Origin of the sequence: Amycolatopsis sp. cmx-11-32 (assembly GCF_047608695.1) — a bacterium.
Classification (GTDB): Bacteria; Actinomycetota; Actinomycetes; order Mycobacteriales; family Pseudonocardiaceae; genus Amycolatopsis.
In genome coordinates this window covers 115,344-342,209 of sequence record NZ_JADNQN010000007.1, presented here as the reverse complement: position 1 = coordinate 342,209, position 226,866 = coordinate 115,344, and the positions used below count along the sequence as shown (strand labels likewise).

Here is a 226,866-nt window from a genome sequence, read left to right as displayed (position 1 = left end):
GGAAGATCGAGCCGGGCCTGAGCAATCCCGAATGCTTCTCCTTCCAGTCCGTCAGCCGCCCCAACCACTATCTGCGCTGGCGTTCCGGAGCTTCCTCGGCGGCCAACACGGCCGTCGTTCCCCCGCAGTCCCAGCGCGTGAAGGCCTATGTCGACCCGACCGACGGTTCGACCGCGTTCAAGGGCGACGCGACCTGGTGCGTGCGCGGTGACGCGTCGAGCGTCTCCATCCGTCCCTCGCGCAGTTCCGGCAAGTACCTGTTCGTCACCGGCGCGATCGACGACGACTACTACGCCGTCGCGACGAAGTGGCACGCCGAGGCGCCGCAGGCACTGCACCCGATCGACCGTCGCTACGCCGCGGAGAAGCCGCTGCGCGACAAGCTCGGCAGCCCCGTCGGCGACTTCGTCCCGGAGGGGACGTCCAACGGGGTCAGCCTCGGTCACCGGGTGTACGAGAAGGGCAGGCTCTACCTGACCGCGGGCAACGACGGGACTTCCCAGCGCATCGCGGTGCAGGTGGTCTACAACGGCCCGATCCTCGACAAGCTTGTCGCCCTGGGCGGCCCGGCCAAGGTCGGCGGCGCGATGACCGACCAGGTTCCGACCAAGGACAACAACGGTCAGGTGCTCCGGATCGTCAAGCCCACGATGGGCGGGCAGAACCTGCACATCGTCTGGAGCGCGTCGACGGGCGCCCACATCGTCTTCGGCCTGATCGGTGAGATCTGGGCGACGTCGGGCGGTGAAACGGGTCCGTATGGCTACCCGGTGAACGACGAGGGCACCGTCAGTGGCACGAACTTCCGCTACAGCCGCTTCGTCGCCGGTACCATTTACTACCTTCCCGGCAGCGCGATCCGGCAGGTCAAGGGCGAGATCCACCGGAAGTTCGCCGCCATGGGCTTCGAGGCGGGCATGGGTACTCCCGCCGCGGACGCCGGTACCTTCGGCCCGGACGGCAGCCCCATGCAGCGCTTCACCGCGGGTTCGGTCTACCTCACGCGGAACGGTACTGTCGCGATCAACGGGGACATCCACCGGAAGTTCGCCGAGTACGGCTACGAGACCGGCTCGCTCGGGCATCCGACGAGTGACATCCGGTCCACTTCGGACGGTGCGGGGAAGGTCGCCGACTTCGCCGTCGGTTCCGGCTCGATCTACTGGCACCCCAGCACCGGTGCCCGGCTGATCTACGGGAACATCAGCCTGAAGTACAAGGCGATGGGCGCGGAACGGTCGTACCTTGGTTACCCGAAGGCCGACGAGACCGGCTTGCCCCTCGGCAAACGCAGCGTGTTCCAGAACGGCCGGATCGACTGGAGCAGTGAGAACAACGTCTCCGTCGCCTACCGCTTAGCCGCCGTCCCGCACAGCACGATCGAGCTCAAGGGCGCCCAGTCCGGGCGGTGCATCCAGACGGCGGGCCTCATCGGCGAGGCCGCGCTGAACGATCTGGCGGGCATGGAACTGTGGGACTGCGTCGGCGGTGTCAAGCAGATCTGGGACGTGACCCATCTCGGCAACAACGTCTACGCGCTGAAGAACCGCCACTCCGGGAAGTGCCTGGACCTGCGCTACGGCGAGTTGCACAACGGCAACTCGATCGTGCAGTACCAGTGCCACAACGGAACCACCCAGCAGTGGGAGTTCACCACCACCGCGGACGCCACGGTCGCCATCCGCAGTGTGCATTCGGCCAAGATCGTCGAAACCGCCGACGCCAAGGACCCCAACGCCACCGCCGTCGTCCAGCAGGCGGACCGAGGCCTGGCGCACCAGCGGTGGACGGTCAACCCGCGATGACCTGATCGATCACCGCGATTCCTGAAAGGACAGACGACGACCGCAATCCGCTGCCGGGTTGCGGTCGTCGTGCGTCACGGGATCTCGTAGAACTTGTCGTGGTGGCCCGGCGTGCAGTAGTACTTGCCGTTCGCGTCCTTGACGATGCGATCCGGCTTCCCGCCGAGCCGACCGTGGTTACCGGGCCCAGCGAGTTGAGCTGGTTGTCGTCCACGCGGTTGTGCCACGCACCGAACTGGCCACTGTCCTTTGTGGTCGCGGATCCCTTGCTTCATCTTGAGCGCGGTGTCTTTCTGCGCCCCGATGTCATGTCCGCTGTGGTGTGGCCGGGCAGACGCCCGCGGCGAGCCATTTCTCCCGCAGGTCGGTCGGGATGGTCAGGACGGTCGACTGGCCATTGGTGAGGGTGCGGACGCTGCCGCCGAGCAGAAGACTGCTCGCCTTGTCGAGCACCGCCGTGGCCGCCCGGCTGCGGTCCTCCGTCCGCTCCAGCAGTCGCATGGCCCGCACGCCTGCGTCGACCGCACGGTCCCAGCCACGTGAGCGCGGTACCTCGAGCAAGTCGGCGACGTCCTCGGTGACGACCTGCCGGACCATCGCGGCGACCACGCCGTCGAACGCCTTGCCGGGCACCATGCCCTCATACAAGCGCAGGAGGTTACGGGTCAGCTCGATACCTTCGGCCGAGGGGGCATAGCTCGCCTCTACGAGTTCCGTGTTCAGTTCCTGAGCCGCTCGCAGCGTTTCAGGCATCGCCTCGGCCGGGATGCCGAGCATCGCCCCGGTCACCCGCCAGACGTAGTAGTAGTCCTCGGCTTCACGCTCGGTCACCGTGATACCCATCCGGCGCATCCCGTCGATGACCTGCACCGAGAAGATCAGCAGCGCTCCCAGCATGTCCTGCTGGCACAGCGGAACGCCGTCCGCCTCGACATCCCATTCACCGGACCGGGTGATGAAATACCGGACGGCCGCGTGGATCAGCCGGGTCTTCTGGATCGTCGGCACGAAACTGCCGCCGGAACCGAACGGTTCGGGACCCATCAGGTTCAGCACGAATTGAGAGGTTTCCGACAACCGGCGGTGTGGCTGGTTGAGCCGGTGGGTCAGTGACAGGACACGAGACGGCCGCGGTTGCGCGTAGCAATTCACCATCGCCCCGAACGACAGCACCGAGGCGACGTACACGCCGTCGTCGACGAAGAACTCGTACGCGCCCGCGACTCGTTCGAGATCCGCCCAGCCCGGTGGGGCATCAGTGTCGATCAGGTACCGGCGCACCGATTCCGGTAAGTTCTCCGGAATGGGTTGGTCGTTGTCCCGGAAGTGGGCCAACACCTCGTTCACCGCGCCCGTTCGCTCGACGGCCACCAGATCGGCGACGACGGCGTCGGCGAGTGGATCACCTTGGTACTTCAGTGCTTCGAGAGCGGAGAGCCCCACGGGCTCCAGGATTTCCGACATCAGACCAGCCTGATCCTCCTCCGAAATGCGGCGCTAGCGCCGTCCGGGGTCAGCCCGCACTCTTTGTGATGGCCGTGGTGATCACTGCCTGTGACACACTCGGTCATACCCTCGATCAAAAAAGCGCTGAAGCTTTCACGATTTCGACGGCGGCATTTCGATACTGACGGGTCGCCCGAAAGCGGTGTGGCGAGGTGCAGCAGTTCACCGGGCGGAAGTGTCCGCAACAAGGAATGGTGGATTATGGGGTTGGGTTCCTGGATCGGACGCGAAGTCGCGATCAAGGTTCGTTCTCCGCGTGACCTTCGCCGCAGGTCTGACCTTCGCCGGGATCGCCTGATGATGGACGGCGGAAAGACGCGACGGTTCCCCTCCAGGAGAGATTCTCTTGTGGGAGCTGATGCTGGTTTCGGCCGGACCGATCAGCGCCTGGATCGGCTGTACACGCATCAGGCGGCGCGCGCTCGCTTCGCCTGAGCGGAAGTCTTCGCGCTCGACCTGAAGGGCCGTTCCGCCTTGGACGACGTCGGTGCGCAGCGAAACACGCGGCCGAGGCATCACCGGCGTGGTCACCGCAGGCAGGTGATCCAGTAGCTTCCCTCGAGATCCCGGCTGACGCCATGGGTCTCACTGGGGAAACCGGGAAATTCTCGGTCGAACGTCTCCAGCGCACGCAGATAACGCAACACGGGACCGTCCGCGTCGCCGGTGCTCTCGCCGGGCATGAGCACCGGGATCCCCGGTGGGGTGGTGACGACCTGCGTCGCGACGGTACGTCCGGCGATGTCGGCGAGGCACACCGGTTCCGTTCCACCGCGAATGAGGCGTTGGTAGGTCTGCGCCGGGGTGAGCACGGCCGGGGTCGGATGGGTGAACGCCTCGTCGAGCAACGCGGTCAGCTCGCTCTTGCTGAGCTGCGTGTGCAACTGCGCGCAGAGCCCGGACAGCGTGAGGTTCCGGTACCGGTCCGGATGGGCTTTCACGAGGTCCGGCAGAACGTCGGTGACGGTCGCCTCCGAGTCGTACAGACTCTTGAAGTCCAGCAGCGCGTCGAGCAGGGTGCCCCACTTGCCCTTGGTGATACCCATCGAGAACAGGATCAGGCAGGTGTACGCGTCGGTCTTCTCCACGACGATCCCGCGTGCCTCCAAGTACATCGTGAGGATACGGGCCGGGATGCCCATATCGGAGACGTTGCCCCGCGCGTCCACACCCGGGCAGGTGATCGACACCTTGATGGGGTCGAGCAGGCAGTAGCCGTCCTCCATGCCTTCAAAGCCATGCCACTGCGCGCCGGGAGCCAGGGTCCAGCAGCCGGGCACGGTGCGCAGCAGCTCGAGCGGGGCGTCGGCGAAGGCGTGCAGCCGCCCGGTGGCGGGGTCGGTGACCTCGGTCGGCTGCCAGGTGCCGAAGAACCAGCCGGGCCGGTCACCGGCTTCGCGGATGCGCGCGCCGAGCCGGGCCACCGCCTGGCGGAACCGGATGGCCTCGGTGATCGCCTCGTCGGTGAGCCACCGGCCGCCCGCGCCGTCCATCATGGCGGCGGCCACGTCGAGCCCGGCGATCATGGGATACATCGGCGAGGTGGTGGCGTGCATCATGAAGGTCTCGTTGAACTGCCGGTGCTCGACCGGTGATCTCGGCGAGTTCTTGACGTGCACCATCGAGCTCTGTGACATGGCGGCGAGCAGTTTGTGTGTCGACTGGGTGGAGAAGATCGTCGGTCGCACGTCGTCGGGCAGTGCGTCGGCGTCGACGGACATGCCGTAGCGGCGGGCGTAAAGCGGGTTGAACCGGGCGTAGGCGAACCAGGCTTCGTCCAAGTGCAGCCGCGGCACGGAAGCGCCGAGCAACTCGGCGACGCGGACGGCGTCGTAGCACAACCCGTCGTAGGTCGAGTTGGTGATCACCGCGTACACGGGTTCCGCGCCGGCGGCCCCCTCGGTGAACGGGCTGCGACGGATCTGGGCCGCCACCGCTTCGGCTGCCATGACCGACGGCGGGATCGGACCCATGAGCCCGTAACCGTTGCGGGTGGGCACGAGGTAGACCGGTCTGCCTCCGGTGAGCGTCAAACCGTGGTAGATGGCTTTGTGGCAGTTGCGGTCGACGAGCACCAGCTCGTCGGTGGCGATGCTGGCGTGGCACGCGATCCGGTCCGCGGTGGAATCACCGTGCAGCACGAAGTACGTCAAGTCCGCGCCGAAGATCCGCGCGGCGTTGCGCTCGGCGTCGCCGATCGGGCCGGTGTGTTCGAACAGCGACCCGAGTTCGGCGACGGAGATCGACAGGTCGGTGCGGAACAACCGTTCGCCGTAGTAGTCGAAGAACGCCCGGCCGACCGGTGATTTCAGGAACGCCACGCCACCCGCGTGCGCCGGGGTGTGCCACGAGTACTCGTGCGTGTCCTCGAACCGGAGCAGCTCGCGGAAGAACGGCGGAAGCACACCGTCGAGGTACCTCTGGGCGGCGACCCCGATCCGGCCGGCGATGAACGCCGGTGTGTCCTCCAGCAGCCAGACGTAGCCGGACACCACCTCCGAAACCCACAACGGAAGATCGTCGACCGAGGCCGCCGTGGTCACCAGGAAGACCGGAAGCTTCGTGAACCTCCCCATGAGCGCCTTCAGCACGGTCTCCGGCGTATCGAGGTCCCACGACACCAACGCCGCCGAGAGATCCGCCCGGCTTTGCGTCAGTGCCAACGCGTCCTCGGCCGTGTCCGCCCACGCGACCGCATGCCCCTCGTCGCTCAGGCAGGCGCAGATCCGGTCCAGCTGATCGCGCGTCACCGCGCCACTCGAAGGGCGATCCAGCGCTACCAACACCGTTGAGCGAGACACATCGACTCATTCCGCCGGGCGACAGGGTTCCTCAAGCAGTCTTGGGCCGAATGGCCCACCTGTCGATGCCGCGAACGCGTGAGGAATTCGCCCCGGATGGATCAATACCCGCGCGGTTGTTCTCTCCTCACCCGTACCTGAGACGCCATCCGAGCGATCCGGCTGTGCGCAAGAGTGACGCGAGCGGCCGTCGACCTTCTCGAGGATCGCCACCGGGTCGCGCCGCTGGGTGGCGTCAGCGTGTAGTTGTCAGGGTGAAGGGGGTCCCGGGGGCCACCGCCGGACTGCTAGGCGGGCGAGGCGGTGTCCGTGTCGGCGCCGTTGTCGGCTTGACGTCTGGTGCGGCTGGCCCCGTGCCAGTCCAGACACAGCACGGTGGCGTCATCCCGCAGCTGATTACGGCAGGCATGTCTCACGGCCCTGGTCATCTCCCGCACCACCTCCCTGGAGTGCAGCCCCTCGGTCTCGCGGAGCAGAGCGGGCAAATCGACGTCGGCCGCGGCGCGTTCGACCATGCCGTCGGTGAGCAACACCAGCCGGTCACCGGGGCGCAGGTCCAGCCGCTGCACCCGGTACGGATACGGCTCGAGGCCGAAGAGCGGGTCGATCTCCAGCTCGATCGGCTCCACCACACCGTCGCGCAGCAGCAGCGGTGCGGGATGTCCGGCGTTCACCAGTTCGACCCGTCCCTGGTGCAGGTCCACGCGTAGGAGCAGCCCGGTCGCCAGCGCCAGCTTTTCGGTTTGGTCGAGCAGCGCCTGGTTGGCCTGCCGCGCCTGTTCCGCCAGGTCGCAACCGGCTCGGCGGGCTCTGCGCAGCGCACCGACCAGCAGGGTCGCGGTCAGTGCCGAGGCCACGTTGTGACCAGTGGCGTCGGTGATCGACAGGTGCAGCGTGTCGCGGTCCAGGGTGAAGTCGTAGGTGTCGCCGCCGATGTCGTCCGCGGGCACCAGGGCGCCGGCGATGGAGAACTGGGCCGCCTCACAGCAGGTCGCCGAGGGCAGCAACTGGTGCTGGATCTCCGCGGCCAGGCTCATCGAGGTGGTGCGGCGGCCGACGTGATAGACGTCGGTGAAGCGACGGTCGGTGACGATGACGTAGGCCAGTGCGTGCGCGGCCTGTCCCAGCTGCGCCAGTACCTCGTCGTCGTCGTCGAGGGAGGGCACGGTCACTTCCAGCACGCCGACGCAGTCGCCGCGATTGGTCACCGGCAATATCACCCGCACCCCGTCGCCGTCCTGATCCCGCCACGGCCGCTGGGTGCGCAGCACCTCCTCGTAGGCGCTGCCCCGCAGATCGACGCGCCCCGGGTCCTGCGCGGTCGAGGTCAGCCGGACCAGCTGTTCGTCGACCAGGTCGACCAGCAGGAACGACACGTCGAAAGCACCCAACCGCTTCGCCAGGTCGCGCGCGACGACCTCGACCGACTCCACGGGCGGTGCGCTCTCGGCCGCCGCCAGCACATCACCCGGGCCCAGCACACCACCGTCCACGACGATCTTCAACTCCTCGAAGTCCGCTTGCCCACATCACCCGCACCGAGCTTTCCCGGTGGCCTGGACATCTTGCCCTAGGTGGCTGATGGTCACCAAGACGGATGTCTGATGCCTGCACCACACCCCCTGGGTTTCGTCAGCGTGCCATCGAGTCGAACCGGCCACGGCGACAACCCTGTCGCCGCGCTGACGAGCACGAGCGCGGTAGTCCGTTTCATCATCGTTTCACCGGGTATCACTCGGCCGACCCGAAAGCCGGTGAGCCGAGGAGATTTCCGCCATGCTTGCTGCATTCCCTGTCCCCGCTGACCTCATCGCCGTAACCGGTGCGCGGCGATGAGCCCCCGGATCTCCGCGCCTTCGTCAGCGTGCGCACCGTCACCGGTCGCGCGACTCGAAGTCCGACATCACCTCCTGGCGATTCAGGGCCGGTCGGCACGGTTGCTGCGGCTCGCCGGTGTCCGGCCGGATTCGGCGTGGCTCGTGGTCGACGACGAATTCCTGTGGCTGCGCTTCTCGCACTGGACAGCACGGATTCCGGTGACGTCGCTGACCGCGGTACAGGTTCGCGATGGCACCCGCTGCCACCCCCGCCTGCGGTGGACACGACGACGGTTGACAATGGTGACCGCGCCAGGACGCCGGGTCCGGATCGTCGTGTCCGGGAGTGTTCCGGACATCCCAGGCTGGGGCGTCGCGACACCACGAGAGATCACGGTGACCCCCGAACGGCCCTATCAGCTCGCGCGCCGACTCCGCCAGCACATCGACGCCGCCACCTTCACCACCGTCGACCGCGTCCCCTCCCCCTCCGCCGTCGACACCGGACCAGTTACGGGATCGCCGACACCACCCGGCCGTCGACGCCCGCCACTGCGGCTTGTCAGGTGAACGCCACCCGACTCACGCTCCCGTTCTACTCCAACGCGCGCAAGACGTGACCGGATCGGTATTCGCTGGGACCACTGACCTTCAGCACCCTGTGCTGTGGGAGTCCACAAGCGTTGTCGTCGCGGGAAAGCAAGTCTGAAGATTTTCGGTCAGGTCTGATAGCTTCGCAGTCGAGCTTGTCCGAAATGTCCGCACTGGCGGAGTGGGCAGGCGTTTTCCCTCAGTGAACCGGAGGTGTGACATGGAGAAGCTGGCCGAGAAGATCGCCCGTGATGACGTGTGGGCGAAGTGGGTCGCGGCAAACTCGCAGCTGTCCGCCAAGGAGGGCTGCATCTCCCGCAAGGAGGGCTGTATCTCCAGGGCGAGCTGATTCCACCGTCGCGGGCGGCAGGGTGGCTCGTCCTCCTGCCGCCCGCGTTGTCCGCCCACCGCTGATTGGATCTCTGGTGCAGCCGACTGCCGAGATGCTCGACCATGTCCGGGATGTCCCGCTCTACCGGGAATCGCTGGCCGCCGGGACGTTCCCCGTGCTGGAGAAGGACGTCATCGCCCAGGGGTTTCCGGACAACTTCATGACCCCGGCACTGGCCGAGGCGCTGGAGACGGGCGCGGCCGAGTTCGTACTGTCCACCGGCACCAACCACGCGCGGATGCAGCTGATCCGCCCGCCCTACTTCCTGCTCAAGTCCTACTACCGCCTCTGGTCGGAACATCCGGCGATCACACACTCCTGGCAGGCCGGCTGCCCGCGGGTTTCGGTGACCACCGTGCTGGCCACCGAGCACGTCGCGCGGGTCAACGCCGACAAGCGCGGTGAGCGGCCCGCCGAGCACCCGCCGTTGTCCGACCGCTGGCTCGATGAACGCACGGTCTACGTCAACCAGCAGCTGGATCCGGCGTTGTGGACCCGCGCCGAGGTCGAGCGAATGCTGGCCGAGATCGAGCAGACCCGCGCCGGCCACCCCGCGGGCGAGTACCACCTCGACTGCTCCGGATACCACCTCGCGCACCTGGTGGACAAGGTGCGGGAGTTCGGATTGGAGCTACCGAGGCCGTCGAGCATCGTGCACGCCTACGAGTACACGCCGGACAACGTGTCCCGGTTCCTGCGCGGCCACTTCGACTGCCCGATCGTCGACCTGTTCGGCAGCACCGAGCTGGGTTACCTGTACTACAGCGATGGCGAGGGCGCCTACCACCCGTACTTGGACAAGATGGCGGTGGAGTTGCTCCCGGTGGAGCCGGGCAGCACGCTCTACGCGGTGATCGTGTCCAGCATCCGCAACGAGTGGATGCCGCTGATCCGCTACCGCTCCGGCGACCTCGCCCGTACCGTGGACGGTTCCCTCGACCCGGCGCGCATCGCTCGCTTCTGTGGCCGGGAGAAGGAGCTGATCCGCGTCGGTTCCACGCTGCTGTGCCACGGCGACCTCGACCGCTGGATCGGCGAGACAGCGCCGGAGATGTTCCTCTACCGGTTGCGCGTCGGCGAGGGCGCGACAGCGGAGCTGGAGTATACGACTTTCGACCGGCGGCCGACGCATACCGCCGCCTTGGTCGCGGCGCTCGCCGAGCATCTGGAGCTGGCGGTGACGCCGGTGCACCGCGAGCACATCCCGATCGGCAAGTCCGGCAAGTATGCCTGGCTGCACCCCGCGTCCCGCACCCGTTGACCCCCGATTCCAGATCTGGAGCCCATCGTGCTTGTCACCCCCGCCGATCTGCGCGTCCTGCTTGGCGAGGACCTGCACACCGAAGTGGTGGTGTACTTCACCACCAAGACCGACCACCCAAGAGACTTCGTGGAGCGCCAAGTCCTGGAGTGCCTGCGCTACCTGTATCTCGTCTCCGCCCATCAGGACCAGCTGGCGGGCACGTTCTTGCCGGTGGAGCAGGAGATCGACGAGGTGTGGCACTACCTGATCCTGCAGACCCGCGAGTACCGGGAGTTCTGCACCCGGTTGCCTGCCGGATTCTTCATCGAGCACCGCAGCATCAGCTACACCGAGTACGCCGAAGAGGCGCCGCGCGAGCGCACCGCGGCGGAGGCGCTGCGGTGGATTCCGCTCTACCGGGCGGCGTTCGGTCCCTACGACGAGGGCGCGCTACCCCATTGGACGATGGTCCGCTTCCTGCACGAACAGCTGGACATGTCGATGGAGCAGATCGCCGAGCTGGACATGGCCGCCATCTGAACCCGGGCCTGCCCGTGCCGGTTCAGTCCCGTGCGGCCACCGCCCGGCGCCCGGCCATCGCCACCGCGATCCCGACCGCGAGCTGCACCGACAGCACGACAGCGAACGCGGTGGCGTGGCCGGCGCCGACGAGTCCGGTGTGGACGGACCCGAGCGCCGCCACCCCGATCGCCATCGAGCCCTGCTGGGTGGTCACCAGCACGCCCCCGCCAACCCCGGCGTACTCGGTCGGTACGGCGGCGAGCACCGAGATCTGCGAAGACCCGATTACCAGCGCCTGCCCCCAGCCGATCAGCACCAACCCGGGCAGGACCCACCACACCGCGCCATCGAGCAGCAGCACGCCGAGCAACCACAGCACACCGGTGGCCTGCACCAGCGCTCCGGCGGCCAGCACGCCGTCACCGAGCTTGGCGCGCAACCCCGGCACGGCGAACGACCCGGCCAGGAACGCCGCCGACATCGGCGCGACGGCCAGCCCGGCCAGTGCCGGGTCGAGGTTGAATCCGTTCTGCAGCGTCAGCGGCAACGCGAACAGGTACCCCGCCCAGGCCGCCAGGAAGGGCGCCACCAGCAGCAATCCGCCGCGCACCCGTGGCTCGGTCAGCACCGACGGCGGCAACAGCGGCATCCGCCCCTGTTTGACGACCCAGTTCTTCGTACGCCACAACGCCACCGCCGCGACCGGCGCTCCGGCCAGCAGCGCGATGGTCCACCACGGCCAGCCCAGCAGCAGCCCCCGGTTGAGCCCGGCCAGCAGCAGCACGATCGTGGCGGCCAGCAGCGCGGTGCCGCGTAGATCGACACCGGCCGGATGCGGCGACCGGGTGTCCGGCACGAGCAGCAGGACCAGCACCACCGCCGTGATCCCGAGCGGCAGGTTCACCAAGAAGATCAGCCGCCACGAGGCGCCCCACAGATCGGCCTGCACCAGTATCCCGCCCAGCACCAGCCCGAGGATCGCGGCGAGCCCGCTGACCGCGGCGTACCGGCTCATCGCCCGCGGTTTGCGCTCCGCGTCCTCGGCGGCCTGGATCGTACCCAGCACCTGCGGCGGGATCAGCGCGGCCGCCGCCCCCTGCAGGATGCGGGCGGCCACCAGCCAGTCACCTGTCCCGGCAAGCGCGCACAGCAGCGAGGCGAGCGTGAACACCACCAGCCCCACGACCAGGACTCGCCTACGCCCGTAGGCGTCGCCGAGCCTGCCACCGAGGACCAGGAAGACGGTGAACGCCAACCCGTATCCGGCCACCACCAGCTCCAGGTCGGACCCGGAGGCACCCAGGTCGGCGGCGATGGTGGGCAGCGCGACGTTGACGATGAAGGAGTCCATCATCGGCAGCAGCGCGGCCAGCAGCACCACCGCCAGCCCGAGCGACCCCAGCTTCCGCTGCTTGACGGTGGTCATGCGGTCCGGAACCCCCGGTAACCCTCGTTCGCGACCCCGTCGCAGATTCGGCGGTAGGCGTCCAACCCTCCGGCGAAGGGCGCGAACACCCGCGCCTTACCCTCGATGTTGGCCCCCAGATAGTAGGAATCGGTGTGCGGGTACAGGGTTTTGCCCGCCAGGTCGGCGACCTTGGCCACCCAGTCGTCCTGGGCGGACTCGATCGCCTCGATCTCGGTGATGTCGTGTTCCCGGGCGTAGACGAGCAGATCGCGCACCCACTCGACATGGTGCTCGATCGCGCGCATCACGTTGGACAACACCATGGTGCTGCCGGGACCGGTGAGCGTGAACAGGTTGGGGAACCCGGCCATCGCCAATCCGAGATAGCTGCGGGGCCCGTCCCGCCAGGTATCGGCGAGCAGCTGCCCGTCGCGGCCGGTGATGCCCATCCTGGTCAGTGCCCCGGTGAAGGCGTCGAACCCGGTGGCCAGCACGAGCACGTCCAGCTCGTGGTCGCTACGCGTGGTCCGGATTCCGGTCTCGGTCACCTCCTGGATCGGGTCGTCCCGCAGGTCCACGAGCCTGACGTGCGGGAGGTTGAACGTCTCGTAGTAGTCGTCATCGACGCACAGCCGCTTGGTGCCGATGGGGTAACCGGTCGGCGTGAGTGCCCGCGCGGTCTCCGGGTCGTGCACTGCCTCACGCACGCGATCGCGGAAGTAGTCCGCCAGCACCGCGTTCGCGGTCAGGTCGCGACCGGTGTCGGTGAAGGTCGCCACGATGTGCGTGCCACCGCGCGCCCACCCCTTGTCGAACTCCGCGGTGCGCCCCGCGGGGTCGGTCTCCAGGGCGGCCCTGCCGGTGCCGGTCACCGGATGCCCGAACCGGGTGGTGCGGGCGTTCTCCACCCTCTGCTCGTATCCGGCGACAGCGGCGTCCCGCTCGGCCTGGGTGAGCGGCCGATTGCGGGCGGGGACACTGAAGTTGGCCGTACGCTGGAAGACCACCAGCTCGGCGGCCGTCTTGGCCAGTTCCGGCACCACCTGGATCCCGGAAGACCCGGTGCCGACCACCCCGACCCTCCGCCCGGCCAGCTCAACCGGTTCGGCCGGCCACCGCGAGGTGCGCAGCACCGTCCCACCGAACCGCGCCAAACCCGGAATAGCCGGAGTGTTGACCGCGGACATGCAGCCCACGGCCGTCACCACGAACCGCGCCCGCACGCGCTCATCGGTGTCGGTGGTCAAGGTCCAGGCACCATCGGCAAAAGCCGCGCCGGTGATCGTGGTGCCGGTGGTGATGTGCGGCCACAACCCCCGCCGGTGGGCGAAGTGCTCGGCGTAGCGCAGGATCTCCGGCTGGGTGGCGAACCGCTCCGACCACTGCCAGGTCGCGTACAGCTCCCGGTCGTGCAGGTAGGAATAGTCCAGGCTCTCCACGTCGCACCGCGCGCCGGGGTAGCGATTCCAGAACCAGGTACCGCCCACTCCGGTGGCCGATTCGTAAGCATGGCAGGAGAACCCGTGCTCGCGGAGTCGGTCGAGCATATGCAACCCCGCGAACCCGGCCCCGATCACCGCGATGTCCAGCACGGCGTCGAGGTTACACAATCCAGTCAATCACTCCATCTACGCCCGAAAGGGACCATAAGGACGTCATCCGGCGTCAACGCGCGCCGCCCGGTGCTCGACCTCGACACGACCGGCATCCGCAGTGCGGCGACTGGGCCACCATGCCCGCTCTGGAGGATCGACGGGAGAGGTCAGCCCCCCGTCGACGGTTGTCGAACCACGCGTTCCGCACGTCGGCCGCGGCACTGGATCGCCGACCTGGCGGCTCACCGGAGTCAAGATCCTTCGTGACGTGGCCCTGCGCGCAATACGCCGACAGCATGCAGCAGCCGGAGAATGCCGCGATCGCGGCACACCACGTGGTCACACTTTCGGTTGCCCCGATCCCCGCGTTCGGCGGCTCACTTGACGCCGAAATGCTCCATCATCTCAGACACGAGAAAGGAGACCCGAGAACGGGTCCGGGAATTCCCGGAACAACAGGTCCCCGTAATGGACAACCGCAGGATAGCCCGTCGTCGATGCCGTGCCGCCGTGACGAGCGCGCACCGGGGTCGTCCTGGAATGGTTTTTCATCGACACGAATGACTTCTGCTTCGTCAAAAGATCAGGGAATCATGGAGAAACTCCGGGAAAGCGGCCATTCGAGTGGATCCACGGTGGCCGATGACGGCATTTATCCCGTGGCGGAATCACTGGACCAGAGCTTCCTCGGAAAATCGGCGAGTTTGCCGGAATAATACTGCGCGAGCATGCAAAGCTTGGACCGAATGCACCAACTTGGGAGCCGTTCGCGGAATTCCGTGGCGGATTGCGGAATTGGCGGTAATGCTTTGGGCATGAGTTCATCGCGTACACGAGTCTTTACTGCTCTCGCCGTCGCCGCGTTGTCGCTGGGTGCCATCGCCCCCGCCCAGGCGGACCCCATCCAGTTGCCGGGCATCAGCGAGCCGAACCCGGAGGACCCCGGGGCAGGCGGCGGTTCCGGCGGCAGCACGACGGCCGCCTACGTCCTGCAGGGCGTAATCCAGAAAGAGGGCCTCCAAAGCGACGGGATCAGCAAACGGGTGAAGATCCGCGGCTACTCGCGCTTCGCCACCCCGGGCAACGACCGCCGCGACGCTGACTACATCAACGTCCGGTGCACAGCCACCGGACCGGGCGGCTCCGAAACGGGCAAATACGACTCGGAGAACGGCGGCGCGCTGGTCGACGTCGACTTCGAAACGCCCTGGATCCCCAACGGCGCCGTGTTGCGCACGGTCCACGTCGCCTGCACCCACTACGCCACCAAGGCGGGTGTGGTCTACGAGAACACCAGCGCCACCGACATCACCGTCCCGTACTGACAAGAATCGATCCGACAGTCGGCTCCGTGCCGCGCGGGCGGGCAACTGACGATCGGGCAGGGCACCGCGACGGCGTAATTCCCGTGGCGGTCGCCCTCCCGGGTTCGACCCCGGTGGACGAATTCCATGGGCGGTTCAGCCCGGCGACCGGCGGCCGGGCTCCGTACAGGCGTCAGCTGTCTGCGAGGTACTGACCGAGGAGTTGTCCCGTGCGCTCGATGCAGCGCATCCGAGCGGGAGAGAAGTCGTACGGCATCTTGGTGAACGCTTCGAAGGCGCTCATCTGCGGTTCGTGCTCCTCGTCCTCGTCGCCGTAGATCTCGAAGCTTCTCCTCGTCCGTGTGTCGTCGAGCCTGATGCCGGCCTCTGCCATCTTGCGGATCCACAGCAGGCGGATCATGTCGTCGTAGCCGTAGCGGCGGTGGCCGTCCCCGCCGCGCTCAGGCTCCCGAAGCAGACCGATCTGATGGTAGTGGCGGATGGCGCGTGGAGTTGTTCCAGCGAAGGCGGCGGCATCGCCGATCTTGACGTGGCGGGGAGACGTGAAGGAAAGGTGCATCGCAAACGGAGTCTTCCGTGCTGTGGTGCCTCCAAGGACAGCACATGCCGCTACGGCATGTGCAACACGCCACCCAGGCCCCACCCTGTGGGTTCTCTCGCGGTTCTGAACTGTTGATCATGGCTGTCGGCGCACGCGTGAAAGTGCCCCAACCGGTATGTTCGGGTCGCGCTTGTTCGTCGGCAGACGCCGGGCTGCTGCGGATCTCGCGTGCGACGACCCGGATGAGCGCCCCGCGAACTCGTCGGCTCGTCCGCGTGGGTCCCGCAGGGTCCGGCCGGACAGCCACCGCCGGAGTCAGGATGGGACACTGTCCGGGTGATCACCCGGCTGCGGTCCTGTTGGTCCGCGATCCGGTACCTGGCGATCGGCGCGGCCTCGTCCATGGTCGCTTGGTTCGCGCTCACGGGCATGATCTTCGTGCTGTTGATGTGCCCGTTCGGTGTCGGGATCCCGGCCTTGCCGATCGCGCTCGAGCTGATCAGGCGGCCGGTCAACTTCGAACGCCGCCGGGCCGCCCGGCTGCTGGGTGAGCCGATCCCCGAGCCGTACCGCTCCGGGAATCCCGTGACGGATCCGGCCTCCCGCCGAGACCTCGGCTGGCTCGCTTTCCACGCTGTCACCGGTTTCGTCATCGGGACGTTCGCCATCGCGCTGCCGCTCGGCGGGCTCCGGCAGATCATCTCGGCGATGGTCTGGCCGTCGGTGGACGGCGGGGTGGAAAGCTCGCTCGGCTTCATGGTGACGTCCTGGCCGCTGGCGGCGCTCAGCGTGGTCACCGGCGCCGGCATGATCGCGGTCACGTTCCTGCTCCCGCGGGTGGCCCGCTGGCAGGCTTCCGTCGCGCGCAAGCTGCTCGCGCCCGCGGCGGGCGTCGTCCTGACCGACCGCGTGGTCGAACTGGCCGCGTCCCGCGCCGCCGCGTTGGAGGCGCACGGCGCCGAACTCCGCAGGCTCGAACGGGATCTGCACGACGGGACGCAGGCGCGGATCGCCGCGGTGGTGCTGCAACTCGGGATCGCCGACTCGATCTTCGACAAGGACCCCCGAAAAGCGCGGGAGTTACTCGGCAAGGCACAGGACACCGCGACCGGCGCACTCGCCGAACTGCGGACCGTGGTGCGCAGTATCTATCCGCCGTTGCTGACCGACCGCGGTCTCGACGGCGCCGTCACGGCCTTGGCCGACCGCTGCCCCGTTCCGTGCACTGTGGACGTTCTCAGCAGCAGCCGTCGTCCCGCCGCGGTGGAGGCGGCCGCCTACTTCGTCGTCGCGGAGATGCTGACCAACATCACCAAACATTCCGGCGCCGAACACGCCTGGGTCACTCTTGACGGCACCGCCGACACCCTCAGCATCGAAATCCGTGACGACGGCCACGGCGGCGCCGACGAATCCCAGGGCAGCGGGCTCGCCGGGATCCGCAAACGCGCCGAAGCGTTCGACGGGACATGGAAGTTGACCAGCCCGGCCGGTGGGCCGACCGTAGTGAAAGTGGAGTTGCCATGCGGGTCGTGATCGTCGAGGACGACGCGCTGCTGCGCGAAGGTCTCGTCCTGCTGTTGAACACCTCGGGCATCGATGTCACCGCGGCCGTGGACAACGTGGACGAGTTCCTCGACGTGGTCACCAAGGAGCGGCCCGACGCGGTGATCACCGACGTGCGCCTGCCGCCCACGCACACCGACGAAGGCCTCAGGGCCGCCGTGAAGGCACGGAAAACGCACCCCGGACTGCCGGTGCTGGTGCTGTCCGCCCATGTGGAGACGGGCTACGCGGCCGAACTCCTCGCCGACGGCAAGGGCGCTGTCGGATACCTGCTCAAGGAACGGGTCGGGAAGGTCGAGAAGTTCCTCGACGCGCTGGACCGGGTCGTCAAGGGCGGGACCGCCATGGACCCCGAGGTGATCACGCAGCTGATGGCCCACCGCCGCGCCACCGACCCGCTCGAGTCGCTGACGGCGCGGGAGCGCGAGGTGCTCGGGCTGATGGCGGAGGGGTACAACAACACGACCATCGCGGAGCTTCTGGTGGTGAGCGACGGTGCCGTGCACAAGCACATCCGGAACATCTTCGCGAAGCTGGGGTTGCCGGAGGACAGTGGACATCGGCGGGTGCTGGCCGTATTGGCTTACTTGAGCCGCAAGGGCTGACGAAGAACCCGAAGTCTTCCCGGGCCTTGGCATCGAGGGCCTTGGGCAGGCGGCTGTGGGCCGGAATCGATCATGCCTCTCACGCCGAGTCCGGCAGCGAGGAGCTGGTGCTTGCCGGTTTCCCGTTTCCAGGTGCCGCTCCAGTCGAGCCGGTAGGCGATTTCGGCGGCCAGTCGCCGCACCATGGCCGGATCGTCGTTCTCGAACTTCGGAGAGAGACGGGGACTTCGGCGGGCCTCAGTCGCTCTGGGCGAAAGGTTCGGGGTCGGCGACCCATGAGCGCAGTGGCCGGGTCAGCCACCGACTCGGCGCCGATCTCAGCCCGCACCCTGCGTCGGATCGCGGCCGTCAGGATCGCGGAAGTCCGCGAAGATCCCCAGTCACCACGGGTAGCGCCAGCACCACCTCACAACCGGGGGTCACTCCCCTGGCCTCCCAACCCTCCGATCCCTAACGTTTTTCCCATGAACGACACCAAAAACGCGAGCAGCGCACTGGTCACCGCCTCCCTCTGGCTCGTCCTCCTCGTCAGTGCCGCGGCCAACTCGATCGGCCAGTTCGCGGGCATGGACTACCCGTACCGGATGATCGCGGGCGCCGTCTCGGTCATCTGCATCGTGCTGCTGGTCATCCGCTACTTGGCGCGGCGCAAAGCGTGAGCCGAAGTGACCGACCGGATGTTCCTTCCACTGGGTATGGACCACAGTTCGGCGCCCGGTGACCGCATCCGTGTTCCCGGCGGACATGCCCGCGGCTACCACCTGGTCGGACGGTCCCGTGCGGCGTGACCGTGATCGGTCACAATGGCGGCGTGCCCGGCTACGGCACCGTCCGCACCCTCATCGACAAGGTCGCCCGATCCTGAAATCCACCTGCGTCCGGCAGTCGCCCGCCGGACGCAGGTGGACATCTAGGACACCTTCGGCGTCGCGCGCACGCCGTAGTGCATGTACGGCTCACCGGTCGGCAACGTGTAGAAGGTGACCGGCATCCACGTCCGCGCCCCTGGCTCTCGGCAGACGTAGAGCGAGTCGGTCACCGGAACCAGGTCGAACTCCATCGTCTTCTCCGGCATGAGATCGGCCAGCGGACCCGTGGCGGTCTGACGGAGCCGGATCCCGTCCCCTCCGGCCAAGACCTCCATCAGCACGCCCGCCCGTTCGTAGACACCGACGTGCCGTGAGCCGTCGACGGTGACCGGGACGGCGGGTGGTTCCAGCGGCCGCGGCATCGCCACATCGGCGAGTTCGGCGAAGATCTCCCGGTACAACTCCTCGTACAGGTCGCGGGTGTTGCCGCCGTTGGTGAGCAACGTGACGGCGAGCCCTTGGTCGGGCAGCAGCCGCAGGAACGCCGACTGCCCGATCGTGTTGCCGTCGTGGCCGATGACCCGCCGCCCGCTCCAGTCGTCGCGGATCCACCCGAGTCCCCAGGAGTCGCCGAGCGAGTGCTTGTCGGGGATGTCGGTCTGCTTCTCGGCCATCGCCGCGGCGGACGCCGTCGTCAGGATGCGCTCCCCGTCCGGGGTGAGGCCGCCGGTCAGGTGCAGCCGGGCGAACCCGAGGACGTCCTTCGTCGTGGCGGTGATCAGGCCCGCCGGGCCCATGTTCCGCGGCAGCCCCCAGATCGGCGCGGGCCGCGGGTCCTCGTCCGCGCCTGCGACGTGACCGACGGCCGCGCGGAACATCAGCGCTTCCTCGGGCAGGGTCACGGTGTGGGTGAGGCCGAGCGGGGCGAACAGCTTCTCCCGCATCGCGGCGTCCCAGCTCAGCCCGGTGAGCTTCTCGATCACCCGGCCCATGAGCACGAAACCCGAGTTGCAGTACGAGAAGGTCTCGCCGAGCGGATGGTTCTGCGCGGCCTGGTCGAGGATCTCGACGTAGCGCTCGAGACAGTCGTCGCCCCGCCCGGTGTCGGTGAAGACGTCACCGTCGATCCCGCTGGTGTGCGTCAGCAGGTGGCGCATGGTCACCTGCTTGGCGACGTCCGGATCGGCCAGCCGCAGTTCGGGGACGACGTCGGAGATCGGCGCGTCCAGATCGAGCAGCCCTTCGTCCACCAGCCGCATCACCACGGTCGCTGTCCACACCTTGGAGACCGAACCGATCTGGAACACCGAATCCTCGGTGACCTCGACCCCGGTCGCCGTGTTCAGCACGCCGTGGGTGACGTGTACCTCGGTAACTTCCTCGCCGTCACCGATCCGCGTGATGCCCAGCACCGCACCGGGGACGCGGTACTTGCGCGCCAGTTCGGCCAGCCGCCGCCGCCAGTGCGCCGCCTCGATCGGCACTCGCGACACCCCGTCCGCCGGCGCCGCGTACTGCTCGACCCAGTCCAGCACACGCCGGTTGAAGTCGAGACGGTGCGAAGGCGGGCCGTCGAGGATGAACAGGTGCGAGCTACCGGGGTACAGCACCAGCCGGGACGGGACGCCACGCGCACGCAGGGCGCCAAACCACTGCTCGGCCTGTCCGACCGGGCACCGCTCGTCTTCCGCGCCCTGGATGACCAGCGTCGGTGTCCGCACCTGTGCGACCTGGGCGAACGGCGAGAACCGCTCATTGGTCTTGTCCCACGACGGGCTGCCCAGCTCACTGACGGCCAGGTAGTACCCGGCGTCGGAGGTGCCCTCCATGCTGGTCAGATCGCTGACCACGCCACCGGCGACAGCGGCGGCGAAGCGATTGTCGCGGCTGGTCAGGTAGCAGGTCATGAACCCGCCGTAGCTGTAGCCCGCGACGGCGAGGCGGTCCGCGTCGGCGATTCCTTCGGCGACCAACTGGTCCAACGGTTCGAGGAAGTCGCGGGAGTCGGCGGCGCCCCACCCGCCGACAGCGCCAGTGAAGAAGTCCTCGCCGTAGCCGTCGCTGCCGCGGGGGTTGAGCAGCAGTACCGCCCAGCCTCGTGCGGCGAGTTGCTGGTGGTAGAGGTGGATCGAGTCGGCAGCACCGTTCCAGGCGTTGTGCGGGCCGCCGTGGATGTCGAGCAGCAGCGGCGCGGCGCCGGTCCGGGCAGGGTCGCGGAGCAGCCAGCCGTGGACGACAGTGCCGTCGCCGACGGTGAATTCCCGTTCCTCGTGGCGGAAGAACTCGATCTCGGCGACCGAGGCGCCATGCTCGGTACGCACGTCAGCAGCGCCGGTCGCCGGGTCGACGACCGCGATCTCGCCGAACGAGGTGCCCGTGGCCAGGACGACCGCCACCTTGCCGCCCGCGATGTCCATTCCGGACACGACGTGGTCGGCGCCCGCGAGGACCGCACGCGGCGTTCCACCGTCGGTGTCCACTTCGTACAGATGGGTGCAGCCGCGGTCGCGGACGCCGAACAGCACCGAACCACCGCCCGCGGTCAGGTGCGGGAGAGCACCGGGATAACCGTCGCCGCCGGACATCACGTTGCGGTCCAAGGAAGCCGTCAGGTCGACCGGGTCACCGCCGTCGAGCGGGACCCGCAGCAGCCCGAGGTGGCCGACTTCGGTGTCCACCCGGCCGGTCACCAGGAGTTCGCGGCCGTCGGCGGTCCAGCCGACCGGGCCCGCCATGCCTTCGCCGGAGCCGATCAACCGCGGCTCCGACGTCTTCGTGGTCACGTCGAGAACGTAGGCACCGGAACGGAAAGTCAGGTCCGCGTCGGCGTCCCGTCCGGCGGAGAACGCCAGGTGTGTGCCGTCGGGCGACCAGGCGGGATCAGCGGCATGCCAATCGCCGAAAGTGACCTGCCGGACTTCCCGCGTGGCGACGTCGAGGACGTGCAGGTGCTTGCGGATGGTCTTGATCAGCCCGGCCCCGTCGGCCTTGAAGTCCAGCCGGTCCGCCACCACCGGGGCGTTCGACGCGGATTCACCACCCGCCAGGTCGACAGCGGCCGAGAACGCGATCTTGCCGCCGTCCGGGCTCCACACCGGAGCACCCGCCCCGAGCGGAAGCTCGGTGATCCGTTCGGCCTCCCCGCCCGACGACGGCAGGAACCACACCTGCGGCGGCCCGTCTTCTGCCCGCAGGAACGCGATCCGCGTACCGTCCGGCGCCCAACTCGGCGCCAGGTCGGCGGTTCCGCGCGTGAGCTGCCGGGCTTCGCCGGTGGTCGCGCCGACCTCCCAGAGGGTGTTCACGTTCCGGTCCTCGTCGCGGTCCGCGGTGCGCAGGACGTAGACGATCCGGCCGCCGTCCGGCGACAGCGCGGGCTGGCTGGGGATGGCGATTTCGTACAGGTCGTCGAGATCGAGACGTCGGGTCATGGTGCGGTGACTCCTCGGGAGATCGCGGGCCGGTGGCTCTCGGTTTCACTGAAATGGCAGGCCGCCGAGTGACGTCGGTGTGCCGAGTCCCCGGTCGGATCCGCCTGGAGGCAGAGTGCGCGGTCGGCGCGCGCGAGCGGGCCGACCGGACAGCGGGTGTGGTAGCGGCATCCGGCCGGCGGGTGGTGCGGGTCGGCGGGTTCGGTGTCGGCGGTCGCCTCGTCCGTGCCGGTGTCCAACAGCGAGGTGTGCGCGGAAGGTGCCGCGGCGAGCAGGTCCTTGGTGTACGGATGCTGAGGATCGGTGAGCACCTGCTCGGCCGGGCCGACCTCGACGATCCGGCCGAGGTACATCACGGCGACGATGTCGCTGAGGTAGCGCACGACGGCGAGGTTGTGCGAGATGAACAGCATCGACAGGCCGAGCCGCCGCTGCACGGACCGGACGAGGTTGAGCACCGCGCCCTGCACCGAGACGTCGAGCGCGGAGGTGATCTCGTCCGCGATCAGCACCTCCGGCCGCCCCGCCAGCGCGCGGGCGAGCGCCACCCGTTGCCGCTGGCCACCGGACAGCTGCCCTGGCAGGTGACCGGCGCGCTCCGGGTCGAGGTTGACCAGTTCCAGGAGCCGGGCGACCTCGTCCCGGCGCGCGCCACGACCGGGAAGGACACCGCGCGGGATCGCTTCGGTGATCGACTCACCGATGCTCATCCGGGGGTCCAAAGAGGAATACGGATCCTGGAACACCATCTGCAACGGGCGGCGCCGGGGCAGCTTCCGGACGTCCACCCCGCCGAGCAGGACCCGCCCGGCGCTGACCGGTGAGAGTCCGACGGCGGCGCGGGCCAGCGTCGATTTCCCCGAGCCCGACTCACCGACGAGCCCGACGACCTGTCCGGAAGGAACGGTCAGCCCGACGTGGTCGACCGCGGTGAGACCACGTCTCCCGCCGTACCGCACACTCACCGCGTCGAAGACGAGATCGCTCATTCCGCACCTCCGGCGGTCACGGTCTCTTTGACCGGACGGGAAAACGACGTCTCGTGCGGATACCAGCACGCGACGCGGTGCCCGGTTTCCACGCGCTCCAGCACCGGGTCTTCGAGACGGCACTTGTCGGTCACGGCGGGACACCGGTCGGCGAAGGCACAGCCGGAAGGCACGCGATCCGGTTCCGGCGGACGGCCGGGGATCACCGCGAGCGGCGCGTCGCGATCGGTGTCGAGGTCGAGCGTCGCGGCCAGCAGCGCCCGCGTGTAGGGATGCCGTGGCGTCCCCGCCGACGGCAGGTCCTCCACCACCCGGCCCGCGTACATGACCAGCATCCGCTCGCAGGTCTGCGAAACGACCGCGATGTCATGGCTGATCAGGATGATCGCCGTGTTCCGCTCGGTCCGCGTCCGAGCCAGTAGACGGAGCAACTGCCGCTGCACGGTGACGTCCAGAGCCGTGGTCGGTTCGTCGGCGATGATCAGCCGAGGGTCGCCCATCAGGCCCATGCCGATCATCGCCCGTTGCCGCATCCCGCCGGAGAACTCGTGCGGGTACTGCTTCGCCCGCCGTTCGGCGGCGGGGATGCGCACGGCGCGCAACCGGTCCACGGCCCGCTCGAACGCCTTGGCGCGCGGAAGACCCTGGTGCTGTTCGGCGACCTCGGCCAGCTGACGACCGATCCGCCTGGTCGGGTTGAACGAGGTCATCGGATCCTGGAACACCATGGCCAGCGACGTGCCCAGCAAGCCACGCAAGTCCCGTTCCGGAGTCGTCAGCAAGGGTGTTCCGGCGAAATCCAGCCGGTCCGCGGTGACCACGGCCGGCGCTTCGACCAGCCGTGACACCGCCAGCCCGGTCAGGCTCTTCCCCGAGCCCGACTCACCGACGACGCCGATCGCCTCGCCCGCGTGGACGGTGAAGCTCACCCCGCGCACCGGGACGGTCCAACCCGCCGGACGCGGGAACGCCACTTGGAGGTTCTCCACCACCAGAACGGCGTCGTCACGTTCCTCGACGACGTCCTCTCGCACTGGAGTCACCGGACGCGGTTCGAGTTTCCGCGACCCGGTGCGGACCCCGATCACCCCGGCCACGGTCTCCCCCACCAGGTTGAAGGCGAGCCCCGCGAGGACCACCGCGACACCGGGTGCCAGAGCGGCCGCCGGGTTGACGTAGATCCCGTTGAGCCCTTCGCCGAGCAGCCGTCCCCAGTCGTATTCCGGTGCCTGCACACCGATCCCGAGGAACGACAACCCGGAGAACGCCAACAGGCAGGCGCCCGCGCCGATGGTCGCGTTCACCACCAGCGGCTCGCCGATGTTCGGCAGGATGTGCCGGACCAGCAACCGGATCCGGCCGACGCCGGAGATCCGCGCGGCGGACACGAAGTCCTGGCCCGCCACGGAGGCCGACAGCGTCTGGGCCAGCCGCGCGAACGCCGGTGCCAGCGCGAAGCCGACCGCCAGTACCGCGCCGTGGGTACCGACGCCGAAGATGACCGAGAAGAACAACACCAGCAGCAGCCCGGGGAACGCGACCGCGATGTTCACCGCCGACGTGACCAGCCGGGCGGCGGGCCGCGGCAGCAGTGAGGGCAGCGTGCCGAGGACGAGTCCCGTCACCACCCCGATCACCGTCGCGAGCAACGCCAGCAGCACCGAAAGCCGGGTCGCCACCAGGACACGGAAGAGAATGTCGCGGCCGAGCTCGTCGGTCCCCAGCCAATGCGCCGCGGACGGGCCTTGGCCGATCGCGTCGGTTTCGATCGCGAAGGCGTTGTCGTGCCACAGGATCGGGGCCAGCACCGCGAGCCCGAGCACCACGACCAGCAGGGTCGCCGAGAAGGCGCCCACCGGGGTACGCAGGGCCGCGACCCATTTCGCGCGCCGATTCACCACCATTTCAGGTCTCCCGGATCGTCGAACGCGGATCGAGGACGGCCAGCAGCACGTCCACCGTCAGATTCACCAGCAGCACTCCGATGCCGTAGATGAGCACGATCCCCTGCACCAGCGGATAGTCCTTCTGCAGGATCGACTGCGCGATGGTCGAACCGAGACCCGGCCAGGCGAACACGTTCTCCACCAGCACCGTCCCGGCGACCATCCCGGTCAGCATCAGCCCGCCCATGGTCAGCGTCGCGGTCAGCGCGTTCGGCAGCGCGTGCCGGAGGTAGACCAGCCGTGCGGGCAACCGTTTCGCCCGCGCGGTGCGGATGAAGTCGTTGCTCAGCACCGAAAGCGTCTCCACCCGCACGATACGGGCCAGCACGGAGGCCGGGCCGAGCGCCAGCGCGATCATCGGGAGCACGAACGAACTCGCGCCGTCGCTTCCGGCGACCGGGAACCAGCCGAGCTGGACCGCGAAGAACGCGACCAGCGCGACAGCCACCAGGAACTCGGGAATGGCCGCGAGCAGCACACTCGTCGAGGTGAACGCCAGTTCACTGCCCCGCCGCCTGCCGCCGCGGGTCAGCACGGCGAACAGGACGCCCAGGGGGATCGCGACCACGATGACCACCGCGAAGGCAGGCAACGCCAGTTGCAGGGTGGCGGGCAGCCGGTCGCCGATCACCTCGGAGACCGGCTGCCCACTCGTCATCGACGTCCCGAAGTCACCGGTGAACAGCCCGCCGAGGTAGTGGACGTACTGCAGCCACAGCGGATCGTTGAGGCCGAGGGCCTCCCGCCGCGCGTTCACCAGGTCCACCGGCGCGGTCAGGCCGAGCGCCGCCCGGACCGGGTCGCCGGGGATCAGCTGGATCATCAGGAACGCCGTGGTGACCAAGACCCACAGCGAAACCGCGAACCGGCCGAGACGGCGGACGGCGAACGAGAGCCAGGGACTGCCCCGCAACCCGGCCGGGGCGAGTGCGACCGTCATCAGCTGTACATCCGGACACTCGACGGCTCGATCGAACCGAAGTTGACCTTGAATCGCGCGTTGCTGCCGAAGGTCGGGATGACCGAGTTGACAAAGGGCACGACGTCGAGCCGCTCGATGAGCGCCGTTTCCGCCGCGAGCCAGGTCGCGCAGCCCGAATTACCCGGCAACTTCGCCGCCTCGACGGCCTGCGTCGTGTACCGCTCGTTCTCGATGTGCGCGAAGTTCGTGCCGGCGGGTGGTTTCGGCCCCGAGACGAACGGCACGACCTGACTCGGCAGCAGCAAGGTGACTGGTGCCAGCGAGATGTCCCACTCGCCGGTGGTGAAGAGCACCTGATTGGTTCCCGGGCTGTCGACACCTTTGAGTGTGACCTCCGCGCCGACGGCCTTCCAGGACTGCTGCATCAGTTCGGCGGACGGCGCCATCGTCGGCCCGAGTTGAGTGCCGTAGATGGCGTTGAGGGCGAGGCGCTTGCCGTCCTTGACGCGCACGCCGTCCGGTCCCGGTGCCCAGCCGGCCGCGTCGAGAGCGGACTTGGCAGCGGCGACGTCGAACGCGGGCAGCTTGCCGTTCACCGAATCGCCGGCACAGGCCCTGGGTTCGGTGGTGACCATGCCCTGGCTCGGCGCTCCGGCACCACTGGTGAGCACCTTGCCGATCTGCGCCAGATCGAGTGCCTGCATCAGCGCGCGGCGGACGGCCTGGTCACCGCCCGCCCGGCCGGGCGCCTGGTTGAACCAGATCTCGCCCATCGGCACGACCTGGTCTCCGTGGTACAGCTTCTGGGCACGCAGCCGTTGCTGATCCTGACCGGTGATCCGGCCGGCGTTGAGTTCACCGGACAGCAGCAGGTTCGCCGCGGTCGTCATGTTCTGGATGACCCGGAAGGTCACCTTCTCCGGCAGGCCCGGCTGGTCCTTCTTCCAGTCACCCGGTCCCCACGCGTAGTCCTTGCGCCGGGTGAGGGTGTAGTGATCGTTCGGCACGGCCTCGGTCATGGTGAACATGCCGGTGCCGTAACGGCCTTTGGCCAGCGTCACCCGGTCGGTCACGCCCTTGCCGCAGACGATCGGCAGGTTGCCCACGTTCCGGAGCAGGAAGGCGTCCGGCGCCCCGCTGGCGAGGGTGATCGTCCGCGCCGCGTCGTCGGCGGTCGCCTTGGTTCCCGGCGCGACCGTGAGCCCCGACATGGGGGACTTGTTGGCGGGATCGCCGACGAAGTCGATGTTCGCCACCACGTCACTCGCGGTCAGCGGAGTGCCGTCGTCGCAGGTGATCCCGTTCCGCAGGGTAAAGGTGGCCGTGGTCGTGGTGGCCTCCCACTTCTCGGCGAGACCCGCGATCGGCTTGCCCGTCTCGTCGAGGTTGATCAGGCTGTCGTACAGGAAGCGGCCGATCTCGAGGGCGGTCGACAGCACGGTCATCGCCGGGTCGAGCGCTCCCGGATCCGTGCCGATCGCCATGGTGAAGGTCTTGCCTTCGGTCAGTTTCTGGTTCGCGGTCCGGTCCTCCCCGGATTGCGACGTCCCCCCGCACGCGCTCACGGTCAAGGCCACCACGCTCGCGATAGCGGCGGTGAGCCGGGCTTTCTTCATGGGGTTCTCCTACGGGGTCGCGGTCTGCGCACGAAGGTGTTCGACGGCGAGGCGGGCGGCCTCACCGATGGCGGAATCGACCGCGGGCAGGCGGTCGGCGAGGGAGTCGGCGCGGGTGAACACCGCGACGGCGTACCGGCGGCCGTCCACCTGGGTCACCACCCCCGCTTCGTTACGGACGGCGGGCAGGGTCCCGGTCTTGGCCGCGATCGCCACGCCTGCCGGGAAACCGGACGAGATCCGGTGCGGCCAGATCTGCTGGGCCATGATCGTCCGCACCCGTTCGCAGGCGGCCGGGTCGCCCGCGCGGTCGGTCCAGATCGCGTCGAGCAGTGTGGTGATCTCACGCGGGGTCGACGACGTGGTGCGTTCCGGGTCGACCACCGAGAGCTTCCACAGCTGTTCCTCGCTGGCGCCGGCGAAGACCGCTTCCAGATCGTCGCCGGGTTTCGCGCCGAGGTCGGCGAGGACGGACGCGAACAGGTCCTCACAGCAGCCGATCAGCCGTGTCCTGGTGAGTCCGAGATCGGCCGGCACCTGGTCGACGGCCTCCTGTCCGACCCGGTGGTAGATCAGGTCGGTCGCGGCGTTGTCGCTCATCGTCAGCATGAAATGCGCGAGGTCCCGCCAGCTCATCTCGACGTCGTCGGCGCAACCGGCGGTGCCGACCCCGCCGATCCGGTAGCGCGCGGTGACGCGGGTCCGCTCGGTCTCGTCGAGCCTGCCCGCGGCCACCTCACGGGCGAAGGCGACCGCCACCGGGATCTTGAACACCGACGCCAGCACGACCAGGTCGTCCGCGCCGACACCGACCTCGGGACCGTCGGGTACGCCGACCTCGCGGGCGTGTACGAAACCGCGTGCGCCTGCCTTTGCGAAGACCGCTTCGATCTCCTCGGCGATCGCCGTCACCGGCTCACCCGCCGGTCGGCGCGTCCGGTATGGACGTACAGCGCGCGCCCGTCGCCGTCGTCACCGACGAACGCGTGCGGCATGTGCAAGCCCAGTCCATCGTGCTCGACGACCAGGGTGTCGCCTTTGTAGCCGAGCAGCCTGCTTTTCTCCGGTCCAGTGCCGAGATCGGCGAAGATCCCCTTCGGCGTGCGCTCCAGCCACAGAGCGCCTTCGTCGTCCTGGCTGACGACGATGTCCGCCACCTGCGACGAGTACTCACCCACGAACCGGGACGCGTCGGCCGGAGCCTCGGCGGCGTCGGGTTCGGGCAGCGGCGGGACTTCGACACCAGCCAGGTCGCCCAGCACCTTCCGGAAGATGTCCAGGTAGAGGTGCAGCGGCTTGCCGCCGTTGGTCAGCAGCGCCACCGCGACGTTGCTGCCCGGCACCACCCGCAGGAACGCCGACTGGCCGATGGTGCCGCCGTCGTGGCCGATCACCGGGCCGCCGTCCCAGTCGAAGATCATCCAGCCGAGTCCCCACGCCCCGCCCATCAGGCCGAGGTAGGGCAGTTCCACCTGGCGCTCCCACATGGCGCGCGCGGTTTCGGGCTCGATCACCTGGGTGCCGTCGTCCGCGCGGCCTTCGTTCAGGTGCATGCGCGCGAAGGTGAGCAGGTCACGCGGGCGCATCGCGAGATGCGAACCGGCGGGGACGTTCGAGCGGGTCAGCGCCCAGACGGGTGCGGCGACCGGTTCGTCGTCCGGCGTCGGCTGGACGTGGCCGATCGCGGCGCGGTACCGGATGGCGTCATACGGTCCGGCGGCGGCGTGAGTCAGCCCGAGCGGCGCGAAGAGGTGCTCGCGAAGGCAGTCGTCGTAGGACTTCCCGCGCAGGACCTCGACGATCCTGCCGAGCACGCAGTAACCGGCGTTGTTGTAGGAGAACATCTCCCCCGGCTGGAACAACTGGGGGACGTCGGACAGCGTCGCCACGAGCTTCGCCACGCAGTCGTCCCCCTGTCCGGTGTCGGTGAAGATGTCACCTTCGAACCCGGACGTGTGACAGGTCAGCTGCCGGACGGTGATCCGCGACGCCGCGTCGTCGTCGGAGAGGACGAACTCCGGAAGGTAGTCGCGGACCGGCTTGTCGAGATCCAGCCTGCCCTCGTCGACCAGCTGCATCGCGAGGGTGGTCGTCCACACCTTGGTGATCGAGCCGATCTGGAAGACGGAATCCACTGTGGACTCGACGCCGGTCCCCTTGTTCAGCACCCCGGCCGCGTGGTCGATCACCTCGCCGTTCGCGAAGACGGCGACGGCCGCGCCGGGCACCTGGTGTTCGGCCAGCAGGGCGGGAAGGTTCTGTTCGAGCCAGGCATCGATTTCGGAAAGTTTCGACATGGGCATCCTCGTCCGTGGAAAGGGTGGACCGGCAGTTCCCGGAATGCTAGGACGGTGACGGGCGTCACCGGTTCGTGCGGAACGACGAGAGCGACGGGAAAATTCATCCGGGCGGACGAATCATTCGCTCCCGGCCTCGGGAAGCCTGAGCCATTCCACCGCCCGTGCGGCGGCGAAGCCGATGAACGCGTCCCGTTCCGGCACTCGCGACCGCGCGTCGACGGCGTCGGTGAAGATCCCTACCGCGTAACGGCCCCCATCCGGGTACTCGACCACGCCGACCTCGTTGCGCACCGACGGCAGGGTCCCGGTCTTGCCGCTGACGCGGATCCCGTCGTCCGGGAACCCCGACCGCAGTCGGTGCGGCCACACCTGGAGTTCCAGCCAGCGCCGGACGTCCGCGCACGCGGTGGGCGAAGCCGCCTCGTCACGCCAGATCAGCCCGAGCAGCCGGGTGATCTCCTCGGCGGTCGTGGCGCAGGTAAGCGCCGGTTGCAGCGCGCGCAACCCGGCGATCCGCTCCATCGGGAGCTCCGTCAGCAGTCTTTCGTCGTCTTCGTACGACATTCCGAGGTCTTCGCCGATGCTGTCGAGCACCTCTCCGCAGTCCTGTGGGACGGTGGTGTGCTCGAAACCAAGGCGCCGCAACGTTTTCTCCGTCGCTTCCTTGCCGACACGGGTGAGGACCAGGTCGGTCGCGACGTTGTCGCTGATCCCGATCATCAGGATCGCGAGGTCGTACCAGGACATTGTGATCTCGTGCCGGAAGGTGGCCAGACCGTACGGGCTCGGCGTGGGATGCCCCGGCGGGACGGTGATCCGCTCGCCGAGGTCGAGCCCGTCGTCCGCGGCCTGCCGCGCCAGTTCCAGCGCGATCGGGACCTTGAAGACCGACGCCGTGACCACGGGTGTGTGTTCGTCGACGCCGATCCGCCGGGTGCCGTCGATCTCTGCCGCGTGCAGCCGGACGCGGACGCCTACCTCTTCGGCGCGGTCGTTAATCGTTTCGATGACTTCGGACGCGGTGGGCATGAGACTCCTGTCTGAGTGGGAGCGGCAAAGCAAAGGTCTCGTGTTCGGGCGCGGTGGGTCGTGAGGGGCGATTCGCGTTCTGACGAGGGGTAAGGCGAGGTGGCGTCTCAGGTGCTCGCCCGGGTGCTGATCTGGGTGTCGCGAAAGCCCGAATCGCCACTCACGACCCACGGCGAGCACCACGCCACCGTCGCGCTTCTGTCTACTTAGGACTCGCTTCGGGGAAGGTGAACTGCGCGGGGGTCTGCGGCACCCAGAACGCCATCACCGCGGCGAGGAAGGTGGTGCCGATGAGGAAACCGAACGCGGCGGTGTAGGAGAAGGCGTCGGCGAGCCAGCCCATCGCCACCGGGGCGACCGCGCCCGCCACCTGGCCGCCGAAGTTCATCACGCCCATGCCGATCCCGGTGACCTCCGTGGGCAGCACGCGCAACGGCAGGCCGAAGACGGCCATCGTCGCCATGCCGAAGACCGCGAGGGCGAGCGTCTCGTAGAGAGTGAACTCCGCCGTGCTGTCCGCCATCACCATCAGGATCAGCAGCACCACGGTCGCCATCGCGATCGAACTCAGGTACCAGCGGCCGTGATCGTGGAAGTAGCGATCGAACAGCCAGCCGCCGAGGATGGTCGTGACGATGCTGACCAGCATCGGGATCGCCGCGAGTACGCCGGTCTGGTTCAGCGTCAGTCCCCGCGCCTCGAGCAGGTAGCTCGGCACCCAGGTGATCAGGCCGTAGTTCAGCATGTTGGTGACGCAGAACAGCAGGGTGAACTTCCAGACCACGAAGGACTTCAGCACCTGTTTGCGCGAGACCGCGGGCCCCGCCGCCTCGTCACGCGGAAGACTGCTCAGCTCCACGGGAAGCGCTTTCGGCAAGAGCGTCCAGACGATCACGCCGATGATCGCGCCGATCCCCGCCATCCAGAAGAACGTGTGCCGCCAGCCGATCGCCATCAGCAGCGGTCCGACGATCAACGGCGCCAGCCCCGCGCCGATCCCGCCGGCGGACAGCATCACACCGGTCACCGTCGCACGGTTGCCGGGGGTGGTCCGTTCGGCGATCGCCTTGAACGAGGCTGCCGGGAAAAGTCCCTGGCACACGCCGAAAAGGCCGCGGACGACCAGCAACATGCCGAAGGTGCCCGCCATCCCGGTCATCGCGGTGAACGCCGACCAGAGCAGCAGTGTCACCAGCATCGGCCCGCGAGAGCCGTACCTGTCGGCGAGGAAACCCGCCGGGATCTGGCAGACCATGTAGACCAGCGCGAACACGGTCACGAGCCAGCCCTGTTCGGTCTTGCTGAGCTCGAATTCGGCGCCGATCATCGGCAGCGCCATCCCGATCGAGAACCGGTCGATGTAGTCGACCGCCCAGGCGAAGACCATCACCACCATGGTGATGAGCGCCGTCCGGTTGATCCGCCGCGCTGTCCAGGTGTCTTCTTTGACCACTGCCGTCATGGCACCTCCGCGGAAACGTTGGGAGAGAAGGAGAACGGCGCTGCAGTGGCGCCGATCACTCATTCTGAACAGCGATTGGCGAGCAGAGTTCGTGCGATCACACGAACATCCGAGGCTCTTTCGGGGCGGAGCGACCAAACCAGCCGCTGGTCAGGACTCCTCGGCGGACGCCCCGGTCCGCGTGTCACGGGGCAGCAGCCGTAGTTGCAGCATGGCGGCGAACCGCTCCCCCGCGTCGTCGAGGTCGATTTCGCCGACTTCGGCGAGGCGCCGCAACCGGTAGCGGAAGGTGTTCGGGTGGACGTAAGCCGCGGCGGACGCGGCACCGATGTCACCGAAGGCGTCCAGCCAGCACCGGAGGGTGTGCACCAGTTGTGATTGATGCTGCGCGTCGTAGGCGAGAAGCCGCGCGACAGGTCCTGTCGCGACGTCCCCTCTGGCCGCGGCGAGATCGGCCAGTTCCAGCATGAGCGCGTCGACGTGGACGTCTTCCACGGTAGCGACGCGTTTCGCGCGGGCGTTGGTGAGCAGTACGCGCAACGCCCGGTCGGCGCCGTCACGCGAAGCGCGCAGGCCGGAGCCGTCGAGTGCGAGCGGTCCGATGCCGATCGCGGCCGCCGCCCGGCGCCCGGTGCGCTCCAGGAAGGTCGACGCGACCCGCACCGAGCGCTCCTGGCAGTCGGTGTGACTGCCAGGCATCGGGACGATGCCGTAGGCGACGTCGCCCACCAGAGCGACGGCCGAACGCGGCTGGACGGCACTGAGGTGCATGGCCAGCGCGTCGGCGACCCGCTGGCGTTCCGCGACCAGGCGGAGATCGTCGTCCGGGGCGGGCGCGCCGAGCAGGCCCATGGCGAGCACGATCGACGGCTGGCCGAGCAGGCCGAGCCGGGCGATGGCCTCCGGTGCCCCGGTACCGCCTTCGAGCGCCGTGCTCACCAGGTCCGCCCGCAGCCGCCGTTCGACGTCGGCGCCCGCGCGCAGCCGGAGCATATGCAACGCGACCAGCTTGGCGGCGTCGATGAACGCCTGGGTCCGCTCCTCGCTGAGCGGTTCACGGACCACCGCCCAGATCGAACCGAGCACTTCGTCGCCGGCGCGGACGGCGAGCGCCACGCGCGGGATCGCGATCTCGTTGTCGTCGTAGCGCTGCGGATCGACATAGACAGGCGTGTGGTCGCGGTACAGCCTCTCGAAGACGCCGTCCCGTTCCAGGCCGCGGGCGAACCGCTCCGGCACCTGACGGCCGAGGATGGTCTCGACCCGGGAAGGATCCGCTTCGTCCTGGCGCCCGGAGAACGCGAGAATCCGGTTGCTGCGGTCCTCAATGGTCACCGGCGCGTCCAGCAGCGCCGCCACCGCGTTGGCCAGTGCGAAGAGGTCACCGGACGGCATTCCCCCGAGGGTCTGCGGTGAGACCTCTCCGACGTCTCCCTCGGCGAGCACCGTCCTGAGCATGGCGGCGAGCTGGGCCCAGGAGGCGCCGCGTGCGAGCCCGAGCAGGGCGACCCCGGACGAGTCCACGGCGCGCCTGAGTTCCGGCGTCGAGGTGACGGGAGACCGGACGACGAGCGCCGCCGCGCCGCTCGCACCCACGTCGTGCAAGAGGCGGACGATCTCGTCGGGCTCCCGTACCCCGACGCCGAGCACGACGGCGGAGGCGGGAAATTCCGACTCGTCGTGCCGATCGTGGATGACCACCCCGCCGAGCTGCTTGCGGGTGGTCCGGCCGACCGCGACCGGCTCCAGGAGCACGCCCCCGAGGTCCTCGAGGACGCGCCCCAAACTCATCTGTGGCTTGCTGGGCACCGGTGTCAGCACCCCCCGAAGTTAAACCCGGCCTCACCGAACCGAATGGTCCGATCCGACCAAATCTAACCCCGGAATTCGTAGCGCGCTACGAAGCGATCCACGCTTTCGCCGTAGTGACCTCGTCCAGCAGATGCGGGATCGGCGTGACGCCCAGACCGGGCCCGGTCGGCACCGGGAGATGTCCGGACTCCAGCACGAACGGTTCGGTGATGTCCGTGCGGTAGAACCGGCCGGACGCCGACGTGTCACCCGGGAGCGTGAACCCGGGCAGCGACGCGAGCGCGACGTTCGCCGCCCGGCCGAGACCGGTCTCGATCATCCCGCCGCACCACACCGCGACCCCGTGCGCCGCGCAGACGTCGTGCACGCGGCGGGCTTCGAGGTAGCCGCCCACCCTGCCCGGTTTGATGTTGACGATCTGGCAGGCACCGAGCTTGATCGCGTCGGCGGCGGCCCTGGCGGACACGATCGACTCGTCGAGGCAGATCGGCGTCCGGATCCGCTTGGCCAGTTCGGCGTGGCCGAGGACGTCCTCCTCTTCGAGCGGCTGCTCGATCAGCAGGAGTTCGAACGGGTCGAGCCTGGCCAGCAGCGGCGCGTCACCGAGGGTGTACGCGGTGTTCGCGTCGACCTGCAGCAGCACGTCGCCACCGAAGCGTTCCCGCACCCGACGCACGGGTTCGACGTCCCAGCCTGGTTCGATCTTCAGCTTGATGCGGACGTAGCCCTCGTCGAGGTAGCCACCGACGACGTCGAGCAACTGCGGGATCGAGTCCATGATCCCGACCGAGACCCCGCAGGCGACGGAGTCACGAGTGGACCCGAGTTCCGCCGCGAAGGACCGTTCGTGCGCGCGGAGTTCGGCGTCGAGGACCGCCATCTCCAGCGCGGCCTTCGCCATCCGGTGGCCCTTGAACTTCGCCAGCAGCGGCGTCACCTTGTACGCGGTCACGTCGCCGGCGGCCAGCAGCGCCGGGATCAGATGGTTCCGCAATACGTGCTCGGCTGCGTCGTTGTACTCCGACGAGTAGAGCGGCGCCTCCATCGCGACGCATTCGCCCCAGCCCTCGCCCGCCGGGGTCACCGCGCGGACGAGCAGCAGCTCCCGTTCCGCCTGCGTCCCGAACGACGTCCGGAACGGGGCCACGAGCGGCATCCGGACCCGGCGCAGTTCCACACCGCTGAGTTTCACGACTGCTCCTTCGAGATCACGTACCAGCCGGCACGATCGAAACCGGCGACCTTGGCGTTGTCCGCCATCAGTCCGCCGAGGACTTCGCGCAGGGCGACACGCCACGCGTTGCCGCGACCGGGATCGGTGCGGCGTAACCGTTCGACGTCCGGAGGGACGGCGACGAGCACGGTAGGTGTGTCGGCGGACCCGATGACCGGACCGCCGTCGGAGTCGACCGAAAGTGCCTTCGCCGCGTTCAGCGCTCCCGCGTCGATCAGGACCGGTTCACCAGCGGCGGCGGCGCGGACGTCCGGGCTCGTCAGGTCCCAGCCGATCATCAGCCGGTCGGTGTCGCCAGAGCCGTTGATGCCGTCCTCCATCGGACCGTAGAAGTCGGGCAGGTAACCGATGGGCCGCGCGCCGAGCTTCCCCAGGTTGAAGTAGGCGTTGCGCCGCACCAGCGGGTCGAAGGTCCAGGTGATCAGCGAGACGTCCTGGAGCAGCGCCCAGCCGCGCTGGTGCAGTTTGAGCGCGGCACCGATCCCCCGGCCCGCGCCGGCGTCGGCGACCCCGGCGATGTGGCTGTGCAGGCTCGCCTTTCCCGGGTTGCCGAAGAAACCGAAGCAGGCACCCAGGAGTTCGCCGTGATCGAACGCCCCCGCGACGTAGTTCCCGGCCGTGGACATCGCCCGGAGCAGTTCCGTGCTCACCGGCCGGGCGCCGGGCGCGAACTTCCAGATCGACTCGAACAGGCCGACCACCGCTGCCAGATCGGCGATTTCGGTGAGTTCGCGGATTTCGACGCCCGAAGCCACGGCCGCGGCCCGCGCGGCGGCGACGGCTTCGTCACGCACCTCCTGGGAAGCCAGGCTCTCCGTGTTCGTCGCGAGATTCGTCACGGGACAATCCTTTCCCGGCTCGGCGGCCGAGTCACTGTCGTGCCGTACCAGATTCGCCGGCGGGATTCGTCGCGCCGGACGGACCCCGCTTCGCGAGGACGTTTTCCACGAGCGCGGCCAGCAACGCGGTGCGACGCGGCAATTCCGCGACGACGACGTGTTCGTGATCCGCGTGTGCCCCGCCGCCGACGGCACCGAGGCCGTCGAGGGTGGGAATACCCATTCCCGCGGTGTAGTTGCCGTCCGAGGCACCGCCGACCGACGCGGAGATCAGTTCACCGAGGCCGAGTTCGCCCGCCAATTCCCGAGCCAGCGCGAACAAGTCCGCCGAGGAGCCTTCTTCCAGTGGCGGCCGGTTGATCCCACCGGTGACGCGGACCTCCGCACCGTCCAGTACCGGCCGGAGATCCCGCATGGCCCGGTCGACCCGCAGTTGCTCGGCCTCGTTCCACACGCGGACGTCGACAGCCACGCTCGCGGCCGCCGGGACGGTGTTCACCGTCGTTCCCGCCGAGACGACCGTCGGTGTCACGCTCGTACCGGCTTCCGGATCGGCGATCGCGGCGGCCGCGATGACCTGGTGCGCGATCTCGATCCCCGCGTTGATCCCCTTCTCCGGTTCGAGCCCGGCGTGCGAGGCGCGGCCGATGACCTCGATCCGATACTGGGAGACACCTTTGCGGCGGCATTTCAGCGCGCCGCCGTCTGCCGAGGCCTCCAGCACGAACGCCGCGTCGCAGCCCGCCGCCGTCTCTTCGATCAGGGCGCGGGAAGACGGCGAGCCGATCTCTTCGTCGCCAGTGACCAAAATGGACAGTCCGGCACGGTCGGGAACCGTTGCGGCGGCGTGAAGCGCCATCACGACCCCTGCCTTCATGTCGAAGCAGCCAGGGCCGCGCAACACACCTTCCCGCACGGTGAACGGGTGAGTCTCCAGTGAACCGTGGGGCCACACCGTGTCGTGGTGACCCAGGAGCAGCACACGAGAGGGTCCGTCGCCGAACCGCCAGCGCAGATGGGTGACGCCGGCTACGACGATCCGCTCCGGTTCCACGCCGAGCAGTCTCCGGCCGACGCTCGCGACCACCTCGGCGCTGCGAGCGACGGCGTCGTGATCCGAAGACGGGGACTCACACCGGATCAGGGTCTCGATGTCTTCGAGCAGTTCGCTCATCGCGGCTCACCCCGCAGCGGCTCGCCGGGGAAGGCGTCGGTGCGCAGGTTTCCGTCGGTGACCACCGCAACGCCCGAAACGAACAGGTGCCGGACGCCGACGGATGGCCTGATCGGGTCGAAGTAGGTCGCCGCGTCGGTGATGACGTTGGGGTCGATCACGACGATGTCGGCGTCGGCTCCGACCTCGAGCCTGCCCTTGGCCCGCGCGGCAGGGGCGACCTCGTCGAGGACGCGCGCGGGCAAGTAGGAGCAGCGCCGGAACGCCTCCAGCCAGGTCCACGCCTTGCTTTCCCGCACCATGAGGCGCAATGTCTTGGCGTACGTCCCGGCCGTACGCGGATGCGTCGCACCACCGGGCGGCAGCGGCCATTCGGTGCTCTCGCTGGTGCCGTCCTTCCAGTACACGGGCAGGGCGTCGCTGGCGACGATGGCGTCGGGGAACACGAGCGCCTGACGCAGCAGTTCGAGATCGCGGGGGTTGCCCTCGTCGAGGAACTCCAGAATGCACGGCGCACCCGGTTCCTCGGCACGCACCTGTAGCAGGCGTCCCTCGTCGGCGATCCGCTCACCCGACTCCAGCATGATCACGCTGGACGGCGAGAGTCCCTTCATCTTCAGTCGCTCGGGCGACAGGAAGGCAGCGCCGATTCCCGTGCTGCCCGCGCCGTACGGATAGGCCTCCACGGTCACCCTCGACCCGGCCGAACGGCTCGTCTCCAGCGCGGCGAGCACCCGATCGATCTGGTGCCCGGACGTGCTGTTCACATGGCAGTGGTGCATCGCGGCGCCGGTCTCGGCCGCGACGATCGCGATCTCCTCAGAGCCGTCGACGGGCGTCGCGGGGTCCACTTCGACCAGTTCCCGGACGTGCGTGTAGGTCGGTGCCCCGGCTTCCTTGGCGAGCCGGGCGAGAGCCACGAACTCACCGGGGTCCGTCAGAGGCGCGTAACCGAGCAGCACACCGACGCCGAGCGCGCCCGCGGCCAGCTCACCCTCCACAAGGGACAGCCACGCCTTCAGTTCGACGGGCGACGAAGACCTTTGCCAGGCAGGGTTCCCGAGCACCGCGAGACCGCTGTCGATGTTGGCGTCGGGCTCGATCCCGGCGAGCACCTGTGCCCTGGCGGAACCCCACGATGCGGAAAATCCGTAGTGCAGCGGACGTCCGGCCGCGGCGGCCTCGGCGTACGCACGCTCGATCGGCATCAGCCCGGCTTCGAGATCGAGCGCGGTGGTGACGCCGTCCATCGCCTGCAGCCGCTGGCCCGCGATGGTGTGCACGTGACTGTGCAGATCGATGAAACCCGGTCCGACGACGAGCCCGGAGACGTCGATCTCCGTGTCGCCGGGCCGCGCGGGCAGCCCCTCCCCCACCGCGGTCACCTTCCCACCGGATACCAGCACGTCGGCCGTGCCGTCGAACCCTGTCGCCGGATCGATGACACGGCCGCCACGCAAGAGTGTCCGCATGCTTCGCCTCCTAGATCGCCTCGTTCATGGCGACCCTAGGAGGTTTCACGGGACGTCCGTTCGTAGCGGGCGACGAATCCGCGCCGTCGGATCCATCCGCCCGCACGAACGGCTTGGGGCGGTCAGGACCAAGAGTGCCTGCTGTGTCGCGAAAGCCACTTTCGGGACATCAGACGTCGCGAAAGTGGCTTTCGCGACACCTGGCCCGCCCCGACGTATCTGAGCGTGGCTCGAAGCCGGCGGGCAGGCAGACGCCCGTCCTTACCACTCACGAGCCCCTGCGGCCGTGGTGCTCCGCGATGATCTCGGCGTACCGGTGGCCACTCGCCTTGACCGTGCGGAGCTAGGTGTCGTAGTCGACCCGGACGAGCCCGAACCGCTTGCTCAGCCCGCTGTCCCACTCGAAGTTGTCGAGCAGCGACCAGGCGAAGTATCCCTTCACCGGAGCGCCGGCTTCGGCGGCCCCGGCCACCGCGCTCAGGTGTTCTTCCAGGTAGGCGATGCGGTCGGTGTCATCGATCGAGCCGTCCTGCGCGACCTTGTCGTCGAAGGCGGCGCCGCTTTCGGTGACGTAGATGGCCCGGGCGCCGTACTCGTTGGCGAGCCGGTGGATCAGGTCCGCCAGCCCCTCCCCGTGGATCTCCAGCCCATCGCGGTGGTGGCGGCCCCCTCGACCGGCACCTGCCGGGCGCGCGGCACGGGACCGTTCGGGGCGTCCTCGACGACGGGCGGAAGTAGTAGTTCAGCCCGTGGTAGCCGACCGGAGCCGAGATCACCCCGAGGTCGTCCCCGACCACGGGCGGCTCGACGCCGTAGACCCCCGATCATGTCCGCCGGATAGCCGCGGCCGTTCGACGGGTCGAGCCACCAGCAGTTGACGTGCCCGTCCATCCGGGCCGCCGCCTCGACGTCCTCGATGGAGTCCGACGCGGGCTCGATGCCGCTGAGGTTGACCACCAGGCCGATGTCGGCGGGCTCGGCGGCGTTCGCGCTGATCGCCTGCACGCCGAGGCCGTGTGCCAGCAGGAGGTAGTGGGAGGCGTGGACTCTTATTTCAGAGCTTGAGTTAAGCCTTGGTCCACCTTGCCGTCAAGCCCCGAGCGGCCAAATCGTGCCGAGTGATCTCACGTGAGCGAGTACCGGGTCAGCCCGCTTCTCGCGGGCGATCATCGCAGACGCGGGCCACCCCGCGCCATGACTTCATTTCCCGGTGAGCACGTCCAGTGCCTGCCCGCGATGCGCGGCGAACAGTTCCAGGGCCTTTTCCCCGTCTCGGGCACGAAGAGCCGACGCCAGCCGCCGGTGCTCCGCCGGGACGCTCGCGAGGTAGCCCTCGGAGTTCACGCCGATCCGGGTCAACAGGAACAAGTGCACCTGCGACCGGATGGCCTGCCAAGCCTCGACGAGCCGCCGGTGCCCGGAAGCCGCGTAGACCGCGTCGTGGAAGTCGATGTCACAGCGCACCATCTCGTGCTCGTCGCGCGCCCGGTCCATCCTCTCGACGACCGCGTCGATCGAGGCCAGGTCCGCGTCCGAAGCGGAAGCGACCACCAAGCGGACGGCGAGTTGTTCCAGCGCCGAACGGAGACTGTCCAGCTCGGCGACGTCCACATCGGACAGCGTCGTGACGATCGCGCCGCGGTGCCATTCGCTGCGGACCAGGCCCTCGCGCTCCAGCTTGAGCAACGCTTCGCGCACCGGGCCGCGGCTGACGCCCAGCGCCTCCGAAAGCTCCACCTCACGCAGCTGGGCGCCCGGCCGGTACGCGCCACCGAAAATGGCGTCCCTGACCCGGTCGGCGACCTCGTCGGCCAGTCCTCGACGACGGGCGGGCACCACCCGGCCGGGTTCGCTCATCGTCATCCTCCCTCGGAAAGGCTCGATCGTAGCGACCCACCACTTTGTCTTAATGTTAACATTCGGACATGACTGTCCTCGACTCCCCCATCCCGCGTTTCCACCTGGCCATGCCCGTCGACGATCTGGCCGCCGCGCGCACCTTCTACGGCGAAGTCCTCGGCCTCGAACAGGGCCGCAGCTCCAGCTCCTGGATCGACTGGAACCTCCACGGCCACCAGTTCGTCACGCATCTCGCCCCGGAACGGCCGCAGCGGAGCCACAACCCCGTCGACGGCCATGACGTGCCCGTCCCCCACTTCGGCCTGATCCTCACCGTGCCGGAGTTCCGGAAGCTGGCGGACCAGCTGCGCGCCGCGGGCACCCAGTTCGTCATCGAACCCTATGTCCGGTTCGAGGGCCGGACCGGCGAACAGTGGACGATGTTCCTGCTGGATCCGGCGGGCAACGCGCTGGAGTTCAAGGCCTTCGCCGACGACTCACAGGTCTTCGCCGCTTAGGTGTGCCGCACCGGCCCCGCGAACAACTCCGCCAGATCGTCGAACCGCACGACCGCCACCGCGCCCACCGCACCCACGGCGGCGGCGAGGCCAACGGCCGCCGGATCCGCGCCGTCCGCCCCGGACACCGCGACGGCACCGGCCAGCGCGACCAGCAGCAGGAGCGCGTTGCGCACCACGTGCCGGTGTGCGAGCACCGTGCGCGCCGGACCGAAACAGCGGCACACCGCACCGGTCCGGCGCGCCACCGCCCGCCACACCGCCACGGTCAGCACCCCGAACAGCCCGGCCGCGAGCACCAGCCCCGCCAGTGCGAGCCAGCGGCCCGCGCCGGTCGCCGGCAGAGCGGCGGCAGGCAGCAGCGAAGCCGCGATCACGAACTCCGCCGCCAGGGTCATCCCGGCGAACGGCCGCGTCCAGCGCGCCGGGATCCCGAACGCGGGCACCGACGCCACGAACTCCGCGTAGGCGGCTCTACCCCGCACCTTGCTGACCGCGGACACCAGCAGAACGAGTCCACAAAGGACCATCGCGGACACGGCGACGTACGTCATGACTCACCTCTGACCGATCGGGCGGAGCACGACGCCGATCAGCGCGTCCTCCGGGATGTAGCCGAGCCGCCGGGAATCGTTGCTGCGCGCGGGGTTGTCCCCGAGCACCAGCAGACTTCCCGCCGGGACGACCGTGCCGGGAACCGGGATCCGCGACGGCACCGGGTCGCCCGGCACCGCGACCGCGCGTTTCACCAGTCGTCCGGCGGTGGGATCACCGGGTTTGCCGGGCCCGCCCTGCACGACGACGACCTGCCCGGTCCGCACCCGCTCCAGCCGGGACCGCCGCACCAGCAGCCGGTCACCGGAAAAATAGGTGGGCTCCATGCTCACCCCGCGTACGGTCACCACGATCAGCCGTCGGCGCAGCGTCACCAGCCATCCGACGACGGCGACGACCACCACAGCCGCCGCGAGCACCACATACGTCACTGGGACACCACCTCGTCGTAGCCCGAAGCCTGCAGGCGGAACAACCGCGCGTATTCCCCGCCCGAAGCGATCAGTTCGTCGTGCGAGCCGAGTTCCGCGACCCGGCCCTCGGCGAGGACCGCGATCACGGCCGCGTCCCGGACCGCGCCGAGGCGGTGCGAGATCAGCACACTGGTCGCGCCTTCGCGATGCCGCCGAAGACTGCTGTGCACTTCGTGCTCGGCCTCCGCGTCGAGACCCGAACTCGGTTCGTCCAGGATCATGAGATCCCGCCGGTCCCGCAGGAACGCCCGCGCCAGCGCGAGCCGCTGCCACTGTCCGCCCGAGAGCAGGACTCCGGTCTCCGGGTCCTCGCGATCCGCTTCGTCGAAGAACATCCTGGACAGCAAGGTGTCGTAACCGCGCGGCAACCCGGCGACGATGTCGTGGGCTCCCGCGCGTTCCGCCGCCGCGGCGACGCGCTCGCGATCCTCCAGATAGGACACGTCACCGAGACCGATGTTCTCCGCGGCGGTGAGGTCGTAACACATGTAGTCCTGGAAGACCGCGCCGATCCGCGCGCGCAGGTCCTCGACCGGGACGTCCCGCAGATCCACGCCGTCCCAGAGGATCGCGCCGCGCTCCGGGTCGTAGAACCGGCACAGCAGCTTGACCATCGTCGACTTCCCGGCGCCGTTCAGCCCGACCAGCGCCAGCGACCGCCCGTGCGGGATGGTCAGGTTCACCCCGCGCAGCACCCACGGCTGGTCTTCGGCGTAGCGGAACCAGACGTCGCGCAACTCGATACCCGCACGCAGCCCCGGTAGCCGCCGGGGTTCGGCCGGGACCGCGAGGTCCGGGCCCTGCGACTCGATCTCCTCGTAGTGGTCGAACAGCAGTGTCGAGTGATGCGCCGAAGCCAGCCGGGAAACCAGGCTCTGCAACGCGGACTGCACCCCGCCGACCGACGCCACGAAGATGGCGATGTCACCGAGCGAGAGCTTGCCGGTGGCGGCCAGCCACACCGCCCAGATCAGGCCACCGGCCGAGACCGCCGCGGTCAGCCCGGCCAGCAGGCCCTGCATCCGCGCGTCGCGGCGGTCCTGCCCTTCGACGACGGCGTGCGCGGCGGTGAGCTCGACGAGCATCCGCCGCCGGAAGAGGTCGCCGAGTCCCAGCAGTCGCAGTTCCTTCGCGGCGTCCAGGCTCGCCAGCAGGTCGGCGTAGAACACTTCACGTCGTTCGGTGGGCGCGATCGACCACATCACCCGCGCCCGCGCCCGGCTCAGCCGCAGATGCGCGAGCAGCGCGGGCACGGCCGCGGCCACTACGATCACCGCCATCCCCGGATTGATCACGAGCAGGGTCCCGAGGAATCCGGCCAGCGTGATCACCGACTGGAGCGAGCCGAGACCGTCGTCGACGAGCTGACCGGGCCCGCTGCGGCCGGTCTGCTGGGCTAGACGGAGTTTGTCGCGGAAGCGCGGGTCCTCCATCCTCGCGATCCCGGCGAGCCTCCCCATGGCGCGGTAGAGCCGGTCCATCGTCACGACGGCGACCAAGCGGTCCAGCCGCTGCTTCAGGTACTCGGTCGCGACCGGGAGGAGTCCCGCCAGCAACCCGGCGACCGCCAGCGCGACCGCCCACGGGAGCAGCGCCTGCCAGACCTCGCCCGCCGCCAGCCCGTCGAGCAGGACCTTGGTGCTCCACGCGGTCGCGATCGGCACGACACCGCCGAGCAGCGACAGCCCCACATACAGCGGTGTGCCCACCGGGGCGGCCCGCCGGGTGAGACGGATCGCCGCCGTCAGCAGGCTCAGGACCCGGCGGGCGCCGAGGGAGGTGTTCACCGTGCGGCCGGCACCGGCAGTGCCGACATCTCCCACCCGCTGGCCAATACGGTCCGGTCGCCGTCGACCAGGCACAGCGCGGGATACCCGGAGGCACCGAAGGCCTGGTGCACGACACCGCCGTCGGCCTCGCGGATCACCTCGGCGACCTCGCCGAGACGGACGACCATGTCCGCCGTCTCCGCTTCGCTCCCGGAGGCGATCGCCAGCACCTTGCCTTCGAAACGGGTGGCGTACTCGATGAACTGGGGCATCCGCTCCTTGCAGGGCTCACACGCCGGTGCGAAGAAGCCGACGAGGGCGCGGGTGCCGTCGATGTCCGCATTGGACAGATCGGCCCCGCTCACCGTGGCGGCGGTGAAGGTGCCGATGGTGGCACCCGCGGGCAGCGCGATTTCCGGGTCGAGGGGGGCCCGCTGCTGTTGCACGTTCTTCAAGGTCTCGTTCTGCTCGCGCAGCCTCCTGATGATGCCGAAGCTGAGTAGCAGGTCCAGCACACAAAGGAGTCCGACGAGCACGACGGCGGCGGTCAGGATGGCCATGGTGTTCTCCAGTGGAGGAAGAGGGACGGACAGGGCGCCGTGGACGGCGGCCGGCGTTCGCACGCCCGCCGCCGCCACGGGTGTCGATCAGCCTCCGCAGATCCGGAAGGCGTAACAGGGCCCGCAGTATTCCTTGCAGGCACCGTTCGTCGAGCAATTGCGACGGAAGTCGCTGCGCTCGCGGCAGTAGCAGTGCTTGTAGTACGGGTCCGGCGGGCAGCCCGCGCCCACGTCGGCCTTGGCCACGAACACGCTCAGCAGCTTGTCGCTGAAGGTTCCCAATGTTTTGCGCATGTTCCGCGCTCCTCACTTCCTCCGAGCCGGACGGCGTCGGCAGCGCCCAACGTAGGAAAGGCCGGTACACGAACGTGGATAGCGCCGATACACGCCCGCGTGTATCGGTTGTGCACCCGACGCGAAGTGAACGTCCGGCAAAGTCGAGGGTGATAGAACTGCCTTGAGGGGTCTCACGTTTCTGTCTCCAACTCTCGGGAGAGGTGTGAGTGTCATCGATCGAGTTCAGGGTTCTGGGGAGGCTCGAGGTACACACCGAAGGCGGGACGATCGCGCTGGGTTCGGCCAAACAGCGCAATCTTCTGGCCGTATTGCTGCTGCATCCGGGCCGAACAGTCCCGATTCGCAGGCTGATCCGGACGTTGTGGGGAGACGAGCCGCCGCTTTCGGCGGTCGCCAACCTGCGCACCTACGCGAACCGGCTCCGAGGGGTCTTACCGGGGGAACGCATCTCCGGTCGCGCGTCGGGTTACGAAATCCTGTTGCGCCAAGGAGAATTGGATCTTCACGTGTTCGCCGAACGGGCCGGGGCCGGCCGGGCGGCGCTCGCGCGTGGTGACCACGCCGCCGCCGTCCGTCATCTCGGTGAAGCACTTTCCGCCTGCCGTGGCGCGGTGTTGGAAGATCTCTCAGACAACGACGCGCTCGCCGGTTCGATCGCACCGGTGGAGGAACTGCGGCTATCGGTCGCGGAGGACCATCTCGACGCCCGGCTGCGTCTCGGCGAACACCGGGAGGTGATCGCGCCGCTGCGCGAGTTCGTCGCCGAACATCCGTTGCGAGAGCGGCCTTGGGCGCATCTGATGACCGCCCTGTATCGATCCGGTGATCCCGCCGGGGCGCTCGCCGTCTACACGGACTGCCGTCGCGTGCTCGCCGACCGGCTCGGCCTGGAGCCGTCACCGGAGCTGGCGAAACTGCACCGGGCGATGCTGGACCGGGATCCGGGGCTGGCCACGGTCTCCCCCGCACCGGTCACCGCTGTCGGCGATCCGGCACCGAAATTTCTTGTGCCACAGGAGCTTCCGGTGCGATGTCAAACTTTCGGCGGCCGGGCGGGCGACGCCGCAAACCTGGCCTCGTTGCTCATCGGGCCGGAGCGGTCCTGGCCGAAGGTCGCCGTGGTCCACGGTCCCTGCGGGATCGGCAAGAGCGCGCTGGTGCTGGAGGTGGCACACCGGGTCGGTGCCCGGTTCCCGGGTGGACAGTTGTACGTCGACCTCAGCGTCGACGGTCCGGCTTCCCGGGTACCTCCCCGGTTGCTGCGGCATCTCGGCGTCCCGGCGTCCGACATCCCGTGGACACCGGACGAGGCCGCCGCCGTGCTGCGTTCGCGTCTCTCCCATCGGGCGGTGCTCCTGGTGCTCGACGGTGCGACCGAGTCCGCGGCGCTGCGCGCGCTCATCCCGGCGACGGGATCGTGCGCGGTACTGATCACCAGCCGCTCACCGCTGATGCTGGACGGCGCGGAGCACGTCGCACTCGGCCGTCTGTCCGATGAGGATGGCCTCGACATCCTCGCCAGGGTCGCGGGCAGGTCCAGAGTGGACGCGGACCCCCGCGCGGCAGCCGAGATCGTCCGGCACTGCCACGGGATCCCGGCCGCGTTGAGGATCGCGGGCACGATACTGGCCAACCGGCCGACACGGCCGTTGTCCTGGTTGGGGCACCGGCTCGCACCGGAGGAGAGCCGGCTGGACGAACTGGGGTTCGGCGGGGAATCGTTGCGTGCGCTGTACCTGTCGGCGTTCCAGCCGATCGCAGCGGGCAAGGATCCGCTGGCGGCGTCCGCGTTCCGGCTGCTGGGCAGGCCGGGTTTCGAAGTGTGCCGCACGGACCGGGCCGCCGCAGCCCTCGGCGTCTGCCCCTTGAAAGCCGAAGCCGCGCTGGATCGCCTGGTCGACCTGGGCCTCGCCGAATGGGGCGAAGAGGACACCTACCGGTTGCCACCGCTGATGCGGTTGTTCTCGGCCGACCTGGCGGCGGCCGTCCCGGCACACCAGTCCGCGCTGGCCTGGTGAGTTCCGCACCGATCGATAATCCACAGGTTATCGATCGGTGCCGTTTCCCGTGTTGATCAAGGCGGGTTCCCCGGGAGAAGCTGGGTCCTGTCAGCGAGCCCGCTGAACACGGAAAACCAAGGAGACGCCACCATGTTCGACCCCATCCTCCTCCGGGCCGCCGACGCCGAGATCGTCAGCGACGCGCCGGGCAGCGACATCACCCTGCTGGCCGACTCGGACACCACCGACGGGGGCTTCACCGCGAACCGCGCGACCCTGAAGGACGGTGTCTTCGGTACCCCGGCCCACTTCCACACCCGCGCGACCGAGTTCTTCTTCGTGCTCGAGGGGAAGCTCCAGGTGCTCGTCGACGAAACCCTGCACACGCTGGAGAAGGGCGACTTCCTCGCCGTGCCGCCCCAGGTGCCGCACGCCTTCGGGCCCGCCGCCGGCTCGGACGCCGACGTCCTGGTGACCTTCACGCCCGGCATGGCCCGCTTCGACTACTACCGGCTCCTCGGCCGGGTCGCCCGCGGCGAAGCCGACCCCTCGGAGATCGCCGCGTCCTCGAAGCAGTACGACAACCACTACGTCGACAGCCCCCTCTGGCGCGCCGCCCGCGGTCAGTGAGCTTCAGTCGATGACCGCGGTCGCTTCGACCTCGACCAGGTGCTCGGGCACGTCGAGCGCCGCGACGCCGATCAGCGTGCCCGGCGGGACCGGGGTGCCGCCCAGCCTGGTGGCGGCACCCCGGTCCACGCCTTCGAGGAACGGCGCTAGTTTGTCCGGGGTCCAGTCGACGACGTAGACGGTCAGCTTCGCGACGTCGTCGAAAGTGGCACCGGCCTCGGCGAGCGCGGTGCCGATGTTCAGGTAGCACTATTCGACCTGAGCAGCGAGGTCGCCTTCGCCGACAGTGGCACCTGTGGCGCCCTAGGCGACCTGTCCCGCGATGAAGACCAGCTTCAACCCGGTCGCGATCGAAACCTGCCGGTAGGCGGGGATCTCCGGCAGCCCCGCGGGATTCACCAGAGTGATGACCATGCTGTCGTACTCCTTGCATCGGTCACTTGTGGTTACCCAGAAACTGTAGGAGAGTGTGCGGCGACCTGGAAGAACGCACTTTCTCGTGACTGGGGAACCTGATGGTGACCAAGCAGCTCGACGGTACGGCGGACGACGCGGATCTGACGCGGGCGGACTCGCTGGCGCGGGAGATCTTCTCCGACGTCGCCAACAAGTGGGCGCTCCTGATCATCGAGATGATCGGCGATCGCACACGGCGGTTCACCGAACTGCGGAACGACATCGAGGGCATCAGCCACAAGATGCTCACCCAGAACCTGCGCATGCTGGAGCGCAACGGCCTGCTCGAACGGACCGTGCATCCGACCGTGCCGCCGCGTGTGGACTACACCCTCACCGAGGCGGGGCACGGCTTGCGGGCGACGGTCGACGGGATGTGCGACTGGACCCACCGTTTCCTCGGCCACATCGAAAGCTCACGTCGCCGGTTCGACGCGCCTGTCAACGGTTAACGACCTGGCCAGGCGGTTGTTCGTCGCTGCGTGAGGCTGACGATGGTGGAATGGGGACGTTGAGTGTCCCCACTCCTCCATCATCGTGGGGTCACACCGGCTCAACGTCCCGAATCCTCCCTACTCGACCCTGGCAGGCACCAGAAACGTCAAGCCCGGACTACCATCAGCCGCGCCGACCAGCAGCCCTGCGACTTTGCCGAACCCTGCGCCCAGGCACAGGAAGGGCCTTTGCGTACTGGGCGCTGTGGACCACTTCCTCAAGGTAACCGGACAACGCGCAGGAACGCGGGCAGCACCCAAGGCCTGCGCCCACTCACCACGATCTTGCGTGTCAGCGCGGAACGCGCCCTGCCGACCCGGTGGAAGAGCATCAGGTTCAGCGACGGCGGATCGAACGAGATCCGCGCGTCGACCGGGCCGCCGGGCTCCTCGACCGTGACCCGTCCCCGGTGCAGCACCAGCACGACCGGAGTCGTGTACGCCGACCGGAAGGCCACGGCGATACGCCTTTCCCTCGGCGGTTCGTCGGTGTCGAGCAGGTGTCCGATGTCGTGGGTCAGCACGCCCACCAGGAAGAGATCGAAGAACAGCGCCGCGTCACCCGGCGGGATCGTCCACGGCAGTTTCACCGCCTTGGCGATGTCCCAGCCGTGAATCTGCAGTTCGTTGACCAGGTGCGCGAGGACGCCGGCCAGCGGCACCTTCGAGTCGCCGAGCCAGTCCAGCGGGGTCGCCGGATCCGCGTCCTCGGTCACTCGCAGTACCTCGTCGATGGCAGCGAGCAATTCCGCCGTCAGCACGCCGAGGTCGCGTTCGGGAAAGTCCTTCAACACCAAGGTGTTCAGCACGGAAACCGTATCCACAGTGGTCTTTTGGACCTGACCCTGCGCGCGGGCGTCCAACAGCGGGGCCGCGTCCGGCCGCACCATCGAGCTGTACATCTTCGCGATCAAGACGACGTGCGCGACGGTGTCGGCCACCGTCCAGTCCGCGGTGACCATCGCGTCCGCATCCGGAACGCGGGACACCATTTCGGCGAATCGCGCACCCGTCACTCGAAAGGCTCGCCTCGCCGATCGCCATTGATCCGCCGTGATCTCTCTGGCCACAGCGCGATTTTACCGTGCTACGGCCGAAAATCCGTTCGCTTCCGTGCTGTTCCGATATCCGCTCACAGCGAAGTGACCGTACTCACTACGGAAATCGACGTGACACGCACCGACCGACCCAGGCAGACTGAACGACAGATCAGCTCGCCTTCGCTGTCACCGTTGCCGGCGCCGGAGGCGGCCCACGCGGACAGCGCCCTTCCAGGAGCCCCACACAGATGACCGAGACCATGCCCGAAACCACCCATGACCAGGAAAGAGCACCGGCGCGCGCCGGGCTCCTGATCGGGGTCCTGGTTCTTTCCGCGTTCGTGATGATCCTCAACGAGACGATCCTGAGCGTCGCGCTGCGTGACCTGACCGTCGACCTCCAGGTCCCGACCACCACCGTGCAGTGGCTGACCAGTGGCTTCCTGCTCACCATGGCGGTCGTCATCCCGATCACCGGGTTCCTGCTCGAACGGTTCACCCCGCGTCAGGTCTTCATCGCTTCGCTGACCTTGTTCAGCCTCGGCACCCTGGTGAGCGCGGTCGCGCCCGGCTTCGCCCTCCTGCTGACCGGCCGGGTCATCCAGGCGTGCGGTACCGCGGTCATGCTGCCGCTGCTGATGACGACGGTGATGCGCCTCGTCCCGGTGGAGAAGCGCGGCGCCACGATGGGCACGATCACCATCGTCATCGCGGTCGCCCCCGCCATCGGCCCGACCATCGGCGGCGCGGTGCTCGCCTCGCTGGGCTGGCGCTGGATGTTCTGGATCGTGCTGCCGCTCTCGCTCGCCGCGCTGGTGGTCGGCATGCTGCGGCTGCGGCTGGACAGCGAAACCCGCAAGGTGCCGCTGGACGTGCCGTCGGTGATCCTGTCCGCCGTCGGTTTCGGCGGCGTGCTGTACGGCCTGTCGACGTCCGGTGAATCGGCGGGCGGACACCAGCCGGTGCCGCCGTGGGTGCCGATCGTCGTCGGGGTCGTGGCGCTCGTGGTGTTCACCTGGCGCCAATTGCGCCTGCAGAAGGAAGACCGCGCGCTGCTGGACCTGCGCCCGTTCACCCACCGCAGTTTCGTCGTCTCGCTGGTGCTGACGGCGCTGCTGTTCATGTGCCTGCTCGGCGCCGCGGCGATCCTGCTTCCGCTGTACCTGCAGACCGTCCTGCACACCAGCACGTTCGTCAGCGGGCTCGCGGTGCTTCCCGGCGGCCTGGTCCTCGGACTGCTCGGCCGCCCGGTCGGCGCGCTTTACGACCGCTTCGGCCCCCGGCCCCTCGTCATCCCCGGCGCGGCCGCGATGGCGGTCTCGCTGTGGCTGTTCGCCCTGCTCGGTGCGGAATCACCACTGGTCGCGGTCATCGCCATCCACGTCCTCCTGATGGGTGGCCTCGGCCTGATGATGACACCGCTGATGACCGAGTCCCTCGGTTCACTGCCCGAAAATCTCTATTCCCACGGCAGCGCGATCCTCGCCACCCTGCAGCAGCTCGCCGGTGCGCTCGGCACCGCCTTGTTCATCGCGGTGGCGACGGCGAGCACGGTGACGGCCGGGGCCGCCAGCCCCGACTCGACGGGTATCCGCACCACCTTCATGGTCGCCGGCTGTGTCGGACTGGCCGCGTTCGTCGGTTCCCTGTTCGTCAAGAAGAGCAGCGGTGCCGGAGCGGTGACCGCGCACCACTGACAACGGACACGCTCACCGCGCGCCCGCCGTGGCCTCCGCCGGAGGCTCGGCGGGCGCGCGGCGTTCGATGACCTTCCGGCCGTAGGCGATGGCGGGCTGCTCGACCCACCGGCGCAGCGCGCAGGCGAACAGCAGGGCGACACCCGTGGTCGCGGCGGCCTTGGCGAGCCCGCTGGGCAGCAGCCAGCCCGTCACCCCGGCCGCGCCGGTCTGGGCGAGGTAGAGCGCGTAGGACCGATCGCCGACGAAGGCCATCGGCCTGCTCGAGAGCAGTTTCCGGACCGGCCCCGGCGAAACGACCGCCACGAGCAGCAACGCCGAGCCTGCCGCGTACACCGGGACCACGAACTGCCAGTGCCCGCCGAGCGCCTTCGCCAGCGGTCCGACGGAGAACTGCAACACGACGAACCCGCAGCCGATCACCGTGGCGACGATGGGACTGGTCAGCGGCCGGACCAGGGCGAACCCGCGCGGATGGTGCAGCGTCATCGCCAGCAGGCAGCCGATGACCAGCGAGCAGTAGTGCACCGAGAGGCTCGCCCAGGTGTGCGACGGCGCCAGCGGCAAGGCGAACAGCACCACCCCGAGGACGGCCGAAACCCCGAACAGCAGGCGTAGCGCCGTCTTCCCGCTTCGCGCGAACGAGGTGAGCACCAGCAGCGCGGGCCAGACCAGGTAGAACTTCTCCTCCACCCCGAGCGACCACGACGTCGGATAGGGCGTGTTGAAGTCGACGAGTTCGTTGCCGAAGACGAGGTAGTACGGCATGGCGTCGGCGAGCCTGCTGCTCTGGTAAGTCCCGCCGAGTAGCACCGCGAGCGTGGTCAGCGCCAGGAGCAGGAAGTACACCGGCATGATCCGGAAGACCCGGCGAACGTAGAACGCCCGAAGCGAGATCCGGCCGGTGCGGCCCTCTTCGCGAAGGGCCAGCGTGGTGATCAGGAATCCGGACAGCACGAAGAACAACTGCACGGCGATCCAGCCCTGTAGGCGGCCCGTGACGGGACCGCCGTAGTGGAAGAACACGACGGCCACGGCGGCGAGCGCGCGCACCCCGGTGAGACCGGGAAACCAGGACGAGGCCAGGTAGTCGGTGTGGCTGAGCGGCTGCCACCAGGAGCGGCGCGAAAGGTCGGACATGGCCCGTAGGTTCGGGCCCGGACGCTGAACCGAAGCTTAAGGAAGCTGAAGACGTCTTCAGCTTCGCGTTTCCGCCGACGGCAGCCGGACGACGAGGCGGGCGCCACCGTCGTGGTCGGCGACCGCCGCGGTGCCGCCGTGGGCGTGCGCGATGTCGGCGACGATCGCCAGGCCGAGACCGGCGCCACCCTCGTCACGAGCGCGCCCGTCGTCCAGCCGCACGAACCGGTCGAACACCCGCTCACGATCCTCGGCGGGGATCCCCGGCCCGTCGTCGGTGACGGTCAGCACGCACATTTCGTCTACTGTGGACAGCGAGATGACGACGCCGGTACCGGTGTGTCGTTGCGCGTTGTCCACGAGGTTGCGGAGCAGCCGTTCCAGCCGTCCCCGGTTCCCGAGGACCATCGGCTTCCCCTCGATGTCCGCCCGCACGCCCTGTCGTCCGGAGAGGCACGATTCGACCACTTCGGACAGTCGTACCGGCGTGAGCCGTTCCGGGCCGGAGTTGTCCAGTTTGCCGAGCAGGACCAGGTCGGCGACGAGATCCTGCAGCCGGGTGATGTCGAGCAGCGCGTTCCCGCAGGCGTCGCGCCAGTCCATTCGGTCCGGATGCGCGAGCAGTACTTCGAGTTGCGTCCGCAGAGACGCCAGCGGTGTCCGCAGTTCGTGCGACGCGTCGGAGGTGAACCGGCTCTGGCGCGTGACGGCGGTGTCGAGACGGGTGAGCATCGTGTTCATGGTCTCCGCGAGCTTCGCGATCTCGTCACCGCTGTCCGGCGCGGGGACCCGGCGGGAGAGGTCGTGCGCGCCGATTTCCGCGACCTCGGACCGGATCGCCTCGACCGGACGCAGCGACCGGCGGACCGCGAGCCACGCGATCACGCCGATCAGCAGCGCGATCACCGGAACGCCTGCCAGCAACGTCATGCGGACCGAGTCGAGCGCCGCCTGGCCGGATTCGTCGACCATGGCGGCGGCGTAGATCGAATACTTGCTGTCCCCGCTCGTCTCCGCCGCGACGTGCAGCCGGGTCTCGGTGATTTCGACGTCGCGTCCGAGAAGCCACTGACAGCCGACAGACTCCTTCATCGCCAGGTCGACATCGCCGGGCCGGAGGACCGACACGGAGTCACCTTGGTGGAATCCGTCAACCGGGGCGATCGAGCCGTGCCGCAGGCCGGGGCAGGTGACCATCCGCTTGCCGTCGCGGCTGATCACCTCGTAGGCCGAGTCCCGGACGAGCGTCAGCAGCTCGGCAGGCTTGGCGCCGGTGTTGAGCAACTGGACGATCGCGGCCGCACGCTCCCGCGCCACCTGCGCGGCGCCGTTCTCCAGCCGGTTCTGGGCGTCGACGACGAGCCACGCCGAAACAACCCCGAGCGCCAGGATCGACGTCACGAACGACGTCAGCGCGACCCGGAAGCGGGTCGACCGCAGCACCTCAGGCACTGGTGGCCACCACGTGATACCCGGCGCCGCGTACCGTCCGGATCGTCTCCACCCCGAACGGCAGGTCGATCTTGCGGCGCAGCGCGCTCATGTGGACCTCCACCAGGTTCGCGGTCGCCGACGCCGCGAAATCCCACAGGTTCTCCAGCAGTTCCGCCTTGGTGACGACCTCGCCCGGCCGCCGCATCAGATACGCGAGCAAGGCGAACTCCTTGGTGGTCAAAGAAATCTTGGCGGCACCGCGGCGGCAGAGGTGGCTCGCCTGGTCGAGTTCGAGGTCGCCGAGCCGCAGCGTGCCCGGCCGGGTCGCTCCCCCGCGCCGGATCAGCGCCCGGAGCCGGGAAAGCAGCACGCCGTAGGAAAACGGCTTCGGCAGGAAATCGTCGGCACCGGTGTCCAGCGCTTCGATTTCGTCGTCCTCGCCGTCTTTCGCGGTCAGCATGAGGATCGGGGTGGCGTCGCCGCGCTCGCGCAGCCTCCGGCAGACGCGGTAGCCGTTGAGCCCGGGCAGCATGATGTCGAGGATCATCGCGGAGTACGGATTCTCTTCGGCGTACCAGAGCGCGTCGCGGCCGTTGTGCGCGACGTCCACGGCGTAGCCCTCGGCACTCAGCCCCGCCCGCAGTGATTCGGCCAGCCGCCGCTCGTCCTCCACGAGCAAGATCCTCATCCGCTCACGATCCCATACGGCCGGGCAGGAATACCCTCCTGGCACGGTGAACCCGCTGCCACCGTCCGATCATGCCCGCCGACCGCCGCCGCGGATCGCTTCTCATGGCATTCGCCGCCGCCTACCGCCTCAACGGGGGCAGGACGGATCAAAGGTGGCGTCGGGTGAGAGGTGTACGGAATAGAGACGTCGAGTGTCCCTACTTCCACACAGTGCGGGACGCGGTCCGGCAGCGGGACCGGTCACCGGCACCGCGCTCGAACACGACACCTCTGCCTTACTTCTCACGAGCCGCCGGCTTCTCCTTGCGCCGCGCCGGTGATGTTGCGGACCATACCGCCGAAGACGACGCCGTGGAACGGCGCGATCCCCTTCCAATACGCGTGCCCGGCGAGTCCGCGCGGCTCGAACACCGCCCGCTGCCGGTAGATCGTCCCACCGTCCCCATCGGACTCGACGCTGAGTTCGAGCCAGGCGCGCCCCGGCAGTTTCATCTCCGCCCGCAACCGCAACATATGCGGCCGGTCCAGGTACTCGACGCGCCACCAGTCCAGGGCCTCGCCGAGATGCAGTCGCCGCGGATCCCGGCGTCCGCGCCTCAACCCGACACCGCCGGCAAGCCGATCGGCCCAGCCGCGGATCGACCACGCCAGCGGGAACGAATACCAGCCGTGTTCCCCGCCGATGGATTCGATGACGTCCCACAGTGCCTCCGGCGTGGCGTCCGTCCTTTGCTCGCGCTTGTCCTCGTAAACGGTCCCGCCCGCCCAGTCCGGATCGCTCGGCAGCGGATCCGACGGCGCGGATCCGGTCGAGGCGTCGGACCAGCGGGTCGGCACGTCGGCGTTACGGATCCTGGTCAGCGCCAGTTCGACGGCCTGTTCGTAGTGGGTCAGGCCCGCTTCCGGATCGGGGATGTGCTCGGCGATCGCCTGGTCATGGCAGACCACCTCGTGCACCAGCGACTCGATCAACGGTACCGCGATCGACTTCGGCACGGGCGTGACCAGGTTGACCCACTGAGCGGACACCCACGGCGTCAGCACCGGCACGGGGACGACGGCTCGCCTCGGCAAACCGGCGACCACGGCGTAGCGGCGCATCATGTCCAAATAGGTCAGTACGTCGGGGCCGCCGATGTCGAAGGCGCCGTTCACTTCCGGCGGCAGTTCGGCGGCGTGCACGAGGTAGTGCAGCACGTCCCGGATCGCGATCGGCTGGATGCGGTTGTGCACCCACCGCGGGGTGATCATCGCCGGGAGCCGCTCGGTCAGGTAGCGCAGCATCTCGAAGCTCGCCGAGCCCGAGCCGATGATCACCGCGGCCTGCAGGACGATGGCGGGAACCCCGGAATCCAGCAGGACCCGGCCCACTTCGGCCCGAGACGCCAGATGCGGCGACAGCTCCTCGTCGTCCGGCACGATGCCGCCCAGGTAGACCAGCCGCCGCACGCCCGCCGTCTTCGCGGCCTCGGCGACCGTCCGCGCCGCCTCCCGGTCGATCTCCACGAAATCCTTGCGCGTCAAGGAATGCACGAGGTAGTAGACCACCTCGCCATCGGTCAGCGCGGCTTCGATCGAGGCCGGATCGGTGACGTCGCCGCGTTCGACCCCGACGCGGTCACGCCAGGGCTCTTCGGCGACCTTCTCCGGGGAACGCGCCACCACGCGGACCTCGTGGCCCGCCTCCAGCAGATGCGGCACCAGCCGTCCACCGACATAACCCGTCGCACCGAGCACCACACATCGCATTCGCCCGAGTGTTCACCGCGAAGAGGAGGCGCGCAGTCCGAGTGAGCCTTTCAGGGGACCAGGCGCCCGCGGACCTCCACGGTCGCGGCGATGCTGCTCCGAAGGAAGCGTGCGACCGTCCGCCGTTCGTCCTCCCCCAGGTCCCGCCATGCGGCGGAGAAGCTCGCGCCGAGCGGCAGGAAGAACTCGGCGCCGATCCGGCGGGCCTGGTCGTGCATCCGCAACTCGACTTTGCGGCGGTCGGTCGCGCTCCGGTCACGGTAGAGGTGCCCGGCTCGCTCCAGCCGGTCCAGCACCGACGTCGTGGCCGACGCGCTCAGGTGCAGGGCGCTCGCGAGCCTGCTCGGGCTCATCGGGGCCCCCATCCTGGCCGCGTCCATGATCACCGCGAGCGCGTTGAGGTCGGTCCGGTGCAGGCCGTGCGCCTCACCGAACATTTCGGCGAACCGGTCCGATTCGACGGTCAGCTGCCGCAGCAGGAGGACGAGCAAGTCGTCCGTGACCTGTTCGACGTCCTCAGGCATGGCCGAAACCTCCCCTCAAGTTGCCCCGTCCGGGTGACCATTCTACTATTTCGATGATCGAACTATCCACTCGTCGAAGTAGCGCTGTCACGGGAGCCATCCGTCCATGATCTCGGAAGTCGAACGCCCAGCCCGCACGCGGTCACGTCTACGGTGGCTGCTCCCCGCCCTCGTCGTGGTGGCCTGGCTGATCTTCGGCGGGTTCAGCGGCCCGTACGCCGGGAAATTGAGCCAGGTCACGGAGAACGACAGCAGCAGTTTCCTGCCCGCCTCGGCCGAAGCGACCGAAGTCGGCGAACTCCAGAAGCAGTTCTCCAGCGCCGCCGTCATCCCGGCGATCGTCGTCGCCGAGCGGCCCTCAGGGCTGACCGAAGACGACAAGCGATTCCTCGCCGACAGGACGTCGAACGCGCGACTCGTCCCCGCACCGGGCAGTGCCGCCGGCGCGCAGGTCGTCGTCCTGCTCGACGCCACGAGCGACCCCGGTGACGGCGTCGAGGCCCTGCGAGACGCGCTCGCCCGCGACACCCCCGACGGGTTGAAGGTGCTTGTGACCGGCCCCGCCGCGCAGGTCGCCGACCTCAAGGAGGCGTTCGGCGGGATCGACGGACTGCTGCTCCTGGTCGCGGGCGCGGTGGTGGCGCTCATCCTGATCATCGTCTACCGGAGCCCGCTGCTCCCCCTGCTGGTCCTGTTGTCGGCCGTGTTCGCGCTGGGAACGGCGAGTCTCGCGGTGTACCTGCTCGCGGACAACGACGTGCTGGCATTGAACGGGCAGAGTCAGGGGATCCTGTTCATCCTCGTCTTCGGTGCCGCCACCGACTACGCGCTCCTGATGATCTCGCGCTATCGCGAAGAACTTCAAACGACCGACGACGCCCGCACCGCGCTCCGCACCGCCTGGCGTTCGACCATCGAACCGATCGCGGCCTCCGCCGGGACCGTGGTCCTCGGTGTCCTCTGCCTGCTGTTCAGTGACCTGAACTCCAACAAGGGACTCGGTCCGGTCGCCGCCATCGGCATCGGCGCCGCCTTCCTGACGACCATCACGTTCCTGCCCGCCGTCCTGGCCTTGTGCGGCCGCAACGCCTTCTGGCCGTTCCGGCCGGCGGTGGCCCCGCGGAAGGAAGAGACCGGCGGACTCTGGGGCCGCGTCGCGGGCTGGATCGCACGGGCACCTCGCACGATCTGGATCGTCACGACCGTCGTCCTGCTCGCGGGCGGCGCGTTCCTCCCCCAGCTCAAGGCTTCCGGCACCGCACAGTCCGACGTCTTCCTCACCCCGGTCGATTCCGTGGCGGGTCAGGAAGTTCTCTCCCGTTACTTCCCCGGCGGCTCCGGCTCGCCCACCGTGATCATCGCGCCCGCCGGTCAGGCTCAGGCCGTGACCGCGCTGGCGCGCGTGCCCGGCGTATCCGACGTGCGCCAGAGCCCGGGCCCGGACGCCGGTGGGCTCGTGAAGATCGACGCGGTGCTGGCCGATCCCCCGGACTCCGACGCGGCCGTCACCACGGTCGAGCGGATCCGCGAAGCCGTGCACACCGTCGACGGCACCAAGGTCGGCGGTCCGACGGCGACGCTGCTCGACACCAGGAAGACGTCGGAGCACGACCGCCTGCTGATCATCCCGATCGTCCTGGTCGTGATCTTCCTCGTCCTCGCCCTGCTGCTGCGGTCACTGCTCGCGCCGCTGCTGCTCATCGGCACGGTGGTGCTGTCCTTCGCCGCGACCATGGGCGTCTCGGCGCTGGTGTTCAACCACGTCTTCGACTTCCCCGGCGCCGACCCGGTCGTCCCGCTGTTCGGCTTCGTCTTCCTTGTCGCGCTGGGGATCGACTACAACATCTTCCTGATGACGCGGGTCCGCGAAGAGGCGGGCAGGATCGGCACCAGAGACGGAACCCTGCGCGGCCTGCGCGTCACCGGCGGTGTGATCACGTCGGCGGGTGTCGTACTGGCCGCGACCTTCGCCGCCTTGGCCGTCCTGCCCATCCTCTTCCTGGCTCAGCTGGCGTTCATCGTCGCGTTCGGCGTGCTGCTGGACACGCTTCTGGTGCGGTCCCTGCTGGTACCGGCTCTGGCAGTGGACGTCGGCCGGAAGATCTGGTGGCCGTCGAAACTGGCGAAAGCCGGCCGGGCATGACCACGGCCCGTAGCCTGGCGACCATGAGCGAGCTGGACGACTTGCGAGAACGTGCCGCGGCCGGGGATCGGGACGCCGTCGACGAACTGATCGAGCTCGCCGGTGAGCGCGGCGACCTGGACGAACTCCGGCGGCTGGCCGACGGCGGCAGCGGTGACGCGGCGGACCAGCTGATCGAAACGGCGACCGAACTGGGTGCGCTGGACGAGCTGCGACGGCTGGCCGAGCAAGGGAACAGGACGGCGGCGGAGCAGTTGGCCGAGCTCACCGAGGAGTAGCACCTCGTATCGCCGGGATCAGCACAGGTAGCGCGGCCAGTAGCGCGATGTCGCGCATACAGTTTCGGGTGGTCGTGAGTGAAGATTCGGTTTAGGGCCATCCGTGCCTCAGTGTCGCGTGATCCTGCTTGCTTGACGTTGGGTTTCGTTCCTCGGACGGCGATCTCGCGTGATCAGACGGCGGTTACGCGTGATTGGACGGCGATCTCCGGAGATCGCCGTCTGATCACGGGTAAGACCTGCAGGATCACACGGCATTAGGTACCTACTGTCCGGCGGTTTCGCGTGACTGGCGGGACAGCACGTGTGATTGGACGGATGGCACACGTGTCCAGACGGACGACTCGCGACGGGGCCCGGCCACACGCGTGTCCTCCGTCCAATCACGCGTGTCCTCCGTCCAATCACGCGTGTCCTCCGTCCAATCACGCGTGTCCTCCGTCCAATCACGCGTGTCCTCCGTCCAATCACGCGTGTCCTCCGTCCAATCACGCGTGTCCTCCGTCGGATCACCTGTGGATCGACAACACCCGCTTGGCCGCGGCCGAGACGGCGGCCCTAATCCAGCGATGGATGCCGCAGTGAGCGGGTCGTGGTCGTGCCGAGCACGCGCGAGGCCATCCACGCCAGCGCGTCGGCCGTGCGGGCCGGGGTGTCCGACGGCTGCATGATGTGGCTGAGCACCGTCCGGACCACGACATCGATGGCGACACCGAGCTGCGCGGGGTCCAGCGGCGGGTCGTAGGCACGCACACGGCCGCGCAGCATGATCGTCGCTTCGCTCAGCAGGCTGCCGGCGCGAACCGTCAGCAGTGGCAGCAGCTCGGTGTCCGCGCCGTGCGTGGCCGAGACGATGGCGCGCAGCAGCAGGTTGTCGTCGGCGAGTTCGAGGACGCCACGGACGGCGTCGTGGATCGCTTCGACGAGGTCGTCGGGGTGTCGCCCGAAGGCGTCCCGGACGACCGAGAGGAACCGGGCGAGTTCGTGCGAGATCATCGCCTCGGCCAGCTGACTCTTCGAGCCGAGTTCGTTGTAGACGGTCTGACGGCTGACGCCGACGATGTCCGCGAGTTTGCTCATCGTCACCGAGGACCAGCCGGAACCCACGGTCAGCTCGATCGCCGACGCGACGATCGGTTCATGGTACGGGCCACCCGTGACCGCGGCTGACGGTACCTCGCTCATGATCGTCATTCTAGGCTGTGCCTCTCAAAGCGCGCTTTCGGGATTTCCGCAGCCGGGCCGCGGCGCCGACTGGGCACTCGCTCGGAGATCCGTTCCGTTCGCGCTTCGGCGCGGTCACGAAAGGGCTGGATCGTGGACATCTACGACCTGCGCGTCGTAAGCGGTAAAGACGTCAGAACTTGTCCTTGCCACTCACGAGGCTCTGGGTGGAGTGTGGAAATAGGGGCGTTGAGTGTCCCTGTTTCCACACCCCCTCCGGGTCGGACCGGTCACGCCAGGACCGTGTGGATTTTGGGACGTCGGATGTCCCAAATCCACACGCGCGCGCGGGGTACCGACGAACTGGATGCGGTGGTCGTACCAGTCCGACCAGAAGTACGGCAGTCGGGCGCCATCGCCTCGCACATGCCCAGTCCGTCGCATTTCGCACGGTCAGCCTCGATCTTCATCATGCTCCGACCCTTCCCGGTGCCACGAAATCGACCTTTTCCCGCACCCCGCAGTCCGGACAGCACCACGAATCCGGGATCGCCGACCACGACGTTCCGGCGGGGAAACCCTCACGCGGGTCCCCGAGTTCCTCGTCGTAGACGTACCCGCAGCCCGGGCACATCCCGCCCTCGGTCGCGTCCCCGTGCGTGTCGGCCACGACTCGCGACGGCGCGGTCACTCGGGTTCCGTAACGCGCCAGGATCTTGCCGCGTTTCGACGGCCGGATGTTGGCGCGGGAGATGTCGCCGTCGAAATGCGCGAGCACCCGCGGGTCCATCACCCGGCGCCAGACCGGCGGGACCAGTGCCGCCACGATCATCCCGGCGTAGCCCGTCGGCAGGACCGGTGATTCCGTGAAATCGCGCAGGGTCTGGTAGCGACGGGTCGGGTTGGCGTGGTGGTCGCTGTGCCGCTGCAGGTGATACAGCAGAACGTTCGTGGCGATGTTGTTGGAGTTCCAGCTGTGGCTGGGATTCACGCGTTCGTAGCGCCGCCGGTTCGGCGGGCCGATCTTCTGCCGCCGCATACCGTAGTGCTCCATGTAGTTCACCACTTCCAGCAGCGAGAACCCGATCACCGCCTGGATCACCAGGTACGGCAGGATCCCGACACCCAGCCAGGCGATCATCGCGACCCACAGCACCGCCGACATCAGCCAGGCGTTGAGCACGTCGTTGCCGATCCGGAACGGATGCCGGTCTCGCCGGGCGTACCGCTTGCGTTCCAGCCCCCACGCGGATTTCAGCGAGCCGAACACCGTGCGCGGCCAGAACCGGTAGAAGCTCTCCCCCACCCGGCTGCTCGCCGGATCCTCGGGGGTCGCCACCCGGACGTGGTGGCCGCGGTTGTGTTCGATGTAGAAGTGGCCGTAGAAGCTCTGCGCCAGCGCGATCTTCGACAGCCAGCGCTCGTGACTCTCCTTCTTGTGCCCCAGTTCGTGCGCGGTGTTGATGCCGATACCACCGACGCAGCCGATCGAGATGGCGAGGCCGAACTTGTCCACAACGGACAGCTCACCGCGGGAGATCAGCCAGAACGCGGCCACGAAACCCGCGTACTGGATGGGCAGGAACGCGAAGGTGATCCACCGGTAGTAGCGGTCCTGCTCCAGCCGTTCGATGACGTCGTCCGGCGGATTGTCGCGGTCCAGCCCGGCGATCAGGTCGATCAGCGGCACGACCACCAGGATCACGATCGGCCCGATCCAGAACCACACACCCCAGCCGGTGGCCGCGTGCAGCCCGATGGCGAGGAACGCGAGTGAGGGGACCACCAGTCCGATCAGCCACAGATATCGCTTGCGGTCGGTCCACTGGTCGGTCGAGCCTGCCGGGATCGTGCCCGTCATCTCGCTCATCGCACCCTCCTCCGTTGGCTGGGTTTACAAAACCTTAAGCGATGTACACCTAGTTTGACAAGACGTCACATTTTGTAAATCCAACGTTGCTTCCCTTGATGGAAAGCCAGCGATATCTTGTCTTTGTTAGGAAACTTACTTAACTTGTGATGACACGCCGCGATTCACTTCGTCCGCCCGAAGGAGCGCGAATGCCCCGATCATCCCGCCGGATCCGACCCGTCGCCGCGGCCACCGTCGCCGCGGCCCTGCTTGTCCTGCCCGCCACGACGGCCACCGCGAGCACCATGGCGAACAGCTCGTGGCCAGGCGGCTCCTCCGTCACGAACGCCGACGGCTCGAACGTCTTCGGCGGCAACCTGAGCGGCCTGTCGTTCGAAAGCCAGAACGTCCTGTGGGCGGTGAAGAACGGACCCGGCACGCTGTACCGCCTCGTGCGCAACGGCTCGAAGTGGCAGCCGGACACCGCCAACGGCTGGTCGTCCGGCAAGCAGCTGCGCTACCGCGGCGGCAAGGGAGACCCCGACGCCGAAGCCGTCGTCGCCACCCCGGACGGCGTGGTCGCGGCCACCGAACGCGACGGTGACAAGGACAAGACGAGCGCGCTCAAGGTGCTCCGGTACGACGTGTCCGGCTCGGCCAAGAGCCTCACCGCCAAGGCCGAATGGGATCTGACGGCGGACCTGCCGAAGGCTTCGGCCAACGACGGCCTCGAAGCCGTCTCGTGGATCCCGGACAGCGCCCTCACCACGAAGGGCTTCGTGGACGAACGCACGAAGGCGCCGTACAACCCTGGCAGCTACCCCGGCCACGGCACCGGCCTCTACTTCGTCGGCCTCGAGAGCAACGGGATGATCTACGCCTACGCGCTCGACCAGGCAGGCGGGAAGTACACCCGCGTGGCCAGTTTCGCGAGCGGGCTCGACTCGATCATGGAACTCGAGTTCGAAGCTTCGACCGGGCGACTGTGGGCGGTCTGCGACGACAACTGCGGCGGTGACTCGACGACGCTCGCCGTCTCCGCACAGGGCAAGTTCGCCGTGACGGCCGCCTACGACCGGCCGAGCGGGATGCCGGACTACAACAACGAAGGTTTCGCCATCGCGGGCACCTGCGCCTCCGGGAAGAAGCAGGTGGTCTGGGCCGACGACGGGGCCGAAGGCGGCCACGCGCTCCGGGCGGGCACCCTGACCTGCGGCTGAACCGGCAGCCGGATTCGGCTGGGACACGACCCCGAACGGGGCCGACACCTGTCAGCAGACGGCGATCCTCTGCAACGCCTCCGAAGGCCCTCGGGACTTCAAGACGATCTGGCAGCGGCGGCTCGACCGCGTCCGCGCGTACCCGGCCGTCGCCTCACCTGGGTTCTGGAACGGCCGGTGCGCGGGCTGGCCGTTGCCGGTCCAGCCGTAGAACTTCGCGAAGGGCACCAGTCCGCTGCAACTGGCCGGGCACGTCTACGAACCCGTGACACCGATCGGCTGGGCACTGGCCATGCGACAGCGGATCGGCGGCGCCCTGCTCACCATCGAGGACGATCACCACGGCTCGCTGTCCTCGCTCCCCTGCGCGAGCAAGGCTGTCGCGTTCTTCTCGACCGGAGAGGCCGGTGACGGGTCCTGCGCCGGAGCGCCGATCCCATCACCGTCCAGTCGTTGATCAGGGAGTCACTTGACTTCAGCCAGTGGTGGGACGACGCAGCAAGCTCCGGTGAAGCACCTGAAGGCGTCCACCCGTGCCTTGTTGGTCCAGTTGTCGAAGCGGTCGATCACCAGGTCGATCTCGCTGCCCGCTTTCGCGGTGTCGATTCCGAGACCGGTGAAGAGCAGACGTACGTTTTCGGGGGTTTCGTGCTTCATGCGACTCGCTCCCAGGCGTTCGGTGTTTCGTCGGCAGCGAAATCCTCCGTCACCAGGGCCTTCGCATCCAGTGCTATCCATCATTTCGACTTCATGCTTTTCGACTACGCCGAATGCGTGAGGTGATACCCCCGAAAGCAGGCCGGACCGGCCGCAAGTAGTCCTCTAGTTGCGGTAGATGCGCGTGCAACTACCGCAACCAGTCCTCTACTCGTCGCGCGCCAGCAGCTCCCGCACCCGCTCCTGCAGCGCCTCCCTCGGGTACGCGTTCACCTGGGCGCCCGCCATCCGCACCGGGTCGCCGAAGAAGAAGTACTCGTACAGCGACTCCCGTCCGGCGAAGCTCGAGACCGACGCGTCGAAAGCGAGCTTGAACAACCGCGCGCGGTCCTTGGCGGGCAGGGTGGCCGACTGAAGGTAGGTGTCGATGTCGGGACGGCCCTCCGCCTCGAAGTCCGATTCACCCGGTAGCGCCATGAGACCGGACGCCGAGAATTTGCGGATGATCTCGGTCAGCCGCGGCGAGACCTTGGTGGGGTACCAGTTCCTGGCGGCGTTGAGAACCTCCCACTTGGGCAGGAAGACGCCGTCCTCGCTCACCGCGCCGTCGGCCTCCGCCGCGCGAAGCACGGCCTTCTCGATCTCGACGTAGGAGATCAGCTCCGACAGGTCCTGCTGGATGTGCTGGAACCCGCCGATACCGATCGCGGCGGCGATCTCACTGGCGAGCCCGAGATAGAACTCGGTCTTGGCCAGTGTGCGCGTGACGACCTGGTGGGTCATGAGCGCGCCGGCGCCGGTCTCGGAGTACCAGGCGTTGCACAGTTCCGGATGCCCCAGCAGGAAGACCCGCTCGTTCGGGACGAACACGTCGTCGAACACCACGACCGCGTCCATCTCCTCGAAACGCGAGGCGAGCGGCTCGTCGAAACGCGAGCGGCCGTGGTCGAGTCCGGCGCGGCAGAAGTACTTGAGCCCTGGCGCGTCGTTCGGGACGGCGAAGGCGTAGGAGTACGGGGCGTCCTCGGGAGTGCCGCGCAGAACGGTCGACGGGAACACCAGGAGTTCGTCGGCGATCGGCGCGATCGTGGCGAGCATCCGGGCACCTCGGACGACGATGCCGTCCTCCCGTTCCTCGATCACCTTCGCCGACAGGTTCCCGCCGCCCTGCTGGCTGCCGGACACCGAACGGTTGACCTGCGGCGGGATCAGCGTGTGCGTCGCGAGAAGGTCGTTCTCCCGCGCCATTTCGTAGTACTTTTCGATGCGCTCACCGAAGACCGGATCGGCCTTGGCGAAGAACTTCTTCGCGGTCGAAAGCGCGGTGAGCGACGAGTTCATGTAGTCGCCGGTGCGACCGAGGAAACCGTTGGAGTACTGCGCCCACACGGAAAACGCGGCGCGACGGCGTTTGAGGTCGTCCTCGGTGCGTGGCACCAGGAACGAGGTCCCGACCCGCTCCCCCGTGGTCGGCGACTCGTAGGTGAGGACGTCGCGGTGCGCCGGGTCGTGCTGGAGGTCGAACAATTTCGCGTAGGTCAGCGCGTTGTTCCGGAAGGCCGCGTGCTCGGCGACCTTCGAGGTCACCTTCTCGCCGTCGACGTACAGCTCCGGCGTCATCGCGTTGAGCTTGTCGAGGAACTGCTGTCCGGTGCGGGCTCCCATGTCGTGCTCCTTCTCGGGGGAACGTCGTTGTCAGAAGAGGGATTCGTGGCCTTGCGCTGATTCGTGGATGGTCGAGAACTGCCCGTTGACGAAGCCGAGCGCGTCGCCGGAGCGGTAGTCGAACTCCTTCACCTCGCCGAGGAACAGGGTGTGGTCGCCGCCGTCGTAGGCGGCCCACGGCGTGCAGTCGAACCAGCTGAGGACGCCGCCGAGCCGCGGCGCGTGCCCGCCCTCGACCCACACCGGCGCACCTTCGGGAGACGGACGGCCGGCGAAGTTCATCGCGAGCGCCTCTTGTTCCGCGCCGAGGACGTTGACCGCGAACGGGCGGCCTTCGAGCAGGTCGTGACTCTTCACGGTGCGCTGGATCGAAACGAGTACGAGCGGCGGATCCATCGAGACCGCGGTGAAGGAGTTCACCGTCAGGCCATGCCGTTTCGTCGCGGCATCGAAGGTCACCACCGCGACACCCGTCGCGAAACGGCTGAGACAGCCCCGGAAGAACTGCGCGGACGGGCGATACAACTTCGAACCAGGCGAAAAACCACTTTCGCGTGACGTCATCGTCAGATCCTGTTCTATAATCGAACAGCCAGTTCAACTATCGAAATGGATCGTATATGATGACTTCGGGCTCCCGCAAGGTTTCCAGCGCGTCCCAGACGCTCAGCCGGGGTATCCGCGTGCTCGAAGTCCTTGCTGACGCACAGGAAGCGCTCACCGTCGACCAGATCGCCGAACGGCTCGGCGTGCACCGGTCGATCGCGTACCGGCTCATCCGCACGCTCGAAGACCACGGGCTTCTCACCAGAGAGTCCGGCGGAAAGTTCGAACTCGGCACGCGACTGGCCGCGCTCGCGGCGGGGATCAAGCACGACCTGCAGGCCGCCGCGCTGCCCGAACTGACCGCGGTCGCGAACGAACTCGGCATGACGTGTTTCGTGGCGGTGATGGACCGCGAAGAGTGCGTGACCTTGGTCAGCGTGGAACCCCGGCACGCCGTCGCGTCCGTCGCGCAGCGCCCGGGGTCCAGGCATCCGTTCACCGCGGGCGCGCCCGGCCGCGCGATCCTTTCGCAGCTGCCGCCGGAGGACTGGCCGGAGGAAGTACGGGAAGTGGCCGCCCGCGGCTACGCGGACAGCCATGGCGAGGTGATCGAGAACCTCAGCGCGGTCGCGGTGCCGCTCCCCCTGCGCGGCCACAACCCCGCGGCGCTCGCGGTCGTCTACCTGTCCAGCACGCGAACCGCCGCCGAACTCGCGGAGCGGCTCAAGACGGCGGCGAAGGCCGTCCGTGACGCCCTCGGCGGATAAGCGTCACGGACGGGGTCACTTCGAGAATCGGAGCGGGCTCACCGCCTGCTCGGCTTCGTGGTCCGGGCCGAGTGGAATCCCCGACCTGTCACGCAGGAGCAAGGTGGCGATGAGGCCGATGACCGTCATCCCCGCCAGGTAGACGGCCACGGACAACGACGTGCCGGTCGCGCCGACCAGCGCGGTGGCGATCGTCGGCGCGAACGCGCCACCGAGGATCGCGCCGAGCGCGTAGGAGATCGAGACGCCGGAGAACCGGATCGACGCGGGGAACAGTTCCGCGTAGAACGCCGCCTGCTGGCCGTAGGTGAAGCCGAGCCCCACGCTGAGAATGATCAAACCCAGCGCCAGCAACATGACGTTCCCGGTGTCCACCAAGGGGAAGAGGACCGCGACGCCGGCGAGCTGGGCGATCCAGCCCACCACGTAGGTGCGCCGCCTGCCGATCCGGTCGGACACCGCGCCCGCTGCCCACGTCGAGATCAGCCAGGTCGCCGCCGACGCGGTGACCGCCCACAGCACCGGGCCGCGGTCGAGCCCGATCGGGCCCTTCGGGTTGGTCGCGTAGTTCTGGATGTAGCCGCCGGTGGTCATGTAGCCGACGGCGTTGTTGCCCGCGAACACCAGCGCGGCCACCAGGACGAGCACGGCGTGCTTGCGGAACAGCTGGACGATCGGGGTCCGGGTCTGCTCACGCCGCTGGGCGATCTCGCGGAAGACCGGGCTCTCCTCGACGCGGCGCCGGACGTAGTGGCCGACCAGGATCAGCCCGACGCTGAGCAGGAACGGGATCCGCCAGCCCCAGTCGAGGAACGCCTGGCCGGGCACGAGCAGGCTGGTCAGCGCCAAGACGCCGGACGCCAGCAGCAGACCGAGCGGGACGCCGATCTGCGGTGCGGCGCCGAAAAGTCCTCGGCGCCGGGCCGGCGCGTGCTCGACGGCCATCAGGACGGCGCCGCCCCATTCGCCACCCGCCGAGACACCCTGCAGGACCCGCAACAGGATCAGCAGCACCGGCGCGAGGACGCCGATCTGGTCGAACGTCGGGAGCACGCCGATCAGCGTGGTCGCGGCGCCCATCAGGATCAGCGTGAGCACCAGGACCACGCGACGGCCGTACTTGTCGCCGAAGTGCCCGGCGAGGAAGGCGCCGAGCGGACGGAACAGGAAACTCACGCCAACGGTGGCGAACGAGACGAGTGTGCTGTTCGCCCCGAGGCCGGAGAAGAACAACTTGCCGAACACCAGACCGGCGGCGGACGCGTAAACGAAGAAGTCGTACCACTCGACGGTGGTGCCGACGACGGTCGCGAACGCGACCCGGCGCCGGTCCGCGGACGGTCGCGCGGTTCGACTGGGCATGCGCTCGTCCTGCGCTGGGTTCGACACGTGGACTCCTTTGTCGTCGGCCGCCTTGCCACTGTGGCACAGAATCATATACGTTATTAGATACGAAGCAAGGGTCGAGGAGTTCAGGAAACATGGACACTTACGAGGCAACGGCGCCATCAGGACGCGGTTCCGGTCCGCTGGGCACCCGGCCGGGCAAGATCATCGCCGTCCATCTCAGCTACGCGTCACGGGCCGAGCAGCGCGGGCGGCGCCCGGCGAACCCGTCGTACTTCTTCAAGCCGTCGAGCTCGGTCGGCACGTCCGGGGGCACGGTCGAACGCCCGGCCGGGACCGAACTGCTGGCCTTCGAGGGCGAGATCGCGCTGGTCATCGGCACCACGGCCCGGTGGGTCAAACCGGACAAGGCGTGGGAGCACGTCGCCGCGGTCACCGCCGCGAACGACTTCGGCCTCTACGACCTGCGCACCGCGGACAAGGGCTCCAACGTCCGGTCCAAGGGCGGTGACGGCTACACCCCACTCGGCCCCGGCCTCATCGACGCACGCGACGTCGACCCGTCAGCCCTGCGCGTGCGCACTTGGGTGAACGGCGACCTGGTACAGGAGGACACCACGGCCGGACTGCTGTTTCCGTTGCGGCAGTTCGTTTCCGACCTCTCCCAGCACTTCACGCTCGAACCCGGCGACGTCATCCTCACCGGCACCCCCGCCGGGTCCACGGTGGTCTCCCCCGGCGACGTCGTGGTGGTCGAAGTGGACGTTCCCGCCACGTCCGCCAGCAGCGGACGCCTCCACACCACCGTCACCCAGGGAATCCGGTCGTTCTCCGACATCGGCAGTCTCCCCGAGGTCGACGACAAGCAGCGCGCCGAAGCCTGGGGCACTCCCTCGGATGAGCCGCTGGAAGAAAGCCCCCTCGCTCTCAGCGACGAACTTCGCGCCAAACTGCTGCGCGCCCCGGTGGCGGGCCTCTCCGCCCAGCTGCGTAAACGCGGATTGAACAACGTCGCGATCGACGGTGTGCGCCCCAACCTGCCCGGCTCGAAGATCGTCGGCACGGCGAGGACTTTGCGCTTCGTCCCCAACCGCGAGGACCTCTTCAAGTCCCACGGCGGCGGCTTTAACGCGCAGAAGCGCCTGTTCGACTCGGTCGGCGCCGGTGAGGTGATCGTCATCGAGGCCAGGGGGGACAAGGGTTCCGGAACGCTCGGGGACATCCTGGCGTTGCGGGCACGGTATCTCGGCGCGGCCGGAGTGGTCACCGACGGCGGGGTCCGCGACTTCGACGCCGTCGCGGCGACCGGCCTCCCGGTGTTCTCCCAAGGCGCGCATCCGGCGGTCCTCGGCCGCAAACACGTGCCGTGGGACATCGATGTCGCGGTCGCGTGCGGCGGCGCGACCGTGCTGCCCGGCGACATCATCGTCGGCGACGACGACGGCGTGGTCGTCATCCCGCCGCACCTCGCCGAAGAGATCGCCGACGCGACGCTCGTCCAGGAGGACGAGGACGCCTGGATCGCCGAGCAGGTCGGCCAGGGCCGCGCGATCGAGGGGCTCTTCCCGCTGAACCCGTTGTGGCGGGAAAGGTATGAGGCATGGCAGAAGAAGCAGTGAAGACGAGCAGCAAATCCGAACTCGCCTACGAGTGGCTGCGTGAGCGGATCGCCCGGCACGAGTACGGACCCGGCTACCGGCTCGTCCTGGCCGAGATCGCCGGCGCGCTCGACATGAGCGTCGTCCCGGTGCGCGAGGCGATCCGGCGACTGGAGGCCGAACGGCTGGTGACCTTCGAGCGCAACGTCGGCGCCCGTGTGGCGATGGTGGACCAGAACGAATACGTCCACGCCATGCAGACCCTCGGCGTCGTCGAAGGCGTCGCCACCGCGCTGTCCGCGCCGCGACTGTCCGAACAGGACATCGCGAAGGCACGCCGGGTGAACGAGCGGATGATCGCCCTGCTAGACCACTTCGACGCGCACGAGTTCACCGCGCTGAACCAGCGGTTCCACTCGCTGCTGTTCGCCTGCTGCCCCAACCCGCAGATCCTCGACCTGGTGCATCAGGGCTGGACGCGGCTGTCCGGGCTGCGCGACTCCACGTTCGCGTTCGTCCCCGACCGGGCGCACCGGTCGGTCGAAGAGCACGAACAGATCCTCCGGCTGATCTCCGAGAAGGCCGCCCCGCTCGACATCGAATTCGCCGCGCGCAATCACCGCTGGGCCACCATGCAGGCCTTTTTGGACGCTCGAGAGCGCGCGAACCGCTGACTGAGGAGGAATCTTGACCACCACGACTCCCCGGCCCATCCCGGACGGTGTCCCGGAGCGGATCCGGCACTACATCGGCGGCGAGCACGTCGATTCGGCCGACGGCGCCGTCTTCGACGTGATCGACCCGGTGACCAACGAGGTCTACGTGCGGGCGGCCGCCGGCAAGAAGGCCGACATCGACCGCGCCGTCGCCGCCGCGCGGAAGGCGTTCACCGAGGGACCGTGGCCGACGCTGCTGCCGCGCGAGCGGTCCCGAGTGCTGAACCGCGTCGCCGATCTCGTCGAGTCGAGGGACAAGCGCCTGGCGGCGCTGGAGAGTTTCGACTCTGGCCTGCCGATCTCGCAGGCGCTGGGCCAGGCCCGCCGGGCCGCGGAGAATTTCCGGTTCTTCGCCGATCTGATCGTCGCGCAGGCCGACGACACCTACAAGGTGCCCGGCCGCCAGGTCAACTACGTCAACCGCAAGCCGATCGGCGTCGCCGGGCTGATCACGCCGTGGAACACGCCGTTCATGCTGGAGTCGTGGAAACTCGCCCCGGCACTGGCGACCGGAAACACCGTCGTGCTCAAGCCCGCCGAGTTCACCCCGCTTTCGGCGTCGCTGTGGCCGGAGATCTTCGAAGAGGCCGGGCTGCCGCCGGGTGTGTTCAACCTCGTCAACGGCTTCGGTGAGGACGCGGGTGACGCGCTGGTGAAGCACCCCGACGTCCCGCTGATCTCGTTCACCGGCGAGAGCGGCACCGGCAGCCTGATCTTCGGGAACGCGGCGCCGTTCCTCAAAGGGCTGTCGATGGAACTGGGCGGCAAATCACCCGCCATCGTCTTCGCCGATGCCGACCTGGAAACCGCGATCGACGCGACGATCTTCGGCGTGTTCTCGCTCAACGGCGAACGCTGCACCGCGGGCAGCCGGATCCTGGTCGAACGCGCGATCTACGACGAGTTCGTCGAGCGCTACGCCGCGCAGGCCAAGCGCGTGGTCGTGGGCGACCCGAGCGACCCGGCGACCGAGGTCGGCGCGCTCGTGCACCCCGAGCACTACGAAAAGGTCATGAAGTACATCGAGATCGGCAAGACCGAAGGCAGGCTCGTCGCCGGCGGCGGCCGCCCGGACGGCTTCCCGACCGGGAACTACGTGGCGCCGACGGTGCTCGCCGACGTCAAACCGGACGCCCGGATCTTCCAGGAGGAGATCTTCGGCCCGGTCGTCGCGATCACGCCGTTCGACAGTGAACAAGAAGCGCTCGCGCTGGCGAACAACACGAAGTACGGGCTCGCCGCGTACGTCTGGACCAACGACCTCAAGCGGGCGCACAACTTCGCACAGGCCGTCGAGGCCGGGATGGTGTGGCTCAACTCGAACAACGTCCGGGATCTGCGCACGCCCTTCGGCGGGGTGAAGGCGTCCGGGCTGGGGCACGAGGGTGGCTACCGCTCGATCGACTTCTACACCGACCAGCAGGCGGTGCACATCAATCTCGGCGAGGTGCACAACCCCGCCTTCGGCAAGCGCTGACCCGTTCCCCCGTCCACGAAGGATGCCGCAATGACCTCCATCCCCACGCCAACCGCGCCACCGCCGGACGTCCTGCGCTGTGCGTACATGGAACTCGTCGTCACCGATCTGGCACGGTCGCGCGCGTTCTACGCCGACGTCCTCGGCCTGACGGTGACCGAAGAGGACGAGACCACGGTCAGCCTCCGCACGATCGACGAGTTCATCCACCACAACCTCGTGCTGCGCCAGGGCCCGGTCGCCGCGGTCGCGGCGTTCTCCTACCGGGTCCGGTCACCGGAGGATCTGGACAAGGCCGTCGCGTTCTACACGGAGCTGGGCTGCCGGGTCGAACGCCGCGAGGACGGCTACACCAAGGGCATCGGCGACTCGGTGCGCGTACAGGATCCACTCGGCTTCCCGATCGAGTTCTTCCACGACGTCCAGCACGTCGAGCGCCTCGGCTGGCGCTACGACCTGCACATCCCGGGCGCGCTGGTCCGCCTCGACCACTTCAACCAGGTCACCCCGGACGTGCCGCGTGCGGTGAAGCACATGGAAGACCTCAACTTCCGTGTCACCGAGGACATCCAGGACGACCAGGGCATCACCTACGCGGCGTGGATGCGCCGCAAGCCGACCGTGCACGACACCGCGATGACCGGCGGCGACGGGCCGCGCATGCACCACGTCGCGTTCGCCACACACGAGAAGCACAACATCCTGTCCATCTGCGACAAACTCGGCTCGCTGCGGATGTCGGACCACATCGAACGCGGCCCCGGCAGGCATGGCGTCTCGAACGCGTTCTACCTCTACCTGCGTGACCCGGACGGGCACCGTGTCGAGATCTACACGCAGGACTACTACACCGGTGACCCGGACAACCCGGTCGTCACCTGGGACGTGCACGACAACCAGCGCCGCGACTGGTGGGGCACGCCGGTGGTCCCGTCCTGGTACACCGACGCGTCGCTGGTGCTCGACCTCGACGGCAAGCCGCAGCCGGTGGTCGCGAGGACCGACGAAAGCGAACTGGAAGTCACGATCGGCGCCGACGGCTTCTCCTACACCCGCAAGGGCGAGGACGAAGGCGAACTGCCGGCGTGGAAACAGGGCGAGTACAAACTCGGCAACCAGCTCTGAGGCGGGAACATGCTCGAACAGGAAACAATCAGCGCGATCGCCGACGAACTGGCGGCCGCGGAGGAAGCCCGTGAGACGATCCCGTTGCTGACGGCGCGCTACCCGGGCATGACCGTCGAGGACTCCTACGCCGTGCAGAACGAATGGCGGCGCCGGGGCATCGCGGCGGGGCGTCGTCCGGTCGGCCGTAAGATCGGGCTCACCTCGAAGGTCATGCAAGCCGCCACCGGGATCACCGAACCCGACTACGGCGCCATCTTCGCGGACATGGTGTTCGAGAACGGCTCCGTGATCGAGCACAGCCAATTCTCGAACGTGCGCATCGAGGTCGAGCTGGCCTTCGTGCTCCGCGACTCGCTCACCGGCCCGGACGCCACTGTGTTCGACGTGCTGCGGGCGACCGAGTACGTCGTGCCCGCGCTGGAGATCCTGTCCTCGCGCATCGAGATGGCGGGTCGGACCATCGTGGACACGATCAGCGACAACGCGGCCATGGGTGGGATGGTCTACGGCGGCAACCCGGTCGCCGTGGACGCCGTCGACCTCCGCTGGGTCTCGGCGCTGTTGTACCGCAACGAGACCATCGAGGAATCCGGCGTCGCCGCCGCGGTGTTGAACCATCCCGCGAACGGTGTCGCCTGGCTCGCGAACAAACTCGCGCAGCACGGCGACAGACTCGATCCGGGCGACATCGTGCTGGCCGGATCGTTCACCCGGCCGATGTGGGTGCACCCCGGCGACACCGTGACCGCCGACTACCGGGACCTGGGGGCGATCACATGCCGCTTCGTCTAGAGCCCACGTTCCGGGAGCGGCTGGCCGAAGCCACGCGGCCGCAGATCGGCATGTGGGTCACGTCGGGAAGCCCTGTCGTCACGGAGATCTGCGCGGGCTCCGGGCTCGACTGGCTACTCGTCGACACCGAGCACTCCCCCGCCGGGCTGGAGACGGTGCAATCGTTGCTGCAGACGATCGCCGCGTATCCGATCACGCCGGTGGTCCGTGCCCCGTCCGGCGATGCGGTCGCGCTGAAGCGTCTGCTCGACCTCGGGGCGCAGAACCTGCTGGTGCCGATGGTCGACAGCGCTGAGGAGGCAGCGGATGTCGTGCGCGCCGTCCGCTATCCGCCGCGAGGCGTGCGCGGTGTCGGCAGCGCCCTCTCCCGGTCCGCGCGCTGGAACCGGGTCGAGGGCTACCTCACGAAGGCCGACGAGTACACATCGCTGTTCGTCCAGATCGAGTCGACAGCGGGTGTCGCGGCCGCCGGCGAGATCGCCGCTGTCGACGGCGTCGACGGTGTGTTCGTCGGGCCATCCGATCTGGCCGCCTCGATGGGCCTGCTCGGACAGCAAACGCACGCCGACGTCACCGCGGCCGTCCTCGGCACGTTCGAGGCCGTCCGGGCACAGGGGAAACCGGTGGGGGTCAACGCTTTCGATCCCGCGCAGGCGCAGCGTTATCTCGACGCAGGTGCTTCGTTCGTGCTGGTCGGCGCGGATGTCACCTTGCTGGCCCAGGGTTCGGAGGCGCTGGCGCGGCGGCATTCGGTTTGAGGTCGGCGGAATCCACCGGCTCAACCACCCTCGAACTCCCCGGAAGCCGAAAAGCGGCGACGACACCACCGACGGCGACAAGACCGATGAACCCGAAAACCACGCCGAAAGCCAACGTAGGACTGAAGCCGAAACCCGCCAGAACCGCGCCGGTCACCGCCACGCCCGCCACCGCGCCCACCTGCCTCACCGTGGTGAACAAGCCCGAGGCACCACCCGCTGCGCCCGGGTCCACGGACGCCATCGCGATGGCGGACAGCGGTGACCAGGCCATCGCGTTGGCTGCCCCCAGAAGCACCGCCCCTGCCGTGATCCACCAAGGATTCAGTTCCAGCACGACCACGAGACCTATCTGCAGCAAGCTCACCGCGAGCAGGCTCATGCCGAGGATCGCCGGCCGGCGCCCTCCCACCCTGTCGACCCACCGGCCGCACGGCGGCGACAACAGGATCGCCACGACGGCGTCCGGTGCCAGGACCATCGCCGCTTCGATCGGTCCGAAGCCGCGCACTTCTTGGATGTAGAGCATGGTGGGCAGTGCCATCGCGAGGACCGTCGCGCCGAGGGACGCCATCGCGAGGCTCGCCGACAAGTATCCGGATGAGCGATAGAGATGCAGTGGCGCGAGCGCGTCCGGTCCTTCGCCGCGTTCTCGTAAATAGAAACAAACGAGCAGTGCGACGGCGATGGCGGTCGCCGGCAGCGAAAGAGTGTTCCAGGACAGCAAGGCCCACACCAGAAGGCTCAGCCCCACCGTGCTCAACGCGGCACCGAGGAGGTCGAACCGCGCGACGCCTCCCTTACTGCCCGGGATCAGGCGGATCCCCATCACGGCGGCGACCAGGCAGAGCGGCACGTTGACCCAGAAGATCCAGCGCCAATCCAGGCTCGCGGTCAGCAGGCCGCCCAGGATGGGCCCGAGCAACGTGGCGGCGGCCGCGACCGAACCCCAGATGCCGAAGGCACGGCCACGTTCGTCGTCGGCGAACAGCCGTCGGATCAACGTGAGCGGTTGTGGGGACATCGCGGCGGCCACCAAGCCTTGCAGGACTCTGAAGGCGATGAGCCATCCGATCGAAGGCGCGAGCCCGCACAGCGCGGAGGTGACGGCGAAGCCTCCCATGCCGAAGAGGTAGACGCGCTTCGGATCGAAAAGGTCGCCGAGCCGGCCCGCGACCAGCAAGGGAACCGAGAACGCCAGCAGATAGCCCGCTGTCACCCAGAACAGACCGGCGACGTCCCCGCCCAGATCGGCTTGGATGCTGGGGCTCGCGACGGCGACGATGGTCGTATCCAGCAGGAGTACGAAAAATCCCGCGAGCAGGGCCGCCAGCCCGCCCCACCGCGACGGAAGAAGCACACCGATCACGATAGGGCCACGGAACCCGGTCGTCGTAAAGGGGTCGGCGCGATATACGTTCACCGGGCGAAATAGCGATCGCGATCGGAACGGACGCGGTTTAGGGTCCAGCTCATGACCGCTCTTCCACGCGGTGGCCGCCCCGCCGAGGCCCTGGCGGCCATCGAAGTGAGCATCGAGGATCGCTGGCGGCAGTTCCTCGCGGAATACGGTGCCACCTCCGGTACGAAGGAGGAGATCGACCTCGCCGAAATGGTCGTCGCCGACACGTCCGCGTTCGCCTGGCGGGTGGTCGACGCCGCACTGAGCCGGTTGCGGTGCGCCGTATGCGGCGACGAACTCGGTGCGGGTCCCACCGGCTGCGGGAAATGCGACCACGCGAACGGTTTCCGGTTCGCGGCCAGCGAGATCGACAGGCACGCGACACCGCCGGGCACCGAGCACGGGCTTCGGGTCGCCACCGCTGTCGCCCGCACCCGGCACCGCTACGGAACGCGGGCCCGCTGCGGCTTCGAACTCGGACTTCCCGACCTGCTCGAAGGCAAGCTGCCCAGCACTGCACAGGCGCAGGCATACCGGGCGGCGATCGACAAGCTCACCGAAGAGGATTGCGAACGCGTGACCTCCTTCGAGGAGGTCCTCGCTAGACGCTCCTGAACACGATAGCCGCGCCAAGTGCCTCGGCCGACGGAACGAACGGTGCGCCGTCAGCGGTCCTGCCAAGTGAGAACCCCTTCCCTCGTAAGAACTCCTCAGTGGCGAAGACGTCACGGACGCCGACGGCGCAGGCGACCATGGCCGGCAGCAACTCTTCCAACCGGGAGGCCGGAACCAGGGTCAGCCGCCCGGCCTCGAGGTCGAAGGCCCACGCGGGCCCATCCGAACGGACCAGCAGGCCGAAATAGCGCTCGTAGCGCGCCACGACCGTCGTGAGTTCGTCGTCGGCAACGCACAGCACAGCCTCTACCAGGGCGATCGCCCCGTTGGGATGTTCCGAAGACCGGGCACCCTGTATCTCGCCGTCGAGGTCCGCGACCACGCCGACCCGGCCTTCCTCCACCGAACCATGGCGCATCCCGACGCCATCGATCTCCAGGTACCGGACCGTTTCGGCCACGGTGCCCGCCTCGGTCTCGACCGGGCGCCGTACCGTGTTCACACCTCCGTGCCCGACTTCGGACGCGGTCAGCCGCGTCGCGACGGCGTCGATGTCGGGGGACGAGAACATCAGGATGTGGAGGCCCTCGAAGCGATCCAGGCAGGCCGCCAGGTTCGCGCTCGTCGTGGCGATCCGCTCGACGAGGAGTGGCAGCACTTCGGGCGGAGCCGTCAGCGCGAAGACGTTCGCGTCAGGCGGCAGGGCATCGCCCTCGCGTACCGGCGTCGCGAGTTCGAGAAACCCGTCCGCGAAGTCGGCGTGCGTGTTCGCCGCGCCGAACGGTTCCGGTTCGCCGTCTTCCCCGCGGGCCATGGCCGGATAACTGGGTGGCGCCACCACGAATCCCAGTCGCCGGTAGCGCTCCAGCGCGGACGGCAGGTCGCCGACGACGTGGCCGACATGGTGCAGACGTGCGATGTCGCTTCCCATGCCGGCCAGCCTAAAGGCGTCGAGGCTCAGTAGTCGTCGCGTCCGGTGAACTGCTGCTCCAGAAGCTCCGCCGAGCCCGCGACGAGTTCGAGCGGATCGGTGAACTCGTTGATGTCGAGGTTCACCAGCGGCAGGGAATGGCGCAGCACCAGGTGTTCGCCCATCACCACCAGTCCTCCGACGACGATCGTGTTGCCGATCTCGGTCAGCACGGTCGCCAGGTCGACCTCGTCGATGCGCGCGAACGGCGTCGCGATCTGCACCCAGTCCTCGCGGCGGTCGAAGATCTCCCGCGCGATGACCACGGTCTGGGCCCGCTCTTCGTAATCATCGTCGCCATAGGACAACCGAATGCGAATTTCGTCCGGTTCGTCCTTTATTACCCGATATCCTTGTCGTACGAACGCGACCAGATCGGCCCATTCCGCCATGAATTCAGTCTCCCTCGCAGTCGAAGATCAAGACTAGCGACTACGAAAGCGAAGAGACCGGGCTCAGCCCGACATCACCCGGACAGCGGCCGAGTACCGGATCGAATTCAGCTCGAAGCGCGCCGGGTGAGGGAGACCGGCAAGATCCGTTGGCGTGGCTTGAGTTCTTGATCGTCCATCAAGGCGAGCAGGGTCTCCACCATCGCGTGGACCTGCTCCCGCGGGTCCTGATGCACCGAGGTCAGCGGCGGATCCATCTCCGGCGCGAGGGTCGCGTTGTCGTCGAAGCTGACGACCGCGACGTCGGCGGGGATCCGGCGTCCGGCGGCGTGCAGGGTCCGGAGTGCGCCAAGGGCCATCATGTCGCTGGCCACGAAGACGGCGTCGAGGTCGGGGCGCCGCGCGAGCAGGTTCGACATCGCCTTCGCCCCGCCGGTGAGCGTGAAGTCACCTTCCTCAACCAGGTCCGCCGGGTCGAGTCCGGCGTCGAGCAGGGTCTTGCGCCACCCGGAAAGCCGGTCGATGGCCGCGCTCTGATCCTGCGGTCCGGCGATCGTGGCGATCCGGCGGTGCCCCGCCTCGATCAGATGCGCGACAGCCAGCTTCGCGCCGCCCTCGTTGTCGAAGTCGACGACATGGACGCCGCGTTTGAGCCCGGCAGCCTGCCCGCCGTACACCACCGGCATCCGGAGTTGCCGCAACGCCTTCGGTAGCGGGTCGGTCCGGTGCGGGGCGAACACCAGCACGCCGTCGACGTGCCCGCCGTCCAGGAACCGCACCGTGCGGTCGAGGTCCTCGCGGGTGTCGCTGAAGATCAAGACCATCTGGCAGCCGATGTCGGCCAGTTCGCGATAGCCCGCTCGCATGACGGCGGTGCGGTACGGGTCGTCGAGCAGTCGAGCCTCCGGCTCCGACAGGACGACCGCGACCGCGCCGGTCCGCCTGGTCACCAGCGACCGGGCCGCCTGATTCGGGGAGTAACCTAGCTCGCGAGCCGCGGCCTGTACCTTCTCGCGGGAACGCGCGCTGACGTAGCCATCGTCGTTCAGCGCCCTGGACGCCGTCGACCGGCTCACCCCGGCGGAAGCGGCGACGTCTTCCAGTGTCGGCCGGCCGTCATCCCCTGGTCGAGGCCCCACCCGCGTCACCTTCACCCTTCAGCACCGTCCGGACGCCACCAGCTTAGTGTCCGGCTGCCGGGCACACTGAGAGCGCTCCCCTGATGGAAACGCTCTCAGTACGAGCCCTTGACACAGCCGTACCTTGGCGACAAACTCGGCGCATCCTGGGAGCGCTCCCATTTTCTTCCCATCGGCAAGGGACTAGACACGTGAAAAGCATCCGGAACGGCCTGGTGCTGGCACTGGGTATCACGATGACGGCGTTCGGCGTGGCAGCGTGCGGAGGTGACGGCGGCGGGACGCCTGCGGCGCCGGACCCGAACGCGAAGGTCGACCTGACACTCGCGACGTTCACCGAGTTCGGCTACGAGGAGCTGATTCCCGAGTACGAGCGGCTGCACCCGAACATCAAGATCACCCACCGCAAGACCGGCCAGGGCGGGCCTTACCACCAGGACCTGATCACGAAGCTGGCGGCTGGGTCGGGCCTCGCCGACGTCACCGCGGTCGAAGAGGGGCACCTGTCGAACGTCCTCGACAAGGGCTCGAAGTTCAACGACCTGCCCAAGATCGGCCCCGCGGACGCCTCCCCCGGCCGGTGGCTCGGCTGGAAGTACGACGCGGCGAAGACCAAGGACGGCAAGGTCATCGGCTACGGAACGGACATCGGGCCGCTGGCCATGTGCTACCGCAAGGACCTGCTGGAGGCGGCGGGCCTGCCGACGGATCCCGAAGGGGTCAAACCGCTGTTCGCGACCTGGGACAGCTACTTCGCGGCGGGCGACCAGTACGTCTCCAAGAGCGGCGGCAAGGCCTGGTTCGACTCCGCGGCGCAGAACTTCAACGCCATGGTCAACCAGCTCCCCGCCGGCTACATCGGCGGTGACGACAAGCTGGCCCTGGAATCCAACCAGGGCATCAAGGACGCCTGGACCAAGGTCACCGGCGCTGTCGCGAAAGGACAGTCGGCCAAACTCACCGCGTTCAGCAACGAGTGGAACTCTGGGTTCAAGCAGGGCGCGTTCGCCACGAAGGTGTGCCCCGCGTGGATGCTCGGCGTGATCGAGGAGCACTCCGGCCGGGAGAACGCAGGCAAGTGGGCGGTCACCGCCGCGTTCCCCGGCGGTGGCGGCAACTGGGGTGGTTCGTACCTGACCGTGCCCACGCAGTCGAAGCACCCGAAGGAGGCCGCCGAACTGGCCGCCTGGCTGACCGCGCCCGAACAGCAGATCAAGGCGTTCCAGGCGAAGGGCACCTTCCCCAGCCAGGTCAAGGCGCTGGAGGACCCGGCGCTGCTGGGCGAGACCGACGCCTACTTCGGCGGCGCCGAAATCGGCCGGTTGTTCGCCGAACAGGCGAAGAAGGTCGCCAAACCGCAGTACAAGGGCCCGGGTGACGGCCAGATCCAGGAGAACGCGTCGAGCCCGGCGCTGCAGGCCGTCGAGCAGGGCAAGTCGGCGGACGAGGGCTGGACGCAACTGCTGGACACCGCGAAGAAGATCACGCGCTGACCCATGACCGTCGTCGACAAGATCGCGCCGGAAGGGAGCGAGGCCGGGGTGCGCACGTCGCCCCGGCCCACCCTCCGGCATCGGCTGAGCCGGTGGGACGTCAAGGTCTCGCCGTACCTCTACATCGCCCCGTTCTTCCTCGTGTTCGGGATCGTCGGGTTGTTCCCGCTGCTCTACACGGCGTACGTGTCGCTGTTCAGCTGGGAGGCCGGTGACGACGCTCCGGACTTCATCGGGCTCGACAACTTCGAGGAGCTGTTCGCCGACACGCAGTTCTGGAACGCGCTCGAGAACACCGTCAGCATCTTCCTGCTCTCCAGCGTTCCCCAGCTGATCATCGCGGTACTCCTGGCGGCGCTGCTCAGCGCCCGGCTGCGCGGGGCTACCGGATGGCGCGTCGGCGTGCTGCTCCCCTACGCCGCCAGCCTGGTGGCGCTGGGGATCATCTTCGCGAACCTGTTCGGACCGAAGTACGGCCTGGTCAACGGCCTGTTGCAGACCATCGGGCTGGATCCGGTTGACTGGCAGGCGAGCCGGTTCAGCAGCCATGTCGCGATCGCGATCATGGTGAACTGGCGCTGGACCGGGTACAACGCGCTGATCGTGCTGGCGGCCATGCAGGCCATCCCGAAGGAACTGCACGAGGCAGCCCTCATCGACGGCGCGGGCGCGGCACGCCGGTTCTTCAGCATCACGCTGCCGCTGCTGAAGCCGACGCTGATCTTCGTCACGATCACCTCGACGATCGGCGGGCTGCAGATCTTCACCGAACCCAAGCTGTTCGACGCCATGCCCGGGTCGAACAACGGCGGCTCGTCCAACCAGTTCCAGACCGTGACGCTGTACCTGTACCAAACGGCCTTCGAGAACTACGAACTCGGCTACGCGTCGGCCATCGCGTGGGTGCTGTTCCTGATCATCGTGCTGATCGCGCTGGTGAACTTCTTCCTCACCGGCAGGCTCGCGCGGACCCCGGCGGTGGAGAAATGACCAAGCCACGCCGGTCCACCTACCTCGTGCTCACGATCTTCGTACTGGGCTCGCTCTTCCCGTTTTATTGGTCGTTCCTGGTGGCGAGCCGGGACAGCGGGATGCTCACCGAGCGGGTTCCGCCCTTCCTGCCCGGCGGGAACTTCTTCGCCAACGCGGCCAGGGTGTTCGACACGGTGCCGTTCTGGAAGGCGCTCGCGAACAGCCTGATCGTGTCGGGCACGGTCACCCTCACCACCGTGCTGTTCTCGGCGCTGGCCGGGTTCGCGTTCGCCAAACTGCGGTTCCGCGGCCGGAACGGGCTGTTCGTGTTCATCGTCATCACCCTCGCCGTTCCGACCCAGCTCGGCATCATCCCGTTGTTCATGGCGATGTCGGAGTTCGGCTGGGCGGGCGGGCTGCAGTCGGTGATCGTGCCCAACCTGGTGACCGCGTTCGGCGTGTTCTGGATGCGTCAGTACACGGTGGACGCGGTGCCGTACGAACTGATCGAGGCGGCGAGGGTCGACGGCTGCAGCATGATCCGGATCTTCTGGAACGTCTGCCTGCCCGCGGTCCGCCCGGCGGCGGCGATCCTCGCGATGTTCACGTTCATGACGTCGTGGAACGACTTCCTCTGGCCGCTCGTCGTGCTGGATGCCGGTAATCCCACCGTCCAGCTGGCACTGGAGAAGCTGCAAAGCGGCTACTACGTCGACTACTCGCTGGTGCTGGCCGGAACGACACTGGCCACCATCCCGATCCTCATCGTCTTCCTCCTCCTCGGCCGCCAGATCGTGGCCGGGATCATGCAAGGTGCCGTGAAAGGGTGACCATGTCCGCTCAACCCGACAGTGTCCGGGCGAAGACCGCGCTGCTGTTCCCGCCCGGATTCGTGTGGGGCGCCGCCACCGCGGCCTTCCAGGTCGAAGGGGCCACCGCGGCCGACGGCCGGACCGACTCGATCTGGGACGTCTTCGCCCGCCGTCCCGGCGCCGTCGTCGGCGGCGACACCGGCGAACCGGGCGCCGATCACTACCGGCGCTATGCCGAAGACGTCGACCTGATGCGACGGCTGGGGCTCGGCGCGTACCGGTTCTCCCTGTCGTGGCCGCGGATCCGGCCCGGCGGCGGCGCGCCGAATCCGCGAGGACTCGCGTTCTACGACCGGCTCGTCGACAAGCTCCTCGAAGCCGGAATCCAGCCCTGGGCGACGCTGTATCACTGGGATCTCCCCCAGTCGCTGGAAGACGAAGGCGGCTGGGCTTCGCGCGACACGGCGTTCCGGTTCGCCGAATACGCCGAAACTATCGTGGCGCGACTGGGCGACCGGGTGATGAACTGGTCGACCCTGAACGAGCCGTGGTGTGCCGCGATGCTGGGATACGCGGGCGGGATCCACGCTCCCGGCCGCCGGGAACCCCGCGCCGCCACCGCGGCCGCGCACCATCTCCTGCTGGGGCACGGGCTCGCGATGGACGTCCTGCGGCGGCACGCCCCGGCGGCGTCCTCCGGCGTGACCCTGAACCTGTACCCGGTCACCGCCGCCGATCCTTCGTCCACTGTGGACGCCGAGGCGACGCGCCGGATCGACGGGCTGCAGAACCGGCTCTTCCTCGACCCGGTACTGCGCGGCTCCTACCCCGCCGATCTCGTGGCCGACCTGGCTCCGCTCGGTTTCGAAGAACTCGTCCGGGACGGCGACCTCGCCACGATCGCCGCCCCGGTCGACTGGCTTGGCATCAACTACTACCGCGGTTACCACATCGCCGGTACCCCGCGGCCCGGCAGCGAACCGGCGGGGCCCGACTGGCTCGGCGTCCCCGACGTCCACTTCGTACCCGACGAGACGGCCCCGCGCACCGACTCCGGCTGGGAGGTGCAGCCGTCGCGGCTCACCGAGTGCCTGGTGCGAGTCCATCGCGAGTATCGGCCGATCCCGCTGTACATCACGGAAAACGGCGCGTCCTATCCGGACGCCATGATCGGCGGGGATATCGCGGACACCGACCGGATCGCCTTCCTCGACTCGCATCTACGTGCCGCGTACGAGGCGATCGAGGCGGGTGTCGACCTGCGCGGGTACTTCTACTGGTCACTCTTCGACAACTTCGAGTGGGCCGAGGGGTACGCCAAGCGGTTCGGTCTCGTGCACGTCGACTACGCGACCCAGCGACGGACGCCGAAGCGGAGTGCGCTCTGGTACGCCCGGGCGATCAGCCTGAACGGGCTGAGCTGACGACGATCTTACGGCGTGGAAGTCGTTGACGCAGCCGGGTACGTCGGCGACGGAGGATCAGTTGTCGGGGCGTTACCACTCACCACGGACCCGTTCGCCAGCGTGACGTGTCACTGAGCGTGTAGATGTCGCGGCCACCGGCGCAGGTGGCGTTGCCGGTGATCGAGCTGCCGGCGATCATCAGCCCCACCCGCCCGGAACTGGAGGAGGCGAGACCACCGCCGAAACCTCCGCCACCGCCGCGACCGGCACCGGTGGTGGCGGTCGCGGCGCTACCACCGGTGCCGTCGAGCCGGTGGTGTTGCCGACGATGACGCTGTCGATGATGCCCAACGGGCCCCAGTTCCTCTCGCCATCGGCGTTGGTACCGGCACCGTCACGAGTGTGACCGCCGGTGATCGTGACTTCGTCGAGTGTCAAATTGCCCCAAGTGGAGATAATCCGGAACCGGGGCGCACCCTCCGCGCGGGTGATGGTGGCGAGATTTCCTCTGACAGTGAGCTGTCCCTCGGTGGAGGGCAGCGCGGCCGGATCACAAGAAGACGGTGATTTCAGCGGCGCGCGCCGGTGGTGCGACCACGGTGAATGTCCCCAGTGCGGCTACCACGGTCACGACTCGTCTTCGGGATCCAGCGCCCGGCACCATGAAGAAACATCAGAAGTCACCCCCGCGCCCTCAAATGATATGCGCTCATCGGAAACCATTGCGGTTCAACGAAGAGGAGTTAAACCGTTCGCAGTACGTTCCGATGCGAACTCGGGCGACTCGCACCTGAGTACGGCAAACTTCGGCGGGTCTTGTTATGGTGGAAGGCAGCTGATCAACGAGCATGGAGACCAGACGTGGCAGGTGACGACGACATCTCCGGGTGAGCCGGAGTTGCCAGGCCACCGGCGCTGACGCCGATGTGGCCGTTTCGTCGTTCCCTCACAGCCACGTCCACCGCGGTGCTGCTGCAACGCGCCCGCTGTCTTTCACGAGGTCATTTCCATGTCAGACGCCTTCGTCGTCGTGTCCGCCCTGTCCTTCACCTGGCCGGACGACACCTCGGTTTTCGACGCCCTGTCCTTCACCTTGCCCGGTGGCCGCACTGGCCTCGTCGCGCCCAACGGGGCGGGCAAAAGCACGCTGCTCAAACTGATCGCCGGTGAGCTGAAGCCGCTCTCCGGGACCGTCTCCACTCAGGGAGTCCTCGGTTACCTGCCGCAGTCGCTGCCGCTCACCGCCGATCTGGACGTGGCCGAGGTGCTGGGCATCGCGCCACAGCTCGCGGCTCTGAGGGCCATCGAGTCCGGCGACGCGAGCGACGAGCACTTCACCACCATCGGCACCGACTGGGACATCGAAGAACGCACCCGCGCCCAGCTCGACAGGCTCGGCCTGGACGGCATATCGCTGGACCGAAGCCTGCGCACGTTGAGTGGCGGGCAGATCGTCTCCCTCGGCCTGGCCGCGCAATTGCTGAAGCGGCCCGACATCCTGCTGCTGGACGAACCGACCAACAACCTCGACCTCGACGCCCGCCGCAAGCTCTACGGCGTGTTGGCAGACTGGCCCGGTTGCCTGTTGCTGGTAAGTCACGACCGGGAACTGCTCGACCGGATGGACCGGATCGCCGAACTCGACCGCGGCGATCTCCGGCATCACGGTGGGAACTTCACCCAGTACGAAGCGGCCGTCAAGGCCGGGCAAGAAGTCGCCGAGCGCAACGTCCGCAGTGCCGAGCAGGAGGTCAAACGCGAGAAGCGGGAGATGCAGCAGGCGCGCGAGCGGGCCGCGCGGCGGGCGGGCAACGCTGCCCGCACCCTCGGCAACGCCGGCCTGCCCAAGATCTTCGCCGGAACCATGAAACGCAACGCCCAGGAATCCGCGGGCAAGGCGAACGAGACGCACGCCGCGCGCGTCAACGATGCGAAGAACCGCCTCGACGAAGCCGAACGCACCCTTCGCGACGACCAGAAGATCGCGCTGATCCTGCCGGGCACCACCGTCCCGGCCGGACGCACGGTGTTCCACGGCGAGCACATCCAAGTTCGCTACGGCGAGCGGAACGTCTTCGCTGGCGACGGGGTCGACTTGACGATCCGAGGCCCCGAGCGGATCGCGCTGACCGGCGGCAACGGCACCGGCAAGTCGACGCTCCTGCGCGTGCTCAACGGAGATCTGTCACCTTCCAGCGGCGTGCTCAACCGGGTCGAGGGCCGGATCGCGTACCTCTCGCAACGGCTCGATCTGCTGGACCTGGACCGGACCATCGCCGAGAACTTCGCGGCGTTCGCCCCAAGCCTTCCCGAGTCACAACGGATGACCCTGCTCGCCCGATTCCTGTTCCGCGGCGTGCGCAGCCAGCTTCCCGTCGGCGTTCTCTCCGGAGGCGAACGGCTGCGGGCCACCCTGGCCTGCGTCCTGTTCGCCGAGCCCGCACCTCAGTTGCTCCTGCTGGACGAGCCGACCAACAATCTCGACCTGGTCAGCGTCGGACAGTTGGAGAGTGCGCTCGGGGCGTATCGGGGGGCTTTCGTGGTCGTGAGCCACGATGAGCGGTTCCTGACGGAGATCAAGGTGGACCGGCGAGTGCGGCTGGCCGATGGGGTGCTCGTGGAGTCTTGACCCGGCGGCCTCCGCCGGCCCGCGCTCAGTGCGGGGTGGCGATTCGTGTTTCCGTTCCTCCTGTGCAAACTCGCGACGATGAAGGAATCGGGACGTTCAGTGTCTCGATTCCTTCATCGTCACCGCCGAATCGCCACTTACGACCACGCCGATAACCGGTTCAGTGGTATTGCCGACACATGGCCGATGATTGTCGGTACGTGTCCGACGCCCCCTCCCATCCGTAGTCACCACCCTCGCACACGTCGCCCTTCAGTGGTGAATGTTCCGTTTCGCGGTAACGCAAAACTACGAACATCTGTTCGATAGAATTGCGGTATCATGGAGGAGTGTCCGAGACAATCCTTCCCGAGTTGCCGCAGGAGTTGTGGCGCGCCGGCAAGCTGGAGCTTGCCCACGGCGTGCGGCAGTTCCTGCAGGTCATGAGGGTGGTGTCCGCCGAGTTGGGGCAGTATCTGGCGGAGATCGAGTCTCGTGGCGCGAAAGACTTGTACGGGTATGGAACCACTGTTTCGTGGTTCGCCGATATCGCCGGGTTATCTGCCGGCGAGGCACGGCCGTATGTGCATCGCGCGATCGACGGCTACCACTCCGCTGATCTAAGGTTTTTACGCTGGTTGGCAGTAAAGCGCGCTTTCTTCTGACGATTCCCGCACGTGTTCATGTCACACCATTTGCGGGTGCGACTTTGGCTGGTGTCGAAGAAGGCGGCTTGGCAGGTCGACGATGCGCACAAGGCCAATTTTCCGTCTCGTTCGCCCGCGATGATGCTGATCGCGTCGGCGGCGATCACGCTGAGGGCATCTTCCACACAGGAAGCCGAGCTGAGCCGCCATCGCCGCTTGCCGTCGGGCATCAGGATAGCCGCGGCCCGACCCTGAGAGCTGCGGGCATTGATGACTCGAACAGCGGACGCGGGGAGAGCGTCTTGGATCGCGGCCGCTGTCGCGGCGGTGTGAATCGACTCCCTCAGTTCCCGAGCGAGGTCGAGCTGGGCACTGGTACAGGAGTCCACGGCGAGGCCGTTCACCACCAGCCAGTCGACGAGTCGGTGCGGCACGGGAATGCGCTCCACAGCATCGCCCTGACGCTCCGTCAAAGTCGCCGTGAAGCTGGTCGCCAGCACGTTGCCGAGGCGGAAGTCAGGGAACTCAGCGGGCATGGAACCACCTTAGCCGGTTGCCCGTTGACAGGGGAACCTGATAGAACCGTCTTAGCCGGTTCCGCGATGACCTGGAGGTCTCATGCCCCGCCCAGCCAGCGACGTACAAGCATTCGAAGCCCACGCGACTGACGCTGACCTCGACGATCTGCGCGCGCGACTGGCCGCGGCGCGGCTACCGGAGGCCGAGACGGTCTATCGCGCCGCGCCCGACCCTCGCCGGTGGGAACAAGGCGTTCCTCTCGCCGACCTCGTCGACGTCGTGAACTACTGGCGCACCGGGTACGACTGGCGGTCGTTCGAAACCCGCCTTGACCGGATCGGCCAGTTCCGTACGACCATCGACGGTCTGGGAATCCACTTCCTGCACCGCCGATCCGCGCGCGCGGACGCCACTCCTCTGGTCTTGACGCACGGGTGGCCGGGCAGCATCGCCGAGTTCATCGACGTAGTGGACCAGCTGGCGGATCCGAAAGACGCGGGCGCGCCGGCGTTCCACGTCGTGGTCCCGTCGTTACCGGGCTTCGGTTACAGCGACAAGCCGACCACCACCGGGTGGGGAACCGAAAAGATCGCGGCCGCATGGGTGGAACTGATGGGAAGGCTCGGCTACGGCAAGTTCGCAGCCCACGGCGGCGACTGGGGAGGCAACATCACCACGGTTCTCGGCGGTAGGTTCCCGGAGCACGTCCTCGGCATCCACACCACGTTCGCGGAGGCACCACCCGGATTGACGACGGACGGGCTGACAACGGCCGAGCGCGAGTGGACCGAGGAAACCCGCGACTTCTGGCGCCACCGCGCGGCGTACGCGAAGCAGCAGGCGACCCGGCCGCAGACCATCGGCTACTCGCTCGTCGACTCACCGGTCGGGCTGCTCGCCTGGATCCTCGACAAATTCGCCGAGTGGTCGGACACCGCAGACAGCCCGTTCGAGACGATTTCCAGAGACCGCGTTCTCGACGACGTCACCCTGTATTGGCTGACGCGGACCGGCGCGTCGTCGGCCCGCATTTACCACGAAAGCCACAACTCGCTCGATCCCGAACTTCGGGTCGACGTCCCGTCGGCGATCACTATGTATCCTCGCGACATCGAGAAATGTCCGCGCGCCTTGGCAAAGGAGCGGTACCGACAGATCGTCCGATGGAGGTCGCCCGAAAAAGGGGGACATTTCCCGTCGCTCGAGGTTCCCGAGTATTTCGTCAAAGATCTGCAAGAGGGCCTCGCGGCAGTACTGGCCACTAATCGGTGAATGCGCTGTCGACCCGAGTAAGGTCCCGCTTCCGCTCAGCGAAGGCTGGGGGTTCCTGCGAGCGGAAGCGGGAGTTTGGTGGCCGGTACGGTGGGCCGCCTCTCGGCGAGTGGCACGACATGGCTCCGGCCGAACCGGTATTCCATGAAGGCGGAGGTTGAGGCCCGGGGGCACCATCCGTACCGACACTCTCTACAACGCACACGCCCGCCAAATGTTCCCGAACACCAAGCGGACAACCAAGTGACCTACATCGCCCTATTAGCCATTCACCATCGACAACGAAAGACCCGCCCCCGCTCAGCGAAGGCCTGGGGGTTACCTGCGAGCGGAAGCGGGAGATAAAGCCGGTACGGTGGGCCGCCTCTCGGCGAGTGGCACGACATGGCTCCGGCGAACCGGTATTCCATGAAGGCGGAGGTTGAGGCCCGGGGGCACCATCCGTACCGACACTCTCTACAACGCACACATCCGCCGCATGTTCCCGAACACCAAGTGACGCACGTCAACACACGATCGCAGTAACGCTCAGCAGGGGGGCGGAACCTGCGCGACGAGTTCGTCCGGAGCCGACAGCCGCCACGCCTCGTAGACCAGTTCGGTCAGCTCGTCGGGCTCGATACCATCGAGGTGAACGACCACCCAGCCGAAGCCACCGGCGGTGAACTGCACTTCGAAGACCTCGGGCCGTTCGGCCACGAGCGCCTCCTGCTCGGACAGCGTCTGCTTCAGGCCGACGGTCTGGGTCCGGGGCCAGTAGTACCCGAACCGCTTGCCTCGGACGCTGTACGACTCCCACTCTTTCGCGTCGGAACGCTCGACGTCCGCGAGCGCCCCCAGCATTCGGTGGAACTCGTCGTTCGGCACACTCATTTGAAACCCCCAGGCTCGGCGGCCACAGTGTAGGCGAACCGGCCGACAAGAACCGAAGCCCGCCACCTGTCCTGAGTGGACGAAAAGCCGACGGGGCCGAGGCGGTAAATTTTCCCTGAGTCCACTCGACCCGGGGAGCTGCGAAATGGACCGACCGGCCACAGCGGCGGAGTTGTTCGACACCATCGGTTCCGCCTACGAGGACGTCTTCGGCCGGGCACCGGTAGTCGACAAGGCGGTGCGGCACCTGCTGGAATCACTGCCGCCGTCGTCGAGGGTGCTCGACATCGGCAGCGGAACCGGCAAGCCGGTCGCCAGGGATCTGGCGGCCGCCGGACATCGGGTGACCGGGCTCGACGTGTCACCGGTGATGATCGACCTCGCGCGTGAGCAGGTCCCCGCCGCGACCTTCGTTCACGTCGATGTGCGTGAATGGGCCTCGCCGCCGGAGTCCTGGGAGGCGGTCTGCGCGTTCTTCCCGTTCCTGCAGATGCCGCGCGAGGACACCGAAGCCGTACTCGCCGACATCACGCGCTGGCTGGTGCCTGGCGGTCTTCTCGCGCTGGTCACCGTTCCTCGGGACGTCGAGGACGTGCCGGTGGAGTTCTTCGGCCACACCTTCCACGAAACCAGTTTCGCGCCGGACGACCTCATCCGGCGGGTCGAAGCGGCCGGGCTCGAAGTCACCGGGACACACTCCGAGATCTTCACCGCGGAGGAGCCTGGGACGCCACCGGAGGAACACCTGCTGATCATGGCTCACCGCCCTAACTGACATGGCGTGGCGTCAATACCGGTCATCAGCGCGCAGGAACGCCCCGACCCCGAGGAAGGACCAATCGAACGCGCCGAGATCATGTTGGCACGTCGACGAGGTCGAGCAGCGCCTTCGCGCACAGATCGCGGGTCTGGTCCCGGGTCAGCCCGCGGTACTTGAGCCAGTCGAGGCAGACCGCGACGACGAACGCCAGCCAGCCCCGGACGATCACTCGCACCGTCTCCGGCGGCTCGCCGTCCGGGCACAGGACCTCCAGGATCCGGCGGCCCTGTTCGGCGAAGTTGTGGTCAAGGACCTCCCGGACGTCGTCGACCGCGATGGCGGTACCCGCGTGCAGTGCCCGGTAGCCGTCCTCGTTGGCTTCGACATAGCGGAGATATGCGTCGAGCCCCGCCATCAACTGCTCCGCGACCGGCAGCGTGGGATCGGTCCTGGTCATGTCGAGCAGGCGTTCACCCTCGGCCTTGATGACCTCGGTGACGAAATCCCGTTTCGTCGGGAAATAGTGGTAGAGCAGCCCTCGGGACACCTCGGCGATGTCCGCGACCTGCTCGATCCACACGTCGTCGTACGGCCGTTCCGCGAACAGGCTGGCACCGATCCGCAGCAGCTGTTCCCGCCGCTCGGCGGTGCTCAGCCTGCTGCGGGGCCTTCCGGAGGTACTCGGCGCCATTCGAGCATCGTACTTACTTGACACGGGTTCAGTAACACGCCACGCTCGCTATTGGATGCCAGTTCAACAGTGCTCACCTGGAGGGGCTCGATGGCCACCGCTCTCCCCCATCCCCCGCGCCGGATCCCGCTGATCGGCGACGTGCTCGGCGTTTCGCCGAAGACCCCCGTCCAGGACTCGATGCGGCACGCCGCCGAACTGGGCCCCGTCTTCGAACGCAAGGTGTTCGGCCGCGAGATCGTGTTCGTCCACGGCGCCGAGATGGTCGCCGACCTCTCCGACGAGAAGCGGTTCGCCAAGCACATCACGCCCGCGATCTCGAACCTGCGCCCGCTCGGCGGCGACGGGCTGTTCACCGCGCACAGCGAGGAGCCGAACTGGCGGCGCGCGCACGAGATCCTCGCGCCCGCCTTCAGTCGCAACGCGATGCAGGGCTACCACCCGACGATGCTGGCGATCACCCGCGAACTGCTGGACGCGTGGGACCGGGGCGGCGAGGTCGACGTCGCGGACGACATGACCAAACTGACGCTGGAGACCATCGGGCGGACGGGCTTCGGCTACAGCTTCTCGTCGTTCGAACGCGCCGAACCGCATCCGTTCGTCGCCGCGATGGTCCGGACGCTGCGGCACGCGCAGCGGATGGTGCTCCAGCCACCGGTCATCGGCCCGTTCCTCAACCGGAAGGCGAACCGGCGCAACGAAGCCGACCTCGCCTTCCTCCATTCCGTCGTCGACGAGGTCGTCGAAGCACGGCGGAACGACACGAGCACCGACGATCTGCTCGGGCTCATGCTCAACACCACGCAGCCGAGCACCGGCGAGGCGCTGGACGAGGTCAACATCCGGAACCAGATCATCACCTTCCTCGTGGCCGGGCACGAGACGACGTCGGGCGCGCTGTCGTTCGCCTTGTACTACCTCGCACGGAATCCGGACGTGCTCGCCCGCGCGCAGTCCGAAGTGGACAAGGTCTGGGGCGAGAACCCGGATCCGTCCTACGCGGAGGTCGTCAAGCTCCGCTACGTCCGGCGAGTGCTCGACGAGGCACTGCGGCTCTGGCCGACGGCGCCCGCGTTCGCGCGCCAGGCCCAGGTGGACACCGTCGTCGGCGGGAAGTACCCGATGAGGAAGGGGCAGTGGGCGCTCGTCCTCATCCCGGCACTGCACCGTGATCCCGTCTGGGGCGACGATCCCGAGTCCTTCGACCCCGATCGTTTCGCCCCGGATCGCAACCGTGCTCGCCCCGCGCACGTCTACAAGCCGTTCGGCACCGGCGAGCGGGCCTGCATCGGGCGGCAGTTCGCCCTGCACGAGGCGACGCTGGTCCTCGGCATGCTGTTGAGCCGATACGACCTACGCGGCGACTCGTCGTACCGGCTGAAGGTGCAGGAACTGCTGACGCTGAAACCAGAGGGCTTCAAGCTCGACGTCTCACTTCGCGAGCGCGCGACGGTGGCCGTCTAGCCGTCGCCGGGCTCGGATCTCGACCCCCGAGGGCCACCAGCGGTGGATCGTACCCGGTCACATCTCCCCTCCGGCATCCGTCAGTGCGGTGAAAGCAAGCCGGAAACCTTGGAGGAGACCATCATGGAAGCACGGATTTCGAACCCCGCACTGGCGAACCCCGCCACCTTGAAGGCCCTGATCTCGTTGGCCGAGTCGACCGGGGACACCGGTGTGACACCACGCACTACCTCATGCACGTCCGCGCCAGTCAGATCAACGGCTGCAGCGGCTGCCTGGAGAGGCACACCAAGGAACTGCGCAAGGCGGGCGAGTCCGACGAGCGGATCTTCACCGTGGCGGCGTGGCGTGACACGGCCTACTTCACCGACGCCGAACGAGCGGCGCTCGCGCTGGCCGAGGCTCTCACCCGGATCGCGGACCGGGCCGACCCGGTCGACGACGAAGTCTGGGACGAGGCCGCTCGCCACTACGACGAAAAAGCTCTCGGGCCTGGTCTTCGCCATCGCCGCCATCAACACCTGGAACCGGCTCAACGTCGCCACCCGGCAGATCGCCGGCGCGGCCTGATCGGCTACCGCGCCTGCCGTAGCTCTACACAGCACTCGGCCGCGCCGGGAGCGAGGACCGCTTCCACGTTCCCGGCGCGCACACCGGTCAGGAAGCCCGACAGGAAGGCCTGGTTGATCCCGCAGACCAGCTCTGGAGCCTCGGCGGACAGCGGGTGAAACGGGCAGTTCCGCAGCCGGACGCAGGTCTTGGTGTCGCGGCTCGGGTCGAAGCCGTAGCGGCGAAGCGCCCCTTCGGCCACGGTGAGCGCGCGTTCCACGCCGAGCCTGCCCGGCCGGGTCCGCGTGCGTTCCTCGTCGCCCGTTGCGAGGCCGCGCTCCCCCGCGACCCGCAGGACGGCGGCCCGCGCCGTTTCACCAGTCCCCTCGGCGAGCACGGCCTCGGCGAGGATTCCGGCGAGGATCTCGTGCCGTCGCGCGGGAAGCTGCACCTGAACGGCTTCGTCTACGGGTTCGTAGACCTTGGGCTTACGCCCCACTTTCACCGCCGGGCCCGCCGCGAAGCCGGATCTGAGCAGGCCTGCCGCCACGAGCTTGTCGAGGTGGAAGGCGGCGAGTTTGCGGGAGACCCCCACCGCGGCCGCGGTCTCGTCCCGCGTCACCGGACGCCGCGTGCGCCGGGCATAGGCGTACATGCCGCGGCGGAGGTCGTCGTCGAGTGCCGCCACCGCGGCGATGGAAGGGGCGTCGAGGCCGTCCGGATCGGGCACTGTCACGTACACCACGGTATCGCCCATCTCATTCGGCGGAACGTCCTGAACTGCGGATCTACCATGTAGGCTGAGCCGACAGGCGGTAAAACGCCCAAAAGTCTTAGTCAAATAGCTCGGTCGAACAGCTCTGGGGATCGCGGTCAGCCTAGGAGGCCTTATGTCCACTCCAGCCTTGCGTGTCGTGCACGAACCCGGGCCGGGGCCGGACCTGGAGGCCGCCGAGGCCGCGGCCGCCGATTTCCTCACCGCACTGGGCATTTCGCTGGACTCCGAGAGCCTTCGCGGTACCCCGCGCCGGATGGCGCGCGCGTACGCCGAGCTGTTCACCCCGCGGTCGTTCGACCTCACGACCTTCCCCAACGACGAGGGCTACGACGAACTCGTCCTCGCCAGGGGTATTCCGGTCCGCTCGGTCTGCGAACACCACCTGCTGCCGTTCATCGGGGTCGCGCACGTCGGTTACCTGCCCGGCGAACGGATCCTCGGACTGTCCAAGCTGGCCAGGATCGTCGAGCACTTCGCCTGCCGCCCGCAGGTTCAGGAGCGGCTGACGAAACAGGTCGCCGACTGGCTGGACGAGCAGCTCGAGCCAGTCGGTGTCGGCGTGGTGATCGAGGCCGAGCACTCCTGCATGACCCTGCGCGGCGTGCAGGCCACCGGTTCGAGCACCGTCACCTCCACCCTGCTCGGCACGCTGCGCGAAGACGCGCGCTCGCGCCAGGAGTTCTTCGCCCTCACCGGCATCAACGGCTGACCTCGGGTTCTTCCGCGTAGGCCGCGGAAACGACCGAGCGGTCGAACACCCGCCAGGTGAACGCGGTGACGATGATCGCGACCACGAACCCGCCGCCGTCGCGAGAGCACTGCCCAACGCGGACGACGCGCTCGCGGAACGTCGCAAGGCCGAGAAGACCCTCCTCGGCAGGCTCAGCGCCGACCGGCCGAGAATTACCTCGAGAAGATCTTCCAGGTGCCGTTCACGTTGTCCCCCATGGACGATCCAGGGTTCGCGGGGCTCGTGCGCGGGCTCGCCGCCACCGAGGGTCAGGACGCCACACCGGCGCCTCCCTCCGCCGAAGCGGATCACGCCGCCGGCGCCCGTTCTCCGGCCGCGGCCGGGCCTGCTCCTCTCCACGAGGAAGCACCGGAACCGTCGTCCGAACAGTCCACAATAGACCTTCGACCTCCTCGTCTGGTGATCTCACTGGCGGAACTGGACTTCCTGGCGACACTGGCTCCACTCGTCCGGTCCCCTCGTGCCGCGAAACGACTCCTGAACCTGTACCGGCTGCTGCGGGCGCGCCTCTCCGGCGAAAACCCGGCCGTATTCCTCGCCGATGGCAGCCTCGAAGCACCGTTTCGCGCGGTGATGGTGCTGCTCTCCGTCCTCGTCGGATATCCCGAGGCGGCCTCCTGGTTCTTCGCCACCCTCGGCGGAATGGATCCCGACGACAGCGCCCTCGAAATCGTGTCGTCGTCGAACGACCACGAGCTGTGGCCGAAGCTCGGACGCGGCCTGTCCGGCGAGTCGTGGCCGGAACTGACCGCGTCCTATCAACGCTGGTTGCCGTTGGTGAACCGGTTCTCGTTCGCCGCCGACGACTGATTCCGCGACCGCTCGATGTCGGGCCCCCGGTAGAGCCGCTCCGGGATCTTCGCCAGTGTCGACGGATGGACTTGCGGACCGAGGCCGTAGAGCTGCTGGAAGCTCATGATCAGCGGCCGCCACCGGTCCGGGTCGATCCGGTCGTCGGTGCCCGGCATCCGCACGTCGTCGTGGACGTGCACGCGCTGCACCCGGACCTCGAACACGAGGACGCCGCCACGTTGTGCGGCATCGTCCTCGGCGAGGGGGTGGACGGCCTCGACGACGGCCTCCATCGTCACCGGGCATTCCGCAACGCGCGGCGGCCGCACCGTCTCGGATGCGACCGGTGTGAGTCCGGCGCGGGCGAATTTGTCGGCTTCGTACCGGTATCCGCGTTCGTACTTGCGCTCCGGGACGGGATCCGATCCGGTGGTCAGTGCCAGCCTGTCGACGGCGGCCGCCAGATCGTCGGAAGGGAGATTCAGAACACATTCACGGTTACGCATGAGATTCTGCGCCGTCTTGGATTTCGCGCCGAGTCCGAGCATGCCCCGCCAGCCGAGCCAGAACGCGGACGACATCGGAGCCAAGTTCTCCGAACCTGCCTGGTCCACCGTCGAAAGGAGCACCACCGGAGTACCGAAGTAGAGGATGCCGGGCTCAATACGGGTGTGCGCGGTCTCGGCCGCTGACGTAGTAACTGTCACGTTCGTCAGCTTCGCCGCGTCTCGCGACGGAGGCTGGCGTGAATCGGACGTCGCGATCAACTCCGCTTCCCGCCGACGGAACGCTTACCCTTTCCGTGGTAGTTCACTTGGGCGGGCACGAACCCAGGGTCGTTCGGAGTATTGCGTTCGGCCGATTGCTGGTAGGTTCGCCGGACTTGAACGACGGAAGGAGACACCGGCAGCTGCCCGGTCAGCACCCGAACGCGCGTGGTGAGGCGAATCGCATGCGAGACGATGTGGTCCAGGCGAGCTCGATCATCGGGCATTCTCCCGGCCAGGTTTGGGAAGTCATCGGCGATCCCGAGTCCTATTCGAGGTTCGTCGCGGAGGTCAGCTGGTGCGAGGTCCGGCAGCCCGCCGAACGCGGCCGCGGTCCGAAATGCTTCGTCCGGCTGGAGCCGCGGTCGGGCACGCTCGTCGTCGGTGACGTCGAAGCCCGGGTCTGGCGGCCCGGTGAGCATGTCGTCTGGTGTGGTGTCGAGGACGACGGCAACTGGGTCTCGATCGAGCTGAGGCAGGCTCCCGACAACGGCACGGAACTCGTCGCGCAGTTGATGCTTCCGACGCGGCACGAGCAACTGGTGTCCGCCGCGTCGTTCAAACGCACCGTCCGCGCGGTGGCCCGGCGGATCGATCTGCACCTTTCGGGCCGGGCGGCGGCGCCGCGGGAAGAACCCGTGCACACCAAGGCCACCACGCTGCACACGGCGAGCATCCTGATCAAGGCAGGCGTGTTCGCGGCCGCGCGGCCGGACAAGATCGCCAAGCAGCTCACTTCGCTGTCGCAGTGGGGCGCCACCGTCGCCGGCGGCTACACGGCCAACGCGGCCCGCGTGCCCGAAGACGTCGCACTGCACGACGAACGCAACATCCGGACGTTCAAGCAGGCGGCGGATCGCAGCAACCAGCTCGCGAACGCGCTGGCACTGCGCGGAGTCCGCTCTCGTGACCGGATCGCCTTGTTGTGCCGCAACCACGCCACGATGGTCGAAGCACTGATCGCGTGCAGCAAACTCGGCGTGGACACGATCCTGCTCAACACCGGGCTTTCCGCCGGCTCGGTCGCGGACGTCATCGGCTTGCACAAACCGGTCGCGGTGCTCGCCGACGACGAGTTCTCGCGGGTCATCGCCGACATCCCCGGCGATTTCCTGCGGCTGTCCACCTGGCCGGAGACCGAGAACGGCTATCCGACGATCGATCAGCTGATCGCGGGGGTGCCCGCCACCAAACTCAAACCGGCGGACCGGATCGGCAGGCTCGTCGTCCTCACCTCGGGCACCAGCGGAATTCCCAAAGGCGCGCGCCGTCCGACTCCCAAAGGACTCGCGACGTCGGCCGCCATGCTGGACCGCATCCCGCTCCGCACCGGCGATCGCTTCGTGGTGGCCGCGCCGCTGTTCCACAGCTGGGGGCTCGCCGGGATGCAGATCGGGATGGCCGTGCGCGCGTCCTTGTCGCTGATCCGCCGGTTCGACGCCGAAGAGATCTTGAGAACCATCGCCGAGCATCGCTGCGGCGTGCTGTTCGCCGTTCCGATCATGTTGCAGCGCATCCTCGACCTGCCCGAACGGGTCCGCAGCCGCTACGACCTCTCATCGCTGCGTATCGTCGCCAGCAGCGGATCAGCGCTGCCGGGGACGATCGTCACCGAGTTCATGGACACCTTCGGTGACGTGCTCTACAACTTCTACGGCTCCACCGAGGTTTCGTGGGCCAGCATCGCCACGCCCGAAGACCTCCGCGCGGCGCCCACGACCGCGGGCCGCTGCCCGCCCGGCACCCGCGTCGCCATCCTCGACGACGACAAAAACCGTGTCCCACCAGGGTGGGAGGGACAGATTTTCGTCGGCAACGACATGCTTTTCGACGGCTACACCGACGGCGCCAGCGTGGCACGCGCGGAAGAGTTGATGGCGACCGGCGACGTCGGCTACCAGGACGCGTCCGGACGCCTGTTCGTCACCGGCCGGGCGGACGAGATGATCGTGTCCGGTGGCGAGAACGTGTCCCCTCGTCCGGTCGAGGAGGCCATCGTCGCGTTGCCCGGTGTCCACGAAGCGGCCGTGATCGGTGTACCCGACCGCGAGTTCGGGCAACGGTTCGCGGCGTACATCGTCCCGAAGCGCGGTGCGCGGATGAGTGCGGAGGACGTCCGCGCCTATATCCACCGGCGGTTGGCGCGCTTCGCGGTGCCGCGGGATGTCTACTTCGTCGAGGAACTGCCCCGGAACGCGACCGGGAAGGTGCTCAAACGGTTACTGAAGGACGAAACCTGGCCGATCGGCCAATAGTGTCCTTTGTGGACTTGGCCGGGTTGTGTGATGGCAGGGCACGACCTTCGCGGTGAAGGTGGCTGGTGCCCCGGGAGCTGCGGCCCCGTCGAGGCCTCTGCGGATACGACACCGGATGCTTCCTTCCCCCGGACAACTCGTTACGAAGGGAACGAATCTGCCGTCCTCCTCGGACTCTAGACTCGGGTGCATGAAACGACTGGCCGTCGTGGTCTTCAACGGGGCTTCACTCGGCGCGATGTCCTTCGCGTTCGGTGTCTTCGACATGGCCTCGCAGTTCGGGGAGCTGCCCGACCTCGAGCTCGAGATCGTCGGTGGCGAACCGGGTACCGCGCTGCGGGGTGGCGGCCTGACCGTCCCGGTCCCCGAAGACCTCGACGCCGTCCGGGCCGCGGACCTGGTGCTGGTCCCGAACTGGCGGTCGCCGATGGAAGATCCGCCGGAACCGGCGCTGGAGGCACTCCGGACAGCGCACGACCGTGGTGCCCGCGTGGCCGGATTGTGCAGTGGCGTCTTCGTGCTGGCCGCCGCCGGATTGCTCGACGGCCGCCCCGCGACCACGCACTGGGCGATGGCGCCGCTGCTCGCGGCCCGGTTCCCCGCCGTCCGCCTCGACGAATCGGTGCTCTACATCGACGACGGCGACGTCCTGACCGCGGGTGGCGGCGCCGCGGGGATGGACCTCGGCCTGCACCTCATCCGCTCGTGGTGCGGCGCGGAGGTGGCGAACCGGCTGGCGAAGGGCATGGTCGTGCCACCGCACCGGCCCGGCGGGCAGGCACAGTACATCGAATCGCCGATGCCGGAACTCGACGAGGGCGACCCGGTCTCGGAGACGATGGCCTGGGCGCTCACCCGGCTGGACACCGCGCTGCCGGTCGACGAGCTCGCCAGGCGGGCGCATATGAGCAGGCGCAACTACGACCGCCGGTTCCGTGAGATCACCGGCGCCGCCCCTGGCACGTGGCTCACTCATCAGCGGATCATCCGCGCCCAGCAGTTGCTCGAATCCACCGACCTGCCGGTCGACGAGATCGCCAGGTACTGCGGGTTTTCGTCCTCCGCCGCGCTCCGGCCGCACTTCCGGCGGCAGGTCGGGGTCACCCCGGTGGCCTATCGGGAGACGTTCGGGCCCAGGCTGGGCGTCCTCGAGCCCATGCTGGCCTGACCGGGTTGTCTCAAAACTGACGCCGGTTGGCGAAAACACCGCTCACGATCGGCGCCTCGGCGGGCCACGATCAACGGCATGACCGAAGACAGCCGTTCCTTCCTCAACCGCCGGTCCATGCTCACCCTCGGCGCGGGTGCCGCCGCCGCGCTGGTGGCCTCGGGTGGTGTCGCCGAAGCCGGCCAGTCCGGCGGCCCCGGCGACGCGGAACTCGCCCGCTCCCTGCCCGGTGATTTCCGCAGCGCCCACGCCCAGGTCAACGGCGTCCGGCTGCACTACGTCGCGGGTGGCCGGGGCGAGCCGCTGATCCTGCTGCCGGGCTGGCCGGAGACGTGGTGGCAGTACCGCAAGATCATGCCGACGCTGGCCAGGCGGTACCGCGTGATCGCCGTCGATCTGCGGGGTATGGGCGGCTCGGGCAAACCGCGGGACGGCTACGACAAGAAGACGATGGCCCGCGACGTTCTCGAACTCGTCCGCGCGCTGGGCTACCGGCAGGCGCACATCGCCGGGCACGACATCGGCGCCATGGTCGCGTTCAGCTTCGCCGCCAACCACCCGGAGACGACGAAGACCGTCACGCTCATGGACGTCTCCCACCCCGACGAAAGCCTTTACCAAATCCCGATGCTGGCCCCGCCCGGACAACCCGTGCACGTCTGGTGGTTCGCCTTCAACCAGGTCGCCACGCTGCCCGAACAGCTGCTGACGGGCCGGGCGCGTTTCCTCGTCGACTGGATGTTCGACCGCCTCGTCGCCGATCCGGCCTCGATCGGCGACCGTGACCGGGCGATCTACGCGGCCGCCTACGACCGCCCGGACGCGATCCGCGCCGGGAACGGCTGGTACCAGGCGTTCGGCAAGGACATCGAGGATCAGAAGACCTACGGGAAGATCACCGTGCCGATGTTGGGCCTGGGTTCGGAGTTCAACTACGACTACCTCGCCGCGGTCCTGCCGTCGAAGGCGGTGGACGTGCGGGTGCGGAAGATCGCCGGTTCCGGCCACTTCGTCGCCGAGGAACAGCCACGAACGGTGATCGACGAACTCCAGGCCTTCCTCGGGTGAGGCGTATACCCCGAGCGGGTTAAAGGTGCCCGCCAAACGGTCTGGTTCACTCGGTCAGGTGAAAGACTCCGTCAGCCGTCATTGTCGCGGCGGCATCCCCTCTTCTCTGGTGTGTCGGTACCGGCCGGGTAGCCCCCCGAACGGCCGGTACCGACACGGAAGTACAGCTCAACCGATCCACCAGCGGGCCTTGTAGATCCACGCGCCGTGCAGCGCCGGCTCGGCGCGTGGAAAGGCCGGCCGGACGGTAGACGCCCGCTTCCGTGGTCACCCGCAGCATCGCCGCGAAAGCGGTCACCGCAAGGGTGCGGACCACTCGACGAGGGTGCCGCCCTCTTCACGGGTCTCCACCAGGAACGTCCCGCCCGCCTTTTCCGCGCGATCACGTAGATTCCGAAGCCCGCCGAAGGCGTCCAGCCCCCCGCCGATCCCGGCGCCGTCGTTTGTGACCACGATCCGCAGGACGTCGTCCTTCACCGCGACGCTCACCGAAACGCCACTCGCTCGCGCCTGCCGGACGACGTTGCCGACCGTCTCCCGCACCACGGCCTCCGCGTGTTCGGCGAACGAGAAGGGAATCGAATCGAGCGGTCCGGACAAGCTGACCGTCGGATGGATCGCGGTGTCGTCGGTGAGTTCGGCGATCGAGTCGTAGAGGCGGTGCCGCAGCCGCACCCCTTGGCGGCCCGCCTCACCGCCGTGGAGATCGAAGATCGCCGTGCGGATCTCGTGCACGATCTCGTGCATCTGGTCGATGCTGTCGCCGATCCGCCGCTGCAGTTCCGGTGACCGCGCCCGGCGATGCGTGCTCTGCATGGCGAGACCGACCGCGAACAGCCGCTGGATCACGTGGTCGTGCAGCTCCCTGGCGATCCGGTCCCGGTCGGCGAGCACGTCGATCTCCCTTGCCGTGCGCTGCTGCGCGGCGAGCTGGAGGGCCAGCGCGGCCTGGTCCGCGAACGAGGCCACCACCGGCAGCTGGGCGAGCTCGAACGGGACCGACCCCGGATTCCGCACCGCCATCAGCACCCCGGACGTGCGTTCCCGCGCCCGCAGCGGCACCACGAGTGTCGGGCCGAACCGGAATTCCCCGTCGTCGCCCAGTACGAGTTCCGGCACGCTACGCGGAGTCCGGTCACGATAGACCGCCCCAGGCAACGAAGCGGCGACGCTGATCCGCGCCCCCGTCAGTTCCCCCGCCCGCGTACCGGCGCAGACGGCGATGGTCAGCTCGCCCGCCTCTTCTTCACCGACCCGACCGACGTCGAGCCTGCCGGGTCCGGGCAGCGCCAGCAGAGTGAGGTCGGATCCGGTCAGTTCCAGCGCCCGGCTGGCGATCAGGTTGAGCGCGTCGACCGGGTCGGTACCGCCCAGCAGTTCCGTGGTCACCTCGCTGGTGGCCGCCTGCCATTGCTGGCGGAGGCGGGCCTGTTCGTAGAGATGGGCGTTCTCGATCGCGATCCCGGCCGCGGCGGCGAGCGCCTGGACGACCACCTCGTCGTCGTCGGTGAACCCGTCCCCCCGTTTCTCGGTGAGGTAGAGATTCCCGAACACCTCGTCGCGGACCCGGATCGGCACGCCGAGGAACGAACGCATCGGCGGATGGCGCGGCGGGAAACCGGCCGACGCGGGATGCCGCGAGATATCTGCCAGCCGCACCGGTTTCGCCTCGTCGATGACGAAACCCAGCAGCCCGTGGCCTTTCGGCAGATGCCCGATCTGTTGTCTGGTCTCGCCGTCGATCCCGAGGTGGACGAATTCGGCGAGCGACCCGTCGTCCGCGATCACGCCGACCGCGCCATAGGTGGCTTCGGCGAGATCGATCGCCGCCTGCACGATCCGGCGCAGCGTGGTGTCCAGCTCCAGTCCCGACGCGACGGCGAGCACCGCTTCGAGCAGTCCGTCCATCTTGTCGCGAGTGCCGATGAGCCGTTCGATGCGGTACTGGAGATCGCGCAGCACCTCACGGACCCGCAACTGCTGTGCCGACATCGTGCTCCGCCTCCGAAGATCGGGACGACTCGCGGCCGTGGTGACTTTGTCCTCTTTCGGCCCCGCACCGCGGGCGGGGACCGTCTCACCGAGACATCAGTATCGCCCGTGGCGCGGCGGCGGGGAGAAACCATGACCTTACAAGTCACCAGGGTCGGGAGTTTGAACTCCGATCAGGTGAATTTCGTGCTTCGGTCCGCCATGCTGGCGCCGTCGACGCACAACACCCAGCCGTGGCTGTTCCGGTGCACCGGCACCGGGATCGAACTCCACGCCGATCCGCGCCGTATCCTACCGGTCACGGATCCGGACCGGCGCGAACTCGTCCTCTCGTGCGGCGCCGCCCTCTTCACCCTCCGGACGGCGATTCACGCGCTGGGGTTCCATCCGGCGACGTCGTTGATGCCGAGCCGCGTTGATCCCGATCTACTGGCCATCGTCCGCCCGCTGGCCGAACGCACCCCTGAGCCGCGAGCGGTCGGGCTGGCCCGTGCGATCCCCCGCCGCCGCACCAACCGGCGGCCGTTCCTGTCCACCGCCGTCCCGCGGCCCATCCTCCCCCTCCTGCGCCACGCCACCGAACTCGAGCACGCGTGGATGTCGATTCTCGACGCCGAACAGTGCCGACTGCTGCGCGACATCACCGACCGGGCGCATCTGGGTCAGCTCGCCGATCCCGCTTTCCTCGCGGAACTGCACCGCTGGACCGAATTGCGCGCCGGCACTCGCGACGGGGTGCCGTCCTACGCCACCGCGGGGTCGCCCGCCGACGAAAGCTGGCTCCTCGACGAATTCGGCGCCGCCGGCGCGGGCCCGCGGGCGGATCCGCTGGTGGTGCTGATCGGGTCGCTGACCGACGGGCGGCTCGACCGGCTGCAGGCGGGCCAAGCGCTGCAACGGGTTCTGCTCACCGCGACCGCGGCCGGGCTCGACGCGTCGTTCATCTCGCCGCCGATCCTGGTCCCCTCGGCACGCGCGGAACTCCGGCGCCTCGTCGGCTCCGGTGTCTGGCCGCAGGTACTGCTTCGGTTCGGCTACGGCTCACCCCTGCCGTGGACACCGCGCCGTCCGCTGGAAGACGTCCTGCTCGGAAAGCCGGTTTCCGCCTGAGCGCTCAGGGCCGCCGCAGTTCGGTGGCCAGCACGGCCGCCTGGGTACGCCGCTGCATCCCGAGTTTCGTCAGCAACCGCGACACGTAGTTCTTGACCGTCTTCTCCGCGAGGAACATCCGTTCGGCGATCTGCCGGTTGGTCAGCCCCTCGCCGATCAGTTCCAGCAGCGTGCGCTCCTGCTCGGAAAGCCCCGCGAGCGGCCCCTTCTTCACCGCGTCGTCGCGGAACTTCGCCATCAGCGTCGCGGCGGCGCGGGCGTCCAGCAATGACCGGCCGAGGCCGACCTCCTTGACCGCGGCCACCAGATCCATCCCCCGGATGTCCTTGATGACGTAACCGCTCGCGCCGGCCATGATCGCGTCCAGCATCGCCTGCTCGTCGGTGTAGGACGTGAGCATGAGGCATTTCAGCTCGGGGACCTTGGACCGCAGTTCCCGCGCGAGTTCGACACCGTTTCCGTCGGGGAGCCGCACGTCGAGTACCGCCACGTCCGGCCGCAGCGCCGGGATCCTCGCCAGTGCCTGGGAAAAAGTGGCCGCTTGACCGATGACGCGCAGCGCCGGGTCCTCCTCCAGCATGTCCGCGACTCCTCGACGGACCACCTCGTGGTCGTCGACCAGAAACACCCGGAGCATTCCGACCTCCACGGTTTCCCCTCCTCCGCTCAGAGCGTACGGTGCACGGCCGGTCACTGCGACCGGCCAAAGGACCCTGTTCGGCACCCGTTCGAGTGGCTGCCGCCAAGCTGACCAGGTTCATTTGCATCATTCGACACAGGACGTTCTCTTCTTTCCGGCATCCGTGCGCGCTGCGACGATCACCCCATGTCCGAGACCACAGTTTCGCCGGGCCCCTCGTCCGGCGCCCCAGACCCGGCAGACGACCTCGTGGCCATGCGCGACCGCGTCCGGTTCTACCGTGCCCGCGCCGAACAACTCCAGTACGCGCTGGATCACCGGCTGCCCATCGAGCAGGCGAAGGGCGTTCTCGCCGAGCGCTACCAGGTCGACATCGACTCGGCGTTCGAACTGCTCCGCTCGTTTTGCCGCGACAACAACATGAAGGTCCACGACGTCGCCAGGACCCTCGTCGAGCAGCCGAGCGAGGGCGCCCGACGAGTCTCTTGCTGAGGCACGTCAAGTTCGGCGGAGGGCCCGCGACCACCACCGGCGCCGCAGAGACCGCGGGCACGGACTGGGTCATGAACCGAACGCCGTCCCCCAGACTCCGGGTGCTCGTCGCGGACGACAACCCGGCCATCGGTGATGCCCTGCGCGCACTCCTGGAATCCGAACCGGACATCGAGGTGGTCGCCGTCGCGATGGACGCCGGTGAAGCGGTCGCGCTCGCCGAACTGCTGTCCCCCGAGGTCGCCGTCCTGGACGTCCGGATTCCCGGCGGGGGCGGCGCGTGGATGGCGAGGGAGATCCGGCGGCGGGTGCCCCGGACGCGGCTGATGGCGTTCTCCGCGCACAGCGATACCCAGTCCATCGCCCGGATGGCGTCCGCCGGTGTCACCGAGTACCTCGTCAAAGGCAGCCCCAACACCGAGATCGTCGCGGCCATCCGCCGCCTCTGCGCGAACAGCGCCAACGGGGCGGAATAGCGCGGCGTCAGTCCGTGATCCGGCGTTCCAGGCAGGCCAGCAGTTCCGCCGCGTCCACGGGTTTGGCGACGTAGCCGCTCGCCCCGGCGGCGAGGCTCTTCTCACGGTCCCCTTCCATCGCCTTCGAGCTCGCTGGCCGAGATGTGCAGCATGATGCGTTCCCGCAACATGTCCAGCGACGGCAGCAGTTCAACGGGATGCACTCGCGCGTGGCCCCGCAGCAACCGGTCCTGCGCGGCGCTGAGCTTGCGGCTCGCGTGCGCCAGCACCGGGACCTCGACGGGATCCGGGCCTTCGACGAGACGTTTGAGGAACGACAGCGCGCTCGTTCCCGGGATGCTGGTGTCGAGCACGACGCAGCGGTAGCTGTCGCGCTTCAGTTCCTCGAACGCCTCGGCCGGATTGGCCACCGCCCGCACCTGCACCGAGCCGTTGCTGTCCGCGATATCGGCCGCGACACCGCGGGCGAGCAGGGTCAGCAGGCTGTTCCGCTCGCTCTCCACGACCAGTACCCGCCGCTCCGCCCCGACGTTGTCCACAGTGGACTCTTCAGGGCCCGGGAGCGCGGTGAACCGGGCCACCGGCAGGTAGAGGGTGAACGTGCTACCCGTCCCCAGCACGCTGTCCGCCCGGATCTCGCCGCCGAGCAGGTACGCGACCTCGCGGCTGATCGACAGGCCGAGACCGGTGCCGCCGTACTTGCGGCTGGTGGTCCCGTCGGCCTGCTGGAAGGCGCCGAAGATCGAATCGAGGTTCTCTTCGGCGATCCCGATCCCGGTGTCGATCACGCTGAACGCCACCAGGGACTCGTGCCCGGTCACACTCGACGGCGAAACGATGGTGTCGACCAGTTTCACCCGTAGCGCGACGCCGCCGTCTTCGGTGAACTTGACCGCGTTCGACAGCAGGTTCCGCAGCACCTGCCGCAGCCGCGGTTCGTCGGTGAACAGCAGTTCCGGCACGTTGGGCTCCACCGTGACCTGGAAGTCGAGCCCCTTCTCCGCGGTCAGCGGGCGGAACGTCGTGCCGACATGGTCCAGCAGCCGGCGCAGCGGGAACGGCTCGTGGTAGATGTCCATCTTGCCCGCCTCGACCTTCGACAGGTCGAGGATGTCATTGATCAGCTGCAGCAGGTCGGTGCCCGCGGACTGGATCACCTTGGCGAACTGGACCTGCTTGGGCGTCAGGTTCCGGGTCGAGTTCTGCGACAGCACCCCGGCGAGGATCAGCAGGCTGGTCAACGGGGTCCGGAGTTCGTGTGACATGTTCGCCAGGAACTCGGACTTGTACTTCGACGCCAGCGCGAGCTGCTGCGGGCGTTCCTCGATCTCCTGGCGTGCCTGCTCGATTTCGAAGTTCTTCACCTCGATGTCGCGGTTCTGCTGCGCGAGCAGTTCGGCCTTCTCCTCCAGTTCCGCGTTGGACACCTGGAGTTTCGCTTGCTGCGCTTGGAGCTTGTCCGTGCGCGCCTGCAGTTCCTCGGCCAGTCGCTGGGATTCCTCCAGCAGGGAGTCGGTCCGCGCGTTGGCGATGATCGTGTTGACGTCGACCCCGATGGTCTCCATCAACTGTTCGAGGAAATCCTTGCGGACGGCGGTGAATTCGCCGCACGACGCCAGCTCGATGACGCCGAGCACCTGGTCCTCGAAGACGATCGGCAGCACGATCAGGGTGACCGGCGGGGCGGGGCCGAGGCTCGACGAGATCTTCACGAAGCCGGGCGGTGCCCGGTCGACCACGATCGGTTTCTTGGTGTGTGCGGCCTGACCGATCAGCGACTGCCCCATAACGAACTCCGAAGGCGCTTTCGGGTCCTCGCCGTGCCCGTAGCTGGTGATCAGCCGCAACCGTGTGCCGTCCTCGCCGGACTCGGTGAGGAAGAACGTCCCGTGCTGCGCGCCGACCAGCGGGATCAGCTCGTTCATGATGAGCGTGGCGACCACCCGCAGGTCCCGGTGGCCCCGCATCAGGCCCGAGATCCGCGCCAGGTTGGTGTTGAGCCAGTCCTGCTCCTCGTTGGCCCGTGTCGTCTCGCGCAGCGACTGGACCATCGCGTTGATGTTGTCCTTCAGGTCCGCGACCTCGCCCTGAGCCTCGACGGAGATCGACCGGGTGAGGTCACCGGTGGCCACCGCGCTGGTGACCTCGGCGATCGCCTGGACCTGGCGCGTCAGGTTCCCGGCCAGTTCGTTGACGTTCTCCGTGAGGCGTTTCCAGGTGCCCGAAACGCCTTCGACTTCGGCCTGCCCACCAAGCCGTCCCTCACTGCCGACTTCGCGCGCGACGCGGGTGACTTCGGCGGCGAACGCGGACAGCTGGTCGACCATCGTGTTGATGGTGGTCTTGAGTTCCAGGATCTCGCCGCGCGCGTCGACGCGAATCTTCTGCGAAAGGTCGCCCTTCCCCACCGCGGTCGCGACCTCGGCGATGTCGCGGACCTGGCCGGTGAGGTTGTCCGCCATCGCGTTCACCGAATCGGTGAGGTTCTTCCAGTTCCCCGAAACCGAGGGCACCGCGGCCTGGCCACCGAGCTTGCCGTCGGTGCCCACCTCACGTGCGACCCGGGTGACCTCGGAGGTGAACAACGTCAGCTGGTCGACCATGCCGTTGAAGACGACCGCCATCTCGTCCATCAGGACGTCGTCCACCTGGGGCAGCCGCGTGCTGAAATCGCCGTCGCGAACGGCTTTCAAGCCGTCCAGCAGCCGCTGCAGGTTTCCCGGTTCAGGCATCGAAGCGCCTCCTCATTTCCACGAGGTCCCGGGAGCGGCGAGCGGAATCCAAAAGACCACTGTCGTGCCTTCACCCGGTCTGCTGGACACCCGGAACCATCCCTGCGCGGCTTCCGCGCGTTCACGCATCGATGCCATTCCGATGTGCTCGCCCGGCGACGCCTCGTGAGAGGTCTCGCCGCGCGCCTTCATCCCGTCGCCGTTGTCGGCGACCTTCGCCAGCAGACCGCCGTCCTGGCCCGTCAGGGAGACCACGACAGCCGTGGCGTTCGCGTGCTTCCGCACGTTCACCAACGCCTCCTGAAGGATCCGGAAGACGGTGACGACGAGCTCGGATGGCGGTTTGGCGGAGAAATCGTGCCGTAGCGTGCACTCCAGCCCCCAGCCACCGACGACTTCGTCGAGGTAGTCACGCACGGAGGCGACCAGATCATCGTCGTTCAGCGCGGGCGGGCGCAATTGGGCGACCAGGATCCGCAGCCGCCGGATCGCCCCTTGGATGGCTTCGTCGAGTCGCATCAACGCGGAATCACGCCGTTGGGCGGCGAGCATCTGCAAGCGCATGCTCACCGCGATCATCGACTGAATCGAATCGTCGTGAACATCCCACGCGATACGACGCCGTTCGGTTTCCTGTGCCCGGACCAAATGCGCGAACGCCTGCCGCCGACCGGTCCTTTCCTCCTGTGTTTTCCGGCGTTCGGTGAGATCACGGGTGACCTTGCCGAAACCGACGAGCTCGCCCTGGTCGTCCCTCAAGGCGGTGAGCACGGTGTTCGCCCAGAACCGTTCGCCGCCATTTCGGACCCGCCAGCCCTCGTCCTCGTGGCTCCCCACCTCCGCGGCGATCAGCAGTTCCGCGGTGGGTTTCCCGTCGGAGACGTCGTGCTCGGGGTAGAAAACGGAGAAATGACGGCCGAGGATCTCCTCCTCGGAATACCCCTTGATCCGTTCCGCCCCCGGATTCCAGCTGATCACCAGACCGTCGACGTCCAGCATGTAAATGGCGTAGTCGACGACGCTGTGCACGAACAACTCGAAGAGCACAGCACTGCGATGATCGGGTGCCTGTTCCGATGGCAGCTTGGCCATAGTGCAGCTTGGCACTCGGATACGTCTCGCCGCTACGGCCGTTCGAGGAGGCCATTCCTGCGCGCGTGCGCCACGGCTTCGAGTTTGGAATGGGTTCCGGTCTTCACCAGTATCCGCTGCACATGATTCCGGACGGTGTTCCGCGCGAGCCGCAACTCGTCGGCGATCCGGTCCGTTCCCGCGCCCTCGGCGATCAGGCCGAGCACCTGCCGCTCCCGAAGTGTCAGCACCGGCCCTGGCGCACCGGCACTCCCGGACAACATGGCCAGCGCGCCGCTGAGCAGTTCCGGGTCGATGATCACGTCGCCCGCCGCGACGGTGCGGATCGCCGTGACCAGCTCGTCGAGGAGACCCGATTTCAGCAACAGCCCCGCTCCCCCGACTTCGAGGATCCTGGCGGCGATGGCGCTGTTCGCGTCACCGGTCAGCACGAGTACCCGGATCGACGGCGAGATCGCGCGGAACCTCGCGATCGCCTCGATCCCGTCACCGTCCGGCAGCCGACGGTCGAGCAGGACGAGGTCGGGCAGGTGCTCTTCCGCCGCGATCATCCCGTGCGCGAGGGACTCCTCGGACGCCACCAGGTGAATCTCCGGGAATTCCTCGAAGGCCGCGCCGAGCGCCTCGGCCACCATCTTGTGGTCTTCGACGAGCAACACCCGGATCGGGGTCGCGGCCGGGGGCTCGGGCTGCGGGAACGTCGGGTTCGGCATGCACCTTCTCCGTCGATCGTGGTCTCGCCGGGACTCATTGTCCGGCAGAATTCAGGAAGTCAATCCTGCCCACGGACGCATTCACCCTCGTGCCGATTCCCGACCAGCGCGATCGGACAGCGCGCGGCTCGGCAACGCCCGCGCCATGCCGCCGGGCATTATCCCACCGGCTCCGGCCGTCCCGTCGCTTCGACGCCAACCCGTGACACGGAGTACCCGCTCGGCGACTTGGTGGGGTCTTTATGCCCTCGATGGCACTACCTTCGGCGGTGACCGGGGCGGCCCGCGATACCGCATCGTCGAAGGTGGCAAACCGCCGGACCATCGCACGGGAAGGGTGACCGGGACGTGACCACGAGGATCTGCGAGACCCGCCGCCGTTCCGGCACGCACGCCGGCGCCTTCCGGACACTGGTCTCCGCCGAACTCGAGAGGCTGCCGCGAGTCGCGGCGAAACCCGAGACGCGCACCTCCCTGCTCGATGACGTCTTGACCGCCATCCGGCGCCTCGACGGCGCGGTCCCCGCCACGAACGACGCAGCGCGGCCCCTGCGCCGGTACCACTTCCCGCGATGGAACCCGCGGGACCGGCGTGTCCAGCGGCTGCGCGGCTGGCTCAGCGGCGCGCCCGGCTAGTGTCGCGTGCCGTCCGTCCAATCACGCGTGTTCGCCGCTCAATCACGCGTGTTCGCCGCTCAATCACGCGTGATGTCTGCGACGGCACCATCGGACACGCCCTGGGCCGGGCGAGGCCCCGTCACACCGGGTGCCACCGCCCGATGTCGGCCTCCATCGGCACGATCCGCGTCAGCGACGAGCGGATCTTCAGTTCCGTCGCCCGGTCTCGGCCGCGGGTCCCGCGCGGGGCGTAGGGGTAGAAGGTGCCGCGCTCCCGGCGGTAGACCATCGTCAGCTTCGGGTGACGCACATCCCGCAACTCGGCGAAGTCGACTGTCGAGTACAGCAGCCAGGACGCGAAGCCCGCCTGCGCCAGCCTGTCGTTGACGTCGACGAGGTCGTCGAGCAGCCAGCCCAGATCCCCGTTCTCCCGCCAGCAGCGCACGATCGTCCGCCCGTGCGCGTCGTGGGTGACCACGTTGCGGCGCACGGAATCCCCGGCGATACCGGCGATGATCTCCGCCTCCGTCCCCGCTCCCGGACGGCCGATGGCGACGAAGCACACCGTCCCCGATCCGGTCGGCGCGAGCCCGTAACCGGACCGCAGCGTCGACGCCGCCGATCTCAACTCCAGCAACGGAAGCAGACTCGACCGTACCGATCGGCTCCTCCCCAAAAGGCTTCCCAGTATCGCCATGACCTCACGCATCCCTTCTTCTACGTGAAGCCTTTCCCATCACGCCCTCGCACCCTAGGGCCGCACGGTCGCGCGTTCACCGGGACAAGTCCCCTGTTCAGGTGACCAATGGCCCTAACAGCGACTCCCGGTCACTTCTCGGCGATTGTCACCGAATACCCGGCCGAAGGAGTATCTCACTGTCCAGCGAGCCGTTGACGACGCCGTGTGCGACGTCCGACAGCCTCCGGTTCGAGCTGCGCGCGAAGGTTCGCAGGCGCTGAAAGGCCGTGCTGACGCCAATTCCGGCTCGCTCTGCGAGCACGCCCTTCGCTTGTTCGATGACGATCCGGCTGTCGAGCGCGGTCTGCAACTGCTCCGAAAGCGTCCGGTAGTGGCGCGATTCCCGGTCTTGGAGGAGGCAATGGGCCGCGACGTCGGCCAGCGACTGCCCCAGCCTTCGGTCGTCAGCGCCCAAAACCACGTTTTCGGCGCTCAGGAAGGTGACCGCACCAACGGTTTCCTCCATCGCGCGTAACGGAAGCGCGGAAACCGCGACATAGCCCAGACCGGTCATCCTGGCGACGTAGCCGGGCCAGCGGGACGCCTCGGCGGGAAGGTCATCGACGACGACCTCGCTCCCGGTTTCGAAAGCCTCGATCGCGGGACCTTCCTCGTCCGCCGTGGGATATCGTTCGAAGTTCAGTCCCGGTAGGAAGATCTCCAGGGAATCGATCGGCAGCAGCCGTACACATTCGCTGGACAACGTGTCCACGACCCGATCCGGCCCGAGGTCTTCCGTGACACTCGCGGTCAAACTCGCGAACGCCGCACAGACCGCGGATTCCCTGTTCATCCCGGTCGTGATCCCCACGCGCCAGATATTCACCCGTGCGATTCTGGCCCGCCCCCGCGACACCCGGCAACGACCAGATGGAGGATCCTTTACCGGCCGACCACCTGTTCCGACGACCGACGATCTCGGCCAGGTAGCGATCGCAAGGTTGTTGTCACCGCCGCAGCGAAAGCGGCGGCACGGTGTTCGCCCGCAGCGCGGCTTCGTCCACCGTGGACTCCCCGAACCCCGCCTCGCCGATCTTCTCCGCCACGAGGGCACCCGGGTCGTCGAGTACGTCGGCACGGCCGCTCAGGAAAGCCCATTCGTGCTCGTCCGAACCGTAGTAGAGAGCGGTTCCGAACGATTCGGTGAACCGGCGCCACGACGAGATCAGGGTCTGGTTGCGCCACAGCGTCGGGCAGCCACCCTGGCAGCCGACCACTCCCCCTTCGGTGAGCAATGTCGCACACCGGGCCAGGAAATCGTTGCCGTACAACCGGTTGTGCTGCGCCTCCGGATCTTCGTTCTCGTCCGGCAGGTCGATCACGACAACGTCGTACGAGTCGCCGCGCTCCCGCGCTTCGGCGAGGAACTCCCAGCCGTCGCGATAGTAAACGCGGACCTTTCCTTCCCCGCGCTCCGCACGGGCCAGATCGTCGAGCGTGTAGCCGTAGGGAAGGTGTTCGGCGCAGGCTCGCACCGCCTCGGCGTCGATGTCGACGTGGTCGACCACCTCGGCCCCCGCGGCGACCGCGAGTTCCGACGCGACCCCTTCACTGGAGCCGATGATCAGCACCCGCTCGACACGATCGGCGAGCAGCAGCGAGGGAATCATCAGCGCCTCGTGGTACACGAGCTGGCTCAGCTCAGTGCTCTGCCGTTCGTCGTCGCAGAACAGGGAGATCCCCTGCGCCGTCCGTCCGATGAGCACGTTCTGGAACGCGGTGCGGCCCTCGAACAGGACCTCCTCGACGTCCCAGTTCCGGGTGAGCCCCGCGCCCATCGGCTCGACGATCACTCGTCGGGTCATCAGCCTTCTCCTCGTTCCACAGTGGACATCCGGACGGTGCCGGCGCCGAGCAACTTCGCCAGCAGTTCGACCGCGCGCTCCGGATCCGCCCGGTCCCCGCAGGTGAACACGTCCACGAACATCGAGCCGATCTCCGGATAGGTGTGCACGGACGCGTGGGATTCGGCCAGCAATGCGAGCACGGTGACCCCTTGCGGGGCGAAGGAATGCGATACGACTTCGCAGACCGTCGCCCCCGCCTCGGTCACCGCGTTCGCGAGGGTCCTCTTCAGGAATTCGGCGTCGTCGAGCAGCGACGGCTCGATCCCCTCGAACTCCGCGAGTACGTGGCGACCGGCGAACCGGCCGACGAGTGGTTCTTCAGCCGTCATCGGCGAACCTCCCCACACAATAGGTACGCAACGGTTCGAATCCGTTGAAGGCGATGGACGAATAGCTGGCGGTGTAGGCACCGGTGCCCGGAATGTCCAGCCGGTCGCCCGCCTTGAGCGACATCGGCAGCACGCACGGCGTCCGCTGGTAGAGCACGTCGTCACCATCGCAGGTCGGCCCCGCGAGGACCACCGGCCCTTCCGGACCCTTGACGCCGACGGGCTCGAGCCGATACGCGACGGCCTCGTTCTCGCACTCCGCCATTCCGTTGTACCTGCCGACGTCGAGGTAGACCCAGCGGCGTTCGTCGGCGGCGGCACGGGTTGTCACCAGGACGACTTCGGTCCGGATGAGTCCGGCGTCGGCGACGATCACGCGGCCCGGCTCGAGCATCAGCTCCGGCCCGGGCCCCGGCAGGTGCTGTTCGAGGGCGGCGTTGATCACCGCCGCGTAGGCGGCCAAGGAGGGCACGGCTTCCCGGTGCTCGGTGGCGAACCCGCCGCCGATGTTGAGCCGTGTCAAGCCGACACCGGCTTCGGCGGCGACCTTGGCCGCGGTCGCGATCCCGATCTCCCAGGCGGCCGGGTCCGGTTGCTGCGAGCCGACGTGGAACGCGATTCCCGGCCGCAGCCCGGCCTCCGCGGCCTGACAGAGCAGGGTGGCGGCCATCGCCGGTTCACAGCCGAACTTGTGGCCGAACGGCGTGACCGAATCCGGGCCGCCGGTCAGCAACCGGACGGAAACCAGCGAACCGGGCGCGTGCTCGGTCAGATTCGCCAGATCCCCGGCGGAGTCCGTGGTGAATTCACGGACTCCGCATGCATACGCGAACGCGATGTCCGCCTGCTTCTTGATCGTGTTGCCGTAGGCCAGTTCCGCTGCCCGGGCGCCACGTGAAAGGCACAGTTCGATCTCGCCCGTGCCCGCGACGTCGAATCCCGCCCCCGTCGACAGCACCGCGTCGAGCACCTCGGGTGTGGGATTCGCCTTGACCGCGTACCGGATCAGCGCGTCCGGGAACGCCGCCGAGACCGCGGCCGCGCGCTCCGCGACCAGGTCGGTGTCCACGACCAGGCACGGTGTCGGCGGCTCGCGATCCGCCAGGAAGGCGCGGATCCGGTTCAGGCTTTCGGTCACGCGCCCCAGGGTGTCAAAGGCCGATCACCGGCGCGGAACCCGGGGTCACGCCCGGGCGTCGCCCGAGGTCTGCTCAGGCAGTTCCACCCCGTGCTCGGCGGCCAACCGCTCCAGGTTGGCCAGATCGGCGCCGACGGCCGAAGCACGATCCTCGTCCGAGTCCCGCCTGGCGATCCGGACGTCTTCCCTCGCCTGCCGTACCCGGTCCCGCAGATTCACCGCGAACTCGCTCATCGTGCACCCCCGATCTCCCGCGTCTTGTCTGCTTTCACCCTAGGACCCTCCGATTCGGTGACCGACGTGATCTGCGTCATCACGGGCTCGTCCGTGGTCGAAGTGAAGCATTATGACGCATCGCCGGAGTTTCGCAGCTCAGCGGAGCCCGGCTTTTTCACCGGGAGCCGAAGCGCCGGTCCGGCGGCCGATCACCGCGAGCGGGACGAGCGCGCACAGGCCGCCCGCGATGGCGACCAGAACGTATCCACCCAGGCCGAACAACTGCCCGGCGAGCAGGCTCGCCGCCGCGGAGGTCCCCCAGACGAAGGCGTCGACCGTGCCCTGCGCCCTCGTCCGTTGCTCCGCCGGGAGATCGCGGCTGAGCATGCTGCTGCCGCCGACGAACACCAGATTCCAGCCGTAGCCCAGCAGGAACATCGCGACCGGGATTCCCACGTGATGCGAATCGGGCGCGCCGATGGCGGTGACGGCCGCGACAATCAGCGTGCCGATCCCGCCGAAGATCGCCGCGCGGCCGCCCCAGCGGTCGGTGATCCAGCCGGACAACGGTGCCAACGCGAACATTCCGATCAAATGCGCGCTCAGTATCCAGCCGACGACATCGAGACCCTGACCGTGCTGGTGCAGCTGGACCGGTGTCATCGTCATCACCGCCACCATGGCCAGTTGCGCGCCGACCATCGCCACGAGCGGCCCGAGGATCAGCGGGTTCCGCACGGACATCCGCTCCCGCCTCGGCACTCGCTCCGCCGGGGCGGCGAGACCGCGCGGAAGGGCGGCGACGGCGACCACGGCGATGGCCACGACGATCGCCCCCGCCGCGATCGGACCGGACAGCGCGGGCAGTTCGGCGGCTTCCGCCCGCGCCGCGGCCGGCGCGATGAGAGCGGGACCCGCGATCGCGCCGACGGTGCCCGCCCAGACCATTGTGGACAGTGCGAAACCTTTGCGGTGCTCCGGTGAAAGGTCTGCCGCCGTGTACCGCGAGAGCTGTGCCCCGCTGTTGCCGAAGCCGATCAAGGGCATCCCCGCCACCAGCGCGAGCACAGACCCGCCGAGCACACCCGCGAACGAGATCAGCGCGCCCGCCACCGCGGCGCCGTACATCAGCACCAGGACGAGCCGCCTGCCGAGTCGCGCCGCCAGCGCCCCCGACGACAGCGAGCCGGCGGCGGAGCCGAGTACCAGCACGGCGTTCGGCAGCCCGCTCCACGCGGCACCGGCGTGCTCGACCACGATCAGCGCCGCCGTGGTGGACAGGCCGACGACAGCGGTGCTGACGCAGGCGACGCCCATGAAGAGCGCGATCATCGGTTTCATGATTCAAACCTAGGGATTCCGGACGCACCGGCGAATAGTCTTGCGAAGGCCTCGCGGGGGTGCGAGGCGCATCATGAAAGGAATCCGGGCGCGATGACCTTACGATCGGAAAGGCCGCTGGACGACCTCGACTGGCGGCTCGTCGAGACGCTCCAGGGCGACGGACGGCTCTCGTTCAAGGAACTGGGCCGCCGCGTCAACCTCTCCGCGCCGGCGGTCGCCGAACGGGTCCGGCGGCTGGAAGAGGCGGGCGTCATCACCGGATACCGCGCACAGGTCGACGCGCGCCGCGCCGGGTACGACCTGCAGGCCTTCGTCGAAATGCGGTGCTCGCTCGGCAGCTGCCTGCTGCGCACGAGCAAGTCGGAGGACTACCCCGAGGTCGTCGAGCTGCACCGGCTCAGCGGCGACCGCTGCACCATGTTGAAGGTGCGGGCTGTGTCGCTCGAACATCTCGAGGGCCTCTTCGAACGGCTGGGCAAACACGGTGAAATCAGGTCGTCGGTGGTGCTGTCGACGCAGTTCGAAGGCAGGCCGGTCGGCCCGCCGGTCGAGGACTACCTGAAGGCGACCAAGAGCGAGGGCTGGAGCATGTGAAGCCGGTCAGAAATCGAGAAGCGACGGCGACCGCGGCCCACCTAGCGTGATCACCGCACGTTCGAAGAGGACGAACCGCTCGAAACTGGTTAGATCGAGCCCGGTGAGGCTGACGGACCGTACACGCGGCCCACATCAGGATGGAGACACGATGCGCAAGACCACCAGGCCGCAGCCGCCCGAGGAACACCCCGCCGACAGCCACGACCTGATCCGCGTGCTGGGTGCCCGCGAGAACAACCTCAAGGACGTGGCCGTCGAGCTGCCGAAGCGACGGCTGACAGTGTTCACCGGCGTCTCCGGTTCGGGCAAGAGCTCCCTGGTCTTCGACACGATCGCGGCCGAGTCGCAGCGGCTGATCAACGAGACCTACAGCACCTTCGTGCAGGGCTTCATGCCGACGCTGGCCCGGCCCGAGGTCGACGTGCTCGATGGCCTGACCACCGCGATCATCGTCGACCAGCAGCGGATGGGCGCCGACCCGCGGTCCACCGTCGGCACCGCCACCGACGCCAGCGCGATGCTGCGCATCCTCTTCAGCCGGATCGGGAAGCCGCACATCGGCTCGCCGCAGGCTTTCTCCTTCAACGTCGCCTCGATCTCCGGCGCCGGAGCCGTGACCACCGAGAAGGCCGGACGGACTACGAAGGAACGCCGCGAGTTCAGCATCACCGGTGGTATGTGCTCGCGCTGTGAGGGTCGGGGCAAGGTCAACGACATCGACCTCACCGCGCTGTACGACGACACCAAATCCCTCAACGAGGGCGCGCTGTCGGTCCCCGGGTTCTCCATGGAGGGCTGGTTCGGCCGCATCCTCCGCGGCTGTGGCTTCTTCGACCCGGACAAGCCGATCAAAAAGTACACCAAGAAGCAGCTGGACGACCTGCTCTACAAGGAGCCCGTCAAGCTCAAGATCGACGGCATCAACCTGACCTACTCGGGCCTGATCCCCACGATCCAGAAGTCGTTCCTGTCCAAAGACCGCGAGGCGATGCAGCCGCATATCCGCGCGTTCGTGGACCGGGCGGTCACCTTCACCACTTGCCCCGAATGCGACGGCACCCGGCTGAGCGAACTCGCCCGGTCGTCGAAGATCAAGCGGATCAACATCGCCGACGCCTGCTCGATGCAGATCAGCGACCTCGCCGACTGGGTCCGCGGGCTCAAGGAGCCGTCGGTGGCGCCGCTGCTGGAAAAGCTCCAGCACACACTCGACTCGTTCGTGGACATCGGACTCGGCTACCTCTCGCTCGACCGCCCCTCCGGCACGCTCTCGGGCGGTGAGGCACAGCGGACGAAGATGATCCGGCACCTCGGCTCTTCGCTCACCGACGTCACGTACGTCTTCGACGAGCCCACCATCGGCCTGCACCCGCACGACATCCAGCGGATGAACAACCTGCTCCAGCAGCTGCGCGACAAGGGCAACACGGTGCTGGTCGTCGAGCACAAGCCGGAGGCGATCGCCATCGCCGACCACGTCGTCGACCTCGGCCCCGGCGCGGGCACGGAGGGCGGGACGATCTGCTTCGAGGGCACCGTCGAAGGTCTGCGCGCCAGCGACACCAGCACCGGCAGGCACCTCGACGACCGGGCGTCGCTCAAGGACAGCGTCCGCAAGCCCACCGGCAAGCTGGAGATCCGCGGCGCGGACCGGCACAACCTCCGGAAGGTCGACGTCGACGTCCCGCTCGGCGTCCTCTGCGTCGTCACCGGTGTCGCCGGTTCCGGCAAGAGTTCGCTGATCCACGGATCGATCCCCGCCGCCGAGGGCGTCGTTTCGGTCGATCAGACACCCATCCGCGGTTCGCGCCGGAGCAACCCGGCCACCTACACCGGCCTGCTCGAACCGATCCGCAAGGCCTTCGCCAAGGCCAACGGCGTGAAGCCGGCACTGTTCAGCGCCAACTCCGAGGGCGCCTGCCCGAACTGCAACGGCGCGGGCGTCATCTACACCGACCTCGGCATCATGGCGGGGACCGCGACCACGTGCGAGGAGTGCGAGGGCAGGCGGTTCCAGGCTTCGGTGCTGGAGTACACCTTCGGTGGCAAGAACATCAGCGAGGCACTCGCGATGCCGGTGTCCGAAGCCGAGGAGTTCTTCGGCGAGGGCGAAGGGCGCATTCCGGCCGCGCACGCCATCCTCGGCAGGCTCAAGGACGTCGGGCTCGGCTACCTCAGCCTCGGCCAGCCGCTCACCACGCTCTCCGGCGGTGAACGGCAGCGGCTGAAGCTCGCGACGCATATGGGCGACAAGGGCGGCGTCTACGTCCTCGACGAGCCGACCACCGGTCTGCACCTCGCCGACGTCGAAAACCTGCTCGGCCTGCTGGACCGGCTCGTCGACGCCGGCAAGTCCGTAATCGTGATCGAGCACCACCAGGCGGTCATGGCGCACGCCGACTGGATCATCGACCTCGGCCCCGGCGCCGGCCACGACGGCGGCAAGGTCGTCTTCGAGGGCACGCCGTCCGACCTCGTCGCGACCGCTTCGACGCTCACCGGCGAACACCTGAAGGCCTACATCGGCAAGTGACGATTCGCAATTAGTCCTCTAGTTGCGAACCGGCGCTAGCCGTCGGTTTCGAGGCCGTCGCGGTCCGCCCATTCGAGCAGGGTGTCGAGCGAATACGCCGTGTCGTCGATGCCCGCGTGCAGGTCGCCGAGTTCGGCGAAGCGCGCGGGCACGGTGGCGATGGTGCACTCGCGCGGCTCGACGTCGTCGATCTCGTCCCAGGTGATCGGGGTCGAGACGACGGCTTCGGGCACACCGCGGACCGAGTAAGCACTCGCGATGGTGTGGTCTCGGGCGTTCTGGTTGTAGTCGACGAACAGCTTCGAGGGATCACGGTCCTTGCGCCACCAGGTGGTGGTGACCTCGTCGGGCATCCGGCGTTCGACCTCGCGCGCGAAGGCGAGTGCCGCCCGGCGTACCTCCTGGAAACCCCACCGGGGTTCGATCCGGACGTAGACGTGCAGGCCTGCCCCGCCGGACGTCTTCGGCCAGCCGGTGATGCCGAGTTCGTCGAGGATCTCGCGGACGGTGTGGGCGACCTCCCGGACGGTGGAGAACGGGCAGTCGGGCATCGGGTCGAGGTCGATTCGCCACTCGTCGGGGCGTTCGGTGTCGGCGCGGCGGGAGTTCCAGGGGTGGAACTCGACGGTCGACATCTGCACCGCCCAGATCACGTCGGCCGGATGGGTGACGCACAGTTCGTAGGCGTGCCTGCCGGACGGGAAGTCGACGCGGACGGTTTGCAGCCAGTCCGGGGCGCCGTTCGGGACGCGTTTCTGGTGGACCTTCTCCCCCGAGACACCGGACGGGAACCGGTGCAGCATGCACGGCCGCTCCCGCAGCGCGCGCACGATCCCGTCGCCGACCGCGAGGTAGTACCGCACCAGATCGAGCTTGGTCTCACCACGCGCCGGGAAGTAGACGCGATCCGGGTTCGAGACGCGCACCGTCCGGTCGCCGACCTCGATCTCCACCGCCGTGCTTTTCGCCATGCAGGCAAACTAACCCGAACCTGCCAGGATGGCGGCATGGCAGCACGGACCCGTGCGGAGGCACTGTCCCGCGAACGCATCGTCGAGGCGGCCATCGCGCTGCTCGACGCGGACGGCGAAAGCGGGCTGACCTTCAAGACGCTGACCGAACGCCTCACCACCGGCTCCGGGGCGATCTATTGACATGTGCCGAACAAGGGCGCGCTGCTCGCCGCCGCGACCGTCATCGGCGGGGCTCTAACCGTCGAGGACGGGCTCACCCCATGACGAGATTGCGCCATCGCGGCGGCTCGGCCACGCCGCGGATCTTCGAGAGCATCGGCCGTCGGGTCAGCGCACTCGCGGCGAACGCGTGGGAAGAACTCGATCCCGACCAGTTTCCGTTCACGAAGTCCATCGCCGGCCAGGTCCGCGAGCACGACGACCGGGAGCAGTTCCTCACCGGCGTCACCGCCCGACCGCGAGCCTGAGCGTCAGCCCTTCCGTCGCCTGGCCTTGTGGATCGACGCGACCATGATGGCGAACACCGCGCCGAGGAAGGTCACGTCCACCGCGGGTACCCAGCGCACGTCGCCGCCCTTGAGCACGTACGCGCCGACAGGGCGTGCGGCGAGCAGGAATCCGCCGCCCTCGCCTTCCTTGCCCTGTTCGGTGCCGTGCCCGCCGCCTCCGCCGCCGATGACGCTCGCGGCCGGGATCACCACGACACCGTCCTTGTCGACAGGCTCGCCGTAGACGCGCCGGACGGTGAGGTTGTCGCGCATGACGCCGACGATCTTCTCGAGTCCCATTCAGGCCCCCACCCCGTCCAATTTTTGCGTGATCGCGCCGCGCAGGAGCTTCCGCGCCCTGTCCAGGTCCATCGAACCAGAAAGCCACCGCTGACGGCGGGATCCACCCTTCGACGCACGACCAGCCGGGTCAGCCTTCCTGAGGCAGCAACGACATCACTTCGGACACCGGGCGCAAATGCTGCTCCAGCAACCGTGACGTCTCCTTCGCGTCATGGTCGTTCAAGGCGGCGACCAGCTCCCGATGTTCGTCGTTGATCACTGTCAGCCGCTCGGGCCGCGCCTCCAGCGCGCGGACCGCGACGCGTTGCTGCCGCGAACGGAGCGTGTCGTACAGCTCGGTCAGGACGGTGTTGCCCGCGGCGTTCACGATGGCGCGATGGAACCGTCGATCGAACCCCGAAACGGCGAACCAGTCGCGTCCGGCACCCGAACGCTCCATCCCTTCGATGAGTTCCGGCAGTTCGGCGGGAGCACCGGCCCGGTTCGCGCAGAGCGTCGCGATGGCGTGGCCTTCGATCAGCCGCCTGCTCTGGTAGACCTCTTCCAATTCCCTGGAGGTGACCGTGCGTACTTGCGCACCCTTGCGCGGCAAGAGGCTGATGAACCGTTCGGCGGCGAGGCGGTGGAAGGCCTCCCGGACCGGCGTCCTCGACACGCCGACGACGCCGGAAACCCACATTTCGTCGAGGAAGCGGCCGCCTTCCAGCTCACCCGAGATGATTCCGTCGCGCAGCCACGTGTAGACCCGTTCGCGCGCCGGGCCGCCCCCTTCGACGGTCACAGTCATCTCGTTCCCCTTCGTGCCGTTACTTTCCGCGACTGAGCCTACACCTGGACCAACCAAGTATCCATCATGTATACAAGAGCTCCACTTGATGGAAAGGGGCCCCATGGTGCACGTCGCGGTGGCGCAGTTCGCGCCAGGCAACGACAAACAGGCCAACCTCGCCCGCGTCGCCTCCCTCGTCGGTGAAGCGGCCGACCGCGAGGCGCGGGTGGTCGTGCTGCCCGAGTACTCGCTGTTCACCGTACCGACGATGAGCCGGGAATTCGTGACCTCGGCCGAAGAACTCGACGGCCCGTTCGTCACCGAACTGCGCGGACTCGCCAAGGAACGGCGGATCACCGTCGTCGCGGGCATCAACGAAGCGCTCCCCGGCGGCGAGCGGATCTCCAACACGCTCGTCGCGGCCGGTCCCGACGGGGCGATCGCCGCGCTCTACCGCAAGCTGCACCTGTACGACGCCTTCGGCTTCCGCGAATCGGAACTGGTCCGGCCCGGCGACATCGAAGCCCCGGAGACGTTCGAGGTCGACGGGATCGTGTTCGGTCTGCAGACCTGCTACGACCTGCGGTTCCCGGAGGTCACCCGGCGCCTGGTCGACGCGGGCGCGGACGCGGTGCTGCTGCCCGCCGAGTGGATGCCCGGCCCGCTCAAGGAGGACCACTGGACCACACTGGTCCGGGCGCGGGCGATCGAAAACACGATCTATCTCGTGGCGGCCGGACAGGCCGCTCCGACCGGGTCGGGGCACAGCATGATCGTCGACCCGATGGGTGTCGTGCTCGCCTCGGTCGGCGAGCGCACGGGGACCGCCGCCGCCGACCTTTCGGCCGAGCGCCTGTCCGAGGTCCGCGCCAAGAACCCGGCGCTGGAACTGCGCCGGTTCGCCGTCACCCCGAAGTCCTGAGTATCTTCTGACCAGGAGGTCCGTTCGTGAAGACACGCCCTCGGGCGTGGTGACGCGGCTTCCGTTCGCCTGGGTGCCGGGTGGCCGCCCGGCACCCAGGCTCTTACGTCACGGCACGAGCAGTCCCCAGTGGACGGCCCACGGAACGAACAGCACGGCTCCGCCCAGCGACAACCCGACCCGGACTGCCCCGCCGTCCTCGCGCCGCCACCACGAGACCGCGGTCACCGCACCGGCGATGACGACGCCGACCGCGATCAGCTGCAACGCGAGCCACGGCAATGTCCGTCCGAAAGGGACAGGCCCCGGTGCCATCACGCCTCCCGCCGTCAAGGTGATGTAGTAGGCGAGGAATCCCACCGTGGCGAGCAAGCCCGTCGACGCCAACCACCGTGCGGGCCGGGCGAGCGGCACATCTTCGCGACGGCGGAACAACGCCGTCACCGGATAGGCCGCGAACGCCAGCAACGCCAACGCCCACACGCCGATCTGCAACCACGGCGCCTCAAACCAGGCCAGCGGAGCCAACGCGACGCTTTCGCTCTCCTGCCTCGGCGGCGGATCCGCGGACGGCTGAACAGGACCGTCCTTCAGGCCGTTCACCCAGGTCCCGACCAGGTCGAGGTAGCCGGGGGCGAAACCGTCGAGCACGTCGAAACCGTCCGTGGTCCGCCGGAGTCCGTGCTGAGCCTGTGGGAAAACCTTCAGCGTGTACTGCCGGTTCCCCGTTCGTTCCAGCGTTTCCCGGAAGATCCGGACGGCCTCGCCGGGTGGGGTCAGCCGGTCCAGTTCACCCCACAGCCCGAGCACCGGTTGCCGCACCTTCTCCAGCACCGGCACCGGGTCGTACCCGGCCTCGGGGAATACACCGGCGCCCACGAGGGTCCGCATGTTCGTCGACGCCACCATGTCCGCCATCGAGCCGGTGACCCCGCCGTGCCGCAGGTAGGTCTCGAAGGCCCACGACTGCTGACGGTCGGGAGAGACGCCGTTGGCCCCGACGGCGACCGCGAAAGCGACGTCCTTCGACTTCGACGCCGCCAACGGCGCGACCCAGCCCCCTTCGCTCAAGCCCCAGACCCCGACTCGGGCCGGATCCACGCCGGAATGCGAGCGCAGCGCCTGGACGGCGGCGAGAGCGTCGTCGGCCAGGACCGAGTAGTCCCGCTCGAACAACGAGTAGCCTTCGGTCCGCTTGTCGTAGATCAGCGTCGCGATCCCCGCCTTGGCGAAAGCCTCGGCCTCGGCGCGGTAGTCGTTCCGGTCGTGTTCGCCGGAGCCGTGCACCATGACGATCCCGGGCGCGCGGCCGTCTCCTTCGGGCGCGACCACCGTTCCGCGCAAGGTCACGCCGTGGCTGGTGAACGACACGTCGCCGGCCGGAGCCGCGGCCGGCAGCGGTGCCGACACCGCCATCACGGCCGTGAGCAGCGCGGCGATCATCGGCTGCTCACCTGGACCACCTCGATCGACGGCGACGCGAGGATGTCCTTCTCGCAGTACCGTTCGGTGAACACCTTGCGGAAGGCCGCGTGCCCGGTGTCGAGGGTGTTCGATGTGTGGACGGGATCCTTGACGTCGAACGGAACCTTCCACACATCCGATCCCATCTGGTCCATTGTGGACCGGAAGCGATCGAAGCGCAGCGCGCCCCGGCTTCCGAGCCGGCGCGAACGCTCGGCCCGCGTGGTGACCGCGACGTCGGCGATGGCGCAGACGTTGTCCTTGGCCGGGCGAATGGTGGCACCCGCGTCCGCAGACGCCGATGCCAGTGCCGGTCGAGCCGCCGCGGGCAGGCTCATCGCGGCACCGATGGCCGCGGTTCTCTTCCAGAGCAGCATGCTGCTCCCCCTTTTTGTGGAGTTGTTCGTGAAGACACGCCGTCCGGCGTGCTGACGCGATCCCGGGTGGTCGAGTGGCCGCTCTCCCACCTGGTAGTGCTCAGTCCCCCCTTTCCTCGTCCCCTTCCGGATCCGGGAACGCCACCCAGCGCACGATCACTTTCCGCGCGCCGGGAGCGGGTTCCGGCCGCCAGTAGCGGCGCAGCAGGTTCAGGTACTCCTCCCAGAACTGCTTGAGTTCGGGGAGGTCCACGTGCATCGTGCCGCGCGAGAACACGAACGCGTCGCCCCACTCGCCCAGTTCGCCACGCTTTTCGAGGAACCTCGCCAGCTGCTCGAGGTCTTCGGTGAACGCGGCACGGTGCGCTTCGTCGAACACCGCGCGCATCTCGTCGTTCTGCTCGCTGTGCCGGGGCCAGCGGATGTCGCGCGGCCGGGCCCGCCACCAGCGTTCCTTGCCGTGCGCGAGTTCCGGCGCCTCGTCGATGAAGTCGTACTTCGCCAGTTCTCGCAGGTGATAGCTGGTGGCCCCCGAACTCTCCCCCAGTTCCTTGGCCAGCTTCGTCGCCGTCGCGGGCCCCCGGCCCAACGACTCCATGATCCGCCTGCGCAGCGGATGCATCACCGCCTTCAGCACGGCGGCGTCGGTGATCTCTTCGGGCGGCGGCGGGCCGGTCATGGCAGCAGCGTACCGTGTGCAAAGAAAATTGTGCAAAGTCGTCTTTGCACGCGGTACGGACTGGTTCCGCGAAGAGGCGGACGATTCTGCTGGCGTTTTGGTGAACTCAGCGTGAAATTGACAACTTCACTACGAAGGTCTTGTGCCGGGAGGACGAAATCCCAGCGGGTTCGCAGGTTTTTCGTTTCGCCTTCCCCGAAAATCGGTTGTATCGGATAGTTTTGCCCGCAGTCGACCTTGCGGGAGAGAAACATGCCGAAGCACCGCCCTCGACAGACGGACAGGTTGTCCGCCCGGCACCGGACGGCCTTCGCGCTCGCCGGTGGCGCGCTCGCCGTCCTGCCCGCGGTCACCGCCTCGGCGGGTCCTGATACTCCGATCGCCGCGGCGAAGGACACCGCCACGCCGCAGAATCAGGCCGCGCCCTGGCAGCCGCCTGTCGGCAGCGTCCCGGAGATCGCCGTCGACGGCAGCCTCCCCGAGCCGCCCAACCCGGACCCGCTGATGGTCCCCGGTGGCACGGGCAACGTCGGCGGATCGTTCGCGCCGTCGGGCGCGCTCGGCATCCCCGCCAGCATGATGAAGGCCTACCGCAACGCGGCGGACATCCTCGCGAAGGAACTGCCTGGTTGTCACATCGACTGGGCGCTGATCGCCAGCATCGGGCGGATCGAATCGAATCACGCGCGCGGCGGTTACGTCGACGCCAAGGGCAACACCCTCGAACCCATTCGTGGCCCGCAGCTCAACGGCGCCGGTCCGTTCGCGGCCATCCCGGACACCGACGGCGGCAAGTACGACGGCGACACCGTCTGGGATCGCGCCGTCGGCCCGACCCAGTTCATCCCGTCCACTTGGAAGGGCTACGCCTCGGACGGCAACGGCGACGGCGAGTCCAACCCGAACAACATCTACGACGCGACACTGGGTTCTGGCCGCTACCTCTGCTCCGGCGGTGTCGACCTGACCTCCGAGCAGACCCAGCGTGTGGCCGTGTACCGCTACAACCACTCACTGTCCTATGTGGACACCGTGATCCGGTGGGCGGTCTCGTACCGCGGCGGTGTCGCGACGTTCCCGGACAGCCAGGTCCCAGTCGGCGCCCCCGAGTCCTCGGCCGTCGCCGCCGGCATGCCCGGTGGCCAGGTCCCAGTGCCGACCCTGCCCGGCACTCCCCCGCCCGGCACGACCACGCCGCCGCCGAACCCGTTGCCCGGCACGTCGTTCCCGCCGAGCAGCAGCACGCCGCCTTCGAAGCCGACCAGCACGCCGCCGCCTTCTTCGACGCCGCCCTCGTCGACACCTCCTTCGAGCACGCCGCCGTCGTCGACACCTCCGCCGTCCAGCACCACGACCACTCCGCCGCCTTCGTCCACCCCGGCGGGGAACACCGGTGAGGCGACCCCGACCAGCTCCGCCTCCCCGACACCCTGATCCTGCCCGGAATGACCTGAAGCTGAGCCGCGTTACCGCTTCTCGTAGATCACCAACCGAGAGAAGCGAGACACGGATGTCGTCTTTCGTCATGACCGCCGAGGAACGGGAAGCCTTCCTGAGCGAGGTCCACATCGGGGTCCTGGCCGTGGAACGGGAGGGACGGGCCCCGCTGGCCGTACCGGTCTGGTACGACTACGAGCCCGGCGGGGAACTCCTGATCTGGATGGACGGCGGATCGGTCAAGGACAAGGCGATCAAGAAGGCGGGCAGGCTCAGCCTGGTCGCGCAGACGGAGGACTTTCCGTACAAGTACGTGACGGCCGAGGGTCCGGTCATCGCCAACGACCAGCCGCCGACCCGTGAGCAGGCGCTGAAGATCGCGCACCGCTATCTTCCCGAGGAGGAGGGCACGAAGTACGTCGACGGCTCGCTCAGCGACAACTCCGTGCTGGTCCGGGTCCGGCCGGAGAAGTGGCTCAGCAACGACCAGAGCAAGGCCTAGCCCCGGATGAGATGAACGGGGCTTTCATCTCATTTTTTGCGATGAAAGCCCCGTTCACCTCACTTCCTCAGCCCGCGATCGGCTCGAACTCGACAACGCTGTCGAGCGCCTTGCCCATCGCGGCGTTCCCTTCGCGTTCGATCATGATCTCCACCAGCACCGGCCGCGACGTCCGCTCCGCCTCCTTGCGCGCCCACTTCAGCGACGCCCGGATCTCACCCGGCTCGGTCACGCGGGTCCCGGCACAGCCGTAGGCCTCCATGACCTTCACGTTGTCCGTGCCGTTCTTGTCGTAGCGGATGTCGACCTCGAAGTTCATCTCGTAGCTGGTCTCGGCCTGCCGGATGAGCCCGAGGTACTCGTTGTTGAGCATGATCAGCACGAACCCGACGTCGTACTGCGCGGCCACCGCCAGTTCCTCCACCAGGAACTGGAACGAGTAGTCGCCGACGACGCCGACTACTTCGGCCTCCGGCTTGGCCTTCTTGACGCCGATCGCCGCCGGGATCTCCCAGCCGAGCGGGCCCGCCTGCCCGCACACCTGGTAATGGCGTGGCTTGTGCGCGCGCTGGAACTGCCCGGACCAGATCTGGTACAAGCCGATCGCGGTGACGAAATAGGCGTCTTCGCCGTAGAACTCGTTGATCTCCTTGAACACCCGCGGTGCCTTGATCGGCGTGTCCTCGAAGTCCTCCCGGCGCGGCAGGCTCTCCTTCAACTCACCGATCCGGCGGGCCCACCCGAGGTCCGGCGTCACCGAACGCCGGGAAGCGGCTTCGATCAGCGCGTCCAGGAACGCGCCCGTGTCCGACACGATTCCGAGGTCCGGCCCGAACACCTTGCCCAGCTGCGTCGGCTCGATGTCGACGTGGATGAACTTCCGGTCGCCGCGGTAGACCGCCAGGTCACCGGTGTGCCGGTCGCCGAACCGCGCGCCGAGCGCCAGCACCAGATCCGCTTCGAGGAAGGCCGCGTTCGCCCACCGCTGCGACGTCTGGACGCCCGCCATCCCGGCGAAAAGCTCGTGGTCCTCGGGGAAGGTCCCCTTGCCCATCAGCGTCACGCCGACCGGGACGCCGAGCAGTTCGGCCGCGGTCCGCAGCCGTTCGCTCGCGTCGCCGAGCACCACTCCGCCACCCGCGAGGATCAGCGGCCGTTCGGCGGCCAGCAGCAGATCGAGCGCCCGCTCGACCCTGGCCGGCGACGGGGTCGCGACGATGACCGGCAGCGGCGAGTCGATGCTGGAGTCCCACTCGATCTCCTGCCGCTGGACGTCGATGGGCAGATCGATCAGCACCGGGCCGGGACGGCCGGACCGCGCGATCCGGAACGCCTCCCGGAACACCCATGGCAGCTGCGCGGCTTCCTTGACCTGCACCGCCCACTTCGTCACCGGCTTGGCGATCTCGACGATGTCGACGGCCTGGAACGCCTCGGTGTGCAGCTTCCGCGAGTCGGCCTGCCCGGTGATGCAGATGATCGGGATCGAATCGGCCTGCGCGGTGTAGAGCCCGGTGATCATGTTGGTCCCGGCAGGCCCCGAAGTGCCGATCGCGACGCCGACATTGCCGGTGGTCCGCGCCCAGCCATCGGCCATATGGGTCGCGCCCTCTTCGTGACGCACGATCAGATGCTCGATGCCGCTGTCCTGCATCGCGTGATACAGCGGGAGAATCGCGGCGCCTGGACAGCCGAACGCGGTGTCGACGCCTTCACTGACCAGGACGTCGACGACGGCCCGCATGGCGGGGATTCTTGGCATTCCTCACTCCTTGCTTTCCGCGCCGGACAGCGTTTCGACGACCTTCAGCAGGGCGGAGTGATCGAGCGAGCCGTGGCCCATCGCCCGTCCGGCGGCGACGAGCTGGGCGACCAGCCCGGTGATCGGCAGCGCGATGTCGGCCTGCCTGGCGGCGGCCAGCGCGATGCCCATGTCCTTGTGGTGCAGATCGATCCGGAAGCCCGGCGCGAATTCCCGCGCCACCATGGACTTCCGCTTGAGTTCGAGGATCCGGCTGCCCGCCAGTCCGCCCGCGAGGACGTCCAGCCCGACCCCGGCGTCCACACCGGACGCTTCGAGCAGCACGATCGCCTCGGCGATCAGCCCGTACGTCCCGCCGACCACCAGCTGGTTCGCGGCCTTGACGACCTGACCGGCGCCGTGTGGTCCCACGTGCACGATGGTCTTGCCGACAGCCTCCAGAATCGGGAGCGCGGCAGCGAAATCCTCGTCCTCGCCACCGACCATAATGGACAGGGACGCCTGTTCCGCACCGGCCTGACCACCCGAAACGGGCGCGTCCAGTACGCGGATCTCCCGCTCACCGGCCCGCTCGGCCACCTCGATGGAGGTCTCCGGCCGGATCGTGCTCATGTCGATCAGCAGGGTTCCGGGCTTCGCCGACTCCAGCACCCCGCCCACCGCCAGCACGACGGCCTCGACCTGCGGATGGTTCGGCAGCATGGTGATGACGACTTCCGCGCCGGCGACGGCGTCCGTCACCCCGTTCGCCGCCCGGCCGCCCGCGGCTTCCAGCCTCGCGAGCGCGTCCGCTTTCGTGTCGAATCCGCTCACCTCGTGGCCGGCGGCGGCGAGATGTCCCGCCATCGGCCCGCCCATGATCCCCAGGCCGATGAATCCCAGCTTGGTCATGCCCGTCCCCTTCGTTCGAAAGGCAGCCACGACAGCGAATCCGCACTCGGCCCGTCGGGTTTGTACTCCACACCGACCTGCCCTCGGTAGCCCGCCGTCCACAGCTTTTCCAGGTATCCCTCGATGTCCAGCGTTCCGGTCCCCGGCTGGTGCCGCCCTGGGGCATCGGCGATCTGCACATGGCCGATCCGTCCGGTGTGGACGGTCGTGACCGTGTCGAGGTCGTCACCGTTGACCGCCAGGTGATACAGGTCGGCCAGCAGCTTCACGTTGTCCCGCCCGAGTTCGTCGAGCACCTTCAGTACGTCACCCGCGGTCTTGAGCGGGTATTTCTCCGCCCCCGACAACGGTTCCAGGACGATCTCCGCGTCGATCCGCGCGGCCGCGTCCGAGGCGAGCGCCAGGTTCTCCAGCCCGAGCTTGTCCTGTCCGGCCGGGTCGGCGCCGTCGATCCGGTTGCCGTAGAGCGCGTTGAACCGGCGACAGCCGAGCCGTTCGCCAAGCTCGATGGCGGAGGCGATACCGGCGGCGAACTCGTCCTCGCGCCCGAGCCAGGTGACGATGCCGCGATCGCCGCCCGCCATGTCGCCAGGGAAGAAGTTCAGGCCGGTCACCGCGATGCCCGCCTTCTCGACCGACGCCACGAACGCGTCGACGTCGGCCGCGTCCGGCACCGCCGTCTCGAACGGCCACCAGTACTCGACCGCGGTGAAGCCCGCCGCCCGCGCCGCCTCCGCCCGGTCGAGCAACGGCAACTCGGTGAAGACCATCGACAGGTTCAGCACATACGGCAGCGCATGACGCGAACCGGCAAGATCAACCATCGAAACCTCAGTAATTTCGCTATGCGGAACTTTTCTTTCGTATATCGAGAATAGACCGCCGACCTGCTCACGGTCAACGGGCGGTATACCGGAGATCAGGAAATGTCAGGGGTCTTCGCTAGCGTCGGAAGGCATGAACGCGACGCCCTTCCGAGTCCAGGTCCCGGAGGCCGATCTCGAAGACCTCCGCGCCCGGCTCCGCCGCACCCGCTGGCCCGAAGACGAGACCGTCGACGACTGGTCGCAGGGTGTACCCGCCGCCTACCTGCGAAAACTGTGCTCATACTGGGCGGATACCTACGACTGGCGTGCCGCGGAGTCGCGGCTCAACGCGATCCCCCAGTTCCGGACCGAGATCGACGGGCTCGGCATCCACTACCTGCACGCCCGCTCACCGCATCCCGGCGCGCTGCCGCTGATCCTCACGCACGGCTGGCCGGGTTCGGTCTTCGAGTTCCTCGACGTGCTCGGCCCACTCACCGATCCGGTCGCGCACGGAGGCGCCGCGGCGGACGCCTTCCACGTCGTGGTCCCATCCCTGCCCGGCTACGGCTTCAGTGACAAACCCGCCCGAACGGGCTGGTCGATCCAGCGCGTCGCAGACGCGTGGATCCGCCTCATGGACGGCCTGGGCTACGAGCGGTACGGCGCTCAGGGCGGCGATTGGGGCACCAGCATCACCACGCTCATGGGGCGGACGGCTCCCGGGCGCCTCGCCGGGATCCACCTCAATCCGCCGCTGGCGGCGCCGGACCCGGCGACGTTCGACGACCTCACCGAATCCGAACGAAGGTCGCTCGACGACCTCGAACACGCGAAAGCCGATGGCTCGGGCTACGCGATCCAGCAGGCGACGAGGCCGCAAACGATCGGCTACGCGCTGACCGACTCGCCGGTGGCGCTGTGCGCGTGGATCGTCGAGAAGTTCCAGGCGTGGACGGATTGCGGAGGCCATCCGGAGAACGCGCTGAACCGGGACGCCATGCTCGACGACATCACGCTCTACTGGCTGACCGGCACCGGCGCCTCGTCCGCCCGGTTGTACTGGGAGAGTTTCGCCGAGGTGTCGAGCTGGTTCTCCGAGTCCACTGTGGACACGATCGGTGTGCCCGCCGGCTGTTCGATCTTCCCGCGCGAGACCCCGCGCCCGTCCCGCCGCTGGGCCGAGCGCCGGTTCACCGACATCCGGTACTGGAACGAACTGCAGCGGGGCGGCCACTTCGCGGCCTTCGAACAACCCGGCGTGTTCACCGACGAGGTGCGGGCGTTCTTCCGGCTCGTACGGTGACCGCTTGACTGTGACACCGTGTCAGGTTGTCTGGTGGGAGACGTCATGTTCAGTATCGGAGATTTCGCCAAACACGGCCGGGTGTCGGTCCGCATGTTGCGTCACTACGACGCCATCGGGCTGCTGCGGCCCGCCCACGTCGACCCGTTCAGCGGCTACCGGTCCTATGCCGGTGACCAGCTGGCCAGACTCAACCGGGTGATCGCGCTCAAGGATCTCGGTTTCACCCTCACTCAGGTGCAGGAGATCCTCGACGCGGAGATCGGCGTGGACGAATTGCGCGGGATGCTGCGACTGCGGCGGGCCGAACTCGAAGCGGCCATCGCGGCCGACGAGACCCGGCTCAAGGCCGTCGAGGCCAGGCTCCTGTCGATCGAAAGCGAGGGACGCATGCCTTCCGAAGACGTCGTCGTCAAAAACCTGCCCGCCGTGCGGGTCGCCGAGCTGACCGGGACGGCGAGCGGATACGTCAACGAGGAGATCGGGCCGGTGGTGCAGCGGCTGTACGAGGAGCTGTTCCCGGCACTCGGCGAAATCACCCCGTCGGGCCCCCTCATCGCCTACTACGAAGACGAGCCCGATGGGGAGCGGGTGCTGATCCACGCCGCCGTCCCGATCGCGGCCGAAACCAACGGCACCGAAGGGTTCTCGACGGTGAGCCTCGCCGAAGTCCCGGCGGCGGCGACGATTCTGCACCGCGGCTCGATGAAGACGGTGCTTTCCAGCTACCAAGCGCTGGCGAAGTGGGTCGACGCGCACGGTTACCGCGCGAGCGGCCCGGCGCGGGAGTACTACGTCGAGTGCCCGGCCGACGGGGACAAGTGGGTCACCGAGTTGCAACAGCCGATCACCAAGGCGTGACCGCACCCGTCTCGCGAGTAGCAGGGACCGGCGTTTGCCTACCTACTGGCTTCGATCATCGCGCTCGAGGCCTTGATCGGGTGGCCCTCGTGAGCGTGGGCGGGCGCCCGGGTTCCGAAACCGACCTGACCTCACGACCTGACAGCTATCGAACCACTGCCACCGGACTCATCTGAGTCTCGCGCCGGAAAGGTGATACAGGAGGGGCTGCGCCGGGGTGGTCGGGCCTCGATCAACGGAGGATCGGAGACGCTCAACGTCCCCGATCCTCCGTTGATCAAGGCCGAGACCGATGGAACGCCGTGACGATCCTGGTCACACATGGGTAGTCAAACACCGGTTCGCTCGAACCGTCCTTACCACTCACGAGCCTGAGACGGTCAGGAAGTCGACCAAAGCACCGCGGAATGCGTCCGGCGCCTCCAGCCACGGCACGTGGCCGACGCCGGGGAGCCGCACCCGGGTCACCGACGGCAAGGCCTGTTCCAGCGAGTCGACCGCCCACCGCGGCCGGTTGTCCGCCATCCCGTCGATGATCAGCGTCGGCACGGTGAGCGCCCGGCAGTCCTCGATCAGCGCTTCCTCCGGCACCCGTCCGCATTTCCTCGCTCAACGCGGTGTTCGCCTCGTAGTTGACCGGGAACCAGGGTGTCGCCATCGCCTCGGCATGACGCTCGCCGTCCGTCACGAAGTCCGCCGTCCATTGCAGCACCGCGAGTTCGCGGCTTTCATCGTGGCCGGCCGCGCGGAGTTCGGCCGACACCCGACACGTAGACGAGCGCGCTCACCCGCTCCGGATGCGCGAGGGCATAAAGGAGACCGAGATGCGCGCCCCACGAATGCCCGAGCACGGTGACACGGTCGAGCCCGTGCCACTGACGGACGGCATCGACGTCGGACACCATCCGTTCGAGGGTGTACGGACCGCGTGGTTCCGATCGCCCGGCACCGCGCTGGTCCCACCGGATCAACCGGAAACCCGGACCGGGATCGAGCGTGCCGAACATGTCCCACAGACCAGGGCCGCCGTGGCAGCACAGGATCGGTTCGCCCGGTCCGGTCGCCGAGGTCCACAGCTCACGGCCGTCGTCGGTGATCATCGGGCGATTATCCGGTAGGCGCGATCGCCGCCGTTGGCTATCTTCCGCGACATGACGACGTACACGCCACCGCAGCGGACGGCCACCCTCGCCGACGCGCCCGCAATCTCGGCGCTGATGCGGGCCTCGGTGCTGGAGTTGTTCCCCCGCTTCTACGACGAGCGGCAGACCGCGAGCGCGGCGGAACACATCGCGCATCTCGATCTGCAGTTGATCGAAGACGGCACCTACTTCGTGCACGAGGCAGACGGCGAGATCGTTGCCTGCGGGGGCTGGAGCAGACGCAACAGGACGCACGCTGGTTCCGGTGATGCGGCGGACGACGATCGTCCGCTCGACCCGGCCACCGAGCCCGCGCGGGTCCGTGCCATGTTCGTCCGCGGTGACTGGACCCGGCGCGGGCTCGGGCGCGCCATCCTCGAATCGTGTCGTCTCGCGGCGGAAGCCGAGGGATTCACCTCGCTGACGCTGACCGCGACCCTGCCCGGTGTCCCGCTGTACCGGTCGTTCGGCTTCACCGAGGTCGAACGGGTGACGGTGACGACGCCCGACGGGGTCGACGTCCCGGGTGCCGTCATGGCCCGCGGCGTCGATCGGGCCGGATAGCATCGGAGAATGATCTCCGGGGCTACCGCACTCTCGTTCGTCTTGGTCTGCCTGCTCGGCGCGATGGCACCCGGCCCGGATTTCCTGGTGGTGACTCGCAGCGCGATCCTCGGCGGGCGCGAGGCCGGGATCGCCGCCGGACTCGGTATCGCCCTCGGCGTCTTCGTCTGGGTGGTCGCGATCGCACTCGGCGTCGCGGCGATCCTCACCGCGTCGGCGATCGCTTTCACCGTGGTGAAGCTGATCGGCGCCGCGTACCTGATCTTCCTCGGTGTCAAGGCGTGGCTGGCGGTGCGCCGCGGTGACTACAGCGAGCTCAAGGACAAGGTGGCACTTGTGGTCGCGCCCCGGGCGGCGTTCCGGCACGGACTGCTCACCAACCTGCTCAACCCGAAGGTGGCGGTGTTCTTCCTCGCACTGCTCCCCCAGTTCCTGCCGCATTCGGCCACGACCGCGGAGACCCTGCAACTGGCTGCGCTCGCCACCATGGTGGCCGTCGTGTGGACTTTCGTCCTGGCGACGCTGGTCGGTTCACTGCGGCGGTTCTTCAGCGCCGGCCGCGTTCGGCGCGCGATGGACGCGGTGATGGGCACCTTGCTGATCGGCCTCGGCATCCGCGTCGCCGTCCAGAGCTGACCCAAGGTGCCCATCACGCGACGTCAGAGGGCTTCGGCGGCGAGCCGGGTGCCCTCGACGCGGGCGGCGATCTTGGCGAACGCGGTGTCCCGCGACGTCGAGGTGTCGTCGGCGAACGGCGAGAACCCGCAGTCGTCACAGGTGCCCAGCCGGTCGGGCGAGATGAACCGCGCCGCCTGAAGCACCCTGTCCCGGACTTCTTCGGCGGTTTCGACGCGCGGGTCGATCGGGTCGGTCACGCCGACGAAGATCCGCTGCTCCGGCCGGGAGTGCTCGGCGATCACCTGCAACGCCCGCTCGGGATCAGTCTCACTGGCCAGCTGGACGTAGACGTTGCCCACCTTCAGCTGGAACAACGTCGGCAGCAGCCCGGCGTAGTCGACGTCGAGGCTGTGCACCGAGTCCTGGTCACCACCCGGGCAGGTGTGCACCCCGATCTTCTTGCGCTCCTCCTCGGAGAACCGGTCCAGCACCGCGTTGTTCAAGTCCACAAAGGACTGTAACAGGCCGCCGGACGGGTCCAGCTTCAGCGACAACCTGCCCTCGGTGAAGTCTATCTGAACACTGTCGGCGCCCGCGTCGAGACTGCGGCGGATATCCGCCTCGGCTTCGTTCACCAGGTCGGCGACGAACTGTTCTTTGTCATATCCGGACAATTCCTCACCGGGATAGATGAGCCCGATCGCCGACGCCGCGATCACCGCCTGCTTCACCGGTTTGGTGGCGTGCTTCTTGGCCTCACGCAGATAGGAGTCCGCGTAGGTCTGATAACGGAACGGGCCGGCGGTCAGCCTCGGCAACTGCCGGGTGTGACCGTCGGCGAAGGGGATGACGACGCCGTCCGGCGCCAGTGAGGTGAGGCCCGCCAAGGGATACGTGGCGAAGCTCGGCTTGCCCTGTTCACCATCGGTGATGACCGGGGAACCGGTCTCCTCCAGGCGGTTGATGGTGTCCACGAGCGCCTTCTCCTGCAACTCCCCGAGACCGTCGGCGTCGAGCCGCCCGGAAGCGTGCTCACCGAGCGCTTCGATGAGATAGCCCGGACGGGGAATGCTGCCGATCGGTTCGGTGGGTATGGTCATCGCTCGTATCCTCCCAGGTGGAGCAACCGCGGCCACCCTGGCCACAATCGGAGAAACTACCGATTTCCCGCCTCTTTGACGATCTTTCCGCGTGCCGAAACCACTAATGGCCCAACCATTCGGTCCACAAAGGATGATCCAATCGCCAATCCGTATAGGTCGTTATACAAAATTCGGGCGAAATCAGCCGCATATCCGGCCCTGGTCCTGGGTATTCCCCGACTGTCGACCGGGCGGAGCGCGCCGAAGGAGAAACCGATGCTGAGCCATCACGATCGGCGAGAGCTGGAGAAGATCGAGCGCTGGTTCGAGCTGACCGAGCCGGCGCTGGCCGCCCAGCTCCGCTCCGGCAGGCCCGCACGGCCTCCCCTGCTCCGGTTGGCGGTCGTTCTGAGCCTCGACCTCACCGCGGGTCTGCTGATGCTGCTGGGCATGGTGACGAACAGTCCGGTCTTGCTGCTGCTCGGGATGATCACCGTGACTTCGGCCGTGATCGTGCACCTGTCCCGCTTCGGGCGCGGCTGATCATCTTCCCCGCACACCGGTAGAGTCCGGGCGAAACGTCCGGTTCACTGGGAGGAAGACCATGCGGTTCATGATCATCATCAAGGCGGACGACGATTCCGAAGCCGGGAAGATGCCGCCGATGGAGGCCTTGACCGCCATGGCGAAGTTCAACCAGGACATGCTCGACGCCGGGGTACTTGTCGGCGGCGAAGGTCTGCAGGAAAGCTCGAAGGGCGCGCGAGTCACGCTCAACGCCGCCGGGTCCACGGTCACCGACGGCCCCTTCACCGAAGCCAAGGAACTCGTCGGCGGCTTCTGGATCGTCGACGTCCCGTCGCGGGCCGACGCGATCGAGTGGGCGAAACGCTGTCCCACTCCCCCGCACGGTGACACCATCCTCGAGGTCCGCAAGATCCTCGAAGCCGAAGACTTCGGCGAGAACTTCACGCCGGAGCTTCAGGAGAACGAGCAGCGGATGCGCGACGAGATCGCGGAACGGTCCTAGGCTCGCCTGATGGCCGTCCGGGAGTGGGTGCTCCACGTCGACCTCGACCAGTTCATCGCGGCGGTCGAGGTCGCCAGGCGGCCTGAGCTGCGCGGCAAGCCCGTGGTCGTCGGCGGCACGGGCGATCCGGCCGAACGGGCCGTGGTGGCGACGGCGTCGTACGAAGCGAGAGAATTCGGCATCCGGTCCGGGATGCCGTTGCGGACCGCCGCGAAACGTTGCCCTGAAGCGATCTTCCTGGCCACGGACGCGCCCGCGTACCAAGAAGTATCCGATCGGGTGATGGCGACGCTGCGGGAGCTACCCGTCGTCGTCGAGGTACTCGGCTGGGACGAAGCGTTCCTCGGCGCCACCACCGACGATCCCGAAGCGCTCGCCGCCGACATCCGGCGAGTCGTCACCGAGGAGACCGGGCTGTCCTGTTCGGTCGGGATCGGGGACAACAAGCTGCGCGCCAAACTCGCCACCGGATTCGCCAAACCGGCCGGGATGTTCCGTCTCGTCCAGGAGAACTGGTGGGACGTCATGGCCGAGAAGCCGACGGACGCGCTTTGGGGCATCGGCGCCAAAACCACGAAGAAGCTCGCCGAAGCAGGCTATCGCACCGTGCTGGAACTGGCGGGTGCCGCCCCGGCGGATCTCGCCGCGCGGTTCGGCCCGAAGCTCGGCCCGTGGTACCGGATCCTCGCCGGGGGCATCGGCGACGCCGAGGTCACCGCGACGCCGTATGTGGCGCGATCCCGCAGCCGCGAGACGACGTTCCAGCGGAACCTGACCGATCCCGGGGTTATGGCCGTCGAGGTCGCCGCCCTGGCGAAGCGCGTTTCACAGGACGTCGACGAGGAAGGCAGGCCCGCCGCGCGAGTCGCGGTCAAGGTCCGGTTCGCGCCGTTCCTGACCCACACCCACAGCGTGACCCTGCCCGCGCCGACCGCGGATCCGGCCGAGATCGAGAGGGCGGCGCTGGCCGTACTGGACATGTTCGACCTCGGCAGACCGGTCCGCCTGCTGGGTGTCCGCGCGGAATTCTCCTCGGCGGCGGCGGGATCCGCGACGCCTTGACAGCGCTCGCGGCGCTTTGCCATTCTGGTCGCGGGCCGAGAGGCGCTGCGACGGAATTCTTCCGCCACGCTCGGCCCGCTGACAGACGTAAGGGCGCCTCCCACTGCGGAGGTGCCTTTTCTTGTTTCAGCGCGTTGCGCGTCGCAACACTTTCCCGGCCGTCGAGGTCGAACGCTGAACCCCTCGCACAGACCACGTTCTTCCCGCCGCCGGCGAGAAGGACCGCTTCACCTTGCCTTCCTTTCGATTGGAGAACCTGTGAGCCCCACCCTGTCCAAGGTCAACGGGATCGAATTCGCCGTCGCCGACCTCTCCCTCGCCGAGGCCGGGCGCAAGCAGCTGCGCCTTGCCGAGGTCGAGATGCCCGGCTTGATGGCGCTGCGCCGTGAGTACGCCGACTCCCAGCCGCTGAAGGGCGCGCGGGTCGCGGGGTCACTGCACATGACCGTCCAGACCGCCGTGCTGATCGAGACGCTCGTCGCGCTGGGTGCCGAAGTCCGCTGGGTGTCCTGCAACATCTTCTCCACGCAGGACGAGGCGGCCGCGGCCGTCGTCGTCGGTCGGAACGGCACCATCGACGCGCCTTCGGGCTCCGCGGTCTTCGCGTGGAAGGGCGAGACGCTCGCCGAGTACTGGTGGTGCACCGACCAGCTCTTCGACTTCGGCGACGGCCGTCTCCCGAACATGATCCTCGACGACGGCGGCGACGCGACCCTGCTGGTCCACAAGGGCGTCGAGTTCGAGGCCGCCGGCGCCGTCCCGCAGGCGACCGAAGAGGACCCCGAGGAGTACACCCTCGTGCTCCGCACGCTGACCGACAGCATCGCGCGCGACTCCGGCCGGTTCACCCGCATCGCCAAGGAGGTCCGCGGGGTCACCGAGGAAACCACCAACGGCGTCAAACGGCTCTACAAGCTCGCCAAGGACGGCGAACTGTTGTTCCCGGCGATGAACGTGAACGACTCGGTGACGAAGTCGAAGTTCGACAACAAGTACGGCATCCGTCACTCGCTCATCGACGGTCTCAACCGCGGCACCGACGTGATGGTCGCGGGCAAGGTCGCCGTCATCTGCGGCTACGGCGACGTCGGCAAGGGCGCGGTGGAGTCGCTGCGCGGCCAGGGTGCCCGCGTGGTCGTCACCGAGATCGACCCGATCTGCGCGCTGCAGGCGGCGATGGAGGGCCTCGACGTCGTGGAACTCGACGACGTCGTCGAGCGCGGCGACATCTTCATCACCACCACCGGCAACTTCGACATCATCATGGCCGACCAGATGGCCAAGATGAAGCACAACGCGATCGTCGCGAACGTCGGCCACTTCGACAACGAGATCGACATGGCCGGGCTCGCGAAGATCCCGGGCATCGAGAAGATCGAGATCAAACCGCAGGTGCACGAGTGGGTCTTCCCCGCGACCGACGGCCGTGAGAAGCACTCGATCCTCGTGCTGTCCGAAGGCAGGCTGATGAACCTCGGGAACGCCACCGGCCACCCGAGCTTCGTGATGTCGAACTCCTTCACCAACCAGACGATCGCGCAGATCGAGCTGTTCACGAAGCAGGGCGAGTACGCCACCGACGTTCACGTGCTGCCGAAGCACCTCGACGAGAAGGTGGCGCGCCTGCACCTCGACGCGCTGGGCGTCCGGCTGACGAAGCTGACCAAGCGCCAGGCCGAGTACATCGGCGTGGACGTCGAGGGTCCGTACAAGCTGGACCACTACCGGTACTGAGGCAGGCCTCGTTCCCCAAGTACATGGAGGCCCCCTTCCTTGCGCCCAGCGCAGGGTCCCGGCAAAGTCGCAGAGCTGCTGGTCAGCGCTGCTGTTGGCAATCCGGGCTTGGCATCGCTAGTGCCTGCCAGGCCCGGGGCGTGTCCCCCTGAACCCTTGTTGATCAAGGTTCGTAACCGGTGTGACCCCGCGACGAATAACGCTCGACCTGCAAGACCTCGACTTTGCCGGGACCCAGACGCCCAGCGCAAGGAAGGGGGCCTCCATGTACTTCCGGCAGAACCACTCGCTCATACCACTTGTCAGACGTAACCCCGGGCTCGACTCGCCGCGCCGCACCCGCTCCTACTGTGACGCCTACCGCACCACTCTCCAGCACTAGGCCGAATGCGTGAAAAATACAGCCGGATGCCATGTTTTCTTTCGGGTGAACCGGGAACTCTTTAAGCAGCCCCATCCCGGCGGCTCCATTCGCCGGGCGACTACGAAGGAGAAGGTGCCCCCGTGATCATTCTCGGCGTCATCCTGATTGTTATCGGTGTCATCGCCAGCATCCCCGTTCTCTACTCGATCGGGATCGCACTCGCGGTAATCGGCATCATCCTGGCCGTTCTCGGCAACACCGGGAAGGCCATCGGCGGTCGCGCCCACTGGTTCTGAGCAACTCCGGACCTTCTGGTACCGAGTCCCCGGTACCAGCGATGAAATAACCGAGCCCCCGGCGTTCCCCTCACGCCGGGGGCTCGGTCTGTTTCCACCCCTCGCCCGCCGGGTATCCGGTCCGGACGAAAGGGAGGAGGAGAAGCCGATGGACGGAACGGATCCTCGCCCGTACTTGGTGGAGGCGAACTATCCCTGCGGACGCGACGAACTCCTCTGGGTGGCAGCGGCGGCGGGAGCGGGCGACGACATCCTCGGCCCCTTGGGGGCACTTCCCGCGAGCGACTACGCGGACGGGGACGGGGTCTGGCGGGCGGTACGTGCCTGCGACGGCGCGTCATCGATCCACAACACCGCGAAGGAAGCACCGTGACATGAAGGGGCCCCCCGGCTCCGAGGGGGAGGGAGAGCCGGAGGGCCCCGTCATAGTTAACACATTTTCGTCGACGATGTACACGAATGCATACACCTTCGGGTGGCAATCGGTTCCGAGCACCCGGATCGGGTCGGGCCGGTGTGTTGGCCGCCGGTCAAGAAGCCCGCAGCAGCGGCCGGGCCTCGACCTCCGCGCACGAGCAGCCGCCGTCGACGTCGAGGCAGTCGATCGTCACGGTGTGCCGGGCGAAGTCGAGATGGACGCAGCCGTCCTCGCTGCATTCGGTGAAACCAACCCCGAGGTGGACCACCAGGGCTCCGTGACAGTGGTCGAGTCCACCGGCGCAGAACGCGCACTCCATACTCATGCCGCCTCCCGCGATCAGGTCGAAGATCGCTTCGGAAAAGTTCTCCTCGATTGCCTTACTACCACCGAGGGACGACAGATCCTGACATACGCGCGGCGTGTCGTCGGACCTGGCGGGGTGATGCCGGGCACAAGTCCACAAGGAACGGTCAGGCGCTTTTCGGGGCTCGCTTGCCGGAAGCGGGTTTCTTGGCCGCTGTGGCCTTCTTGGCCGTCGCGGGTTTCCGGCTCTTCTTCGCCTCGCTGACGCTGGCCTGCAAGGCTTCCATGAGGTCGACGACGTCGGCCTTCGCGCCTACTGCCTTCGGTTTCGCCGTCTCGTTCCCGGCGGCCTTGGCCTCGATCATCGCTTCCAGCGCCTCGCGGTAGGAGTCGTTGTACTTCTCGTGCTCGAACACCGGCTCCGAGAGCGAGTCGATCAGCGAACCCGCCATCGTCAGTTCCTGCGGCCGCACCTGCGGCGGATCGTCGTGCAGGAAGCCGAAGTCCGGGACGCGGACCTCATCGGGCCACAGCATCGTCGTCATCATCAGGACGTCGCTGTGCACCCGCAGGATCGCGAGCGTCTCCCGCTGCCGGATGGCGACCTTCGCGATCGCCACATGGCTCGCCTTCTGCAGCGCGTCACGCAAGACCACGTACGGCTTGACGGCGTTCTTCTGCGGTTCGAGGTAGTAGGTCTTGTCGAAGTGGATCGGGTCGATGGACTCCAGCGGCACGAACTCGAGCACGTCGATCGCCCGTGACGACGCCAGCGGTAGTTCGGACATGTCCTCGTCGGTGAGCACGACCATCTCGCCGTCGGGAAGTTCGTAGCCCTTGGCGATCTCGGCGTACGGCACTTCCTCGCCGTCGATCGTGCAGAACCGCTTGTACTGGATCCGGCCGCCATCGGCCTCGTGCACCTGGCGCAGCGAGACGTTCTTGTTCTCGGTGGCCGCGTAGAGCTGGATCGGGATGCTCACCAGCCCGAAGGACACCGAGCCCTTCCACATCGAACGCATCGCGTCGCACCTCCACCGCCGTCACCGACTCGTACTCACGCTCGGTAACAACGGTAGCCCGAAACGGCGCACCGCGACAGTCCCGCGAACCCGATCGCGGGACCCTCACGGTGGGAAAATCACGCTTCGGCCAGGTACTTCTCCGCCTTCGCGGGGTCGAGGAACCAGTGCTGGAAATCGGTCGGATCGGAGAACCCGTTCGCGAACCGCCTCGCCACGGCGGGGTTCTCCCCCGCCGCGCCGATGACCTGGAGCACGTGCGGGGGCGGCGGCTGCAGCATCGCGTTGGTCCAGGTCGTCACGTGCTGGGCGTACTCCCAGTACTTCTCGAACGCGGCCGTCATCCACGCCTCGTCGAACGGCTTGTCCCCGCGGTCGAGGATGGAGTCCAGATAGGACGCGGCGCAATGGCTCGCGTTGTTGGAGCCCTGGCCGGTGATCGGGTCGTTGGCGACGACGACGTCGGCCATGCCCAGCACCACGGTGCCCGAGTCCAGCTTGCCGACCGCGTTCCGCACGACCGGCGTGTAGCCGCCGGCGAGCGTCGCCTTCTCGTCGGTCAGCACGGCGTCGCGCGAGCGCTCGTACTCCCACGGGAGGAACTGCTTCATCAGCGAGAGGATCCGGTCGAGATGCGCCCGCGGCGACGGCCGGTCGCCCCAGCAGTCCAGCGGCCCGCCGGGGACGCCCTCGAAGAAGAGGATGTCGCAGTTCCCGCTCAGCGTGTACGCGGGGATCATGAACAGCTCGCCGACACCGGGGATGATGTTGAACCGCACCGCGGCCTTGTCCGGATGCTCCGGCCGCGGCTCCAGGCCGTGCACGTACGCCAGCGAGAGCGCCCGCTGGGGCTCGGCATAGGGCGAGCGCTCGGGGATGCGGTCGAACAGCTGCACCAGCTCGCCCTTGCCGGCCGCGACGACCACGAGGTCGTAGAGCTTCGCCAGCGGCGCGAGGTCCGAAGTCGTCACCCCGTGGATGACGACCTTGCCACCGCGCTCCTCGACCAGTTCGAGCCAGCTCGCCATCTTCACCCGCTGGTCCACCGACTGCGCGTAGTGCTCCAGAGGCCCGAACCAGTCCAGCACCCGGATCGAATCCGGTCCGGCGATCGACACCCCGAGCCCCTCGACCCGGACCGTCTCGTCCTCCCACAGGTTCAGCCTGTGATCCCGCTCGTGCTGCAGGGCGGAGTGGAACATGCACTGGGTCGACATCACCTTGCCGGACCGGATCTCGTCCGGCGTCCGCGCCGACATCACCGTGACGTCGTAGTCGTGGGACAGCAGACTCAGTGCCAGCTGCAACCCCGACTGCCCCGCACCGACGATCAGAACCTTGCGCATCCTCGACATTCCTCCCAGAACCGTCAGCTGAGTGAGGCGAACTCGCGACCAGGCCCGGAGACCACCGCGAGGGACAACGTATGCGTCACCAGTTCCTGCAGGGTCACGACCGCCGACTTCGGGTCGCGCGCGTCGCAGGTGACCAGCGGGATGTCCGGGGACAGCGCCAGCGCGTCGCGGACCTCGTCGAGGTCGTGCACCGGCATTCCCTCGAATTGGTTGACCGCGACGACGAACGGCAGCTCGGAGTCGTTCTCGAAGTAGTTGATCGCCGCGAACGACTGGTCGATCCGGCTGGTGTCGACCAGGACGACGGCGCCGAGCGCCCCGCGCGACAGGTCGTCCCAGAGGAACCAGAACCGGGCCTGACCTGGCGTGCCGAACAGGTACAGGAGCAGGTCGTCGCGCAGGGTGATCCGGCCGAAGTCCATCGCGACCGTGGTGGTGGACTTGGTCCCCGGGGGCACCAGCTCGTCGACTCCGGCGCCGGCCTCGGTCATCCAGGCCTCGTTGCTCAGGGGCGGGACCTCGGAGACGGAGCCGACGAACGTCGTCTTGCCAACGCCGAATCCACCGGCGACCACGATCTTGGCGGAGATCGCCAAGAGATCGTCAGACCGGGAGGCGCTTGAGTCCATCGAGGATCCTCTCGAGCACGTTCGTATCGTGGTTGTAGGCGTGGGCCGTCGGGTGCACGAAGACGGCGCCCTGGGTGGCGAGGTCGCCGATGAGCACGCGGACCACGCCCAGCGGCAGGTCGAGTCCCACCGACAGTTCGGCGATCGAAGAGCGCTCACGGGCGCGCTCGTACAGCGAACGCGATTCGGGCATCAGCGCCTCGGCCAGCGCCGGGTCGTAGCGCGGGACCGAGATCAGGGTCTCCACCAGCAACAGGTGGCTGCTCTTGGTGCGGCCGCCGGTCAGCGCGTACGGCCGGATTCTGCGGCTGCGCATCTTGACCGGCCGGTCCGGAGCTTGGTCGCTGGACACGGTCATCCCTTCCTTCTCCGGATTTTCAGGCCTGCGGCCGTCGGGCGGTCAGGACCTGCCGGAGTCCCGCTCGCACCTCGGGGGTGAGGGCGTGACCGGCGTTCGTGATGAACTGGGTCATCTCGTAGGCGACGACTTTCATGTCGCAGTCGGGCTCGGTCAGCACCGCGAGCCCTGCCTCGGCACCGATCCCCATGAACAGGAAGTACCCGCGGGTGAGCCGGATGATGATCTGCTCGCAGTTGCCCTTGCCGAACAGCGCGGCGCTGTTGCCCGCGAGGCTGAGCAGGCCGCTCGCGATGGCGGCGAGTTGCTCGGCGTCGTCGCTGGACACCGATTCCGAAGCGGTCAAAGGGAAACCGTCGACGGACATGATCAGCGCGTGGCTGGCGCCATGCACCTTGCGCACGAAGTCGTCGAGCAGCCACGTGAAATCCGTGGTCGCGTCCTGGGCGGTCACTGGGGGTTTCCTCCGGTCTCACGCTCGTGCCGGTCATCGAGAGCGGCGCGCTCGCCGTCGGTGAAGGCATCGAGGTCGGCCAGCAGCGCCTCGTGCCCGTCCGCCACGTCGGCGGGCGAGGTGGCGGGCGAGGCCGGTTCGTCGGGCAAAGTCCTGATACTGCGGGAAACCCGGCGCGGCAGGCCGCTGGTCGTGGTGCCGCCGTCGGCGGGCGGCGGGACGGCCGTACGCGGACGCGGGCTGGGTTTCCGTTCCGGCTCCGGTTCCGCCGGCGCGGCCGGGCGGCGTCTCGGCAGCCCGGACGGCGTCGCGACGGGGCTTCCCGTTGGCGCCCCGTTGGTGATCCTCGTCTGCGGCAGCACCACCGTCTGGCTGCCGGACCACTGTTTCTCGGCCAGTTCCGAGACCACCGGGACCGGCAGCAGCACGGTGGCGACCGTGCCGTGCGGGGTACGGCGGTCGAGCTTGACGGTGATCTCGTGCCGGTCGGCGAGCCTGCCGACGACGGCGAGTCCCATGTGCCGCACCGAATCGTCGTCGAGCACGGGACCGGCGGCCAGGCGTTCGTTCAGCACCGCGAGGCGTTCCGGCGGCATGCCGATGCCCTCGTCCGCGATGCGGATCAGTACGCTCCCCTGTTCGGTGAGGTGCGCGCTGACACTGACCGGCGAACTCGGCGACGACTGGTTCGCCGCGTTGTCGAACAGTTCGGCGAGGATCCGGCTGACGTCCTCGGCGGCGAAGCCGGCGACGCCGAGTGAAACGACACGGCCGATCGTGATCCGCGAGTAGTGGTCGATCGACGACATCGCGGCCCGCATCACGTCGAGCACGGACAAGATTCCGGCCGCCGTGTCGTCGGCGTCGCGGCCGGCCAGCACTCGCAGGTTCTCGGCGTTGCGCCGCAACCGGGTCGCGAGGTGGTCGAGCCGGTACAGCTCGGCAAGGCGATCGGAGTTCTCCTCCCCCGCCTCCATCGTCTCCAGCTGCGCGAGCAGCTGGTCGAGCAGATTGAGGTCGCGCAGCGCGACATTGGAACAGACACCGGCGAGCGCACCGGCGTCCGGCGCTTCGACGGCAGGCCGCTGTTCCACCGCCGGTTCGGCGGGCGGAGCCGACGGAGCGTGCCGGGGCGGGGCGGCGAGGAACTGCGCCGCGGCGACCCTGGAACGGTCCAGAAGAACCCGTGAGCGGTCAAGCAAGCCTCGAGCCCGCGTCACCATGTGCTTCCACTTCTTTCTCTTCGCATACCCGGACCCTTGTCGCACTCCCCAGCACAACGACGGCCATGCAAGCAGAAGTCACTATCCGTGTCCACAGTCGGTTTCCGGTCAACCGCTGGCAGTGACGTGATCACGAAAGCGTTGCGGCTGGTGAGCGGTGTGCACTAGGCCATTCGGCTCATCTTGAGTGTTCCGCGACACGGAGGATGCCCGAAAAGTGCGGAGTGCGCATAAATTTGCGTGCCCCGCACTATTTGACTAGCCTTGCCGTCGTGACACTCGACCCTGCCGCGCCACTCGGACTGCGCGAACGCAAAAAGCGCGCGGCCCGGCGCGCGATGAGCGAGGCAGCGCTCAGACTCGCCGCCGAGAAGGGCGTCGAACAGGTCCGCGTCGAAGACATCGCCAACGCCGTCGGAGTCTCCCCGCGCACGTTCAACAACTACTTCTCCAGCAAGGAGGAGGCGATCTGCTCGTTCATCGTCGAACGGCAGGAACGACTGCGGGAGGCGCTCCGCGAACGGCCGTCGGAAGAGACACTGTGGGAGGCGGTCAGCGCCGCGACGCTGGAGACCTACAGCAGCTTGGGAGAACCGAACCGCGACTCGGTCACGCTGGCGCGGTCACTGCTCCTGCACCCGGCGGTGCAGGGCGAGTTCCTCAAAGCGCACGCCAAGGTCGAGCGGGTGCTGGCCGACGCCATTCTGGACCGGGCGGGCGCGGGCGCGGAAAACGCGTTGAACGCGCGGCTCATGGCGGCGATCGTGGAGTCCGCGGTGAAGACCGCGTTCCTCAGCTGGCTGATCTACGAGGGCGCCGGGCCCTTCCTGGAGACGCTCGCTGTTCTCCTGCACGAAGCCGCCGCGGGCATCCCCTCGCTCACCGGATCCGGCCCCGGGCCGGTGAAGAAACCGAAGAAGAAGTAACACCCTACCCACCACTGGGGAGAAACCGTTGTGCTGACGAAGCTGTTGCGCACTCACCTGCGCCCGTACCGGCGAGACCTGTGGCTGATCGTGCTGCTGCAGTTCGTCCAGACCCTCGCCGGGCTCTACCTGCCGACGCTGAACGCCGACATCATCGACGACGGCGTCGTCAAGGGCGACATCGACTACATCCTCGGCGTCGGCGGCGTGATGCTGGCGGTGTCGCTGGTACAGATCGCCTGCTCGATCGGCGCCGTCTACTACGGTGCCCGCACGGCGATGGCGGTCGGCCGCGACGTCCGGGGCGCGATCTTCCATCGCGTGCAGGACTTCTCCGCCCGCGAAGTCGGCCAGTTCGGGACGCCGTCGCTGATCACCCGCACCACCAACGACGTCCAACAGGTGCAGATGCTGACGTTGATGGCGTTCACCCTGATGGTGTCCGCGCCGATCATGTGCTTCGGCGGCATCATCATGGCGCTGAACCAGGACGTCACGCTCTCGTGGCTGCTCGTGGTCGTGGTCCCGATCCTCGGTGTCGCGGTCGGGATCATCATCGCGAAGATGCGGCCGGCGTTCCGGCTGATGCAGGTGCGTATCGACAAGATCAACCAGATCCTGCGCGAGCAGATCATGGGCATCCGCGTGATCCGGGCCTTCGTCAAGGACACCCACGAGCGGCGGCGGTTCACCGGGGCCAACACCGAACTTCTGGACGTCTCGCTGGTCGTCGGCAGGCTGATGGCGCTGATGTTCCCCATCGTCATGCTCGTGATGAACGCCTCCAGCGTCGCCGTGTTGTGGTTCGGCGGGCTGCGCATCGACGACGGCAGTATGGAGATCGGCGCGCTGACCGCGTTCCTGTCCTATCTGATGCAGATCCTGATGGCGGTCATGATGGCCACCTTCATGTTCATGATGATCCCGCGCGCCGAGGTCAGTGCCGAGCGCATCACCGAGGTCCTCGACACGCACACCAGCGTCGTCCTGCCGTCCAACCCGATCAGCAAGGGTGAAGTGCACGGGCGGCTCGAACTGTCCGATGTGGAATTCCGCTACCCCGGCGCGGAAAAGCCGGTACTGCAGGAGATCTCGCTGCTGGCGAGGCCAGGTGAGACGACCGCGATCATCGGCAGCACGGGCAGTGGGAAGACCACGCTGCTCAACCTGATCCCCCGGCTGATGGACGCCACCGACGGCTCGGTGCGCGTCGACGACGTCGACGTCCGGGAACTGGATCCGACCGTGCTGTCCGACGCCGTCGGGCTGGTGCCGCAGAAGCCGTATCTGTTCGCGGGGACGGTCGCGAGCAACCTCCGCTACGGCAAGGCCGACGCCACCGACGAGGAACTGTGGCACGCGCTGGAGGTGGCGCAGGGCAAGGACTTCGTCGAGCGGATGCCCGAAGGTCTGGACTCACCCATCTCCCAGGGCGGGACCAACGTCTCCGGCGGCCAGCGGCAGCGGCTCGCGATCGCGCGCATGCTGGTGCGCCGCCCCGAGATCTACCTCTTCGACGACTCCTTCTCCGCGCTCGACTACGCGACCGACGCCGCGCTGCGGCGGGCGCTGGTGGCCGAGACCGCCGAAGCGACCGTGGTGATCGTCGCGCAGCGGGTCAGCACGATCCGCCAGGCCGACCGCATCATCGTCCTCGACGAGGGCCGCGTCGTCGGCGCCGGCACGCATACCGAACTCATGGACGGCAACGAAACCTACCGGGAAATCGTGCTGTCCCAGCTGACCGAGCAGGAGGCCGCCTGATGAGCGCGCCCGAATCCACCACAGAATCGACCCCGGCCGAACCCGCGGGCGAGCGGGCTAGCGCGGCACGGGGACCCGGCCCCGGAGGAGGCGGCTTCGGCCGCGGCCCCGGCGCCTTCATGGGCGGACAGCCCGCCGAGAAGGCCTTGGACTTCAAGGGATCGCTGAAACGCCTGCTGCGTCTGCTGCAACCGCAGCGGGCCCTGCTGTACGGCATCCTGATCTTCGGTGTCGTCAGCGTCGCGTTGAGCGTCATCGGCCCGAAGATCCTCGGCATGGCGACGGACCTCATCTTCGCGGGCGTCGTCGCGAAGGACATGCCCCCAGGGGTGAGCAAGGAAGAGGTCATCGCCGGACTGCGCGCGAAGGGCGACAACACCCTCGCCGACATGTTCTCGGCGATCGACTTCGTACCGGGTCAGCGGATCGACATCGACGCCGTCGGCCAGGTGCTGATGTGGGTGCTGCTGCTCTACATCGTCGCGTCGTTCTTCTCCCTGTTGCAGACCCGGCTGACCACGAACCTGGTCCAGCGGGCGGTGTTCGAGCTGCGGGAGAAGATCGAGGAGAAGTTCGCGAAACTCCCGCTGAGCTACTTCGACCGCCAACCGCGCGGTGAGGTGCTGAGCCGGGCTACCAACGACATCGACAACCTCGCGCTGTCGCTCCAGCAGACCCTCGCGCAGATCGTGTCGTCGGTGCTGATGGTCGTCGGCGTGCTCGCGATGATGTTCGTCATCTCGCCCCTGCTGGCGCTGATCGCGCTGCTTTCGGTTCCTGCCTCGGTGCTCGTCGCGGCCAAGATCGGCAAGAAGGCGCAGCCGCAGTTCATCAAGCAGTGGTCCACCACCGGGCGGCTCAACGCGCATATCGAGGAGATGTACACCGGGCACTCGCTGGTCAAGGTGTTCGGCCGCCGTGACGAGGCCGAAGAGGTCTTCCGCGAGCACAACGACACGCTGTACGGCGCGAGCTTCAAGGCGCAGTTCATCTCGGGCACCATCCAGCCCGCGATGATGTTCATCGGCAACCTGAGCTACGTGCTGGTCGCCGTGATCGGCGCGCTGCGGGTGGCGTCCGGGACGCTGTCGCTCGGCGACGTCCAGGCGTTCATCCAGTACTCGCGGCAGTTCAGCCAGCCGGTCACGCAGATCGCCAGCATGGCGAACCTGCTCCAGTCCGGGATCGCGTCCGCGGAGCGGGTCTTCGCGTTGCTCGACGCGGACGAGCAGGAGGCCGAGCCCGCCGAGCCCGCGCGAGTCGAGAACGTGCGCGGCCAGGTCGAGTTCGAGCATGTGTCGTTCCGGTACATCCCGGACACTCCGCTCATCGAGGACCTGTCGCTCACCGTCGAGCCGGGGCACACCGTCGCCATCGTCGGCCCGACAGGGGCTGGGAAGACCACGCTGGTCAACCTGCTCATGCGGTTCTACGAACTCGACGGCGGCCGGATCACCCTCGACGGCGTCGACATCGCCGCGATGGACCGCGAGGACCTGCGGTCCAAGACCGGCATGGTGCTGCAGGACGCCTGGCTGTTCGGCGGCACGATCGCGGAGAACATCGCCTACGGTTCCACGGACGCCACGCACGAGGAGATCGTCGCGGCGGCCAAGGCGACCCACGTCGACCGGTTCGTCCGCACCCTGCCGGAGGGCTACGACACGATCATCGACGACGAGGGCGGCACGGTCAGCACCGGCGAGAAACAGCTGATCACCGTCGCGAGGGCGTTCCTGGCGAAACCCGCGATCCTCATCCTCGACGAGGCCACCAGTTCGGTCGACACCCGGACCGAGGTGCTGATCCAGCGGGCGATGAATTCGCTACGCGAGGGGCGGACGAGTTTCGTCATCGCGCACCGGCTCTCCACCATCCGCGACGCGGACGTCATCCTCGTGATGGAAGACGGCTCGATCGTCGAACAGGGCGACCACGAAACGCTGCTGCTCACCGGCGGTGCGTACTCACGGCTCTACGCCGCCCAGTTCGCCGAGGCCCTGGCCGAAACCGACTGAACGCACTGAAGCGAAGGCCCCTTTCCCTACTCTCACAGTGGGAAAAGGGGCCTTCACCACACGTACGGGTGGTGAACGGCGCTAGGCTTGCGTATCCGGATCCGGAGAGGGGTGCGCTGGCCGACCATGGCGGAGAAACTCGGCGAATACCGCCGTAAGCGCAGACGGGGGCGGACCCCCGAACCCATTCCGGAACGCGAGGCGACAGCCGGATCCGACGATCTCTTCGTCATCCAGGAACACCACGCGAGCAGCCTGCACTGGGACATCCGCCTCGAACGGAAGGGGGTACTGGTCTCCTGGGCGGTGCCGAAAGGCCTGCCGATGTCACCTGACCTCGAGCGCCTCGCCGTGCACACCGAAGACCATCCGATGGAATACCTCACCTTCGAAGGCGAGATCCCCGCCGGCGAATACGGCGGCGGCACGATGACAATCTGGGACACCGGCCGGTACGAAACGCTGCACTTCAACAATTACAAGGTCGAGGTCGTCTTCCACGGGAAACGGGCGCGTGGGAAATACCTGTTCCTCAATGTGAAGAAGGACGGGAACGACCGCGGCTGGCTGCTCAAACGGCTCGACCCCGCCGATCCCGGCCGAACGGAACTCCCCCCATTCCTCGCCCCGATGCTGTTGAAGCCAGGGCGTCTCCCCTCGACCGGCGAAGACGCGGAATGGGCCTACGAATTCGACTGGTCAGGGCGCCGAACCCTGATCCGGGTGTCCGGCGGCCGGATCACCGCCTACGACGATTCGGGCGACGACGTGACCGGGCTGTACCCGGAATTCCGCGGACTGGGCGAACAACTCGGTGCCACGGAAACCTTTCTCGACGGGGAAATCGTCGTCTTCGACGGCGGGAAGCCGAGCGCGGAAGGGCTCGGGCACCGCGCGCGGGCCACGAAGAGCTCCGCGAAACGGCTCACCTCGCGATATCCGGCGTTCTACCTGGTGAACGATCTCCTGCATCTGGACGGCCGCTCCTGCCTCGACGCACCCTATGTCGAACGGCGAGACCTCCTCGACGGACTCGGTCTCGCCGGACCGCACTGGCAGGTCCCCCGGTACTACCTAGGGGACGGCGGGGCGGTCGCCCGGGCGGCCCGCGAACACGGGCTCGCCGGGATCGTCGCGAAACGCGCCGACTCCGCGTACCGCCCGGGAAGGCGGACCGGGGAATGGCTGGCCATCACCGGGGCAAGGGTCCAGCAAGTGGTACTGGGCGGCTGGCGGCCAGGTGGCGGGAGCCGCGCGGGCACGTTCAGTTCGTTGCTGCTCGGCGTCCCGCACGAGGACGGCTTGCGATACATCGGGAACGTCGGCGTCGGCTTCGCGGGTAACGAACTCGAAGAACTCTCCAAGCGGCTGTTCCGCTTGGAGCGCAAGTCATCCCCGTTCCACTCCGTACCGGACAAGCAAGCGCGGGACGCACGCTGGTCACGCCCGACCATCGTCGGAGAGGTCGTCTTCGGCGGCTGGACCGACGGGGGCTGCCTGCGCAATCCGCGCTGGCGCGGCCTGCTGCCGGACGTCACCGCCGACGAGGTCGAACTCGACGGCTAGATCAGCACGTCTTCGACGTCACGCCACACATCGAGGTCGGCGCCGACCCCGCTGACGTCCAGAATCCGAGACACCAGAGCGGTCTTCACGATCACCGAGAACCGGGGCGACGCGGCGTTGGCCTCCTCGAGGGCGTGCAGACCGGCGCAACTGAGGAAGCCGACGCCGGAGAGGTCGAGGACCACTCGTTTTCCCGTGACACACGCACCGCTGAGTTCGGTGCGGAACCGTCCGATGGTGGCCGCGTCAATCTCACCGACGGCGGTGAGGACGACAACGTCGTCATCGCGGCTGGTGGTCACGGCCAGGGGCGGCGGTTCGCCGGATACGCGCTGGCCAGGCAACATTGGGGGCGCCTCTCTCCAGACCACCAAGTCCCTTCGACGGTACCCGGCGACGGCGAGAGGTCAACCCCGGCGCCCGTCATTTAAGCCATTTCGGGCGGGAACCTTTACTTACCGTTTGCCATTCGCCGGTGAAACGCCGGTGCGAGGCCTCGGCGGTCGCGACGGAACGACCATAAAGGAGGCCATAAGTGAAAGCGTTTTCGCTTTCGGCGTAGGCGCGGAGGCCGAGGAGCCGCAAGACCTCCCGGGTGACCACGACGTCGTGATGCGTGCCGAGCGTGGTTTGCACCGCCTTGACGTTCTTTCCCCATTTCCGAAGCTTCTTGCCGGTCACCGGCCGAACGGTGTCCGCGGCGTACCGGGCGCGTTTGGCCTTCTTGCGCACCTCGTGCAACGCGACGTCCTGCTCCGGGCCGGGCTCGAACTCACTCGCGACCGCCACGGCCTCGCGCAGCTTCCGATCGGACCGCGCGACCGCCTTGCGCAGCTCCGTCTTGTCATCCTTGATCTTCCGAGGTTTACGGGCAAGCTTTTCCAGTGTTCGCAACAGATCCGTGTACCGCTTGCTGTCGAGGGCCCGGATCGCCCGCGTCTTGGCTTCTTCGGCCTCACGCGCGAAATGCCGGGTCATCAGCTGCTCGACGTTACCCAAGACCAGTTCGGCCGGAAGCGTCTTGACCTCGTCGTGCAGCCGCTCGGCCATCACTTCATTGTCCCTCGCCGGACCGAGTTCGCCGCCCAGCCAGCGGAGTTCGGCGGCGAGCCCGTTCGCGACATCGGCGTTGAGCGAACGCCGGAACGTCCGAAGCGCACTTCGCAGCCGCCTGCTGGCGACCCGCATCTGGTGCACCGAGTCCTCGACGTCCCGACGAACCCCGATATCGTTGCGGCGCAACGCGTCCAGCTGCTCGGCGAAGTAGTCCGCCAGCACCGAACCGGACGCACCCCGAGCCGACGGCACGAGCTCGTCGGTCAGCCGCCGGAGCTTCGACGGCCACCTCGACCGCTCCGCCCCCGCGTTCACGACGGCCCGGTCCAGACTGTCGAGCACCTTGGGATCGGCGCCGGGCGAGAGCTCGATCTCGATCTCCCGCCAGCGGTCGAGGTGCGCCTTTTCTCCGCCCGCCTCGCCGGTGACGACGTCGTCCGTCAGCGTCGCGAGCTCGCGGCCCTTCGCGTCGAGCAGGGCGTACGAAGTGCGCTCGGTGCGCAGGTGCGCGACCTGGCCGAGTTTGCCGCCGAGGGTGTGCCCGCGGACCAGTTTCGCCAGTGCTCCAGGCACCTTCTCCGGTTTGCCCGACAGCGGGAGGCGGAGTTCCTCACGCTTGTCCGCGCTGACCGGGAGTTTGAGATGCCAGCCTTCGTCGCCTCCGCCGAGCCTCCGCCGCAGCGTGATGCCCGCCTGTGCGAGCCGGAAGTCCGGGGTGTCGAAGTACGTGGCGTCGAGGACGTCGACCCTCGGCTCGGCCTGGTTCGTCACGGGACCGGCCGGGGTCAGCGGCGGGATGGGCCGGTCGGCCGCCAGGTCGTACTTCCGCTCGATCTCCGTCTCGGCGACCGGGGCACCGCCCTGCGTCTTCGTCACCACGAAACTCCTTCTCCTCGGCTACCTTGGGGGGTTACCCCAGGAAGAGGCCCTGGGAAACCCCCTTCGGGTCACTCCCCCATCCGGTCGTACCGGTCCGCCCATTCGGCGAGCATTTGGCGTGACTTCTCCTCGGTCAGGGTATCGCTTTCCAGCCGCGCGATCAGCGAATAGTACGCCTCGACCGCGACCCGATCGTCGATGAAGACTCCGGCCGCATAGGAATCCGTGTACACCACCGCCGGATGCTCCGTGAATTCCATAATGGTGAACGCATTTTCGATCGCCCTGCTCACTTCGTTGCTTTCGGGGACTATACGAATGGAGCAGTAAGGGAGATTCGCCGACAGGACGAGGTGGAGCAGTTGCTCGTGCATGATCCGCGGACCGCCGACGACCGAACGCAGCGCGCGCTCGTGCACGTAGAATCGGCACCGCGGCGGGCGGTCCCGTCGCAGCAGCTTCTGCCGGTCCATCCGGGCGTTCACGGCCTGGTCCAGTTGGGCCTGGCCGCGGTTGCCGATCAGTTCGTAGGTGGTGCGGGCGTACGGTTCGGTCTGCAGCAGTCCTGGAAGCGTCAACGACTCGTAGCGCACCACGGTGTGCGCGAGATTCTCTTGGATCGCCAGGGATTTCATCGGATCGACGAGTTCGTCGAAGTACGGCCGCACCCAGTACAGGTCGCTGCCGGGCTGCGTGAGTTCCATCAGCAGGTCACGCTCGGGCTCCGCCTCTCCACAGGTCGCGAGATACAGCGCCGCGTCCACCACGGACAGCTCCCGCAACCCTTGTTCCCACCTCGTGACCTTGCTCTGCAACCAGCCGTTACGGCGGCTGACGTCGGCTCCGCTGAAGTGCCTGCGCTGCCGGAACGCCTTCATGCGGTGGCCCAGCTCCCGGGTCCGCGCCGTCGAATCCTTCTCAACCATGCGGCACAAAGTAGGGCCGAACTCCGGCCGCGCAGTGATTGCCACGCGGTAATTCACCTCAACTGCTGATAACTTGCGCTCGCGCATTCCTGCGAAGTACTGCTTCGCGAGCGAAGCACCTTCGCACGCGAAGGGTTCTTTAAGTTTATACCGCAAGAAGGAAATGGAGGCCAGTAATTCGGAAGTGGAATTGTTGCGAAGGCGACAGGGCGCGAGAGTCCGCTGCCCGCTGCCTCGCGCCCCGCTCGGTGTCGGTACAGGAAGGCGGCCTTCATGTACTCAGGCCGACCGCCTGCCGCCTCTCGCCTGGCGGCTGTGGGTCGCGAAGGCCTCCTTCCCTACCTTGAGAGTAGGGAAGGAGGCCTTCCCGACCTGCGGTCTGCGTTCGCCGGGGCAGACTCGGCGCGGGCCGCGTGATGCCGACGCGTTCCAGGACGGTGAGGGGAACTTTGAGGGACCCTGGGTCCTTTAAGGAGGCCCTCACGGACTTGTGGCTCGCGCCGACGGCTGATAAATGCTTTGAAGCTTTTCCGCGCCTCCTCACGAGAAATCGTTCAAAGTCTCAACTGAGGTATCAACGATACGCTTGAACCCCATGAGTCAAGACATTCGAGACTTCGTGACCCCCTCCTGCGACCTGCTCGCCCTTGGCGAGCCGACCCACTCCACCCCGGTCTTCGCGGAGGTCCGCAACGAACTGTTCGCCCAGCTCGTCGACCGTGGCTTTCGCTCGATCGTCCTCGAAACCGATCGCGTGGCCGCGCTCGTCGCGAACGACTTCGTCCAGGACGGCAGCGGAACCCTCGACCTCGCCATGAGCGAGGGCTTCACCCACACTTTCGGCGCCATGGACGCGAACCGGCAGCTGATCGCGTGGATGCGCGAGTACAACGAGACCCGCCGCCCCGCGGAACGGCTTTCGTTCCACGGCTTCGACACCCAGACCGAGATCACTTCCGCGCCCAGCCCGCGACGCTATCTCGAGTACGCCCGCGACTTCCTGGGACTCGAGGTGGACATCGCGGGCCCGGCGGGCGACGACGAACGCTGGGGCCGAACGGAAGCGGTCATGGACGCGGCATCGTCGATCGGCGCCACGGCCGAGGCTTACCGGCTGCGTGCGATCGCGACCGATCTGCTCGCCGCGCTCCGCTCCCGGAAACCGGAACCGGTCACGGCCGCGTGGTCGAGGGCGGAGATCCACCTCATGGCGGGCATTGATCTGCTGCGCTACCACCGGCAATGCGCCGAGCCGCTCGAACCGCACGAGCGGTACGCGCCGCTGAGCGCCGTCAGAGATGCCATCATGGCGCGGAATCTGCTCGACATCCGGTCCGCCGAAGCCGGTCGCGGTGCGACGCTGGTCTTCGCCCACAATCTCCATCTGCGCCGCCAGGCGGGCACGATGCGGGTGGCTGGGAAGGAGATCCAAATGTTCCCCGCCGGCGCGCTGGTGGCCCCGCTGCTCGGCGATCGCTACACCTTCGTCGCGACCAGCCTCGGCCGCAGCGAGGCCATAGCGCTTCACGAGCCAGATGCAGACACCTACGAAGGGTTCCTGCAGAAGCACGTCACCACGGCCTGGGGCTTGCTCCCCACCTCCGAGATCCCGCCCGCCCGCGTCCGGACCGACCCCACTCCGCGGCAGGGTTACTTCCCGCTCGACCAGGTGATCCTCGACGACGCCGAGGCGATCCTGCACGTCGGCGGTTGACCTTCGAACCGGGTGACGCCTCCTGCCCTCGGAAGGCGTCACCCGGCCACGAGCACGCGCCGTCACCCCCAGTCCCGCACAGTTCCGGGACGGCGCGAAGTCCTTTGTTCCGAACCCGAGTCAACACTCCGACGCCATAACTTCGCCAAACGCCGCGGCCGGTGCACCCCCGCCGGACTATCCCGGCGTCGCCCCGAAGCGAATCTTCGTCAAGGCTTCACGAGCCCGGTCCCGCTGGCGTCCGCCATTGTCGACGGCGGAAAGATCCTTGAGCGCACGCAGTTCCCATACCGGGAATCCCAGCTCCCGGAACAGTCCGGCCGCAGTACGGAGCCCTTCGGCGGCTTCGGTGGCGACGCCTTCGTCCGCCCGTAGACGCCCATAGCTGAGCAAGGCGTATCCGCCGCCCCGCCGGTCACCGAGCGCGCGGAACGTGCTCATCGCGAGTCCCAGGTGCTCCGCGGCCCGGCCGTGCTCGCCCGCGAGACGCAGTGATTCGCCGAAACTCCGGTGTGTGTAGGCGGCGGCGTGCCGGTGCCCGACGTGCTCGAACAACCGCAGCGACCGCGAATGACAGCGTTCACTCTCCCGCGCGTCGCCCGCCTTCGCGTGGAGATCGCCGAGGCTGCGGAGAACGTGCGCCTCCCAGTGGCGTTCATGCGAACTCCGGGTGCCGGTCAGCGCGCTCGTCAGTAGTTCACCGGCCTCGTCGATGCGGCCATACCGTCGCAGGACGTCGGCGTACCGCTTGGCGGTCCGGTCGTGTTGCCACCCGTCCTCGCAATGGAGCGAAAGCAGCAGGCTCGCGTCGAAGCATTCCTTCGCCAGCCGGAAGTCGCCGAGGTCGTCCCAGAGCGAGCCGAACTGGGCCGACGCCATCGCCTGCCCGGAGAGGTCACCACAGTCCCGCAACAGATCCAGCGCCTCTCGCAGCGCGTCGACCGCCGAGTGGGTCCGGCCGGAGTCCGCGTCGACGTCGGCGAGCGCGACGAGCGCGGCCCCGGTGCCTCGCTGATCGCCCGAGGAACGGAATTTGGCTTCAGCCAGCGCGAAGCACGTCCTCGCTCGCGCCAAGTCCCCCGAATCGGCGTGGGATTGGCCGAGCTTCAGCAACTTCGCCGCCTCCGCCGGACGGTCGAGCCGGTCACGCACGATCTCGAACCCGAGCAAGGCTACGGAACCGCCGTGCCGGGGGCCGACGAGATCGCTGTAGGCGTCGGCCAGCCGCTCGGTCAGCGCGGCCCAACCGTGGCCGCGAGCGGTCCGGACGGCGAGCGCGAGATTCGCGGTTTCCACGGTGCGCCAGCCGATCGGATCGGCCTCGACGCGGTCCAGGGCCGCCGCCGGGGCGCCAGCCCGGCGAGCGGGCGGGTATTCGGCGCCGAGCGCGGCGGAGGCGTGTTCGGCCAAGGCCGCCATGAGCGTCAGCGCGCGTCTGACGGCAGCCTGGTCCGGTGGTTCCCGGAGCGCGAGGCGGACGAGGCCGGACAGCCGGTATCGGAGGAAACCGGACCGATCCGGCTCGGCGTGGAGCAGATGATCGTCCACCAGCTCGTCGAGCAGGTCGGCCGCCTCGCGGGACGAACAGCCCAGCAGGGCCGTCGCGAACCAGTCCGCCATCTCGGCGGCACCGGAAGAACCGAGCAGCCGCAGGGAAGTCCGTTGCCTTGGCGACAGCTCGGCGAGGACCTCGGCGAGCGCTGGGCGGACAGCGAGGTCGCCGACGGCGAGTTCGTCGAGACGCAGGCGCTCGTTCTCCAAACGGGTCGCGAAGTCGGCGATGTTCAGTCTCGGCCGCTGCAGCAGTTTCACGCCCGCCACCCGCACCGCCAGCGCGAGCCCGTCGCAGCAGGCCAGCACACGGCGGACGGCGTCGGGTTCGGCGGACAACCGGCTTTCTCCGACGATCGTGCCGAGCAGCACTCGCGATTCCGCGTCGGATAGTTCACCGACCTCGACCGGTCTGGCTCCGACGAGCCCGGCCAGCCGTCGTCTCGTCGTGACGATCGTCGCGCAGCCGGGACCGCTCGGCAGCAACGGCCGCACCTCGGCCTCGGACCGGCCGTTCTCGAGGATCACCAGCAGCCGCCGGTCCGCGGTGTGGCTCTGCCACACCGAAATCAGCCCGGCTCGGTCGGTGGGAAGTTCCGCTTCCGCAAGGCCGAGCGCGCGGAGGAACCCGGGGAGCACATCGCCGGACTCACGCAGGTCGGCGACCAGCTGGCCGTCCGGGAACCGCTTGCGCGCCCGCCAAGCGGCCTGGACGGCCAGCGCGCTCTTCCCCGCCCCCGCCGCGCCGTGCAGCACGACCGGCGCGGGACTTCGCAGCGCACGCGCCACTTCCGCCAGTTCCGCCGCCCTGCCGGAGAAATCCGGCGTCGCCTGCGGGAGACGGCTGGGCGGGCCGCCCGCCGACCAGCCGGTTCCGGCGATCCGGCGGTGGACCGCGAGCAGGTCCTCCCCCGGTGAAACACCTGCGTGCTCCCAAAGCGCGTGACGGCATCGGTCGAGGACGGTCAGTGCGGCGTCCCGCCGCCCGAGCCCGTGCAAAGCCTCGGCCAGCCATCCGGCGAGACGTTCGTCGCCCGGCCGGGCGGCCAGTTCGGGTCCCAACCGGTCGGCGACCGCCTTGTGGTCACCGGCCGCGAGATCCAGCTCCACGAGTTTGCCCAGTGCCGAGCACCGCTGGTCTTCGAGCCACAGTTTGTGCGCCTCCACCAGCGGCCCGGCCGGAACGTCGGCGAACGCCGCGCCACGCCACAATCCCAGCGCCCGTTCGAGAAGTGCCCGGCGCTCTCCACCGGTCGCCGTCGAGGCCGCCGTTGTCAGGCTGGAGAAACCGGAGACATCCAGTTCGCCGTCCGACACGGTCAGCCGGTAGCCACCGGTGCCGGATCGCAGCCGCTGCCGGACGTCGTCCACCGGCAATCCGGGCGACAACGCCTTGCGCAGCTTGGAAATCGCCATCTGCACGACCGCCGCGGCACTCGACGGTGGCTCCTGCGGCCAGAGTTCGTCCACGAGGACGTCCCGGTGGACGAACTCGTTCGGCCGGGTCAAGAGCACCGCGAGCACCCGTCGGGGCTGGGCCGCCGACGGCAGCGGGACCGAGGCCCGGAGCGGGCCGAGCACCTTGAACTCCACGAACCACCTATCACCTGGACGGATGACCCGAATCTAACCCGGCACAGTCCAGGGGTTGGCGCTTCTCACCCGGATGGCCGCCCCTCCTACCCAGTGTGCGCGAGCAGCTTGTCCCGCAGGAGTGGCTCGTCCGCGAGTGCGTCGTTCACGGTGTGTTCCAGCAACGGCTTGAGGTCCCCATACGGCCGCTTCGACCAGTCGAGCGCGCCGAGCGGCGGCTCCGGGTCGTACTCGATGACGAACTGGATCGTCCGCGCGATCTCGGTGCCGACAAGCCGCTCGACCAGGTGCAGCGCCAGGTCGATCCCCGCCGACACCCCGGCGGCGGTGATCAGGTTCCCGTCCTCGACCCAGCGCTCGGCGACCGGCTCCGCGCCGAACGCGCGCAGGAGCTCGCGGAACATCCAGTGCGTCGTGGCCCGGCTGCCCTCCAGCAGACCGGCCTGCCCCAGCAACAGCGATCCGGTGCACACCGAGGTCACGAGTTCCGCGTTCCCCGCGGCGGTCCGCAGGTAGTCGATCAACTTCTCGTCGGCGAGTGCCTTCAGCGTCGGCGCGGCGCCGCCGGGAACGAGCAACGCGTACGGCGAGAGGACCTCGTCGTAGGTGTGTGTCGCCACGACCTTCAGCGGGTTGTCGGTGGTGATGGGGTCCTTCGTCTCACCGACCACGACCGTCCGGTACTCCGAGGCCGAGCTCGCCATGCCGTCCAGCACGGTCAGCGGTCCGACCATGTCGAGCGGGGTCATCCCCGGATACACCACGAACGCGATGGTCTTCTTGTCGTCAGTCATGGGACAACCGTGTCGTAAGGACGAGACCGTGATGAGCCGGATGTCCGGATTCCTGCGAACTACGTCCGACGGCCGGTCGTTACTGCTAGCGTTCGATCATGCCGGGTTCACCCAGACGAGTGTTGATCGTCGGCTACAGCAATGCGGAGATGCTCGACATCGCCGGCCCGGCGGACGTGCTGGACGCCGCGACCAAACTCGGTGGCAAGCCGGGGTACGAGATCATGCTCGCCAGCGTCGACGGCCGCGGCATCCGCTGCGAGTCCGGGCTGATGCTGCACGCACAGCACCGGCTCGACCAGGTGACCGGCGCGCTGGACACGCTGATCGTCGCGGGCGGCACCGGACACGAGGCCGCCGCGGCCGACCCGAGGATGGTCTCCCACATCCGCAGGCTCGCGCAGGACAGCCGCCGGGTGGCCTCGGTGTGCACCGGCGCCACCGTGCTCGCGGCGTGCGGGCTGCTCAACGGGCGCCGCGCCACCACCCATTGGCGGTTCGCGAACCGGCTCGCGGTGAACTACCCGCGGGTGAACGTGGACCCGGTGCCGCTGTACGTGCGCGACGGCAACGTCTACACGGCGGCCGGGGTGACCAGCGGGATCGACCTCACCCTCGCGTTCGTCGAGGAGGACCACGGCCCGAGCGTCGCCAGGGAGGTCGCCCGCATGCTGGTGACCTACCTGCAGCGGCCGGGGAACCAGGCGCAGGTGAGCATGTTCCTGTCCGGACCGCCGCCGGAGAACCGGCTGGTCCGCGACATCACCGCGTACGTCGCCGAGCATCTCGCCGGTGATCTCGCCACCACCGTGCTCGCCGAGCGGGCGGGTATCAGCACCCGGCAGCTGACCAGGTTGTTCGACGCGCATCTGAGCACCACGCCCAGCCGGTACGTCCGGGCGGCGAGGACCGAGAACGCGGCGAGACTGTTGTGCGGCACCGAACTCCCGCTGACGTCGATCGCGAGGCGGTGCGGTTTCGGCTCGACCGAGACACTGCGCCAGGCCTTCCTCGACCACTTCGACACACCGCCGTCCGCCTACCGCCGGGTCCATCTGCGGCAGGCCTTCGGCTAGGCCGAATGCGGGCGGCGATCGGCGCTGTGGAGGATGTGCGGGTGAACCGCCGCGACATCTCCGACGACGACACCGGCCCGATCCGCCGGGTCACGGACACTCCGTCCGATCGTTCGCCCGGAACGTCCCGTACGCCGCGCCTGCCACCGCCGGTAGGCACGCGTCCGTCGGTGAAGCGGCCGCGTCCGGCCGAACCTGGCAGGCGTCGCGCCGCCGAACCGAAACCCGAGCCCGAGCCGGTCGGTCACGGGCACTCGCACGGCCACGGCCCGGCGGCGCCCGCGTCGCGCCGCGTCCGGCAGTTGCTGATGTGGCTGCTGATCCCGCTCGCCGTCACGACCGTCGCCGGGATGATCCTGCTTTACCCGTGGGGTAAGGATCCGGCGAAAAGCGTCTTCCCACAGGGAACCCCGGTGAGCGCCACGATCACGGCGACGATCACCGGACCGTGTCTCGCCGAGGGCCAGGTCCAGGTCGGCGAGCCACCGCCGGACGCGAAGCCGTGTCTCACCAGCGAACTGACCATGACCGACGGTCCCGGCGTCGGGAAACCGCTGAAACTGACCCTCCCTATCGAACCGAGTACGCCTCGGTTCACCGCGGGCGACGAGGTGGTGCTGTCCTACAACGGCGGCGACGTCGCGGACCCCGCGTCGTTCCAGATCGTCGACTTCCAGCGCGGTACGCCGTTGCTGCTGCTCGCCGGGCTGTTCGCGCTCGCGGTGATCGTGCTGGGCCGCTGGCGGGGTCTCGCCGCGCTGATCGCGCTCGGGCTGAGCTTCCTGGTACTGGCACTGTTCGTGCTGCCGTCGATCCTCGCCGGGGAAAGTCCGCTGCTGGTGGCGATCGCGGGGGCGGGCGCGATCATGTTCGTCGCGCTGTATCTGACGCACGGGCTGTCCGCGAGAACCTCGGTGGCGGTGCTGGGCACCTTGGTGAGCCTGATCCTGATCGGCGTCCTGTCGGCGATCTTCTCGGCGGCGGCGTCACTGACCGGGCTGGACGACAGCACCTCGCAGCTGATCGGCTCGCTCGGGCACGGCATCGACGCGCGGGGGCTGCTGCTGGCGGGCGTCGTGATCGGCGCACTCGGTGTGCTGGACGACGTCACGGTGACGCAGACGAGCGCGGTATGGGAACTGCGGCGGGCGAACCCGTCGCTCGGCTGGCGTGAACTCTACGGCGCGGGCCTGCGGATCGGGCGTGACCACGTCGGTTCGGCGGTCAACACGCTCGTGATGGCGTACGCGGGCGCGGCGTTGCCGGTGCTGCTGTACACGTCGCTTTCGGGCGTCGGACTCGGCTCGATCCTCGGCGCGGAGGAGATCGCGCAGGAGATCGTGCGGACACTGGCCGGAAGCGTCGGCATCGTCGCGGCGGTGCCGGTCACCACCGTGCTGGCGGCGCTGATCGCCTCGCGGGAGCCTCAAGACTCCCTGTAGTCACGAGCCCGAAAGATCTCCGCGTCCCTAACTTTCCAGCGTAGCCACAAACCTGCTGACCGCTTCCATCGTGAACCGCTGGATGTACTTGCCCGACGGAGCCACCGAAGCCAGCCGGTACAGCGGCCGCTCCGCCGCGGCGTCCCCGCGCGCCTCCGATTTCAGCTGTGCCACCAGCAGTTCCGAGAACACCAGGCCGTTCGCGTCGGTGTTGTTCAGCAGCGCGTTCGCCAGTTTGCGCAGCTGCAGGATGCCGAGTTCCCGGCCACCCGCGCCCGAGTAGACGGCGAGGTCGACCTTCGCCACCTTGCGGCGCTTGCCCGCGTTGACCAGCAGGCTGACCGTCCGGGTGCCGCGTACGTCGCTGATCACGAGGTCGATGCGCTCGGCCTCGGTCAGGCCGATCCGCCGCAGGCCCCAGGTCCGCACGATGAGCGTGTCGCCTTCGAGCCAGACTCGGCGGCGCAGGTTGTACAACATGATGTAGAGCAGCGGCAGCGCGATCACCCCGGCGACGACGAGCCCGACGATCTCACCACCGATCAGCCCGGCGATCCCGCCGAACGCGGCGGCGAAGATGACGACACCGGCGATGCCGGAACAGCCACGCCTGCGGCGGAGCTTGGGGTCGTCGTGGAACAGCGGGAGACGCTCGGGGGCCTCCGGCGTCCCAGTCGGCTCGGCCATCACACGCCCGTCCCCGCGAGGAACGGGTTACCCGCGCGCTCCTGGCCGATCGTGGTGGCCGGGCCGTGCCCCGGCAGGACGACGGTGTCGTCGGGCAGCGTCATCACCTTGGTACCGAGTGACCGCACGAGTTCGCCGTCTTCGCCGGAAGACCGGCCGATCGAACCGGCGAACAGGCTGTCCCCGGTGAGCGCGATCCGGCCGCCCTCGGCGGAGGTCAGCCCGAAGACCACCGAACCGGCGGTGTGACCTGGCGTGCGGGACACCGTGATCTCCAGTCCGGCCAGCCTGAGCGGGCCATCGACGAGTGGCACGATCCCGTCCTTCCATTCTCCGGCGCCCCCGGCCACCAGTGGCCGGTCCGCCTCGTCCAGATAGAGAGGTATTCCGTGTCGGGCACCGACCTCGCCCGCCGAAGCGACGTGATCCGGGTGTCCGTGCGTCGCGAGCATCGCGACCGGCGTCAGCCTATGGGCGGCCAGTGCGACCTCGAGCGGTTCGAGGACGTCCTCGCCGGGATCGACGATCACGCACTCCCCACCGTCGGCCGGAGCGAGCAGATAGCAGTTCGCTTCGAGGGGGCCTGCCGGGAAACCGACAACCAGCACGAAACGCCTCCTCAGATCTTCCACCGAACAGGTGACAGGATGGCCCTGATCACGATCAAGTAAGGGTAGCGGCCCCTGTACGGGGGTCTCACAGGCTGTGCCCATAGACTTCCGCTACCTCAGACGTGTGACATCGAGTGGAAACCGGGAGGGCGGGTGCCGACCAACCAGCAGCGCCGCGAAGCCGCGAAGCGCAAGCTAGAGCGACAGATCGTGCGACGGGCCGAAAAGGCCAAGCGTCGCCGGATCGTCGGCTCGGTGGCGGTCGTCGGCGTCGTCGCGATCGTGGCGGGCGCGGTGTGGTGGATCGTCAGCAGTAACAGTGGTGACGACGCCGCCTCCGACGCTTCCCCGAGTTCGGCTCCTCCGACCCCCGAGGTCACCATCCCCACCGAACGCGCGCCGATGCCCAAACGGGCGACGCCGCTGGCGAACCCGGTGGCCTGTGACTTCAAGGACGACGCCGCCAAGAAGTCCTCGAAGCAGGTGAACAAGCCGGAAGGCAAGGACATCGCTTCGAACGGCACGGTCAACGTAGTGCTGAAGAGCACCGCGGGCGACATCCCGCTGACGCTCGACAAGGCGCTCGCCCCGTGTGCCGTGCAGAGCTTCATCAGCCTCTCGCAGCAGGGCTACTTCAACGACACCAAATGCCACCGGCTCGGCACCACCGGCCTGCAGATGCTGCAGTGCGGAGACCCCGAGGCCAGCGGCATGGGCGGTCCGGGCTACACGATGCCGGACGAGGCGTTCCCCGAGATCAAGTACGGCCGCGGCCTCCTCGCGATGGCGAAGACGCAGCAGCCGAACTCCGGCGGCAGCCAGTTCTTCATGGTCTACGGCGAAGCCGAACTGCCCGCGGAGTACTCGGTCTTCGGCAGCATCTCCGACGAGGGCCTGAAGGTGCTCGACAAGGTCGCCAAGGCGGGCGCCAACACCCAGGGAGGCAACGGCGACGGCACCGGCCCGCCCAACACCGAAGTCAAGTTCACCGGAGTCACCGTCAACGCCTGACGTGAAGCTGGAGTTCAACGGCGTGCCCGCCCGGTCGGAAGACCGGGCGGGCACGTTCGGTTATGGCTGAAGGGGACTTTCCCCGCATGGCATGCAGGCAAAGCGCCCTTCACCGCGTGCGATGCGGGGAAAGTCCCCTTCAGCTCCGACCTCAGCGATAGGTGAACTTCGGCGGCCGCCGCGCGAGAAACGCGGCCACCCCTTCCGCGTAGTCCTCGCCGTGCAAGGCGCCGAGCCGGATCTCGTCCACCTCGGCGTCCGAATCCTCTTGTCCGGCAACGATCTTCTCGATGATCCGGTTCATCCCGCGCACCGATGCCTGCGACCGCGAAGCCAGCGTCTCGACGAACTTCGCCGTCGACACCTCCAGTTCGTCGACCGGGAAGACATCGTTGAGCAGCCCGATCTCCCGAGCCCGCCGAGCGTCGACGAGTTCACCCGAGAGCAGGAAGTACTTCGCGTGCGCCGGGCCGACCAACGAGACAAGCCGCCGCGTCGAGTCGAAGTGGTAGACGATGCCGAGTTTCGCCGGCGTGATGCCGAAGCGCGAGCCCTCCGCCGCGAACCGGAAGTCGCACGCGACCGAAATCTGACAGCCACCGCCGATGCAGTTCCCCTGGATCATCGCCACCGTGGGCTTCCGAGACGCCGTCAGGGCCGCGACGGCACCGTCGACGGCCTTGTCGTAGGTCTCCGCGGCGTCGGCGGTGGACCGCAGGTCCTGGAACTCGCTGATGTCCGCACCCGCCGAGAAGTGCTTGCCGTCGCCGGTCAGCACCAGCACCTTGATCGCCGGGTCCGCCGCTACCGTCGCGACCACTTCCGGGATCGCCGACCACATCCCGTAGGTGATCGCGTTCATCTTCTCCGGCCTGGTGAAAGTCAGCCGCGCGATCTCGCCGTCACGAGTGAAATCGAACCCGTCAGTCATGACCCGAACCCTAGCGGGGCCCCACCTGAGGTCACGAAGCCGAAGTGACCCGATACACGTCGTAGACGCCCTCGACACCTCGGACCACCTTCAGCACGTGGCCAAGATGCTTCGGGTCGCCCATCTCGAAGGAGAACCGGCTGACCGCGACCCTGTCGCGCGAGGTGGTCACCGACGCGGACAGGATGTTGACCTTCTCGTCCGCGAGCACCTTGGTGACGTCGGAGAGCAGGCGGTGCCGGTCCAGCGCCTCGACCTGGATCGCGACGAGGAAGACCGACGACGCCGACGGTGCCCATTGGACTTCGACCAGCCGCTCGGGCTGGGCCCGCAGGTCGTCGGCGTTGGCGCAGTCGGTCCGGTGGACGCTGACACCGCCGCCGCGGGTGACGAAACCGAGGATCTCGTCGCCCGGCACCGGCGTGCAGCAGCGGGCGAGTTTGGCCCAGACGTCGCCGGCACCCTTCACCACGACACCGACGTCGTTCGAGCCGCGGCGACGGGTGACCGTGGACGGAGTCGCGCGCTCGGCGAGTTCCTCCTCCGCCTCGTCGACCCCGCCGATGAGCGCGACCAGTCGTTGCACGACATGTCTCGCGCTGGTGTGGCCCTCGCCGACGGCGGCGTACAGCGAACTGATGTCGGGATGCCGCAGTTCCGTGGCGACCGCGCCCATGGACTCGGCGGAGACCAGCCGCTGGATCGGGAGGCCGACCTTGCGGACCTCCTTGGTGATGGCCTCCTTGCCGCCTTCGATCGCCTCGTCGCGGCGTTCCTTGGCGAACCACTGCCGGATCTTCGCGCGCGCCTTCGGTGAACCGGCGAACTGCAACCAGTCGCGGCTCGGCCCCGCGGTCTCGGCCTTCGAGGTGAAGATCTCGATGACCTCACCGTTCTCCAGCTTGCGCTCGAGCGCGACGAGCCTGCCGTTGACGCGGGCGCCGATACAGCGGTGGCCGACCTCCGTGTGCACGGCGTAGGCGAAGTCGACCGGGGTCGAATCGACTGGCAGCGTGATCACGTCACCCTTGGGCGTGAACACGAAGATCTCGCGCGAGGCGAGTTCGTAGCGCAGTGATTCGAGGAAGTCACCCGGGTCCGCGGCTTCACGCTGCCAGTCGAGGAGCTGGCGCATCCAGGCCATCTCGTCGACGTCCACCGCGTTGGCCCCGTTGCCGCTGTGGGTGCCGCGGGTTTCCTTGTACCGCCAGTGCGCGGCGATGCCGTACTCGGCGGTGCGGTGCATCTCGTACGTGCGGATCTGGACCTCTAGTGGCTTGCCGTCCGGGCCGATCACCGTGGTGTGCAACGACTGGTAGACGCCGAAGCGCGGCTGCGCGATGTAGTCCTTGAACCGGCCGGGGACCGGCTGCCACAGCGCGTGGACGACGCCCATCGCGGCGTAGCAGTCGCGGACGTCCTCGACCAGGATCCGTACGCCGACCAGGTCGTGGATGTCGTCGAGGTCGCGCCCGCGGACGATCATCTTCTGGTGGATGGAGTAGTAGTGCTTCGGCCGTCCCTCGACCTTGGCGGTGATCCGCGAGCCTTCGAGGTTTCCGGTCAGCTCGGTGATTACGGACCGCAGGTACGTGTCCCGCGAAGGCGCGCGATCAGCGACCAGGCGGACGATCTCGTCGTACTTCTTCGGCTGCAGGATGGCGAAAGCCAGGTCCTCCAGCTCCCATTTGACCGTCGCCATGCCGAGCCGGTGCGCCAGCGGGGCGAGGACCTCCAGGGTCTCGCGAGCCTTGCGGGCCTGCTTCTCCGGCGGCAGGAAGCGCATCGTGCGCATGTTGTGCAGCCGGTCGGACAGCTTGATGACCAGCACCCGCGGGTCACGCGCCATCGCGATGACCATCTTGCGGATGGTCTCGGCCTCGGCGGCCGTACCGAGTTTGACCTTGTCCAGCTTGGTGACGCCGTCGACCAGTTCGCCGACCTTCTCGCCGAAGTCCGTCTTCAGGCTCTCCAGCGAGTATCCGGTGTCCTCGACGGTGTCGTGCAGCAGCGCCGCGACCAGCGTCGTGGTGTCCATGCCGAGTTCGGCGAGAATGGTCGCTACGGCGAGCGGGTGCGTGATGTACGGGTCGCCGGACTTGCGCCGCTGTTCGCGGTGGAGCTCTTCGGCGACGTCGTAGGCGCGCTGGAGCAGCGCGAGGTCGGCGTTGGGATGCAGCTCGCGGTGGATGACGGCGAGCGGTTCGAGGACCTGCTTCACCGGGGCGGCACGCTGTGCGGTGATCCGGCGGGCGAGACGGGCACGGACGCGGCGCGTCGCGGATGGCGTCGGCGCTGCCCCCTGTCGCGCCGCACCGTTCTGCTCAGTGCCGTCCTTCGAGGACACCGCGGCATCGAGCTCTTGGCTCACCCGCACCTCCTGCGCTTCGTGCGGCCTTCGGACGTCAAGGGTAACCGCTCCCCCTCGCGGCCCACTTGGTATGCCCGTTCAACACACCCGGAGGGCCTCCACACGACGCCCTTCAAGCACGGAACGACCACCGAGCGCGCCGAGTTCCATCACCACCGAAACCCCGGTGACCTGCGCTTTCGCATCTTCCAGCAATGTGCACGTCGCCGCGACCGTGCCGCCGGTGGCGAGCACGTCGTCGAGGACCACGACACGCTGGCCGGGCTCGATGATGCCTTCGGGCAGTTCGACGGTCGCCGTGCCGTACTCCAGCTTGTAGTCGACCCTGCCCGCGACCCTGGGCAACTTGCCGGGCTTGCGGATCACCGCGACGCCGAGACCGCGGGAGTACCCGACGGCGGCGGCCAGCAGGAACCCGCGCGCTTCCACGCCTGCCAGCAGGTCGACCTCGGGATCGACGGTGGCCGCCAGCGCGTCGGTGACGGCCTTGAAACCGACGGCGTCGGCGAACAACGGACTCAGGTCCCGGAACAGCACGCCCGGCTCCGGGAAGTCCGGCACGTCGGCGATCAGGTCGAGTGCCTTGTCCAGCTCCATGTACTTCCCTGCTCTCGCGTTCTCGTCAGCCTGCCCCCGGACGAGATGAACGGGACTTTCCTTGCAAATTTTGCAAGGAAAGTCCCGTTCATCTCCTGCCCGGGCGACCGATTACCTCTTGCGCTTGCCCTGCGGACGGCCCTTGTGGGCCTTCTGGTTCCGCGCCGGGACGCTCGCCGCGGCGGCGTACGCCTTCTCCTTGCGGAGTTCGGCGGACAGGGCGTCCTCGTCGTTCGGGTCGAAGTCCGCGTCTTCGCGATCGACGGCCTTGCGGGCCTGGTTCGCGCGCCGCGCGGCGACCCTGTCGGCCTGCTGCCGGAACTTCGGGTCACGCATCTTGAAGTCGACCAGCAGCGGCGTCGCCAGCGCGACCGACGACAGCACGCCGACCACGGTGCCGGTGAGCTGCACCAGCGCGAGTTCCTGCAGCGTGCCGGTGCCGAGCAGAAGGTAGCCGATCACCAGCAGGCCGAGGATCGGCAGTGCCGCGATCAGGGAGGTGTTGAACGACCGCATCAGCGTCTGGTTCAGCGCCAGGTTGGCCGCTTCCCCGTAGGTCCGGCGGGTCAGGCCGAGCAGGCCGCGCGTGTTCTCGCGGACCTTGTCGAACACCACCACCGTGTCGTACAGCGAGAAACCGAGAATGGTCAACAGACCGATCACCGTCGCCGGAGTGACTTCGAAGCCGATCAGCGAGTACACACCTGCCGTCACCACGATGTCGTTCAGCAGGGTGACCAAGGCCGCGGCCGCCATCCGGGGGTCGAAGTACAACGCCAGGAATAACGTGACCGCCAGCAGGAACACGCCGAGCGCGATCAACGCCTGCCGGGAGATCTCCCCACCCCAGGAAGCGCTCACCGCGCTGTCGCTGATCGCGCGGACGCTCGCCTGTCCGTCGGAGCCGATGGGCCCGAGCTTTTCGAACAGCGCCTGCTTGACCTTGCCGACCGAGGCCGCGTCCAACGTCTCCGACCGGAGCTGAATGGTCGAGGCGGCGCCGGTTCCGACCTTCTGCACCTCGTTCGCGGGCTTGCCAAGAGCGTCCCCGAAGACCTCCTTGGCCTGCTCTTCGGAGATCTGCCCGTTCTTGCCGTTGGCGGGCATCTGAATCTGGGTGCCGCCCTCGAAGTCGATGCCGAGGTTGAAGCCCTTGACACCCATCGATGCGATGCACACCAGCACCAGTGCGCCGAAGAACAGATACCAGCGCTTGCGTGCGCCGACCACGTCGAACGCGCCGGTGCCCACGTACATGCGGCGGAAGACGCTCTCGCGCTTGGTCGCGGTGGTGTTCTTGTCGTCGACCACGGTCACGCCTCCTTCACGTTCGGACGGCCGGGGACGGGGCGAGCGGCCTTGAGGTCCGAACCCACCTGCTGCACGGCGCCGAGACCGAGGTTCTTGGGATTGGACAGGAACTTCGACTTCGACCGCGACACCATCACGACCAGCGGGTGCGTCACCAGGTAGACCACGACGAGGTCGAGGACCGTCGACATGCCGAGAGTGAACGCGAAGCCCTTCACGTCACCGACGGCCAGCAAGTAGAGGACCGCCGCGGCGAGGAAGCTGACCGCGTCCGCCGCGAGAATCGTGCGCTGGGCACGGGACCAGCCACGCGGAACCGCGGAGCGGAACGACCTGCCGTCGCGGATCTCGTCCTTTAATCGTTCGAAGTAGATGACGAAGGAGTCCGCGGTGATACCGATCGCGATGATCAGGCCCGCGACGCCCGCGAGGTCGAGGGTGTAGCCGATCCACCGCCCCAGAAGCACCAGGACCCCGTACACGATCATGAACGACAAGCCGAGCGACAAGATCGTCAGGACGCCGAGCAGCCGGTAGTAGAACATGCAGTAGATGAACACGGCCAGCAGGCCGATACCGCCGGCGATGAGGCCCGCCTGCAGCGACGCGAGACCCAGCGTCGCGGACACGGTCGTCGCGTCCGAGGACTCGAACGACAGCGGCAGCGAACCGTACTTGAGCACGTCCGCCAGGTCCTTCGCCTCGGACTGGCTGAACCGGCCGGTGATCTGGGTCTGACCGCCCAGGATCGCGGACTGGATGGTCGGCGCGGAAACGACCTGCGTGTCGAGGACGAACGCCGCCTGCTTCTGGACGTTCTTCGAGGTGAAGTCGCCCCAGATGCGGGAGCCGTCACCCTTGAAGTTCAGGTTGACGACCCACTGGGAGTTCTGGGTGTCGTAGGCCGAGGAGGCGTCGGAGATCTCCGTACCGGGGAGGAACTCCGGCTCCAGCAGGTACTTCATGGTGTTCTTGTCACCGCAGGCGACCAGCGGCCGGTCGCCGAGGTCGTTGCCGACCAACGGGTCCGACACCTTGGGGTCACAGTTGAGGGCCGCGAAAGCCTTCTCGGCGGCCGCGGCCTGCTTCGCCTGGTCCGTCGACAGCAGATCGGGGCTCTGCCGGAGATTCCGGGCGTCCTCGATCTCCTTCTTGGTCTGCTCGTCGGAATCACCAGGCTGCTGCGGGGCGCCGGCGGCACCACCGCCACCGTTGGCCGGGCTGCTCGGCGGAGCGCTCGCGCCCGGGGCACCCGACGACGCGGGCGGCGCCGACGAAGGCGCGCCCGAAGTGGGCGGGGGCGACGGCTGCTGGGCCGGGGTCACCGGCTGCGACGTCACGACCTTTCGGAAGCCCAGCTTCGCGGTCTTGCCCAGGGTCTTGGCCTGGTCGCCCTGTTCACCGGGAACGGTGATCACGACGTTGCTGCCGTCGAGGACCACTTCGGTGCCGCTGACGCCGATACCGTTGACCCGGCGCTCGATGATCGAGCGTGCCTGTTCGAGGGACTCTCGCGGAGGGTCGCCGCCGTCAGGATTACGGGCGGACAGGGTGACCCTCGTGCCGCCTTGCAGATCGATGCCGAGCTTCGGCGTCGGCTTGCCGCTTCCGGTGAAGAACACCAGGGCGTACAGCGCGACCACGATCAGGGCGAAGAAGGCGAGATAGCGTCCCGGGCGGAGATGCCCGGCCGGTGCGGCCACTGTGCTTCGGTCTCCTCGGACGGACTGGGTGTTCCCCAATGGACTTGGCTGTTCACTCACCGGACGGGAGTCCGGTGGTACCGCGAACCTGCCTCGACGACGATGCCCGGTGAACGGGCACGACTATGACGACGGACACGCACGCAGCACCGAGACAGTACTCGGTGCTGCGTGAGCCCGGCGTTGCCCCCGCACCTACGAAAGTCTGGTGTCGGGGATGGCCTTGGCCCCTTGCCGGCGGAGCTGAAACGGCCCCACCAGAAGTGACCGGACTCGAACCCGCCCCGGCCGAAGGCCCCGCTATCGCGGTGCCACGGCGCCCTGTCCGCCGACTGTGGGCGGACAGTCCAGACTGCGCCGTGGCGACGTCGATCGCGGTCGCGGGTTCACCGGATGTCCCGGTGCTACTTCTTGCCGTGCTCCAGCGGAGGAGCGATCTGCGCGCCGGACTTCTCCTCGACGCGCTCTTCGTCCTTCGACTCGACGACCGGCACTTCGACGACCTCATCGGTGTCGAGAATGTCCTCGTCCGTCTCGACGACCGGCTCGATCTTCTCGCGAACGGCCTGGCGGAGCCAGGTGGTCACGACGCCGGGGGCGATCTCGAGATCGATCGTGGTGTCGGCGGAAGCGTCGGCGACGGACGCGTAGAGACCAGAGGTGGTCATCACCCGGTCACCGGGAGCGAGGCTCGAGAGCAGCTCCTGCTGCTTTGCCGCCGCCTTCTTCTGCTTACGGGTGCCCATGACGAGCGGGATCGCCACAACGAGCATCAGGAGCAGCGGCAGCAATAACTGGTTCATGACTCTCCATTTCGAGCGGACGCCGCGCGGTGCGCTGTTATGTCCGATTTGGCGGGGTGTGCTCTACCCGAGTGTGCCAGGTGCCAGCGGAAACTCCACCACCACCCGTCATCACCATGGGCCTCGTACGGCGTTACCGGTCCGGTCAGTCCTGGTCGAACAGGTTCGGGCCACCCTGCTCGCCGCGGGTGGCACCGGCCGGGGCCGGGAGGCCGAGGTGTTCCCACGCGGCCGCTGTGGCGACCCGGCCGCGAGGAGTGCGGGCGAGCATACCGGCGCGGACCAGGTAGGGCTCACACACCTCTTCGACGGTAGTCGGTTCTTCCCCGACCGCGACGGCCAGTGTCGACACACCGACCGGGCCGCCGCCGAAGGAGCGGACCAGCGCTGTCAGCACCGCGCGGTCTAGCCTGTCGAGGCCGAGTTCGTCGACGTCGTAGACCTCCAACGCGGCGCGCACGACCTTGCGGGTGGCGTGCCCATCGGCGCGGACCTCGGCGTAGTCGCGCACCCGGCGCAGCAGCCGGTTCGCGATCCGGGGCGTGCCCCGCGAGCGGCGCGCGATCTCGGCGCCGCCATCGCGATCGATGGGGATCTCCAGGATCGTCGCCGCCCGGCGGACGACGAGTTCGAGTTCGCTGTCGGAGTAGAACTCCATCTGGCCGGTGAACCCGAACCTGTCACGCAGCGGGCCGGTCAGCGAACCGGACCTGGTGGTCGCCCCGACCAGGGTGAACGGCGCGATCTCCAGCGGGATGCTGGTGGCACCGGGGCCCTTGCCGACGACGACGTCCACGCGGAAGTCCTCCATCGCGAGGTACAGCATTTCCTCGGCGGGGCGGGCGATCCGATGAATCTCGTCGATGAACAGGACATCGCCGGGCGCGAGGTTGGACAGCATCGCGGCGAGGTCGCCCGCCCGTTCCAGCGCCGGACCCGAGGTGATCCGGATGGCGGCGTTGAGTTCGGCCGCGACGATCATCGCCATACTCGTCTTGCCCAGTCCTGGCGGGCCCGAAAACAGGACGTGGTCCGGCGGCACACCCCGGCGTCGCGCACTCTCCAGTACGAGTTCGAGCTGTTCACGCACCCGCGGCTGACCGATGAACTCGTCCAGTTTGCGCGGACGCAGCGTGGTCTCGACCTCTCGTTCGCCGGTCTGCGGCAGCGCCGAAAGCGTCTCGTCGTCGGCCTCGAAATCCGTCACGGCCTCATAGTCCATGTGGCGAGCTACCGCTTACGCCCGAGGGTGGCCAACGAGGCGCGCAGCACGGAAGACGTCGTGTGCCCGTCGCCCTCGCCGAGCACCTTGTCGACGGCCTGTTCGGCCTGTTTGGCCGGGAACCCGAGACCCGCGAGCGCCTCGATGACCTCTCCCCGCAGCGCTCCGGGCGCGGTGACCACCGGTGAGCCGTCGGTGGGGCCGGCGAGCGCGGTGACCTTGTCGCGCAGTTCGAGCGTGAGCCGCTCGGCGCCCTTGCGGCCGATGCCGGGAACCTGGGTGAGCACGGTGATGTTGCCTTCGACCAGCGCGGACCGCAGTTTGTCCGGATCGAGGACGGCCAACGTCGCCAACGCGAGCCGCGGGCCGATCCCGGAGACCGTCTGCAGCAGGCCGAACAGTTCGCGGGCGTCGGCGTCGGCGAAACCGAACAACGTCAAGGAATCCTCGCGGACCACGAGCGCGGTGTGCAGCATCGCCTCTTCGCCGCGGCGAAGCGTCGCGAGGGTGGCGGGGGTGGCCTGCACGGCGAAGCCGACTCCCCCGACTTCGATCACGACGTGGTCGAGGCTGATGGAAAGGATTCCTCCGCGTACCGAGGAGATCATCGAGCCGCTCCCTGCGTTTTGGCTTCGTGTTTTTTGGCGCGCTGTGCCGCGGCGGCGAGCCTGGCCTTGTGGTTCTTGGCGAGCTCGGCCGCCCTGGCTTCGGCTTCGGCGAGCCGGACACGCATCGGTTCGCGCCACAGATGGCAGATGGCGAGCGCGAGCGCGTCCGCGGCGTCCGCCGGATGCGGTTTGACCTCGAGGCCGAGCAGCCGCATGACCATACCGGTGACCTGCGCCTTGTCCGCGCGGCCGGAGCCGGTGACGGCCGCTTTGACCTCACTCGGCGTGTGGAACACGACCGGCAACCCGCGTTTGGCCGCGGCGAGCGCGACGACACCGCCCGCCTGCGCGGTACCCATCGCGGTGCGCACGTTGTGCTGCGCGAAGACACGTTCCACCGCGACGGCCTCGGGCTTGTAGCGATCCATCCACCGCTCGGCGGCGTCGGAGATCCCCAGCAGGCGGACGGAAAGGTCGGCATCGGGCGGCGTCCGCACGACGTCGACGGCCACGGCGCGGACGACGCGACCCGTGCCGCCGTCGACCACTCCGAACCCGCACCTGGTCAGACCGGGGTCGACCCCGAGTACCCGCACGCGTTTCCCTCCGCTGCTCCGGCCGCTACGGCGAACATCAGTTCGAGCCTGAGGCTACCCGGAGCGATCGACGGCAGGATGGAGACATGCCGAGGCCTGCCGACATCACCGCACATCTGGGTCTCCAGCCGCTGCCCGTGGAGGGTGGCCGCTGGGCACAGAGCTGGCGCGACGAGACCGCTTCCGCGATCTATTATCTGTTGGAGCCGCCGGAAACCTCGGCGCCGCACCGTTTGGACCGGCTGGAGATCTACGCCCATCACACCGGCGCCCCGGTGCGGATGCTGCTGCTGTTCCCGGACGGACGGATCTCCCGGCCGGTGCTGGGGCTGGACGTCGCGGCCGGTCAGCGTCCGCAGGTGGTGGTGCCCGCCGGGGTGTGGCAGGCGTCCACGAGTACCGGTGAGTGGAGCTTGCTCGGGACGGTCGTGGTGCCGCCCTATACGGACGACTGTGTGGAGTTCCGTTCCGCCGCTGCTTTGGCCGCGGAGTGGCCGGGGGCCGCCGAGGACCTGGCGCCCTGGCTTGCTTGAGCCCGCGTGCGGCTGGTCGCACGCCAGTCCGTGAAGGACTCCTTGAGGGACCCAGAGTCCCTCGAGGTTCCCCTCCACTCGCCTTGAAACGTCACTTTTGCACCAGCAGCACCAGCAGCCGCTGGTGGCGGTCCGGGCTTGGCATCGCCTGTGCCTGCGAGGGGCCGAGTGGGGAGGATTTGGGACGTTCAACGTCCGGAATCTTCCCCGCTCGGGCGTGTGCCGGGGGATATGTCCCTGAACCTCTGTTCACGAAGCTCCGCCACCGGAGCGGCCTCGCGACGGTGGAGGAATGGGGACACTGAACGTTCCCATTCCTCCACCGTCGATGCCGGCAGCCACCCGAATCGCCACTCGCGACAGGTGGACCGCGAACCTCAGGGACCGTCGACGCCCGGCGTCCAGCTCTCCGGGTCACCGGATTCGGTCAGCACCGGCTGGTACCGCGCGAAGCCCTCCGGCGCGTCCGGGTGCCACGGGAAGTGCCCGTCGGGCGTGGCGACGATCATCTGCAGGGCCGGGAAGTCCCCGTCCGGGTAGATCAGGAACGCGCTCCCGAAGTACTCGGGATAGTGCCCCTTCGCGACCCGTTCGAAAAGCACCGGCGCGCCCTCGAAGAAATCGTCGTAGCGCCTGCCGACCTCGAAGATCTCACCGGCGGCCGCGCGGTCGACGTAAGCGTCGAGCAGGACCGGCCCCATGTGCTCGGGCAGGCCGATCACGACCGCTTCCGCGACACCGTGCAGCGCCCAGGCGCACGCGGTGAAGCAGAAGGCAGCTTCCTCCTCGTCCCCCTCGACCGCGATGACCGCGTTCCCTCTCGCCTGCGCCTGCGACTCGATCCACTGGATGAGTTCGGATTCTTCGGCGGTAAGGGCATCGGCTTCGGAGGTCGTCACGCGCGACATTCTGCCCCACGTCCGCGTCTGCACCTAGTCCCGGCACGGATTTTCCGCGGCATGGCGGGAAAAACGATCAGCCGACCTCGGCCATGACCTCGTCGCAGACGCGGAATCCGGCACAGTGCGTAAACGTTCCGCACGTCGTCACGAACAACCGTCAGCCAACCTCGGCCATGACCTCGTCGGAGACGTCGAAGTTCGCGTAAACGTTCTGCACGTCGTCGCAATCTTCGAGGGCGTCGATGAGCTTGAAGACCTTCTTCGCACCCTCGACGTCCAGCGGGACGCTGACCGACGGCAGGAACGTGAGATCCGCGGACTCGTACTCGAAACCGGCCTCCTGCAAGGCTTTCCGGACCGGGACGAGGTCCGTGGCCTCGGAGACGATCTCGAAGTTCTCGTCGAGGTCGTTCACCTCTTCGGCGCCCGCGTCGAGAACGGCCATGAGGACGTCGTCCTCGGAGGCGTCGACCTTGGGCATGATCACGACGCCCTTGCGGTTGAACATGTAGGAGACCGAACCCGGGTCGGCGAGCGAGCCGTTGTTCCGGGTGAGCGCGGTCCGGACCTCCATGGCGGCGCGGTTCTTGTTGTCGGTGAGGCATTCGATCAGCACGGCCACACCGTTCGGGCCGTAGCCTTCGTAGGTGATGGTCTGCCAGTCGGCGCCGCCCGCTTCTTCACCGGCGCCGCGTTTGCGCGCGCGCTCGATGTTGTCCTGCGGGACCGAGTTCTTCTTGGCCTTCTGGATGGCGTCGTAGAGCGTCGGGTTGCCATCCGGGTCGCCACCGCCGGTCCGTCCCGCCACCTCGATGTTCTTGATCAACCGGGCGAAGAGCTTGCCGCGCTTCGCGTCCAGGTTGGCCTTCTTGTGCTTCGTGGTGGCCCACTTGGAGTGGCCGCTCATCTCTCCTCCATCTACTCCTGTGCCCGCCGCTGAGCACAGTGTCGGTTTTGCCTAAGCCTGCCGCACGAGGTCGACGAACAGCCCGTGCACGCGCTCGTCCCCGGTGAGTTCGGGGTGGAACGACGTGGCGAGTACCGCCCCCTGCCGGACCGCGACGATCCTAGCGGCCGTGTCGTCCGATCCCGGCATTTCGGGGACGCTGGCGAGTACCTCCACCCCCTCGCCCGCCTTTTCGACCCATGGGGCACGGATGAACACAGCGTGCACCGGGCCGCCTTCGATGCCGGTGAAGTCGAGGTCGGCCTCGAACGAGTCGACCTGCCGTCCGAACGCGTTCCGCCGGACGACGACGTCGAGCCCGCCAAGTTGCCGCTGGTCAGGGCGTCCGTCGAGGGCTTGACGGGCGAGCAGGATCATCCCGGCGCAGGAGCCGAACGCGGGCAGTCCGTTCGCGATGCGCTCGCGCAGGGGTTCGAGCAGTTCGAAGGTCTCCAGCAGCCTCGACATCGTGGTCGATTCGCCGCCGGGCAGCACCAGACCGTCCACTTCGGACAGTTCGCTCGGTCGGCGTACCGGCAGGGCCCGCGCACCGGCGCGCTCCACCATCTCGGCGTGCTCCCGCACGTCACCCTGCAGTGCGAGCACGCCGACCACCGGCCGTGCCCCCGTCGCGATCGCCACCCGACCTCCCGAAAGACCTTCCCCCCAGCTTAGGCCGTGTCCGATAAGGCTGTTCGATGGGCTTCGTGATCCAGGTGGTTCCTGACGGTGCGGGCGGATCGGCCTCGTACCGGGTCGTACTCGGCCGCATCCGCCCGTGCCGTCAGGGACCACCTGGGCGCGAAGACCGCGAACAGTCCCGGGGAACAACCAGGTCAGGGGACCCCGGCGAGCCTCAGCAGGGCGGCGGTCGCGGCGGCGGCCACGACGACCAGCGCGAACGGCGCCTTGCGCCAGGCGAGCACGCCGCCGACCAGGACACCGGCGGGCCGGGCGTACCCGGCGAACTCGTGCCCCTCGGTGAGCGCGGCGACCGCGACCAGCGCCGCCAGCAGGACGACAGCCGAACGCGCCATCAGTTTCTCGGCCTTGGGCGACACGGTGAACCGGGCTTTCAGTACCGGTCCCGCGAACCGGAAGGCGAAGGTTCCGACGGCGAGCACACCGCCCGCGATGATCAGTTCGAGCGGATCCATCAGCGCACTCCCTCGGGTTCACGTTCGGCGGGTTCCTTCGCGGCCACTCCGGCCAGCACGCCGACCAGCGCGAGAAGCACCGGGAGGCCGGCGGGCAAGAACGGCGTCGTGGCCAGTGCGACGGCCACCCCGACGAACACGGGCAGCCGGGTGGCGCGGTCGCGCAGTGACGGCAGGACCAGCGCGAGCAGGACCGCGGGGAAGGCCGCGTCGAGACCGAAGGCGTCCGTGTCACTGATCGCGGTCCCGGCGAACGCCCCGGCGAGGACGCCGACGTTCCAGCACACGAACAGCCCGATCCCGCACACCCAGTAGGCGGTGCGACGACGGGCCTCGTCACGCTGGGCCAGCGCGAACGCGACCGATTCGTCGATCATGAGGTGACTGCCGACGACCCTCGAAGACCACCGCTTTCCCAGGACGTCGCCGATCGCGAAGCCGAACGGCAGGTGCCGCGCGTTGGCCAGCAGCCCGGCCGCGACGGCCGCGACCGGGCTGCCACCGGCGGCGATGATGCCGACGAACATGAACTGCGAGGCACCGGCGAAGACCAGCACCGAAAGCAGCATCGGTGCCCAGATCGGGAAGCCGGAGCTCACGGCGATCGCACCGTAGGAGACGCCGACGATGGTGTCGGCGAGGCAGACCAGTCCGATGTCACGGAGAAGATCGCGCCCCAGGACACGGGTGGTTGTTCGCCATATCGAACGCATAGCATCATACAATGAACGAACGTACCCGCGTTCGTCAAGGCGAACGCAACGACCGATGGAGCGAACGCATGTCCCCGACCGCGTCCGAAGGCGCACCACTGGACGTCATCGCCACGTCACTGCGCCGGGAACGCGCCCGCACCGGGCTGTCCCTCACCGAGGTCGCCAAACGCGCCGGCATCGCGAAGTCCACGCTCTCCCAGTTGGAGTCCGGGGCAGGCAACCCGAGCGTCGAGACGATCTGGGCACTGTGTGTCGCGCTCGACGTCCCGTTCTCCCGGGTGGTCGAGCCCGAGCGCCCCCGTGTGCAGATCATCCGCTCGGGCAGCGGGCCGACGGTGTTCGCCGAACACGCCGACTACGCGTGCACGCTGCTCAGTTCCTGTCCGCCCGGAGCCCGGCGCGACGTCTACCTGATCCGCGCCGAGCCCGGGAAGCCCCGGCTCTCGGATCCGCATATGAGCGGCATCGTCGAGCACCTGATCCTCAGCGCCGGGCGGGCCAGGGTCGGGCCGCGGGACGACCCGGTCGAACTGCTGCCCGGCGACTACATCTGCTACCCCGGCGACATCCCGCACATCTTCGAGGCGCTCGAGCCGGGCACGTACGGCGTCGAGATCGCGGAGTACACCTAGTCACGCACCTCAGCGGGCTCGGCCTCTTCGGTGACATCGGCGAGTTTCCAACCACCCTTTCGCCGCAGCACCAGGAGGTAGTACCCGATCGACAGCAGGGCGACGCAGGCCGTGACGATCAGGCTCGGCCGTCCCACCGCCGGGTCGAGCAGGTTCTGGTAGACGACGAACACCAGCACGGCGAGCGCCAGCACCGGCGCGACCGGGAACCAGGGCATCCGGTACTTGGCGTGGGCGGTGGCGCCGGTGCGGCGGCCGACGATCGCACCGAGGCACAGTGCCGCGTAGACCGCCACGATCGACGTGCTCGTCACCACGAGCAGCAGTTTCGGGTCGACGAAGCACAGCAGCGCGGCGACCAGGCCGGTGCCGACGGTGGCCACCCACGGCGTCCCGAACTTCGGGTGCACCGCGGCCAGCGCCCGGTTGACCGGCGACGGCCACGCGCGGTCGCGGCCACTGCTGAACAGCATCCGCGAGCTGATCAGCACGATCGCCAGCACCGCGTTGATGATCGCGAGCGCGACCGCCAGGCCGAGCACGGTGTCGAGCGTTCCGCCGCCGCGCGAGTCGATGAAGTAGGACAACATGTTCTCCGAGGCGAACAACGCGTTCAGGTCGGGCGCGCCGAGCAGAACCGCGGTCACCGGGATCAGTTCGGCGAGCACCGTGATACCGAGCGCGAATAGGATCGCGCGGGCGATCCCGCGGGAAGCGTCCTGCGTCTCCTCGCCGAAGTACACGGCCGAGCCGTAGCCGTTGTAGGCGAAGATCGCGATCGAGGTGGCGATCGCGATGGCGCCGACCGTCGCCGGGCTCCCGTCGGAGGCGACCGGATGCGCGAGCAGTTCGCTGAACGACCGCGCCGGATTGACCAGCCCGAGTGCGCTGACCACGATCAGCGCGAGGATCTCGATGGCGAGGAAGACACCGGTCACCCAGGCGTTGAGCTTGATGTCGAACACCCCGACGACGGCCGCGACCACGCAGGTCACGGCGGCGATCACCGGGCCGGGCACGCCGGGCATGAGCACGCCGAGGTAGGTGCCGACGCCGAGCGCGATCACCGCCACGATGAGCACCTGCGTGATGATCATCAGGCCCAGTACGGCGAACCCCGGCAATCGGCCGAGCGTGCGGGTGACGATCGCGTATTCCCCGCCCGCCAGCGGGAAGGCCGACGCGAGTTCGGCGTAGACGAAGGCCATGAACACGCCAACGACGGCGGCGGCCACGAAGCTGTAGAAGGCGCCCGTCCCGGCGCCGGAGATCACCCCCGGCGCGATGATGAAAACCGAAGAGGCTGGACTGATCGCGGAAAGCGTGATGAGCAGCGTGCCGAGGGTGCGTAGACCGCGGCGTAGGGCGGGAGTGGACACGGCCGACCTCCTGGAAGGTGTGTTCTTTGAGTCTCCTTCGAAGAACTGTTGAGCACGCATCAAAGGCTCTTGGCGGTGTGACGTCAAGGCCTGATCCGGATCAGGCCTTGCGTTTTTTGAAGAAGGTTCGAAGAATGAGGGTATGGCGAGACCGAGCAAGGCACCGGAGCGACGGGCCGAACTGATCGAGGTGGCCAGACGTGCCGTCCTCGAACGCGGTGTGCTGAACCTGCGGCTGCGGGACATCGCCGAGGGCGCGGGATTGTCGTCGGGTTCGGTCCTGTACTACTTCCCCACCCTCACCGATCTGCTCCAGGAGGTGCAGCGCGAGGCGGTGGCACGCTTCTGCTCGGCGAGGGAACAGGCCGCGAGCGCGAAGACGGCCCCTGGCGAGCGACTGCTCTCGATGATCCGAAGCGGCCTGCCCACCGGCCCCGACGACGAACTCTGCGTGCTGCTCTACGAACTCGGCACGATCGCCCGCCGCGATCCCGTATACGCCGCGCGGCACATCACGCTCTACGAGCAGCAGGTGCGGATCTACACCGGAATCCTCGAAGCCGGCGCGGCCACCGGCGAGTTCGCCCTGACCGCGGACGCGGTGTCGATCGCGCGGAACCTCGTCGCGCTGGAGGACGGCTACGGCCTGCACCTCACCCAAGCCGTGCCGACACTGGAAACCGCGACGGCCGAAGCGATGTTGCTGTCCTACGCCCGTACCGCCACCACGAACCCCCTGGAGGAACGTTCATGACCCGCGCCCGCGATCTGGGTGTCCCCCTGCCCGGCCGGACCGGCGAGCACAACGCGCTCACCGACGTCCCCGGCGTCGAGATCGGCTTCACGACGCTCGTCGAAGGCGAGTCCGTGCGCACCGGCGTCACCGCCGTGCTACCGCGCGGTCGCGAGGATTTCGCCGTGCCGTGCGCGGCCGGGACGTACGCGCTCAACGGCAACGGCGAGATGACCGGCACCGCTTGGCTTGCCGAGACCGGTTCGCTGACGTTGCCGGTGCTGATCACCTCGACCCACGCGGTCGGCGCCTGCCACCGCGGCGTGATCGACTGGGTAGTGCGCGAACGGCCCGACGTGGCGGCCGAGTGGCTGCTGCCGGTCGTCGCCGAAACCTGGGACGGCTACCTGAACGACAGCACCGCGCCGACCATCCACAATGGACACGCCATCGACGCGATCGACGCCGCGCGTACCGGGCCGGTCGACGAGGGTTCCGTCGGCGGCGGAACCGGGATGACCTGTTACGGCTTCAAAGGCGGCACCGGCACGGCCTCCCGGCTGGTGTCCTACGGGAGCGACGAGTACACCGTGGGCGTGTTGGTACAGGCCAACTTCGGCTCTCGTCGCGAACTCACCGTCGCCGGTGAGCCGGTCGGACTCGAACTGAGCGCGGACAACCCGATGGAGGAGGAATGGGCGGCGCCGTCGGGCGCGGGGTCGGTGATCGTGATCGTGGGGACCGACGCTCCCCTGCTGCCGGGCCAATGCACCTCGCTCGCGCGCCGGGTCCCGCTCGGCCTCGCCCGCACCGGCACCGCGGGCTCGCACTTCTCCGGCGACCTCTTCCTCGCGTTCAGCACGGCGAACCCTGGCTCGCTCACCAGCCGCTTCCCCCGGACCGAGGAAGCCGAGTACGAGAACCTCCGGTTCGTTCCCTGGGGCAGGCTCGACCCGTTCTTCGAAGCCGTGGTGCAGGCGACCGAAGAAGCCGTGCTCAACGCGCTCGTCGCGAACGAGGAGATGACCGGCCACCGAGGTCACCGAGTCCCCGCACTGCCGACAGCACGCTGGCGCGACTGAGCGGGCCCTGCTCACGGGAGCCGATTCCGGGGGAATGCGCGGCGATTCCCGATGCCGCGCCGCGGCAGAAGCGATCCACTGATACATTCGCCGACTGTTTTCGGCCGTGCTCGGATAACGACGAACTCTCCCTTTCCGTCGTAAGCTTGGCCGTCGAATTCGGGGCGGTTGCCTGGGCTAGGCTCTGCGCATGGTGACGGAAACAGACCTGGCACTGAATGACGGCCGCACGTTGCACGTCTACGACACCGGCCCAGGCGACACCGAAACGCGACTTCTCGTGTTCTGGCATCACGGCACCCCGAACGTCGGCGCGCCACCCGAGCCGCTGCTCGCCGCCGCGGCCGAACGAGGCGTGCGGTGGGTATCGCACGATCGGCCCGGCTACGGCGGATCGACACCCCACCCCGGCCGGGTCATCTCGTCGGTGGCAGCCGACGTGGCCGCGATCGCCGACGCGCTGGGCGTCGAGAAGTTCGCGGTGATGGGGCATTCCGGCGGCGGCTCGCACGCGCTGGCGTGCGCCGCGCTGCTGCCCGAGCGCGTACTGGGCGCGGTCTGCGTTTCCGGGCTGGCCCCGATGGGAGTCGAGGGACTCGACTGGTTCGCGGGGATGACCGCCTTCGGTGAGGGAAGGCTTCGCGCCGCTTCGGAGGGGCGGGCACAGCTGGAAGACTTCCTCTCCGACAGTGAGTCCGACCCGGACGAGTTCACGCCCGCTGACCACGACCTGCTTTCGGGCGAATGGTCTTGGTTGGGTGAAGTCGCGGAGAAGGCCATCCAGGGTGACCCCGGCGGCATGATGGACGACGAGCTGGCCTATGTCGCGGAGTGGGGTTGTGACCTCGGGCAGGTGCGTCCGCCGGTACTGCTGATCCACGGCGGCCAGGACCGGATCGCGCCCAGTGCGCACGCCGAATGGCTGGCGAACCGGTGCGATTCGGCGAAGCTCTGGCTGCGGCCGGACGAAGGGCACATTTCGGTCCTCGGCTCCGCGGTCGAGGCGCTCGACTGGCTTTTGCAGGACACCGCCCGGAATTGACGCCGCTGGCCACCCGGGTGCGATGGGGATCGAATCCCGTCGCGCCCGGCGGGGGCGCGAACGCGTCGGGCACTCGTGAGCCCCACGTCTTCCCCCGTGCCCTTATCGGCCTCGGTGCTGGGAGTATCACCCGATCAAGGTCACTTTGGGTCACGTCCGTCCCGGTCCCGCACCTCCTCGAGACCTCCCTTATTTTGGCCACGTAAGACCCTTGACGCTAAAGGGATCACTCTGCGAATTGCACCATGGGCCGTTGCGGTGAACAAGTCCGCGATCACTAGTGCGAGGTTCGGTCACCATGATAAGAAGATCGCTTCCTTTGACGACCCCTGAATCGCTTGGTACTGTTTCAAAGTGACATTGAAGGGATTACGAGTTCGGTTGTCACAAGGGGACTGGGGAAAGTATGACTTCTTCCGAGCGTGCAGTTGATCGTGCAGTCGGATACATGTTCGAGAATTTCAATGAAAAGGTGACAGTCGAAGATCTGGCGCGAGTCGCCATGTTCAGCAAGTTTTATTTCACAAGAATGTTTCAGCGAGTGACCGGAATTTCCCCTGGGCGTTTCCTCACCGCCATCAGGCTGCAAGAGGCCAAACGGCTGCTGCTGACGACCTCCATCAACGTGATCGAAGTGAGCCATTTGGTCGGCTACTCCAGCGTCGGCACCTTCAGCACGACGTTCAGCAAGGCGGTCGGGGTCTCGCCGACCGAGTACCGGAGTGGCGGCGGGGTCGCCCAGCTGCGCTGCCAGGGCAGGACCAGCAGGAACAGCCACAATCCGGGCGTGGTGCACGGGAAGGTCACGGCACAGCACCCGGACGAACTCGGCGTGGTGTTCGTAGGCGTGTTCCCTGGCCGCATCCCCCAAGGACGCCCGGTCAAGTGCACCGTGCTCGACAGGCCGGGCCACTTTCGCATCGACGACGTTCCGAGCGGGGAATGGTACGTGCTGTCGCACTCGTTGTCCAAGGACCGCAATGAGGTTTTACGTGTCCCGCTCGATGACGACCTCGGGTTGTCGGTTGGCGCATATGGCCCCATAACAGTAGGCGCCGGCGCCTCCTGTGGGCCAGTGCATCTGACCCTCACGCCCAAGCGAATGATCGATCCCCCAGTGGTGCTCGCCCTGCTGGAAATCAGGTCGTCGATACTCACGGAAGTCGGATAGCCTTCCGGCTTCACCTTTTCGCGGCTTTCGGCACGAAATACAAGAATTGCTCGGATTCGCTCCGAGCCTCTCTTGTATTTCGATACCGCGCATCGTGCCCGCCGCGAGCGGACCGGGCCACCGGGCCTACAGCGGCACGTTTCCGTGTTTCCGCCGGAAAGGTTGCCTTCTCTTGTCCCGCAACATGGCCAGCCCCTTGGCGATCAGGGACCGGGTCTCCGCCGGGTCGATCACGTCGTCCACCAGGCCCCGCTCGGCCGCGTAGTACGGATGGACCAGCTGTTCGGTGTAGTGCGCCAGCAGCTCGGCACGCAGCTCCCGCTGGTCTTCGACGGCGGCGAGTTCGCGGCGGAACAGGATGTCCACCGCCCCCTCCGCGCCCATCACGGCGATCTCGTTGGTGGGCCAGGCCAAGGACAGGTCGTTGCCCACCGAGCGGGAGTCCATGACGATGTAGGCGCCGCCGTATGCCTTTCGCAGGATCACCTGGATGCGTGGCACGGTCGCCTCGCAATAGGCGTAGAGCAGCTTCGCTCCGTGACGGATGATGCCCCCGCGCTCCTGTTCGCTGCCGGGCAGGAAGCCCGGTACGTCCACCAGGGTGACCAGAGGTATACCGAAGGCGTCACAGAAACGCACGAAGCGTGCCGCCTTCTGTGCCGCGTCGGCGTCCAGTACTCCGGCGAGCACGATCGGCTGGTTGCCGACGATCCCCACCACCTCACCGTCGACGCGGGCGAACGCGCACACGATGTTGGCCGCCCAGCCCTCGTGCAGTTCGAAGTACGCGCCGTCGTCGGTCACCTCCGCGATCACGTCACGGACGTCGTAGGGCTTGGCCGGATCCGCGGGCACGATCTCGGCCAGCCGGGGGCGCACGTCCGTGTCCGCGCCCGACGCGGCGGAGCGAGGTGGCAGTTCCATGTTGTTGGACGGCAGCAGCGAGACCAGGTGACGGACATCTTCCAGGCAACTCGGTTCGTCGTCGTACACGAAGGTCGCCACCCCCGAGGACTCGCCGTGCACCCCGGCCCCGCCGAGTTCCTCGTGACTGACGTGCTCGCCGGTGACGGCCTTCACGACCGCGGGGCCGGTCAGGTACATCTTCGCGATGTCACGGACCATGAAGGTGAAGTCGGCCAGCGCGGGCGAGTAGGTGGCGCCGCCCGCACAGGGGCCGAGCACCACGCTGATCTGGGGGATGATGCCCGAGGCGGCGACCTGACGGCGAAAGATCCCGCCGTAGCCGTGCAACGCCATCACCCCTTCCTGGATCCGCGCACCGCCGCTGTCGTTCAGCCCGATCAACGGCGAACCGGTCTCCAGCGCCAGATCCATCACCTTGTGGATCTTCGCCGCGTGCGCTTCGCCCAGTGAGCCGCCGAAAATGGAGAAGTCTTGGGCGTAGACGAACACCTGGCGGCCCTCGATCGTCCCGGATCCCACGACCACGCCGTCGGTCCGCGGCCGCTCACGGGGACTCAACGGACCTGTCGGCAGCTGCCGGCGATGCAGGCCGAGTTCGACGAACGATCCTTCGTCGAGCAGGAGGTCCAGTCGCTCCCGTGCGGTGCGCTTCCCGCTCGCGCGCTGTCGTTCCACGGCCGGGTGGCCGCCGGCGAGCGTGTTCCGGTGCAGGCTGTCCCGCCGTTCGCGCAGCTCGCGCATCGACACGACCGAGGCGACACGCTCTTCGAACGGGATCCTCGGACCGGCTTCTCGCTCGAAGGTGCTCAAGACGAGATCACCGGCCACGGCGTTCTGTCCACTTTGGTCCCTTCCCGGGCGGTGCCCGGAGATCCGGTGGCCTGCATCAGGTTCCTCCTCGGTCGAGCCGGGTCACGCCCTGCCCTTGGTCCGTCTGCCCGAAGGCTCCGCCGAAAAAGACGAGCGCGTCGTGCCCGGCGCCCACGGTGGACGCCAGGACCGACCCGACGAAGATGGAGTGGTCCCCACCCTGGTGCCCGTCGACCAGTTCGCACTCGAGCCAGGCGAGCGCGCCGGTCAGCAGAGGGGCGCCGGTACGCGGACCCGGTACCCACTCCACGGGGTCGAACTGGGCGGCGCCCAAGGGCCGCGACCGGCCGGCGAAGTACTTCGCCAGATCTTGTTGCCGGGCACCCAGCACGGATACGCCGAACGACCCGGTGGCGGTGATCGCCTCGTGCATCACCGCCGCCCGGGACACACAGCACAGCACCAGCGGCGGTTCGAGCGACACCGAGGTGAACGCGTTGGCGGTCATCCCGTGCACCCGTTCGCCACCCGTGGTGAGGACCGTGACCCCGGTGGCGAACCGGGACATCGTCTCGCGGAACCGGGTGGGTACCGGGTTCCTGGCGAGTACCGGGGAGCCGCGCCTCGGCCCCGGTGTGACCTCGCCGCTCATCAGGGGCTCACCGCCGCCGTCGACACCGCATAAGGCGCGAGCGCGTCGCGGAGCGCTTCAGGAACCCTGGTCGGGACTGTCGCCGTGTTGGGGCCTCGCATGCAAGCGATGCGTTGACGGCCCTGGGCGACCAGCGTCTCTTCGCCGTCCCGCCCCAGCAGTACGTAGTCGAAGGTGAACTGGATCTGCGTCTGCGTCAGTTCCTCGAGCCGCATCCGCACCGCCAGTTCGTCGAAGGCGGTGATCTCCGCGAAGAACTCGCAATCGACCTTGAGCGTGAAGAGCTTGAGGTCGTCGCGCACCTCCTCCAGCACCGTTGGCGCCCTGTCTTTGAGGAACATCTCGCGGCATCGTCCCTGCCAGCGCAGATAGTTCACGTAGTAGACGTTGCCGACCAGGTTCGTCTCCTCGAACCCGACGATGTGACGGATCTCGTAGTACCCGGACATGTCACCACTCCTTCCCCACCAGCACGGCGAACACCACCGGCTCGACCACCCCGGAGATCGTCGTCACCCAGGTGGCGATGCGGGTGTCGCCGGCGGAAAGCACCGTCCAGCCCTGGGGCAGCACCCGGTCCACGGTCAGCGCCTGACCGGCCGAACCCGCTTTGCGCACGCACTCGAGCGCGCTCCAGACGCGGGTGCCCGCCACCGCCACGTCGTCCGCCGACACGGAGCACAGCAGGTCGCGGACCGCGACGCCGTCCGGCCCCAGGAGGCCCGCCCAGTCGGCTTCGGCGCGGGACAGAACCGTTTCGATGTCGCAACCCAGCCGCCCCTCGCCCACCACCGCCATGGTCAGCCCGGCGGTGTGGGAAGCCGAGATGACCGCGCCGTCGGTCTCGGGGCGCCCGTCCGGCCGGTACCGCACCTGGACGGGGCGGCCCAGCGCCCGGCTCACGGCGAGCTTCGTCTGCGCCCGCCGCTCCGCGGGCGGACCCGCGTCCGTCCGGACCGGGTCGGGTTCGACCACCACCGTGCGCCCACCCCCGAGCACGTCTTCGAGGGAGCGTTCGAGATACGGCCCCAGCAGCGACGGCACCCACGGGCCGGCGCCGTCGCGTTTGCGGACCGCCCTGAGCTTGAGACCTTCCCATCGTTCGACCAGAATGCCGACCTGGTTGCGGACGTCGATGTCGTAGATGTAGCTGTCCCCGTCCTGTGACCGCTCACGCGCGTCGAGAACGACGTATGGCGTGTTCTGGTCCTCCACTTCGGACAGATGGAGCCGGTCGACGCGTTCGGGCAGCAACGTGGCGTCGGGGACGCAGCACTGCAAAGCGTGCATCATCGTGTCACGGGTGCCAGGGTCGGCCAGTACCAGTTCCTGCGGCAGGAACGGCGCGAACCACGCCGAAGTCGTGCTCGTCGAGACTTCGGCGACGGCACGTCGCGCTCCGACGCGCCGGTAGGCCTGTAGCCGTTGGAACCGCTTTCCCTGGAACAGCACCCCGCCGTAGAGGTCGCTGACCGGTTCCACCGGGACCAGCGGCAGATCAGGCTCGGCCCCGTCGACCACCGCCACCAGCCGGGGACGCGGATACCTCAGGGTGGCCCGGAAGTGGTCGGCGCTGAAGCCCGTCTCGGCACTGCGGATGACCACTTCCACCGTCGAGGCGTCCCGTACGAGCGCCGCGAACCGGACGGTCGTGACACCGCCGGGGCGCACGACGATCGGGCGCAGGAACTCGGCGTTTTCGAGCAGGGGCGAGCTCCGGTGCCCGACGGCCGCGGCGCCGACCTGCGCCATCGCCTCCATGCCCAGCACCGCCGGGAACAGGTAGTCGCCGTCGAGCAGATGATCGGCGAGGTACGGGTCGCTGCCCGCGCTCAGATCGGCTTCGGTGACGAGTTCGACATCCGGGTAGTGCACGAGAACCCGGTCGGTGAACCGGCGCAGCGGCAGTTCGGGGCGGGGCAGGTTCAGCGTCGGCTGCCCGCCGAGCCTGCCCGAAACGACCAGCACCGGTCCTGCCGACGGGTCGCCCAGCACCTGGCGCAGCACCGCGATTCCCTCTTCGGTCGAGATCGGCGTGATCCCGTCACGCATCAGCGCCTCCACCACGCCCAGCCGCTCCCCCATGCCCGCACCGGACCACACCGACCACTCGAGCGCGAGCGCCCTGGCCCGCGGGTGCTCCCGCTGGAACCGCACGGTCAGCTCGGACATCCAGTCGTTAGCGGTGGCGTAGTGCGCTTCCCCGCGTAGACCGGCACGGCCGATGACGCTGCCGAAGGTCAGCAGCAGCTTGAGCCGGTCCTGGTCGACCGCGGCCAGTACGTTCCGCAGCCCCGAGACCTTCGGCGCCAAGGTCGCGCTGAACTCCTCCGGGGTCAGCGAGCCGATCGCGGCGGGCATGTTGCGCCCGGCGCCGTGGAGAACGGCCGTGACGGCACCCAGGCCGGCTTTGATCCGGGCCACCCCGGCCGCGACCTCCGCCGCCGAGGTGACGTCGACCTGTTCGTACTGGTACTCGACTCCCGCGGCGTCCATTCTGGACAGGTTCGCGGCGAGTTCGGTGTCCTCGTGCACCGCTGCCCTGCCGAACAGGGCCAGCCTGGCACCGCTGTCCATGGCGATGGCCAGCGCGCACTCGGCGGTGATGCCCTTGCCGCCCCCGGTCGCCAGCACCACGTCGGTGGCGTCCAAAGGGGACGGTCCGGCCCGGTCCGGCGGCATCGCGGTGAGCGCCGGCACTGTCCGGGTGCCGTCCACCGCGTAGCGCACCGCGGTGTATTCCGTGGTCGCGGCGACCTCGGTGGCCACCAGTGCTGCCGCCGCCTCGCCCGCGATCGCCGGGTCGTCGAAGGTGATCACGGTCGTGGGTGTGGTGCCCGACTCCAGGAACAGCGTCCTGGCCAGCCCGTCCGCACCCAGCCCGTGCTGGACCACCGCGAACCGGCTGCCCGCGGACGCGGCCAACGCCGCCCGTGCCGCTTCGAGGAACAGTCCTGAATGCGACTCGTCGCACTCGGTCGGCAGGCACAGCAACACACCCTCGCCGACGGCCGAGGCTTCGAGCGCCCCGCGCACGGGTTCGGCGAGGGGATGACCCGCCACCGTGTGAACGGTCCAGGAGCCGGGGGCGGCGCTCGTCGCGTCGTCGGCCGCGGGGACGGGTTCGGCGACTTCGCCGACAGAGAAGGCCCGCACCCAGGTCGCGACACCGGGCGGCTCCGCGTTGTCCGGCGACTCGTCCGCCTGGGCGGTCGCGGCCAGCTCGTCGATCATCTTCGCGAGCTCACCGATGCTCACCGTGGCGAAGTTCGTCGTCGCGGCCAGCGCCGGACGGCCCAGCTCCCTGGTCACGTCGTTGATCAGCTGGCCGACCGTGATCGAGCTCAGATGCAGGTCGTCGAGCGGATGAGTGTCCGGGCCGACGACATCGGGCGGGAGTTCCAGCCGGTCGGCGACCAGTTTGCACAGCAGGTCGAGCGTCGACTGACCGATGCCGGACGCGAGGACGGCCGTCTCGGCGGGCGCTTCCTCCGGGAGCATGGTCTGCCCGATCGAGCTCTCCGGGGCCTCCTCACAGGGACTGGCCAGGAAGGTGAACCCACCGTCGAGCGGGAACGGCCGAACGACCCGGCCCTCGAAGAGCGCCTCGGCGTCCACCGGCGCGCCCGCGGTGAACGCCGCCGCGACGATCCGCAGCAGCGGGACGAGTGACGGGTTGTCGGTGTCGAGGGACAGCACCGGTTTGTCCGGCGCGATCTCGGCCAGCAGGCCGCCGAGCACCCGGCCGGGCCCCAGCTCGAGCACCAGGTCAGCCTGGCCGGCGGCCTCGGCGGCCGCCTGGTGGAACCGCACCGGGGCCAGGACCTGCTCGCGCAGCAACGCCCGCAGGTCGGTCCCCGCGGTAAGGGCCGTGCCGGTCACGGTGGAGATCACCCGGCCGGTCAACGGCGCGAAGTCGAACTCGGCGAGACGCTCGGTCATCGCCTCGGCCGCGGGCGCGACGAGCGGTGAGTGGAACGCGTGGGAGACCGCGATCCGGGTGGCGGTGACCCCGGCCGCGGCCGCTCGAGCGCAAACCCGCTCGATCGCCGCGACAGCGCCGGACAGCACAGTCTGGGAGGGCCCGTTGAACCCGGCGATGACGACGTCCTCGCCTTCGGCCAGCCGTGCCGCGTCGTCCGGGCCGGTCGCGAGACCCGCCATCGTGCCGCCACCGCGGCTGGCCGCGGCCATGACTTCGCCGCGCACCGCGGCCAGACGCAGCACCTGCGCGGTGTCCAGGGCGCCGCCCCAATGCAGCGCGCTCAGTTCGCCGAGGCTGTGCCCCGCCGCGACAGCACCCTCGATTCCGAGGCGCCGCAACACTTCTAGCGCGCCCACCGCTCCCGCCACGATCCTCGGCTGGGCGACCTGCGTCGCGACCTGGTCGCCGTTCCCGGACAGCCCCACCGTCACGAAAGGCTCGTCGGCCTCTTCGAACCGCCGCCGGAGAGCACCGGCAGTGCCCTTGCCCGAGCCCTGCCCCGGGAAGAGGAAGGCGATCGCCGGTGGGCGGGCCGACTGGTCGAGGAAGAGGCCTTCACCCGGTTCGAAGACGGTGGCCTCCCCCGCGTCGATCCGGTCGAGCAGACCGGCGAGGCGCTTCTCCGCTTCTTCGGGGTTCGCCGCCACCACGGCGGCGCGGACGGCGGCACCGGTGAGTTCACCGGCCAGAACCGCCGCGACGTCGGCCAGTTCGGCGAACGCGAGTTTGCCCGCGACCGCGGCGGCCCTCGCGATCCGCTCCCGCAGCTCCGCGGTGTCGGCCGCGTCGAACAGCCAGACCTCGGCGTCCTGGCGTCCGGCCGCGGCGTTCGCGGTCCAGCCGTCCAGCTCGGCGCGGCGCGTGACACCACGCGGCTCCTCGACCGCGATGTGGGTGTTGATCCCGCCGAAGCCCATCGCCGAGACCCCGGCCCGGACAGGCTCGCTCGTGGGCCACAGTTCAGGGCTGCGCGGCAGGTACAGCGCGGCGGAGTCGTCGAGCAGCTTCGGGTGCGGTTCGCCGAACCCGGTGCCCGGCGGGATGACCTGGTGGTACACCGCGAGGGACGCCTTGATCAGGCCGGCGACCCCGGCAGCGGCCTTGGTGTGCCCGAGGTTGCCCTTCACGGTGCTGAGCGCGGCCGGACGGGCCGACGGCCCCGCGTCCCGGCGTGCCGAAGACAACGCGTCGATCTCCGTGGCGTCGCCGAGAGCGGTCCCGGTGCCGTGCCCCTCGAAGTAGGAGACCGACTCCAACCCGTAGCCCGCCCGGCGGTAGGCGCGCGAGAGCGCGAGCCGGTGGCCGTCCGCCTCGGGCCGGGTGATCCCACCCTTGCCGTCGGAGGAGACGCCCCAGCCGGTGATCGTGGCGTAGATCCGCTTCCCTTGCTCGATCGCGTCGGACTCCCGCATCAGCACCAGCTGTCCCGACCCCTCCCCCGGCCAGAAACCGTTGGAGTCCTTGGAATAGACCTTCATCTCACTCTTGGCGAGCGCACCGGTCTTGGCGAACCCGATCACCTCGAAGGGATCGATGGACAGGTCGACCCCACCGGCCAGCACGACATCGAGGTCACCATCCTCCAGCGCCTTCGCCGCCGTGGCGACGGACAGCAGCGAGGAAGAGCACGCGCCGTCGACCGTGTAGCCGCCACCGCCCAGGTCGAAGTGGTTGCAGATCCGGCCGGCGATGGTGTTCGCCAGTCCCCCGGCCAGCGAGTCCTCGTTGATCGGCGGGAACGGTTCCTTGTAGCGGGTTTCAAACTCGCGGAGGAACTCGCCCGACTCCTCCGGGGTCCATCCCTTCTCCGCCAGCGCCGCCGCGAGCGTCCGGCGGACGTACGGCCAGCGGAGCCGCATGATGTTGGCGCGGGAGAACTCCCCGGTGAGGCTGTTGCCGAGAACAACGCCCGTCGACTGCCGCGGAAGCCCCTCACCGTCGGCGTAACCCGCGTCGGTCAGCGCCTGCGCGGCGACGTCGAGTGCGAGCCAGTGGGTCAGATCCGTCGCGCGGTAGGTTCCACCGGACACCTTGTAACGTGCCCGGTCGAACTCGAAGTCGCGCAGTACAGCGGCTTTCGCCGAATAGAACCGGTCCGGCGCCGCCGGGTCCGGCGAGTAGTAGTCCGCGTGGTTCATCCGCTCGTCCGGCAGCCGCCGGAAGGCTCGGCGTCCTGCCAGCACGTTCTCCCACAGTTCGCGGGGCGAGCCCGCGTCCGGGTAGCACAGCCCGATACCGACGATCGCGATCCTGGTGCTGCTCACGCTTTCACCACCTCCACGGTGATTGCCCGTTGACCGGCCGGTTCCACCGCCATCGATCCGCCTCGGCCGGCATTCGTTTAATCGCGATGGAACGCAGAACATGGATCCCCTTACTCGGTGCGGAGAATTCCATTCGGCACGCGGCGACGGCGGATCGACACTCATCGGCGGCGTGCACCCTTGATGTCCACAGTCTGCCCCAGGCAGGCGAAACCTCCGCCTTCAGCCGTGCCCACCGAAACGACGGACAAGACACAACAATGTTCTCGAATTAATCGCGAAACCCGCTGACACGCACGACGACCGCCCAGGACCCCTTCGGATCAATCTCCTCGGACGAGTGAACGAGCGTCACACAAGGATCCGCCGTTTACTCGTTTATCGGGCACCCCCACCCGATGGTCGCAACGGCGTCCCGTTTGGCGGAGCGGCCTGGCCAGGCGATACTCACCGAAAGTGACCCAGCTGGGCCGTTCGCCTGCCTAACGACTTCACGTCTGCCCTTATTCGCGACGACCATTCGAAACAAATGCGGAAGTCGGTAGCATGGATCACTCAGCCGCGCGAAGTGGGGCGGCGCATCGAAACACAAGGGACATTTCCCCCGGTTCCCGCCTGTCGCGGAAACACCTTCTGCCACCGCGTGTTCATCCACGTGGCACGCGCTCCTGACAATTGAATCAAAACGAAGAAGCGGGCATGGCTTGAGATGACGCCACCGACCGCTTGAGCCACGATCACTTATCAGGAGGAACCATGCCCACCACATCAGGTTCACTGCGCAGACTCGCCCTGACCCCCGCGCTGAGTGAAGTCTCCTTCGCCACCCGCGGTTTCACCGTGACGGATTCCGACGCCGTCCGCAGGCTGGAAGCGATACCGCAGGCGGTCGTCTGCGGATTCGAATGGGGTATAGACACGCGAAGCCTGTGGGAACTCGAACGCAAACTCGAGCTGATCGAACCGGAAATGCGTGGGTTCGCCTACGAGGGAGCCACCATGGCGTTCACCGTGCTCGACGCGATGGGCGGCGGGCACCGCACCCGCGACCTCCTCCGGGGGCCGGGGGCACCGCATCTTCTGCTCGCCTACATCGGGATCGGTTTCGCCATGGCGAAACTGCCGAGAATGCTGTGGAAGAAGGTACTGCCGTCACTGGACGACTCGCTGTTCCACCCGACCATGAGCTGGCTGGCGGTCGACGGTTACGGGTTCGATCTCGCCTACTTCGACAAGAAACGCTGGGTGGACCGCCAGGAGGTACCCAAGCCTTATCCCTGGCAGGGGACGCCGGACTACTTCACCCGCGCGGTGGACCAAGGCATCGGCCGGGCGCTGTGGTTCATGCACGGCGGGGTCCCGGAGGCGGTGACCGCCGCCGTCACCAGGTTCCCCGACCCGCGCCACGCCGATCTCTGGTCGGGCGTGGGCCTGGCCGCCACTTTCGCCGGCGGGTGCGCCGAACCCGGCCTGATCGCGCTGAGAAAGGCATCCGGCGGCCATGCGGCGTCGGTGGCGGTGGGGTCGGTCTTCGCGGTCAGTGCCCGCACACTGGCGGGATACAGCCCGCCGCACACCGAAGTCGTCAGCAGGGCCTTGACCGGCCACAGTCCCGGCGAGCTACTCGAAGTGGCGGGCGCTGCAGCCGTCACCACCGGCGAGAACGGCGTGCCCGCCTACGAACTCTGGCGACGCGGGATCCGTGACAGGTTCGCGGAACCGGCCACGCCACGGGAAAAGCTGTCCCGTTCCGAAAAGTAGAAAACCCGAAAAGCAGAAAACGTCAACCCGGTGCCCGCGGCACCGGAATCAGCATGCTGCCCGAAAACGAATCGCATTCCAGTCCACGAGCGGAGAATCCATTGGCCGCCATGTTCAGAGCACTCAGGCGACAAATCCTGACACCAGGCGTCAAGGCGACACAGGTCGAAACACGCGGGTTTCACGTGAAGACAGCGGCCAGCAAGGACTTGCTGGAAACCGTGGGTAGGACATTCCTCACCGGGTACGGATTCGCCGCGGAGGCTCGTACGGTCGCCGAGGCGGAGACCGAATTGGAACAGGTGCCGTCACGCTTCCGCGGCTTCGCCTACGAAGGCGCGGCGATGGGCTTCGCCGTCATGGACGCGTTGCCCCTGACCAGCGGCCGCCGGGTCCTCGACGCGCTGGCCGCCCGAAGCTCACAACACGTCTACATGGCCTACATCGGCGTGGGGTGGGCGCTGGCGAGGCTTCCCCGGTTCCTCTGGCCCGACATCACCGCGTACGACCCGTTGCTCCGCTGGCTCCTCCTCGACGGCTACGGGTTCCACCAAGCCTACTTCCACACCGCCAAGTACGTCGGGGAGCAGTTCGTCGACGGCGCGTTCTCCTGGCCGGACGAACCGGCCTCGTATGCCGACCGGGTACTCGACCAGGGCATCGGGCGGGCTTTGTGGTTCGTCTGCGGCACGGACGCCGAACGGGTCTGCACCCAGATCGAAGGGTTCGCGCCACGGCGGCACGAAGACCTCTACAGCGGAGCGGCCCTCGCGGCCACCTACGCGGGCGGCGTGGACAGGGAAGAACTCCAACTGCTGCGGAAGCGGTCTGGCGAACACTGGCCACTCGTCGCGCAGGCCAGCGCCTTCGCCGCCGAAGCCCGCGTCCGAGCGGGACTGGTGGTCCCGCACACCGGCGTCGCCACCGAGATCCTCTGCGGCATGAACCCGCACGAGGCCGCCGAACTCACCGTCCGCGCCCGCCCGGGCTCGGCCGAGCCGCAAGCCGGAGTCGCCGCCTACGAGATCTGGCGCCGGCAGACAGCCGACCAATTCGTCTCTCTCGGAAGGTGTTGACCGATGACCACGACGTTCGGCCCGCTGCGCAAGCAGCTACCCGGCATCCTCGCGGTGGTGCTGCTGGTGATCGGATACCTGCTGGTGCGCCTCCCGGTCGCCGCCTCCGCCGATCAGGACCGCATGGCGAGCAAGTACGCGTTCACCCCGATGACGATCGCGCTGCCCGCCGCGGCCAAGCACCAGAGCATCCGCAAGGTGAACAAGGACTACGAGCACATTCGCGCGTGGATCTCCTCGGTCGGCGCGGCGGTCGCGATGAACGACCTCGACGGTGACCGCCGCGCCAACGACCTGTGCCTGGTCGACCCGCGCAGCGACCAGGTCGTGATCACCCCGACGCCGGGCGCGGGCAGCGACCGCTACGCCCCGTTCGCACTGGACCCGGCACCGCTGCCGACGAGCGACATCATGGCGCCCATGGGCTGCGTGCCCGGCGACTTCAACGAGGACGGCCGGATGGACCTGCTGGCCTACTACTGGGGCCGCACGCCGATCCTCTACCTCGCCAAGCCCACCGCCACCCGGCTCGACGCCACCACCTACCAGGCCACCGAACTGGTGCCCGGCGACAACTCCGACGCCGGGCGCTACACGGGTCCACTGTGGAACACCAACGCCGCCACGGTCGGCGACTTCGACGGTGACGGGCACCAGGACATCTTCATCGGCAACTACTTCCCCGACGGTCCGGTGCTCGACGACCGCGTGAGCACCGGGGTCGAGATGAACCACTCGATGTCACACGCCCACAACAGCGGCGGCAAGTACCTGTTCCGCTGGACCGGGGCGAGCGGCGGCGACCGGCCGAGCGCCAATTTCAAGTGCTTCGACAACGTGCTGCCAGGGCTGGCGAACACCGGCTGGTCGCTCGCGGCCAGCGCGACCGACCTCGACGGCGATCTGTTGCCGGAACTCTACGTCGCCAATGACTTCGGCCCGGATCACTTGCTGTACAACCAGTCCAAGCCCGGCCAGTTCGCCTTCACCGACGTGATCGGGGCGCACACCCCGGGGGTGCCCAAGTCCAAACGGCTCGGCAACGACTCGTTCAAGGGCATGGGCGTGGACTTCGGCGACCTGAATCACGACGGCCTCAACGACGCGTTCGTCAGCAACATCACCACCACGTTCGGCATCCAGGAAAGCAACTACCACTTCATGGCCGACGCCAAGGACCACGCCGGGATGCGGGCCGAGATGAACAAGGGCGTGGCACCCTACGCCGACCGCAGCACGGAAGCGGGGACCGCCTGGTCCGGCTGGGGCTGGGACGTCAAGATCGCCGACTTCGACAACAGCGGTGACCCGGCGATCGCGCAGGCCACCGGCTTCGTCAAGGGCGCGGTCAACCGCTGGCCGCAGCTTCAGGAACTCGCGACGGCGAACGACGGACTGCTCGACAATCCGTTGTGGTGGCCCAATCTCAAGGCGGGCGACGACCTCGCCGGTGACCAGACGCTGCACTTCTTCGTCAAGGGTTCCGACGGCCGCTACACCGACCTCGCGCCGAAGCTCGGGCTGGCCGTACCGGTGCCCACCCGGGGCATCGCCACCGGCGACGCCGACGGTGACGGCCGCCTCGACCTCGCCGTCGCCCGGCAGTGGGAAGCGCCGGTGTTCTACCACAACGACAGTCCGGACACAGGCTCCTTCCTCGGCTTGCGGCTTTCCCACGACGCACCGTCCTCGGCCGGACCTTCCGCCGCCACCGGCTCGCCGGTGATCGGCGCCGAGGCGACCGTCACCACCGCGGACGGGCGCAAGCTCATCGGCCGAGTGGACGGCGGCAGCGGTCACTCCGGCAAACGCAGTCACGAGCTGCACATCGGCCTCGGCGAAAAGGTGTCCGGGCCGGTACAGGTCCACCTGCAATGGCGCGACCGCACCGGTCAGGTGCGGCAGCAGGACCTGTCGTTGAACGCGGGCTGGCACGACCTGCGGCTCGGCGCGCAAGCCGAACCCCTGAAGAAATGAGGTGACCGACATGACCGAGCACGCAACCGACGCCCATACGAAGAACGGCGTCCAGAACGGCAAGAGCACCGCTCCGCGGCACGATCCGAAAGTGATCACGGCCCTGCGGCGGTTCGCCATCTCGATCACGATCTTCAACATCCTCGGCTACACCTTGCTGGGCTTCGAACAACCCTGGTCGTGGCCGCTGGTCGCGCTGGCCACCGCCTACGCCACCGAAATCGTCCTGGAGCTCGTCGGCGCGAGGATGGAAGGGCGGGCGACCCGCTTCGCCGGCGGGGGGCCCAAGGGAATGATGGAGTTCCTGTTCCCGGCCCATATCACCGGCCTCGCGCTCAACATGCTGACCTACGTCAACGACCACATCGAAGTGATGGTGTTCGGTGTCGTGGTCGCGGTCAGTGCGAAATGGATCCTGCGGGCACCGGTACGCGGTCGGCTGCGGCACTACATGAACCCGTCGAACCTCGGGATCTGCGTCATCCTGCTGCTGTTCCCGTGGGCGAGCATCGCCCCGCCCTACCACTTCACCGAGAACGTGGACACCTGGATCGGCTGGCTGATCGTGGCGATCATCCTGATCTCCGGGACCATCCTCAACGCGAAGCTGACCGGCCGGATGTGGTTGATCGGGGCCTGGCTGGCCACGTTCGCCCTGCAAGCGATCGTGCGAGGCTGGCTGTTCGACACCTCCATCCCGGCGGCGCTCGGCATGATGACCGGTGTCGCGTTCGTGCTCTTCACCAACTACATGGTCACCGACCCTGGCACCACTCCCTCGAAACCCGCGTCGCAGGTGGCGTTCGGCTCCGGCATCGCCCTGCTCTACGGCTTCTTCATGGTCGCCCACGTGGCTTACGGCCTTTTCTTCGCCACGGCGGCGGTGTGCCTGATCCGCGGTTTGTTCTTCTGGTCGCTGCACTTCGTCGACAAGGCCAGGACACAGCGCGAAGCGGAACTGCGCGAAGCGGGATCGGGAGAAGCCGAGGCCGTGGCCCTGTCAGGCAACGGCAGCAGCAACGGCAACGGCAACGGACAGACCGGTGCGCGGCTGAAGGACGACTCCCCGGCTGTGCGCACATGACCACCAAGCTTGTGGTCCGGCGCGAGGTACCCCCAGGCCCACCGCGCCGGGCCACGCTCAACTTGCTGAGGATGCTGTTCACCGACCGGCTCGAACTGATGTCGTCGGCGGCGGAGCGGCACGGTGACGCCGTGCGGATCGCCATCGGGCCGAAGGCGATGTACCTGTTCAACCACCCGGACTACGCCAAGCACGTGCTCGCGGACAACAGCGCGAACTACCACAAGGGCATCGGCCTGGCGGAATCACGACGGGCGCTCGGTGACGGCCTGCTGACCAGCGAAGGCGACCTGTGGCGCAAACAGCGCAAGACCATCCAACCGGTCTTCCAGCACAAGCGCATCGCCCGGCAGGCGGACATCGTCGCCGACGAGGCCGGGAAACTGGTGGCCAGGCTCAGGGCACACGAACACGGCGAACCCGTCGACGTCCTGCAAGAGATGACCCAGCTGACCCTCGGGGTGCTCGGCCGGACCCTGCTGGACACCGACCTCGGCCGCTTCGACGCGGTGGGGCATTCGTTCGAAGCCGTGCAGAACCAGGCGATGTTCGAAGCCGTGACGATGAACCTGGTGCCGTCCTGGCTGCCACTGGCCAAGCAGCGCCGGTTCCGCGCGGCCCGTGACAACCTGCGCGGAGTCGCCGACAGGCTGCTGGCGGAACGTCGTCAGAGCCCGGTCCCGGGCGCCGACGACGTCCTGACCCGGCTGATCGCTTCCGCCGCCGAAGACGACGATCCGCTGACCGCCGGTCAACGGGCGCGGGACGAGCTGATCACCTTGCTGCTGGCGGGGCACGAGACCACGGCGAGCACACTCGGCTGGGCATTCGCCCTGCTCGACCGTCATCCCGAGGTGTGGGAGCGGCTGCACGCCGAAGCGGTCGAGGTGCTGGGCGACCGGCCGCCGGTCTACGCGGACCTGCACCGGCTGACCTACACCGCGGCGGTGGTGGAAGAGGTCATGCGCCTCTACCCGCCGGTGTGGCTGCTGCCCAGGATCGCGCAGGAGGCCGACGTGGTCGGCGGCTACGCGGTACCCGCCGGGGCCGACGTGATCGTCAGTCCGTACACGCTGCACCGCCATCCGGCGTTCTGGGACGCGCCGTCGAAGTTCGACCCGGACCGGTTCACCCCGGCGAACACGACCGACCGGCCCCGGTACGCCTACATCCCGTTCGGCGCCGGTCCCCGCTTCTGCGTCGGAAACAGCCTGGGCATGCTCGAAGCGGTCTTCGTCATCGCGAGTGTCGCCCGCGCGCTCAAGCTGGTCAAAACCCCCGGGTACCGCGTCGTTCCGGAAGCGATGCTTTCCCTTCGCATCCGTGACCGGCTCCCGATGTCGGTCCGCCGCGCCTGATCGCGGCATCCCGAAACTCGCCTACGAGGAGACAGTCATGCCATCGGACAGTGCGGAACGCCGCAGGCGAACGATGACGCTCGAAGCGTTCGCGGACACCATCATCCCCGGGGAGAAACGCACGCCGGACGACCGGGCGGTCGCGGGCGCGTCCACCGGACAGGGCGCCGTGGCGGCGGGTGCGATCGAACTGCTGGAGACGCCGGCGGCCGGTCTCGTCGACCTGCTGGACGGTTTGACCACCGTCCTCAATGGACACGCGACGGCTCGCGCCGCCGACCTCGAGACCACTTTGGACCCCGAGGTTCCCCCGTTCGTCGCGCTTTCCTTCGACGACCGGACCGAACTGGTCGGCGAACTGCTCGCGCCGGGACACCCCGAGAAGGAGGCCTGGGTCGGTTTGGCCCTGTTCAGCAACATGGCCTTCGACACGGCCGCGCACATGCACACCGCGGACGCGCTCGCCGCCGGGCATCCGGGACTGGCCGCCACCGGTTTCGCGCCTCCGGACGCCGACGGCCTCTGGCGTTTCCCCGCGTACTCCTACCGGCGGAAGTTCGCCGAACTCCACCCTGACACCACAGCCTCGGGGAGCCCCGCATGAACAGCACGGAATCCACCGACGTCCTTGTGATCGGCACGGGTTTCGGCGGCGCCATCGCCGCCTACCACCTGGCCGCCGGCGGCGCCAAGGTCGTCATGCTCGAACGCGGACCGTGGGTGCGCAGTGAGGAGTTCGAGCACGACTTCCTGCTCGGCTCCTCCTACACCCGGATCTTCGACTTCGTGGTCGGCGACGGCATGAGCCTGCTGGGCGGCAACTGTGTCGGCGGCGGCAGCGTCGTCTACTTCGCCGCCATGCCTCGCGCGCCGAAGTTCGTCTTCGACCGCCATGGCTCGATCGGGCGCCGCATGTGGCCCTCGTCGATCTCCCGCGACACCCTCGAGCCGTGGTACGACCGCGTCTCGGAGGCCCTGCCGGTGTCCATGTCGGACTGGAACCAGGTGACCTACGCCGGCGGGCTGTTCGCGGCCGCGTGCAACCACTCGGGCCGCACGGCCAACCCGGTGCCCGTCGCCATCGACGTCGACCGCTGCACCAACTGCAACTGGATGATGTCCGGCTGCCGGTTCGACGCCAAACGCTCGCTGCTGCTCAACTACCTGCCGGCCGCGGTCGCGCACGGTGCCGAGATCCGGCCCCTGCACGAGGTGCAGCGGCTCTCGCGCACCGACCACGGCTACCGGGTGCACTATTCGACCGTCGACGCGGAGGACTACCGGATCCTCCACGACGAGGGCGTCATCGACGCCAAGATCGTGATCATGGCGGCTGGCGCCGGCGCGACACCGGTGATCCTGCAACGGTCCGAAGCCGCGCTCGGCGGGATGCCGGACGCGGTCGGCCGCTACTTCTCCGGCAACGGGGAACGGCTCAACACCGCGATCGTCGACGAGGACAGGGCCCGTGAGCTGTTCGGCCTCGACCGGGGCGACGGCCGGGCCTACGAAGCCAACCAGATCGGCAAGGGCCCGTGTGTGGCGAGCTGGGACAACCTGGACGCCAGTCTGCCCGAGTACTCGCGGTTCTCGTTGGAACAGCTGTATTTCCCGCCGGGTTTCGGCACGATCCTGGCGCAGGTCCCCGGCGCGGCCGGGCCGAGCTGGTTCGGGCGGGAGAAGAAGGAGATCGTCCGCAAGTGGCAGTCGTGGCTGACCACGTTCACCATGAGCGAGGACGACAACGAAGGCGTGTTCGGCCCGCCACCGCCGACCGGCAACGCACACCGGATCTCGCAGCAGATGCTCGGCCGCGGCACGATCAGCTACGAGCCGACCGCGAACACCAGGCACGGCTGGGAGATCTCGGACGCGGCCGTCAAGGCGGTGATGGAACGCGACGGACTGGCCGAGGTCATGCCGTGGACCAACGACGTCGTCGGCGCGTACACCGTGCACCCGCTGGCGTCCTGCCGGATCGGCGACGATCCCGCCACGTCGGCGCTGGACGACCGGCACGAGTTGCGCGGGCATCCCGGCATCTTCGTCACCGACGGCTCCGCGGTACCCGGCGCGCTGACGGTCAACCCCGCGCTGACCATCGCGGCACTCGCCGAACGCGCCATGCCCGGGATCGTCCAAGCCGCGAAGGACCGCGGCGTCTCCGTGAAGTACGGCGCGCCCTCGCCCCTCGGTGAGACCGCGGGCCGCCGGGGCACGCTGCCGCTGGTATCGGATCTGGCGGTGCGTTAGCGATGGCAAGCACGCCGCTGAAGACAGCCGGACGGCGGTCCATAGCCCACATCCAGCACATCGAGGCCGTGCGGCCCGGCGCCGCCACGGGCCAGGTGCGGACGATCTACGGCCAGTGCGAACGCGACTTCGGCCTGATCGCCCCACCGGTCTCACTGCACTCCCCCGCGCCGGACCTGCTCGCGGCGACCTGGATCCTGCTGCGCGAGGTACTGGTCGCGGACGGTGTGGCCAGCCGGGCAGGCAAGGAGACCGTGGCCGCCGCCGTATCGGCCGGCAACGAATGTCTTTACTGCGTCAGCGTGCACCAAGCGACGCTGGCGGGCCTGGCGCCCGCCCGCGACGGGGAGCTGGCTTCGCTCGAGGACTGGGCGCGCGCGGTGGCGACGCGGGACGGCGCGGCCTCACGGCCCGCGCCGTTCCCGGCGGCCGTGCTCCCGGAGTACGCGGGGACCGCGGTCGCCTTCCAGTACATCAACCGGATGGCGACCCTGTACCTGCGGGACAGCCCGCTGCCGCCCGGGGTGCCGGGCATCGCCCGCGCCGGCGCGCTGAAGCTGCTCGGCAAGATGATGGGGACCGCGGCGCGCGTCACCGTCCAGCCGGGTGCTTCGCTCACCCTGTTGCCCGAGGCCGAGTTGCCCGGCGACCTGGCGTGGGCGGCGGGCAACACCACGATCTCGGCCGCCTACGCCCGTGCGGCCCAGGCGTACGAAACCGCCGGGGAGCGCTCGGTTCCCGGCGGGGTCCGGGCACTCGTGCTCGACGTGACCGGGCAGTGGGACGGCGAGCCGCCGGGTCTTGGGCGGGCGTGGGCGACGGAGTTCACGTCCGGTTTGGACAGTGGCGACCGGACGGCGGGGCTCCTCGCCTTGCTGACCGCGCTCTCCCCTCATCAGGTCGGCGACGATCTCATCGGGACGTATCTGGCGGGCGGCGGGAACGGCCGCTCTCTGCTGGAACTGACGTCGTGGGCGAGCTTCACCGCCGCCCGCCGGACCGGATCGTGGCTGGTGCCCACGACGTGAGTCCGCAAGGCGAAAGGCCCGGCAGGGTTTCCCTGCCGGGCCTTTCGCTTGCGGGCCTTACTGCTGCCGCGACGACTGCTCCGCCGCGGTATCGGCAGGCTCGGTGTCGGTAGCCTCGGTACCGGTCGCCGGGACGTGTCGGAGCGCGACCGCGCTGAGCACCGCGAGCGCGACGAAAAGCGCGCTACAGATGATCGCGACGGTGTTGAGGCCGGTGGTGAACGCGGCGCGGGCGGCCGCGAGCAACTCGGGGCCCTGCGGTGACGGCAACTGCCCGGCCACCGGGACCGCGGCGGCGAGGTTGTCCGCGGCCGCCGTCGCGGACGGCGGCAACCCGCCCGGTACCTGGCCGGCGAACTCGCCGCGGTAGACGAGGGTGCAGACGCTGCCGAGCACGGCCACCCCCATCGCCACCCCGAGGTCGTTGCCCGCCTCGGACACGGCCGAGGCGGAACCCGCCTTCTCCTGCGGGGCGGCTCCCAGGACCAGCGCGGTCCCCAGCCCGGCAGGGAGCCCGACACCGAGGGCCATGATCGCGTACCCGATCCAGAGTTCCAGCAGCTGTCCCGGTCCGTCGATCCGGGTGAGAACCACGAATCCCGCCGCCGCGGTCAGCAGGCCGACGCAGAACAGGTACGCGGGCCGGACGCGGCGGGCGAGCACGGGGGCGACGAGGATGGTCCCGATCATGATCGCCGACGAGGGCGCCAGCCAGAGCCCCGCCGAAATCGGGGAAAGGCCCTCGACGTCCTGTAGGTGCTGGGCGATCAGGAAGTACGTGCCACCCTGCAATGCCGGGATCATCGAGCCGACCAGCAGCGCGGTGCTGAACGCGCGGTCGCGGAACAGGCTCAGGTCCATCAGCGGATCCGCGAGTTTCCGCTGCCGGCTCACGAAGGCGACCGCGAAGACGGCGCCCAGCACGAGCGACACGACCGGGAGGCCGTCAAAGCCCGCCTTGAGGAGTTCCTTGAGGCCGTAGACGAACGGGAGAACGGCGAGCAGGGACAACGCCACGCTGACCAGGTCCAGTTTCCCGGGGTCCGGGTCACGGGACTCCGGCAGCAGCACCGGCCCGACCGCGAGGAGTACCACCATCACCGGCACGCCGAGCAGGAACACCGAGCCCCACCAGAAGCTGTCCAGCAGCACACCGCCGACCACCGGCCCCAGCGCCATGCCGCCCATGAAACACGCCATCCACGCGGCGATCGCGACCCCCATCTGCCGGGGGTTCTTGAACATCGTGCTGATCAGGGCCAGCGTCGACGGCATCAAGGTCGCACCGCTGACCCCCATCAGCGCCCTGGCCGCGATCAGCATCCCGGCGCTGGTGGAGAACGCGGCGAGGATCGACGCGACGCCGAACAGCACCGCGCCGATCAGCAGCAGCTTGCGACGCCCGATGCGGTCGCCGACGGTGCCCATGGTCACCAGGAAACCGGCCATCATGAAGCCGTAGATGTCGGCGATCCACAACTGCTGGGTGCTGTCGGCCCCGAGGTCGACGCTCAGGTCCGGAACGGCCAGGTAGATCACGCTGAAGTCAAGCGACAACAGCAGGGTCGGCAGCGCGAGGACGACGAGACCGATCCACTCCCGCCGCCCGGCGCTCGGACCGGCGGTGTCCGCCGCGTTCGCACCCATCAGAAGTTCCTTTCCAGACCTGCCGGGATTCCCGGTGAGGGACTAGTGTCGCGTGATCCTGCTTGCTTGACGTTGGGTTTCGTTTCTCGGACGGCGATCTCGCGTGTTCAGACGGCGGTCACGCGTGATTGGACGGCGATCTCCGGAGATCGCCGTCTGATCACGGGTAAGACCTGCAGGATCACGCGACACTAGACGGTTGATTCCGTGAAAATCACGTGAAGCTCGGTGAGGCGCTGCGACTGTCCACAGAGGACGCTTTCCGAGTCACATCGTCCGATTGGGTGCCGTATGTCCGTATCGTCGAGGTTGCGAAGGCCTTCTTGCCTACTTGAGGATCAGGGACCCGGCAAAGTCGTGTTCACACTGCTCAGAGGCGCTTGGCGCGAATCTCCCGGTTCGTTTGGTGTCCCCACTGTGGCATTGCGTCTCCAATGCCACAGTGGGGACACCAGGACCAAGTGCCGGACCCTGACCCTGAAGGCAAGGAGGCCTTCACGACCTTGGTTCGCGCCGAAGGGGCGTTCGCGGGGTTGCACTCCACGCGATCTTCACAGCATCACTCATCCAGCACTCGTCATGCCCGGGACCGCGCTACATCACCGTGGTCCGGTACAGGAGCCGCTGGTGACGCTTGCTGTCGCACGGGGTACGGGTGTGCATCGTGGCCTGGTTGTCCCAGATGACCAGGTCGCCCACCTCCCAGTGGTGGCGGTAGACGTACCGGTCCGCGGTCGCGTGGGCGTGGAGTTCGTCCAGCAGGGCGGTGCTCTCCGCCGAGTCCAGCCCGACGATCTCACTGATGATCATGCTGCCCAGCAGCAGCGATTCGCGCCCGGTGACCGGATGCGCCCGGACCAGCGGCTGCTCCATGTCGGGCGTCCGCTCGAGTTCTTCCGGCGTCAGCGGCTTCTTGTGCGGATTGGTTTTCAGTTCCTCGGCAACCAGGTGCGCCATGGAATGCACGGCGCGCAATCCCCTGATGCGGCCCTTGAGGTCGTCGGAGAGCTCATCGTAGGCCGCCGTCGTGTCGGCGAAGAGCGTATCGCCGCCCACCTCGGGCGCGATCACCGAATAGAGCATCGAAGCCTTGCTCATCACTTTCTTGAAGGAATAATCGGTATGCCATTCTTCCTGTTCGTCGCCGTCATAAAGGCCGATGGGGCTTCCGTTCTCGAAGATATTGCTGATCGTCAGCACCTCGGGATATTCCGGAACCACGTACTTCGACACCGGGTAGACGTCGAGCGGCCCGAAGAGGCGGCTGACGCGAATGTGGTCGGCGTGCCCCAGCTTCTGACCGGGGACCACGAGGACCCGATACTTGATCAGGTCTTCGACCAGGCTGTCCACTGTGTCCTGATCGATCGGCGCGGCGAGGTCCAGCCCCGTGATCCGGGCACCGAAGGTTGACGAGATCGGTTTCGACTGATAATCGGCCATAAGCCTGAACCCTCCAGGATTCACCGGTGCCGGGACGTCATCCGGCAGGATTTGGCACGGAGTTCAACTCGACGAAGTCCGGCCGATGCCACCATTCCGCCGACCTGGGCATACCGCCGATTGTCGTCGTGATCGAGAACCCGGTGCACCTCAAATAGTGCCCACCGGCCGGTATTACCGCACCGGACGGCGAACCGCACCGGCACACGGCACTTCGTGATACGTGACCCCGGTCGGTCCGATGAGATGGTCAAGGAACTGCTCCGGCCTTTGCTCCCATTCCCGATCCTCGCCGAGAAGGACCCGGCGATTCGATCGTGCCGATCCGCGTGTCCGCTCGGAGGAACTAGACCGCTGGAAGCCTTTCGCCGCGGCGGAGCAGCCCGACCTGTGTTTGCCGTCGACGTCCAGTGCCTTCGGGCGTCGCAGAACGAGCGAGACGGAGAGACGAGCCATGACCAACAACCAGACCGGAAAGCGGGCCGTGGTGCTGGGCGGCAGCATGGCCGGGATCCTGGCGGCGCGGGTGCTGGCGGAATCGTACGCCGAGGTCCTGGTCGTCGACCGGGACGAGGTGCTCGGCGTGGACCGGCCCCGGCGGGGTGCGCCGCACACGATCCACGCGCACGCGCTGCACGCGCGCGGGCACTTGATCCTGGAGGAGTTGTTCCCCGGTCTCACCGACGGCCTGGCCGCGGCCGGTGTGCCCAGCTGCGACCTCGGCGAGATGCACTGGTACCTGAACGCGCGACGGCTGAAGCCGGCGCGAACCGGGCTGATCTCCGTGCTGGCGCCCCGGCCGATGCTCGAGGAGCACGTCCGGCGACAGGTCGCCGCGCTGCCCAACGTGACCTTCCGTGAGCGTCACGACATCCGAGAACTGGTTCCCAGCCGGGACCACACCCGCGTCATCGGGGTCAAGATCGAGGCACGGGACGGCGGCACCGGCGAAGAGACACTGACGGCGGATCTGGTGGTCGACACCACCGGGCGGGGTTCCCGCACCCCCGCCTGGCTGGAGCAGTTCGGCTACCGCAGGCCGGACGAGGACAGGGTGAAGATCGGGCTCGCCTACACCACCCGGCAGTACGAACTCACCGACGGCATCCTCGGCGGCGTCCCGTCCATCAACCCGATCGCGTCGCCCGCCCACCCCAGGGGCGCGTTCTTCGGCAGGAGCGGTCCCGACCTGGTCAACCTCTCCCTGACCGGCATCCTCGGCGACCATCCGCCCACGGACGAGGCGGGATTCCTGGAGTTCGTCCGGTCCCTCCCCATTCCGGACGTCTACGACGCGATCGTCGGCGCCAAGCCGGTGAACGACCCGGTGACCTTCCGCTTCCCGGCCAGTGTGCGACGGCGTTACGAACTGCTGCCCGCGTTCCCGGACGGGCTGCTCGTGCTGGGCGACGCGGTGTGCAGCTTCAACCCCGTGTACGGGCAGGGCATGACCGTCGCCGCGATGGAGGCGGCCGCGCTCCGGCGGCAACTGCGCCGGGGCGGCAGTCCACGGCCCGCCGAATTTTTCACCGAGATCGGCCAGATCATCGACATGCCATGGGAGGTGTCCGTCAACGGCGATCTGGACTTCCCCGGCGTCGAGGGCCACCGCTCGATCAAGGTCAAGGTGGGGAACGCCTACATGGCCCGGTTGCAGTACGCCGCGACGAAGGACCCCAAGGTCACCGAAGGCTTCATGCGGGTGGCCGGGCTCCTCGACCCGCCTCAGGCGCTCATGCGGCCTCGGATGCTCGCCCGGGTGTTGCGGCACGCCGTGCGGCGGCCGGCTCCCGGGAATTCTTGGCTCGAGCGCGAGCCGTCGTCCGGCGTGACCACCCGCCATCTCGGCTGACCGGTGAGCGGCTGCCCGGCGACGTCGTCGCGGGGCAGCCGCTCACCCGTCCGTCAGTCCCGGAGGCCGCGGAAGAACTTCCGCAGGTCTTCCACGTACAGCTCAGGCTGCTCCAACGCGCTGAAATGGCCACCGCGCTCGAACTCGGACCAGTGGGTGATGGTCTTGATGTCCCGGTCGGCGAGCCGTCGGATCGGCAGGACCATGTCGTGCGGGAACACGGCTACCCCGACCGGCACGGTGATCGGCGGATCGGGCAGCCCGCCGGTCAGCTGGCGGCGGTACTCGTAGTAGAGCTGGGCCGAGGAACCGCCGGTCCCGGTCAGCCAGTAGATCATGGCGTTCGTGAGCAGGGTGTCACGGCTGACCGCGTCCTCCGGGCGTTCCGCCGAGTCGGTCCATTCCCAGAACTTCTCGATGATCCAGGCGAGCTGTCCGACCGGGGAATCCGTCAAGCCGTAGGAAACCGTCTGCGGCCTGGTCGCCTGAAGCTTGAAATAACCCGAGAGTTCCGTTTCGAAAAGAACGTGCCGATCCAGCTTCACCTGGTCGGCCGGACTCAATCCCGCCACTTCTTCCGGATCACCCGAGGGCAACGCGACCAGCATGCTCGTGTGCACGCCGACGACGTGATCAGGATCGACACGGCCGAGTTCCAGCGAAATCAGTGAACCGAAATCCCCGCCTTGCGCCCCGTAACGCCGGTAACCGAGCCTGTTCATCAATTCCGCCCAGGCACGGCCCACCCTACGGATATCCCAGCCGGGCGCCAGATCCGGACCCGAGAACCCGTATCCCGGAATGGAGGGAATGACCAGATCGAAGGCATCGGCCGGATCTCCGCCATACGCCGCCGGGTCCGACAATGGGCCGATGACGTCGAGGAACTCGACGACCGAACTCGGCCAGCCGTGGGTGAGGATCAGCGGCAGGGCATGCGGCTCCGGCGAGCGCACGTGCAGCAGATGCACGGTCGCTCCGTCGATTTCGGTGCGATACTGGGAAAACTTGTTGATCCGCGCTTCGGCGGCGCGCCAGTCGTAACCGGTGCGCCAGTAGTCGACGAGCTCCTTGAGGTAGCGGAGCGGAACTCCGCGGGACCAGTCCTCCACGGCGGGCCTCGACGGCCACCGGGTGGCGGCGAGCCTGCGCCGCAGATCGTCGAGCTCCGCTCGGGGAATCTCGATACGGAAGGGATCCACGAAGAGTTCCTGCCTTTCGGTCGGCCGGGATCAATCGCGACCCGGACTTTTCAGTTCCGGGAAAATGCGTCGCTGAACGACGTTACGCCTTCCGGCTTCCACCGCTCAAGCAGCTCGGGGAACCGAAGTCGATGAGGCACATCGTGAGGTGGCACAAGGATAGTGAATGCGTAGTGTCGGTTTCGACCTCATCGCCGAACGTCCCCCTTGGAGAGGTTTCCATGGAAAGCCGTTGTCCCGTAATTCTGGACACCACCGGAAAGGACGTGCACGCCGAGGGCGCGCACCTCCGCGAACAAGGTCCGATAGCGCAGGTCGAGCTTCCGCAGGGAATTCGGGCCTGGACGGTCGTCGGTCACGATCTCGCCATGAAACTGCTGACCGACCCGCGCGTCTCCAAGAATCCCCGCCAGCATTGGGACGCCTACATCAACGGCGAGATCCGCTCGGACTGGCCGCTGGCGAGCTGGACGGCCATGGACAACATGACCACCACCTACGGCGCGGACCACACCCGGTTGCGGCGTCCGGTCGTCAAGGCGTTTACGCCGCGCCGGGTCCGGGCCATGCAGCCCTACATCGAGAAGACCGTGACGAAGCTGCTGGACGACCTGGCCGCGGTCCCGCCCGGCGAGGTCGTGGACCTGAAGCGGATGTTCTGCTATCGGCTGCCCGCGTCGATCATCTGCGACCTGTTCGGGATCCCCGAAGAATCCCGTGCCGCCATCCTGCGCGGCGGGGAAATGACCACGGACTCCTCCATCACGCCGGAGGAGGCGGAGGCGAACGTCCGTGACTGGACCGCGCAGTTCCAGCAGCTCCTCGAAGCCAAGCGCCAGCATCCCGGCGACGACCTCACCACCGACCTGATCGCCTCCGCCGAGGAGGACGGTGAGACGGGCATGACGGACAACGAGCTGATCGGCACGCTGTTCGTCGCGCTCGGCGCGGGTTCGGAAACGGTGATGAACCTGGTCACGCACGCCGTCCACAAGTTGCTCACCCACCCCGACCAGCGTGCGATGGTCGAGGACGGGCGGGCGTCCTGGGAAGACGTGATCGAGGAGACGCTTCGCGCCGAATCACCCATCAACATGTTGCCGCTGCGGTTCGCCGTCGAGGACATCGAACTCGAAGGGGTGACGATTCCCAAGGGCGACCCGATTCTGATGGGGTACGCCGCCATCGGCCGTGACCCGGAACTGCACGGCGCGAACGCCGGCGAATGGGACATCACCCGGACCGACAAGGATCACCTCAGTTTCGGCTACGGCACGCATTTCTGCTTCGGCGCGCCGCTCGCCCGGCTCGAAGCACAGGTCGCGTTGCCCGCGTTGTTCGAGCGGTTCCCCGGCCTGTCGCTGGCCCTCGACGCGGAGGAGCTGCAACCGCAGGGCACGTTCATCATGAACGGCTGGAAGACACTGCCCGTGCGACTGCTGGCCCCTGCCGAGGTCCGGTGAACGAGGGCGCTGTCCCGGCGGGGCAGTGCCCTCTCCCAGCCCGGCCCTCCGCGCCGGGTTTCGCGACAGTTCCGGATGCGAGAAAGCGAGACGACGATGACGACCACTGATCTTCCCGCGGACCAGGCCGCGGTCACGGACATCCCGCGGCGGCTGGTCACGGCGTGGGCGGCACACGACGCGGCCGCCTTCGCGCGGCTGTTCACCACCGACGGCACCATGATCCTGCCGGGCGTCTACTGCAAGGGCACCGAGGCGATCCACGCCCACATGACCGCGGCGTTCGCGCACGAGCTCGAGGGCACCAGGGTCACCGGGCAGCCGGTCGACCTGCGTATCGACGGAGAGCTCGCCGTGCTGATCACCCAAGGTGGCGTGCTCGCCTCCGGCGAGACCGAACCCGCACCCGAACGCACCATCCGTGCCACCTGGGTGGCGGTGAAGACCGGCGGGGAATGGCTGCTCGCCGCCTACCAGAACAGTCCCCGGGACGCCCCCGGGCCGACTTGATCCCTGCCGTGGCGCGGAGAGCGGCTTCGGCAACAAATTCCTAGGTGATCCGGAGGTACTTCGATGCCAAGCCCTGCCAAGCGGTTGCTCGAGGTGGAGGACTACCTGTTCTCCTTCATCGACGACACACGAGCGCTGGCCGAATCTTCAGGGGTAGCGCCCGTACCGCTCGGGGTCGGGGACAGCGACCTGCCCACCCCGCCCCCGGTGGTGGCCGCCATCCAGCAGGCCGTCATGGACCCCAGGTCGCACCGCTATCCCCCGTACGCCGGCACCGGCGAGATGCGTACGGCGGCCGCGAACTTCCTGGACCGGAGATTCGGGGTGACCACGGATCCGGACACCGAGGTCCTGGTGACGCTGGGGAACAAGGAGGCGATGGCGCACCTGACGCTGGCCTACATCGAGCCGGGCGACGTGGTGCTGGTGCCCGACCCCGCGTACCCGGTCTACGAGACCTGGGCACGCTTCTGCGGCGGCGAGGTGTATCGGGTGCCCTTGCGGCCCGAGCACGGTTTCCTGCCGAACCTCGATGAGATCCCCCTCGACATCCTGGCCCGCGCGAAGCTGTTCTGGGTGTGCTACCCGAACAACCCGACGGCCGCACTCGCCACCAGTGAGTTCTTCGACGAGCTGGCACGCTTCGCCCGCACCCACGACCTCGTGGTGGCTTCCGACGCGGCCTACACGGAGATCTACTACGACACCGAACCGCCGCCTTCCTTTCTGGCGTCGCCGGGGGCGATGGACTGCGGGATCGAGTTCCACTCGCTGTCCAAGACGTACAACATGCCGGGATGGCGAGTCGGGTTCGCCGCGGGCAACGCGGAGATCGTGGCAGCCCTGCGGGCGGTGAAGACCAACACCGACTCCGGCACGTTCGGCGCGGTGCAGCACGCGGCGGCCGCCGCCCTCGACGACACCTCCGACTACCCCCGGCATCTGCGCGAGACCTACCGGACCCGCATGCACACCTTGTGCGACGGTCTGGAGGCCGCCGGACTCGATGTCATCCGCCCCAAGGCGACCTTCTACTGCCTCGTGCGAAACCCGCCGGGCCTCGACAGCAGCGGCTTCGCGAAGCGCCTGCTGGAAGACGCCGGCGTACTCGGGATCCCCGCCACCGGCTTCGGCCCGGGCGGGGAAGGGTACGTCCGCTTGACGGTCTGCACCGGGATGGAGGCGATCGAAGAGGCGGTACGCCGCATCAGCTCGGTCACCTGGTGATCGGCCCGGTGGACGAAAGGGCGCTCGCTCCGGAGACGGAGTGAGCGCCTTTTCGGCGATGGCCGGTCGCGACACGAGTTGTCCTGGCCGTGAAGGCCTCCTCGCCTACCCTGAAGGTAGTGAAGCGTCCTTCGCTACCCGCCACTGTGATCCCTGGTGACACTGGGACAACCGTGACGCCAGCGCCCTGGCCCGCGGTCAGTGTCCCCGCGGTCAGCTCTCCATCTCGGTGGTGGGCTGGCGACGGGAGCGGAACACCCAGCCGCGCAGCAACAGGAAACGCACTACGGTGGCCGCGAGGTTCGCGAGCACCAGTGCGGTGATCTCGAGCGGCAACCCCGTTGCGGACAACGAATGCACGAAGGCGAGCGCGCCGCTGGTGAGCCCGAGCCCGATGCCGAACACGATCAGACCTTGGAACTGGTGCAATCCGGAGCCTTTCCAGCCGCGGATGCCGAAGGTCAGACGCCGGTTGAGCGCGGTGTTGCCGATCGCCGTCACCAGCAGCGCCACGAGGTTCGCCGCCTGTGCGCCGGTGAACGTCCGCAGCAGCAGGAAAAGCAGGAGATACGCGACGGTGCTGGCGACGCCGACGGCGGCGAACCGGACCAGTTGCCGCACGAGGCTCGGTGCCACCCCTGGCGCCCGCACCTGGATCGGCGCCCGGCCGAGTTGCTCGCGCAGGCCGCTGATCGGGATCTCGCCGGTCAGCGTCGCCTTCGTCAGCCGCACGATGCCTTTGAGGTCGGCGGTCGCGGTGGCGACGATGTTCACCGACGAGTCCGGGTCGTCGATCCAGTCGACCGGGACTTCGTGGATCCGCAGCCGAGCCTTTTGCGCCAGCACGAGCAGTTCGGTGTCGAAGAACCAGCCGGTGTCGTGGATATGCGGGAGCAGCCGCTCGGCGACGTCGGCGCGGATCGCCTTGAACCCGCATTGCGCGTCGCTGAACCTCGCCGCCAGCGTGCCGCGCAGGATCAGGTTGTAGCAGCGGGAAATGAGTTCCCGTTTCGGTCCGCGCACCACTCGCGCGCCACGGGCGAGCCTGCTGCCGATGGCGAGATCGGAATGTCCGGACAGCAGGGGCGCGACGAGGGGGGCGAGTGCGGCCAGATCGGTCGAGAGGTCGACGTCCATGTAGGCGAGCACCGGAGCGTCCGAAGTGGACCAGACAGCGCGAAGGGCGCGGCCTTTCCCTTTTTCGTCGAGGTGGCGGACTTCGACGTCGTCGAACTCGCGGCTCAGCTGTTCGGCGATGTCCAGCGTGCCGTCGGTACTGCCGTTGTCGGCGATCGTGATCCGAAAGGGGTACGGGAACTGCTCCACGAGGTGGTCCCGCAGCCGCCGGATGCACGGCTCGAGGTCGGTTTCCTCGTTGTAGACCGGGATGGCGACGTCGAGGATCAGGCTCCCGGTGGAGGCGATGGCGGGCCGGTGGCCGGGTTCGGCGTGGAAGGCGACAGCGGCTGTCGTGTCACCGGCCTCGGCCATCGGGCCGAGGCCGGCTTGCGTCTCGCCTGTGTCGTTCTCTTGTTCCGGCATCGGCTTCCCCGGCTCGGGTCACGGACGGCGACACCGTCCACAATGGTCTTTTCGCCGCTGCCGGGGAAGCAGCGGGTCTGTCTGTTCCGGACGTGTTCCTGGAGCCGGGAGTCACCGCTGTCACCGGAAGCCCGCCACGCGATCCCGCCCGCGGCCTCGGTACCGGGAGGCACCGAGGCCGCGAGCGGGAGCGCGGCGAACGAGGAGCGTTCAGCCGAGAATGCCGTGGCTGAATCGGCTTCGTCGCTGGAGACGATGATCGTCATGCCTTCCGGTTCGGGCGACGACCTCGCCCGTGCTGCCCCGGCTCGCGCCCTTCCCCCGCCGGGCCGCGGTAGGCCTGCGCGATGTCCAGCCAATGCTCGGCCACGTCACCGCTCGCGGTGACCGCGAGGTCGTCACGATGCCTGCGCCGGGTCACCAGGAGACAGAAGTCCCTCGCCTGACCGGCGATTCGCTGCGGCGCGTCCTCCGGCCCGTACACCCAGGTCGTCCCGGACGGGCTGGTCAGCTCGAACCTGAACTCGGTCTCCGGCACCGGCAGACCGCGGGAGAGGTAGCCGAAGGTCCAGGTCCGCGCGCCGAACGCGGTCAGGTGACCGAGCAGCAGGTCATCGTGTTCACGGTCGACCCCGAGCGCGTCGGCGATGTCCTGCCCGTGGGCGAACAACTCCATGATCCCGGCACTCGCCAGCACCTGGGCGGGCAACGGGTTCACCAGCCACGGGACGAGCGTGCCGGCCGGTACCGCCTCGAGTGCTTTCGCCGCGCTTTCGCGTTCGAGCCGCCAGCGTTCGAGCAGCACGTCCGGAGGTTCCGCCAGGTACTCGGCGAGCGCGTTCGCCACGTTCTTCGTGAAGTCGTCGTCGAGCTCGGACATGACCGCCACGAACCGGTCGGGGGCCGACCCCGCCAGGCCTGCCATCCGGAAGGTCGCCGTCAGATGGGCGATCTGGTGCGCGACCGTCCAGCCGGGAGCGGGAGTGGGTGCCCGCCATTGCTCCGCGTCGAGCCCGGCGACCATCCCGTCCACCGCGTCGCCTTCGGCTCGCAACGCGTCGAACACGTCAGGGGATCCGTTCACATGCCTTTCCTCTCAAGAGATTCGTCTTGGCGGCTAGGACGCTTTCCCCGGAGCGGCGGCCGGACTGACCGCCTCCCTGATGCCGGCCACGATGCGTTCCGCCTCCTCCGCGGTGGGGGCGGCCGCGATCACCGCGATGATCGGGTCGGGCCAGCCGACACCCCGCACGGTGGTCGGGTACGCACGCACTCCGGACGCCCACAACCGCTCGAAGACGGGCTTGATGTGCTCGCGGTAGGTCGTCCCCTCCGGGACCGGCACCATGAAGTGCGCGGACAGGGTGAGGTCCCGCTCGGCACCCCACTGCCGGAGCAGGCCGCCGGCGTGGGTGGACCCGCTTCGCCTCGCGTTGATCTCCGTCACATACAGTTTTTCGTCGGCCCCGGCGACGCAGTCCACGCACATCCAGCCCCGGTAGCCCAGATCGCGGGCCGCCGTGCCCAGTTCGTGAGCGACCTGGTCGACACGCTCGGCCCACACGGCGGGCAACGCGTCCTGGCCGACGTTGACACTGCGGAACAGGTGTCCGTCCTCGACCGTCAGCGAGCAAAGCACGACGTCCTCGACGCCGTCTTCGCCGACCAGCACGTCGACGGCGGGGCAGCCGACGTCCCCGGCGTGCTCGATGAACTCCTGGACGACGAGCGGGAAGGTGAAGAACGAGTCCTTGGCCACGGTGTCCAGCGAGCCGCCGCTCTTGACGACGAGGGTTCCGTTCCCCGCGACTCCGTGAAGGCTCCGGACGATGGCCCGGCCGTAGCGCGCCGTCATGACGCCCACGGCCCCCTCCAGCTCCGTCCAGTTGTCGACGATCAACCCGTCCGACACCAGGACTCCCGGCAGCTGCCGCGCGAGGTCCAGACAGCTCACCTTGGAGTCGAGGTACAGGCTGCTCCAGTAGTGCTCTTCGGTCACCCCGTCGAGTTCGACCGTCAGACCCCAGCCCCGCAGCATCGCGGCCAGCAGGTAGATGTCGGGGGTAGGGCCGGTCATCGTCAAGTCGACCTGGACGCATCCGGACAGGTGCTCGCGCAGTACGGCCTGCGCGGCGCCGTCCTGGAGCAGATCCCGCACGAGCAGCCCCGACCGCGCGTCCGGGGACACCACTGGCGGCGGTTGCAGGCCGAGCGCGGCGTGGACGTCGTCGAACCACTCGGCGTCATAGCCCGCGGGGAGAAGCAGGACCCGCGGATTCGAGCTCCAGAACACCGAATGCTCGCATTCGTAGGTGCCCCCGAACCGGATCACCTCCTCGCGTTGTTCCCCCGTGAGGTGCAGCGCGGGATTTCGCAAAAAGTACTCGGCCTGATTCGGGATAATTAGTTCGATCACTCCCGGCATTGCCAACACCCCTATTTCGAGTCGGAAACGGAGAACAGCGGCTGAAGCGGTGTCGTGTCCGGTTCGGCCAGGAAGGGCGGCCTCGGGTCCGACACGTCACGGGGGACATTGCGGACACCGTTGAACACGTACATCAACATGGCTCGCCGGAACGGCGAGATGTTGGGAGCCGACGCGTGCAGGATGTTCGGGTCGAAGAACAACATCGAGCCGGCCGGTCCCTTCGGGCTGACGAGCCCGTTGGCACGGGCCATCTCCTCGACGACCGAGCTGCCCACCTGGAACTTCTCGTCGGCTGTCAACGTGGCCACCCAGGCAGGCGCGTCTTCGTATCCGAGCGGCATGCCGTCGGCCCCGATCCTGGTGAGCAGACCGCTCCGGTGCGAGGCCTTGACGAAGGTGAGCGGCCCGTTGAACTCGGTCACCTCGTCGAGGAAGATCGCGACGTTGACCAGATCGGGCTTGCGCAACCCGTCGTTCTGCAACCAGTAGATGTAGTCCTGATGCCATTCCCACTGATCACCGGCGAAGGGCGCCTTCAGGTTGATCTTCGACTGGTGGACGTACACGTCGTCGTCCAGGATCTGCCGTGCGGCGCCGAGCAGCGCGGGCATCCTCGGCAGCTCGGCCATGATCGAATCGGCCTGGTGCACCCCGTAGACGGAGCGCACCGTGGTCTCGTCGCGCTCCAGGATCCGCCGGGGGCCGTCCTCCGCCAGCAGGTGCGGTACCGCGGCGGTGATCGTGTCGAAAACGGTCTGTGTCAGGTATTCCGGCGGGAGCAGCAGAAAGCCGTCGCGGCGATATCGCTCAATCATCGCGGCGTCCAGCGGCTCGGGCGGAGCACCTGTGAACCCGGTGTCGACGTGAGTCATTGATACGCCTTTCGATCCGATGTCGTACGTTGACACTCCCCATTGAAAGCGGCAGAACATATTTTCGACCACCCGCGAATAACGCCGATTTCCGACCAGGCCGCCGCTCTTTTTAGTGTGCACCACCGCGCTGACGGTGCCACCTTGTGATGTGCCCTGTTCCGGAAACGCCATTTGTTGACGCGATAACAACGACCTTGTTAACCTTTCCGGCAGCCTGGGGCCGATCCCGTAAAAGACCTCAGAGCGTCGCCACGGCGAGTGCGTTGTCACTCGCGCGACGCCTTTCATGGTTAGGGGTTGGTCATGCCGGAGCCCGAGGTCGCCGGTCACGATTTCGAGAAGGGGCGCGAGAAGTCGCGGAACCGCCTTCTCGCCCTGGGTGCCATAGTAGCCGTGTCCGCGGCGATGACCGTGATGCTGGCGACGGTGATCAAACCGCTGAGACCATGGTGGATGAACGACTTCGCGGTCTACCACGCCGCCGGGGAGGCGGTGCTGAACGGTCTCTCGATGTACGACATCAAGGCGCATGCCGGCATCGTCGCGGACTCGCAGTTCGCCTATCCGACATTCGCGGGACTGCTCATCGTGCCTTTCTCCCTGTTCGACCGCGCGGTCGCCGAGGTGCTCTGGAATTTCGCGACCGCGTTGCTGCTCGGCGCCATCCTGTGGTTGTCCTTCGGCATGGTCGACGCGGTGAACCGGAAACTGCGCACGACGCTGGTAGTGGCGACAATGGTGCCGTCCTACTTTCTGCTCGACCCGGTACTGGTGAATTTCGATCTCGGACAGATCAACATGGTGCTGGTAGCGCTGGTCCTCGCCGACTTCTCGCGGTCGATGCCCGACCGGTGGCGCGGTTTCGCGATAGGCGTTGCGGCCGGGATCAAGCTCACGCCGTTGATTTTCATGGTGTACCTGGTCTGCATCGGCCGCTGGCGGGATGCGTTGCGGGCCGTGCTGGGGACGATTTTCACGATTGCCGTCGCGTTCGCGGTGTTGCCCGGGGATTCCCGGCGATACTGGTTCGACGAAATATTCGCCAGCTCCGAGCGTTTGGTGTCCGACTTCCCGGCATTGGTGAATCATTCGCTGTCCGGGTTGTTCTCCCGGCTGTCCGGGACTTCGGCCGTGCTGGGCTGGGTACCGTTGGTCACGGTGCCTGTCGGTCTGCTGGGTCTGGCGGCCGCGGTCTGGGCGGCACGGCGGGGGCAGGCCATGGTGGGCATGCTGGTGGTGGGGTTCACGGCCTTGCTGATCTCGCCGGTGACCTGGCCACATCACGCCATCTGGCTGGTGCCGGCCTTGGTGTGGCTGACTTTCGCGACCTGGCGCACCGGGAAACTTCTACCGAAGGTGATCGCGGTCGCCGTGGTGGCGCATTCGGCTCTCGCGTTGTACGACCACGTGCAGCGAATACAGGGGGACGTGGCCGTGCAGACCACCCCGTCCGGAAACCTGGTCGCGTCCCTCGGTGGTCTGCTGGGGCTGATCGTACTGGCGTTGGTGACCCTGCCGGTGTGGCTGCGGCGGCTGAAGCAGCCGCAGTCCTCATTCGACGGTCAGGGATTCCTGCCTTCGAGCAGGCCGATCGGGTTGCCGTAGCAGCATTCCCGGGTGATGGGCGGGCCGGCCGCCCATTACCACGGGACAGCCATGTTCAGACCGTGACCTCGCTGAGTCGCTTGGCGAGGTAGCGCCGTTCGGTGTCCGTCGGCGCCAGCACGAGAGCCTGGTGGTAAGCGGCCGCGGCCTCGCCGCGCCGGTCCATCCGCCGGAGCAGATCGGCGCGGGTGGCGGGCAGGAGGTGGTAGCCGTCCAGCTCCCCCGCCTCCGTCAGCGCGTCCACCAGCGCGAGCCCTTCGGCCGGGCCGTCGGCCATGGCCACCGCCACGGCACGGTTCAGCTCGACCACCGCCGAACGGTTCATGGTCACCAGCTGACCGTAGAGCTGCGCGATCTGCGCCCAGTCGATGGCCGCCGTCTCCGCGGCGGTGGCGTGGCAGGCGGCGATCGCCGCCTGGATCTGGTAGGGCCCTGGACTCCCCCTGCGCAGGGCGGTCTCGAGGAGTTCGACACCGCGGGCTATCTTCCCGGTATCCCACCGGGTCCGGTCCTGCTGTTCCAACGGCACCAGCTCACCCGAGTCGTCCACGCGGCCTTCCCGCCGCGCGTCGTGCAACAGCATGAGCGCGAGCAGGCCGAGAGCCTCCGGTTCGTCGGGCATCAGCTGGCTGAGCGTCGTGGCCAGGTCGATCGCGTCGACGCAGAGTTGCTGCCGGATCAGTTCCGCACCCGCCGACGCGGCGTAGCCTTCACTGAACAGCAGGTACAGCACGGCGAGGACCGCGCCAGTGCGTTCCGGCAGCAGATGCGCGGGCGGGACCCGGTAGGGAATCCCGGCGTTGCGGATCTTCTGCTTGGCGCGGACGAGCCGTTTGGTCATCGTCGCTTCACTCACCATGAACGCACTCGCGATCTCGGCGGTGGTCAGGCCGGTGATGACACGAAGAGTGAGCGCGACCCTGGCCTCCGGCGGCAACGCCGGATGGCAACAGGTGAAGATCAGCCGCAGCTGGTCGTCCTGGATACCACTGTCGTCGAAATCCATCGGTTCGTCGAACAAGGAACGAATCGCCGCCTCTCGCACCACAGTGGCTTCATTGGCCTTGCGCCGCAACCGATCGAACGCACCGTTCCGCGCGACCGTGGTGAGCCAGGCCCCTGGCCGGCGCGGGACGCCTTCGCGCGGCCAGCGCTCGAGCGCTCGCGCGAAGGCGTCCTGCACACACTCCTCGGCCAGATCCCAGTCACCGGTCAGCCGGATCAAAGTCGCCACGATGCGACCCCGCTCCGCACGGAAGACAGCGGCGATCTCAGCTTCGAAACTCACTCGTGAAGCGGCCGTACCTCGACCGACCCGAAGTGGGCGACAGGGTGCGCGGCCGCGATCTCGGTCGCTTCGTCCAGGTCCGCGCACTCGATCAGGTCGTAGCCGGCGATGTGCTCGGCAGTCTCGGCGAACGGCCCGCTGGACAACAGGACGTCACCACCGCGTGTCCGGACGGTCGTCGCGTCGCTGATCGGCCGCATCTCCGACCCGTGCAGACGACGGCTGCCCACCTTCTCCAGCCACTGCTCGATGTTCGGCGTGTCCGGGGGCACGTCGACCTCGTCACCGACACAGATAAGGAGCATGTACTTCACAGTCTCTCCGTTCTTCGGGAACATCTCACCACTACGACGAACGGAACCCGCCCGGGAGGACATCCCCGGCCGATTATTTCGCCGAATCCGCCGGATGTCACCTCAGCGGGGGCCGGACACCTCGCCCAGGTCACCCACCGTGATCATGAGCCACCCTCCCGGCCGATTCGTCTCGGTCAGCGATCCAGGATCGCGCGAGCCGCCTCTCGCACGACCCGCGCTTTCGGGCGGCCGGCGTCTGAAGCAGCCGATACGGACAGTCCTCGCCGAAACGACACCCGCCTCCTTACAAAATGCCCATTTTCCCATCGCGGCGCTATTCCCCGGACAATTGCTTGAGCGGCAACGGCACATGACTTAGCCTTGCGTTGCAGCGACTGGCACGTTCCGACGCCGGCTTTCCCTCAACCCCGGAAACCGACCAGTACCTGAATCCCAGCCGGAGGCGGCAATGACGCGACAGCACACACGACTCGAAGACTTCCGGGTCGTTGGTGAGCGGCTCCGGAACTGGGGGCGCTGGGGCCCCGAAGACGAACGGGGCACCATCAACTTCATCACCCCGGAGCGGCTGGTGGCCGCCGGACGCCTCATCCGCCGGGGAGCGATCTTCGACCTCGGCATCCCGTTCGACAAGAGCGGCCCGCAGGACGGCGCCTTCCGGAGCAACCCCCTGCACATGATGACGGAGACCGGCGCCGGACAGGACTTCCCCGGTGGCTTCAAGTTCGCGGACGACTACGTCCTCATGCCACTGCAATGCGCCTCACAGTGGGACGCCCTGGCCCACGTTCACTACGACGGCCTGCTGTACAACGGCTTTCCCGCCGACGGCATCACCACGAAGGGCGCTGAGCACTGCTCCATCGAGAAGCAGGCCAAAGGGATCGCCGGACGCGGCGTACTCCTCGACATCGCCGCGCTCAAAGGCGTCGACTGGCTGGAAGCGGGAACCGTCATCGAGCCGGAAGACCTCGACGAGGCGTGCGAGAGACAGGGCGGCGTCGAAGTCGGCACTGGCGACATCCTCCTGGTCCGTACCGGCTGGCGCCAGAAGTTCCTCAGCGAGGGCGATCCGGCGGCGTTCATGGCGGGCGAACCCGGTCTCGGGCAAGCGTGCTGCGCCTGGCTGCACGAGCGTGAGGTGGCGGCCGTCGGTTCGGACAACTGGGCGATAGAGGTGCTGCCGGGAGAGTCACCGGACGTGTTCCTCGCCGTGCACATGATCCTGATCCGCGACATGGGTATGTCTCTGGGGGAAATCCTTGATTTCGAGGAGCTCGCCGAAGACTGTCACCGCGATGGGGTCTGGGATTTCTTCTTCGCGGCTCCGCCCCTCAAGATCACGCACGCCATAGGGTCGCCGATCAACCCGATCGTCATAAAATAGGACGGCGAATCCAGGCATTTCTTGATATGCATCCCCAGCCACCTCGATGAGAAGATGAATAAACCGCGACCTCCGTTTCTCTTCAGGGCATTCAGCGACATGGAGCCGATATGAAGCCTTTCCGCGTCGAAATCCCACAGGCGGACCTGGACGACCTGAACCGCCGGATCAGCACCACACGCTGGCCGGAGAACCTGCCAGGTGAAGGCTGGACCCGGGGTGTGCCGACGGCCTACCTCAAGGAGCTGGCCGAATACTGGCGCACCTCGTACGACTGGCGCGCCGCGGAAGCGCGGCTGAACCGATTCCCGCAGTACATCACCGAGATCGACGGAGCGAACGTGCACTTCCTGCACGTGCGATCGCCCGAGCCCGACGCGACACCGCTGCTCGTCACCCACGGCTGGCCCGGCTCCGTCGCCGAGTTCCTCGACGTCATCGAGCCACTGACCGATCCGCGGGCCAACGGCGGCGACCCCGCCGACGCCTTCCACCTGGTCATCCCGTCCATTCCCGGCTACGGGTTCTCCGGCTCGACACCGGGCGCGGGCTGGGGCCTCCCCCGGATCGCGGGTGCGTGGGTCGAGCTGATGCGACGGCTCGGGTACGAGCGGTACGTCACGCAAGGCGGCGACTTCGGCGTCCCGATCTCACTCATGACCGGCATGATGGACGCCGAGCACGTCGCCGGAGTCCACGTCAACATGCTCCCCACCACCCCCAGCGGGGAGCCGGGGGAACTCGACGGCCTGAACGAACGCGACCAGGCCCGCCTGGCACAGTCTCAACGTTTCTACGACGACCTGTCGGGAACGATGAAGCTCCACTCGACGCGGCCGAACACCGTCTCCTACGCCCTGACCGACTCGCCGGTCGGGCAGCTCGCCTACATCGCCGAGAAGTTCAAGGACTGGACCGATTCGGCGGAAGCGCCCGAGGACGCGGTCGACAAGGACCTGTTGCTGACCATCGTCACGATCTACTGGCTGACGGCGACCGCGGGCTCGTCGGCCCAGACGTACTACGAAAGCGTCGAGCAGCTTCCGATCAACGCGCAGGTCGGCCGTTTCCCGCCGCTGCCCGTCCCGCTCGGAGTGGCGGTGTTCCCCCACGCCGCCTTCGTGGCCATCCGCCGCTTCGCCGAACGCGACTTCCCGTCGATCATCCACTGGACCGAGTACGACCGCGGCGGGCACTACCCAGCGATGGAAGAGCCGGACCTCTTCATCGACGACGTACGGATCTTCGCCCGAGCACTGAAGAAGGCTTGACAGCACACAAGAGAGGCCCCGCGGACACACATCCACGGGGCCTCTCGAGCAACGGAGCCGGCTTTACCAGCCGCGCTCGGAAAGGCGGTGAGGCTCAGGAACGTCGTCGACGTTGATGCCGACCATCGCCTCGCCGAGGCCGCGCGAAACCTTCGCGATGACGTCCGGGTCGTCGTAGAACGTGGTGGCCTTGACGATCGCCTCGGCGCGCTGCGCCGGGTTGCCGGACTTGAAGATGCCGGAGCCGACGAACACGCCTTCGGCGCCGAGCTGCATCATCATCGCGGCGTCGGCCGGGGTCGCGAGGCCGCCCGCGGTGAACAGCACGACGGGGAGCTTGCCCTTCTCCGCGACCTCCTTGACGAGGTCATATGGCGCCTGAAGTTCCTTCGCCGCAACGTAAAGCTCGTCTGCGGGCAGCGAGGAGAGGCGACGCAGCTCCGCGCGGATCTTGCGCATGTGCGTGGTCGCGTTCGAGACGTCGCCTGTGCCGGCTTCGCCCTTGGAGCGGATCATCGCCGCGCCTTCGTTGATCCGGCGCAGCGCCTCACCGAGATTGGTCGCACCACAGACGAAGGGCACGGTGAAGGCCCACTTGTCGATGTGGTTCTCGTAGTCGGCCGGGGTCAGCACCTCGGACTCGTCGATGTAGTCGACGCCGAGCGACTGCAACAGCTGAGCCTCGACGAAGTGGCCGATGCGGGCCTTCGCCATGACCGGGATCGAGACGGCCTCGATGATGCCGTCGATCAGATCCGGGTCGCTCATCCTGGCGACGCCGCCTTGCGCGCGGATGTCCGCGGGGACCCGCTCGAGCGCCATCACCGCGACGGCACCGGCGTCTTCGGCGATCTTCGCCTGCTCGGCGGTGACCACGTCCATGATCACA

209 protein-coding genes, 4 pseudogenes and 1 riboswitch (2 of these 214 running past the window's edge) are annotated in these 226,866 nt (G+C 68.0%); of the genes and pseudogenes, 92 read left to right on the top strand and 121 right to left on the bottom strand.

Features of this window, described 5'->3' with window-relative positions; genetic code table 11:
• Positions 1-1,805, top strand: the 3' portion of a protein-coding gene (locus tag ACM6LR_RS23430; RefSeq protein ID WP_414941243.1) for an RICIN domain-containing protein. 1,147 nt of this gene lie to the left of the window's left edge; the window shows 1,805 of its 2,952 coding nt (coding positions 1,148-2,952); the start codon falls outside the window, past its left edge; its stop codon occupies positions 1,803-1,805.
• A gap of 74 nt (positions 1,806-1,879) precedes the next feature.
• Here the strand turns inward: ACM6LR_RS23430 and ACM6LR_RS23425 are convergent, their stop codons facing one another.
• The 5 genes from ACM6LR_RS23425 to ACM6LR_RS23405 form a co-directional block, all read right to left on the bottom strand.
• A complete protein-coding gene (locus ACM6LR_RS23425; protein ID WP_414944487.1) occupies positions 1,880-2,032 on the bottom strand; it encodes a hypothetical protein in 153 nt (50 codons plus the stop codon).
• Positions 2,033-2,111: 79 nt separating this feature from the next.
• Positions 2,112-3,269 carry an oxygenase MpaB family protein gene (locus ACM6LR_RS23420; RefSeq protein ID WP_414941244.1) on the bottom strand — a complete coding sequence of 386 codons (1,158 nt, stop codon included), beginning with the start codon at positions 3,267-3,269 and terminating at the stop codon, positions 2,112-2,114.
• A 204-nt stretch (positions 3,270-3,473) separates the two neighbouring features.
• Positions 3,474-3,842 carry a hypothetical protein gene (locus ACM6LR_RS23415; protein WP_414941245.1) on the bottom strand — a complete coding sequence of 123 codons (369 nt, stop codon included), beginning with the start codon at positions 3,840-3,842 and terminating at the stop codon, positions 3,474-3,476.
• Positions 3,839-6,061, bottom strand: coding sequence for an Orn/Lys/Arg decarboxylase N-terminal domain-containing protein (locus ACM6LR_RS23410; protein ID WP_414941246.1), 2,223 nt, complete (start codon positions 6,059-6,061; stop codon positions 3,839-3,841). Before ACM6LR_RS23410 ends, ACM6LR_RS23415 begins: the two co-directional genes overlap by 4 nt.
• Before the next feature lie 338 nt (positions 6,062-6,399).
• Entirely contained in the window at positions 6,400-7,617 is a 1,218-nt protein-coding gene (locus tag ACM6LR_RS23405) for a PP2C family protein-serine/threonine phosphatase (RefSeq protein ID WP_414941247.1), read from the bottom strand.
• A 327-nt stretch (positions 7,618-7,944) separates the two neighbouring features.
• On the opposite strand from ACM6LR_RS23405, the gene ACM6LR_RS23400 reads away from it, so the two are divergent.
• From ACM6LR_RS23400 to ACM6LR_RS23385, 4 genes are all read left to right on the top strand, one after another.
• Positions 7,945-8,499 carry a hypothetical protein gene (locus ACM6LR_RS23400; RefSeq protein WP_414941248.1) on the top strand — a complete coding sequence of 185 codons (555 nt, stop codon included), beginning with the start codon at positions 7,945-7,947 and terminating at the stop codon, positions 8,497-8,499.
• A 241-nt stretch (positions 8,500-8,740) separates the two neighbouring features.
• On the top strand, positions 8,741-8,869 hold the full coding sequence (locus ACM6LR_RS23395) for a hypothetical protein (protein WP_414941249.1): 129 nt from the start codon (positions 8,741-8,743) through the stop codon (positions 8,867-8,869).
• Positions 8,870-8,945: 76 nt separating this feature from the next.
• Positions 8,946-10,172, top strand: a complete 1,227-nt coding sequence (locus tag ACM6LR_RS23390) for a hypothetical protein (RefSeq protein WP_414941250.1) — start codon at positions 8,946-8,948, stop codon at positions 10,170-10,172.
• A gap of 27 nt (positions 10,173-10,199) precedes the next feature.
• Positions 10,200-10,694 carry a hypothetical protein gene (locus ACM6LR_RS23385; RefSeq protein WP_414941251.1) on the top strand — a complete coding sequence of 165 codons (495 nt, stop codon included), beginning with the start codon at positions 10,200-10,202 and terminating at the stop codon, positions 10,692-10,694.
• A 22-nt stretch (positions 10,695-10,716) separates the two neighbouring features.
• Here the strand turns inward: ACM6LR_RS23385 and ACM6LR_RS23380 are convergent, their stop codons facing one another.
• A complete protein-coding gene (locus tag ACM6LR_RS23380; RefSeq protein ID WP_414944486.1) occupies positions 10,717-12,102 on the bottom strand; it encodes an MFS transporter in 1,386 nt (461 codons plus the stop codon).
• On the bottom strand, positions 12,099-13,703 hold the full coding sequence (locus ACM6LR_RS23375) for a flavin-containing monooxygenase (RefSeq protein ID WP_414944485.1): 1,605 nt from the start codon (positions 13,701-13,703) through the stop codon (positions 12,099-12,101). Before ACM6LR_RS23375 ends, ACM6LR_RS23380 begins: the two co-directional genes overlap by 4 nt.
• A gap of 272 nt (positions 13,704-13,975) precedes the next feature.
• Here ACM6LR_RS23375 and ACM6LR_RS23370 point away from each other — a divergent pair, with 272 nt between their 5' ends.
• Both ACM6LR_RS23370 and ACM6LR_RS23365 read left to right on the top strand, forming a co-directional pair.
• Complete coding sequence (locus tag ACM6LR_RS23370; protein WP_414944484.1) at positions 13,976-14,395, top strand: hypothetical protein; 420 nt, start codon at positions 13,976-13,978, stop codon at positions 14,393-14,395.
• 99 nt (positions 14,396-14,494) lie between these two features.
• Positions 14,495-15,004 carry a hypothetical protein gene (locus ACM6LR_RS23365; RefSeq protein ID WP_414941254.1) on the top strand — a complete coding sequence of 170 codons (510 nt, stop codon included), beginning with the start codon at positions 14,495-14,497 and terminating at the stop codon, positions 15,002-15,004.
• A 172-nt stretch (positions 15,005-15,176) separates the two neighbouring features.
• On the opposite strand, the gene ACM6LR_RS23360 is transcribed toward ACM6LR_RS23365, so the two are convergent.
• Entirely contained in the window at positions 15,177-15,563 is a 387-nt protein-coding gene (locus tag ACM6LR_RS23360) for a MerR family transcriptional regulator (RefSeq protein ID WP_414944483.1), read from the bottom strand.
• A gap of 318 nt (positions 15,564-15,881) precedes the next feature.
• Here ACM6LR_RS23360 and ACM6LR_RS23355 point away from each other — a divergent pair, with 318 nt between their 5' ends.
• The 3 genes from ACM6LR_RS23355 (at position 15,882) to ACM6LR_RS23345 (ending at position 18,375) form a co-directional block, all read left to right on the top strand.
• Positions 15,882-17,081: a sensor histidine kinase gene (locus tag ACM6LR_RS23355; RefSeq protein WP_414941255.1), complete on the top strand. Its 1,200-nt coding sequence runs from the start codon at positions 15,882-15,884 to the stop codon at positions 17,079-17,081.
• The gene (locus ACM6LR_RS23350; RefSeq protein ID WP_414944482.1) at positions 17,069-17,716 is read left to right on the top strand and encodes a response regulator; all 648 of its coding nucleotides are present in this window, start codon (positions 17,069-17,071) and stop codon (positions 17,714-17,716) included. Before ACM6LR_RS23355 ends, ACM6LR_RS23350 begins: the two co-directional genes overlap by 13 nt.
• Positions 17,717-18,180: 464 nt before the next feature.
• The gene (locus tag ACM6LR_RS23345) at positions 18,181-18,375 is read left to right on the top strand and encodes a hypothetical protein (protein ID WP_414941257.1); all 195 of its coding nucleotides are present in this window, start codon (positions 18,181-18,183) and stop codon (positions 18,373-18,375) included.
• Positions 18,376-18,626: 251 nt separating this feature from the next.
• Here the strand turns inward: ACM6LR_RS23345 and ACM6LR_RS23340 are convergent, their stop codons facing one another.
• From ACM6LR_RS23340 to ACM6LR_RS23260, 17 genes are all read right to left on the bottom strand, one after another.
• Positions 18,627-21,956 (bottom strand): serine hydrolase, encoded by a 3,330-nt coding sequence (locus ACM6LR_RS23340; protein WP_414944481.1) that lies wholly within the window; start codon positions 21,954-21,956, stop codon positions 18,627-18,629.
• On the bottom strand, positions 21,953-22,945 hold the full coding sequence (locus ACM6LR_RS23335; protein WP_414941260.1) for an ABC transporter ATP-binding protein: 993 nt from the start codon (positions 22,943-22,945) through the stop codon (positions 21,953-21,955). Before ACM6LR_RS23335 ends, ACM6LR_RS23340 begins: the two co-directional genes overlap by 4 nt.
• Positions 22,942-24,849: a dipeptide/oligopeptide/nickel ABC transporter permease/ATP-binding protein gene (locus tag ACM6LR_RS23330; RefSeq protein ID WP_414941261.1), complete on the bottom strand. Its 1,908-nt coding sequence runs from the start codon at positions 24,847-24,849 to the stop codon at positions 22,942-22,944. The genes ACM6LR_RS23335 and ACM6LR_RS23330 overlap by 4 nt, the downstream gene beginning before the upstream one ends.
• Position 24,850: 1 nt before the next feature.
• Positions 24,851-25,831, bottom strand: coding sequence for an ABC transporter permease (locus ACM6LR_RS23325; protein ID WP_414941263.1), 981 nt, complete (start codon positions 25,829-25,831; stop codon positions 24,851-24,853).
• Entirely contained in the window at positions 25,831-27,429 is a 1,599-nt protein-coding gene (locus ACM6LR_RS23320; protein WP_414941264.1) for an ABC transporter substrate-binding protein, read from the bottom strand. The genes ACM6LR_RS23325 and ACM6LR_RS23320 overlap by 1 nt, the downstream gene beginning before the upstream one ends.
• A 9-nt stretch (positions 27,430-27,438) precedes the next feature.
• Positions 27,439-28,341: a serine hydrolase gene (locus tag ACM6LR_RS23315; RefSeq protein WP_414941265.1), complete on the bottom strand. Its 903-nt coding sequence runs from the start codon at positions 28,339-28,341 to the stop codon at positions 27,439-27,441.
• Positions 28,338-29,726 (bottom strand): serine hydrolase domain-containing protein, encoded by a 1,389-nt coding sequence (locus tag ACM6LR_RS23310; protein ID WP_414941266.1) that lies wholly within the window; start codon positions 29,724-29,726, stop codon positions 28,338-28,340. Before ACM6LR_RS23310 ends, ACM6LR_RS23315 begins: the two co-directional genes overlap by 4 nt.
• Positions 29,727-29,846: 120 nt before the next feature.
• The gene (locus ACM6LR_RS23305; RefSeq protein WP_414941267.1) at positions 29,847-30,758 is read right to left on the bottom strand and encodes a serine hydrolase; all 912 of its coding nucleotides are present in this window, start codon (positions 30,756-30,758) and stop codon (positions 29,847-29,849) included.
• Positions 30,759-30,960: 202 nt separating this feature from the next.
• Positions 30,961-32,220, bottom strand: a complete 1,260-nt coding sequence (locus ACM6LR_RS23300; RefSeq protein WP_414941268.1) for an MFS transporter — start codon at positions 32,218-32,220, stop codon at positions 30,961-30,963.
• A 150-nt stretch (positions 32,221-32,370) separates the two neighbouring features.
• Positions 32,371-34,011 carry a PucR family transcriptional regulator gene (locus ACM6LR_RS23295; RefSeq protein ID WP_414941269.1) on the bottom strand — a complete coding sequence of 547 codons (1,641 nt, stop codon included), beginning with the start codon at positions 34,009-34,011 and terminating at the stop codon, positions 32,371-32,373.
• A 106-nt stretch (positions 34,012-34,117) separates the two neighbouring features.
• Positions 34,118-35,224, bottom strand: a complete 1,107-nt coding sequence (gene menC / locus ACM6LR_RS23290; protein ID WP_414941270.1) for an o-succinylbenzoate synthase — start codon at positions 35,222-35,224, stop codon at positions 34,118-34,120.
• Positions 35,221-36,105, bottom strand: coding sequence for a GNAT family N-acetyltransferase (locus tag ACM6LR_RS23285; RefSeq protein ID WP_414941271.1), 885 nt, complete (start codon positions 36,103-36,105; stop codon positions 35,221-35,223). The genes menC and ACM6LR_RS23285 overlap by 4 nt, the downstream gene beginning before the upstream one ends.
• 31 nt (positions 36,106-36,136) lie before the next feature.
• Positions 36,137-37,279 (bottom strand): M20 family metallopeptidase, encoded by a 1,143-nt coding sequence (locus ACM6LR_RS23280; protein WP_414941272.1) that lies wholly within the window; start codon positions 37,277-37,279, stop codon positions 36,137-36,139.
• Positions 37,276-38,751, bottom strand: a complete 1,476-nt coding sequence (locus ACM6LR_RS23275; RefSeq protein ID WP_414944480.1) for an amidohydrolase family protein — start codon at positions 38,749-38,751, stop codon at positions 37,276-37,278. The genes ACM6LR_RS23280 and ACM6LR_RS23275 overlap by 4 nt, the downstream gene beginning before the upstream one ends.
• A gap of 343 nt (positions 38,752-39,094) precedes the next feature.
• Positions 39,095-39,364 carry a family 1 glycosylhydrolase gene (locus ACM6LR_RS23270; protein WP_414944499.1) on the bottom strand — a complete coding sequence of 90 codons (270 nt, stop codon included), beginning with the start codon at positions 39,362-39,364 and terminating at the stop codon, positions 39,095-39,097.
• Entirely contained in the window at positions 39,364-39,756 is a 393-nt protein-coding gene (locus ACM6LR_RS23265; RefSeq protein ID WP_414941274.1) for a family 1 glycosylhydrolase, read from the bottom strand. Before ACM6LR_RS23265 ends, ACM6LR_RS23270 begins: the two co-directional genes overlap by 1 nt.
• 195 nt (positions 39,757-39,951) lie before the next feature.
• The gene (locus ACM6LR_RS23260) at positions 39,952-40,608 is read right to left on the bottom strand and encodes a GntR family transcriptional regulator (protein ID WP_414941275.1); all 657 of its coding nucleotides are present in this window, start codon (positions 40,606-40,608) and stop codon (positions 39,952-39,954) included.
• Positions 40,609-40,676: 68 nt separating this feature from the next.
• Here ACM6LR_RS23260 and ACM6LR_RS23255 point away from each other — a divergent pair, with 68 nt between their 5' ends.
• On the top strand, positions 40,677-41,108 hold the full coding sequence (locus ACM6LR_RS23255; protein WP_414941276.1) for a VOC family protein: 432 nt from the start codon (positions 40,677-40,679) through the stop codon (positions 41,106-41,108).
• On the opposite strand, the gene ACM6LR_RS23250 is transcribed toward ACM6LR_RS23255, so the two are convergent.
• From ACM6LR_RS23250 to ACM6LR_RS23230, 5 genes are all read right to left on the bottom strand, one after another.
• On the bottom strand, positions 41,105-41,662 hold the full coding sequence (locus tag ACM6LR_RS23250; RefSeq protein WP_414941277.1) for a MauE/DoxX family redox-associated membrane protein: 558 nt from the start codon (positions 41,660-41,662) through the stop codon (positions 41,105-41,107). The two genes, ACM6LR_RS23255 and ACM6LR_RS23250, sit on opposite strands and share 4 nt — an antisense overlap.
• Before the next feature lie 3 nt (positions 41,663-41,665).
• The gene (locus ACM6LR_RS23245) at positions 41,666-42,094 is read right to left on the bottom strand and encodes a S26 family signal peptidase (protein ID WP_414941278.1); all 429 of its coding nucleotides are present in this window, start codon (positions 42,092-42,094) and stop codon (positions 41,666-41,668) included.
• Positions 42,091-43,923: an ABC transporter ATP-binding protein gene (locus tag ACM6LR_RS23240; protein WP_414944479.1), complete on the bottom strand. Its 1,833-nt coding sequence runs from the start codon at positions 43,921-43,923 to the stop codon at positions 42,091-42,093. The genes ACM6LR_RS23245 and ACM6LR_RS23240 overlap by 4 nt, the downstream gene beginning before the upstream one ends.
• Positions 43,920-44,465 carry a TlpA family protein disulfide reductase gene (locus ACM6LR_RS23235; RefSeq protein ID WP_414944478.1) on the bottom strand — a complete coding sequence of 182 codons (546 nt, stop codon included), beginning with the start codon at positions 44,463-44,465 and terminating at the stop codon, positions 43,920-43,922. Before ACM6LR_RS23235 ends, ACM6LR_RS23240 begins: the two co-directional genes overlap by 4 nt.
• 87 nt (positions 44,466-44,552) lie before the next feature.
• The gene (locus tag ACM6LR_RS23230) at positions 44,553-44,759 is read right to left on the bottom strand and encodes a hypothetical protein (protein ID WP_414941281.1); all 207 of its coding nucleotides are present in this window, start codon (positions 44,757-44,759) and stop codon (positions 44,553-44,555) included.
• Between the two features lie 209 nt (positions 44,760-44,968).
• On the opposite strand from ACM6LR_RS23230, the gene ACM6LR_RS23225 reads away from it, so the two are divergent.
• A complete protein-coding gene (locus ACM6LR_RS23225) occupies positions 44,969-46,780 on the top strand; it encodes a BTAD domain-containing putative transcriptional regulator (RefSeq protein ID WP_414944477.1) in 1,812 nt (603 codons plus the stop codon).
• Positions 46,781-46,912: 132 nt separating this feature from the next.
• Entirely contained in the window at positions 46,913-47,392 is a 480-nt protein-coding gene (locus ACM6LR_RS23220) for a cupin domain-containing protein (RefSeq protein WP_414944476.1), read from the top strand.
• Between the two features lie 3 nt (positions 47,393-47,395).
• Here ACM6LR_RS23220 and ACM6LR_RS23215 read toward each other — a convergent pair.
• A pseudogene (locus tag ACM6LR_RS23215) lies at positions 47,396-47,806 on the bottom strand (RidA family protein).
• A 101-nt stretch (positions 47,807-47,907) separates the two neighbouring features.
• Here ACM6LR_RS23215 and ACM6LR_RS23210 point away from each other — a divergent pair.
• Positions 47,908-48,300 (top strand): winged helix-turn-helix transcriptional regulator, encoded by a 393-nt coding sequence (locus ACM6LR_RS23210; RefSeq protein ID WP_414941286.1) that lies wholly within the window; start codon positions 47,908-47,910, stop codon positions 48,298-48,300.
• 260 nt (positions 48,301-48,560) lie between these two features.
• Here the strand turns inward: ACM6LR_RS23210 and ACM6LR_RS23205 are convergent, their stop codons facing one another.
• On the bottom strand, positions 48,561-49,412 hold the full coding sequence (locus tag ACM6LR_RS23205) for a maleylpyruvate isomerase N-terminal domain-containing protein (RefSeq protein ID WP_414941287.1): 852 nt from the start codon (positions 49,410-49,412) through the stop codon (positions 48,561-48,563).
• A gap of 218 nt (positions 49,413-49,630) precedes the next feature.
• Here ACM6LR_RS23205 and ACM6LR_RS23200 point away from each other — a divergent pair, with 218 nt between their 5' ends.
• A complete protein-coding gene (locus tag ACM6LR_RS23200; protein WP_414941288.1) occupies positions 49,631-51,079 on the top strand; it encodes a DHA2 family efflux MFS transporter permease subunit in 1,449 nt (482 codons plus the stop codon).
• A 12-nt stretch (positions 51,080-51,091) separates the two neighbouring features.
• On the opposite strand, the gene ACM6LR_RS23195 is transcribed toward ACM6LR_RS23200, so the two are convergent.
• From ACM6LR_RS23195 to ACM6LR_RS23175, 5 genes are all read right to left on the bottom strand, one after another.
• Positions 51,092-52,219: an acyltransferase family protein gene (locus ACM6LR_RS23195; protein WP_414941289.1), complete on the bottom strand. Its 1,128-nt coding sequence runs from the start codon at positions 52,217-52,219 to the stop codon at positions 51,092-51,094.
• 57 nt (positions 52,220-52,276) lie between these two features.
• Entirely contained in the window at positions 52,277-53,671 is a 1,395-nt protein-coding gene (locus tag ACM6LR_RS23190) for an ATP-binding protein (RefSeq protein ID WP_414941290.1), read from the bottom strand.
• Complete coding sequence (locus ACM6LR_RS23185; RefSeq protein ID WP_414941291.1) at positions 53,664-54,341, bottom strand: response regulator transcription factor; 678 nt, start codon at positions 54,339-54,341, stop codon at positions 53,664-53,666. Before ACM6LR_RS23185 ends, ACM6LR_RS23190 begins: the two co-directional genes overlap by 8 nt.
• 284 nt (positions 54,342-54,625) lie before the next feature.
• Positions 54,626-56,092: an SDR family oxidoreductase gene (locus tag ACM6LR_RS23180; protein WP_414944475.1), complete on the bottom strand. Its 1,467-nt coding sequence runs from the start codon at positions 56,090-56,092 to the stop codon at positions 54,626-54,628.
• 50 nt (positions 56,093-56,142) lie between these two features.
• Positions 56,143-56,616, bottom strand: a complete 474-nt coding sequence (locus tag ACM6LR_RS23175; RefSeq protein WP_414941295.1) for a MarR family winged helix-turn-helix transcriptional regulator — start codon at positions 56,614-56,616, stop codon at positions 56,143-56,145.
• A 106-nt stretch (positions 56,617-56,722) separates the two neighbouring features.
• Between ACM6LR_RS23175 and ACM6LR_RS23170 the strand changes: the two genes are divergently transcribed.
• Positions 56,723-58,759 carry an MMPL family transporter gene (locus ACM6LR_RS23170; protein ID WP_414944474.1) on the top strand — a complete coding sequence of 679 codons (2,037 nt, stop codon included), beginning with the start codon at positions 56,723-56,725 and terminating at the stop codon, positions 58,757-58,759.
• Positions 58,760-58,782: 23 nt separating this feature from the next.
• On the top strand, positions 58,783-59,037 hold the full coding sequence (locus ACM6LR_RS23165) for a hypothetical protein (protein WP_414941297.1): 255 nt from the start codon (positions 58,783-58,785) through the stop codon (positions 59,035-59,037).
• A 558-nt stretch (positions 59,038-59,595) separates the two neighbouring features.
• On the opposite strand, the gene ACM6LR_RS23160 is transcribed toward ACM6LR_RS23165, so the two are convergent.
• Together ACM6LR_RS23160 and ACM6LR_RS23155 are read right to left on the bottom strand one after the other, a co-directional pair.
• On the bottom strand, positions 59,596-60,231 hold the full coding sequence (locus ACM6LR_RS23160; RefSeq protein ID WP_414941298.1) for a TetR family transcriptional regulator: 636 nt from the start codon (positions 60,229-60,231) through the stop codon (positions 59,596-59,598).
• A gap of 439 nt (positions 60,232-60,670) precedes the next feature.
• Positions 60,671-62,071, bottom strand: coding sequence for a fatty acid desaturase (locus ACM6LR_RS23155; RefSeq protein WP_414944473.1), 1,401 nt, complete (start codon positions 62,069-62,071; stop codon positions 60,671-60,673).
• A 191-nt stretch (positions 62,072-62,262) separates the two neighbouring features.
• Between ACM6LR_RS23155 and ACM6LR_RS23150 the strand changes: the two genes are divergently transcribed.
• On the top strand, positions 62,263-63,273 hold the full coding sequence (locus tag ACM6LR_RS23150) for a hypothetical protein (protein ID WP_414944472.1): 1,011 nt from the start codon (positions 62,263-62,265) through the stop codon (positions 63,271-63,273).
• A 51-nt stretch (positions 63,274-63,324) separates the two neighbouring features.
• Here ACM6LR_RS23150 and ACM6LR_RS23145 read toward each other — a convergent pair whose 3' ends face one another.
• Positions 63,325-63,501 carry a hypothetical protein gene (locus ACM6LR_RS23145; protein WP_414944471.1) on the bottom strand — a complete coding sequence of 59 codons (177 nt, stop codon included), beginning with the start codon at positions 63,499-63,501 and terminating at the stop codon, positions 63,325-63,327.
• A 37-nt stretch (positions 63,502-63,538) separates the two neighbouring features.
• On the opposite strand from ACM6LR_RS23145, the gene ACM6LR_RS23140 reads away from it, so the two are divergent.
• Positions 63,539-63,730, top strand: coding sequence for an alpha/beta hydrolase (locus tag ACM6LR_RS23140; protein WP_414941302.1), 192 nt, complete (start codon positions 63,539-63,541; stop codon positions 63,728-63,730).
• Positions 63,731-63,738: 8 nt separating this feature from the next.
• Here the strand turns inward: ACM6LR_RS23140 and ACM6LR_RS23135 are convergent, their stop codons facing one another.
• From ACM6LR_RS23135 to ACM6LR_RS23125, 3 genes are all read right to left on the bottom strand, one after another.
• Complete coding sequence (locus ACM6LR_RS23135) at positions 63,739-63,930, bottom strand: hypothetical protein (RefSeq protein ID WP_414941303.1); 192 nt, start codon at positions 63,928-63,930, stop codon at positions 63,739-63,741.
• Positions 63,931-64,137: 207 nt separating this feature from the next.
• Positions 64,138-65,595: a 4-hydroxyphenylacetate 3-monooxygenase, oxygenase component gene (gene hpaB, locus ACM6LR_RS23130; protein ID WP_414941304.1), complete on the bottom strand. Its 1,458-nt coding sequence runs from the start codon at positions 65,593-65,595 to the stop codon at positions 64,138-64,140.
• Between the two features lie 30 nt (positions 65,596-65,625).
• Positions 65,626-66,159, bottom strand: coding sequence for a flavin reductase family protein (locus ACM6LR_RS23125; protein ID WP_414941305.1), 534 nt, complete (start codon positions 66,157-66,159; stop codon positions 65,626-65,628).
• Between the two features lie 59 nt (positions 66,160-66,218).
• Between ACM6LR_RS23125 and ACM6LR_RS23120 the strand changes: the two genes are divergently transcribed.
• The gene (locus tag ACM6LR_RS23120; RefSeq protein ID WP_414941306.1) at positions 66,219-66,908 is read left to right on the top strand and encodes an IclR family transcriptional regulator; all 690 of its coding nucleotides are present in this window, start codon (positions 66,219-66,221) and stop codon (positions 66,906-66,908) included.
• Between the two features lie 15 nt (positions 66,909-66,923).
• Here ACM6LR_RS23120 and ACM6LR_RS23115 read toward each other — a convergent pair whose 3' ends face one another.
• Entirely contained in the window at positions 66,924-68,270 is a 1,347-nt protein-coding gene (locus ACM6LR_RS23115; RefSeq protein WP_414944470.1) for an MFS transporter, read from the bottom strand.
• A 119-nt stretch (positions 68,271-68,389) separates the two neighbouring features.
• Between ACM6LR_RS23115 and ACM6LR_RS23110 the strand changes: the two genes are divergently transcribed.
• Genes ACM6LR_RS23110 through ACM6LR_RS23085 form a run of 6 tightly spaced genes read left to right on the top strand, consistent with a single transcriptional unit; the run spans position 68,390 to position 74,724 of the window.
• Positions 68,390-69,874 (top strand): fumarylacetoacetate hydrolase family protein, encoded by a 1,485-nt coding sequence (locus ACM6LR_RS23110; RefSeq protein WP_414944469.1) that lies wholly within the window; start codon positions 68,390-68,392, stop codon positions 69,872-69,874.
• The gene (locus ACM6LR_RS23105) at positions 69,856-70,527 is read left to right on the top strand and encodes a GntR family transcriptional regulator (RefSeq protein ID WP_414941309.1); all 672 of its coding nucleotides are present in this window, start codon (positions 69,856-69,858) and stop codon (positions 70,525-70,527) included. Before ACM6LR_RS23110 ends, ACM6LR_RS23105 begins: the two co-directional genes overlap by 19 nt.
• A gap of 13 nt (positions 70,528-70,540) precedes the next feature.
• Positions 70,541-72,046 carry a 5-carboxymethyl-2-hydroxymuconate semialdehyde dehydrogenase gene (gene hpaE / locus ACM6LR_RS23100; protein WP_414944468.1) on the top strand — a complete coding sequence of 502 codons (1,506 nt, stop codon included), beginning with the start codon at positions 70,541-70,543 and terminating at the stop codon, positions 72,044-72,046.
• 30 nt (positions 72,047-72,076) lie between these two features.
• Positions 72,077-73,171 carry a 3,4-dihydroxyphenylacetate 2,3-dioxygenase gene (gene hpaD, locus ACM6LR_RS23095; RefSeq protein WP_414941311.1) on the top strand — a complete coding sequence of 365 codons (1,095 nt, stop codon included), beginning with the start codon at positions 72,077-72,079 and terminating at the stop codon, positions 73,169-73,171.
• Between the two features lie 9 nt (positions 73,172-73,180).
• On the top strand, positions 73,181-73,966 hold the full coding sequence (gene hpaH, locus ACM6LR_RS23090) for a 2-oxo-hept-4-ene-1,7-dioate hydratase (protein WP_414941312.1): 786 nt from the start codon (positions 73,181-73,183) through the stop codon (positions 73,964-73,966).
• On the top strand, positions 73,951-74,724 hold the full coding sequence (locus tag ACM6LR_RS23085; RefSeq protein WP_414941313.1) for an HpcH/HpaI aldolase family protein: 774 nt from the start codon (positions 73,951-73,953) through the stop codon (positions 74,722-74,724). Before hpaH ends, ACM6LR_RS23085 begins: the two co-directional genes overlap by 16 nt.
• Here the strand turns inward: ACM6LR_RS23085 and ACM6LR_RS23080 are convergent.
• Positions 74,672-76,084 carry an MFS transporter gene (locus tag ACM6LR_RS23080; RefSeq protein WP_414941314.1) on the bottom strand — a complete coding sequence of 471 codons (1,413 nt, stop codon included), beginning with the start codon at positions 76,082-76,084 and terminating at the stop codon, positions 74,672-74,674. The two genes, ACM6LR_RS23085 and ACM6LR_RS23080, sit on opposite strands and share 53 nt — an antisense overlap.
• 114 nt (positions 76,085-76,198) lie before the next feature.
• On the opposite strand from ACM6LR_RS23080, the gene ACM6LR_RS23075 reads away from it, so the two are divergent.
• Positions 76,199-76,741 (top strand): hypothetical protein, encoded by a 543-nt coding sequence (locus tag ACM6LR_RS23075; protein WP_414941315.1) that lies wholly within the window; start codon positions 76,199-76,201, stop codon positions 76,739-76,741.
• Here ACM6LR_RS23075 and ACM6LR_RS23070 read toward each other — a convergent pair.
• The 3 genes from ACM6LR_RS23070 to ACM6LR_RS23060 all read right to left on the bottom strand — a co-directional run bounded on the left by ACM6LR_RS23070 (position 76,728) and on the right by ACM6LR_RS23060 (position 79,257).
• Positions 76,728-77,672, bottom strand: coding sequence for a VOC family protein (locus ACM6LR_RS23070; protein WP_414944467.1), 945 nt, complete (start codon positions 77,670-77,672; stop codon positions 76,728-76,730). The two genes, ACM6LR_RS23075 and ACM6LR_RS23070, sit on opposite strands and share 14 nt — an antisense overlap.
• A 26-nt stretch (positions 77,673-77,698) precedes the next feature.
• Positions 77,699-78,103 (bottom strand): hypothetical protein, encoded by a 405-nt coding sequence (locus ACM6LR_RS23065; RefSeq protein ID WP_414944466.1) that lies wholly within the window; start codon positions 78,101-78,103, stop codon positions 77,699-77,701.
• A gap of 107 nt (positions 78,104-78,210) precedes the next feature.
• Positions 78,211-79,257 carry a LacI family DNA-binding transcriptional regulator gene (locus tag ACM6LR_RS23060; RefSeq protein ID WP_414941318.1) on the bottom strand — a complete coding sequence of 349 codons (1,047 nt, stop codon included), beginning with the start codon at positions 79,255-79,257 and terminating at the stop codon, positions 78,211-78,213.
• A gap of 176 nt (positions 79,258-79,433) precedes the next feature.
• Between ACM6LR_RS23060 and ACM6LR_RS23055 the strand changes: the two genes are divergently transcribed.
• From ACM6LR_RS23055 to ACM6LR_RS23040, 4 genes are read left to right on the top strand one after another with little or no spacing between them, the layout of a single operon-like run.
• The gene (locus tag ACM6LR_RS23055; protein ID WP_414941319.1) at positions 79,434-80,735 is read left to right on the top strand and encodes an ABC transporter substrate-binding protein; all 1,302 of its coding nucleotides are present in this window, start codon (positions 79,434-79,436) and stop codon (positions 80,733-80,735) included.
• Positions 80,736-80,738: 3 nt separating this feature from the next.
• Positions 80,739-81,725 (top strand): carbohydrate ABC transporter permease, encoded by a 987-nt coding sequence (locus tag ACM6LR_RS23050; RefSeq protein WP_414944465.1) that lies wholly within the window; start codon positions 80,739-80,741, stop codon positions 81,723-81,725.
• Positions 81,722-82,537, top strand: coding sequence for a carbohydrate ABC transporter permease (locus ACM6LR_RS23045; RefSeq protein WP_414941321.1), 816 nt, complete (start codon positions 81,722-81,724; stop codon positions 82,535-82,537). The genes ACM6LR_RS23050 and ACM6LR_RS23045 overlap by 4 nt, the downstream gene beginning before the upstream one ends.
• A complete protein-coding gene (locus ACM6LR_RS23040; RefSeq protein WP_414944464.1) occupies positions 82,534-83,943 on the top strand; it encodes a GH1 family beta-glucosidase in 1,410 nt (469 codons plus the stop codon). The genes ACM6LR_RS23045 and ACM6LR_RS23040 overlap by 4 nt, the downstream gene beginning before the upstream one ends.
• A gap of 180 nt (positions 83,944-84,123) precedes the next feature.
• Here the strand turns inward: ACM6LR_RS23040 and ACM6LR_RS23035 are convergent, their stop codons facing one another.
• Entirely contained in the window at positions 84,124-84,363 is a 240-nt protein-coding gene (locus ACM6LR_RS23035) for a hypothetical protein (protein WP_414944463.1), read from the bottom strand.
• Between the two features lie 571 nt (positions 84,364-84,934).
• Between ACM6LR_RS23035 and ACM6LR_RS23030 the strand changes: the two genes are divergently transcribed.
• Both ACM6LR_RS23030 and ACM6LR_RS23025 read left to right on the top strand, forming a co-directional pair.
• Positions 84,935-86,554: an ABC-F family ATP-binding cassette domain-containing protein gene (locus tag ACM6LR_RS23030; RefSeq protein ID WP_414944462.1), complete on the top strand. Its 1,620-nt coding sequence runs from the start codon at positions 84,935-84,937 to the stop codon at positions 86,552-86,554.
• A 329-nt stretch (positions 86,555-86,883) separates the two neighbouring features.
• A pseudogene (locus tag ACM6LR_RS23025) lies at positions 86,884-87,132 on the top strand (HNH endonuclease); the annotation flags it as partial.
• Positions 87,133-87,137: 5 nt separating this feature from the next.
• Here the strand turns inward: ACM6LR_RS23025 and ACM6LR_RS23020 are convergent.
• Positions 87,138-87,716 carry a CGNR zinc finger domain-containing protein gene (locus ACM6LR_RS23020; protein ID WP_414941325.1) on the bottom strand — a complete coding sequence of 193 codons (579 nt, stop codon included), beginning with the start codon at positions 87,714-87,716 and terminating at the stop codon, positions 87,138-87,140.
• Positions 87,717-87,798: 82 nt separating this feature from the next.
• Here ACM6LR_RS23020 and ACM6LR_RS23015 point away from each other — a divergent pair, with 82 nt between their 5' ends.
• Positions 87,799-88,971: an epoxide hydrolase family protein gene (locus tag ACM6LR_RS23015; protein ID WP_414941326.1), complete on the top strand. Its 1,173-nt coding sequence runs from the start codon at positions 87,799-87,801 to the stop codon at positions 88,969-88,971.
• Positions 88,972-89,499: 528 nt separating this feature from the next.
• Here ACM6LR_RS23015 and ACM6LR_RS23010 read toward each other — a convergent pair.
• Positions 89,500-89,844 (bottom strand): MmcQ/YjbR family DNA-binding protein, encoded by a 345-nt coding sequence (locus tag ACM6LR_RS23010; RefSeq protein WP_414941327.1) that lies wholly within the window; start codon positions 89,842-89,844, stop codon positions 89,500-89,502.
• 145 nt (positions 89,845-89,989) lie between these two features.
• Here ACM6LR_RS23010 and ACM6LR_RS23005 point away from each other — a divergent pair, with 145 nt between their 5' ends.
• Positions 89,990-90,619 carry a class I SAM-dependent DNA methyltransferase gene (locus ACM6LR_RS23005; protein WP_414941328.1) on the top strand — a complete coding sequence of 210 codons (630 nt, stop codon included), beginning with the start codon at positions 89,990-89,992 and terminating at the stop codon, positions 90,617-90,619.
• A 79-nt stretch (positions 90,620-90,698) separates the two neighbouring features.
• Here the strand turns inward: ACM6LR_RS23005 and ACM6LR_RS23000 are convergent, their stop codons facing one another.
• The gene (locus ACM6LR_RS23000; protein ID WP_414941329.1) at positions 90,699-91,295 is read right to left on the bottom strand and encodes a TetR/AcrR family transcriptional regulator; all 597 of its coding nucleotides are present in this window, start codon (positions 91,293-91,295) and stop codon (positions 90,699-90,701) included.
• 90 nt (positions 91,296-91,385) lie between these two features.
• On the opposite strand from ACM6LR_RS23000, the gene ACM6LR_RS22995 reads away from it, so the two are divergent.
• Positions 91,386-92,762: a cytochrome P450 gene (locus ACM6LR_RS22995; protein ID WP_414941330.1), complete on the top strand. Its 1,377-nt coding sequence runs from the start codon at positions 91,386-91,388 to the stop codon at positions 92,760-92,762.
• 123 nt (positions 92,763-92,885) lie between these two features.
• Positions 92,886-93,332 (top strand): annotated as a pseudogene (locus tag ACM6LR_RS22990) (carboxymuconolactone decarboxylase family protein).
• Between the two features lie 4 nt (positions 93,333-93,336).
• Here ACM6LR_RS22990 and ACM6LR_RS22985 read toward each other — a convergent pair.
• Positions 93,337-94,068 carry a helix-turn-helix transcriptional regulator gene (locus ACM6LR_RS22985; RefSeq protein ID WP_414941331.1) on the bottom strand — a complete coding sequence of 244 codons (732 nt, stop codon included), beginning with the start codon at positions 94,066-94,068 and terminating at the stop codon, positions 93,337-93,339.
• Between the two features lie 133 nt (positions 94,069-94,201).
• Here ACM6LR_RS22985 and folE point away from each other — a divergent pair, with 133 nt between their 5' ends.
• Together folE and ACM6LR_RS22975 are read left to right on the top strand one after the other, a co-directional pair.
• On the top strand, positions 94,202-94,798 hold the full coding sequence (folE, locus tag ACM6LR_RS22980) for a GTP cyclohydrolase I FolE (protein WP_414941332.1): 597 nt from the start codon (positions 94,202-94,204) through the stop codon (positions 94,796-94,798).
• A gap of 237 nt (positions 94,799-95,035) precedes the next feature.
• Positions 95,036-95,650 carry a hypothetical protein gene (locus ACM6LR_RS22975; RefSeq protein WP_414944461.1) on the top strand — a complete coding sequence of 205 codons (615 nt, stop codon included), beginning with the start codon at positions 95,036-95,038 and terminating at the stop codon, positions 95,648-95,650.
• Here ACM6LR_RS22975 and ACM6LR_RS22970 read toward each other — a convergent pair.
• Positions 95,599-96,339 (bottom strand): flavin reductase family protein, encoded by a 741-nt coding sequence (locus ACM6LR_RS22970; protein ID WP_414941334.1) that lies wholly within the window; start codon positions 96,337-96,339, stop codon positions 95,599-95,601. The genes ACM6LR_RS22975 and ACM6LR_RS22970 overlap by 52 nt on opposite strands.
• 245 nt (positions 96,340-96,584) lie before the next feature.
• Between ACM6LR_RS22970 and ACM6LR_RS22965 the strand changes: the two genes are divergently transcribed.
• The 3 genes from ACM6LR_RS22965 to ACM6LR_RS22955 all read left to right on the top strand — a co-directional run bounded on the left by ACM6LR_RS22965 (position 96,585) and on the right by ACM6LR_RS22955 (position 100,890).
• Complete coding sequence (locus ACM6LR_RS22965) at positions 96,585-98,654, top strand: AMP-binding protein (RefSeq protein ID WP_414941335.1); 2,070 nt, start codon at positions 96,585-96,587, stop codon at positions 98,652-98,654.
• Between the two features lie 190 nt (positions 98,655-98,844).
• Positions 98,845-99,822: a GlxA family transcriptional regulator gene (locus ACM6LR_RS22960; RefSeq protein WP_414941336.1), complete on the top strand. Its 978-nt coding sequence runs from the start codon at positions 98,845-98,847 to the stop codon at positions 99,820-99,822.
• Between the two features lie 78 nt (positions 99,823-99,900).
• A complete protein-coding gene (locus ACM6LR_RS22955) occupies positions 99,901-100,890 on the top strand; it encodes an alpha/beta fold hydrolase (RefSeq protein WP_414941337.1) in 990 nt (329 codons plus the stop codon).
• Between the two features lie 294 nt (positions 100,891-101,184).
• Here ACM6LR_RS22955 and ACM6LR_RS22950 read toward each other — a convergent pair whose 3' ends face one another.
• Positions 101,185-102,882: a GAF domain-containing sensor histidine kinase gene (locus tag ACM6LR_RS22950; RefSeq protein ID WP_414941338.1), complete on the bottom strand. Its 1,698-nt coding sequence runs from the start codon at positions 102,880-102,882 to the stop codon at positions 101,185-101,187.
• 132 nt (positions 102,883-103,014) lie between these two features.
• Between ACM6LR_RS22950 and ACM6LR_RS22945 the strand changes: the two genes are divergently transcribed.
• Positions 103,015-103,992 carry an Acg family FMN-binding oxidoreductase gene (locus tag ACM6LR_RS22945; RefSeq protein ID WP_414944460.1) on the top strand — a complete coding sequence of 326 codons (978 nt, stop codon included), beginning with the start codon at positions 103,015-103,017 and terminating at the stop codon, positions 103,990-103,992.
• Positions 103,993-103,996: 4 nt separating this feature from the next.
• Here ACM6LR_RS22945 and ACM6LR_RS22940 read toward each other — a convergent pair whose 3' ends face one another.
• Positions 103,997-104,629, bottom strand: coding sequence for a response regulator (locus ACM6LR_RS22940; RefSeq protein ID WP_414941340.1), 633 nt, complete (start codon positions 104,627-104,629; stop codon positions 103,997-103,999).
• Between the two features lie 189 nt (positions 104,630-104,818).
• Here ACM6LR_RS22940 and ACM6LR_RS22935 point away from each other — a divergent pair, with 189 nt between their 5' ends.
• Positions 104,819-105,124, top strand: a complete 306-nt coding sequence (locus ACM6LR_RS22935; protein ID WP_414941341.1) for an ANTAR domain-containing protein — start codon at positions 104,819-104,821, stop codon at positions 105,122-105,124.
• A 71-nt stretch (positions 105,125-105,195) separates the two neighbouring features.
• Entirely contained in the window at positions 105,196-105,600 is a 405-nt protein-coding gene (locus tag ACM6LR_RS22930; RefSeq protein WP_414941342.1) for a response regulator transcription factor, read from the top strand.
• Between the two features lie 101 nt (positions 105,601-105,701).
• Here the strand turns inward: ACM6LR_RS22930 and ACM6LR_RS22925 are convergent.
• From ACM6LR_RS22925 to ACM6LR_RS22915, 3 genes and pseudogenes are all read right to left on the bottom strand, one after another.
• A pseudogene (locus ACM6LR_RS22925) lies at positions 105,702-108,287 on the bottom strand (ATP-binding protein); the annotation flags it as partial.
• A gap of 57 nt (positions 108,288-108,344) precedes the next feature.
• Positions 108,345-109,424 (bottom strand): PAS domain S-box protein, encoded by a 1,080-nt coding sequence (locus ACM6LR_RS22920; RefSeq protein ID WP_414941343.1) that lies wholly within the window; start codon positions 109,422-109,424, stop codon positions 108,345-108,347.
• 32 nt (positions 109,425-109,456) lie between these two features.
• Positions 109,457-110,137, bottom strand: a complete 681-nt coding sequence (locus tag ACM6LR_RS22915; protein WP_414941344.1) for a response regulator — start codon at positions 110,135-110,137, stop codon at positions 109,457-109,459.
• Positions 110,138-110,485: 348 nt separating this feature from the next.
• On the opposite strand from ACM6LR_RS22915, the gene ACM6LR_RS22910 reads away from it, so the two are divergent.
• Positions 110,486-110,773, top strand: coding sequence for a hypothetical protein (locus ACM6LR_RS22910; protein ID WP_414944459.1), 288 nt, complete (start codon positions 110,486-110,488; stop codon positions 110,771-110,773).
• Between the two features lie 121 nt (positions 110,774-110,894).
• Here ACM6LR_RS22910 and pspAB read toward each other — a convergent pair whose 3' ends face one another.
• The 7 genes from pspAB to ACM6LR_RS22875 form a co-directional block, all read right to left on the bottom strand.
• Positions 110,895-111,452: a PspA-associated protein PspAB gene (gene pspAB, locus ACM6LR_RS22905; RefSeq protein ID WP_414944498.1), complete on the bottom strand. Its 558-nt coding sequence runs from the start codon at positions 111,450-111,452 to the stop codon at positions 110,895-110,897.
• A 148-nt stretch (positions 111,453-111,600) separates the two neighbouring features.
• The gene (locus ACM6LR_RS22900; protein ID WP_414944458.1) at positions 111,601-112,320 is read right to left on the bottom strand and encodes a GAF and ANTAR domain-containing protein; all 720 of its coding nucleotides are present in this window, start codon (positions 112,318-112,320) and stop codon (positions 111,601-111,603) included.
• A gap of 121 nt (positions 112,321-112,441) precedes the next feature.
• A complete protein-coding gene (locus ACM6LR_RS22895; RefSeq protein WP_414944457.1) occupies positions 112,442-113,299 on the bottom strand; it encodes a spermidine synthase in 858 nt (285 codons plus the stop codon).
• A complete protein-coding gene (gene speD / locus ACM6LR_RS22890; RefSeq protein ID WP_414941349.1) occupies positions 113,299-113,670 on the bottom strand; it encodes an adenosylmethionine decarboxylase in 372 nt (123 codons plus the stop codon). Before speD ends, ACM6LR_RS22895 begins: the two co-directional genes overlap by 1 nt.
• Positions 113,660-114,808 carry a type III PLP-dependent enzyme gene (locus tag ACM6LR_RS22885; protein WP_414944456.1) on the bottom strand — a complete coding sequence of 383 codons (1,149 nt, stop codon included), beginning with the start codon at positions 114,806-114,808 and terminating at the stop codon, positions 113,660-113,662. The genes speD and ACM6LR_RS22885 overlap by 11 nt, the downstream gene beginning before the upstream one ends.
• Positions 114,809-114,853: 45 nt before the next feature.
• Positions 114,854-115,042 (bottom strand): hypothetical protein, encoded by a 189-nt coding sequence (locus ACM6LR_RS22880; protein ID WP_409492954.1) that lies wholly within the window; start codon positions 115,040-115,042, stop codon positions 114,854-114,856.
• Between the two features lie 138 nt (positions 115,043-115,180).
• Complete coding sequence (locus ACM6LR_RS22875) at positions 115,181-116,365, bottom strand: MFS transporter (protein ID WP_414944455.1); 1,185 nt, start codon at positions 116,363-116,365, stop codon at positions 115,181-115,183.
• Between the two features lie 93 nt (positions 116,366-116,458).
• Here ACM6LR_RS22875 and ACM6LR_RS22870 point away from each other — a divergent pair, with 93 nt between their 5' ends.
• Positions 116,459-116,962 carry an Lrp/AsnC family transcriptional regulator gene (locus ACM6LR_RS22870; RefSeq protein WP_076161627.1) on the top strand — a complete coding sequence of 168 codons (504 nt, stop codon included), beginning with the start codon at positions 116,459-116,461 and terminating at the stop codon, positions 116,960-116,962.
• Between the two features lie 151 nt (positions 116,963-117,113).
• Positions 117,114-119,498 carry an ATP-binding cassette domain-containing protein gene (locus ACM6LR_RS22865; protein ID WP_414941352.1) on the top strand — a complete coding sequence of 795 codons (2,385 nt, stop codon included), beginning with the start codon at positions 117,114-117,116 and terminating at the stop codon, positions 119,496-119,498.
• Positions 119,499-119,533: 35 nt separating this feature from the next.
• Here the strand turns inward: ACM6LR_RS22865 and ligD are convergent, their stop codons facing one another.
• Positions 119,534-120,469 carry a non-homologous end-joining DNA ligase gene (ligD, locus tag ACM6LR_RS22860; RefSeq protein ID WP_414940447.1) on the bottom strand — a complete coding sequence of 312 codons (936 nt, stop codon included), beginning with the start codon at positions 120,467-120,469 and terminating at the stop codon, positions 119,534-119,536.
• A 36-nt stretch (positions 120,470-120,505) separates the two neighbouring features.
• Between ligD and ACM6LR_RS22855 the strand changes: the two genes are divergently transcribed.
• Together ACM6LR_RS22855 and ACM6LR_RS22850 are read left to right on the top strand one after the other, a co-directional pair.
• Positions 120,506-120,652 (top strand): hypothetical protein, encoded by a 147-nt coding sequence (locus ACM6LR_RS22855; protein ID WP_414940446.1) that lies wholly within the window; start codon positions 120,506-120,508, stop codon positions 120,650-120,652.
• Positions 120,653-120,732: 80 nt separating this feature from the next.
• Positions 120,733-120,939, top strand: coding sequence for a hypothetical protein (locus ACM6LR_RS22850; protein WP_414940445.1), 207 nt, complete (start codon positions 120,733-120,735; stop codon positions 120,937-120,939).
• A 3-nt stretch (positions 120,940-120,942) separates the two neighbouring features.
• Here ACM6LR_RS22850 and ACM6LR_RS22845 read toward each other — a convergent pair whose 3' ends face one another.
• Together ACM6LR_RS22845 and ACM6LR_RS22840 are read right to left on the bottom strand one after the other, a co-directional pair.
• Positions 120,943-121,260, bottom strand: coding sequence for a sporulation protein (locus ACM6LR_RS22845; RefSeq protein ID WP_414940444.1), 318 nt, complete (start codon positions 121,258-121,260; stop codon positions 120,943-120,945).
• 130 nt (positions 121,261-121,390) lie between these two features.
• The gene (locus tag ACM6LR_RS22840; protein WP_414940443.1) at positions 121,391-122,050 is read right to left on the bottom strand and encodes a GntR family transcriptional regulator; all 660 of its coding nucleotides are present in this window, start codon (positions 122,048-122,050) and stop codon (positions 121,391-121,393) included.
• A gap of 103 nt (positions 122,051-122,153) precedes the next feature.
• On the opposite strand from ACM6LR_RS22840, the gene ACM6LR_RS22835 reads away from it, so the two are divergent.
• Positions 122,154-122,954, top strand: a complete 801-nt coding sequence (locus ACM6LR_RS22835; RefSeq protein ID WP_414940461.1) for a carbon-nitrogen hydrolase family protein — start codon at positions 122,154-122,156, stop codon at positions 122,952-122,954.
• Positions 122,955-123,062: 108 nt separating this feature from the next.
• On the opposite strand, the gene ACM6LR_RS22830 is transcribed toward ACM6LR_RS22835, so the two are convergent.
• The 3 genes from ACM6LR_RS22830 to ACM6LR_RS22820 all read right to left on the bottom strand — a co-directional run bounded on the left by ACM6LR_RS22830 (position 123,063) and on the right by ACM6LR_RS22820 (position 125,474).
• The gene (locus ACM6LR_RS22830; protein ID WP_414940442.1) at positions 123,063-124,397 is read right to left on the bottom strand and encodes an alpha/beta hydrolase family protein; all 1,335 of its coding nucleotides are present in this window, start codon (positions 124,395-124,397) and stop codon (positions 123,063-123,065) included.
• Positions 124,394-124,795 (bottom strand): hypothetical protein, encoded by a 402-nt coding sequence (locus tag ACM6LR_RS22825; RefSeq protein WP_414944454.1) that lies wholly within the window; start codon positions 124,793-124,795, stop codon positions 124,394-124,396. The genes ACM6LR_RS22830 and ACM6LR_RS22825 overlap by 4 nt, the downstream gene beginning before the upstream one ends.
• A gap of 100 nt (positions 124,796-124,895) precedes the next feature.
• A complete protein-coding gene (locus tag ACM6LR_RS22820) occupies positions 124,896-125,474 on the bottom strand; it encodes an ArsR/SmtB family transcription factor (RefSeq protein WP_414940440.1) in 579 nt (192 codons plus the stop codon).
• Positions 125,475-125,726: 252 nt separating this feature from the next.
• Here ACM6LR_RS22820 and ACM6LR_RS22815 point away from each other — a divergent pair, with 252 nt between their 5' ends.
• Positions 125,727-126,908 (top strand): lytic transglycosylase domain-containing protein, encoded by a 1,182-nt coding sequence (locus ACM6LR_RS22815; RefSeq protein ID WP_414944453.1) that lies wholly within the window; start codon positions 125,727-125,729, stop codon positions 126,906-126,908.
• A 76-nt stretch (positions 126,909-126,984) separates the two neighbouring features.
• Positions 126,985-127,413 carry a pyridoxamine 5'-phosphate oxidase family protein gene (locus tag ACM6LR_RS22810; protein ID WP_414940438.1) on the top strand — a complete coding sequence of 143 codons (429 nt, stop codon included), beginning with the start codon at positions 126,985-126,987 and terminating at the stop codon, positions 127,411-127,413.
• Between the two features lie 67 nt (positions 127,414-127,480).
• On the opposite strand, the gene gcl is transcribed toward ACM6LR_RS22810, so the two are convergent.
• Genes gcl through ACM6LR_RS22795 form a run of 3 tightly spaced genes read right to left on the bottom strand, consistent with a single transcriptional unit; the run spans position 127,481 to position 130,890 of the window.
• A complete protein-coding gene (gcl, locus tag ACM6LR_RS22805) occupies positions 127,481-129,175 on the bottom strand; it encodes a glyoxylate carboligase (protein WP_414944452.1) in 1,695 nt (564 codons plus the stop codon).
• A gap of 3 nt (positions 129,176-129,178) precedes the next feature.
• Positions 129,179-130,066, bottom strand: coding sequence for a 2-hydroxy-3-oxopropionate reductase (locus tag ACM6LR_RS22800; RefSeq protein ID WP_414944451.1), 888 nt, complete (start codon positions 130,064-130,066; stop codon positions 129,179-129,181).
• On the bottom strand, positions 130,063-130,890 hold the full coding sequence (locus ACM6LR_RS22795) for a hydroxypyruvate isomerase family protein (protein ID WP_414940435.1): 828 nt from the start codon (positions 130,888-130,890) through the stop codon (positions 130,063-130,065). The genes ACM6LR_RS22800 and ACM6LR_RS22795 overlap by 4 nt, the downstream gene beginning before the upstream one ends.
• Positions 130,891-131,023: 133 nt before the next feature.
• On the opposite strand from ACM6LR_RS22795, the gene ACM6LR_RS22790 reads away from it, so the two are divergent.
• Positions 131,024-132,178: an epoxide hydrolase family protein gene (locus ACM6LR_RS22790; protein WP_414944450.1), complete on the top strand. Its 1,155-nt coding sequence runs from the start codon at positions 131,024-131,026 to the stop codon at positions 132,176-132,178.
• Between the two features lie 45 nt (positions 132,179-132,223).
• The gene (locus ACM6LR_RS22785) at positions 132,224-133,039 is read left to right on the top strand and encodes a MerR family transcriptional regulator (RefSeq protein ID WP_414940433.1); all 816 of its coding nucleotides are present in this window, start codon (positions 132,224-132,226) and stop codon (positions 133,037-133,039) included.
• 363 nt (positions 133,040-133,402) lie between these two features.
• Here the strand turns inward: ACM6LR_RS22785 and ACM6LR_RS22780 are convergent, their stop codons facing one another.
• Both ACM6LR_RS22780 and ACM6LR_RS22775 read right to left on the bottom strand, forming a co-directional pair.
• Positions 133,403-133,630: an alpha/beta fold hydrolase gene (locus ACM6LR_RS22780; protein WP_414944449.1), complete on the bottom strand. Its 228-nt coding sequence runs from the start codon at positions 133,628-133,630 to the stop codon at positions 133,403-133,405.
• Positions 133,631-133,767: 137 nt separating this feature from the next.
• Entirely contained in the window at positions 133,768-134,139 is a 372-nt protein-coding gene (locus tag ACM6LR_RS22775) for an alpha/beta fold hydrolase (RefSeq protein WP_414940431.1), read from the bottom strand.
• A gap of 51 nt (positions 134,140-134,190) precedes the next feature.
• Between ACM6LR_RS22775 and ACM6LR_RS22770 the strand changes: the two genes are divergently transcribed.
• Entirely contained in the window at positions 134,191-134,745 is a 555-nt protein-coding gene (locus ACM6LR_RS22770; protein WP_414940430.1) for a GNAT family N-acetyltransferase, read from the top strand.
• A gap of 9 nt (positions 134,746-134,754) precedes the next feature.
• Entirely contained in the window at positions 134,755-135,381 is a 627-nt protein-coding gene (locus ACM6LR_RS22765) for a LysE family translocator (protein ID WP_414940429.1), read from the top strand.
• Between the two features lie 23 nt (positions 135,382-135,404).
• On the opposite strand, the gene ACM6LR_RS22760 is transcribed toward ACM6LR_RS22765, so the two are convergent.
• Positions 135,405-136,463, bottom strand: a complete 1,059-nt coding sequence (locus ACM6LR_RS22760) for a cobalamin-independent methionine synthase II family protein (RefSeq protein WP_414940428.1) — start codon at positions 136,461-136,463, stop codon at positions 135,405-135,407.
• 258 nt (positions 136,464-136,721) lie between these two features.
• Between ACM6LR_RS22760 and ACM6LR_RS22755 the strand changes: the two genes are divergently transcribed.
• The 6 genes from ACM6LR_RS22755 (at position 136,722) to ACM6LR_RS22730 (ending at position 141,304) form a co-directional block, all read left to right on the top strand.
• Complete coding sequence (locus ACM6LR_RS22755) at positions 136,722-136,988, top strand: DUF3040 domain-containing protein (protein WP_414940427.1); 267 nt, start codon at positions 136,722-136,724, stop codon at positions 136,986-136,988.
• Positions 136,989-137,049: 61 nt separating this feature from the next.
• Entirely contained in the window at positions 137,050-137,475 is a 426-nt protein-coding gene (locus tag ACM6LR_RS22750; protein WP_414940426.1) for a YciI family protein, read from the top strand.
• 9 nt (positions 137,476-137,484) lie between these two features.
• Positions 137,485-138,537, top strand: coding sequence for a DNA polymerase IV (locus ACM6LR_RS22745; protein ID WP_414940425.1), 1,053 nt, complete (start codon positions 137,485-137,487; stop codon positions 138,535-138,537).
• 31 nt (positions 138,538-138,568) lie between these two features.
• Positions 138,569-138,642, top strand: a riboswitch (S-adenosyl-L-homocysteine riboswitch).
• A gap of 153 nt (positions 138,643-138,795) precedes the next feature.
• Positions 138,796-140,271 carry an adenosylhomocysteinase gene (ahcY, locus tag ACM6LR_RS22740; RefSeq protein WP_414944448.1) on the top strand — a complete coding sequence of 492 codons (1,476 nt, stop codon included), beginning with the start codon at positions 138,796-138,798 and terminating at the stop codon, positions 140,269-140,271.
• 504 nt (positions 140,272-140,775) lie between these two features.
• Positions 140,776-140,931, top strand: a complete 156-nt coding sequence (locus ACM6LR_RS22735) for a DUF6131 family protein (RefSeq protein ID WP_167480014.1) — start codon at positions 140,776-140,778, stop codon at positions 140,929-140,931.
• Between the two features lie 148 nt (positions 140,932-141,079).
• Entirely contained in the window at positions 141,080-141,304 is a 225-nt protein-coding gene (locus ACM6LR_RS22730) for a DUF2795 domain-containing protein (RefSeq protein ID WP_414940423.1), read from the top strand.
• A gap of 157 nt (positions 141,305-141,461) precedes the next feature.
• Here ACM6LR_RS22730 and ACM6LR_RS22725 read toward each other — a convergent pair whose 3' ends face one another.
• The 7 genes from ACM6LR_RS22725 to ACM6LR_RS22695 all read right to left on the bottom strand — a co-directional run bounded on the left by ACM6LR_RS22725 (position 141,462) and on the right by ACM6LR_RS22695 (position 146,696).
• Complete coding sequence (locus ACM6LR_RS22725) at positions 141,462-141,674, bottom strand: hypothetical protein (protein ID WP_414940422.1); 213 nt, start codon at positions 141,672-141,674, stop codon at positions 141,462-141,464.
• A 148-nt stretch (positions 141,675-141,822) separates the two neighbouring features.
• The gene (locus ACM6LR_RS22720) at positions 141,823-142,677 is read right to left on the bottom strand and encodes a Ku protein (RefSeq protein ID WP_414940421.1); all 855 of its coding nucleotides are present in this window, start codon (positions 142,675-142,677) and stop codon (positions 141,823-141,825) included.
• A 119-nt stretch (positions 142,678-142,796) separates the two neighbouring features.
• Positions 142,797-144,023 (bottom strand): styrene monooxygenase/indole monooxygenase family protein, encoded by a 1,227-nt coding sequence (locus ACM6LR_RS22715; RefSeq protein WP_414940420.1) that lies wholly within the window; start codon positions 144,021-144,023, stop codon positions 142,797-142,799.
• 23 nt (positions 144,024-144,046) lie between these two features.
• Positions 144,047-144,661 (bottom strand): GTP-binding protein, encoded by a 615-nt coding sequence (locus ACM6LR_RS22710; RefSeq protein ID WP_414940419.1) that lies wholly within the window; start codon positions 144,659-144,661, stop codon positions 144,047-144,049.
• Positions 144,636-145,019: a DUF742 domain-containing protein gene (locus tag ACM6LR_RS22705; protein ID WP_076161677.1), complete on the bottom strand. Its 384-nt coding sequence runs from the start codon at positions 145,017-145,019 to the stop codon at positions 144,636-144,638. Before ACM6LR_RS22705 ends, ACM6LR_RS22710 begins: the two co-directional genes overlap by 26 nt.
• 19 nt (positions 145,020-145,038) lie before the next feature.
• On the bottom strand, positions 145,039-145,473 hold the full coding sequence (locus ACM6LR_RS22700; protein ID WP_005159022.1) for a roadblock/LC7 domain-containing protein: 435 nt from the start codon (positions 145,471-145,473) through the stop codon (positions 145,039-145,041).
• Positions 145,470-146,696: a sensor histidine kinase gene (locus ACM6LR_RS22695; protein ID WP_414940418.1), complete on the bottom strand. Its 1,227-nt coding sequence runs from the start codon at positions 146,694-146,696 to the stop codon at positions 145,470-145,472. Before ACM6LR_RS22695 ends, ACM6LR_RS22700 begins: the two co-directional genes overlap by 4 nt.
• 272 nt (positions 146,697-146,968) lie before the next feature.
• Here ACM6LR_RS22695 and ACM6LR_RS22690 point away from each other — a divergent pair, with 272 nt between their 5' ends.
• The 4 genes from ACM6LR_RS22690 (at position 146,969) to ACM6LR_RS22675 (ending at position 152,970) form a co-directional block, all read left to right on the top strand.
• The gene (locus ACM6LR_RS22690; protein ID WP_414944447.1) at positions 146,969-147,622 is read left to right on the top strand and encodes a TetR/AcrR family transcriptional regulator; all 654 of its coding nucleotides are present in this window, start codon (positions 146,969-146,971) and stop codon (positions 147,620-147,622) included.
• Positions 147,623-147,652: 30 nt separating this feature from the next.
• A complete protein-coding gene (locus ACM6LR_RS22685) occupies positions 147,653-149,386 on the top strand; it encodes an ABC transporter ATP-binding protein (protein WP_414940416.1) in 1,734 nt (577 codons plus the stop codon).
• The gene (locus tag ACM6LR_RS22680) at positions 149,386-151,404 is read left to right on the top strand and encodes an ABC transporter ATP-binding protein (RefSeq protein ID WP_414940415.1); all 2,019 of its coding nucleotides are present in this window, start codon (positions 149,386-149,388) and stop codon (positions 151,402-151,404) included. Before ACM6LR_RS22685 ends, ACM6LR_RS22680 begins: the two co-directional genes overlap by 1 nt.
• Positions 151,405-151,515: 111 nt before the next feature.
• Positions 151,516-152,970 (top strand): DNA polymerase ligase N-terminal domain-containing protein, encoded by a 1,455-nt coding sequence (locus ACM6LR_RS22675; RefSeq protein ID WP_414940414.1) that lies wholly within the window; start codon positions 151,516-151,518, stop codon positions 152,968-152,970.
• Here the strand turns inward: ACM6LR_RS22675 and ACM6LR_RS22670 are convergent.
• The 3 genes from ACM6LR_RS22670 to ACM6LR_RS22660 all read right to left on the bottom strand — a co-directional run bounded on the left by ACM6LR_RS22670 (position 152,967) and on the right by ACM6LR_RS22660 (position 155,831).
• A complete protein-coding gene (locus ACM6LR_RS22670) occupies positions 152,967-153,317 on the bottom strand; it encodes an STAS domain-containing protein (RefSeq protein ID WP_414944446.1) in 351 nt (116 codons plus the stop codon). The two genes, ACM6LR_RS22675 and ACM6LR_RS22670, sit on opposite strands and share 4 nt — an antisense overlap.
• A 76-nt stretch (positions 153,318-153,393) precedes the next feature.
• A complete protein-coding gene (locus tag ACM6LR_RS22665; RefSeq protein ID WP_414940412.1) occupies positions 153,394-154,905 on the bottom strand; it encodes a CHAD domain-containing protein in 1,512 nt (503 codons plus the stop codon).
• Positions 154,906-154,973: 68 nt separating this feature from the next.
• Positions 154,974-155,831, bottom strand: a complete 858-nt coding sequence (locus tag ACM6LR_RS22660) for a helix-turn-helix domain-containing protein (RefSeq protein WP_414940460.1) — start codon at positions 155,829-155,831, stop codon at positions 154,974-154,976.
• 595 nt (positions 155,832-156,426) lie between these two features.
• Here ACM6LR_RS22660 and ACM6LR_RS22655 point away from each other — a divergent pair.
• Positions 156,427-157,545: an erythromycin esterase family protein gene (locus ACM6LR_RS22655; RefSeq protein WP_414940411.1), complete on the top strand. Its 1,119-nt coding sequence runs from the start codon at positions 156,427-156,429 to the stop codon at positions 157,543-157,545.
• Positions 157,546-157,722: 177 nt separating this feature from the next.
• Here ACM6LR_RS22655 and ACM6LR_RS22650 read toward each other — a convergent pair whose 3' ends face one another.
• Together ACM6LR_RS22650 and ACM6LR_RS22645 are read right to left on the bottom strand one after the other, a co-directional pair.
• A complete protein-coding gene (locus ACM6LR_RS22650) occupies positions 157,723-160,689 on the bottom strand; it encodes a BTAD domain-containing putative transcriptional regulator (protein ID WP_414940410.1) in 2,967 nt (988 codons plus the stop codon).
• 86 nt (positions 160,690-160,775) lie between these two features.
• A complete protein-coding gene (locus ACM6LR_RS22645) occupies positions 160,776-161,483 on the bottom strand; it encodes a DJ-1/PfpI family protein (RefSeq protein WP_414940409.1) in 708 nt (235 codons plus the stop codon).
• A gap of 98 nt (positions 161,484-161,581) precedes the next feature.
• Between ACM6LR_RS22645 and ACM6LR_RS22640 the strand changes: the two genes are divergently transcribed.
• Positions 161,582-162,559, top strand: a complete 978-nt coding sequence (locus tag ACM6LR_RS22640) for a GlxA family transcriptional regulator (RefSeq protein ID WP_414940408.1) — start codon at positions 161,582-161,584, stop codon at positions 162,557-162,559.
• Positions 162,560-162,600: 41 nt separating this feature from the next.
• Positions 162,601-164,001, top strand: a complete 1,401-nt coding sequence (locus tag ACM6LR_RS22635) for a YibE/F family protein (RefSeq protein ID WP_414940459.1) — start codon at positions 162,601-162,603, stop codon at positions 163,999-164,001.
• A 27-nt stretch (positions 164,002-164,028) separates the two neighbouring features.
• Here the strand turns inward: ACM6LR_RS22635 and ACM6LR_RS22630 are convergent, their stop codons facing one another.
• Together ACM6LR_RS22630 and ACM6LR_RS22625 are read right to left on the bottom strand one after the other, a co-directional pair.
• Complete coding sequence (locus ACM6LR_RS22630) at positions 164,029-164,688, bottom strand: hypothetical protein (protein ID WP_414940407.1); 660 nt, start codon at positions 164,686-164,688, stop codon at positions 164,029-164,031.
• Positions 164,688-165,296, bottom strand: a complete 609-nt coding sequence (locus ACM6LR_RS22625) for an MBL fold metallo-hydrolase (RefSeq protein WP_414940406.1) — start codon at positions 165,294-165,296, stop codon at positions 164,688-164,690. The genes ACM6LR_RS22630 and ACM6LR_RS22625 overlap by 1 nt, the downstream gene beginning before the upstream one ends.
• A 156-nt stretch (positions 165,297-165,452) precedes the next feature.
• Here ACM6LR_RS22625 and ACM6LR_RS22620 point away from each other — a divergent pair, with 156 nt between their 5' ends.
• Positions 165,453-166,310: a peptidylprolyl isomerase gene (locus ACM6LR_RS22620; protein ID WP_414940405.1), complete on the top strand. Its 858-nt coding sequence runs from the start codon at positions 165,453-165,455 to the stop codon at positions 166,308-166,310.
• 151 nt (positions 166,311-166,461) lie between these two features.
• Here the strand turns inward: ACM6LR_RS22620 and ACM6LR_RS22615 are convergent, their stop codons facing one another.
• The 9 genes from ACM6LR_RS22615 to ruvC form a co-directional block, all read right to left on the bottom strand.
• Positions 166,462-167,241 (bottom strand): enoyl-CoA hydratase/isomerase family protein, encoded by a 780-nt coding sequence (locus tag ACM6LR_RS22615; RefSeq protein WP_414940404.1) that lies wholly within the window; start codon positions 167,239-167,241, stop codon positions 166,462-166,464.
• Between the two features lie 31 nt (positions 167,242-167,272).
• Complete coding sequence (locus tag ACM6LR_RS22610; RefSeq protein WP_414940403.1) at positions 167,273-169,612, bottom strand: RelA/SpoT family protein; 2,340 nt, start codon at positions 169,610-169,612, stop codon at positions 167,273-167,275.
• Positions 169,613-169,690: 78 nt separating this feature from the next.
• Positions 169,691-170,209: an adenine phosphoribosyltransferase gene (locus ACM6LR_RS22605; protein WP_414944445.1), complete on the bottom strand. Its 519-nt coding sequence runs from the start codon at positions 170,207-170,209 to the stop codon at positions 169,691-169,693.
• Between the two features lie 111 nt (positions 170,210-170,320).
• Positions 170,321-171,466 carry a protein translocase subunit SecF gene (gene secF, locus ACM6LR_RS22600; protein ID WP_414940458.1) on the bottom strand — a complete coding sequence of 382 codons (1,146 nt, stop codon included), beginning with the start codon at positions 171,464-171,466 and terminating at the stop codon, positions 170,321-170,323.
• A 56-nt stretch (positions 171,467-171,522) separates the two neighbouring features.
• Entirely contained in the window at positions 171,523-173,223 is a 1,701-nt protein-coding gene (secD, locus tag ACM6LR_RS22595; RefSeq protein WP_414940401.1) for a protein translocase subunit SecD, read from the bottom strand.
• A gap of 404 nt (positions 173,224-173,627) precedes the next feature.
• On the bottom strand, positions 173,628-174,026 hold the full coding sequence (yajC, locus tag ACM6LR_RS22590; RefSeq protein WP_414940400.1) for a preprotein translocase subunit YajC: 399 nt from the start codon (positions 174,024-174,026) through the stop codon (positions 173,628-173,630).
• A 145-nt stretch (positions 174,027-174,171) separates the two neighbouring features.
• Positions 174,172-175,248: a Holliday junction branch migration DNA helicase RuvB gene (gene ruvB / locus ACM6LR_RS22585; RefSeq protein ID WP_414940399.1), complete on the bottom strand. Its 1,077-nt coding sequence runs from the start codon at positions 175,246-175,248 to the stop codon at positions 174,172-174,174.
• A gap of 8 nt (positions 175,249-175,256) precedes the next feature.
• Complete coding sequence (gene ruvA, locus ACM6LR_RS22580; protein WP_414940398.1) at positions 175,257-175,856, bottom strand: Holliday junction branch migration protein RuvA; 600 nt, start codon at positions 175,854-175,856, stop codon at positions 175,257-175,259.
• Positions 175,853-176,452 (bottom strand): crossover junction endodeoxyribonuclease RuvC, encoded by a 600-nt coding sequence (gene ruvC / locus ACM6LR_RS22575; protein WP_414940397.1) that lies wholly within the window; start codon positions 176,450-176,452, stop codon positions 175,853-175,855. Before ruvC ends, ruvA begins: the two co-directional genes overlap by 4 nt.
• Before the next feature lie 86 nt (positions 176,453-176,538).
• On the opposite strand from ruvC, the gene ACM6LR_RS22570 reads away from it, so the two are divergent.
• A complete protein-coding gene (locus ACM6LR_RS22570) occupies positions 176,539-176,985 on the top strand; it encodes a cupin domain-containing protein (RefSeq protein ID WP_414940396.1) in 447 nt (148 codons plus the stop codon).
• Positions 176,986-177,362: 377 nt separating this feature from the next.
• On the opposite strand, the gene ACM6LR_RS22565 is transcribed toward ACM6LR_RS22570, so the two are convergent.
• From ACM6LR_RS22565 to ACM6LR_RS22545, 5 genes are all read right to left on the bottom strand, one after another.
• Positions 177,363-177,893, bottom strand: a complete 531-nt coding sequence (locus tag ACM6LR_RS22565) for a DUF4262 domain-containing protein (protein WP_414940395.1) — start codon at positions 177,891-177,893, stop codon at positions 177,363-177,365.
• 151 nt (positions 177,894-178,044) lie between these two features.
• Positions 178,045-178,794 (bottom strand): YebC/PmpR family DNA-binding transcriptional regulator, encoded by a 750-nt coding sequence (locus tag ACM6LR_RS22560; protein WP_414940394.1) that lies wholly within the window; start codon positions 178,792-178,794, stop codon positions 178,045-178,047.
• A 51-nt stretch (positions 178,795-178,845) separates the two neighbouring features.
• Positions 178,846-179,475 (bottom strand): pyridoxal 5'-phosphate synthase glutaminase subunit PdxT, encoded by a 630-nt coding sequence (gene pdxT / locus ACM6LR_RS22555; protein WP_414944444.1) that lies wholly within the window; start codon positions 179,473-179,475, stop codon positions 178,846-178,848.
• A 194-nt stretch (positions 179,476-179,669) separates the two neighbouring features.
• Positions 179,670-179,990 (bottom strand): AzlD domain-containing protein, encoded by a 321-nt coding sequence (locus tag ACM6LR_RS22550; RefSeq protein ID WP_414940392.1) that lies wholly within the window; start codon positions 179,988-179,990, stop codon positions 179,670-179,672.
• Positions 179,990-180,703, bottom strand: a complete 714-nt coding sequence (locus ACM6LR_RS22545) for an AzlC family ABC transporter permease (RefSeq protein ID WP_414940391.1) — start codon at positions 180,701-180,703, stop codon at positions 179,990-179,992. The genes ACM6LR_RS22550 and ACM6LR_RS22545 overlap by 1 nt, the downstream gene beginning before the upstream one ends.
• A gap of 68 nt (positions 180,704-180,771) precedes the next feature.
• Here ACM6LR_RS22545 and ACM6LR_RS22540 point away from each other — a divergent pair, with 68 nt between their 5' ends.
• Positions 180,772-181,338 carry a helix-turn-helix domain-containing protein gene (locus tag ACM6LR_RS22540; RefSeq protein ID WP_414940390.1) on the top strand — a complete coding sequence of 189 codons (567 nt, stop codon included), beginning with the start codon at positions 180,772-180,774 and terminating at the stop codon, positions 181,336-181,338.
• On the opposite strand, the gene ACM6LR_RS22535 is transcribed toward ACM6LR_RS22540, so the two are convergent.
• Positions 181,335-182,717, bottom strand: coding sequence for an APC family permease (locus ACM6LR_RS22535; protein WP_414940389.1), 1,383 nt, complete (start codon positions 182,715-182,717; stop codon positions 181,335-181,337). The genes ACM6LR_RS22540 and ACM6LR_RS22535 overlap by 4 nt on opposite strands.
• 142 nt (positions 182,718-182,859) lie before the next feature.
• On the opposite strand from ACM6LR_RS22535, the gene ACM6LR_RS22530 reads away from it, so the two are divergent.
• The 4 genes from ACM6LR_RS22530 (at position 182,860) to ACM6LR_RS22515 (ending at position 186,745) form a co-directional block, all read left to right on the top strand.
• Positions 182,860-183,471: a TetR/AcrR family transcriptional regulator gene (locus tag ACM6LR_RS22530; RefSeq protein ID WP_414940388.1), complete on the top strand. Its 612-nt coding sequence runs from the start codon at positions 182,860-182,862 to the stop codon at positions 183,469-183,471.
• Positions 183,468-184,532: a P1 family peptidase gene (locus ACM6LR_RS22525; RefSeq protein WP_414940387.1), complete on the top strand. Its 1,065-nt coding sequence runs from the start codon at positions 183,468-183,470 to the stop codon at positions 184,530-184,532. The genes ACM6LR_RS22530 and ACM6LR_RS22525 overlap by 4 nt, the downstream gene beginning before the upstream one ends.
• Positions 184,533-184,722: 190 nt before the next feature.
• Positions 184,723-185,574, top strand: coding sequence for an alpha/beta fold hydrolase (locus tag ACM6LR_RS22520; protein ID WP_414940386.1), 852 nt, complete (start codon positions 184,723-184,725; stop codon positions 185,572-185,574).
• Positions 185,575-186,022: 448 nt separating this feature from the next.
• The gene (locus ACM6LR_RS22515; protein ID WP_414944443.1) at positions 186,023-186,745 is read left to right on the top strand and encodes a helix-turn-helix transcriptional regulator; all 723 of its coding nucleotides are present in this window, start codon (positions 186,023-186,025) and stop codon (positions 186,743-186,745) included.
• A 126-nt stretch (positions 186,746-186,871) separates the two neighbouring features.
• On the opposite strand, the gene ACM6LR_RS22510 is transcribed toward ACM6LR_RS22515, so the two are convergent.
• From ACM6LR_RS22510 to ACM6LR_RS22495, 4 genes are all read right to left on the bottom strand, one after another.
• Positions 186,872-188,413, bottom strand: a complete 1,542-nt coding sequence (locus tag ACM6LR_RS22510) for an acyl-CoA carboxylase subunit beta (protein WP_414940457.1) — start codon at positions 188,411-188,413, stop codon at positions 186,872-186,874.
• Between the two features lie 145 nt (positions 188,414-188,558).
• Positions 188,559-189,134 carry a flavin reductase family protein gene (locus ACM6LR_RS22505; RefSeq protein WP_414940384.1) on the bottom strand — a complete coding sequence of 192 codons (576 nt, stop codon included), beginning with the start codon at positions 189,132-189,134 and terminating at the stop codon, positions 188,559-188,561.
• On the bottom strand, positions 189,134-189,583 hold the full coding sequence (locus ACM6LR_RS22500; RefSeq protein ID WP_414940383.1) for an acyl-CoA thioesterase: 450 nt from the start codon (positions 189,581-189,583) through the stop codon (positions 189,134-189,136). The genes ACM6LR_RS22505 and ACM6LR_RS22500 overlap by 1 nt, the downstream gene beginning before the upstream one ends.
• 1 nt (position 189,584) lies before the next feature.
• Positions 189,585-195,383 (bottom strand): SDR family NAD(P)-dependent oxidoreductase, encoded by a 5,799-nt coding sequence (locus ACM6LR_RS22495; protein ID WP_414944442.1) that lies wholly within the window; start codon positions 195,381-195,383, stop codon positions 189,585-189,587.
• Positions 195,384-196,139: 756 nt separating this feature from the next.
• Between ACM6LR_RS22495 and ACM6LR_RS22490 the strand changes: the two genes are divergently transcribed.
• The 8 genes from ACM6LR_RS22490 to ACM6LR_RS22455 are packed head-to-tail and all read left to right on the top strand — an operon-like array spanning position 196,140 to position 205,920.
• Positions 196,140-197,144, top strand: coding sequence for a DUF1702 family protein (locus ACM6LR_RS22490; RefSeq protein ID WP_414944441.1), 1,005 nt, complete (start codon positions 196,140-196,142; stop codon positions 197,142-197,144).
• A 53-nt stretch (positions 197,145-197,197) separates the two neighbouring features.
• Positions 197,198-198,220, top strand: a complete 1,023-nt coding sequence (locus ACM6LR_RS22485) for a DUF1702 family protein (RefSeq protein WP_414940380.1) — start codon at positions 197,198-197,200, stop codon at positions 198,218-198,220.
• Between the two features lie 3 nt (positions 198,221-198,223).
• Complete coding sequence (locus ACM6LR_RS22480) at positions 198,224-200,197, top strand: CRTAC1 family protein (protein ID WP_414940379.1); 1,974 nt, start codon at positions 198,224-198,226, stop codon at positions 200,195-200,197.
• 10 nt (positions 200,198-200,207) lie between these two features.
• A complete protein-coding gene (locus ACM6LR_RS22475; RefSeq protein WP_414940378.1) occupies positions 200,208-201,281 on the top strand; it encodes an enediyne biosynthesis protein in 1,074 nt (357 codons plus the stop codon).
• A complete protein-coding gene (locus ACM6LR_RS22470; RefSeq protein ID WP_414940377.1) occupies positions 201,278-202,639 on the top strand; it encodes a cytochrome P450 in 1,362 nt (453 codons plus the stop codon). The genes ACM6LR_RS22475 and ACM6LR_RS22470 overlap by 4 nt, the downstream gene beginning before the upstream one ends.
• Positions 202,640-202,676: 37 nt before the next feature.
• The gene (locus ACM6LR_RS22465; protein ID WP_409492871.1) at positions 202,677-203,243 is read left to right on the top strand and encodes a DUF5987 family protein; all 567 of its coding nucleotides are present in this window, start codon (positions 202,677-202,679) and stop codon (positions 203,241-203,243) included.
• Positions 203,240-204,892 carry a GMC family oxidoreductase N-terminal domain-containing protein gene (locus tag ACM6LR_RS22460; protein ID WP_414940375.1) on the top strand — a complete coding sequence of 551 codons (1,653 nt, stop codon included), beginning with the start codon at positions 203,240-203,242 and terminating at the stop codon, positions 204,890-204,892. Before ACM6LR_RS22465 ends, ACM6LR_RS22460 begins: the two co-directional genes overlap by 4 nt.
• 2 nt (positions 204,893-204,894) lie before the next feature.
• Positions 204,895-205,920: a carboxymuconolactone decarboxylase family protein gene (locus ACM6LR_RS22455; protein ID WP_414944440.1), complete on the top strand. Its 1,026-nt coding sequence runs from the start codon at positions 204,895-204,897 to the stop codon at positions 205,918-205,920.
• A gap of 57 nt (positions 205,921-205,977) precedes the next feature.
• Here ACM6LR_RS22455 and ACM6LR_RS22450 read toward each other — a convergent pair whose 3' ends face one another.
• Both ACM6LR_RS22450 and ACM6LR_RS22445 read right to left on the bottom strand, forming a co-directional pair.
• The gene (locus ACM6LR_RS22450; protein WP_414940373.1) at positions 205,978-207,567 is read right to left on the bottom strand and encodes an MFS transporter; all 1,590 of its coding nucleotides are present in this window, start codon (positions 207,565-207,567) and stop codon (positions 205,978-205,980) included.
• Positions 207,568-208,161: 594 nt separating this feature from the next.
• Positions 208,162-209,010, bottom strand: a complete 849-nt coding sequence (locus tag ACM6LR_RS22445; RefSeq protein WP_414940372.1) for a TauD/TfdA dioxygenase family protein — start codon at positions 209,008-209,010, stop codon at positions 208,162-208,164.
• 454 nt (positions 209,011-209,464) lie between these two features.
• Here ACM6LR_RS22445 and ACM6LR_RS22440 point away from each other — a divergent pair, with 454 nt between their 5' ends.
• The gene (locus ACM6LR_RS22440; protein WP_414940371.1) at positions 209,465-210,862 is read left to right on the top strand and encodes an FAD-dependent oxidoreductase; all 1,398 of its coding nucleotides are present in this window, start codon (positions 209,465-209,467) and stop codon (positions 210,860-210,862) included.
• Between the two features lie 53 nt (positions 210,863-210,915).
• Here ACM6LR_RS22440 and ACM6LR_RS22435 read toward each other — a convergent pair whose 3' ends face one another.
• A complete protein-coding gene (locus ACM6LR_RS22435; protein WP_414940370.1) occupies positions 210,916-212,064 on the bottom strand; it encodes an epoxide hydrolase family protein in 1,149 nt (382 codons plus the stop codon).
• Positions 212,065-212,285: 221 nt separating this feature from the next.
• Here ACM6LR_RS22435 and ACM6LR_RS22430 point away from each other — a divergent pair, with 221 nt between their 5' ends.
• The 3 genes from ACM6LR_RS22430 to ACM6LR_RS22420 all read left to right on the top strand — a co-directional run bounded on the left by ACM6LR_RS22430 (position 212,286) and on the right by ACM6LR_RS22420 (position 215,264).
• Entirely contained in the window at positions 212,286-213,527 is a 1,242-nt protein-coding gene (locus ACM6LR_RS22430) for a cytochrome P450 family protein (protein ID WP_414940369.1), read from the top strand.
• Between the two features lie 96 nt (positions 213,528-213,623).
• Entirely contained in the window at positions 213,624-214,037 is a 414-nt protein-coding gene (locus tag ACM6LR_RS22425) for an SgcJ/EcaC family oxidoreductase (RefSeq protein WP_414940368.1), read from the top strand.
• Between the two features lie 63 nt (positions 214,038-214,100).
• Positions 214,101-215,264 (top strand): aminotransferase class I/II-fold pyridoxal phosphate-dependent enzyme, encoded by a 1,164-nt coding sequence (locus tag ACM6LR_RS22420; RefSeq protein ID WP_414944439.1) that lies wholly within the window; start codon positions 214,101-214,103, stop codon positions 215,262-215,264.
• A 213-nt stretch (positions 215,265-215,477) separates the two neighbouring features.
• Here the strand turns inward: ACM6LR_RS22420 and ACM6LR_RS22415 are convergent, their stop codons facing one another.
• The 4 genes from ACM6LR_RS22415 to ACM6LR_RS22400 form a co-directional block, all read right to left on the bottom strand.
• Positions 215,478-216,755 (bottom strand): glycosyltransferase, encoded by a 1,278-nt coding sequence (locus tag ACM6LR_RS22415; RefSeq protein ID WP_414944497.1) that lies wholly within the window; start codon positions 216,753-216,755, stop codon positions 215,478-215,480.
• Between the two features lie 313 nt (positions 216,756-217,068).
• Positions 217,069-217,890 (bottom strand): TIGR03084 family metal-binding protein, encoded by an 822-nt coding sequence (locus tag ACM6LR_RS22410; RefSeq protein WP_414940366.1) that lies wholly within the window; start codon positions 217,888-217,890, stop codon positions 217,069-217,071.
• A 33-nt stretch (positions 217,891-217,923) separates the two neighbouring features.
• Entirely contained in the window at positions 217,924-219,222 is a 1,299-nt protein-coding gene (locus tag ACM6LR_RS22405) for a hypothetical protein (protein ID WP_414944438.1), read from the bottom strand.
• Between the two features lie 20 nt (positions 219,223-219,242).
• Complete coding sequence (locus ACM6LR_RS22400) at positions 219,243-220,106, bottom strand: phytanoyl-CoA dioxygenase family protein (protein ID WP_414940364.1); 864 nt, start codon at positions 220,104-220,106, stop codon at positions 219,243-219,245.
• Positions 220,107-220,412: 306 nt separating this feature from the next.
• Here ACM6LR_RS22400 and ACM6LR_RS22395 point away from each other — a divergent pair, with 306 nt between their 5' ends.
• Positions 220,413-221,714 carry a glycosyltransferase 87 family protein gene (locus tag ACM6LR_RS22395; protein ID WP_414940363.1) on the top strand — a complete coding sequence of 434 codons (1,302 nt, stop codon included), beginning with the start codon at positions 220,413-220,415 and terminating at the stop codon, positions 221,712-221,714.
• Between the two features lie 55 nt (positions 221,715-221,769).
• Here ACM6LR_RS22395 and ACM6LR_RS22390 read toward each other — a convergent pair whose 3' ends face one another.
• Entirely contained in the window at positions 221,770-223,002 is a 1,233-nt protein-coding gene (locus ACM6LR_RS22390; RefSeq protein WP_414940362.1) for an RNA polymerase sigma factor, read from the bottom strand.
• Entirely contained in the window at positions 222,999-223,307 is a 309-nt protein-coding gene (locus tag ACM6LR_RS22385; RefSeq protein WP_143253076.1) for a YciI family protein, read from the bottom strand. Before ACM6LR_RS22385 ends, ACM6LR_RS22390 begins: the two co-directional genes overlap by 4 nt.
• A 460-nt stretch (positions 223,308-223,767) precedes the next feature.
• On the opposite strand from ACM6LR_RS22385, the gene ACM6LR_RS22380 reads away from it, so the two are divergent.
• Both ACM6LR_RS22380 and ACM6LR_RS22375 read left to right on the top strand, forming a co-directional pair.
• On the top strand, positions 223,768-224,706 hold the full coding sequence (locus ACM6LR_RS22380; RefSeq protein WP_414940361.1) for a cyclase family protein: 939 nt from the start codon (positions 223,768-223,770) through the stop codon (positions 224,704-224,706).
• Between the two features lie 110 nt (positions 224,707-224,816).
• Positions 224,817-225,977 carry an epoxide hydrolase family protein gene (locus ACM6LR_RS22375; RefSeq protein ID WP_414940360.1) on the top strand — a complete coding sequence of 387 codons (1,161 nt, stop codon included), beginning with the start codon at positions 224,817-224,819 and terminating at the stop codon, positions 225,975-225,977.
• 63 nt (positions 225,978-226,040) lie between these two features.
• Here ACM6LR_RS22375 and pdxS read toward each other — a convergent pair whose 3' ends face one another.
• On the bottom strand, positions 226,041-226,866 hold the 3' portion of the coding sequence (gene pdxS / locus ACM6LR_RS22370) for a pyridoxal 5'-phosphate synthase lyase subunit PdxS (RefSeq protein WP_414940359.1). The gene runs 89 nt beyond the window's last position; 826 of the gene's 915 nt are visible here — the last part of the coding sequence; the start codon falls outside the window, past its right edge; it ends in the stop codon at positions 226,041-226,043.

Coding starts and splice junctions, on each gene's coding strand:
- ACM6LR_RS23350 (WP_414944482.1), top strand. CDS start 17,069: ATGCGGGTCGTGATCGTCGAGGACGACGCGCTGCTGCGCGAAGGTCTC.
- ACM6LR_RS23260 (WP_414941275.1), bottom strand. CDS start 40,608: ATGAGCGAACCCGGCCGGGTGGTGCCCGCCCGTCGTCGAGGACTGGCC.
- ACM6LR_RS22660 (WP_414940460.1), bottom strand. CDS start 155,831: ATGGTTGAGAAGGATTCGACGGCGCGGACCCGGGAGCTGGGCCACCGC.
- ACM6LR_RS23280 (WP_414941272.1), bottom strand. CDS start 37,279: ATGAGCGAACTGCTCGAAGACATCGAGACCCTGATCCGGTGTGAGTCC.
- ACM6LR_RS22605 (WP_414944445.1), bottom strand. CDS start 170,209: ATGGAGCTGGACAAGGCACTCGACCTGATCGCCGACGTGCCGGACTTC.
- ACM6LR_RS23295 (WP_414941269.1), bottom strand. CDS start 34,011: ATGAGTTTGGGGCGCGTCCTCGAGGACCTCGGGGGCGTGCTCCTGGAG.
- ACM6LR_RS22475 (WP_414940378.1), top strand. CDS start 200,208: ATGACCGAGCACGCAACCGACGCCCATACGAAGAACGGCGTCCAGAAC.
- ACM6LR_RS22510 (WP_414940457.1), bottom strand. CDS start 188,413: ATGCGCGAGCTGCGCGAACGGCGGGACAGCCTGCACCGGAACACGCTC.
- ACM6LR_RS22840 (WP_414940443.1), bottom strand. CDS start 122,050: ATGACTGTGACCGTCGAAGGGGGCGGCCCGGCGCGCGAACGGGTCTAC.
- ACM6LR_RS23070 (WP_414944467.1), bottom strand. CDS start 77,672: ATGGGAAGCGACATCGCACGTCTGCACCATGTCGGCCACGTCGTCGGC.
- ACM6LR_RS23010 (WP_414941327.1), bottom strand. CDS start 89,844: ATGAGTGTGCCGAACGACGAGTTCCACCGAATGCTGGGGGCGCTCGCG.
- ACM6LR_RS22460 (WP_414940375.1), top strand. CDS start 203,240: ATGAACAGCACGGAATCCACCGACGTCCTTGTGATCGGCACGGGTTTC.
- ACM6LR_RS23185 (WP_414941291.1), bottom strand. CDS start 54,341: ATGAGGATCTTGCTCGTGGAGGACGAGCGGCGGCTGGCCGAATCACTG.
- ACM6LR_RS23330 (WP_414941261.1), bottom strand. CDS start 24,849: ATGGTGGTGAATCGGCGCGCGAAATGGGTCGCGGCCCTGCGTACCCCG.
- ACM6LR_RS22715 (WP_414940420.1), bottom strand. CDS start 144,023: ATGCGCAAGGTTCTGATCGTCGGTGCGGGGCAGTCGGGGTTGCAGCTG.
- ruvB (WP_414940399.1), bottom strand. CDS start 175,248: ATGGACTATGAGGCCGTGACGGATTTCGAGGCCGACGACGAGACGCTT.
- ACM6LR_RS22540 (WP_414940390.1), top strand. CDS start 180,772: ATGTCCCCGACCGCGTCCGAAGGCGCACCACTGGACGTCATCGCCACG.
- ACM6LR_RS22385 (WP_143253076.1), bottom strand. CDS start 223,307: ATGCTCCTTATCTGTGTCGGTGACGAGGTCGACGTGCCCCCGGACACG.
- ACM6LR_RS22470 (WP_414940377.1), top strand. CDS start 201,278: ATGACCACCAAGCTTGTGGTCCGGCGCGAGGTACCCCCAGGCCCACCG.
- ACM6LR_RS22730 (WP_414940423.1), top strand. CDS start 141,080: ATGGACGGAACGGATCCTCGCCCGTACTTGGTGGAGGCGAACTATCCC.
- ACM6LR_RS23105 (WP_414941309.1), top strand. CDS start 69,856: ATGGCAGAAGAAGCAGTGAAGACGAGCAGCAAATCCGAACTCGCCTAC.
- ACM6LR_RS22865 (WP_414941352.1), top strand. CDS start 117,114: ATGCGCAAGACCACCAGGCCGCAGCCGCCCGAGGAACACCCCGCCGAC.
- ACM6LR_RS22755 (WP_414940427.1), top strand. CDS start 136,722: ATGCTGAGCCATCACGATCGGCGAGAGCTGGAGAAGATCGAGCGCTGG.
- ACM6LR_RS23195 (WP_414941289.1), bottom strand. CDS start 52,219: ATGTCCGACCTTTCGCGCCGCTCCTGGTGGCAGCCGCTCAGCCACACC.
- ACM6LR_RS23250 (WP_414941277.1), bottom strand. CDS start 41,662: ATGACGTACGTCGCCGTGTCCGCGATGGTCCTTTGTGGACTCGTTCTG.
- ACM6LR_RS23030 (WP_414944462.1), top strand. CDS start 84,935: ATGTCAGACGCCTTCGTCGTCGTGTCCGCCCTGTCCTTCACCTGGCCG.
- ACM6LR_RS22895 (WP_414944457.1), bottom strand. CDS start 113,299: ATGACCCGACGAGTGATCGTCGAGCCGATGGGCGCGGGGCTCACCCGG.
- ACM6LR_RS23050 (WP_414944465.1), top strand. CDS start 80,739: ATGACCGTCGTCGACAAGATCGCGCCGGAAGGGAGCGAGGCCGGGGTG.
- ACM6LR_RS22400 (WP_414940364.1), bottom strand. CDS start 220,106: ATGACTCACGTCGACACCGGGTTCACAGGTGCTCCGCCCGAGCCGCTG.
- ACM6LR_RS22465 (WP_409492871.1), top strand. CDS start 202,677: ATGCCATCGGACAGTGCGGAACGCCGCAGGCGAACGATGACGCTCGAA.
- ACM6LR_RS22960 (WP_414941336.1), top strand. CDS start 98,845: ATGAAACGACTGGCCGTCGTGGTCTTCAACGGGGCTTCACTCGGCGCG.
- ACM6LR_RS22835 (WP_414940461.1), top strand. CDS start 122,154: ATGGTGCACGTCGCGGTGGCGCAGTTCGCGCCAGGCAACGACAAACAG.
- ACM6LR_RS23310 (WP_414941266.1), bottom strand. CDS start 29,726: ATGTCGAAACTTTCCGAAATCGATGCCTGGCTCGAACAGAACCTTCCC.
- ACM6LR_RS22445 (WP_414940372.1), bottom strand. CDS start 209,010: ATGGCCGATTATCAGTCGAAACCGATCTCGTCAACCTTCGGTGCCCGG.
- ACM6LR_RS22765 (WP_414940429.1), top strand. CDS start 134,755: ATGATCTCCGGGGCTACCGCACTCTCGTTCGTCTTGGTCTGCCTGCTC.
- ACM6LR_RS23235 (WP_414944478.1), bottom strand. CDS start 44,465: ATGGCCATCCTGACCGCCGCCGTCGTGCTCGTCGGACTCCTTTGTGTG.
- ACM6LR_RS23335 (WP_414941260.1), bottom strand. CDS start 22,945: ATGAGCGATCTCGTCTTCGACGCGGTGAGTGTGCGGTACGGCGGGAGA.
- ACM6LR_RS22745 (WP_414940425.1), top strand. CDS start 137,485: ATGGCCGTCCGGGAGTGGGTGCTCCACGTCGACCTCGACCAGTTCATC.
- ACM6LR_RS22930 (WP_414941342.1), top strand. CDS start 105,196: ATGAACCGAACGCCGTCCCCCAGACTCCGGGTGCTCGTCGCGGACGAC.
- ACM6LR_RS22645 (WP_414940409.1), bottom strand. CDS start 161,483: ATGACTGACGACAAGAAGACCATCGCGTTCGTGGTGTATCCGGGGATG.
- ACM6LR_RS22725 (WP_414940422.1), bottom strand. CDS start 141,674: ATGAGTATGGAGTGCGCGTTCTGCGCCGGTGGACTCGACCACTGTCAC.
- ACM6LR_RS22710 (WP_414940419.1), bottom strand. CDS start 144,661: ATGGACTCAAGCGCCTCCCGGTCTGACGATCTCTTGGCGATCTCCGCC.
- ACM6LR_RS22655 (WP_414940411.1), top strand. CDS start 156,427: ATGAGTCAAGACATTCGAGACTTCGTGACCCCCTCCTGCGACCTGCTC.
- ACM6LR_RS22995 (WP_414941330.1), top strand. CDS start 91,386: ATGGCCACCGCTCTCCCCCATCCCCCGCGCCGGATCCCGCTGATCGGC.
- ACM6LR_RS22985 (WP_414941331.1), bottom strand. CDS start 94,068: ATGGGCGATACCGTGGTGTACGTGACAGTGCCCGATCCGGACGGCCTC.
- ACM6LR_RS22440 (WP_414940371.1), top strand. CDS start 209,465: ATGACCAACAACCAGACCGGAAAGCGGGCCGTGGTGCTGGGCGGCAGC.
- ACM6LR_RS23150 (WP_414944472.1), top strand. CDS start 62,263: ATGCCCCGATCATCCCGCCGGATCCGACCCGTCGCCGCGGCCACCGTC.
- ACM6LR_RS23110 (WP_414944469.1), top strand. CDS start 68,390: ATGGACACTTACGAGGCAACGGCGCCATCAGGACGCGGTTCCGGTCCG.
- ACM6LR_RS22545 (WP_414940391.1), bottom strand. CDS start 180,703: ATGCGTTCGATATGGCGAACAACCACCCGTGTCCTGGGGCGCGATCTT.
- ACM6LR_RS22975 (WP_414944461.1), top strand. CDS start 95,036: ATGGACGATCCAGGGTTCGCGGGGCTCGTGCGCGGGCTCGCCGCCACC.
- ACM6LR_RS22795 (WP_414940435.1), bottom strand. CDS start 130,890: ATGGTTGATCTTGCCGGTTCGCGTCATGCGCTGCCGTATGTGCTGAAC.
- ACM6LR_RS23210 (WP_414941286.1), top strand. CDS start 47,908: ATGGTGACCAAGCAGCTCGACGGTACGGCGGACGACGCGGATCTGACG.
- ACM6LR_RS22430 (WP_414940369.1), top strand. CDS start 212,286: ATGGAAAGCCGTTGTCCCGTAATTCTGGACACCACCGGAAAGGACGTG.
- ACM6LR_RS23160 (WP_414941298.1), bottom strand. CDS start 60,231: ATGACGATCATGAGCGAGGTACCGTCAGCCGCGGTCACGGGTGGCCCG.
- ruvA (WP_414940398.1), bottom strand. CDS start 175,856: ATGATCTCCTCGGTACGCGGAGGAATCCTTTCCATCAGCCTCGACCAC.
- ACM6LR_RS23220 (WP_414944476.1), top strand. CDS start 46,913: ATGTTCGACCCCATCCTCCTCCGGGCCGCCGACGCCGAGATCGTCAGC.
- ACM6LR_RS23155 (WP_414944473.1), bottom strand. CDS start 62,071: ATGAGCGAGATGACGGGCACGATCCCGGCAGGCTCGACCGACCAGTGG.
- ACM6LR_RS22850 (WP_414940445.1), top strand. CDS start 120,733: ATGACGAGATTGCGCCATCGCGGCGGCTCGGCCACGCCGCGGATCTTC.
- ACM6LR_RS23400 (WP_414941248.1), top strand. CDS start 7,945: ATGAGCCCCCGGATCTCCGCGCCTTCGTCAGCGTGCGCACCGTCACCG.
- ACM6LR_RS23170 (WP_414944474.1), top strand. CDS start 56,723: ATGATCTCGGAAGTCGAACGCCCAGCCCGCACGCGGTCACGTCTACGG.
- ACM6LR_RS23230 (WP_414941281.1), bottom strand. CDS start 44,759: ATGCGCAAAACATTGGGAACCTTCAGCGACAAGCTGCTGAGCGTGTTC.
- ACM6LR_RS23420 (WP_414941244.1), bottom strand. CDS start 3,269: ATGTCGGAAATCCTGGAGCCCGTGGGGCTCTCCGCTCTCGAAGCACTG.
- ACM6LR_RS22790 (WP_414944450.1), top strand. CDS start 131,024: ATGAACGCGACGCCCTTCCGAGTCCAGGTCCCGGAGGCCGATCTCGAA.
- ACM6LR_RS22880 (WP_409492954.1), bottom strand. CDS start 115,042: ATGAGCGAGTTCGCGGTGAATCTGCGGGACCGGGTACGGCAGGCGAGG.
- ACM6LR_RS23005 (WP_414941328.1), top strand. CDS start 89,990: ATGGACCGACCGGCCACAGCGGCGGAGTTGTTCGACACCATCGGTTCC.
- ACM6LR_RS22455 (WP_414944440.1), top strand. CDS start 204,895: ATGGCAAGCACGCCGCTGAAGACAGCCGGACGGCGGTCCATAGCCCAC.
- ACM6LR_RS22855 (WP_414940446.1), top strand. CDS start 120,506: ATGGCAGCACGGACCCGTGCGGAGGCACTGTCCCGCGAACGCATCGTC.
- ACM6LR_RS22500 (WP_414940383.1), bottom strand. CDS start 189,583: ATGTCCGGGTACTACGAGATCCGTCACATCGTCGGGTTCGAGGAGACG.
- ACM6LR_RS22425 (WP_414940368.1), top strand. CDS start 213,624: ATGACGACCACTGATCTTCCCGCGGACCAGGCCGCGGTCACGGACATC.
- ACM6LR_RS23180 (WP_414944475.1), bottom strand. CDS start 56,092: ATGCGATGTGTGGTGCTCGGTGCGACGGGTTATGTCGGTGGACGGCTG.
- ACM6LR_RS22615 (WP_414940404.1), bottom strand. CDS start 167,241: ATGACTGACGGGTTCGATTTCACTCGTGACGGCGAGATCGCGCGGCTG.
- pspAB (WP_414944498.1), bottom strand. CDS start 111,452: ATGGCGATACTGGGAAGCCTTTTGGGGAGGAGCCGATCGGTACGGTCG.
- ACM6LR_RS23340 (WP_414944481.1), bottom strand. CDS start 21,956: ATGACCCGACGTCTCGATCTCGACGACCTGTACGAAATCGCCATCCCC.
- ACM6LR_RS22480 (WP_414940379.1), top strand. CDS start 198,224: ATGACCACGACGTTCGGCCCGCTGCGCAAGCAGCTACCCGGCATCCTC.
- ACM6LR_RS22565 (WP_414940395.1), bottom strand. CDS start 177,893: ATGTCGCGCGTGACGACCTCCGAAGCCGATGCCCTTACCGCCGAAGAA.
- ligD (WP_414940447.1), bottom strand. CDS start 120,469: ATGGCGAAAAGCACGGCGGTGGAGATCGAGGTCGGCGACCGGACGGTG.
- ACM6LR_RS22680 (WP_414940415.1), top strand. CDS start 149,386: ATGAGCGCGCCCGAATCCACCACAGAATCGACCCCGGCCGAACCCGCG.
- ACM6LR_RS22770 (WP_414940430.1), top strand. CDS start 134,191: ATGACGACGTACACGCCACCGCAGCGGACGGCCACCCTCGCCGACGCG.
- ACM6LR_RS22785 (WP_414940433.1), top strand. CDS start 132,224: ATGTTCAGTATCGGAGATTTCGCCAAACACGGCCGGGTGTCGGTCCGC.
- ACM6LR_RS22420 (WP_414944439.1), top strand. CDS start 214,101: ATGCCAAGCCCTGCCAAGCGGTTGCTCGAGGTGGAGGACTACCTGTTC.
- ACM6LR_RS22920 (WP_414941343.1), bottom strand. CDS start 109,424: ATGGCCAAGCTGCCATCGGAACAGGCACCCGATCATCGCAGTGCTGTG.
- ACM6LR_RS22695 (WP_414940418.1), bottom strand. CDS start 146,696: ATGGTGACGCGGGCTCGAGGCTTGCTTGACCGCTCACGGGTTCTTCTG.
- ACM6LR_RS23300 (WP_414941268.1), bottom strand. CDS start 32,220: ATGACGGCAGTGGTCAAAGAAGACACCTGGACAGCGCGGCGGATCAAC.
- ACM6LR_RS22640 (WP_414940408.1), top strand. CDS start 161,582: ATGCCGGGTTCACCCAGACGAGTGTTGATCGTCGGCTACAGCAATGCG.
- ACM6LR_RS22705 (WP_076161677.1), bottom strand. CDS start 145,019: ATGACCGTGTCCAGCGACCAAGCTCCGGACCGGCCGGTCAAGATGCGC.
- ACM6LR_RS22800 (WP_414944451.1), bottom strand. CDS start 130,066: ATGACCAAGCTGGGATTCATCGGCCTGGGGATCATGGGCGGGCCGATG.
- ACM6LR_RS22830 (WP_414940442.1), bottom strand. CDS start 124,397: ATGATCGCCGCGCTGCTCACGGCCGTGATGGCGGTGTCGGCACCGCTG.
- ACM6LR_RS23200 (WP_414941288.1), top strand. CDS start 49,631: ATGACCGAGACCATGCCCGAAACCACCCATGACCAGGAAAGAGCACCG.
- ACM6LR_RS22450 (WP_414940373.1), bottom strand. CDS start 207,567: ATGGGTGCGAACGCGGCGGACACCGCCGGTCCGAGCGCCGGGCGGCGG.
- ACM6LR_RS22395 (WP_414940363.1), top strand. CDS start 220,413: ATGCCGGAGCCCGAGGTCGCCGGTCACGATTTCGAGAAGGGGCGCGAG.
- gcl (WP_414944452.1), bottom strand. CDS start 129,175: ATGCCAAGAATCCCCGCCATGCGGGCCGTCGTCGACGTCCTGGTCAGT.
- ACM6LR_RS22935 (WP_414941341.1), top strand. CDS start 104,819: ATGTCCGAGACCACAGTTTCGCCGGGCCCCTCGTCCGGCGCCCCAGAC.
- ACM6LR_RS23120 (WP_414941306.1), top strand. CDS start 66,219: ATGACTTCGGGCTCCCGCAAGGTTTCCAGCGCGTCCCAGACGCTCAGC.
- ACM6LR_RS23325 (WP_414941263.1), bottom strand. CDS start 25,831: ATGACGGTCGCACTCGCCCCGGCCGGGTTGCGGGGCAGTCCCTGGCTC.
- ACM6LR_RS23365 (WP_414941254.1), top strand. CDS start 14,495: ATGAGTTCATCGCGTACACGAGTCTTTACTGCTCTCGCCGTCGCCGCG.
- hpaB (WP_414941304.1), bottom strand. CDS start 65,595: ATGGGAGCCCGCACCGGACAGCAGTTCCTCGACAAGCTCAACGCGATG.
- ACM6LR_RS22875 (WP_414944455.1), bottom strand. CDS start 116,365: ATGAAACCGATGATCGCGCTCTTCATGGGCGTCGCCTGCGTCAGCACC.
- ACM6LR_RS23135 (WP_414941303.1), bottom strand. CDS start 63,930: ATGAAGCACGAAACCCCCGAAAACGTACGTCTGCTCTTCACCGGTCTC.
- ACM6LR_RS23020 (WP_414941325.1), bottom strand. CDS start 87,716: ATGCCCGCTGAGTTCCCTGACTTCCGCCTCGGCAACGTGCTGGCGACC.
- ACM6LR_RS22490 (WP_414944441.1), top strand. CDS start 196,140: ATGCCCACCACATCAGGTTCACTGCGCAGACTCGCCCTGACCCCCGCG.
- ACM6LR_RS22515 (WP_414944443.1), top strand. CDS start 186,023: ATGTTCGAGAATTTCAATGAAAAGGTGACAGTCGAAGATCTGGCGCGA.
- ACM6LR_RS22750 (WP_414940426.1), top strand. CDS start 137,050: ATGCGGTTCATGATCATCATCAAGGCGGACGACGATTCCGAAGCCGGG.
- ACM6LR_RS22870 (WP_076161627.1), top strand. CDS start 116,459: ATGACCTTACGATCGGAAAGGCCGCTGGACGACCTCGACTGGCGGCTC.
- ACM6LR_RS22965 (WP_414941335.1), top strand. CDS start 96,585: ATGCGAGACGATGTGGTCCAGGCGAGCTCGATCATCGGGCATTCTCCC.
- ACM6LR_RS22415 (WP_414944497.1), bottom strand. CDS start 216,755: ATGGCCGAGGCCGGTGACACGACAGCCGCTGTCGCCTTCCACGCCGAA.
- ACM6LR_RS22950 (WP_414941338.1), bottom strand. CDS start 102,882: ATGTCGGCACAGCAGTTGCGGGTCCGTGAGGTGCTGCGCGATCTCCAG.
- ACM6LR_RS23165 (WP_414941297.1), top strand. CDS start 58,783: ATGAGCGAGCTGGACGACTTGCGAGAACGTGCCGCGGCCGGGGATCGG.
- ACM6LR_RS22630 (WP_414940407.1), bottom strand. CDS start 164,688: ATGGCCGAGCCGACTGGGACGCCGGAGGCCCCCGAGCGTCTCCCGCTG.
- ACM6LR_RS22485 (WP_414940380.1), top strand. CDS start 197,198: ATGCTGCCCGAAAACGAATCGCATTCCAGTCCACGAGCGGAGAATCCA.
- ACM6LR_RS22810 (WP_414940438.1), top strand. CDS start 126,985: ATGTCGTCTTTCGTCATGACCGCCGAGGAACGGGAAGCCTTCCTGAGC.
- ACM6LR_RS23045 (WP_414941321.1), top strand. CDS start 81,722: ATGACCAAGCCACGCCGGTCCACCTACCTCGTGCTCACGATCTTCGTA.
- ACM6LR_RS23320 (WP_414941264.1), bottom strand. CDS start 27,429: ATGAAGAAAGCCCGGCTCACCGCCGCTATCGCGAGCGTGGTGGCCTTG.
- ACM6LR_RS22560 (WP_414940394.1), bottom strand. CDS start 178,794: ATGAGCGGCCACTCCAAGTGGGCCACCACGAAGCACAAGAAGGCCAAC.
- ACM6LR_RS22940 (WP_414941340.1), bottom strand. CDS start 104,629: ATGCTCCGGGTGTTTCTGGTCGACGACCACGAGGTGGTCCGTCGAGGA.
- ACM6LR_RS22525 (WP_414940387.1), top strand. CDS start 183,468: ATGACCCGCGCCCGCGATCTGGGTGTCCCCCTGCCCGGCCGGACCGGC.
- hpaD (WP_414941311.1), top strand. CDS start 72,077: ATGACCTCCATCCCCACGCCAACCGCGCCACCGCCGGACGTCCTGCGC.
- ACM6LR_RS22760 (WP_414940428.1), bottom strand. CDS start 136,463: ATGACCATACCCACCGAACCGATCGGCAGCATTCCCCGTCCGGGCTAT.
- ACM6LR_RS23000 (WP_414941329.1), bottom strand. CDS start 91,295: ATGGCGCCGAGTACCTCCGGAAGGCCCCGCAGCAGGCTGAGCACCGCC.
- ACM6LR_RS23125 (WP_414941305.1), bottom strand. CDS start 66,159: ATGACGTCACGCGAAAGTGGTTTTTCGCCTGGTTCGAAGTTGTATCGC.
- ACM6LR_RS22505 (WP_414940384.1), bottom strand. CDS start 189,134: ATGAGCGGCGAGGTCACACCGGGGCCGAGGCGCGGCTCCCCGGTACTC.
- ACM6LR_RS23380 (WP_414944486.1), bottom strand. CDS start 12,102: ATGACCACCGTCAAGCAGCGGAAGCTGGGGTCGCTCGGGCTGGCGGTG.
- ACM6LR_RS23085 (WP_414941313.1), top strand. CDS start 73,951: ATGCCGCTTCGTCTAGAGCCCACGTTCCGGGAGCGGCTGGCCGAAGCC.
- ACM6LR_RS22380 (WP_414940361.1), top strand. CDS start 223,768: ATGACGCGACAGCACACACGACTCGAAGACTTCCGGGTCGTTGGTGAG.
- ACM6LR_RS22815 (WP_414944453.1), top strand. CDS start 125,727: ATGCCGAAGCACCGCCCTCGACAGACGGACAGGTTGTCCGCCCGGCAC.
- ACM6LR_RS23065 (WP_414944466.1), bottom strand. CDS start 78,103: ATGGCGGAATGGGCCGATCTGGTCGCGTTCGTACGACAAGGATATCGG.
- ACM6LR_RS22375 (WP_414940360.1), top strand. CDS start 224,817: ATGAAGCCTTTCCGCGTCGAAATCCCACAGGCGGACCTGGACGACCTG.
- secF (WP_414940458.1), bottom strand. CDS start 171,466: ATGTACGTGGGCACCGGCGCGTTCGACGTGGTCGGCGCACGCAAGCGC.
- ACM6LR_RS22570 (WP_414940396.1), top strand. CDS start 176,539: ATGCCGAGGCCTGCCGACATCACCGCACATCTGGGTCTCCAGCCGCTG.
- ACM6LR_RS22945 (WP_414944460.1), top strand. CDS start 103,015: ATGACCTTACAAGTCACCAGGGTCGGGAGTTTGAACTCCGATCAGGTG.
- ACM6LR_RS23255 (WP_414941276.1), top strand. CDS start 40,677: ATGACTGTCCTCGACTCCCCCATCCCGCGTTTCCACCTGGCCATGCCC.
- ACM6LR_RS23370 (WP_414944484.1), top strand. CDS start 13,976: ATGCAGCAGCCGGAGAATGCCGCGATCGCGGCACACCACGTGGTCACA.
- ACM6LR_RS23345 (WP_414941257.1), top strand. CDS start 18,181: ATGAACGACACCAAAAACGCGAGCAGCGCACTGGTCACCGCCTCCCTC.
- ACM6LR_RS22845 (WP_414940444.1), bottom strand. CDS start 121,260: ATGGGACTCGAGAAGATCGTCGGCGTCATGCGCGACAACCTCACCGTC.
- ACM6LR_RS22775 (WP_414940431.1), bottom strand. CDS start 134,139: ATGATCACCGACGACGGCCGTGAGCTGTGGACCTCGGCGACCGGACCG.
- ACM6LR_RS22550 (WP_414940392.1), bottom strand. CDS start 179,990: ATGGATCCGCTCGAACTGATCATCGCGGGCGGTGTGCTCGCCGTCGGA.
- ACM6LR_RS23075 (WP_414941315.1), top strand. CDS start 76,199: ATGACCGCTCTTCCACGCGGTGGCCGCCCCGCCGAGGCCCTGGCGGCC.
- ACM6LR_RS23115 (WP_414944470.1), bottom strand. CDS start 68,270: ATGCCCAGTCGAACCGCGCGACCGTCCGCGGACCGGCGCCGGGTCGCG.
- ACM6LR_RS22915 (WP_414941344.1), bottom strand. CDS start 110,137: ATGCCGAACCCGACGTTCCCGCAGCCCGAGCCCCCGGCCGCGACCCCG.
- ACM6LR_RS22520 (WP_414940386.1), top strand. CDS start 184,723: ATGGTGACGGAAACAGACCTGGCACTGAATGACGGCCGCACGTTGCAC.
- ACM6LR_RS23275 (WP_414944480.1), bottom strand. CDS start 38,751: ATGCGGACACTCTTGCGTGGCGGCCGTGTCATCGATCCGGCGACAGGG.
- ACM6LR_RS23395 (WP_414941249.1), top strand. CDS start 8,741: ATGGAGAAGCTGGCCGAGAAGATCGCCCGTGATGACGTGTGGGCGAAG.
- ACM6LR_RS23015 (WP_414941326.1), top strand. CDS start 87,799: ATGCCCCGCCCAGCCAGCGACGTACAAGCATTCGAAGCCCACGCGACT.
- ACM6LR_RS22670 (WP_414944446.1), bottom strand. CDS start 153,317: ATGTTGCCTGGCCAGCGCGTATCCGGCGAACCGCCGCCCCTGGCCGTG.
- yajC (WP_414940400.1), bottom strand. CDS start 174,026: ATGAACCAGTTATTGCTGCCGCTGCTCCTGATGCTCGTTGTGGCGATC.
- speD (WP_414941349.1), bottom strand. CDS start 113,670: ATGACGGCTGAAGAACCACTCGTCGGCCGGTTCGCCGGTCGCCACGTA.
- ACM6LR_RS22825 (WP_414944454.1), bottom strand. CDS start 124,795: ATGCTGCTCTGGAAGAGAACCGCGGCCATCGGTGCCGCGATGAGCCTG.
- ACM6LR_RS23360 (WP_414944483.1), bottom strand. CDS start 15,563: ATGCACCTTTCCTTCACGTCTCCCCGCCACGTCAAGATCGGCGATGCC.
- ACM6LR_RS22720 (WP_414940421.1), bottom strand. CDS start 142,677: ATGCGTTCGATGTGGAAGGGCTCGGTGTCCTTCGGGCTGGTGAGCATC.
- ACM6LR_RS23175 (WP_414941295.1), bottom strand. CDS start 56,616: ATGCCTGAGGACGTCGAACAGGTCACGGACGACTTGCTCGTCCTCCTG.
- ACM6LR_RS22820 (WP_414940440.1), bottom strand. CDS start 125,474: ATGACCGGCCCGCCGCCGCCCGAAGAGATCACCGACGCCGCCGTGCTG.
- ACM6LR_RS22955 (WP_414941337.1), top strand. CDS start 99,901: ATGACCGAAGACAGCCGTTCCTTCCTCAACCGCCGGTCCATGCTCACC.
- hpaH (WP_414941312.1), top strand. CDS start 73,181: ATGCTCGAACAGGAAACAATCAGCGCGATCGCCGACGAACTGGCGGCC.
- ACM6LR_RS23305 (WP_414941267.1), bottom strand. CDS start 30,758: ATGCCCACCGCGTCCGAAGTCATCGAAACGATTAACGACCGCGCCGAA.
- ACM6LR_RS22530 (WP_414940388.1), top strand. CDS start 182,860: ATGGCGAGACCGAGCAAGGCACCGGAGCGACGGGCCGAACTGATCGAG.
- folE (WP_414941332.1), top strand. CDS start 94,202: ATGTCCACTCCAGCCTTGCGTGTCGTGCACGAACCCGGGCCGGGGCCG.